Source organism: Microbispora sp. NPDC046973, assembly GCF_040644495.1.
Taxonomy (GTDB): domain Bacteria; phylum Actinomycetota; class Actinomycetes; order Streptosporangiales; family Streptosporangiaceae; genus Microbispora.
The window spans coordinates 393845-619927 of record NZ_JBEYWQ010000002.1 but is presented as its reverse complement, the minus strand read 5'-3'; the positions used below and the strand labels follow the sequence as shown (position 1 = coordinate 619927).

The 226083-nt window shown below is 71.8% G+C and carries 212 protein-coding genes, 1 tRNA gene, 2 pseudogenes and 1 riboswitch (1 of these 216 running past the window's edge); of the genes and pseudogenes, 115 read left to right on the top strand and 100 right to left on the bottom strand.

Annotated features, from left to right (window positions below):
* Positions 1–626: the beginning of a helix-turn-helix transcriptional regulator gene (locus tag ABZ860_RS06945; RefSeq protein WP_357216168.1), read on the bottom strand. Its footprint begins 814 nt before the window's first position; 626 of the gene's 1440 nt are visible here — the first part of the coding sequence; its start codon is at positions 624–626; its stop codon lies off the left edge, out of view.
* 295 nt (positions 627–921) lie between these two features.
* Here ABZ860_RS06945 and ABZ860_RS06940 point away from each other — a divergent pair, with 295 nt between their 5' ends.
* The 10 genes from ABZ860_RS06940 to ABZ860_RS06895 all read left to right on the top strand — a co-directional run bounded on the left by ABZ860_RS06940 (position 922) and on the right by ABZ860_RS06895 (position 8143).
* Complete coding sequence (locus ABZ860_RS06940) at positions 922–1263, top strand: hypothetical protein (RefSeq protein WP_357216166.1); 342 nt, start codon at positions 922–924, stop codon at positions 1261–1263.
* The gene (locus ABZ860_RS06935) at positions 1260–1553 is read left to right on the top strand and encodes a hypothetical protein (RefSeq protein ID WP_357216164.1); all 294 of its coding nucleotides are present in this window, start codon (positions 1260–1262) and stop codon (positions 1551–1553) included. The genes ABZ860_RS06940 and ABZ860_RS06935 overlap by 4 nt, the downstream gene beginning before the upstream one ends.
* A gap of 155 nt (positions 1554–1708) precedes the next feature.
* Positions 1709–2440: a GntR family transcriptional regulator gene (locus tag ABZ860_RS06930; protein ID WP_357216162.1), complete on the top strand. Its 732-nt coding sequence runs from the start codon at positions 1709–1711 to the stop codon at positions 2438–2440.
* Between the two features lie 122 nt (positions 2441–2562).
* On the top strand, positions 2563–2979 hold the full coding sequence (locus tag ABZ860_RS06925) for a plasmid replication, integration and excision activator (protein WP_357216161.1): 417 nt from the start codon (positions 2563–2565) through the stop codon (positions 2977–2979).
* Positions 2976–3278, top strand: a complete 303-nt coding sequence (locus tag ABZ860_RS06920; protein WP_357216159.1) for a hypothetical protein — start codon at positions 2976–2978, stop codon at positions 3276–3278. The genes ABZ860_RS06925 and ABZ860_RS06920 overlap by 4 nt, the downstream gene beginning before the upstream one ends.
* Positions 3279–3365: 87 nt before the next feature.
* Entirely contained in the window at positions 3366–4787 is a 1422-nt protein-coding gene (locus ABZ860_RS06915) for an FtsK/SpoIIIE domain-containing protein (protein WP_357216157.1), read from the top strand.
* Positions 4784–4966, top strand: coding sequence for a hypothetical protein (locus tag ABZ860_RS06910; protein ID WP_169953591.1), 183 nt, complete (start codon positions 4784–4786; stop codon positions 4964–4966). The genes ABZ860_RS06915 and ABZ860_RS06910 overlap by 4 nt, the downstream gene beginning before the upstream one ends.
* A 38-nt stretch (positions 4967–5004) precedes the next feature.
* Positions 5005–6579, top strand: a complete 1575-nt coding sequence (locus tag ABZ860_RS06905) for a replication initiator (protein WP_357216154.1) — start codon at positions 5005–5007, stop codon at positions 6577–6579.
* A complete protein-coding gene (locus ABZ860_RS06900) occupies positions 6576–6764 on the top strand; it encodes a helix-turn-helix domain-containing protein (protein WP_357216152.1) in 189 nt (62 codons plus the stop codon). Before ABZ860_RS06905 ends, ABZ860_RS06900 begins: the two co-directional genes overlap by 4 nt.
* The gene (locus ABZ860_RS06895) at positions 6761–8143 is read left to right on the top strand and encodes a tyrosine-type recombinase/integrase (RefSeq protein ID WP_357216149.1); all 1383 of its coding nucleotides are present in this window, start codon (positions 6761–6763) and stop codon (positions 8141–8143) included. The genes ABZ860_RS06900 and ABZ860_RS06895 overlap by 4 nt, the downstream gene beginning before the upstream one ends.
* 243 nt (positions 8144–8386) lie before the next feature.
* Here the strand turns inward: ABZ860_RS06895 and ABZ860_RS06890 are convergent.
* Positions 8387–8463 (bottom strand) — tRNA-Ile (locus ABZ860_RS06890).
* A 239-nt stretch (positions 8464–8702) separates the two neighbouring features.
* Here ABZ860_RS06890 and ABZ860_RS06885 point away from each other — a divergent pair.
* Entirely contained in the window at positions 8703–9719 is a 1017-nt protein-coding gene (locus ABZ860_RS06885; RefSeq protein WP_357216146.1) for a substrate-binding domain-containing protein, read from the top strand.
* A gap of 12 nt (positions 9720–9731) precedes the next feature.
* Here the strand turns inward: ABZ860_RS06885 and ABZ860_RS06880 are convergent, their stop codons facing one another.
* Both ABZ860_RS06880 and ABZ860_RS06875 read right to left on the bottom strand, forming a co-directional pair.
* Positions 9732–11051, bottom strand: a complete 1320-nt coding sequence (locus ABZ860_RS06880) for an isoprenylcysteine carboxylmethyltransferase family protein (protein ID WP_357216143.1) — start codon at positions 11049–11051, stop codon at positions 9732–9734.
* Complete coding sequence (locus tag ABZ860_RS06875) at positions 11048–11929, bottom strand: hypothetical protein (protein ID WP_357216141.1); 882 nt, start codon at positions 11927–11929, stop codon at positions 11048–11050. The genes ABZ860_RS06880 and ABZ860_RS06875 overlap by 4 nt, the downstream gene beginning before the upstream one ends.
* A gap of 47 nt (positions 11930–11976) precedes the next feature.
* Between ABZ860_RS06875 and ABZ860_RS06870 the strand changes: the two genes are divergently transcribed.
* Complete coding sequence (locus ABZ860_RS06870; protein ID WP_357216327.1) at positions 11977–12669, top strand: TetR family transcriptional regulator; 693 nt, start codon at positions 11977–11979, stop codon at positions 12667–12669.
* 61 nt (positions 12670–12730) lie between these two features.
* Here ABZ860_RS06870 and ABZ860_RS06865 read toward each other — a convergent pair whose 3' ends face one another.
* The 6 genes from ABZ860_RS06865 to ABZ860_RS06840 all read right to left on the bottom strand — a co-directional run bounded on the left by ABZ860_RS06865 (position 12731) and on the right by ABZ860_RS06840 (position 19161).
* Entirely contained in the window at positions 12731–12970 is a 240-nt protein-coding gene (locus tag ABZ860_RS06865; protein ID WP_357216138.1) for a hypothetical protein, read from the bottom strand.
* 9 nt (positions 12971–12979) lie between these two features.
* Positions 12980–14653 carry a sodium:solute symporter family protein gene (locus ABZ860_RS06860; RefSeq protein WP_357216135.1) on the bottom strand — a complete coding sequence of 558 codons (1674 nt, stop codon included), beginning with the start codon at positions 14651–14653 and terminating at the stop codon, positions 12980–12982.
* 105 nt (positions 14654–14758) lie between these two features.
* Positions 14759–16096, bottom strand: a complete 1338-nt coding sequence (locus tag ABZ860_RS06855) for a cation:proton antiporter (protein ID WP_357216132.1) — start codon at positions 16094–16096, stop codon at positions 14759–14761.
* 173 nt (positions 16097–16269) lie between these two features.
* Entirely contained in the window at positions 16270–17361 is a 1092-nt protein-coding gene (pyk, locus tag ABZ860_RS06850; RefSeq protein ID WP_357216129.1) for a pyruvate kinase, read from the bottom strand.
* Positions 17358–18437, bottom strand: a complete 1080-nt coding sequence (sat, locus tag ABZ860_RS06845) for a sulfate adenylyltransferase (protein ID WP_357216126.1) — start codon at positions 18435–18437, stop codon at positions 17358–17360. The genes pyk and sat overlap by 4 nt, the downstream gene beginning before the upstream one ends.
* A gap of 73 nt (positions 18438–18510) precedes the next feature.
* Complete coding sequence (locus ABZ860_RS06840; protein WP_357216123.1) at positions 18511–19161, bottom strand: CDP-alcohol phosphatidyltransferase family protein; 651 nt, start codon at positions 19159–19161, stop codon at positions 18511–18513.
* A gap of 537 nt (positions 19162–19698) precedes the next feature.
* Between ABZ860_RS06840 and ABZ860_RS06835 the strand changes: the two genes are divergently transcribed.
* Together ABZ860_RS06835 and ABZ860_RS06830 are read left to right on the top strand one after the other, a co-directional pair.
* Positions 19699–20337 (top strand): LysE family translocator, encoded by a 639-nt coding sequence (locus ABZ860_RS06835; protein WP_357216120.1) that lies wholly within the window; start codon positions 19699–19701, stop codon positions 20335–20337.
* Between the two features lie 91 nt (positions 20338–20428).
* On the top strand, positions 20429–20626 hold the full coding sequence (locus tag ABZ860_RS06830; RefSeq protein ID WP_357216117.1) for a DUF2795 domain-containing protein: 198 nt from the start codon (positions 20429–20431) through the stop codon (positions 20624–20626).
* Positions 20627–20731: 105 nt separating this feature from the next.
* Here the strand turns inward: ABZ860_RS06830 and ABZ860_RS06825 are convergent, their stop codons facing one another.
* Complete coding sequence (locus ABZ860_RS06825) at positions 20732–21559, bottom strand: patatin-like phospholipase family protein (RefSeq protein ID WP_357216115.1); 828 nt, start codon at positions 21557–21559, stop codon at positions 20732–20734.
* A 200-nt stretch (positions 21560–21759) separates the two neighbouring features.
* On the opposite strand from ABZ860_RS06825, the gene ABZ860_RS06820 reads away from it, so the two are divergent.
* The 5 genes from ABZ860_RS06820 (at position 21760) to ABZ860_RS06800 (ending at position 29415) form a co-directional block, all read left to right on the top strand.
* Complete coding sequence (locus ABZ860_RS06820) at positions 21760–24516, top strand: cellulose binding domain-containing protein (protein WP_357216112.1); 2757 nt, start codon at positions 21760–21762, stop codon at positions 24514–24516.
* 166 nt (positions 24517–24682) lie between these two features.
* Positions 24683–25462 (top strand): phosphotransferase, encoded by a 780-nt coding sequence (locus ABZ860_RS06815; RefSeq protein ID WP_357216109.1) that lies wholly within the window; start codon positions 24683–24685, stop codon positions 25460–25462.
* A 147-nt stretch (positions 25463–25609) separates the two neighbouring features.
* Positions 25610–27667 carry a phosphate acetyltransferase gene (pta, locus tag ABZ860_RS06810; protein WP_357216106.1) on the top strand — a complete coding sequence of 686 codons (2058 nt, stop codon included), beginning with the start codon at positions 25610–25612 and terminating at the stop codon, positions 27665–27667.
* Positions 27668–27750: 83 nt separating this feature from the next.
* Positions 27751–28929, top strand: coding sequence for an acetate kinase (locus tag ABZ860_RS06805; protein WP_357216103.1), 1179 nt, complete (start codon positions 27751–27753; stop codon positions 28927–28929).
* Between the two features lie 63 nt (positions 28930–28992).
* Positions 28993–29415 carry a TIGR02611 family protein gene (locus ABZ860_RS06800; protein ID WP_357216100.1) on the top strand — a complete coding sequence of 141 codons (423 nt, stop codon included), beginning with the start codon at positions 28993–28995 and terminating at the stop codon, positions 29413–29415.
* Positions 29416–29418: 3 nt separating this feature from the next.
* Here ABZ860_RS06800 and ABZ860_RS06795 read toward each other — a convergent pair whose 3' ends face one another.
* The 3 genes from ABZ860_RS06795 to ABZ860_RS06785 form a co-directional block, all read right to left on the bottom strand.
* Positions 29419–30591 carry a M20 family metallopeptidase gene (locus ABZ860_RS06795; RefSeq protein WP_357216097.1) on the bottom strand — a complete coding sequence of 391 codons (1173 nt, stop codon included), beginning with the start codon at positions 30589–30591 and terminating at the stop codon, positions 29419–29421.
* Positions 30592–30618: 27 nt separating this feature from the next.
* On the bottom strand, positions 30619–30939 hold the full coding sequence (locus ABZ860_RS06790; protein ID WP_357216095.1) for a co-chaperone GroES: 321 nt from the start codon (positions 30937–30939) through the stop codon (positions 30619–30621).
* Positions 30940–31001: 62 nt separating this feature from the next.
* Positions 31002–31601, bottom strand: coding sequence for a hypothetical protein (locus tag ABZ860_RS06785; RefSeq protein WP_357216092.1), 600 nt, complete (start codon positions 31599–31601; stop codon positions 31002–31004).
* A 356-nt stretch (positions 31602–31957) separates the two neighbouring features.
* Between ABZ860_RS06785 and ABZ860_RS06780 the strand changes: the two genes are divergently transcribed.
* On the top strand, positions 31958–32506 hold the full coding sequence (locus tag ABZ860_RS06780) for a DUF1349 domain-containing protein (protein WP_357216089.1): 549 nt from the start codon (positions 31958–31960) through the stop codon (positions 32504–32506).
* A gap of 2 nt (positions 32507–32508) precedes the next feature.
* Here ABZ860_RS06780 and ABZ860_RS06775 read toward each other — a convergent pair whose 3' ends face one another.
* A complete protein-coding gene (locus ABZ860_RS06775) occupies positions 32509–32904 on the bottom strand; it encodes a helix-turn-helix domain-containing protein (RefSeq protein WP_357216087.1) in 396 nt (131 codons plus the stop codon).
* A 93-nt stretch (positions 32905–32997) separates the two neighbouring features.
* On the opposite strand from ABZ860_RS06775, the gene ABZ860_RS06770 reads away from it, so the two are divergent.
* A complete protein-coding gene (locus ABZ860_RS06770) occupies positions 32998–33645 on the top strand; it encodes an NAD(P)-binding domain-containing protein (RefSeq protein ID WP_357216084.1) in 648 nt (215 codons plus the stop codon).
* Here ABZ860_RS06770 and ABZ860_RS06765 read toward each other — a convergent pair.
* Complete coding sequence (locus tag ABZ860_RS06765) at positions 33642–34691, bottom strand: endonuclease/exonuclease/phosphatase family protein (RefSeq protein WP_357216081.1); 1050 nt, start codon at positions 34689–34691, stop codon at positions 33642–33644. The two genes, ABZ860_RS06770 and ABZ860_RS06765, sit on opposite strands and share 4 nt — an antisense overlap.
* Before the next feature lie 94 nt (positions 34692–34785).
* On the opposite strand from ABZ860_RS06765, the gene ABZ860_RS06760 reads away from it, so the two are divergent.
* Positions 34786–36036, top strand: coding sequence for an ArgE/DapE family deacylase (locus tag ABZ860_RS06760; RefSeq protein ID WP_357216078.1), 1251 nt, complete (start codon positions 34786–34788; stop codon positions 36034–36036).
* A 22-nt stretch (positions 36037–36058) separates the two neighbouring features.
* On the opposite strand, the gene ABZ860_RS06755 is transcribed toward ABZ860_RS06760, so the two are convergent.
* Both ABZ860_RS06755 and ABZ860_RS06750 read right to left on the bottom strand, forming a co-directional pair.
* The gene (locus tag ABZ860_RS06755; protein WP_357216076.1) at positions 36059–38446 is read right to left on the bottom strand and encodes a helicase-associated domain-containing protein; all 2388 of its coding nucleotides are present in this window, start codon (positions 38444–38446) and stop codon (positions 36059–36061) included.
* A 421-nt stretch (positions 38447–38867) separates the two neighbouring features.
* Positions 38868–39377 (bottom strand): ATP-binding protein, encoded by a 510-nt coding sequence (locus tag ABZ860_RS06750; protein WP_357216074.1) that lies wholly within the window; start codon positions 39375–39377, stop codon positions 38868–38870.
* A 200-nt stretch (positions 39378–39577) separates the two neighbouring features.
* Between ABZ860_RS06750 and ABZ860_RS06745 the strand changes: the two genes are divergently transcribed.
* From ABZ860_RS06745 to ABZ860_RS06735, 3 genes are all read left to right on the top strand, one after another.
* Positions 39578–40399: a helix-turn-helix transcriptional regulator gene (locus tag ABZ860_RS06745; protein ID WP_357216325.1), complete on the top strand. Its 822-nt coding sequence runs from the start codon at positions 39578–39580 to the stop codon at positions 40397–40399.
* Positions 40400–40633 carry a DUF397 domain-containing protein gene (locus ABZ860_RS06740; RefSeq protein ID WP_357216072.1) on the top strand — a complete coding sequence of 78 codons (234 nt, stop codon included), beginning with the start codon at positions 40400–40402 and terminating at the stop codon, positions 40631–40633.
* Positions 40634–40763: 130 nt separating this feature from the next.
* The gene (locus ABZ860_RS06735) at positions 40764–41039 is read left to right on the top strand and encodes a hypothetical protein (RefSeq protein ID WP_357216070.1); all 276 of its coding nucleotides are present in this window, start codon (positions 40764–40766) and stop codon (positions 41037–41039) included.
* A gap of 67 nt (positions 41040–41106) precedes the next feature.
* Here ABZ860_RS06735 and ABZ860_RS06730 read toward each other — a convergent pair whose 3' ends face one another.
* Positions 41107–41688 carry a histidine phosphatase family protein gene (locus tag ABZ860_RS06730; protein ID WP_357216067.1) on the bottom strand — a complete coding sequence of 194 codons (582 nt, stop codon included), beginning with the start codon at positions 41686–41688 and terminating at the stop codon, positions 41107–41109.
* A 99-nt stretch (positions 41689–41787) separates the two neighbouring features.
* On the opposite strand from ABZ860_RS06730, the gene ABZ860_RS06725 reads away from it, so the two are divergent.
* Positions 41788–42660 carry a Gfo/Idh/MocA family oxidoreductase gene (locus ABZ860_RS06725; protein WP_357216065.1) on the top strand — a complete coding sequence of 291 codons (873 nt, stop codon included), beginning with the start codon at positions 41788–41790 and terminating at the stop codon, positions 42658–42660.
* On the opposite strand, the gene ABZ860_RS06720 is transcribed toward ABZ860_RS06725, so the two are convergent.
* Positions 42623–43897, bottom strand: a complete 1275-nt coding sequence (locus ABZ860_RS06720; protein ID WP_357216063.1) for an acyltransferase — start codon at positions 43895–43897, stop codon at positions 42623–42625. The two genes, ABZ860_RS06725 and ABZ860_RS06720, sit on opposite strands and share 38 nt — an antisense overlap.
* 458 nt (positions 43898–44355) lie before the next feature.
* On the opposite strand from ABZ860_RS06720, the gene ABZ860_RS06715 reads away from it, so the two are divergent.
* The 4 genes from ABZ860_RS06715 to ABZ860_RS06700 all read left to right on the top strand — a co-directional run bounded on the left by ABZ860_RS06715 (position 44356) and on the right by ABZ860_RS06700 (position 47893).
* On the top strand, positions 44356–45306 hold the full coding sequence (locus ABZ860_RS06715; protein ID WP_357216060.1) for an ABC transporter substrate-binding protein: 951 nt from the start codon (positions 44356–44358) through the stop codon (positions 45304–45306).
* Between the two features lie 69 nt (positions 45307–45375).
* Entirely contained in the window at positions 45376–46404 is a 1029-nt protein-coding gene (locus tag ABZ860_RS06710; RefSeq protein WP_357216324.1) for an iron ABC transporter permease, read from the top strand.
* Positions 46401–47216 (top strand): ABC transporter ATP-binding protein, encoded by an 816-nt coding sequence (locus tag ABZ860_RS06705; protein WP_357216058.1) that lies wholly within the window; start codon positions 46401–46403, stop codon positions 47214–47216. Before ABZ860_RS06710 ends, ABZ860_RS06705 begins: the two co-directional genes overlap by 4 nt.
* On the top strand, positions 47213–47893 hold the full coding sequence (locus tag ABZ860_RS06700; RefSeq protein WP_357216055.1) for an adenosylcobinamide amidohydrolase: 681 nt from the start codon (positions 47213–47215) through the stop codon (positions 47891–47893). The genes ABZ860_RS06705 and ABZ860_RS06700 overlap by 4 nt, the downstream gene beginning before the upstream one ends.
* Here the strand turns inward: ABZ860_RS06700 and ABZ860_RS06695 are convergent.
* Both ABZ860_RS06695 and ABZ860_RS06690 read right to left on the bottom strand, forming a co-directional pair.
* Positions 47883–49706, bottom strand: a complete 1824-nt coding sequence (locus tag ABZ860_RS06695) for a protein kinase (protein WP_357216052.1) — start codon at positions 49704–49706, stop codon at positions 47883–47885. The two genes, ABZ860_RS06700 and ABZ860_RS06695, sit on opposite strands and share 11 nt — an antisense overlap.
* 28 nt (positions 49707–49734) lie before the next feature.
* Positions 49735–51378: a zinc ribbon domain-containing protein gene (locus ABZ860_RS06690; RefSeq protein WP_357216049.1), complete on the bottom strand. Its 1644-nt coding sequence runs from the start codon at positions 51376–51378 to the stop codon at positions 49735–49737.
* Positions 51379–51571: 193 nt separating this feature from the next.
* Here ABZ860_RS06690 and ABZ860_RS06685 point away from each other — a divergent pair, with 193 nt between their 5' ends.
* Both ABZ860_RS06685 and ABZ860_RS06680 read left to right on the top strand, forming a co-directional pair.
* Complete coding sequence (locus ABZ860_RS06685) at positions 51572–52756, top strand: histidine kinase (protein ID WP_357216046.1); 1185 nt, start codon at positions 51572–51574, stop codon at positions 52754–52756.
* Positions 52753–53415: a response regulator transcription factor gene (locus tag ABZ860_RS06680; protein WP_079314277.1), complete on the top strand. Its 663-nt coding sequence runs from the start codon at positions 52753–52755 to the stop codon at positions 53413–53415. The genes ABZ860_RS06685 and ABZ860_RS06680 overlap by 4 nt, the downstream gene beginning before the upstream one ends.
* On the opposite strand, the gene ABZ860_RS06675 is transcribed toward ABZ860_RS06680, so the two are convergent.
* Positions 53355–54065, bottom strand: a complete 711-nt coding sequence (locus tag ABZ860_RS06675) for a hypothetical protein (RefSeq protein ID WP_357216042.1) — start codon at positions 54063–54065, stop codon at positions 53355–53357. The two genes, ABZ860_RS06680 and ABZ860_RS06675, sit on opposite strands and share 61 nt — an antisense overlap.
* A 173-nt stretch (positions 54066–54238) precedes the next feature.
* Here ABZ860_RS06675 and ABZ860_RS06670 point away from each other — a divergent pair, with 173 nt between their 5' ends.
* The 4 genes from ABZ860_RS06670 (at position 54239) to ABZ860_RS06655 (ending at position 59125) form a co-directional block, all read left to right on the top strand.
* Positions 54239–56329 carry a DUF6421 family protein gene (locus ABZ860_RS06670; RefSeq protein WP_357216039.1) on the top strand — a complete coding sequence of 697 codons (2091 nt, stop codon included), beginning with the start codon at positions 54239–54241 and terminating at the stop codon, positions 56327–56329.
* Between the two features lie 23 nt (positions 56330–56352).
* Positions 56353–57006, top strand: a complete 654-nt coding sequence (locus ABZ860_RS06665) for an SDR family NAD(P)-dependent oxidoreductase (RefSeq protein WP_357216036.1) — start codon at positions 56353–56355, stop codon at positions 57004–57006.
* Positions 57007–57069: 63 nt separating this feature from the next.
* Positions 57070–58158, top strand: a complete 1089-nt coding sequence (locus ABZ860_RS06660) for a low specificity L-threonine aldolase (RefSeq protein ID WP_357216033.1) — start codon at positions 57070–57072, stop codon at positions 58156–58158.
* A 115-nt stretch (positions 58159–58273) separates the two neighbouring features.
* Positions 58274–59125, top strand: coding sequence for an alpha/beta hydrolase (locus tag ABZ860_RS06655; protein WP_357216030.1), 852 nt, complete (start codon positions 58274–58276; stop codon positions 59123–59125).
* Positions 59126–59153: 28 nt separating this feature from the next.
* Here the strand turns inward: ABZ860_RS06655 and ABZ860_RS06650 are convergent, their stop codons facing one another.
* Positions 59154–59891, bottom strand: coding sequence for a DUF305 domain-containing protein (locus ABZ860_RS06650; protein WP_357216028.1), 738 nt, complete (start codon positions 59889–59891; stop codon positions 59154–59156).
* Between the two features lie 106 nt (positions 59892–59997).
* On the opposite strand from ABZ860_RS06650, the gene ABZ860_RS06645 reads away from it, so the two are divergent.
* Positions 59998–60675: a DUF3105 domain-containing protein gene (locus tag ABZ860_RS06645; protein WP_357216026.1), complete on the top strand. Its 678-nt coding sequence runs from the start codon at positions 59998–60000 to the stop codon at positions 60673–60675.
* 21 nt (positions 60676–60696) lie between these two features.
* Here the strand turns inward: ABZ860_RS06645 and ald are convergent, their stop codons facing one another.
* Positions 60697–61815, bottom strand: a complete 1119-nt coding sequence (gene ald / locus ABZ860_RS06640) for an alanine dehydrogenase (RefSeq protein WP_357216023.1) — start codon at positions 61813–61815, stop codon at positions 60697–60699.
* Between the two features lie 171 nt (positions 61816–61986).
* On the opposite strand from ald, the gene ABZ860_RS06635 reads away from it, so the two are divergent.
* From ABZ860_RS06635 to ABZ860_RS06625, 3 genes are all read left to right on the top strand, one after another.
* Entirely contained in the window at positions 61987–63684 is a 1698-nt protein-coding gene (locus ABZ860_RS06635) for a hypothetical protein (RefSeq protein ID WP_357216021.1), read from the top strand.
* 261 nt (positions 63685–63945) lie between these two features.
* The gene (locus tag ABZ860_RS06630) at positions 63946–64518 is read left to right on the top strand and encodes a hypothetical protein (protein ID WP_357216018.1); all 573 of its coding nucleotides are present in this window, start codon (positions 63946–63948) and stop codon (positions 64516–64518) included.
* A 122-nt stretch (positions 64519–64640) separates the two neighbouring features.
* The gene (locus ABZ860_RS06625) at positions 64641–65315 is read left to right on the top strand and encodes a hypothetical protein (protein ID WP_357216016.1); all 675 of its coding nucleotides are present in this window, start codon (positions 64641–64643) and stop codon (positions 65313–65315) included.
* A gap of 58 nt (positions 65316–65373) precedes the next feature.
* Here ABZ860_RS06625 and ABZ860_RS06620 read toward each other — a convergent pair whose 3' ends face one another.
* Positions 65374–67626 carry a molybdopterin cofactor-binding domain-containing protein gene (locus tag ABZ860_RS06620; RefSeq protein WP_357216013.1) on the bottom strand — a complete coding sequence of 751 codons (2253 nt, stop codon included), beginning with the start codon at positions 67624–67626 and terminating at the stop codon, positions 65374–65376.
* A 119-nt stretch (positions 67627–67745) separates the two neighbouring features.
* Between ABZ860_RS06620 and ABZ860_RS06615 the strand changes: the two genes are divergently transcribed.
* The 4 genes from ABZ860_RS06615 (at position 67746) to ABZ860_RS06600 (ending at position 74604) form a co-directional block, all read left to right on the top strand.
* Complete coding sequence (locus ABZ860_RS06615; RefSeq protein WP_357216010.1) at positions 67746–69269, top strand: PucR family transcriptional regulator; 1524 nt, start codon at positions 67746–67748, stop codon at positions 69267–69269.
* 1236 nt (positions 69270–70505) lie between these two features.
* Positions 70506–71798, top strand: coding sequence for a helix-turn-helix transcriptional regulator (locus ABZ860_RS06610; RefSeq protein WP_357216008.1), 1293 nt, complete (start codon positions 70506–70508; stop codon positions 71796–71798).
* Between the two features lie 230 nt (positions 71799–72028).
* Complete coding sequence (locus tag ABZ860_RS06605) at positions 72029–72601, top strand: copper resistance CopC family protein (protein WP_357216005.1); 573 nt, start codon at positions 72029–72031, stop codon at positions 72599–72601.
* Positions 72598–74604: a cytochrome c oxidase assembly protein gene (locus ABZ860_RS06600; protein WP_357216003.1), complete on the top strand. Its 2007-nt coding sequence runs from the start codon at positions 72598–72600 to the stop codon at positions 74602–74604. The genes ABZ860_RS06605 and ABZ860_RS06600 overlap by 4 nt, the downstream gene beginning before the upstream one ends.
* A gap of 126 nt (positions 74605–74730) precedes the next feature.
* Here the strand turns inward: ABZ860_RS06600 and map are convergent, their stop codons facing one another.
* Positions 74731–75579 (bottom strand): type I methionyl aminopeptidase, encoded by an 849-nt coding sequence (gene map / locus ABZ860_RS06595; RefSeq protein ID WP_357216000.1) that lies wholly within the window; start codon positions 75577–75579, stop codon positions 74731–74733.
* Between the two features lie 42 nt (positions 75580–75621).
* On the opposite strand from map, the gene ABZ860_RS06590 reads away from it, so the two are divergent.
* Positions 75622–75798, top strand: a complete 177-nt coding sequence (locus ABZ860_RS06590) for a hypothetical protein (protein ID WP_357215998.1) — start codon at positions 75622–75624, stop codon at positions 75796–75798.
* Positions 75799–75937: 139 nt separating this feature from the next.
* Here the strand turns inward: ABZ860_RS06590 and ABZ860_RS06585 are convergent, their stop codons facing one another.
* Positions 75938–76228 (bottom strand): hypothetical protein, encoded by a 291-nt coding sequence (locus tag ABZ860_RS06585; RefSeq protein ID WP_357215995.1) that lies wholly within the window; start codon positions 76226–76228, stop codon positions 75938–75940.
* Between the two features lie 103 nt (positions 76229–76331).
* On the opposite strand from ABZ860_RS06585, the gene ABZ860_RS06580 reads away from it, so the two are divergent.
* A complete protein-coding gene (locus tag ABZ860_RS06580) occupies positions 76332–77279 on the top strand; it encodes a LysR family transcriptional regulator (protein WP_357215992.1) in 948 nt (315 codons plus the stop codon).
* 54 nt (positions 77280–77333) lie between these two features.
* Here ABZ860_RS06580 and ABZ860_RS06575 read toward each other — a convergent pair whose 3' ends face one another.
* Complete coding sequence (locus ABZ860_RS06575; RefSeq protein WP_357215990.1) at positions 77334–78398, bottom strand: LuxR C-terminal-related transcriptional regulator; 1065 nt, start codon at positions 78396–78398, stop codon at positions 77334–77336.
* 116 nt (positions 78399–78514) lie between these two features.
* On the opposite strand from ABZ860_RS06575, the gene ABZ860_RS06570 reads away from it, so the two are divergent.
* Complete coding sequence (locus ABZ860_RS06570) at positions 78515–79891, top strand: FAD-binding oxidoreductase (protein WP_357215987.1); 1377 nt, start codon at positions 78515–78517, stop codon at positions 79889–79891.
* 27 nt (positions 79892–79918) lie between these two features.
* On the opposite strand, the gene ABZ860_RS06565 is transcribed toward ABZ860_RS06570, so the two are convergent.
* Positions 79919–80497, bottom strand: coding sequence for a hypothetical protein (locus ABZ860_RS06565; protein ID WP_357215984.1), 579 nt, complete (start codon positions 80495–80497; stop codon positions 79919–79921).
* 131 nt (positions 80498–80628) lie between these two features.
* Between ABZ860_RS06565 and ABZ860_RS06560 the strand changes: the two genes are divergently transcribed.
* The gene (locus ABZ860_RS06560) at positions 80629–81777 is read left to right on the top strand and encodes a lipase family protein (protein ID WP_357215981.1); all 1149 of its coding nucleotides are present in this window, start codon (positions 80629–80631) and stop codon (positions 81775–81777) included.
* An 87-nt stretch (positions 81778–81864) separates the two neighbouring features.
* Here the strand turns inward: ABZ860_RS06560 and ABZ860_RS06555 are convergent, their stop codons facing one another.
* Together ABZ860_RS06555 and ABZ860_RS06550 are read right to left on the bottom strand one after the other, a co-directional pair.
* The gene (locus ABZ860_RS06555) at positions 81865–82539 is read right to left on the bottom strand and encodes a response regulator transcription factor (RefSeq protein WP_357215977.1); all 675 of its coding nucleotides are present in this window, start codon (positions 82537–82539) and stop codon (positions 81865–81867) included.
* Complete coding sequence (locus tag ABZ860_RS06550) at positions 82536–83390, bottom strand: histidine kinase (protein ID WP_357215974.1); 855 nt, start codon at positions 83388–83390, stop codon at positions 82536–82538. The genes ABZ860_RS06555 and ABZ860_RS06550 overlap by 4 nt, the downstream gene beginning before the upstream one ends.
* Positions 83391–83523: 133 nt before the next feature.
* Here ABZ860_RS06550 and ABZ860_RS06545 point away from each other — a divergent pair, with 133 nt between their 5' ends.
* From ABZ860_RS06545 to ABZ860_RS06525, 5 genes are all read left to right on the top strand, one after another.
* Complete coding sequence (locus ABZ860_RS06545) at positions 83524–84228, top strand: ATP-binding cassette domain-containing protein (protein WP_357215971.1); 705 nt, start codon at positions 83524–83526, stop codon at positions 84226–84228.
* A complete protein-coding gene (locus ABZ860_RS06540) occupies positions 84225–84989 on the top strand; it encodes an ABC transporter permease (RefSeq protein WP_357215969.1) in 765 nt (254 codons plus the stop codon). The genes ABZ860_RS06545 and ABZ860_RS06540 overlap by 4 nt, the downstream gene beginning before the upstream one ends.
* Positions 84986–85756, top strand: coding sequence for an ABC transporter permease (locus tag ABZ860_RS06535; protein ID WP_357215966.1), 771 nt, complete (start codon positions 84986–84988; stop codon positions 85754–85756). The genes ABZ860_RS06540 and ABZ860_RS06535 overlap by 4 nt, the downstream gene beginning before the upstream one ends.
* A 74-nt stretch (positions 85757–85830) precedes the next feature.
* Positions 85831–86502, top strand: coding sequence for an NADPH-dependent F420 reductase (gene npdG, locus ABZ860_RS06530; RefSeq protein ID WP_357215963.1), 672 nt, complete (start codon positions 85831–85833; stop codon positions 86500–86502).
* A gap of 86 nt (positions 86503–86588) precedes the next feature.
* Entirely contained in the window at positions 86589–87884 is a 1296-nt protein-coding gene (locus ABZ860_RS06525) for an esterase-like activity of phytase family protein (RefSeq protein WP_357215961.1), read from the top strand.
* 54 nt (positions 87885–87938) lie between these two features.
* Here ABZ860_RS06525 and ABZ860_RS06520 read toward each other — a convergent pair whose 3' ends face one another.
* A complete protein-coding gene (locus tag ABZ860_RS06520) occupies positions 87939–88619 on the bottom strand; it encodes an alpha/beta hydrolase (RefSeq protein ID WP_357215958.1) in 681 nt (226 codons plus the stop codon).
* Between the two features lie 113 nt (positions 88620–88732).
* Here ABZ860_RS06520 and ABZ860_RS06515 point away from each other — a divergent pair, with 113 nt between their 5' ends.
* Positions 88733–89911, top strand: a complete 1179-nt coding sequence (locus ABZ860_RS06515; RefSeq protein WP_357215956.1) for an aminotransferase class I/II-fold pyridoxal phosphate-dependent enzyme — start codon at positions 88733–88735, stop codon at positions 89909–89911.
* 81 nt (positions 89912–89992) lie between these two features.
* On the opposite strand, the gene panB is transcribed toward ABZ860_RS06515, so the two are convergent.
* A complete protein-coding gene (gene panB / locus ABZ860_RS06510) occupies positions 89993–90841 on the bottom strand; it encodes a 3-methyl-2-oxobutanoate hydroxymethyltransferase (RefSeq protein ID WP_357215954.1) in 849 nt (282 codons plus the stop codon).
* Between the two features lie 200 nt (positions 90842–91041).
* Here panB and ABZ860_RS06505 point away from each other — a divergent pair, with 200 nt between their 5' ends.
* The 3 genes from ABZ860_RS06505 (at position 91042) to ABZ860_RS06495 (ending at position 94924) form a co-directional block, all read left to right on the top strand.
* On the top strand, positions 91042–92349 hold the full coding sequence (locus tag ABZ860_RS06505) for an MFS transporter (protein WP_357215951.1): 1308 nt from the start codon (positions 91042–91044) through the stop codon (positions 92347–92349).
* 423 nt (positions 92350–92772) lie between these two features.
* On the top strand, positions 92773–94287 hold the full coding sequence (locus ABZ860_RS06500; protein WP_357216321.1) for an MFS transporter: 1515 nt from the start codon (positions 92773–92775) through the stop codon (positions 94285–94287).
* Between the two features lie 7 nt (positions 94288–94294).
* Positions 94295–94924 (top strand): TetR/AcrR family transcriptional regulator, encoded by a 630-nt coding sequence (locus ABZ860_RS06495; protein WP_357215948.1) that lies wholly within the window; start codon positions 94295–94297, stop codon positions 94922–94924.
* 331 nt (positions 94925–95255) lie between these two features.
* Here the strand turns inward: ABZ860_RS06495 and ABZ860_RS06490 are convergent, their stop codons facing one another.
* From ABZ860_RS06490 to ABZ860_RS06470, 5 genes are all read right to left on the bottom strand, one after another.
* The gene (locus tag ABZ860_RS06490) at positions 95256–97772 is read right to left on the bottom strand and encodes a glycosyl hydrolase family 18 protein (protein ID WP_357215946.1); all 2517 of its coding nucleotides are present in this window, start codon (positions 97770–97772) and stop codon (positions 95256–95258) included.
* 250 nt (positions 97773–98022) lie between these two features.
* Complete coding sequence (locus ABZ860_RS06485) at positions 98023–99771, bottom strand: NAD+ synthase (protein ID WP_357215943.1); 1749 nt, start codon at positions 99769–99771, stop codon at positions 98023–98025.
* A gap of 50 nt (positions 99772–99821) precedes the next feature.
* A complete protein-coding gene (locus ABZ860_RS06480) occupies positions 99822–101357 on the bottom strand; it encodes a BTAD domain-containing putative transcriptional regulator (RefSeq protein WP_357215940.1) in 1536 nt (511 codons plus the stop codon).
* Positions 101358–101472: 115 nt separating this feature from the next.
* Entirely contained in the window at positions 101473–103497 is a 2025-nt protein-coding gene (locus ABZ860_RS06475) for a sensor histidine kinase (protein ID WP_357215938.1), read from the bottom strand.
* 69 nt (positions 103498–103566) lie between these two features.
* The gene (locus ABZ860_RS06470) at positions 103567–104772 is read right to left on the bottom strand and encodes an MFS transporter (protein ID WP_357215935.1); all 1206 of its coding nucleotides are present in this window, start codon (positions 104770–104772) and stop codon (positions 103567–103569) included.
* A 75-nt stretch (positions 104773–104847) separates the two neighbouring features.
* On the opposite strand from ABZ860_RS06470, the gene ABZ860_RS06465 reads away from it, so the two are divergent.
* The gene (locus tag ABZ860_RS06465; protein ID WP_357215932.1) at positions 104848–105810 is read left to right on the top strand and encodes a DUF5937 family protein; all 963 of its coding nucleotides are present in this window, start codon (positions 104848–104850) and stop codon (positions 105808–105810) included.
* Between the two features lie 14 nt (positions 105811–105824).
* On the opposite strand, the gene ABZ860_RS06460 is transcribed toward ABZ860_RS06465, so the two are convergent.
* Positions 105825–107879: a histidine kinase gene (locus ABZ860_RS06460; RefSeq protein WP_357215929.1), complete on the bottom strand. Its 2055-nt coding sequence runs from the start codon at positions 107877–107879 to the stop codon at positions 105825–105827.
* Between the two features lie 280 nt (positions 107880–108159).
* Between ABZ860_RS06460 and glnA (ABZ860_RS06455) the strand changes: the two genes are divergently transcribed.
* Together glnA (ABZ860_RS06455) and ABZ860_RS06450 are read left to right on the top strand one after the other, a co-directional pair.
* The gene (gene glnA, locus ABZ860_RS06455) at positions 108160–109521 is read left to right on the top strand and encodes a type I glutamate--ammonia ligase (protein WP_139578245.1); all 1362 of its coding nucleotides are present in this window, start codon (positions 108160–108162) and stop codon (positions 109519–109521) included.
* Positions 109522–109681: 160 nt separating this feature from the next.
* Positions 109682–110440 (top strand): hypothetical protein, encoded by a 759-nt coding sequence (locus tag ABZ860_RS06450; protein ID WP_357215925.1) that lies wholly within the window; start codon positions 109682–109684, stop codon positions 110438–110440.
* A 125-nt stretch (positions 110441–110565) separates the two neighbouring features.
* On the opposite strand, the gene ABZ860_RS06445 is transcribed toward ABZ860_RS06450, so the two are convergent.
* Both ABZ860_RS06445 and ABZ860_RS06440 read right to left on the bottom strand, forming a co-directional pair.
* Positions 110566–111756: an aminotransferase class I/II-fold pyridoxal phosphate-dependent enzyme gene (locus ABZ860_RS06445; RefSeq protein ID WP_357215922.1), complete on the bottom strand. Its 1191-nt coding sequence runs from the start codon at positions 111754–111756 to the stop codon at positions 110566–110568.
* Positions 111753–112265: a DinB family protein gene (locus tag ABZ860_RS06440; RefSeq protein WP_357215920.1), complete on the bottom strand. Its 513-nt coding sequence runs from the start codon at positions 112263–112265 to the stop codon at positions 111753–111755. The genes ABZ860_RS06445 and ABZ860_RS06440 overlap by 4 nt, the downstream gene beginning before the upstream one ends.
* Positions 112266–112346: 81 nt before the next feature.
* Between ABZ860_RS06440 and ABZ860_RS06435 the strand changes: the two genes are divergently transcribed.
* The gene (locus ABZ860_RS06435) at positions 112347–112919 is read left to right on the top strand and encodes an ABATE domain-containing protein (RefSeq protein ID WP_357215917.1); all 573 of its coding nucleotides are present in this window, start codon (positions 112347–112349) and stop codon (positions 112917–112919) included.
* Positions 112920–112923: 4 nt separating this feature from the next.
* Here the strand turns inward: ABZ860_RS06435 and ABZ860_RS06430 are convergent, their stop codons facing one another.
* Positions 112924–113781, bottom strand: coding sequence for an alpha/beta fold hydrolase (locus ABZ860_RS06430; protein ID WP_357215915.1), 858 nt, complete (start codon positions 113779–113781; stop codon positions 112924–112926).
* A gap of 69 nt (positions 113782–113850) precedes the next feature.
* Between ABZ860_RS06430 and ABZ860_RS06425 the strand changes: the two genes are divergently transcribed.
* The 4 genes from ABZ860_RS06425 to ABZ860_RS06410 all read left to right on the top strand — a co-directional run bounded on the left by ABZ860_RS06425 (position 113851) and on the right by ABZ860_RS06410 (position 119719).
* A complete protein-coding gene (locus ABZ860_RS06425) occupies positions 113851–114552 on the top strand; it encodes a type 1 glutamine amidotransferase (protein ID WP_357215912.1) in 702 nt (233 codons plus the stop codon).
* A 273-nt stretch (positions 114553–114825) separates the two neighbouring features.
* Positions 114826–117834 (top strand): bifunctional [glutamine synthetase] adenylyltransferase/[glutamine synthetase]-adenylyl-L-tyrosine phosphorylase, encoded by a 3009-nt coding sequence (locus ABZ860_RS06420; protein ID WP_357215910.1) that lies wholly within the window; start codon positions 114826–114828, stop codon positions 117832–117834.
* Between the two features lie 132 nt (positions 117835–117966).
* Positions 117967–119292 (top strand): hypothetical protein, encoded by a 1326-nt coding sequence (locus tag ABZ860_RS06415; protein ID WP_357215907.1) that lies wholly within the window; start codon positions 117967–117969, stop codon positions 119290–119292.
* 64 nt (positions 119293–119356) lie between these two features.
* Entirely contained in the window at positions 119357–119719 is a 363-nt protein-coding gene (locus ABZ860_RS06410) for a nuclear transport factor 2 family protein (RefSeq protein WP_357215904.1), read from the top strand.
* A gap of 97 nt (positions 119720–119816) precedes the next feature.
* Here the strand turns inward: ABZ860_RS06410 and ABZ860_RS06405 are convergent, their stop codons facing one another.
* Positions 119817–120257 (bottom strand): nuclear transport factor 2 family protein, encoded by a 441-nt coding sequence (locus ABZ860_RS06405; RefSeq protein ID WP_357215901.1) that lies wholly within the window; start codon positions 120255–120257, stop codon positions 119817–119819.
* Between the two features lie 72 nt (positions 120258–120329).
* Positions 120330–120920, bottom strand: coding sequence for an NAD(P)H-dependent oxidoreductase (locus ABZ860_RS06400; RefSeq protein ID WP_357215898.1), 591 nt, complete (start codon positions 120918–120920; stop codon positions 120330–120332).
* 145 nt (positions 120921–121065) lie between these two features.
* Between ABZ860_RS06400 and sigJ the strand changes: the two genes are divergently transcribed.
* Positions 121066–122001, top strand: coding sequence for an RNA polymerase sigma factor SigJ (gene sigJ / locus ABZ860_RS06395; protein ID WP_357215895.1), 936 nt, complete (start codon positions 121066–121068; stop codon positions 121999–122001).
* 9 nt (positions 122002–122010) lie between these two features.
* Here sigJ and ABZ860_RS06390 read toward each other — a convergent pair whose 3' ends face one another.
* The gene (locus tag ABZ860_RS06390; protein ID WP_357215893.1) at positions 122011–122919 is read right to left on the bottom strand and encodes a LysR substrate-binding domain-containing protein; all 909 of its coding nucleotides are present in this window, start codon (positions 122917–122919) and stop codon (positions 122011–122013) included.
* 107 nt (positions 122920–123026) lie between these two features.
* On the opposite strand from ABZ860_RS06390, the gene ABZ860_RS06385 reads away from it, so the two are divergent.
* Positions 123027–123434 (top strand): hypothetical protein, encoded by a 408-nt coding sequence (locus ABZ860_RS06385; protein ID WP_357215890.1) that lies wholly within the window; start codon positions 123027–123029, stop codon positions 123432–123434.
* Entirely contained in the window at positions 123427–125043 is a 1617-nt protein-coding gene (locus ABZ860_RS06380; protein WP_357215887.1) for a multicopper oxidase domain-containing protein, read from the top strand. Before ABZ860_RS06385 ends, ABZ860_RS06380 begins: the two co-directional genes overlap by 8 nt.
* Before the next feature lie 50 nt (positions 125044–125093).
* On the opposite strand, the gene ABZ860_RS06375 is transcribed toward ABZ860_RS06380, so the two are convergent.
* The gene (locus ABZ860_RS06375) at positions 125094–125864 is read right to left on the bottom strand and encodes a hypothetical protein (protein ID WP_357215884.1); all 771 of its coding nucleotides are present in this window, start codon (positions 125862–125864) and stop codon (positions 125094–125096) included.
* 404 nt (positions 125865–126268) lie between these two features.
* On the opposite strand from ABZ860_RS06375, the gene ABZ860_RS06370 reads away from it, so the two are divergent.
* Positions 126269–126766, top strand: coding sequence for a hemerythrin domain-containing protein (locus ABZ860_RS06370; RefSeq protein ID WP_357215881.1), 498 nt, complete (start codon positions 126269–126271; stop codon positions 126764–126766).
* A 23-nt stretch (positions 126767–126789) separates the two neighbouring features.
* Here the strand turns inward: ABZ860_RS06370 and ABZ860_RS06365 are convergent, their stop codons facing one another.
* From ABZ860_RS06365 to ABZ860_RS06355, 3 genes are read right to left on the bottom strand one after another with little or no spacing between them, the layout of a single operon-like run.
* Positions 126790–127341: a hypothetical protein gene (locus ABZ860_RS06365; RefSeq protein ID WP_357215879.1), complete on the bottom strand. Its 552-nt coding sequence runs from the start codon at positions 127339–127341 to the stop codon at positions 126790–126792.
* A gap of 60 nt (positions 127342–127401) precedes the next feature.
* Positions 127402–128016 carry a class I SAM-dependent methyltransferase gene (locus ABZ860_RS06360; RefSeq protein ID WP_357215877.1) on the bottom strand — a complete coding sequence of 205 codons (615 nt, stop codon included), beginning with the start codon at positions 128014–128016 and terminating at the stop codon, positions 127402–127404.
* Positions 128017–128020: 4 nt separating this feature from the next.
* Entirely contained in the window at positions 128021–128893 is an 873-nt protein-coding gene (locus ABZ860_RS06355) for a LysR family transcriptional regulator (RefSeq protein ID WP_357215875.1), read from the bottom strand.
* 83 nt (positions 128894–128976) lie between these two features.
* Between ABZ860_RS06355 and ABZ860_RS06350 the strand changes: the two genes are divergently transcribed.
* Both ABZ860_RS06350 and ABZ860_RS06345 read left to right on the top strand, forming a co-directional pair.
* Complete coding sequence (locus ABZ860_RS06350) at positions 128977–130212, top strand: MFS transporter (protein WP_357215874.1); 1236 nt, start codon at positions 128977–128979, stop codon at positions 130210–130212.
* A 194-nt stretch (positions 130213–130406) separates the two neighbouring features.
* Positions 130407–131171, top strand: coding sequence for an SDR family oxidoreductase (locus ABZ860_RS06345; protein WP_357215871.1), 765 nt, complete (start codon positions 130407–130409; stop codon positions 131169–131171).
* 236 nt (positions 131172–131407) lie between these two features.
* Here ABZ860_RS06345 and ABZ860_RS06340 read toward each other — a convergent pair whose 3' ends face one another.
* Entirely contained in the window at positions 131408–132661 is a 1254-nt protein-coding gene (locus ABZ860_RS06340) for a cytochrome P450 (protein WP_357215869.1), read from the bottom strand.
* Positions 132662–133047: 386 nt separating this feature from the next.
* Between ABZ860_RS06340 and ABZ860_RS06335 the strand changes: the two genes are divergently transcribed.
* A complete protein-coding gene (locus tag ABZ860_RS06335) occupies positions 133048–134412 on the top strand; it encodes a condensation domain-containing protein (protein ID WP_357215867.1) in 1365 nt (454 codons plus the stop codon).
* Between the two features lie 170 nt (positions 134413–134582).
* Here the strand turns inward: ABZ860_RS06335 and ABZ860_RS06330 are convergent, their stop codons facing one another.
* The 3 genes from ABZ860_RS06330 to ABZ860_RS06320 all read right to left on the bottom strand — a co-directional run bounded on the left by ABZ860_RS06330 (position 134583) and on the right by ABZ860_RS06320 (position 137235).
* A complete protein-coding gene (locus tag ABZ860_RS06330; RefSeq protein ID WP_357215864.1) occupies positions 134583–135434 on the bottom strand; it encodes an AfsR/SARP family transcriptional regulator in 852 nt (283 codons plus the stop codon).
* 110 nt (positions 135435–135544) lie between these two features.
* Positions 135545–136198: a class I SAM-dependent methyltransferase gene (locus ABZ860_RS06325; protein WP_357215861.1), complete on the bottom strand. Its 654-nt coding sequence runs from the start codon at positions 136196–136198 to the stop codon at positions 135545–135547.
* 104 nt (positions 136199–136302) lie between these two features.
* Entirely contained in the window at positions 136303–137235 is a 933-nt protein-coding gene (locus ABZ860_RS06320; protein ID WP_357215859.1) for an NADP-dependent oxidoreductase, read from the bottom strand.
* A gap of 126 nt (positions 137236–137361) precedes the next feature.
* Here ABZ860_RS06320 and ABZ860_RS06315 point away from each other — a divergent pair, with 126 nt between their 5' ends.
* Positions 137362–137931 (top strand): MarR family transcriptional regulator, encoded by a 570-nt coding sequence (locus tag ABZ860_RS06315; RefSeq protein WP_357215857.1) that lies wholly within the window; start codon positions 137362–137364, stop codon positions 137929–137931.
* A gap of 32 nt (positions 137932–137963) precedes the next feature.
* Here the strand turns inward: ABZ860_RS06315 and ABZ860_RS06310 are convergent, their stop codons facing one another.
* From ABZ860_RS06310 to ABZ860_RS06290, 5 genes are all read right to left on the bottom strand, one after another.
* Positions 137964–139172 (bottom strand): cytochrome P450, encoded by a 1209-nt coding sequence (locus tag ABZ860_RS06310; protein ID WP_357215854.1) that lies wholly within the window; start codon positions 139170–139172, stop codon positions 137964–137966.
* Positions 139173–139231: 59 nt separating this feature from the next.
* The gene (locus ABZ860_RS06305; protein ID WP_357215851.1) at positions 139232–141364 is read right to left on the bottom strand and encodes a BTAD domain-containing putative transcriptional regulator; all 2133 of its coding nucleotides are present in this window, start codon (positions 141362–141364) and stop codon (positions 139232–139234) included.
* Between the two features lie 626 nt (positions 141365–141990).
* Positions 141991–143118, bottom strand: coding sequence for an FAD-dependent oxidoreductase (locus tag ABZ860_RS06300; RefSeq protein WP_357215849.1), 1128 nt, complete (start codon positions 143116–143118; stop codon positions 141991–141993).
* A 128-nt stretch (positions 143119–143246) separates the two neighbouring features.
* The gene (locus tag ABZ860_RS06295; protein ID WP_357215847.1) at positions 143247–144317 is read right to left on the bottom strand and encodes a methyltransferase; all 1071 of its coding nucleotides are present in this window, start codon (positions 144315–144317) and stop codon (positions 143247–143249) included.
* Positions 144318–144407: 90 nt separating this feature from the next.
* Positions 144408–145472 carry a methyltransferase gene (locus ABZ860_RS06290; protein ID WP_357215845.1) on the bottom strand — a complete coding sequence of 355 codons (1065 nt, stop codon included), beginning with the start codon at positions 145470–145472 and terminating at the stop codon, positions 144408–144410.
* A 442-nt stretch (positions 145473–145914) separates the two neighbouring features.
* On the opposite strand from ABZ860_RS06290, the gene ABZ860_RS06285 reads away from it, so the two are divergent.
* On the top strand, positions 145915–146763 hold the full coding sequence (locus ABZ860_RS06285) for an AfsR/SARP family transcriptional regulator (RefSeq protein WP_357215843.1): 849 nt from the start codon (positions 145915–145917) through the stop codon (positions 146761–146763).
* Between the two features lie 13 nt (positions 146764–146776).
* On the opposite strand, the gene ABZ860_RS06280 is transcribed toward ABZ860_RS06285, so the two are convergent.
* The 4 genes from ABZ860_RS06280 to ABZ860_RS06265 form a co-directional block, all read right to left on the bottom strand.
* A complete protein-coding gene (locus ABZ860_RS06280; protein WP_357215840.1) occupies positions 146777–147598 on the bottom strand; it encodes an AfsR/SARP family transcriptional regulator in 822 nt (273 codons plus the stop codon).
* A gap of 117 nt (positions 147599–147715) precedes the next feature.
* Positions 147716–148711 carry a class I SAM-dependent methyltransferase gene (locus ABZ860_RS06275; RefSeq protein WP_357215837.1) on the bottom strand — a complete coding sequence of 332 codons (996 nt, stop codon included), beginning with the start codon at positions 148709–148711 and terminating at the stop codon, positions 147716–147718.
* Between the two features lie 65 nt (positions 148712–148776).
* Positions 148777–149874: a type III polyketide synthase gene (locus ABZ860_RS06270; protein ID WP_357215834.1), complete on the bottom strand. Its 1098-nt coding sequence runs from the start codon at positions 149872–149874 to the stop codon at positions 148777–148779.
* Between the two features lie 296 nt (positions 149875–150170).
* On the bottom strand, positions 150171–150629 hold the full coding sequence (locus tag ABZ860_RS06265; protein WP_357215831.1) for a MarR family transcriptional regulator: 459 nt from the start codon (positions 150627–150629) through the stop codon (positions 150171–150173).
* A 178-nt stretch (positions 150630–150807) separates the two neighbouring features.
* On the opposite strand from ABZ860_RS06265, the gene ABZ860_RS06260 reads away from it, so the two are divergent.
* From ABZ860_RS06260 to ABZ860_RS06250, 3 genes and pseudogenes are all read left to right on the top strand, one after another.
* Positions 150808–152250, top strand: a complete 1443-nt coding sequence (locus tag ABZ860_RS06260; RefSeq protein WP_357215829.1) for an FAD-binding oxidoreductase — start codon at positions 150808–150810, stop codon at positions 152248–152250.
* A 167-nt stretch (positions 152251–152417) separates the two neighbouring features.
* Positions 152418–152960, top strand: a complete 543-nt coding sequence (locus ABZ860_RS06255; RefSeq protein WP_357215826.1) for a hypothetical protein — start codon at positions 152418–152420, stop codon at positions 152958–152960.
* Between the two features lie 56 nt (positions 152961–153016).
* Positions 153017–153118, top strand: a pseudogene (locus ABZ860_RS06250) (transposase); the annotation flags it as partial.
* Positions 153119–153337: 219 nt separating this feature from the next.
* Here the strand turns inward: ABZ860_RS06250 and ABZ860_RS06245 are convergent.
* The 4 genes and pseudogenes from ABZ860_RS06245 to ABZ860_RS06230 form a co-directional block, all read right to left on the bottom strand.
* Positions 153338–153832: a hypothetical protein gene (locus ABZ860_RS06245; protein WP_357215824.1), complete on the bottom strand. Its 495-nt coding sequence runs from the start codon at positions 153830–153832 to the stop codon at positions 153338–153340.
* 150 nt (positions 153833–153982) lie between these two features.
* Positions 153983–154264, bottom strand: a pseudogene (locus tag ABZ860_RS06240) (transposase); the annotation flags it as partial.
* A 342-nt stretch (positions 154265–154606) separates the two neighbouring features.
* On the bottom strand, positions 154607–156031 hold the full coding sequence (gene glnA / locus ABZ860_RS06235) for a type I glutamate--ammonia ligase (protein WP_357215822.1): 1425 nt from the start codon (positions 156029–156031) through the stop codon (positions 154607–154609).
* A 168-nt stretch (positions 156032–156199) separates the two neighbouring features.
* Complete coding sequence (locus ABZ860_RS06230) at positions 156200–157234, bottom strand: hypothetical protein (protein ID WP_357215820.1); 1035 nt, start codon at positions 157232–157234, stop codon at positions 156200–156202.
* Positions 157235–157364: 130 nt separating this feature from the next.
* Between ABZ860_RS06230 and ABZ860_RS06225 the strand changes: the two genes are divergently transcribed.
* Positions 157365–157826 (top strand): RDD family protein, encoded by a 462-nt coding sequence (locus ABZ860_RS06225; protein ID WP_357215817.1) that lies wholly within the window; start codon positions 157365–157367, stop codon positions 157824–157826.
* A gap of 20 nt (positions 157827–157846) precedes the next feature.
* Here the strand turns inward: ABZ860_RS06225 and ABZ860_RS06220 are convergent, their stop codons facing one another.
* From ABZ860_RS06220 to ABZ860_RS06205, 4 genes are all read right to left on the bottom strand, one after another.
* Positions 157847–158635 carry a class I SAM-dependent methyltransferase gene (locus ABZ860_RS06220; protein ID WP_357215814.1) on the bottom strand — a complete coding sequence of 263 codons (789 nt, stop codon included), beginning with the start codon at positions 158633–158635 and terminating at the stop codon, positions 157847–157849.
* Between the two features lie 20 nt (positions 158636–158655).
* The gene (locus tag ABZ860_RS06215; RefSeq protein ID WP_357215811.1) at positions 158656–159327 is read right to left on the bottom strand and encodes a DUF4191 domain-containing protein; all 672 of its coding nucleotides are present in this window, start codon (positions 159325–159327) and stop codon (positions 158656–158658) included.
* A gap of 29 nt (positions 159328–159356) precedes the next feature.
* Complete coding sequence (gene lipA / locus ABZ860_RS06210) at positions 159357–160298, bottom strand: lipoyl synthase (protein WP_357215809.1); 942 nt, start codon at positions 160296–160298, stop codon at positions 159357–159359.
* 135 nt (positions 160299–160433) lie between these two features.
* On the bottom strand, positions 160434–161603 hold the full coding sequence (locus ABZ860_RS06205; protein ID WP_357215807.1) for a hypothetical protein: 1170 nt from the start codon (positions 161601–161603) through the stop codon (positions 160434–160436).
* Positions 161604–161684: 81 nt separating this feature from the next.
* Between ABZ860_RS06205 and ABZ860_RS06200 the strand changes: the two genes are divergently transcribed.
* Both ABZ860_RS06200 and ABZ860_RS06195 read left to right on the top strand, forming a co-directional pair.
* Positions 161685–162323, top strand: coding sequence for a helix-turn-helix domain-containing protein (locus tag ABZ860_RS06200; protein WP_357215805.1), 639 nt, complete (start codon positions 161685–161687; stop codon positions 162321–162323).
* Between the two features lie 11 nt (positions 162324–162334).
* Positions 162335–162622, top strand: a complete 288-nt coding sequence (locus ABZ860_RS06195; protein ID WP_357215803.1) for a DUF6204 family protein — start codon at positions 162335–162337, stop codon at positions 162620–162622.
* A 3-nt stretch (positions 162623–162625) separates the two neighbouring features.
* Here ABZ860_RS06195 and lipB read toward each other — a convergent pair whose 3' ends face one another.
* From lipB to ABZ860_RS06165, 6 genes are all read right to left on the bottom strand, one after another.
* Positions 162626–163297, bottom strand: a complete 672-nt coding sequence (lipB, locus tag ABZ860_RS06190; protein WP_357215800.1) for a lipoyl(octanoyl) transferase LipB — start codon at positions 163295–163297, stop codon at positions 162626–162628.
* A 2-nt stretch (positions 163298–163299) separates the two neighbouring features.
* Positions 163300–164040 carry a peptidase E gene (locus ABZ860_RS06185; protein WP_357215799.1) on the bottom strand — a complete coding sequence of 247 codons (741 nt, stop codon included), beginning with the start codon at positions 164038–164040 and terminating at the stop codon, positions 163300–163302.
* Positions 164041–164074: 34 nt separating this feature from the next.
* Positions 164075–164965, bottom strand: a complete 891-nt coding sequence (locus tag ABZ860_RS06180) for a TIGR01777 family oxidoreductase (protein WP_357215797.1) — start codon at positions 164963–164965, stop codon at positions 164075–164077.
* Between the two features lie 111 nt (positions 164966–165076).
* On the bottom strand, positions 165077–166576 hold the full coding sequence (gene sucB, locus ABZ860_RS06175) for a 2-oxoglutarate dehydrogenase, E2 component, dihydrolipoamide succinyltransferase (protein ID WP_357215794.1): 1500 nt from the start codon (positions 166574–166576) through the stop codon (positions 165077–165079).
* 31 nt (positions 166577–166607) lie between these two features.
* Positions 166608–167987 carry a dihydrolipoyl dehydrogenase gene (gene lpdA, locus ABZ860_RS06170; protein ID WP_357215792.1) on the bottom strand — a complete coding sequence of 460 codons (1380 nt, stop codon included), beginning with the start codon at positions 167985–167987 and terminating at the stop codon, positions 166608–166610.
* Between the two features lie 154 nt (positions 167988–168141).
* Positions 168142–169662 (bottom strand): leucyl aminopeptidase, encoded by a 1521-nt coding sequence (locus ABZ860_RS06165; RefSeq protein WP_357215789.1) that lies wholly within the window; start codon positions 169660–169662, stop codon positions 168142–168144.
* A gap of 136 nt (positions 169663–169798) precedes the next feature.
* On the opposite strand from ABZ860_RS06165, the gene ABZ860_RS06160 reads away from it, so the two are divergent.
* The 3 genes from ABZ860_RS06160 to ABZ860_RS06150 are packed head-to-tail and all read left to right on the top strand — an operon-like array spanning position 169799 to position 172097.
* A complete protein-coding gene (locus ABZ860_RS06160) occupies positions 169799–170158 on the top strand; it encodes a GntR family transcriptional regulator (protein ID WP_357215786.1) in 360 nt (119 codons plus the stop codon).
* On the top strand, positions 170155–171168 hold the full coding sequence (locus ABZ860_RS06155) for a DUF1648 domain-containing protein (RefSeq protein WP_357215784.1): 1014 nt from the start codon (positions 170155–170157) through the stop codon (positions 171166–171168). Before ABZ860_RS06160 ends, ABZ860_RS06155 begins: the two co-directional genes overlap by 4 nt.
* Before the next feature lie 5 nt (positions 171169–171173).
* Positions 171174–172097 (top strand): CPBP family intramembrane glutamic endopeptidase, encoded by a 924-nt coding sequence (locus ABZ860_RS06150; RefSeq protein WP_357215782.1) that lies wholly within the window; start codon positions 171174–171176, stop codon positions 172095–172097.
* Positions 172098–172113: 16 nt separating this feature from the next.
* On the opposite strand, the gene ABZ860_RS06145 is transcribed toward ABZ860_RS06150, so the two are convergent.
* Both ABZ860_RS06145 and ABZ860_RS06140 read right to left on the bottom strand, forming a co-directional pair.
* The gene (locus ABZ860_RS06145; RefSeq protein ID WP_357215779.1) at positions 172114–173091 is read right to left on the bottom strand and encodes an adenosylcobinamide-GDP ribazoletransferase; all 978 of its coding nucleotides are present in this window, start codon (positions 173089–173091) and stop codon (positions 172114–172116) included.
* 18 nt (positions 173092–173109) lie between these two features.
* Positions 173110–174168 carry a bifunctional adenosylcobinamide kinase/adenosylcobinamide-phosphate guanylyltransferase gene (locus tag ABZ860_RS06140; protein ID WP_357215777.1) on the bottom strand — a complete coding sequence of 353 codons (1059 nt, stop codon included), beginning with the start codon at positions 174166–174168 and terminating at the stop codon, positions 173110–173112.
* 163 nt (positions 174169–174331) lie between these two features.
* On the opposite strand from ABZ860_RS06140, the gene ABZ860_RS06135 reads away from it, so the two are divergent.
* Positions 174332–174538: a hypothetical protein gene (locus ABZ860_RS06135; RefSeq protein ID WP_079313380.1), complete on the top strand. Its 207-nt coding sequence runs from the start codon at positions 174332–174334 to the stop codon at positions 174536–174538.
* A gap of 78 nt (positions 174539–174616) precedes the next feature.
* Here the strand turns inward: ABZ860_RS06135 and ABZ860_RS06130 are convergent, their stop codons facing one another.
* Positions 174617–175615 carry an aldo/keto reductase family protein gene (locus ABZ860_RS06130; RefSeq protein WP_357215775.1) on the bottom strand — a complete coding sequence of 333 codons (999 nt, stop codon included), beginning with the start codon at positions 175613–175615 and terminating at the stop codon, positions 174617–174619.
* Between the two features lie 64 nt (positions 175616–175679).
* On the opposite strand from ABZ860_RS06130, the gene ABZ860_RS06125 reads away from it, so the two are divergent.
* Complete coding sequence (locus ABZ860_RS06125) at positions 175680–176837, top strand: hypothetical protein (RefSeq protein WP_357215772.1); 1158 nt, start codon at positions 175680–175682, stop codon at positions 176835–176837.
* Between the two features lie 57 nt (positions 176838–176894).
* On the opposite strand, the gene ABZ860_RS06120 is transcribed toward ABZ860_RS06125, so the two are convergent.
* Entirely contained in the window at positions 176895–177530 is a 636-nt protein-coding gene (locus tag ABZ860_RS06120) for a DUF3043 domain-containing protein (protein WP_357215770.1), read from the bottom strand.
* Positions 177531–177677: 147 nt separating this feature from the next.
* Between ABZ860_RS06120 and ABZ860_RS06115 the strand changes: the two genes are divergently transcribed.
* From ABZ860_RS06115 to ABZ860_RS06095, 5 genes are read left to right on the top strand one after another with little or no spacing between them, the layout of a single operon-like run.
* Positions 177678–178481: a PspA/IM30 family protein gene (locus ABZ860_RS06115; RefSeq protein WP_357215768.1), complete on the top strand. Its 804-nt coding sequence runs from the start codon at positions 177678–177680 to the stop codon at positions 178479–178481.
* A complete protein-coding gene (locus tag ABZ860_RS06110; protein ID WP_357215766.1) occupies positions 178478–178756 on the top strand; it encodes a hypothetical protein in 279 nt (92 codons plus the stop codon). The genes ABZ860_RS06115 and ABZ860_RS06110 overlap by 4 nt, the downstream gene beginning before the upstream one ends.
* Positions 178756–179646: a zinc metalloprotease HtpX gene (gene htpX, locus ABZ860_RS06105; RefSeq protein WP_357215764.1), complete on the top strand. Its 891-nt coding sequence runs from the start codon at positions 178756–178758 to the stop codon at positions 179644–179646. The genes ABZ860_RS06110 and htpX overlap by 1 nt, the downstream gene beginning before the upstream one ends.
* A 13-nt stretch (positions 179647–179659) precedes the next feature.
* Positions 179660–180208 carry a hypothetical protein gene (locus ABZ860_RS06100; RefSeq protein WP_357215761.1) on the top strand — a complete coding sequence of 183 codons (549 nt, stop codon included), beginning with the start codon at positions 179660–179662 and terminating at the stop codon, positions 180206–180208.
* 17 nt (positions 180209–180225) lie between these two features.
* Positions 180226–180972 carry a maleylpyruvate isomerase family mycothiol-dependent enzyme gene (locus tag ABZ860_RS06095; RefSeq protein ID WP_357215759.1) on the top strand — a complete coding sequence of 249 codons (747 nt, stop codon included), beginning with the start codon at positions 180226–180228 and terminating at the stop codon, positions 180970–180972.
* Between the two features lie 60 nt (positions 180973–181032).
* On the opposite strand, the gene ABZ860_RS06090 is transcribed toward ABZ860_RS06095, so the two are convergent.
* The gene (locus tag ABZ860_RS06090) at positions 181033–181476 is read right to left on the bottom strand and encodes a nuclear transport factor 2 family protein (RefSeq protein WP_357215757.1); all 444 of its coding nucleotides are present in this window, start codon (positions 181474–181476) and stop codon (positions 181033–181035) included.
* A 197-nt stretch (positions 181477–181673) separates the two neighbouring features.
* Between ABZ860_RS06090 and ABZ860_RS06085 the strand changes: the two genes are divergently transcribed.
* Positions 181674–182675: a LysR family transcriptional regulator gene (locus tag ABZ860_RS06085; protein WP_357215755.1), complete on the top strand. Its 1002-nt coding sequence runs from the start codon at positions 181674–181676 to the stop codon at positions 182673–182675.
* On the opposite strand, the gene nadA is transcribed toward ABZ860_RS06085, so the two are convergent.
* Positions 182672–183826: a quinolinate synthase NadA gene (gene nadA / locus ABZ860_RS06080; protein WP_357215752.1), complete on the bottom strand. Its 1155-nt coding sequence runs from the start codon at positions 183824–183826 to the stop codon at positions 182672–182674. The two genes, ABZ860_RS06085 and nadA, sit on opposite strands and share 4 nt — an antisense overlap.
* A gap of 195 nt (positions 183827–184021) precedes the next feature.
* Here nadA and erpA point away from each other — a divergent pair, with 195 nt between their 5' ends.
* Positions 184022–184375, top strand: a complete 354-nt coding sequence (gene erpA, locus ABZ860_RS06075) for an iron-sulfur cluster insertion protein ErpA (RefSeq protein WP_036321717.1) — start codon at positions 184022–184024, stop codon at positions 184373–184375.
* A gap of 199 nt (positions 184376–184574) precedes the next feature.
* Entirely contained in the window at positions 184575–185561 is a 987-nt protein-coding gene (locus ABZ860_RS06070; protein WP_357215748.1) for a carbohydrate kinase family protein, read from the top strand.
* Between the two features lie 24 nt (positions 185562–185585).
* Here ABZ860_RS06070 and ABZ860_RS06065 read toward each other — a convergent pair whose 3' ends face one another.
* Together ABZ860_RS06065 and ABZ860_RS06060 are read right to left on the bottom strand one after the other, a co-directional pair.
* Positions 185586–185900, bottom strand: a complete 315-nt coding sequence (locus ABZ860_RS06065; RefSeq protein ID WP_357215745.1) for a sulfurtransferase TusA family protein — start codon at positions 185898–185900, stop codon at positions 185586–185588.
* Complete coding sequence (locus ABZ860_RS06060) at positions 185900–187033, bottom strand: cysteine desulfurase family protein (RefSeq protein WP_357215742.1); 1134 nt, start codon at positions 187031–187033, stop codon at positions 185900–185902. The genes ABZ860_RS06065 and ABZ860_RS06060 overlap by 1 nt, the downstream gene beginning before the upstream one ends.
* Positions 187034–187355: 322 nt before the next feature.
* Between ABZ860_RS06060 and coxB the strand changes: the two genes are divergently transcribed.
* The 4 genes from coxB to ABZ860_RS06040 all read left to right on the top strand — a co-directional run bounded on the left by coxB (position 187356) and on the right by ABZ860_RS06040 (position 191417).
* Entirely contained in the window at positions 187356–188051 is a 696-nt protein-coding gene (gene coxB, locus ABZ860_RS06055) for a cytochrome c oxidase subunit II (protein WP_357215739.1), read from the top strand.
* Positions 188048–189712, top strand: coding sequence for a cytochrome c oxidase subunit I (gene ctaD, locus ABZ860_RS06050; protein WP_240809256.1), 1665 nt, complete (start codon positions 188048–188050; stop codon positions 189710–189712). The genes coxB and ctaD overlap by 4 nt, the downstream gene beginning before the upstream one ends.
* Entirely contained in the window at positions 189709–190104 is a 396-nt protein-coding gene (locus ABZ860_RS06045) for a cytochrome c oxidase subunit 4 (protein WP_357215736.1), read from the top strand. Before ctaD ends, ABZ860_RS06045 begins: the two co-directional genes overlap by 4 nt.
* 143 nt (positions 190105–190247) lie before the next feature.
* Positions 190248–191417, top strand: coding sequence for an Ig-like domain-containing protein (locus ABZ860_RS06040; RefSeq protein WP_357215733.1), 1170 nt, complete (start codon positions 190248–190250; stop codon positions 191415–191417).
* On the opposite strand, the gene ABZ860_RS06035 is transcribed toward ABZ860_RS06040, so the two are convergent.
* Entirely contained in the window at positions 191374–192540 is a 1167-nt protein-coding gene (locus ABZ860_RS06035; protein WP_357215731.1) for an acyltransferase, read from the bottom strand. The genes ABZ860_RS06040 and ABZ860_RS06035 overlap by 44 nt on opposite strands.
* Positions 192530–193600: an alpha/beta hydrolase gene (locus tag ABZ860_RS06030; RefSeq protein WP_357215729.1), complete on the bottom strand. Its 1071-nt coding sequence runs from the start codon at positions 193598–193600 to the stop codon at positions 192530–192532. The genes ABZ860_RS06035 and ABZ860_RS06030 overlap by 11 nt, the downstream gene beginning before the upstream one ends.
* A 133-nt stretch (positions 193601–193733) precedes the next feature.
* Between ABZ860_RS06030 and ABZ860_RS06025 the strand changes: the two genes are divergently transcribed.
* From ABZ860_RS06025 to ABZ860_RS06015, 3 genes are all read left to right on the top strand, one after another.
* Entirely contained in the window at positions 193734–194963 is a 1230-nt protein-coding gene (locus ABZ860_RS06025) for a histidine kinase (protein WP_357215726.1), read from the top strand.
* Positions 194960–195613, top strand: coding sequence for a response regulator transcription factor (locus tag ABZ860_RS06020; RefSeq protein ID WP_357215723.1), 654 nt, complete (start codon positions 194960–194962; stop codon positions 195611–195613). Before ABZ860_RS06025 ends, ABZ860_RS06020 begins: the two co-directional genes overlap by 4 nt.
* Positions 195614–195847: 234 nt before the next feature.
* The gene (locus ABZ860_RS06015; RefSeq protein ID WP_357215721.1) at positions 195848–196792 is read left to right on the top strand and encodes a sugar phosphate isomerase/epimerase family protein; all 945 of its coding nucleotides are present in this window, start codon (positions 195848–195850) and stop codon (positions 196790–196792) included.
* A gap of 221 nt (positions 196793–197013) precedes the next feature.
* Here ABZ860_RS06015 and ABZ860_RS06010 read toward each other — a convergent pair whose 3' ends face one another.
* Genes ABZ860_RS06010 through ABZ860_RS05995 form a run of 4 tightly spaced genes read right to left on the bottom strand, consistent with a single transcriptional unit; the run spans position 197014 to position 201162 of the window.
* The gene (locus tag ABZ860_RS06010) at positions 197014–198645 is read right to left on the bottom strand and encodes a ubiquinol-cytochrome c reductase cytochrome b subunit (protein WP_357215718.1); all 1632 of its coding nucleotides are present in this window, start codon (positions 198643–198645) and stop codon (positions 197014–197016) included.
* Positions 198642–199721, bottom strand: a complete 1080-nt coding sequence (locus ABZ860_RS06005) for a Rieske 2Fe-2S domain-containing protein (RefSeq protein ID WP_357215715.1) — start codon at positions 199719–199721, stop codon at positions 198642–198644. Before ABZ860_RS06005 ends, ABZ860_RS06010 begins: the two co-directional genes overlap by 4 nt.
* A complete protein-coding gene (locus ABZ860_RS06000; RefSeq protein WP_357215712.1) occupies positions 199718–200527 on the bottom strand; it encodes a c-type cytochrome in 810 nt (269 codons plus the stop codon). The genes ABZ860_RS06005 and ABZ860_RS06000 overlap by 4 nt, the downstream gene beginning before the upstream one ends.
* Positions 200528–200544: 17 nt before the next feature.
* On the bottom strand, positions 200545–201162 hold the full coding sequence (locus tag ABZ860_RS05995; protein ID WP_357215710.1) for a heme-copper oxidase subunit III: 618 nt from the start codon (positions 201160–201162) through the stop codon (positions 200545–200547).
* 162 nt (positions 201163–201324) lie between these two features.
* Here ABZ860_RS05995 and ABZ860_RS05990 point away from each other — a divergent pair, with 162 nt between their 5' ends.
* The 3 genes from ABZ860_RS05990 to ABZ860_RS05980 all read left to right on the top strand — a co-directional run bounded on the left by ABZ860_RS05990 (position 201325) and on the right by ABZ860_RS05980 (position 203851).
* Positions 201325–201720, top strand: coding sequence for a response regulator transcription factor (locus tag ABZ860_RS05990; RefSeq protein WP_076431986.1), 396 nt, complete (start codon positions 201325–201327; stop codon positions 201718–201720).
* Positions 201721–201899: 179 nt separating this feature from the next.
* Complete coding sequence (gene trpD, locus ABZ860_RS05985) at positions 201900–202949, top strand: anthranilate phosphoribosyltransferase (RefSeq protein WP_357215707.1); 1050 nt, start codon at positions 201900–201902, stop codon at positions 202947–202949.
* 98 nt (positions 202950–203047) lie between these two features.
* On the top strand, positions 203048–203851 hold the full coding sequence (locus ABZ860_RS05980; RefSeq protein WP_357215703.1) for a histidine kinase: 804 nt from the start codon (positions 203048–203050) through the stop codon (positions 203849–203851).
* A gap of 40 nt (positions 203852–203891) precedes the next feature.
* Here ABZ860_RS05980 and ABZ860_RS05975 read toward each other — a convergent pair whose 3' ends face one another.
* From ABZ860_RS05975 to ABZ860_RS05965, 3 genes are all read right to left on the bottom strand, one after another.
* On the bottom strand, positions 203892–204179 hold the full coding sequence (locus tag ABZ860_RS05975; protein WP_357215701.1) for an Lrp/AsnC ligand binding domain-containing protein: 288 nt from the start codon (positions 204177–204179) through the stop codon (positions 203892–203894).
* A 67-nt stretch (positions 204180–204246) separates the two neighbouring features.
* Complete coding sequence (locus ABZ860_RS05970) at positions 204247–205974, bottom strand: DEDD exonuclease domain-containing protein (protein ID WP_357215698.1); 1728 nt, start codon at positions 205972–205974, stop codon at positions 204247–204249.
* Positions 205975–206034: 60 nt separating this feature from the next.
* Entirely contained in the window at positions 206035–206616 is a 582-nt protein-coding gene (locus ABZ860_RS05965; RefSeq protein WP_357215696.1) for a GNAT family protein, read from the bottom strand.
* Between the two features lie 325 nt (positions 206617–206941).
* Between ABZ860_RS05965 and ABZ860_RS05960 the strand changes: the two genes are divergently transcribed.
* From ABZ860_RS05960 to ABZ860_RS05940, 5 genes are all read left to right on the top strand, one after another.
* Positions 206942–208258, top strand: a complete 1317-nt coding sequence (locus tag ABZ860_RS05960; RefSeq protein ID WP_357215694.1) for an NYN domain-containing protein — start codon at positions 206942–206944, stop codon at positions 208256–208258.
* Between the two features lie 135 nt (positions 208259–208393).
* Entirely contained in the window at positions 208394–209356 is a 963-nt protein-coding gene (locus ABZ860_RS05955; RefSeq protein WP_357215691.1) for an NlpC/P60 family protein, read from the top strand.
* 315 nt (positions 209357–209671) lie between these two features.
* A riboswitch (cyclic di-AMP (ydaO/yuaA leader) is annotated at positions 209672–209826 on the top strand.
* 74 nt (positions 209827–209900) lie between these two features.
* Positions 209901–210470 carry a C40 family peptidase gene (locus ABZ860_RS05950; protein WP_357215689.1) on the top strand — a complete coding sequence of 190 codons (570 nt, stop codon included), beginning with the start codon at positions 209901–209903 and terminating at the stop codon, positions 210468–210470.
* Between the two features lie 125 nt (positions 210471–210595).
* A complete protein-coding gene (locus ABZ860_RS05945) occupies positions 210596–211510 on the top strand; it encodes a hypothetical protein (RefSeq protein WP_357215687.1) in 915 nt (304 codons plus the stop codon).
* Between the two features lie 99 nt (positions 211511–211609).
* The gene (locus ABZ860_RS05940) at positions 211610–212719 is read left to right on the top strand and encodes a glycosyltransferase family 4 protein (RefSeq protein ID WP_357215684.1); all 1110 of its coding nucleotides are present in this window, start codon (positions 211610–211612) and stop codon (positions 212717–212719) included.
* 12 nt (positions 212720–212731) lie between these two features.
* Here the strand turns inward: ABZ860_RS05940 and ABZ860_RS05935 are convergent, their stop codons facing one another.
* The 4 genes from ABZ860_RS05935 to ABZ860_RS05920 all read right to left on the bottom strand — a co-directional run bounded on the left by ABZ860_RS05935 (position 212732) and on the right by ABZ860_RS05920 (position 218381).
* Entirely contained in the window at positions 212732–214018 is a 1287-nt protein-coding gene (locus ABZ860_RS05935; protein WP_357215681.1) for an Nramp family divalent metal transporter, read from the bottom strand.
* A 225-nt stretch (positions 214019–214243) separates the two neighbouring features.
* Positions 214244–215143 carry a manganese catalase family protein gene (locus tag ABZ860_RS05930; RefSeq protein WP_357215679.1) on the bottom strand — a complete coding sequence of 300 codons (900 nt, stop codon included), beginning with the start codon at positions 215141–215143 and terminating at the stop codon, positions 214244–214246.
* 254 nt (positions 215144–215397) lie between these two features.
* Positions 215398–216252, bottom strand: a complete 855-nt coding sequence (locus ABZ860_RS05925; RefSeq protein WP_357215677.1) for an SAM-dependent methyltransferase — start codon at positions 216250–216252, stop codon at positions 215398–215400.
* A gap of 329 nt (positions 216253–216581) precedes the next feature.
* Positions 216582–218381, bottom strand: coding sequence for an AMP-dependent synthetase/ligase (locus ABZ860_RS05920; protein WP_357215674.1), 1800 nt, complete (start codon positions 218379–218381; stop codon positions 216582–216584).
* Positions 218382–218644: 263 nt separating this feature from the next.
* Between ABZ860_RS05920 and ABZ860_RS05915 the strand changes: the two genes are divergently transcribed.
* From ABZ860_RS05915 to ABZ860_RS05885, 7 genes are all read left to right on the top strand, one after another.
* The gene (locus tag ABZ860_RS05915) at positions 218645–219412 is read left to right on the top strand and encodes a metallophosphoesterase (protein WP_357215671.1); all 768 of its coding nucleotides are present in this window, start codon (positions 218645–218647) and stop codon (positions 219410–219412) included.
* Between the two features lie 14 nt (positions 219413–219426).
* Positions 219427–219864 (top strand): SRPBCC family protein, encoded by a 438-nt coding sequence (locus ABZ860_RS05910; RefSeq protein WP_357215668.1) that lies wholly within the window; start codon positions 219427–219429, stop codon positions 219862–219864.
* Positions 219861–221021 carry an ArsA family ATPase gene (locus ABZ860_RS05905; RefSeq protein WP_357215666.1) on the top strand — a complete coding sequence of 387 codons (1161 nt, stop codon included), beginning with the start codon at positions 219861–219863 and terminating at the stop codon, positions 221019–221021. The genes ABZ860_RS05910 and ABZ860_RS05905 overlap by 4 nt, the downstream gene beginning before the upstream one ends.
* Positions 221018–221464 (top strand): DUF5304 family protein, encoded by a 447-nt coding sequence (locus ABZ860_RS05900; protein ID WP_357215664.1) that lies wholly within the window; start codon positions 221018–221020, stop codon positions 221462–221464. The genes ABZ860_RS05905 and ABZ860_RS05900 overlap by 4 nt, the downstream gene beginning before the upstream one ends.
* Before the next feature lie 143 nt (positions 221465–221607).
* Positions 221608–222552: an ROK family glucokinase gene (locus tag ABZ860_RS05895; RefSeq protein WP_357215661.1), complete on the top strand. Its 945-nt coding sequence runs from the start codon at positions 221608–221610 to the stop codon at positions 222550–222552.
* Positions 222530–223297, top strand: coding sequence for an endonuclease/exonuclease/phosphatase family protein (locus tag ABZ860_RS05890; RefSeq protein WP_357215658.1), 768 nt, complete (start codon positions 222530–222532; stop codon positions 223295–223297). Before ABZ860_RS05895 ends, ABZ860_RS05890 begins: the two co-directional genes overlap by 23 nt.
* A gap of 140 nt (positions 223298–223437) precedes the next feature.
* Positions 223438–224637, top strand: coding sequence for a hypothetical protein (locus ABZ860_RS05885; protein WP_357215655.1), 1200 nt, complete (start codon positions 223438–223440; stop codon positions 224635–224637).
* Between the two features lie 89 nt (positions 224638–224726).
* Here ABZ860_RS05885 and ABZ860_RS05880 read toward each other — a convergent pair whose 3' ends face one another.
* Entirely contained in the window at positions 224727–225221 is a 495-nt protein-coding gene (locus tag ABZ860_RS05880; RefSeq protein ID WP_357215652.1) for a hypothetical protein, read from the bottom strand.
* A 12-nt stretch (positions 225222–225233) separates the two neighbouring features.
* Positions 225234–225998 (bottom strand): alpha/beta fold hydrolase, encoded by a 765-nt coding sequence (locus tag ABZ860_RS05875; RefSeq protein ID WP_357215649.1) that lies wholly within the window; start codon positions 225996–225998, stop codon positions 225234–225236.
* Between the last annotated feature and the right edge of the window lie 85 nt (positions 225999–226083).

Sequence of the window (226083 nt, the reverse complement as noted above, 5' to 3'; positions counted from 1 at the left end):
GCCGCGACCTCGGAGTATCGGCACGCCTGGTAGGTCCGCTTCGCGCGGGCGACGGCGGAGGCAAGTTGCGACAGCTCCGGGAGCTGGGGGCCGGCGACCGGGTATTCGGTGAGGGCTGCGGCGAGATCGTCGGCGCCTGCGGCTTCCTCGTCGCGGGTGAGGGGCTGGGCTACTACGGCACTGAACAGGGCGGCCCCCGCGAGGCCGACGAAGTCACGACGTCGCACTTCGGTCTCGTCCTCTCCGTGTCGGACGAGATCAACGGTAGGTGGAGCAAGTGCGGAGGTGAATGCCGGGCGGGCATCCTGCCGTGGGATGGCTGCGGCGGCAAGGTCGCGAGGAGCGAGGCCGAGAGCCATGCGGGCCTGGTCGGGCATGTGCAGGCCGTCCGCGATGCGCTCGAACACCTCCAGGGCGGTGACCTGCTGGCTTCCGCTCATGATGGCGCTGACCTTGCCCTGGCTATAGCCGGTCAGGCTGCCGATGGCGGTCTGGCTCAGGCCGCCGTACTGGCGGACCAGGCGGAAGACTGCGCCGATGTCGCGGGCCTTGAGCGCTGTGAGCATGTCGGGGCGGTGCCATAGCGAGGCGGGGACCTCGTACGGCTCGGCCATGCGTGGCGGCATCCGCGGGCTTTCCCTTCGCACCGGGCGGGCAACGGAAAGTGCCTTCCACTGCTACGCGGTCGCGACCTATCCCGTCAAGGGATGCCACGCGGGGATGGGCTGGGAGAACGAGAATTCCGACCCTTGATCCCATGGTTACGGAGATGGACAGATGCGGAGCCTGCCGGGGGAAGGGCTGGCGGTTCGTTCGGAAGTCCTCGGCCGATGCCCGGCTTCGGCTTGACGGTGTGGCCGTGGAGTTGGTGGCGGTCGAGTGCTTCGACTGTGCGGGTACCGGCGTGCCGGTGGCGGCGTGATGGGTGCCGATCAGCTCGTGTACGGTCGGCGGCCCCCGGTGGTCACCGCTGCCCGCACTGCGGAGCGGCTGCGGGTGGAGCTGGAGCAGTACGGCGTGGCCGCTGACGTGCACGAGGGGTACGGGCTGGCGCTGGTGTCGGTATGGGTCGAGCTGGTCGTCTGGACCGACGGCAACTGGTTCCGCTGGCGCTCGGGCCGTACCTCGACCAGCGGGCGGCCGGTCTATGCCTTCGCCCCGGCCTCCGACGTCGTCACCGCCGCGCGCCGGGTGGCGCATCGGTACGGGCAACTCCGCCGCGTCCACCCGTGCCCGCCGTACCTCGCTGGCGAGGGCTCGTGAACGACCTCGACGAGCCGAACCGCCTGCACAGCGCACACGTCCCCATCCGCCGGGGCAACTTCCGGGAACTGGAGTGGTGGGAGCCGACGCCCGCGCGGCGCGTCCGGGTCCTGGCCTGGACCTGCGACTGTCAGGCCCGGTTCTACGAACTGTGCCAGTCGGGCGGTGTCGCCTTCATCCGGCGCACCGTGCAGAACGAGGACGCCCCTGAGATCAGCGAGACCCACCGCTGGAGAGTGGGGCAGGGCTGGGAGACCTGGTCGGCGTTGCTGACCGGGCAGGTCCGATAGACGGGCGCGGCGGCGTGGTCGACTCCATCAAGGCGCGGGTGTCCTGCGCCGTCGCGCTCACGGGGTAGGAGTTCATGTCGGCGGAAGCCCTTCGCAAGCATCGCATGCACTGCTAGCCTGCTTGGCTAGACAGGCATGTTGAATGTGGGGCTCTGATGTCATTTGAATACACCCCTCCCAAATACGCGCAACTGATCGCCGAACTGGAACGGCGCATCGAGTCCGGCGAGTATCCGCCCGGCTCTCCCCTGCCGAGCGAACATCAGCTCATGGCCGAGTTCGGCATGGCACGGCCGACCGTCGTCAAGGCCCTCGGCGTGCTGCGCGATCACGGATGGATCGTCACCCATCAAGGCAAGGGTCGGTTCGTCCGGGGACGCCCGGCCATCGCCTCCACTCAGCAGGTACGCACCGGGCGCGAACTGCTCGACCGCAAAGAGGTCCAGGCCTCCAGCCGACTTCTCACAGCGGGGCCGGCCGAAGCACCCAACCGCATCGCCTCCTATCTCGGCATCACACCGAAGTCGCCGGTCATGCTCCGAAAGACCCTCGTCACCCGTGACGACGAGGCGTCCGAGGTCTCCTCGACCTGGGTCCCGGCCGACGTGGCCGAAGGTACGGCCCTGACGGACTCCGCCGATCTCAAGCAGGGCGTACGGCGCTACGTGGAAGCCGCTGCCGGCGTCGAGCTGGATCACATCGTCGAGCACGTGACCGCCCGCAACCCCACACCGGAGGAGCGAGACCTCCTCGGCGTCAAGGCCTCGGCCGCGCTGCTGGCCGTCTACGCCGTCGCCTGTGACGCCACCGGTAAGCCCTGGATCGTGGTGGAGACGGTCCTCCCCGGCGACCGTCACGAGCTCGAAGACGCCTACCCCATCCGGTAATCCAACTTTCCTCCGCGAACCCGCTTGGTGTACTTGACTAGCCAAGCGGGTTTCGCGTTTCATGGAGAGGCAGCTTGGTCAGTCAAGCTGACCGACAGGACAAGATGAGGAGGTGGTGCCACATGGCTCTACAGGGACCCATTTCGATCAGCTTCGGCCAGATCTTCCCGTATGGGTGCTATGCGGTGGGTGAGGTCGAGCCGGTCAAGGATTTCGAGGCGTCGAGCAACGGCCGGTTCGTCCAGGCGCGGGACAAGCAGACGGGCGAACTCGTCTGGCAGATCCCCGTGATGGACGCCGACCCGTCGCTGAAGGCGGCGCAGAAGACCGTGGCCGTCAAGATCCTCGCTCCGGTTCAGCCGGTGCCCCCGGCTCCGGTTGCGGGCCTGCCGTTCACGCCGGTCGAGTTCGACGGGCTGACCGTGACCCCGTACGTCAACGGGTCGGGGCGACTCGCCTACTCCATCCGGGCTCGGGAGATGCGCGCTCCTCGCGCTCACGCCAAGGCGGCTGGCAACGGCAAGGAGGTGGCGGCGTGACTGGGCGGCCGTACACGCACCTGTCGATGTCGATCGACCCCGGCGAGCGGCCCCGTATCGGGATCTCGTTCTACGCCTCGATCACTCGGGCGCGTGCTCGGGTGCTGGAGTCCGGGCGGCCGTACCTGGTGCTGGAGTCCGACGAGGCGGACGTGACGGTCTCGACCACCGGGGCCGGGCCGGTCACCGCGGCAGACCTGGACATCGCGCGGGAGATCTTCAACGCCGCCGCGCGGTACCTGGCCGACTGCGAGCGCATACACGCCGAACACACGCAGGCCACCGACTCGGCGGCCTGACATGCAAGCGGGGCCGCAGGAAGCGGCAACTTCCGGCGGCCCCTCAACTCTCCCTGACTGCGAAATCACGAGAGGACACGAAGTCTAATGTTCCGAAAACTGCCTGGCGACGAGGCGCGTAACCTCGTCTCCACCACACCGGATACGGCCGTGGTCTTCCGCCCGGCCGTCGTCCGAACTCCCGCCCTCGTCACCCTCGTCATCTGGCTGTCCCGACTCGTCGCGGGCCTGGTCCGCCTCGTCGTGCGGCATCCGGTCGCGGTAGCCGTGCCGGTCGCCTTCGGGGTGATCTGGACCCTGTACGGCTGGCGCCTGGCCCTGGTGATGGCTGGCTTCCTGCCCTCGGCGGGTCTGTCGTGGGCACTGCTGGATCGGGCCTCGTTCCTGCGCCTGGTCGGCTGGTCGCTGCTGGCCTGGTGGCGGCTGGTGGCGGTGTACCGGCGGCACTGGCAACCCGTGATGGTCGTGTCCGGGCTCGGGCGGCACATCCGGGGCCGCGACTACCTGCCCCGCCTGGTGCGGGTGGAGTGCGATGGGTGGGCCGACCGCGTGAGCGTGAAGATGCTCAACGGCCAGGCCGTCAAAGACTGGACCGACCGCATCGAGCACCTAGCCCACGGCTTCGGCGCACCCTCCTGCCGGGTCGCCGTCGCTCGGGCCGGGCGGCTCGTGCTCACCTTCCCCCGGCGTGACCCGCTCGCCGAACCGCTGCCCGCTGTGCCCATCCCTGATGTGGCGTCGGTGGGGCCGGTCGAGATCGGCCGGTGCGAGGACGGGACGCCGCTGCGGCTCAAGGTCCACGGCACACACGTCCTGATCGCCGGTGCCACGGGCGCGGGCAAGGGCTCCTACCTGTGGTCGACAATCCGCGGCCTCCTCCCCGCGATGCGGGCGGGCCTGGTGCAGGTGTGGGCGCTCGATCCCAAGCGCATGGAGCTGTCCTTCGGCCGTGCGCTGTTCGGCGCGAGGTATGCCGCCGACCCGAAAGAGTGCGCCGACCTGCTCGACGAGGCCGTGTGCGTGATGCAGGAGCGAGCCGACCGGTTCGCCGGCCTCCAGCGCTCCCACACACCGACCGTGGCCGACCCCTTCGTCCTGGTGCTCGTCGATGAGGTGGCGTTCCTGACCGCCTACCAGCCCGACAAGCAACTCCGTCAGCGCATCACGGCGGCCCTGGCCACGCTCACCACGCAAGGGCGCGCGGTGGGCGTCGGAGTCATGGCCGCGCTCCAGGATCCGCGTAAGGAGGTCATGAACATCCGCAACCTGTTCCCCGACAAGATCGCTCTCCGGCTCGACGAGTCCGAACAGGTGGACATGGTCCTCGGCGACGGCGCACGCGACCGGGGAGCCCTGGCCGACCACATCTCACCGGTCCCGGAGCTGGGCGCGGGCGTCGGCTACGTCCGGCTCGAAACCAGTCCTGATCCGGTGCGGGTGCGCGCGGCCTACGTCTCCGACACGGACATCCGGGCGATGGTCGCCGAGTACGCGGGGGTGGGCCGATGATGCGCCTGGCTCACATCCTCGACGGCCTGCGCTGCTCGGGCTGCGGCGCGCTCGATGTGCTCTGGCTCGACCCCGTGCGCGGGACCGTCGAGTGTCACGAGTGCGGCCAGAAAGCCACTGTCATCGTTGACGGCCTCGACCTGGTCGACGCCCTCGACGGGTGCGGGGGTGACTGGTGACCAACCCGCACGACCGCTCTACCCCTCGCGCCGTCCGGATGGCTCAACCGCTGGCCCGTGAGGTCGTGGAAGAGATCGCCAAGCAGTACGGGGTGTGCATCCGGCCGGTTCCGCTGAGGCGGCAGGACATCCTCACCGGTCAGGTTGAGGTCATTGACGTGCCCTGCGGGGCGACGTTGGAGAGCAAGTGCCCGCCGTGTGCGAAGCGGAATCGCCAGTTGCGGCGGGCACAGTGCCGGGAGGGCTGGCACCTGGAAGCCGAGCCCGTGAACCTCCCGGACAACGCCGACGAGTATCAGCGTCACCTCGTCGAGCTGCGCGCCGACGCCCAGGCGTGGCGGGATGAGCTGGAAAAGGCCGGCGGCGACACCACCGACCTCGACGCAGCCATCGAGGACCTGGACGAGGAGATCAACCGGGCCGGGATGCGCGGCAACGTCCTCGGCCGCACCTCCGGCAAGCGCACACGCTCGACCAAACGGCGGCAGGACGCCCCGGACCTGCCCAAGCGACAGATGACCAAGACCACGCTCGGGCGGACCTTCACCGGCTCGGAAGGCAAGGTCTATCGGCCGTCGATGTTCGTCACGCTCACGCTCCCGTCGTATGGGCGGGTGCTGGAGGGTGCGCCGTTGGACCCGGACCGGTACGACTACGCGCGGGCGGCTCGGGATGCGCTGCACTTCTCCAAGCTCGTGGACCGGTTCGTGCAGAACCTTCGCCGCGTGGCGGGCTATGACGTGCAGTACTTCGCCACCGTCGAACCTCAAAAGCGGCTCGCGCCGCATCTGCATATGGCGATCCGCGGCACCTTGCCCCGTGCGGAGCTGCGGCAGATCATCGCGGCCACGTATCACCAGGTGTGGTGGCCCTCAACGGACACGATCCGGTTCGAGGGGGATCACCTGCCGGTCTGGGAGGACGGGGCCGGCTACCTCGACCCCGAGACGGGCGAAGTCCTGCCGACCTGGGACCAGGCCCTCGACCGCCTCGACCAGGACGACGACGCGGAACCCCTGCACATGCTCCGGTTCGGCGACCAGCTCGACATACAAAGCGTCCTCGCCGGAACCCCGGACGCCGACCAGCTCATCCAGTACCTGTCCAAGTACCTCACCAAGAGCCTCGGCGACGCCCTCGGCACCGACGACCCACGCCGCAAGGCACACGCCGAACGCCTACTCGACGCCCTGCGGTTCGAGCCGTGCTCGCCGACCTGCCCGAACTGGCTGCGCTACGGCATCCAGCCCAAGGGCGCCAAGCCCGGCATGGCCCCTGGCCGGTGCAAGGGCAAGGCACACAAGCCCGATCACCTCGGCTACGCGGGCCGACGGGTCCTGGTCTCCCGCAAGTGGTCGAACAAGACCCTGACCGAGCACAAGCAGGACCGCCGCACGTGGGTCCTGGAAGCCCTCGGCGTCGAAGACGAGCCGGTCGACCCCCACCGCTACCTCTGGCGACCGGTCAAACCCGGTGATCCCGACCTCGCCCCGATCGGCGTCCGGCTCCTGCGCTCGGTCCACGAACGGCAGCGCTGGCGTAACCACCTGGCCCGGCTCGAAGCCGAGGCAGACGGACAAGATCTTTCGGCAACTGAAGGGAGGGCGGCATGAGGAAAGACGACAAGCTGATGACAGTCCCCGAGATCCTCGACGAACTCGGCGTGTCCGCCCGGACCTTCTATCGGTGGCGGGAGATCGGTAGGGCACCCGAGGGCTTCAAGCTCCCGAACGGGGAGATCCGCATTTACCGCAGTGAGTTCACCACCTGGCTTGAGTCGCTGCGGGAGGTGGCGTGACCTCCTCCTACAAGGTCAAGTTCTGGGAGATTCGCACCAATACCCGCGCCCAGGGGGAGGGCAAGAAGCCCCGCATCGTCTCCCACACTGTGCGGTGGACGGTCGGCCCGTGCGAGAGGTCCGCGACCTTCAAGACCAAGGGCCTCGCCGAGAGCTTCCTCTCGGACCTACGGCAGGCGGCGAAGAAGGGAGAGTCCTTCGACCTGGAGAGCGGCCTACCGGCCTCGATGACGAAGGCCAAGGAGGTGCGGACCTGGTACGCCTTCGCGGTCGACTACGTCCACGCCTGGTGGCCTCATGCTGCGGCCAAGTCGCGGGAGGGCATGACGGACGCGCTGACGAGCGTCACGCTCGTACTCACCAAGGAGCATCCCGGCCGTCCTGACGACGAGATCCTTCGCCGAGCCCTGCGGCACTTCGCGTTTCTGCCGGTGGAGCGGCGACCTGCTCTCGCGCAGGAGGTCGCGGCGGCCCTGCGTTGGTTGGAAGCGGCCTCGCTTCCTCTGACGGCGTTGGAGGAGGCGAAGCACGCACGGGCAGCCCTGGAAGCCCTAGCGCTGCTCCTCGACGGTAAGGCGGCGGCCACCTCGACGTACCGGCGCAAGCGGGCGGTGTTCCATCACGCGCTGGAGTACGCGGTTGAACGGGAGGAGCTTTCGGCAAATCCGCTCCACCGCGTGAAGCTGCGCCGCACCAAGCCGGGTGGGGAGGTCGGTCGGCGCTCGGTCGTCAACCCTCGCCAGGCGCGGCAACTGCTGACCGCCGTCACCTACGTTGGCCGATCGCGCGGTCCGATGATGATGGCGATGTTCGCCGCGATGTACTTCGGCGGCCTGCGCCCGGGTGAGGCCGCCGGCCTCCGTGAGAAGGACTGCTACCTCCCCGAGAAGGGCTGGGGCCTGCTCACCCTGGCCAGGACCCGGCCGGAGAGCAGCAAGCGTTATACCGACTCGGGGGAGACGCACGACGAGCGCGGCCTGAAGCATCGGGAGAAGAAGGAGACGCGGCCGGTTCCCATTCCGCCGGAACTGGTGGCGATCCTGCGCGATCACATCAAGACACACGGCGTGGCCGAGGACGGCCGGCTGTTCCGGACCGCGAGCGGCAAGGCGTTCTCAGGCTCGACCGTCTCGAAGGTCTGGAAGGAGGCGCGCGGCTACGCGTTCCCTCCGGAGGTGGTTGCCTCGCCCCTGGCGGCCCGGCCGTACGACCTGCGTCATGCGGCTGTGTCCCTCTGGCTCAACGCAGGTGTCCATGCACCGGAAGCCGCGGAGCGAGCCGGGCACGGTGTGGACGTGATGCTCAGGGTCTACGCCAAGTGCATCGAGGGGCAACGCGAGATGGCCAACCGCAGGATCTTGGAAGCACTCGCCCTATGAGGCGCTCGAACTCACCCACAGGACCCCGGGACACCTTCCGGGGTCCTTCGGCGTATGGGCGTGGAATCGTTCCGCGAGGCGCCAAAATCGCCGGGCTCACATGGGGAAACGAGGCCGCGAGCATTCCGCGTATGTTCCGCGACCAGTGGCATACGGCTGCTTCCGGCCGCTGTCGGCTGCATGTCCGGACAAGCTCGATCAACCACGAAACCGCAGGTGAGACCGCGGATGGCTGGTCGTACGTGGTAGGGCGGGTGGGACTTGAACCCACGACCCACGGATTATGAGTCCGATGCTCTGACCGGCTGAGCTACCGCCCCGCAATGGTGGAGTCTCTCACAACTTAGCGGGTGTGGGGATCTGCGGGCGGAGATGAGCGGCGGCCTTCGGCCCTGGGCGTAATCCCCGCCCGATCGCCCTGCGGTGATCGTCCACGCCGGGGTGCGGCGGCCCTGGTGAGAGTTATGGGGCACATGTCCGGGTATGTGACTGTTGAGGCGGCATCGCTCCACAAGACGGCTCTGCGAAACGTGGCTCCGCAACGAATCGGGGGTGCCCCGTGGGGAGACGACTGGCGGGCGTCTGCGTGCTTCTCCTGATGTCCCTACCCGCCTGCGGGCAGGGCGGGCGGCAGCCGGGAGCGGAACTCGGAGCGGTCGGCGACGCGCGGGAGGGCTTCACCGTCGGCCTGCTGCTCCCCGGCGAGGGACCCGACCGGCCTCTGTTCACGCGGGCCCTGACGTCCCTCTGCCCGCGCTGCCACGTCCAGTACGCGAACGCCGCGGGCGACCGGGCCAGGCAGGGGCGGCAGATCGGCCGGATGCTCGCCGACGGCGTGCGGGTGCTGGTCCTCGGCGCGGTGGATCCCGGGGCCGCCGCCCCCTGGGTGGCCAGGGCCAAGCTGTCCGGGGCGAAGGTCGTCGCGTACGACCGGCTGGCTAACGGGCCGGTGGACGCCTACGTGGCGACGGACCCGGCGCGCGTCGGGCGGGAGCAGGCACTGGCCCTGCTGGGCGCCATGAAGGTCGCGGGGCCGGTGCTGCTCCTCAACGGCCCCGCCGCGGACCCGTACGCCGCGACGGTGAAGCGGGCCCTGCACGCCGTGCTCGACGGACGGGTGACGATCGGCTGGGAACGGGACCTGACCCGGCCCGACGAGGCCGCACGCGAGGTGGCGGCGGCCGTCTCCGCGCTCGGCGGGGCCGCGAAGGTGGCGGGCGTGTGCTGCGCGAGCGATGCGACGGCGGAGGCCGTCGCGGCCGAGATGGCGCGGGCGGGAATGGCCGGAGTGCCGCTGATCGGGCATAGCGGGCGGCCCGCGGCGCTGGGACGTGTCAGAGCCGGCACGCAGACCGCCACGGTCCGTACCGACGTCGCCGCCGTGGCGTCGGCCGCCGCCAGGCTGGCGGTCGAGGTCGCGGGCGGCAGGACCGTGTACGGCACGGCCGTCGTGTCCAACGGGACGACGGTTTCGATCCCGGCGGTGCTGGTTCCGCCCGCCGTGGTCACGAAGACCACGGCCCGCGAGGCCCCCGCCCCCGGGACCGCCCCCGGACAGAACGTGAAACCGCACTGACGCGTCCACGCATCAGGGGAGGCGACGCGGACCGCGTGAACGCCCGCCGTCCTGGCCCGTCCCCCGTTCGGCGGGCCAGGACGGCACGCCTCGCGGCCCGGCCCCGAAGGCGTCGGCGCACAGTTGCGCGAACCAGCCCAGGCCGGGCAGCAGCAGGACCCACCCGGCGAGCGCCCAGCCGAGATGGAGGTGCGAGGCGGCGTGCGCGAGGGCCGCCACCCCCTCGGCCCGCAGCCCGTCCGCGCGCTCGTACGTCATCCGGCGCAGGCCCCGGGGATGTTCCTCGGCCGGGCGCACCCGGAGGGCGACCGGGGCGTGGCGCAGGATCCACCCGCCGACGGGCGCGCACTGCCCGCACGTCGCCGACACGTGGACGACCGCCTCCGCCATGGCAGGGGAGGGCCGCAGGCGGGGCAGCCAGCTCCGCACGGCGGACCGGTAGGCGGCCCACGCACCGCCGAAGCGGCCGGAGAGTTGCTCACCCTCGTGCCAGGCCGCGAGCCCGGCGCCGTACGCGACGGTCACGCCGGCCGCCGCAAGGAAGCGGACGTCCAGCGTGCCCAGAAGCAGGTAGCTCGCCGCCATCGACACCTGCATCGGATTGCGCACGTAGGCGTACGGCCCGCTGGTGACGAGGCGGCGCGGCGCGTCGTACGGCAACGGCGTGCCGCCCGCCGTCGCGAACTCCCGGACGGCCGCCAGGCCGAGCGTCAGCGGCGCGGCCAGCACCTGGACGCCGATGCCGGCGAGCCAGCCGGGCTGCCGCCACACCCCGGTGAGCGCGACCGGAAGTCCGAGCATGAGCCCGCCCGCGAGCACCGCCTGCAGTGCCGCCCGCCCGGCGGGGAAGACGCCGCGGACGGTCCAGCGGGCGAGCAGGAGGCCGGGCGCCAGGCCGAGCGCCACCGCGAGCGCCTCGCCGCACAGCCAGTCGCCGCCGAGCCGTACGAGCGGGCGGGCCAGGGGCATGAACGCGAGGTCCAGCCAGGTGAGCGAGAGGACGGTCAGCGGGAGCGGCAGGCGGCGGGCCGCGTGCGCGGGCAGCGCCCCCCACAGCAGCGCCCAGCCGAGCAGCAGGTCCACCGGGACGCCCTCCACCACCGCGCCCCGCGCGGAGAAGGACCACCAGCCGGCCCGCACCGCGATCACGTTGACCAGGGCGAGCGCGAGCAGGTTCCAGGCCGTCGCGAGGATCATCGCGGCGACCGTCCGCTCGGACGGGCGGCGTACGGCTGTCGCGGCCAGGACGGCGGCGAGCGGGCCGAACAGGGCCGCGCCCCGCAGGAGGGTGACCGCGGAGTCCGCCACCCCCGCCGCCGGGTCCGGGATCACGAGGTGAAGGTCGCGGCGAGGTAGCCGGCCGCCTGGGTCGCGGCGTAGCGCTGGAGCGGCCCGAAATACCAGCCAGGGTCGAAGGTGCGCCGGTAGCGGAGGGTCACTTCGAGTCGTCGTCCCCGCCAGCGGAACTCGGCCTCGCGCAGGTCCATCCACCGGGCGAGGGTGGTGTCGCGCTCCACCCGGAAGACCGCCCGGCCGGGGGAGCGGCCGGTGACGCGCAGGGTCATGGCGCGCGGTTCGAGCGGGGCGTTGATCCCGAGGGACCGCCGGGGCGTGAACGTGATCGACCGGGTGTCCCCGACGGCGAGTCCCCGCCCTTCGGAGCCGAGCGGCCGGGGGAAGCCGAGCCGCAGCAACGGCGAGGTGACCGGCCCGAAGGCGGGCGGGCGGGCCAGGGCGGCCTCGATGTCGGTGTCCCGCGCCGCCGTGGCGGCCGCCGTGACCTCCTCGTCGCGCGGCAGCGAGGTGAACGGCGTGGTCCCTTCGAGCACGGCGGCGAGCAGCAGCGGGGCGACGACGGCGACCGCGTGCCGGTTGTGGCGGCGCACGTAGTCGACGGCGTTCCCCACGATGAACCCGACCAGGTAGAAGAGCGGGGCCGACATCAGCAGGCAGACGACGCCCTCGCCGAGCAGCGGCCCGGCCAGCGCGAGCCCGATCGTGATCGTGACCATGGCGACCCCGGTCGCGCTCTTCGGCCGCGCCGTCATCGTCACGACGACCGCGATGGCGGCCGGGATGCCCACGTAGAACAGCGAGGTCTGCTCCAGATGGCCCGCGTGGAGCACCTCGTAGAGCAGGTAGGCGGCGAACAGCGCGGCCAGCGTCACGACCAGCACGAGCCGGGGCCGCCTCGGGGTTTCCGACTCCATACGGCGCTCCTTGAGCGAGAGATTTAATCGACTGATTAAACCGTATGATGAGAATCAAGGGTGCTGTCAAGGGAGGCGGATTGACGACACGGCGGGACTCGGGCGCGGAGACGCGCGACCGGCTCATCGAGGCGGCCGCGGAGACGTTGAAGACCCAGGGGTACGCGGGCACGAGCGCCCGGACGATCGCGAAGGCGGCGGGCGTCAACTCGGCGCTGGTCTTCTACCATTTCGGCGGCGTCGACCCGCTGCTGCTCGCCGCCCTCGACCGCTCGTCCGAGGAGCGCATGCGGGCCCACCGGAAGACCGTCGCGGGGGCCGCGACGCTGGAGGAGCTGGTGGAGGCCGCCACCCGGGTCTACAGGGCCGACATCGAGGGCGGGCACATCACGCTCTTCTCCGAGCTGGTCGGCGCCAGCATCGCCCGTCCCGAGCTGCGGGCCGAGATCGTCAAGCGGGCCGACCCCTGGATCGACTTCGTGGAGCAGACGCTCGAGCGGGTGATCGGCGGCTCACCGCTGGCCCGGCTCCTGCCCCCGCGCGACGTGGCGTACGCCGCGATCACCTTCTACCTGGGCGTCAACCTGTTCACCCACCTCGACGCGGACCGTACGCGGACCGAGGCGTTGTTCGGCCTCGCGGCGCGGGTGGCGCCGCGCGCCCGGCTGCTCACCCTGCGGATGCCCCGGCGCCGCCGCCCGGCCGCCGGTGCGCCGGCGGCGGACGAGCCGCCGGAATGACAGGGCCGCGGTCGCATGGGGATGCGACCGCGGCCGGAGAAGTCGGCCGGGAAGAGCGGGTTCACTCCTCTTCGTCGGAAGGGGCGGGGGCGTCGGACGGGCGCAGGCGCTCCCAGAGCAGGAACGCGCCGCCGACGACGAGCATCGCGATGCCCGTCCACAGGTTGATGCGGATGCCCTCCGCCTTCTGGATCTCCTGGGCGCTGTCGAACAGCCCGGTTACGGTGAGGATCAGTCCGTACACCAGGAACAGACCACCGATCACGCGGCGGATGTCGAAGAGCCGATGCGGGGCGGCCATGCGAACCTCCTACAGGAAGGGCAGGTAGAACGCCGCGGCGAGGACCACCGCCCCGGCGCCGAGGATCACGGGGGAGCGATACCAGGCGGCGTCTCCCGCCAGCGCGTCGTCGGCGACGGACGCGTCGCTCAGGCCGTAGACGAGCCCGCGCAGCTCGCTCTCCGGCTTGGGGGTGGTGGCGAGCGTGACCACGACGGAGACGATCGCGTCGACCACGAAGGCGATGCCGGCGCCCCAGAAGCTCGCGTTCAGCTCGGTGCCGAAGTCGAACACGCCCGCCTTGTAGAGGATGTATGAGGCGAAGGCGCACACCGTACCGCTCAGCAGGCCCCAGAAGCCCGCCCAGGCGGTCATCCGCCGCCAGAACAGGCCGATGATGAACGTCGCGAACAGCGGGGCGTTGAAGAACGAGAACAGCGACTGCAGGTAGTTCATGATGTTGCCGAACCCGGCGGCGATGAACGCCGTGCCGATTCCGGCGAGGACGCCGACGACGGTCGCGATGCGGCCGAGCCGCACATACCACTCGTCGGGGTGGTCGCCGTTGACGTGCGCCTTCCAGATGTCCTGGGTGAAGACCGTGTTGAAACCGCTGATGTTGGCGGCCATGCCGGCCATGAACGACGCGAGCAGGCCGGTCACCGCGACGCCGAGCACGCCGTTGGGCAGGAACTCGTTCATGAGCAGCGGGATCGCCTCGTTGTACGTAGGCCCGCCGTCCTTGCCGAGGTTGCCGAACAGCACGACCGCGACGAGACCGGGGATCACGGTGACGATCGGGATCACGAGCTTCGGGTAGGCCGCGACGATCGGGGTCAGCCGGGCGGCGTTGGTGTTGCGGGCCGACAGTGCGCGCTGCACCTCGGCGAAGTTCGTGGTCCAGTAGCCGAAGGACAGCACGAAGCCGAGGCCGAAGACCAGGCCGATCCAGTTGGCGTTGAGCGGGTTGTCGGTGCCGGCGGTGTGCGCCCAGGTGTGCAGCCCGCCCTCGCCCAGCACGCTCTGCTTGACCTTCTCGCCGAGGCCGGAGAAGCCGCCGACCCGGGTCAGGCCGATGATCACCACTGGCACGAGCCCGGCGACGATCACGAAGAACTGCATGACCTCGTTGTAGATCGCCGAGGACAGGCCGCCGAGCGTGATGTACGCCAGCACGATCGCGGCCGACACGATGATGGACAGCCACAGCGGCCAGCCGAGCAAGGCGTCCATGATGAGCGCCAGCGCGTACAGGTTGATCCCGGCGATGAGGATCTGCGCGACGGCGAAGGTCCCGGCGTTGAGCAGCTGGGTCGCGCCGTTGAAGCGGCGGCGCATGAACTCCGGGACGCTGTGCACCTTGGACCGGTAGTAGAACGGCATCATCACGACGCCGAGGAACACCATGGCGGGGACCGCGCCGATCCAGTAGTAGTGCAGGGTCATCGCGCCGTACTGCGCGCCGTTGGCGGCCATGCCGAGGACCTCGGTCGCGCCGAGGTTGGCGGACATGAAGGCCAGGCCGGTGATCCAGGCGGGAAGTGCGCGGCCCGAGAGGAAGAAGTCCAGACTCGTCCGTACGGCCCGCTTCGCGGCGAAGCCGATTCCCAGTACCACGAGGAAGTACAGGGCGAGGATCACGTAGTCCAGAACGTTGACGTCGAGCCGCAGATCCTGTGCGGCCAGCAATTGGGCATCAGGCACGCAACGCCAGCTACCCGAGCGTCTCCCCGTTTCACAAAGGCGGCCCCCGTATACCCAATCGTGACAAAACCGCAGGTGGGCGCAGGACAGAGCCGGCGATCGGCGTCACTCCGCTCCCGCCGTCACCTTCGCGCCGCGGTCGCGGGCGACGTCGGGAGCGGGCCGGAAGTGCCCGCGGGAGGCCATCGCCGTCAGCCACACCCCGGCGAGCTGCGAGGTGATGATCGACAAGATCACCAGTGCGGTGAAGAACGCCTCGTTGATCACGCCCGCGCTGAACGTGGTCGACGCGAGCACGATGCCGGGGCCGCCCCTGGCGTTCATCGCCGTCGCGAGGTTCGTGGCCGAGCCGCGGTCCTCCCCGGCGAGCCGGGCGCCGAGCCACACGCTGCCCCACTTGACCACGCAGGCGACGGCGAAGAACCAGGCGAAGAACGCCAGGGGGAAGTTGTGGATCAGATCCAGCTTGAGGCCGACGATCGCGAAGTACACCGGCACGAAGAAGGCCAGCGAGATGCCCTTGATGGTCTTGTGCGCCGCCGACGCGCGCTCCGTCGGGAGCCGCCCGACGCTGAATCCGACCATCAGCGCCCCGAAGACGGGGTCGATCCCCAGCCCCACGCACAGGACGCAGAGCAGGAAGATGACCGCGATGAGGAACGCCACCGGGCTGCGCGTCTCGATGATGTTCAGCCGGCTGGCGGAAAGGCGGCCCAGGACCCGCGGGCCCAGCCACAGGAGGAATCCCAGGAAGACGAGTGAGGCCAGGATGTAGTACGCGATCGTGAGCGCCGCCGAGTCGATTCCGGTCAGCGCCCACAGACCGTACGCCTCGCTCGCCCTGATCTGCGCCATCGCCAGGATCAGGGAGAGGACGACGTACAGCACGACGTCCTCGAGGACGGCCACGGAGAGCACGACCCGCGCGAAGCGCGTCCGCATGATGCCGACGTCGAGCATGATGCGGGAGATGACCGGGATGCTCGTGACCGCGATGGCCGTTCCGAAGACCAGGCTCAGCGTGGCGGGGGAGCCGAGCGGGCCGGCGAGCGCGGTCATGTCCGCCGACCGGGCGATGAGCAGTCCCGAGGCGAACGGCACCGCCAGCCCGGCCACCGTGATCCAGACGACGGTCCGCCGCTCCGCCCCGGCCCTGGTGCCGCCCAGCTCGAAGCCGATGAGGTAGACGAGGAGGAACAGTCCGAGCTGGTAGAACGCACCCATCACGGACATGGTCGGCCCCTCCGCCGGGAACACCCACTGCTCGGCCCCGGGGAGGAGGTAGCCGAGCACGGTCGGCCCCAGGAGAAGGCCGCCGGCTATCTCGCCGATCACGGGCGGCTGGCGCAGGCGCCTGAAGAGCTCGGCGCCGGCGTGCGCCGCGAGGACGAGGATCGTCAGGGCCAGCAGGACGTGCATGACGTCAGCGGTCTTCAGTGTCACGGTCGGAGGCCTCTTTCGTATCCCGTGGACGGCCGTGCCGAGGAGCCGTGCCGGAAAGGGGGGAGGGACGGAGCGGCGTCAGCCGATGCCGGGACCAGCGGCGGATCAGGTGGTGCGATCATCCCGTGCGGATCACCGCCGGGAGGTCACCGGCGACGGCCGCGTGATCGGCGTCACCGCTGCCGCCCGGCGGGATCGGCGGCGGAGCCGCCCGCGGGCCGGGCGGCCAGGACGTGCGCGGGCTCCGGTCCGCCGTCGCCGGAGGCCTCGGTCTTCCGCAGGTACTCCTCCGCGGCCGAGGCGACCTGCTTCATCGTGCTGACCGATTCGACCGGATAGGCGCCCATCGCGGTCTCGCCGGAGAGCATGACGCCGGCGGCGCCGGCGAGCACGGCGTTGGTGATGTCGAGGATCTCGGCCTTCGTCGGATACGGCCTTTCGATCATGCTGTCCAGCATCTCGGTCGCGACGATGACGGGCTTGTCGAACTCCGCCGACCGGGCCAGGATCTCCTTCTGCAGCAACCCGATCTGCTTGACGTCCGTCTCGATCGACAGGTCGCCGCGATCGATCATGATCGCGTCCGCGCTGTCGATGATCTCCTCCAGATTACGGACGGCCCGGGGAGTCTCGATCTTGGCGACGATGCCGGCCTGGCCGCCGGCCAGCTCCTTCCTGACCAGCTCGACGTGCCCGGCCGACTCGACGAAGCTGATCCCCACCAGGTCGACGCCGGTCTCGCGGGCGAAGGCGAGCATCTGACGGTCGCGTTCGCCGACCAGCTCGCCGCCGAGGTCCACGCCGGGAGCGTTGATGCCCTTCCTGCTGCGCAGCCGGCCCGCCACCTCGGCCCGGCAGTGCAGGTCGCGGCCCCTGACGTCGACGACGGTGAACCGCAACTTGCCGTCGTCGGCCAGCAGCGTGTCGCCCGCGGACACGTCCAGGTGCAGCCGGTGCGAGCTGATCGGCACCTTCCGGCCGCCGTCGTCATCGGTCTGCGTGGTGAGGACGATCGTGTCTCCGACGCCGAACACGGGCTCCGACGCGAGGTTCGCGGTGCGGATCTTCCGCCCGGGCACGTCGAGGAGGATCGGTGTCGCGGGGAGCACCCGCCGGACGAGTGCGATCGTGTCCCGGTGCCAGGCCAGGGTGTTGTGCGAGGCGTTGAGCCGCACCAGGTTCATCCCGGCGCGGGCCAGGCGCGCGAGCGTCTCCGCGGACCTCGTCGCCGGCCCGATGGTGGCGATGACGCGGGTGCGGCTCATGCGCTCTCCTCCTCGATGAACAACCGGCCGGCGCCGCGCACGGCGGCCACCACTTCCCGCCGCATGACGTGGGCGGGGGGCTCGGTCTCGGACTGCAGCATCCGCCGCATCCAGGTCCCGCTGATCTCCGTCATCGCCGCCGTACCGCCGTGGCGGCAGGTCCGCTCCGTCACGATCCCGTCGCAGATCTCGCAGTGATACGGGCCGTGCAGCCGCATGATCCGGATGCCCAGCTCGCCCTCGAACCGCCTGGTCAGTTCGTGGGCGGCGTACTTGCCGTACCAGTCGCCCACGCCGGCGTGGTCGCGGCCGACGATGAAGTGCGTGCAGCCGTAGTTGCGCCGGATGAGGGCGTGGAAGACCGCCTCCCGCGGACCGGCGTACCACATGGAGACGGTGATGGGCGACAGCAGCACGCGGTCCTTCGGATAGACGTGGTCGAGCAGGGCCCGATAGCCCCGCAGCACCGCGTCGGGCGCGAAATCGCCGGGCTTCTTGCGTCCCACGAGCGGCTGGATGAGGAGCCCGTCCACGTGCTCCAGGGCGACGCGTTGCAGATATTCGTGCGCACGGTGGGGCGGGTTGCGGGTCTGGAACCCGGCGACCGTCTCCCATCCGTACTCGGCGAACACGCGCCGGCTCTCGGCGGGCGTCAGCTCCGCGAGGCCCTCCTCGGCCGGGGCGCGCTCGAAGCCGGCGACCCGGCCGCCGACGAAGAAGCCCGGCAGGTCGAGGAAGGCTTTCACCCCGGCGTGGTCTGGGCGGTCCGTTCCGAAGATCTTGCGGGCGTCGGCCCGCAGATCCCGCCGGAAGACGTCGGTCACGGCCACCTCGGCCACACGCGCGCCCCGGTACGTCAGGGTCACCCGCGCCGTCCGCTCCGCCTGCCGGGCCAGGGCGGAGTCCACGTCCAGAGCGATCGGCAGCGGAAACGGCTCGCCGTCCGGCAGCCGCATGGTCTCCACGACACTTTCCCACTCGCGCCGGTCCATGAATCCGGTCACCGGCGAAAAGGCGCCGAGCGCGAGTTTCTCCAAATCCAGATACTGACGTCGTCCGAGTGCGAGCGCGGTCATTCACATCCTCCCCGAGGGTGCCGTTTCCGGCATGCTGAAAAACGCGACCCGCTCCGGCGCGGGCACGAATACGTCAATTGGTCGCGATCAGCGCGGCCATGAGTGCGAAAGTGGCCCCGAACAGGCACCACAGCCCTATTCCCCGCTGCTTGGGCACGCGCAGTGAGGAGAGATTCAAGATGACGAGCACGACAATGGTGGCGTACACCGCGTATACGCCCAGCCATCGCGCCAGGAGCACGGCGCCGGCCACGGCGAGGGGGTTGTAATAGACGGGCAGTCCCCGGAAATGGTCGCCGCCCGCGCTGTGAACGTTGAAGTAGCTGAGCCTGAGCACGCCCGCGACGGCGATCAGGATCGCCCCGGGCAGGAACACCGCCTGACGGCCGCCCATGACCAGCAGCAGCGTCCCGGGGACGACGGCCGAGGTCACGATGTCGACCAGCGAGTCGAGTTGCACCCCGATCCGCCCGTGGTCGGGCGTGCGCCCCGGCGTCCTGCGGGCGATCTGTCCGTCGAGGAGGTCGCAGGCGACCGCGGCCAGCAGCGCCACCGTCGCCCAGTGAATCCGCTCGTGAAGCAGCAGGTACAGCGCGACGACGGCGAGGGACAGCCCGATGACGGTGCAGATGTTGGCCGGGTCGCGGATGTAGTACAGGATCGCCGGCGCCGCGTCCCTTTCCGGGAGCGAGGCCCTGTCCGCCGCCTGCCTCGGCGCGGTCACCGGAGGACCGGCGTTCCCGGGCGCGCGGCTCGTTCACGCCGCGTTCCGATGTCGTTCACCGCGCCCGTTCCCCATCGTGAACGGTTTTCCCGAATCGACGCGGCCCGCCGCGGCCGCACCGCCGCGTGCGGTTCCCGCGATGGGACTCGTATTCCGAGCACGAGTTGCCCCCTAGAATTCCCCGATCCCGCCGAAAGGAGATCCCATCTCTCCGGAGGCAATGTTTATCGCTGGTTCACCATGCGTCAAGAGGGGAGTGGGACGGTCTTGACGCAAGAAAATCCATGTTCTTGGCGGAGCGTGATGTTCCGGTTTCGGCGTGCGATCACTACGGCAATTCGTCTCAACAATCGAGATGCGCGGACAAGGGTCGTCCGTGATCACCGTTATTGAGCGTGCCCGAATCGGCGAGGGCATCGTGTCTTCCCTCGCGAGAATCTCCCGGCGGAAAGACGTACGCTCGATACGGCCGGGCGACCACGTTATTCGCGGGTCGTGAAAAACCGTTTGACGAATCGGATAGGGAAAGGCCACCGTATGATCAGCTTGAGCGCGGTCCTCGGGATCGCGGCCATCGCCCTCGGTCTCGTGCTCTCGCCGGGCCCCAACATGATCTATCTGGTCTCGCGGTCGATCCTCCAGGGCCGCCGGGCCGGGCTGTACTCTCTGGCGGGCATCGGGGCAGGCTTCCTGGTCTACCTCACCGCGGTCACCGCGGGACTCATCGCGGTCTTCACCGTCGTGCCGCCGCTCTACCTGGCGATCAAGCTGGCCGGCGCGGCCTATCTCCTCTGGCTCGCCTGGAACGCGCTGAAACCCGGGGGCGAGTCGGCCTTCACACCCCGTCCTCTGCCGCCCGATCCGCCGCGCAAGCTGTTCACGATGGGCCTGCTCACCTGCCTGCTCAATCCCAAGCTCGCGATCCTCTACGTGTCTTTGCTGCCCCAGTTCGTCGATCCCTCGCGCGGGCATGTCGCCGAGCAGAGCCTGCTGCTCGGGCTCACCCAGATCGTCATCGCCCTGACCGTCAACGGCGCCATCGTCATCACCGCCGGCTCCGTCGCGGCCTTCCTCAACAGGCGCCCGGCCTGGCTGAAGGTGCAGCGTTATCTGATGGGCACGGTGCTGGCCGGGCTCGCCGTCCACATCGTCACGCAACAGTCGGCCACCGCCTGACCGGTCCCGAGCAGCGCAGTTCCCGTGTGGCGCGGGAGAGGCGGGGTACGCGAGGGGGAACGGAACGAACACCGACGAAGGGAGGCATGTCATGGCGGACGCACCGAACCCGATCCAGCTGCAGAAGCATCTGAAGGGCGTCGACTATCCGGCCGGCAAGTCGGACCTGATCCAAACGGCCCGCGACCAGGGCGCGGACGACAACATCATCGACGCGCTCGAGCGCATCCCCGACCGGCAGTACGACGGCCCCAACGCGGTCAGCAAGGCGGTCACCGAGGCCCGGTGAGACACGGGCCGGGGCGGGGGGGGGGGGGGGGGGGGGCGCCCCGCCCCCCCCCGCCCGCGTGACGCCGCGCCCCGTTCCTGCGCGTACGGCGGAAGAACCCGGGGGTCAGGACCAGACGGCGGCGATCGGCTCGGCGAGGGCGGCGGCCTGGTCGATGCCCGCCGCGAAGGCCGGCCCCCACAGGGCCGGGTCGAGGACGTTCTCGCCGAACACCGCGACCGACGCCGTGTCGGGGTGGACGACGTACGACGCGGCCGCGCCGGCCTTCGCCATCTCGGCGTCGAGGACGGCCCGGGGGGTCAGGTTGCCGAGCGGTTCGAGCACCACGAGCGCACGGGCGCCCGCCGCGAGGTCGGCGTTGGTCGCGGAGCGGACACCGCCGTCCACGTACCTGCGGCCGTCGATCTCCACGGGCGGGAAGACCATCGGCACCGCGCAGCTCGACGCGACGGCGAGCACCAGCGGCGCGCCGGAGGACCGGTCCCACACCACGAACTCGCCGGTGGCCGCGTCCACGCTGGTGATCAGCAGCTCGCGGTCGGGCCACTCCTTGACCGGCAGCCGTTCGCCGACCGCCGCGAGCCGCTCGGCGTAGTGGTCGACCCTGGCCGCCAGGGCCATCTGGCCGATCCTGCGCCGGGCCTCCCGCCGGTCGAGGTTCGGATCGAACATGATGGCGAACGCCTCCATGACCTCGTTCATGTGGTCCAAGGCCGGGGGCGGGCCGGTGTCCACCTCGGCCTGGTGGGCGATCGCCTCCTCCAGGTCGGCGCCGGTGGCCACGAGCGTGCCGACGACCGAGCCGGCCGAGGTGCCGATGATCCGGTCCGCCGTCCCCAGGTCCACGCCGAGGCGGCGCAGGCCGGTGACGATCCCCGCCTCCCAGGCGATGCCGGCGACTCCTCCGCCGCCGAGCACGAGAGCAGTAGTCATAACCAGAATTATGTTCCACGGGAGTGCGTGCCCGGGCCTGGTGAAACCGGTTGCAATTTGTCTGGACGCCAAACTATTGACGGCGCTTCCGCCCGTGTGTGAATCTTCCCTTCAGATTTCCATGCACGTGGGAGAAGGACGGTCAGGGTCCCCGCCTGGTCGTGCATGGCCGGTTGTCCGTGCTCGGAGGGAAACCGTCCATGCGAAGATTCGCAACCATGCTCGTGGTCGCCGCCGTGGCGCTGGTCACGGCCGTGATCAGAATGAGCCCGGTGTCGGCCGTCGCCGCCGACTCATACACGTTCAAGAACGTGCAGATACTCGGCGGCGGCTTCGTCCCCGGGATCGTCTTCAGCCCCGCCCAGAAGGACCTGATCTACGCGCGCACCGACATCGGCGGCGCGTACCGCTGGAACCAGTCCTCCCAGACCTGGACGCCGCTGCTCGACTGGGTCGGGCAGTCCAACTGGGGCTACAACGGCGTCGTCAGCATCGCCCCCGACCCGGTGGACGCCAACAAGGTGTACGCGGCCGTCGGCATGTACACCAACAGCTGGGACCCCAACAACGGCGCGATCCTGCGCTCGTCGAACAAGGGCGACACCTGGCAGGTGAGCCCGCTGCCGTTCAAGCTGGGCGGCAACATGCCCGGCCGCGGCATGGGCGAGCGCCTCGCGGTGGACCCGAACAAGAACAGCGTCCTCTACTTCGGCGCCCCCAGCGGCAACGGCCTGTGGCGGAGCACCGACTCCGGCGCGACCTGGGCCAAGGTGGCCAACTTCCCCAACGCCGGCAACTACGTCGCCAGCCCGGGAGACGCGTACAACGGCGACAACCAGGGCGTCGTCTGGGTGACCTTCGACAAGCGGACCGGCACCTCGGGCAGCGCCACCCAGACCATCTACGTGGGCGTGGCCGACAAGGACAACACCGTCTACCGCACCACGAACGGCGGCACCTCCTGGGAGCGGGTCGCCGGCCAGCCCACCGGCTACATCGCCCACAAGGGCGTGCTCGACACGGTCAACGGCTACCTCTACATCGCCACCAGCGACACCGGCGGCCCGTACGACGGCGCCAAGGGCGACGTGTGGCGCTACGCCACCGCCACCGGCACCTGGACCCAGATCAGCCCGATCCCGTCCAGCAGCTCCGACGACTACTTCGGCTACAGCGGCCTGACCGTCGACCGCCAGCACCCCGGCACGATCATGGTCGCCACCCAGGTCTCCTGGTGGCCCGACGCGATCTTCTTCAGGAGCACCGACAGCGGCGCGACCTGGACCCGCATCTGGGACTGGACGTCCTACCCGAACCGTAGCTTCCGCTACAAGATGGACATCTCCGCCGCTCCGTGGCTGACCTTCGGCACGAACCCCCAGCCGCCCGAGGTCACGCCGAAGCTCGGCTGGATGAACGAGTCGGTGGAGATCGACCCGTTCAACTCCGACCGGATGATGTACGGCACCGGCGCGACGATCTACGGCACCACCGACCTCACGAAGTGGGACTCGGGCGGCCAGTTCACGATCAAGCCGATGGTGAAGGGCCTGGAGGAGACCGCCGTACTCGACCTGATCAGCCCGCCGAGCGGCGCCCCGCTGGTCAGCGCGCTGGGCGACATCGGCGGCTTCCGGCACACCAACCTCGACGCCGTGCCGTCCATGATGTTCACCCAGCCCGTCTTCACCTCCACGACCTCGCTCGACTACGCCGAGACCAACCCGAGCGTGATGGTGCGGGCCGGCAACTTCACCGACTCCGACCGCCCGAACGACAGCCACGTGGCGTTCTCCACCGACGGCGGGGCCAACTGGTTCCAGGGCACCGAGCCGGGCGGGATCAACAGCGGCGGCACCGTCGCGGCGGCGGCCGACGGCAGCCGCTTCGTCTGGGCGCCGGCCGACGCGGGCCAGCAGGTCGTCTACTCCGTCGGCTACGGCAACAGCTGGACCGCATCCAGCGGCGTCCCGGCGGGCGCGATCGTCGAGTCCGACCGGGTGAACGCGCAGAAGTTCTACGCATTCTCCGGCGGCACGTTCTACGTGAGCACCAACGGCGGCACGAGCTTCAGCGCCACCGCGGCGACCGGGCTGCCCACGACCGGCGTGCACTTCAAGGCGCTTGCGGGCAAGGAAGGCGACGTCTGGCTGGCCGGCGAGGGCGGCCTGTGGCACTCCACCAACTCGGGCGCCTCGTTCACCAAGCTGCCGAACGTCAGCAGCTCGATGAACATCGGCTTCGGCAAGGCGGCGCCCGGCAAGACGTACCAGGCCCTCTACCTGGTCGGCACCGTCGACGGCGTGCAGGGCCTGTTCCGGTCCGACGACACCGGCGCGAGCTGGGTGCGCATCAACGACGACCAGCACCAGTACGGCAACATGGGCGAGGCCCTGACCGGCGACCCGCGGATCTACGGCCGGGTCTACCTCGGCACCAACGGCCGGGGCATCGTCTACGGCGACCGCAACGGCGGGACCTCCCCGTCGCCGTCGCCGTCGCCGTCCGCCTCCCCGTCCGTGTCGCCGTCCGCCTCGCCGTCGGCGTCGCCGTCCGCAAGTCCGTCGGCCAGCCCGTCGCCCTCGCCCAGCCCGTCGCCGTCCGCCAGCCCGTCCCCGAGCCCGTCGCCCTCGGCGAGCCCGTCGGGCGGCAAGGGATGTTCGGCGACGTACAAGGTGGTCAACCAGTGGCCGGGCGGCTTCCAGGGCGAGGTGACGGTGAAGAACACCGGCAGCGCCTCGACCAGCGGCTGGAGCGTCAAGTGGGCGTTCGCGAACGGCCAGACCATCAGCCAGCTCTGGAACGGCACGGTGAGCCAGTCCGGGGCGAACGTCACGGTCACCAACGTGAGCTACAACGGCTCGCTCGGCTCCGGGGCGTCCACCACGTTCGGGTTCCAGGCGAGCTGGAACGGCACCAACGCCGTCCCGTCGCCGGTGACCTGCACCGCCTCGTGAGATAGCACGACGACGGCCGTACGGATGAGCCGCCCGGGTGGCGCATCCGTACGGCCGATCGTCCTCGGCGCCGGACTTCTGCCTGCCAAGCGGCCCGGAACGCCCCCCCAGCGGGCCGCGGGAAAAGAGGTGGGGCGCGACGGGGCAAGGGTGATCTATTGGAGTGGTGACGGGACTGACGGACGAGTGGGGCGGCACGGGGTGGGACAGCCAGGCGCGGCTGGTCCAGGGGCGGTGGGTGGAGCGCCGTCCCAGGCGGCCGGAGGTGGCCGTGCGGCTGCTCATGGAGACCCGCTTGATGCGGTGGCTCGCGCCGCGGCTGCCGTTGCCCGTCCCGATTCCACACGTCGTGCGGCGGGAACCGCTGGTCGTACGGCACGAGTTGGTCGCCGGTGAGCGACTCGAGACCTTCGACGCCGCGGGGGGCCGGATGCTGGGCGCGTTCCTGCGGGCCCTGCACGCGACCGATCCCGCGCAGGCCGTACGGCATGGTGCGCCGCCGGCGCGGGAAGCGCTGCGGGAGCGGGCGGCGACCGTGGAGGACTTCGGCACCCGCGTCGTACCGCTTCTACCGCACGACCGGCGAGGTGCCGCCTCGGCGTTGCTGGCCGCCGTGGTCGCCTCGCCTGCCGGTGCCCTGGTCCACGGGGACCTCGGGCCTGAGCATGTGCTGGCGCGGGACGGCACGGTGAGCGGCGTCATCGACTTCGGCGACGCGCACGTCGGTGACCCGGCGCTCGACCTGGCGTGGGCGCTCCACGGCGCCCCGCCGGCGTTCGCCCGGGCCGTGGCGGCGGAGTACGGCGCCGCGCCGGAGCTCGTCGAACGGGCACTGCTGTGGCACCGGCTCGGCCCGTGGCACGAGGTCACGTACGGCCTCGACACCGGCGACCCGGACAGGGTGCGCAGCGGCCTCGACGGCGTCCTCGCCCGCCTCCCCGCCTGAGCGGCCGGGGGCAGCGCACTGTGGACGGCGTGACATGTGAGAAAAGCCCCTACGGATGTGACCTTCGACTGGTATCTCCGAGGGACCCTTCGCATAGCCTTGCCTGGGCGGGCCGTCGGGCCGCGCCTGGACAGGGGTGACTGCGCGATGGCGATCGGGGTTTACGTCGCGGCCGGCGACGCGAGGAGCAACAAGGGCACGATCGCCCTCGGCATGATCGAACTGCTGACCCGCCAGGTGGGCACGGTCGGCGTGTTCCGGCCGGTCGTCCGGTCCGGCCGCGAGGACAGCCTCGTCAACACCGCGCGCAGCCGCTTCGGGATCGGCCTGCCGTACGCGATGTGCACCGGCGTCACCTATGAGGAGGTGCACGCCGACGAGGAACGCGCGGCCGGGGAGATCCTGGCCCGCTACCGGGCGCTCGCCGGGCGGTGCGACGCGGTCGTGGTGATCGGCACCGACTACACCGACGTGGGCGCGCCCACCGAGTTCGTGTTCAACGCCGAGCTCGCCGCCAACCTCGGCACACCGGTGATGAACGTGGTGACCGGGCTCGACCGCACTCCTGACGAGATCGCCGCGGCCGTCGAGATGTCGCGCAAGGAGCTGGCCGAGCGGCACGCCACCGAGCTGGCCACGGTCGTCACGCGGGTCGCCCCCGGCCTGGTGGACGAGATCGCCGCCCGCGTCCCCGCGTACGTCCTGCCGGAGGTGCGGCGGCTGTCCGCGCCGACGGTCAGCGACCTCATGGCCGCCTGCGACGGCGAGCTGTTCATGGGCGACGCCGACCAGCTCGGCCGGGAGACGGGCGGGCTGATGATCGGCGCGATGTCGCTGCCGAACATCCTGGAGCGCCTCACCGAGGGCCTGGCGGTCGTCGTCCCCGCCGACCGGGCCGCCGCGCTGGTGCCGGGGCTGCTGGCCGCGCACAAGGCCCCGACGTTCCCCGCCCTGTCGGCGATCATCCTCAACGGCGGCCTGGAGCTGCCCGACGCGGTCGTCCGCCTGCTGAAGGGCATGGACATCCGGCTGCCGATCATCACGACCGTCGGCGGCACGTTCGAGACCGCGACCACGCTGTCGAAGGCCGAGGGCCGGTTCAGCCCGGACGCCAAGGGCAAGATCGACACCGCGCTCGGGGTCTTCGCCGAGCACGTCGACGCCGGGGTACTGCTGCGTAGCCTGCGGGTCACCAAGGCCGCCGCGATCACCCCGCTCATGTTCGAGTACGACCTGCTGGAGCGCGCCCGGGCCGACCGCAGGCACATCGTGCTGCCGGAGGGCTCAGAACCGCGGATCCTGCGCGCCGCCGACAGCCTGCTGCGCCGGGGCGTCGCCGAGCTGACCCTGCTGGGCGACGAGCGGGAGATCCGGCTGGCGGCGGCCACGATGGGCCTGGCCGTCGACGGCGCCCGCGTGGTCAGCCCCTTCGACCCGGAGCTGCGCGAGCTGTTCGCCGAGGAGTACGCCCGGCTGCGCGCCCACAAGGGCGTGACCGCCGGGCAGGCCCGCGACATCGTCACCGACGTCTCCTACTTCGGCACGATGATGGTCCACCTCGGGCTGGCCGACGGCATGGTCTCCGGCGCCGCCCACACCACCGCCCACACGATCAGGCCCTCGTTCGAGGTCATCAAGACCTCGCCGGGCGTCGGCGTCGTGTCCAGCGTGTTCTTCATGTGCCTGGCCGACCGCGTCCTCGTGTACGGCGACTGCGCCGTCGTCCCCGACCCCACGGCCGCCCAGCTCGCCGACATCGCGATCTCGTCGGCCGCCACGGCCGCCAGGTTCGGGGTGGAGCCGCGGGTGGCGATGCTGTCGTACTCGACCGGCGAGTCCGGCGCCGGGCCGGAGGTGGACAAGGTGCGCGAGGCCACCGCGCGGGTCCGCGAGCTGCGGCCGGACCTGCCCGTCGAGGGCCCGATCCAGTACGACGCGGCGGCCGAGCCGAGCGTGGCGCGCACCAAGATGCCCGGCAGCCCCGTGGCGGGGCGGGCGACGGTGTTCGTGGTGCCCGACCTCAACACGGGCAACAACCTCTACAAGGCGGTGCAGCGCAGCGCGGGCGCGGTCGCGATCGGGCCGGTCCTGCAGGGCCTGCGCAAGCCGGTCAACGACCTGTCCCGCGGGGCGACCGTGGGCGACATCGTCAACACCGTCGCGATCACGGCCATCCAGGCGCAGGCGCGGAGGGAAGCACAGTGAGCGCGCAGGCGCGATGGGAAGCACAGTGAGCGCGCAGGCGCGATGGGAAGCACAGTGAGCGCGCGGGCGCGGGAGGAGACACAGTGAGCGGGCAGGTCCTCGTCCTGAACACGGGGTCGTCGTCGATCAAGTACCGCCTCATCGACATGGGGACGCGTCTGGCCGTGGCCGGAGGACTGATCGAGCGCATCGGCGAGGACGAGAGCGTGCTCACCCACGACGGCGTACGGGCCGAGCGACGGGTGGCCGACCACGAGGAGGGGCTGAAGGCGGTGCTCGCGGCCTTCGCCGAGCACGGGCCGCCGCTCGACGGCGTGACCGCCGTGGGCCACCGGGTCGTCCACGGCGGCAGCCGGTTCATCACGCCGGTGCTGATCGACGACGAGGTCGAGCGGGCCATCGAGGAGATCGCGCCGCTGGCGCCGCTGCACAACCCGGCCAACCTGGAGGGCATCCGGGTCGCCCGGCGGGCCTTCCCCGGCCTGCCGCACGTCGCCGTCTTCGACACCGCCTTCCACGGCACGATCCCGCCGCACGCGCACACCTACGCCGTCCCCCGCGAGTGGACCCGCAAGCTCGGCGTGCGCCGCTACGGCTTCCACGGCACCTCCACGGCGTACGTCTCCCGCAGGGCGGCGGCGCTGCTCGGCCGGCCGTACGACGAGGTGAACTCGATCGTGCTGCACCTCGGCAACGGCGCGAGCGCGACGGCGGTGCGGGGCGGGCGCAGCGTGGACACCTCGATGGGCATCACCCCGCTCGCCGGGCTGGTGATGGGCACCCGCTCCGGGGACGTCGACCCGGCTCTGGGCGCCTATCTCGGCCGGGTGGCCGGCATGGACCTCGCCGGCGTCGACGCGGCGCTCAACAAGGAGAGCGGCCTGCTCGGCATGTGCGGCGCCAACGACATGCGGGAGGTCTGGCGGCTGGCCGACTCCGGGGACGAGGACGCCCGGCTCGCGCTCGACGTGTACGGCTACCGCGTGCGGGCCTATATCGGCGCCTATTACGCGGCGCTCGGCCACGTGGACGCCCTCGTCTTCACCGGCGGCGTGGGGGAGAACAGCCCGCGTGTCCGTGCGCTCGCGGTGACCGGGCTCACCAGGCTCGGCATCGAGGTCGATCCCGATCGCAACGCCGCCGACTCGGCGGAGGCCAGGGTGGTCTCCCCGGAGGGCGCCGAGGTGGCGGTGCTGGTGGTGCCCACCAACGAGGAGCTGGAGATCGCCGAGCAGACCGCCGCCTGCCTCGGGGACGCGTGAACCGGCCGATCGCCGCCGCGGTCGTCCGCTGGCTATCGTGGGCAGCGAATGGGGGTGAGCCGTGTGGCGACGGCTGAGGACAGTCGTACGGGTGGGAAACAGGGCGCTGCCGATTCGGCGGGCTGGCTCGACCGGATCCGGGCGACTCCGGCGGGCCGGTTGACGCTGCGGATCGTCATCGGGGTGATCGGCACCGCGCTCGTGGTCACCGGCCTGATCATGGTGCCCTTCCCGGGGCCGGGCTGGCTGGTGGTCTTCGCCGGGCTCGCCGTGCTGGCGACGGAGTTCCCCTGGGCGTCCCGGCTGCTGGAGTTCGCCAAGGACAGGGTCAGGGCGGCGACCGACTGGCTGAAGCGGCAGAACTGGTTCGTCCGCATCGTCGCGACCGCGCTCACCCTGCTCTGCGCCGGGGCCATCGTCTGGGTGTCGGTCCGGCTGACCCTCGGCGTCGACCTGATTCAGAAGGCCCGCGAGCTCCTGGGCTGACCGTCAGGCGCGGGCCAGCCTGCGGACCGCCAGCTCGCCGAGCAGCGTCGCGCCGTCGGACAGGATGGCGTCGTCGAACTCCGCCTCGGCCGAGTGGTTGGCCGGGGCCGTGGCGAGGTCCCGGCCGGGCGGGCAGGCGCCGACCACGAGGAACGCCCCCGGCACCTGCTCCAGCACGTACGAGAAGTCCTCCGAGCCGGTCGCCGGGGTGGGCAGCGGGAAGTAGCGGTCCTCGCCGAGGGTCTCGCGCACCGTGTGGGCGGCGAACTCCGCCTCGGCGTCGTCGTTCACCGTCACGGGATAGCCGAGGCCGAACGCGCAGTCGACGGTGAGGCCGTGCGCCTCCCCGATGCCGCGGGCGAGCCGGACCAGGCCCTCCCTGATGCGGTCGCGCGAGCCGGCCGAGAACGTGCGCACGGTGGCCTCGAAGACGGCCTCGTCCGGGATCACGTTGTCGGTGGTGCCGGCGTGGAAGCTGCCGACGGTCACCACGACCGGGTCGAACACGTCGTAGCCGCGGGTGACGTGGGTCTGCAGGGCCGTCACGATCTCGCAGGCGGCGGGGATCGGGTCGAGGGCGCGGTGCGGGGCGGAGCCGTGGCCGCCCCTGCCGCGCACGGTCACGGTGAGCGTGTCGCACGCGGCCAGCACGGGCCCGCCTCTGGTCAGGAACAGCCCGCGCGGGATCGTCGTGGCGAAGACGTGCATGCCGTACGCCGCGACGGGCTTGGCCCCGGCCGCGTCGAGCACGCCCTCCTCGATCATCAGCCGGGCGCCCTCGTGGCCCTCCTCGCCGGGCTGGAACATCAGCACCACGTCACCGGCGAGGTCGGCGCGGCGCTCGCTGAGCAGGCGGGCGGCTCCCACCAGCATGGCCGTGTGCATGTCGTGGCCGCAGGCGTGCATGCGGCCGTCGAAGCGCGACCGGTAGGGCACGTCGGTCTTCTCGTGCACCGGCAGCGCGTCCATGTCGGCGCGCAGCAGCACGGCGGGGCCCGGCCGGCCGCCGCGCAGGACGGCGGTCACCGACGACAGGCGCTCGCCTGTGGTGATCTCCAGGGGCAGGCCGTCGAGCGCCGCGAGCACCTTCTCCTGCGTGCGGGGCAGGTCGAGGCCGAGCTCCGGCTCCCGGTGCAGCGCGCGGCGAAGCTCGACGAGGTCATCCTGGAGGGTCATGGTCCACCTTGGCGCGAGGTCGGGGGGTCAGAGGTAGAGGCCGGTGCCGTGGTCGGTCTGCTGCGTCGCCACAGCGTGCAGGTCGCGCTCGCGCAGCACCAGGTAGAGCTGGCCCTGCACCTCCACCTCGTACTGGTCCTCGGGGTTGAACAGGACCCTGTCGCCGGTCTTGACCGACCGGACGTTGGCGCCGGCGCCGCACACCTCGCCCCAGACGAGCCGGTTGGCCATCTTGACCGTGGCCGGGATGACGATGCCCGCGCTGCTGCGCCGCTCCTCAAGCTCCCGCTGAACCTTGACCATCACGCGGTCGTGGAGCATCTGGATCTCGAACTTCGGGTCAGCCACGCTCGCAGTGTACGCGGAGCGGCCCGGGGCACCGTCATCGGAGGTTCATCGGCGGCGCTGGCTCAGCGGTGGCCCATGGCCAGGTCGTAGCCCGTTCCCGAGCGGCGGTAGACGCCGCCCTTGCCCCACTTCAGCACTTGGAACCGTACGTGGACGGTGTTGGAGGCGACGCCCGTCAGGTCGGCCATCATCTTCTCGGACAGGTCGACGATGGCCGGGATGTCGTGCTGGGCCACGGCCCATTCGGCCGGGCCGAAGTCCTCGACGACGCCGATCGCGCTCTTCCCCTTGTACGTGATCCGCACCTTGGTGCCGAGGGGCCAGTAGGGGCTGGCGACGGTCCGGTAGCGCATCGGCCTGCCCGACGCGGTCTCGGCGTCCCAGAAGGACGTGGCGGTGGAGACGCCCGAGGGCAGGGAGGCGGCCTTCTTCGTCTCGGCGTACGCCGTGCGGAGGGCCGCGTTGAAGGCCGCGCCCAGGGTGACGAGGTCTGCGGGGATCGGGAAGGCGGTGTCCGGGGAGGCGGCGGGCGCCGTCCGGGAGAGCGGTGCGGAGGAGGGAGCCTGAGGGATCACCGAGGCGTCCGCGGCGGTGGCCGCGGCGGCGACGAGTGTGGTTCCGGCCATCGCCATGGTGATCGCCTGACGGGCTCGCTTGCGCATGAGGTTCCTTTCGTCTCGGTCGCGGGGCGGCCCTCGGGGGAGCAGGGCCTCACGTCGTCGAGGAGTCCCGGCCGGCAGGCGGGCTCCGCACGCGCGCCCGGGCATGACGGAGCGAACCCTCGGAGAGGAGGGACGGAAGGCTCCGGAAGCGGGCCGCGCGTTCCCTGGGGAAGGGGATACGACGGTGGTGCGATGTACGGGATTTATGGGGCAAAAGGTGATGTGAGGCACGAGTATAGGGAAAGAGGAAGTAAAGGGGACAAATCGATCTAAACAACAAGTAGATCGTCCTTGACGCACGCGCCCGGGAAGGGCTCTCATAGCACGATCAGTCAAAGCGACGGCAGGGGACCGGCATGGCGTTCGACGACTTCACGTGGATCAACGAGCCCGCCGAGTGGTCGCAGGCAGGGGAGGGCCTGCGGGCCGTCGCCGGCGCCCAGAGCGACCTGTGGCAGAAGACCCACTACGGCTACTCGTACGACACCGCCCACATGTTCGGCCGGCAGGTCGCCGGGGACGCGCGGCTCACCGTGACGTTCGACGCCGACTACGCCGAGCAGTACGACCAGGCCGGGGCCGTGCTGCGGATCGACGAGGAGAACTGGATCAAGGCGGGGGTCGAGTTCGTCGACGGCGGCCACCAGCTCAGCGTCGTCGTCACCCGCGGCTTCTCCGACTGGTCCGTCACCCCCGCGCCCGGCGGCCTCGTCTCCGCGACGTTCGACCTCGAACGGGCCGGGGACGCCGTGACGGTCCGATACGGCGTGAACGGCGCGGAGCCGGAGCACCTGCTGCGCCTGGCCTACTTCCCGCCGCAGGCGCCGGCCCTCGCCGGAGTCATGTGCGCCGCCCCGGTGGGCAAGGGCTTCGAGACCCGCTTCACCCGCCTGTCGCTGACGTAACCTCACGCTCCGGTGCTGCGCCGCTCCCGTTCCCGCGCCGTGTACCGGTCCTGGGCGTCCAGCACGGCGTCCCCGTGGCGCACGGCCCAGGTGCCCATCGCGCGCATGGGGGCGAGCAGAGCCGTGCCCGCCTCCGTCAGCGCGTAGTCGACGCGGGGCGGCGCCTCGGCGTACGCCCGGCGTTCGACCAGGCCGTTGTACTCCAGGCGGCGCAGCGCCTCGTTGAGGACCTTGGGAGAGATTCCGCCGATCCGGGCGCGCAGCTGCCGCGGCCGCAACGGACCGGCCTCGCCGAGCGTGTAGACCACGACGCTGTCCCAGCGGTTCGCGAGCACCTCGAACGCGAGGCGCGCCCGGCAGTCGGAGGTGAACGCGCGCTCGTCGGGGAACTCGTCCATGGCCCCATCCTGCCCGGTGCGAAAGACACCGTGTGGTGTGCGTCGGCCGCTCTAACGTCGTGGGCCTTGGTTCACCTCGGAACGGAGACGCACATGCGCATCGGCATCCTCGGCACGGGCGGGATGGCCACGGCACTGGGCGGCGCCTGGGTCCGCGCGGGCCACGACGTGCTCGTCGGCGGGCGCGACCGGGCCGCGGCGGCCCGGACGGCGGCCCGCATCGGCGCCGCGATGGACGGATCGCTCGCGGACGCGGCGGCACACGGCGAACTCGTCCTCGCGGCGGTTCCCGCCGGCGTGGCGCCGCGGCTGGTGAACGGGCTCGCGGCCGCCCTCGCCGGGCGGACCGTCGTCGACTGCTCGAACCCCGTCGAGCCGGGCGACGACGGGCTGACGCTGACGACCGGCGGCACGACCTCGGTCGCCCGGCTGATGGCGGACGCGGCGCCGCGCGCCCACGTGGTCAAGGCGTTCAACCTGTGCCACGACAGCGTCTGGACGCTGCCGCGGCCGGCGTTCGAAGGAGCTCCGCTGGCCGTGCCGTTCTGCGGCGACGATCCGGCGAGCCTCGACAGGACCGCCGCGCTGATCGCGTCGATGGGATGCACGCCGATGCCCTGCGGAGGGCTGTCGCGCGCGGTCTACATCGAGGCGACGGCGGCGTTCGCGATCGGGGCGTGGTGGTCCGGAGCGGAGCCGCGGTTCGCCTTCCCGGCGTCGGAACGGGCCCCGCAGGGCTAGGCGCCCGTCGCGGGCAGGACCAGCTCGGCGAAGATCGCCCGGTGGTCGGTCACCGGCAGCCGGTGGACCCCGAACGCCCGGACGGCGACGCGCGGGTCCACCAGGATGTGGTCGATCGTGACGGGCGGCACCGGCAGGCCGTTGAAGTCCGACGACCTCCGGTAGGGCCAGGTGCCGATCAGGCCGTTGCCGGTCGCGTCGGCGGCGTCCCGGTAGCCCGCGTCGAGCAGGCGCCTGACCCTGGCGTGGTCGAGCGTGGCGTTGAAGTCGCCGGACAGGATCCGTACGCGCCCGCCCGGAGCGGGCAGCGAGGCGAGCGTCTTCGACCAGCACCTGAACCGGAACGCGTAGCGCGGCGCGCACGGGTGCACGGACACGACGGTGACGGGTCCGGCGCCGGGGACCTCGACGACGCCCGCCGCCTGCCGGCGGCCGTTGACGGCCATGAGCTTCTCCGGTCGCAGGGGGAACCGCGTGAAGAGCCCGGAGCCGCCCGAACCCTCCTGTGCCCGGTCGTCCGCGTACGGCAGGAGCGCGGTCAGGCCCGCCGCGCGCAGGCCCGCCGACGCCTGCGGGGTCAGCTCCTGCAGCGTCAGGACGTCGGGACGCAGCCGCCGCACGAGGTCCACCAGCGCGTCGGGCGGGACGGAGCCGTAGAGCAGGTTGGCCGACAGGACCCGCAGGGCCGGGGTCTGCGTCCCCGATGTGCCCAGGGCGCCGGCCGCCCGCACGCCCGCGCCGGCCGCGTCGTGCGGGGACGGGTCCGAAAGCGCGCGGGGCAGCACGCAGGCCGCCAGCGTCGCGGTGACCGCCAGACCCGCGACCAGCGCCGCCGGGCGCCGCACGAGCAGCGCGACCAGCGGCGCGACGACCGAGGCGAGGGCGACGTACGGCGTGAACGCCACCAGTTGCACCCACCGGAAATCGACGTCGCCGGGCACCAGCCGCAGCAGGGCCCACAGCGCGAACGGCGCGACCGCCGGCCACGCGAGCAGGCCGCGCCACACCCCCGGGCGGCCCACCCAGCCGGCTGTCAGTCTCGCCATCCCCGGACTCCTTCCCGAAAGATCCACCGTACGACGGTCTGCACGTGCGTCCGGGGGCTCCACGCCGTTCGGGGCAGGCCGTACAGTCTCCGGCATGGATGTCGAAGCGAGAGTCCTGGACGCGGTCGACGAGGCGGAGACCGTGCGCCTGCTGGCCGACCTGGTCAGAGTGCCGAGCGTCACCGGAACCGACGCCGAGTCGGACCTGCAGGACAGGTGCGCCCGCATGCTCGCCGAATGGGGCCTCGACGTCGACATGTGGAAGCTCGACCTCGACGATCTCCGGTCCCGCGAGGGGTTCCCCGGCATGGAGGCGGAGCGCGCCGAGGGATACGGCGTCGTCGGCGTCACCGAGGGCGAGGGCGCGCCCGCGCTGATCCTGCAGGGGCACGCCGACGTCGTGCCGATCGGCGATCCGGGCAAGTGGGAGGGGCAGGACCCGTTCGGCGCCCGCCTCACCGCGACCACCCTGCACGGCCGGGGCGCCTGCGACATGAAGGCCGGTCTCGCCGCCAACCTCGCCGTGGCGCGCGCGCTGCGCGTGGCCGGCGTGCGGCTCGCGCGTCCCCTGGCCGTCCACTGCGTGGTCAGCGAGGAGGACGGCGGGCTCGGCGCGTTCGCCACCCTGGCCAGGGGCCACACCGGGGAGGCGGCCGTCATCACCGAGCCGACGAGCGGGAAGCTGATCACCGCCAACGCCGGCGCGCTGACCTTCCGCCTGGAGGTCGCGGGCCGGGCCGCGCACGGCGCCACCCGCTACGAGGGGGTCAACGCCGTCGAGGCGTTCGTGCCGGTGCTCCGGGCCGTCCGGCGGCTCGAACGCGAGCGCAACGCCGATCCCGATTCCCTCTTCGCGGGCAACCCGCTGCCGTACCCGATCGAGATCGGCACCGTGCGCGCGGGCGACTGGGCGAGCACCGTGCCGGACCTGCTCGTGGCAGAGGGACGGCTGGGCGTCCGGCTCGACGAGGACCCGGCCGACGCCCGCGCCGCCCTGGAGAGCGCGCTCGCCGATCTGGACGACCCCTGGCTGCGCGACAACCCCGTACGCGTCACCTGGCCGGGCGGACAGTTCGCCAGCGGCCGGCTGCCCGAGGGGCACCCGCTGGCGGAGGAGGCGGCCCGCGCGGTGGCCGACGCGACCGGGGCGCGGCCGGCCCGCACCGCCGCGCCGTACGGGAGCGACCTGCGCCTGTACGCGGGGGCGGGCGTGCCGACCCTGCACTACGGGCCGGGCGACGTGCGGTTCGCGCACGCCCCGCGCGAGCAGGTCGACCTGCGGGAGGTCCGCGACGTCACCCGTGCCCTGGCCCTGCTCGTGCTGCGCCGCTGCGGCGTGCGCTGAGCATGTGCCGCCCAACGGTGTGTCAGCAGTCGGCGGTGACCGAGGCGATCTCGTTGAGCGGGAACTCCAGGTAGTCGCCGGCCTCCTCGCACCACGCGTCGAGCACGCCGCTGCGCAGCTCGCCGTGGCTGACCGTGGCGGTGACCCCGTCGGCCAGCGTGATCATCGCGCGGACGTCGCGGTCCACGACGAAGCCGAGCAGCGACTGCTGCGCGGCCGGGAGCCTGGTCGCCATGCGCCCGATGACGGCCCACGTCTGGCGGGGCTGCGCCGCGGCCGCCACCGGGCCGCCGCTGACCAGCAGCCGCCTGGCGTGCTCGCGCGGGTCCGGCGGGGGCTCCAGCAGCGGCCCGGGAGGTTCGAGCTCGGCGACCCGCCCGCCGGGCAGGAGGATCAGCCGCCCGCCCTGCGGCTCACGCCGGATGGTGATCTCTCCGGTGTCGTCCACCGGCACGGGGGCGTAGCCCGCCTCCCTGAGAGCGGCCAGCGTGGCCGCGGCGGGCGCCGCGCCGGCGAGCACGGTCGGCGCCAGCAGCCGCAGGCCCAGCTTGGCCAGTTTCCGGTGCGCGGCGATCTCGGCGAGCAACGCGGGGTCGGAGCCCTGGACGATGCAGCCGACCGACGACACCGTGACCTCGCCGTGCCGCCGCGCCACGTCCCTGATCAGGTAGGTCAGCGGCTGGGGCAGCGATCCGGCCTCCGACAGGTCGGCGATGAGCGTGTCGGCCGTGTCGCCGCCGTCCAGGGCCCGCCGTACGCTCGCGGGGCTGAACCGCCACACCGACGCCGAGCCCTGCGACTCGCGGTCGGCGGCGCGGTCGAGCAGCGCGGCGAGCTCGACCGACGGAGGGCCGGTCACCACCGCGGTGAGGTCGGCGCCGAACAGGGCCGTGCGCCGCGCGCTCGCCATGGCGTGCGTGGCGGCCTTCGCCAGCGCCGGGTCGTGCTCCACCTCGGGCACGCACTCGCGGCTCTCGTCCCCGGCCACGCCCGCGAGCGGGGCGAGCGCCCGGCCGAGACCGGTGAGCGCGTCGCAGGCCACGAGACCCAGCAGGCGGGCCTCCCCGAGCACGGCCGCCGCGCAGCCGTCCAGCAGTTCCCGGTCGAGCAGCGGGGCGCGCCAGTGCACCCGCTGCACGAGCTCCGGCAGCGTCGCGAAGGCCCTGCCCTCGGGGATCTCGGCGAGCGCCGCGAACAGGGCCCACCGGATCCTGGCGATCGTCTCGCCGGCGGGGTCGTCGCCGAGCGCGGCGGGGTGGCGGCCGTCCACCCGGCGCAGCGACGAGCGCTCCATCCGCCACCAGCCGGCCAGCAGGACGCGCAGCCGCAGGGGCGCCTCCTCCAGCCGCCACGCGTCGTACCGGCCGGCCGGCGTCAGCCCGCCCGCCTCTTCGTCGATCGCGATCAGCCGGGCGACCGCGCAGACCTCCAGCAGCAGCCGGGTCTCGTCCTCGGCGCAGCCGGTCTCCCTGGCCAGGCGCTTGATCTCCCGCACGCCGACCCCGCCGTTCTTCAGCAGCGGCAGCGGCGTCTTGTCGACGTTCTCCAGCAGCGCCGTGGCCCGGTCGAGCACGTGCGGCGCGGCCAGGCACATCGCGTGCTCGACGGCGTCGGCGTCCGCCTCGGCCGTGGCCAGGTCGGGCGGGTAGGGCGTGAACGGCCCGCGGTAGTCGGGGCCGCGCAGCGCCAGCGCGACCTCGCGCGGCATCTCCGCCAGGTCCCACTGGGTGCGGAAGAGCAGCCCGCGGTCGAGGGCCCACTTCTCCGGCGTCCCCGGCGTGATGAACCGGTTGCCGTTCACGCTGCGGACCGGGCCGTCCCACGCGAAGTCGTCGAGCATGCCGAGCGTGCCGTCGGGGGCGTCGTCGAGAAGCGACCCCAGGCGTTCGCAGTCGCCCAGCAGCGCGGTGATCCGGGCGACCACCTGGCGCCTGCCGCCGTGCGGGGACAGATCGAGCACGCGGCACATGCGGCGCAGCGCGTCGGTGCTGAGCTTCCAGGAGTCGAGGTAGGCGCCGAGCGGCTCGCCCAGGCCGCACGGCGCGGTCCACCAGCGGGCGACGGCGCCGGCCACCGTGATCCTGCCGTCGCGGCCGGGCCAGGCGACGGCGTGGTCGTAGAGGTGGTCGAGCCAGGGGATCACCGCCGAGGTGCTCACCCCGAGGAAGCGGGCCAGTTCGTCCTCGGTCGGGCGGCCGCCGATGACCAGGCACGCCTGCAGGAGTTCGAGCGGGGGGAGGGGGAGGCCGCGCATGACTTCCATGACGGCGAAGGTGTCGGTCAGACGCTGCGCGAGGGCGTCCAGGCGCCGGGGCCACGGCGCGGCGATCGCGTCCGGCCGGTTGGCCAGCACGCGGGCGAGCCTGTCTTCGTCAAGACTGGTCAGCCAGCCGATTAGGTGATCGTCCATTGTTGATCTCTCGGGAGTCCCAGGAAGCCACCGTAGTGCAGATCACAGTCTCGGCGGGGTCCGTGGGCGGACAATGAGCGCAAAGTCACGGATCCCGAGATCACGATATTTCTCCGCCGATCGATGGGGAACGAGCACGCCGCCGGGCCGTCACGGCCCGCTCTCCGCCCATCATCGCGTGCCGCGCGCGGCCTCAGGGGCGGTTCCGGGGAATCCGGGCCGCCGGCCGGAGGGCGCTCCCATGCATTCCGGGCTGCACGGGAGCGCTCTTCGGCCGGCGGACCATGACCGGCGATAGGTAGATCTGGCGATCGGGTTAGGTTTTCCGCTGCCTCCGACCGGAGAGCGGTCGCTCCCCGCGCGGGGCGGCCGGATCCTCCGGCGAAGCGCGTGGCCCCGCCGTCCGTCCGCAGGCCGGTGTTCAGGCCGCCAGTACGGCCCACACCGCCTTGCCCTGCGGGACGAGCGGGCACCATCCCCAGCACACGCTCAGCGACTCCACGATGTGCAGCCCGAGGCCGCCCGGCTCGAAGGGCGCCGGATCCCGCAGCACCGGCGCGGACGACCCGGGGTCGGTGATCGCGCAGGTCACGTGCGCGCCCCGCCGGATCAGCGACAGCCGCATGGCCTCCCGCGCGCGGCCGTCCGCGAGCGTCATGCCGTGCCGCAGGGCGTTGGTGACCAGTTCCGAGACGACCAGTTCCATCCCGTCGAGCAGGTCCGCCAACTGCCAGCCCGAAAGGGTCCCGGCGGTGAAGCTGCGCGCCGAGTGGACCGATTCCGCGCGCGGCGGCAGGACGAAGGTGGCGCTGGCCGTGGCCGACCCGGGGTCGAGGAGATCGCGGGCGGGCTCCGGCCACCAGCCGATAGGCGGCCACCAGTCGAGCGCCGACCACTGGTTCTGGCCACGAGTCAGGTTCGTGGACTGCACGGGATCATGATGAGGGACACTCCCGTGCATGTGCAAGAGCGAATGCACGTGCAAGCGCGTTGTGCAAGCGCTACGGTTACCCCCGAACACCACTGGGACGAAGGGGGCGATCTTTGACAGACTGTGAACCAGTCCACAAAGCGGAGGAATAGCACGTGTCCATAGATCCGCCCGGATCCGGTTCCACCGTTCGACGCATCATGCTCGGCGCGAGCCTTCGCCGGCTGCGTGAGCAGCGGGGCCTGACCCGCGAGGTCGCCGGATTCCACATCCGTGCCTCGGAGTCGAAGATCAGCCGGATGGAGCTCGGCCGGGTCGGGTTCAAGACACGTGACGTCGAAGACCTCCTCACGCTGTACGGCGTCCACGACGACGCCGAGCGGCGTGGCCTGCTGGAGATGGTCCGCGAGGCGAACACGCCCGGATGGTGGCACAAGTTCGGCGAGGTGCTGCCGAACTGGTTCGTCACCTACATCGGCCTGGAGGAGGCCGCCAGCGTGATCCGCACCTACGAGGTGCAGTTCGTGCCCGGCCTGCTGCAGACGGCGGAGTACGCCCGCTCGGTGATCATGCTCGGTTATCCGGACGCCTCGGAGGACGAGCTCGAACAGCGCGTCCATCTGCGGATGCAGCGGCAGGAACGGCTCACGCGCAAGGACGGCCCCCGGTTGTGGGCCGTCATCGACGAGGCCGCGCTCAGGCGGCCCATCGGAGGGAGTGCGACGATGCGCGAACAGCTCCAGCACCTGCTGGAGGTGTCCACGCTGCCCAACATCACCCTTCAGGTGATGCCCCTTCGCTACGGGATGCACGCGGCCGAGGGAGGCGCGTTCACCATCCTCCGCTTCCCGGAGTCCGACCTTTCGGACGTGGTCTACGTCGAGCAGCTCTGGGGTGCGCTCTACCTGGACAAACGTGAGGACATCGATCCCTACCTCACGGCCATGGAGCAGCTGTGCGTGGAGAGCACCACGCCCGGCGGCACTGCCGAGATCCTCGGCGAACTTCTCAGAGAGACATGAATGCACACCTATAACGGGATGCCCGCAACCGACATCGCCGGGGTCACCTGGCGGAAAAGCGCCCACAGCAACTCGACCGGCAACTGCGTGGAGCTGGCCGAGCTTCCCGACGGCAGCGTGGCCGTCCGGAACTCCCGCTATCCCGACGGGCCGGCGCTCATCTACACCCGTGACGAGATACGGGCCCTGGTGCTCGGGGTCAAGGACGGCGAGTTCGACGGCCTCCTGGTCTGATCGGATGGTCTGACCGGTTCTGGGGATAACCCCGTGTTCACCCGCTTCTCACGGGCGTAACAGCGCGACGCGGGAGGCGTAACACGGATCCGGCACAGTTGGTCCCAGGAAAGCTCACAAGGGGGACCCCGTGCTGGACCAGATGACTGTTTACCCGGTGGCCGACGACGTGCTGTTCGCACCCGGAGGCCGCGTGGTGATCCGCACCTACGGAGTCGCCGCACCGGCCGACCCGGAGAACGGGCGGCCCAGGTCGGTGGCGTACCGGACATGGGTCACCGGGGTGCGGGAGCAACCCAGGTACTGGCGGTGGGGGCACTTCGAGGACGCCCGGCGCGGCCACCGCACGGTCCTGGAATGGCTGACCGGCCGAGGTCCGCAACCCCAGCCGGTCGTCCAGGCGTGACACGCGTTCCCAGGCGCGCGTGATCGGAAGGCCTGATTCAGGCCGGCACGTTCTCAGCCAGCACGTTTCAGGCCGGCGCATTCCAGCGGAGCAGGACGGGCTCGTCGTCGTGCTCGTAGCCGAGGACGGAGTACGTCCCGGTGTCGAGGCGCAGGTGTCTGCCGTGGTCGGCCGGCAGCGACAGCCAGCGGGCCGCCAGCACACGCAGGATGTGGGCGTGCGCGACGACCAGGACGTCGCCGTCCGCCGAGCGGATCCGGGCGAGGACCTTGTCCGCCCGCTCCCCGACGTGCTCGACGGTCTCACCCGGGTGCGCCTCGTCTCCCGGGACGACGCCGTCGCGCCAGACGTACCAGCCGGGGCGTGATTCGCGGATGTCGGCGGTGGAGATGCCCTCGTAGCCGCCGTAGTCCCACTCCCACAGGTTCGGGTCCACCTCGTACGGCCCGGCCCCGGCCAGTTCGGCCGTACGGCGGGCCCGCTGCGCGGGACTGACGAGGACCAACGCGAACGACCGGTCCGCCACCAGGCGGGACAGGGCGCGCGCCTCCTCCTCGCCGTGGGGTGCCAGCGGCAGGTCGGTGCGGCCCGTGTGCCGCCCGGCCCTGCTCCACTCGGTCTCGCCGTGCCTCAGCAGGATGACGTTCATAGAGCCTCCATCTTGCCCGTACGGCCGATTTCACGCGCGGCGGCCCCCTTGACCGTCCGCCCGTGGCCTGCAGTAGGGTCCCCGCGGAAAGGGGGCGCCATGGAGCCGGTGCGGGTAGGACTCGTCGGTGCGGGACCGTGGGCGGGGATGGTCCACGCGCCCGCCCTCGCGGCCGGGCCGCACACGACGCTGTCCGGGGTGTGGGCGCGCAGGCCCGAGGCGGCGCGAGCGCTGGCCGACGCCCACGGCGCGCCCGCCTTCGAGCGGCTGGAGGACCTGTTCGCGGCGTCGGAGGCGGTCGCCTTCTGCGTGCCGCCCGCCGTGCAGGCCGAGCTGGGCGTGCTCGCGGCCCGGGCGGGCAGGGCGCTGCTGCTGGAGAAGCCGCTCGCGGCCGACCTCGACGGCGCCCGGCGCCTGGCCGGGGCGATCGAGGAGGCGGGCGTCGCCTCCCAGATGCTCTTCACGTTCCGCTACTCGGCGGCGACGGCCGGCTTCCTCGACCGGGCCCGGCGGATCGAGCCCTTCGGCGGGCACGCCGCCAACATCTCCGGAAGCCTGCGCGGCGGCCCCTTCGCCACCCCCTGGCGGCTGGAGCGCGGCGCGGTGCTCGACGTGGGCCCGCACATGATCGACCTGCTCGACGCCGCGCTCGGCCGGGTGGTCGCGGTCAAGGCCCACGGCGACCCGCTCGGCTGGGTCGGCCTGCTGCTCGAGCACGAGAGCGGCGCGGTCAGCGAGGCGTCGCTGAGCATGGCCGCCGAGGGCGAGACCCCGCCCAGCCGCATCGACGTGTACGGACGGCTCGGCAGCGCCTCGCTGCTCGGCTCCGAGCTCGGCGACGTCTTCCCCGAGGCGGTCCGGCAGTTCGCCGGCACGGTACGCGACGGCGGCGGGCATCCGCTCGACGCCCGCCACGGCCTGCGCCTGCAGGAGATCATCGACGACGTCGAGCGGCAGCTGCGGGCCGGCTGACCAGGGTCAGCCCCGCGAGCAGGGCGACGGACGCGACCAGCGGCGCGGGGCCGGGCGCGAACCCGGTGATCGTGAGGGTGAGCAGCGCGCCGCCGACGAGCGGGACGGCGGTCAGCACGTGCCGGTGGGCTGCGGCGCCCACGGGCTCCTCGAAGCGGCCGAGCAGCGCGGTGAGCGCGACCAGGACCAGCGCCAGGGCGGCCAGCCACAGGGGGACGGCGCTCCACCAGGCCGCCGAGCCGGCGTGCGGGGTCGCCAGCCCGAAGCCGACGGTCGCCGCACCGGCGACGGCGACGAGCGCGGTCATGTGCCACAGGTAGACCGTCATCATGCGCGGCGCGAGCGCGGTGAGCACCGCCTCGGCCCTCGGCCGGGCCGCCAGCGCGGTGACGGCGGGGCGCAGCAGCATCGCCAGGCCGAGCTGACCGGCGAACAGCGCGAGCAGGCAGGCGCTCGGCGGGGCCATGTTGGAGATCATGCCGGGCATCCCGATCATGCTGGCGGGATAGGGCCCGGTCGCCACCAGGGCCGCCACCATCGCGAACCCGGCCACCGCGAGCCCGGCGGCCCGCCGCCCCGTCAGCCACTCGAGGCCGCCCTCGGCGTACCGGAACCCGACCTGGTGGACCGCCAGCCAGACGAACGCCACGTTGAGGTAGCCGGCGGCCTCCAGGCCGGAGAACCGGACCACGTCCATCAGCACCGCGCCGCCCGCCAGCACCGGCAGGGCCACCCCGGTCCGCATCCGCAGCAGGTGCGGCGTGGCCACCACCGCCAGCAGGTAGACCGCCAGGAACCACAGCAGCTGGCCGACCGTCCGCGCGGCCACCTCCACCGGCTGCGCGGGCACGCCGAGGGCCACCAGGAGGTGGGGGAGCGGCAGCCACACGACCGCCAGCGGCACCACCGGCCAGGCCAGGCGGCGCACCCGCCGCGCCGTCCATTCGCGGGCCGTGCCGCCCCGGCGGACGGCGGACCGGAAGCTGATCGCGTTGGCCGCGCCCCCGGCGAAGAAGACCAGCGGCATGACCTGCGAGATCCAGGTGACATACGGAACCGCCGCCAGGGCGTTGCCCGTGGTGAGCCGCCCCTGGGCGTACGACAGGACCGGCATCGTCCAGTGCTGGACGACCACGAGGACCATCCCGAAGACGCGCAGGACGTCGATGAAGCGGTCCCGTGGCGCGGGCGCGGCCGGGGTCCTTCCTGGTGCGGGAGGAAGCATGGTCAGGGACACGGGGGGCCGCCTTCGGTGGTCGGGCCGCCGGGGTGTTCGACCGCGGGCGGCGGGGTCGGGTGTCAAGCGTCCCGCCGCGGCCCCGCCCGGCACAGCGACGCGGTCCCTACTTCCGATCATGGGCGGCCCCCTACCCGCCGGGGTAGGGCCTGCCCTACCGCCCCCGCGTACGCCCAGGCAGGCGGCCCGTCCGAGTGGAGCGTCGTCCGCCCGGGGCGGCGGGCCCCGGGGCGGGGGTGGACGCCGCGTGAGGGATTGGTACCGTTGCGTCCGACGCGCGCCGCGCAGCGAAGTCCGGTGAGAACCCGGCGCTGTCCCGCAACTGTGGTTCCCCGCCCCCGGGGACGAGCCAGGTCGCCTGCGCTGCGCGCCGACGCCATCGACCCTCGTGGAAAAGGGTGATCCGTCGCTTCCAGCGGGTCCCTCGATTCCCGGCATTCCCCCTGTTGGAGGACCTCGTGAGGCCCGTACGCACGGCCGTCGCGGGTGTGGTGCTGGGCGTGCTCGCTCTGGCCGGCTGCGGCCAGACCGACGGCGCCGCCACGTCCGCGCCCCCCACCCCCGCCGCCTCGGACAGCGCCGCACAGGGCGCCTTCCCCGTCACGATCCAGGCGGGCAACGGGGCGGTGACCATCGCCAAGAGGCCCGAGCACATCGTGTCGCTGTCCCCGACGGCCACCGAGATCCTGTTCGCGATCGGCGCGGGCGCGCAGGTGACGGCGGCGGACGACCAGTCGAACTACCCGCCCGAGGCGCCCAAGACCTCGCTGTCGGGATTCAAGCCCAACGTTGAGGCGATCGTCGCCGCCAAGCCCGACCTCGTGGTGCTCGCCAACGACCTGGAGGGCGTGGTCGCCGGGCTCGGCAAGGTCGGCGTGCCGGTGCTGCTCGAACCCGCCGCGACGAAGCTGGACGACACCTACGACCAGATCAGGGACCTCGGCGCGGCCACCGGCAACGCGGCAAAGGCCGACGAGGTGGCGAGCGGCGTCAAGCAGAAGATCGACGCGCTCGTCGCCGCGGCGCCGAAGGGCAAGGACCTGACGTACTACCACGAGCTGGACACCACGCCCTACGCGGCGACGTCGAGCACGTTCATCGGGCAGATCTACAGCCTGTTCGGGCTGAAGAACATCGCCGACGAGGCCCCCGACGCGGCGGGCGGCTACCCCAAGCTGTCGGCGGAGTTCGTCGCCAAGGCCGACCCCGACCTGATCTTCCTCGGCGACACCAAGTGCTGCGGCCAGAACGCCGCCGCGCTGGCCAAGCGGCCGGGCTGGTCCGGTCTGTCGGCCGTCAAGCAGGACCGCGTGGTCGAGCTGGACGACGACGTCGCCTCCCGCTGGGGGCCGCGCGTCGCCGACCTCGCCCAGGCCGTCGGCGACGCCGTGAAGAAGGCGGCGAGCTGAGCCGGTGACGACGCGGACACCCCTGATGGTGCGGTGAGCTGTGGCTGCGGTGAGGCGGGTGATGGCGTGATGACGCCGGCCCGGCCCCGCGGCCGGGCGCTGCTCGTCGCGTCCGTCGTGCTGGCGGCCAGTCTCGCCCTCGGCCTGATGGCGGGCGCGGCGGGCATCTCGCCCCGCGCCATCGCGCTCGCGCTGCTCGACCGGCTGCCGCTGGTGTCCGTGCACTCGGGGCTCGCACCGGTCGAGGAGGGGCTGTTGTTCCAGCTCCGGGTGCCGCGGGTGCTGCTCGCCGCCGTCGTGGGCGGGCTGCTCGCCACGGCCGGGGCCGGCTACCAGGGCGTGTTCCGCAACCCGCTGGCCGATCCCTACCTGCTCGGGGCGGCCGCCGGGGCCGGCCTCACGGTGACGCTCGTCGTGGTCTTCCTGGGCGGCGACGCCGGGGTGACCGCGGTGCCGATCGCCGCCTTCGCCGGGGCCGTCGGCGGGGTGTTCCTCGCGTACGCGCTGGGCCACACCGCGGGCCGGGGCGGCGGCACCGCGACGCTCGTGCTCGCCGGGGTCGCGGTCACCTCGTTCCTCACCGCCATCCAGACCTTCGTCCAGCAGCTCAAGGTGGACGAGCTGCAGCGGATCTACTCCTGGATCCTCGGCGACGTCGGCGGCGGCTGGGACCAGCTCCGCATGATCGCGCCGTACGCCGTGGTGTCGACCGTCGTCATGCTGCTGCACGGGCGGCTGCTCGACGTGCTGTCGGTCGGCGACGAGGAGGCGGTCAGCCTCGGCCTGCGCGCGGCGCGCGTGCGGTTCGTCGTGCTGCTGGCCGCCTCGCTCGCCACCGCGTCGGCGGTGGCGGTCAGCGGGCTGATCGCGTTCGTCGGGATCGTGGTGCCACACGTGGTCCGGCGGCTGGCCGGGTGGTCCTACCGGATCGTGCTGCCGCTGTCGTTCCTCGGCGGCGCGGCGTTCCTCGTGCTGGCCGACACGATCGCGCGTACGGTGCTCGCGCCGGCCGAACTGCCGATCGGGGTCGTCACGGCGTTCGTCGGGGCGCCGTTCTTCGTCACCGTCCTGCGCGTGACCCGGCGGGTGGGGACGTGAGCGGGCGGGCCGTGCCGGCCGTCGAGGCGCGCGGCGTGGGTGTCACGCTGGGCGGGCGGCGGGTGCTCACGGACGTCACGCTGTCGGCCGAGCCCGGCCGGTGGCTGGCCGTCATCGGGCCGAACGGCGCGGGCAAGTCCACGCTGCTGCGGGCCGTCGCCGGGCTGGTGCCGAGGGAGGGCGAGGTCCTCGTCGAGGGGACGGCCGTGGACGACCTGCGCCCGCGACGGCGGGCCCGGCTGATCGCCTACGCCCCGCAGAACCCGGCGCTGCCGCCCGACATGACGGTCTACGACTACGCGCTGCTGGGCCGCACGCCGTACATCCCCTATCTCGGCAGCGAGAGCGCGCGGGACCGCGAGGTGACGCGGTCGGTGCTGGAACGGCTCGACCTGGACGGTTTCGCGTCCCGGCCGCTCGGGCACCTGTCCGGCGGCGAACGGCAGCGGGTCGTGCTCGCCAGGGCGCTGGTGCAGCAGGCGCCGGTGCTGCTGCTCGACGAGCCGACCACGGCGCTCGACCTGGGCCACCAGCAGCAGGTGCTCGAACTCGTCGACCGGCTGCGCCTGGCCGACGACCTCACCGTCGTGACGACGCTGCACGACCTCAGCCTCGCCGCGCAGTACGCCGACGCGCTCGTGCTGCTCGCCGCCGGGCGCGCGGTCGCGGTCGGGCCGCCCGCGCGGGTGCTGGCCGAGCCGCTGCTGACCGAGCACTTCGGCGCCCGCGTGCGGGTGGAGCCCGGTCCCGATGGGCGCCCGCTCGTCCACCTGGTCCGCCCGTCGATCTCCTCGCTGGTGGAGGAGGCGTGACGGGCCTCCCGCCGCCGTCCCTGACGTACCGGATGGAGGACGGGCTGCGGCTGGGCGTGCTGCTGTGGCGGTTCGGGCCCGGCTGGCGGATGATCTCATCGGCGATGCTGGGCGGCGGCATCGGCCACCGCGAGTGGGTGCTGAACGCGCAGGTGGCCGCGGGTTACTCGCGCATGGACCCGGTCGAGCACATGGACGCGCTCGGTCCGGGCGGTCCCGGGGTCGGCATGATGACGGCGGCGCTGGTGGAGCGGTACGCCGCGGCGGCCGACGGGGGAGCGGAGGCCGTCGCCACGGTCGGCCTGGGCGTGCCGACCTGGGCGGCCACGCCCGAGGGCGTGCCCGATCCCGGCCTGCCGGCCGAAGTCGGCGCGGCGCGCGCGCCGCGCCCGGGGACGGTCAACATCCTGGTGGCCGTGCCGGTGGCGTTCTCCGACGCGGCGCTGGTGAACGCCGTCATGACGGTCACCGAGGCGAAGACGCAGGCGCTGCTGGAAGCGGGCTTCCCCTGCACCGGAACCGCGTCGGACGCCGTCTGCGTCGCCGTACGGGAGGAGGGCCAGGCGGAGGCGTTCGGCGGCCCGCGCTCCGTCTGGGGCGCGCGGATCGCCCGCGCGGTCCACCAGGCCGTCCTCGATGGCGCGCGGGACTGGCGAACCTGGCGGGCTAGGACGTGAACGTGATGCTGTTCACCATGTGGTCGATCATCGATCGGTCGCACCGGCCGGCCGGGCAGAAGAACGCGACCAGGACGGTCGTGCCCGTGTCGCCCTGCCGGACCAGGTAGGCGATGAAGTCGAGCCGCGCGGCCTGCTGGGGGTCGCTGAGCACGCCCTCGATCCGGAACGCCGGCTTGGCCCCGACCGTCGTGGGCGTCGGCACGCCGTAGTATGTGGTCACGCCGGGAAGCGCCGGGCCCAGGCTCTCCTGGAGCTCCATGGGCGAGTCGGATGTGCTCAACGTGTTGCTGACCTGGGCGAACACGCCCGTGGCCCGGTCCGGCTGGCCCGTGATGATGGGGTTCACCTTCGACCAGTCGGTGTTGCCCGGCACCGCGAACAGCGCGTTGAACTCGTCCACCGCCGGGGAGGCGATCATCCACTGGTCGGCGTTCGTCCTGGCCTCGCCCCAGGCCGAGGGGTAGGACATGGTGAACGGCGCCGCGGTGCTGCCCGGGTAGGTGTTCCACGTCGCGGCGGCGTCCCCGCCCTTCGTGAGCAGCAGCGCGGCGGCGACGGCGATGGAGACCAGGACCGCCAGGCCGCCGATCAGCGGCCCGAGCGGCAGCCCTCGCCGGTGGCCCCGGGAGGCCGCCGAGGCGACCGTCGCCTGCGAGTGCGGTGATCCGGGAGGGTAGGACCCGTGCCCCTGCGCCGCCCCCTGCGCATGGCTCGCGGCCCCGGCGCCCGACGGGTGGCTCACGGGCGGGCGCGACGCCGCGGGCGCCGAGCCGGAGGGATGGGAGACGGGCGGCCTGGTGCCGGGAGGGAACGAGGAGGGCGTGACCGGCGGATAGGACCCCTGCGGACGGGACCCGGCGGATCCCGGGGAGACCGGGGGATGGGACGGGGAGACCGGAGGATACGAGGGGGAGACCGGTGGGACCGGGGGATAGGACGGGGAGACCGATGCCGGGTCGCCCGTGCCGCCGCTGATCGCGTCGCGCAGCGCGGACACGAACGCCTGGCACGTCTCGAACCGCTCGCCCGGCGACTTGGCCAGCGCCCGGGTGATCACGGCGTTCACGCCGTGCGGCAGGTCCGGCCGGTACGGCGTGAGCGGCGGCGGGTCGTGGGACACATGGGCGTAGAGCAGCGCGAGTTCGGTGTCCCGCTGGAACGGCGGCTGCCCGGCGAGCGCCTCGTACACGACGCAGGCGAACGCGTACAGGTCGCTCCGGCCGTCGACCGGAAGGCCCCGGATCTGCTCGGGGGCGACGTAGCGCGGGGTGCCCATGAAGTGACCGTGGCTGGTCAGCCCCGCCTCGGCCGCGGAGCTCTTGGTCAGCCCGAAGTCGGTCAGGTAGACGTGGTCGGACCGCGTGACCAGGATGTTGGCCGGTTTCACGTCGCGGTGCACCAGGCCGTGAGCGTGCGCGGCGTCCAGCGCGGAGGCGATCTGCGCGAACAGCGGGTTGGCCCGCCCGACCGGCAGCGCGCCCTCCGACTGCACGAGCTTGCGCAGGTCGCTGCCCTCGACGTAGCGCATGGCGATGAACAGCAGGTCGTCGCGCTCGCCGGCCTCGTACACCGGGATGATGTTGGGGTGGTCGATGCTCGCCACCATCCGGGACTCGCGCACGAACCGGTCGCGGAAGCGGTCGTCGTGCGCGAGTTGCGGTGCGAGCACCTTCAGCGCCACCGCCCGCCCGAGCCGCTGGTCGCGGGCCCGGTAGACCGTCGCCATGCCACCCCGCCCGACGACCTCCTCGACCGTGTAGTCGCCGAGCCGCCGCCCGACGAGCGGCGGCATCACGGGCCCCTCGGTCATGCGGTCTCCCCCTTGAACGCTCTGTTGATCACGAATCGACCGGGTTCCCGCAGAAGCCGCAGAAGCGGTGCCCCTGACCCAGCCGCATGCCGCACTGCGTGCAGAACTTGAGCTGTGCCTGTCCTCGCGGCGGCGAGGGGTTCGGCGGGTACGACTGCCCGCGCGGCGGCGAGGGGTCGGCCGGATGCGCGTGCCCGTGCGGCGGCGACAGGTCCGCGGGGTGCGCCCGCCCGCCGGGCGGAGACGGATCCGCGGGCACAGGAGTCCCCGGCGGCGGCCCCACGACCTCGGGAGAGCGGGCGGCCTCGGCCCCGAACACCCTCGTCACGGCGTACGGCGGCCAGGAGTTCTCCCCGGGCGGGTAGGACCCGGCCTCGCCCGCGAGGTCCCCCTGCGCGGCGACCCCGTGCCCGGCGATCCCGTGCCCATCGATTGCCGGGTCCGTCCGGCCGTCGCCCTCGGACCGTGCGGTGCTCCTGCGGCGCAGCAGCACGACCCCCACGGCCAGCAGGGCGAGGACCACGACACCGCCGGCCGCCCACACGTACGGCGGCACCGACGGCTTCGGCTGCTTCGCCGCGGCCGGGCGCGCCGCCGGTCTGGCGCCGGCGTCCTCCGCCGTGCCCGCCTTGGACTGGGCGACCCGCAGGTGGTCGGCCGCCACCGCGTGGTCGGGCCGCAGGTTGAGCACCTGCTGCAGCGCCGGTATCGCGCCGCTGTAGAGCTTGTTGTGGTAGGAGGCGAGCGCGTTCTCGTACACGACGTCGACCGGGCCGCGGCGGGGGGTGACCCCGGCGGCGACCAGCGCGCTGCGGATGTCGTCGGCGGGGGTGATGGTCACCGGCTCGTCACCGCCCCCGGAGACGAACCCGACCACCTCGCTCCTGCCGTCGTCGATGAGGCCCGCGCCGGGCGCGCCGTCGTCCAGCAGCTTGGCGACCTTGTCGCGCTCCTTGACGGTCCGGCTGCCCGGCGGGTCGAGGTGCGCGGTGTCGAGCTTGGGCGGCAGCTTCGCCGACGGTCTTCCGGTGAGCGACATCACGTCGAGCGACTCGACCGCGCCGCCGATCGTCGTGCCCAGCGGGACCGTGGGCAGCGACTGCTTCTCGCCGCCCTTGGTGACCTTGAGCACCGCCGGGGACGCGGGGGACGTCCCTGCGGTCAGGATCTGCGCGGGCAGGCCCCCGGGCGGCGGCGGGTCGAGATAGGGGTAGACGGTGACGTTCGTCGTGACGTCGGCGATGCAGGTGGAGTCGGTCTGCTGCGGCGGGTAGCACGACTGGAGCCGCCGGTCGAGGTCGGAGTCGCCCAGCGAGTGGCGCTTGAAGTCGGCCGGGATCTTCACCTTGAAGTATTCGGCGAACACCCGGTTGGCCGCGTACACCCGGGGGTCCTCGGCGGCCTGCACGACCTGGGTCGCGGTCACGACCACGCCGTCGGGCGTGACCGTGAAGCCGCTGCCCTTCGCCAGGCCGACGTCGTAGTCCCGGGCCAGCTGCTTGATCACGCCGCGATCGTCCAGGAGCGTGATGCGGACGTGCGAGGAGGACTCCACGCGTACGGCGCCGGGGGTGACCCGGTCGGTGGAACCGCTGGGGTGCGGGTGGAGCATGGGCGCCGCGAGCGCCGAGAGCGCACCCAGCCCCGCGATAAGGGAGTGCAGGCGGGGCATCTGCGTCTCCTATGCCTGTTCGGAACGCTTCAAGCGTCCCAGCGCGGACAGTGCTCGACAAGGTGAGGATCGTGACCGACACCCACTTGATACAGCGCGATGATCGTGCTGTGGCTTGACGATTACTTGCAGGCCGATTGCGGGCGTCTGTTGCCTGATGCGCACTGTGCCGGGCAGGGATTACTCTGCGCGCATGCGCTTGTCCCCCTTCCGCTCGGTCCCCCGCGTCGACCTCCTGATCGGCCTCGCGATCATCGCGCTGGGCACTCTCGAGGCGTTCACGGACGCCAAGGACTACGGGGCGGCCGCGAATCCCGAGCTGTGGTGGGTCGGGCAGGCGCTGGTCACCGGCGTCCTGGTCTGGTATCGCCGCAGGGCCCCGGTGGCGGTCTTCATCCTGATGATCCTCGCGCAGTACGCCTGGCACCGGCAGGGCAACGAGTCGTGCCCGGTCTGGCAGCTCGCCGCGCTGCTCATCGTCTTCCACACGATCGGCGCGCACCTGCCGTTCAGACCGGGTGGGGCCTGGGCCCTGGCAGGCATCCTCGTCTTCGACTCGGGGGCCGTCGACCACAGGTTCCTGCCGTTCCAGGAGGTCGTCTACCTCACCGTCATGTTCGGCTCGGCGTACGCCACGGGACTGGCCCTGCGCGGCTACCTCCTGCGGGCGCACCGGATGAGCGAGCGGGCGGCGCGGCTGGAGCAGGAGCGGGAACGCCGGGCCGCCGAGGCCGTCGCCGCCGAGCGCAACCGGATCGCCAGGGAACTGCACGACGTGGTGGCCCACAGCGTCAGCATGATGGTCATGCAGGCCGGGGTGCTGCGCCGCCGGATGAGCGCGGCGCGGGACGACGGCCCCTCCCCGGAGGCCGAGATGCTCAGCGGCATCGAGCAGGCGGGCCGGGAGGCGGTCGAGGAGCTGCGAATCATGCTCGGCGCGCTGCGGATGCCGCAGGACGAGGCGCTGCCCCAGCCGGGGCTCGACATGGTGCCCAACCTCATCTCGACGGTGGGATCCTCCGGACTGCGCGTCACGCTGCAGGTCGAGGGCGACGCCGTACGGCTCGCGCCCGGTCTCGACCTGTCGGCCTACCGGATCGTGCAGGAGGCCCTCACCAACGCGGTCAAGTACGCCGGGGACGCCGACGCGCGCATCAGGATCGCCTACCTCCCCGACCGGCTGGAGCTCGAGATCACCGATAATGGCGGGGGCGCCGGACCGGCGCTGTCCACCGGCAACGGGCTCATCGGCATGCGAGAGCGGGCCGAGCTGTACGGCGGCTCCCTCGACGCCGGGCCGCTGCCGCAGGGCGGCTACCGCGTCCGCGCGACGCTGCCGATCTCCCAGGGAGTGCCGATGAGCGAGGCCACGAATTGACCATCCGCATCGTCCTCGCCGACGACCAGGCGATGATCCGGGCAGGTCTGCGCATGGTGGTCGAGAGCGAGCCCGGGATGGAGATCGTGGGCGAGGCCGCCGACGGCGCGGAGGCGGTCGCCCTGGCCCGCCGGGTGCAGCCCGACGTCGTGCTCATGGACATCTCGATGCCGCGGATGGACGGTCTTACCGCGGCGAGACAGTTGCTGGACGCGCCCCGGCCGCCCAAGGTCATCATGCTGACGACGTTCGACACCGACGAGAACCTGTACGCCGCGCTGCGCGCGGGGACCAGCGGCTTCCTGTTGAAGGTGTCGCCGCCCGAGCAGCTCGTGGAGGCCATCAGGGTCGTCGCGGCGGGTGACGGCCTGCTCGACCCCGCCGTCACCACGCGGGTGATCGCCTCCTTCGCGGGCCGGCACGAGCCGGTCCGGCCGCCGCAGCTCGCCGAGCTCACCCCGCGCGAGCTGGAGGTGCTGCGGATGCTCGCCCGGGGCCTCACCAACGCCGAGATCGCCAAGGAGCTCTTCGTCGGCGAGGCCACGGTCAAGACCCACGTCGCCCGCGTGCTCATGAAGCTGAACCTGCGCGACCGCGCTCAGGCGGTCGTGTTCGCGTACGAGTCGGGCGTGGTGACGCCGGGGTCGGCGCTCGGGTAGTACGACGCCCATTCGGCGTTCGTCATGCGCAGCACCTTGAGCCCGAGGTAGCCCATGGCGATGACGGGGGCGCCCCAGAACGGGATCGTCAGCGGGCTGTACGGCACCGGGATCGAGGCCACGTAGCCCACGGCGACGACGGCCGGCACCCACCAGTGGACGAAGCCGGTGCGCGAGACGGCCAGCAGGAGCAGCGGCAGGCCGAGCATGCCGAGGTAGATCCACGGCAGGGTGAAGCCGAAGATGACGCCGGGCAGGTTGAACACCTCGTCGAACATCTTCTGGCCCTGCCCGACGGGGTAGTGCTGCCCGAACCACCACTCCACGGGGTCCATGAGGAGCAGCGCCGAGACGCTGATGTAGCCGACGATCGTCATGCCCCCGGCGATGTGGCCGAAGACGACGGACTTCTTGCGCACCAGGTGCAGCAGGCCGAAGGCCGCGATCGGGACGAGCAACCAGCTCCAGTGGTAGAGCGCCGACTCGAGCTGGGCCAGGGCCGGGTTGTCGCCGTAGCTGACCATCTCGCGGTCGTCGCCCCAGGTGCCGGGGTCGACGAGCAGCGCGACGAACTGCAGCAGCGGCGCGACGAACAGTAGGACTCCGGTGACGCTTCGCCGGAAGGCCACCGAGTCGGACAGTTTGAACATCGATCTTCCCCTTCGGGTCTGTCTCCCTACGGCCGGTGACGGTAGGTGAGCGACCCCCGGGGACTCGTCCGCCGCTCGGGTGATGCGTCCTCATCCGCTAGAGCGACTTATCGCCACAAGGCTAGGTATGTGTATATTTTCCGGAAGACGGCTCACACTACGGGAGATTTTTCATGCAGGCTTTCCCGGCGGTCCTGTTCGACGAGGCGCACAGCGAGGCGTGGACGATCCGGCGAGAGGTCGCCGAGGCCATGAATCCCGCCCACCCCGACGACAACAGCTACGCGGAGGCCGCCGGGGCGCTGCGGCGGCTCGGCCACACGGTGCGCGCGCACACCGAGGGCCCGATCACCGCCGCGGTGCTGGACGGGTGTGACGTCTTCGTGGTCGCGCATCCCTCGGCCGGGCGCTGGGAGCGCACCACCGGGGTCGGCAGCCCCGTCTTCTCCGGCGAGGAGATCGACGCGCTCGAGGCGTACGTCGCGGGCGGCGGCGGCCTCATCGTGCTGGCCGAGCACGAGCAGGAGAAGTACGGCAGCAACCTGGGCGAGCTGCTCGCCCGGTTCGGGGTGACGGTCGAGCACGCCACCGTGCAGGACCCCGGCAACTGCCACAACAGCGTGGCCACCTGGATCCTCGGCGTCCCCGCCGCGCAGGCCGTGACCGAGCGGGGCGGCGTGGCCCAGGACCTGCTGGCGCAGGTGCGCCGGGCCTGCTTCTACCGCGCGGGGACGCTCGGCGTGCCCGCGGGCCAGAGCGTCCTGTTCACGACCTCCGGGTCCGCCGACCCCGCGAACGCCCCGCTCGTGGCCGCCGTCCGGCACGGCCGCGGCCGGGTGGTCGTGCTGGCCGACTCCGACCTGTTCGGCGACGACTCGATCCGCGACTACGACCACGAGAAGCTGTGGGGCAACCTCGTGACCTGGGCCGCCCGCGTGCCCGAGGCGTCCGGCGCCGCCCGCGTGTCCCGCCCCGAGGTCGCCGAGGAGTTCGCCCGGCTGAAGGCCGCCGTGGAGCGGCTGCGCCCGCTGCAGGCCAAGGACGGCTCGGTCACCGGCGACCACGACGAGGCCGTGGCGTGCATCAGCGAGATCGTCGACGGCATCGGACGGCTCGCGCCGCACTTCCCGCACGACGCCGAGTATCTCGACGCGGTGATGAAGGACTTCCGCGCGTGGGTGGCGGCCGGCCTCGGCAAGCCCGACTTCCTCGACTCGCTGAACCTCTTCCACCCGGACGCCCAGCGGATCGACGGCCTGGAGCACCTGGTCGTCTTCCCGATGTACACCCAGAACGGCAACCCCGACCGCAACGTCGAGGCGGTCTGGATCCGGGTCGTGTGGCCCGAGTGGCTCGCCGAGCTGGAGGCGGGCGGCTACGACAACCCGATGTTCGTGCCGATCACGTTCGTCGACTTCACCTCCGGCTACGACACCAACTCGGCCGTGCTGTTCCCCGAGACCGTGGCCGTGCGCCAGACCCCGCCGCGCTTCACCTGGGGCGGTATCTTCTGCGACCGCGAGGCGGCCCGGTTCCGCCGGGTCAGCGAGGCCGCCGCGGCCACGCTGAAGCTCGAGCTGCCGCCGGACGCCGCCCGGCTGCTGGCCTCCCAGGACCTCGCCCAGGACACGTTCGTGCTGTGGGACCTCGTCCACGACCGCACGCACAGCCATGGTGACCTGCCGTTCGACCCGTTCATGATCAAGCAGCGCATGCCGTACTGGCTCTACAGCCTGGAGGAGCTGCGCTGCGACCTCACGGCGTACGGCGAGGCCGTGAAGCTGGAGGCCGCGGGCGTGCCGCACGCGCGCTACGTGCAGTACGCCATCCTGTTCGACCGGCTGTTCCGCTTCCCGATCACCGGCGAGCGGGTGCGCAACTACGACGGGCTCGGCGGCCAGCTGCTGTTCGCCTACCTGCACCGGCAGGGCATCGTGCGGTGGACCGACAACCGGCTCACGATCGACTGGTCGCGGGTCGCCGACGGCGTCGCCGACCTGCGCGGCGAGGTGGAGAAGCTCTACCGCGACGGCATCGACCGGTCCAAGCGCGCGCACTGGCTCGCCGCGCACGAGCTGGTCGCGACCTACGTCGAGCCCGACCCGGCCTCCGTGTGGAAGCAGGGCGTCCAGGCGCTGCCCACCGAGCAGAAGGCCATGGTCGACGCCGTGCTGCCCGACGAGTTCCCCCTGAGCATGTTCTACGAGGCCCTGCGCCGTAAGCTCACCGACGTGGTGGAGTCGACCCGGGGCATCCGGGCGTGAGCGGGGACGGAGAGGAACGCGCGATGAGCAGGGTGATCGTGGTCACGGGGGCGGGCGGCCCGGCCGGCCGCGCGGTCGCGGGGAAGTTCGCCGAGCTCGGGGACACGGTCATCGGCGTGGACAAGTCCGGCGCCGAGGGGTGCCTGGCCGTCGACCTGCTCGACCGGGACGCCGTGCGCGGCCTGGCCGGGCGGGTGCGGGCCGAGCACGGCCGGGTGGACGGCGTCGTCCACCTGGTGGGCGGCTGGCGCGGGTCGAAGACCTTCGCCGACACCTCCCTCGACGACTGGGACCTGCTGCACGACCTGCTGATCAGGACCCTGCAGAACGTGTCGCTGGAGTTCGAGCCGCTGCTGCGGGCGAGCGGGAACGGCCGTTTCGCGATCGTGTCGGCCCGGGCCGCCCAGAAGCCGACGCAGGGCGGCGCGGCGTACGCGGCCGCGAAGGCCGCCGCCGAGGCGTGGACGCTGTCGCTGGCCGACGCGCTGAAGGACACCTCCAGCGCCGCGGTGGTCCTGGTGGTCAACGCGTTGGTGCACGATGAGATGAAGGCCGCGAACCCGGACAAACCGTATCGGTCCTTCACCGATGTGAAGGACCTGGCGGCGGCGGTCGCGGGCCTGTGGGACGAGGAGCCGGCGGCCGTCAACGGCCGCAGGATCGACCTCACGCCCTGATCTACGCTGCTGATCCGGGCCCGGGGCCGGCCTGAGCGGGCCGGCCACGGGCCCGAAACCGTGATGGGGAGACATCTCGTGACAACCGATGCCGAGCGCCGGCACGACCCGGCGAGCCGGACGTTCGCCAGCGACAACTACGCGGGGGTGCACCCCGAGGTCCTGGAGGCGATCGCCCTCGCCAACGGGGGACACCAGGTCTCCTACGGCGACGACGTCTACACCGAGGCGGTCCGGGGCGTCTTCCGCAGGCACTTCGGCGAGCAGGCCGAGGTGTTCCCCGTGTTCAACGGCACGGCGGCCAACGTCGTGTCGCTGCGCTCGATGTGCGCCAACTGGGAGGCCGTGGTCTGCCCCGAGACCGCGCACATCAACACCGACGAGGGCGGCGCGCCCGAGGTCACCGGCGGGCTGAAGCTGCTGACCGTGCCGACCCCGGACGGCAAGCTCACGCCCGGCCTGATCGACCGGCAGGCGTGGGGGTTCGGCGACGTGCACCGGGCGCAGCCCCGAGTCGTGTCGATCTCCAACGCGACCGAGCTGGGCACGCTCTACACCCCCGCCGAGATCAAGGCGATCTGCGACCACGCCCACGAGCTGGGGATGTTCGTCCACCTCGACGGGTCGCGGATCACCAACGCCGCAGCCGCCCTGGACGTGCCGCTGCGCGCCCTGACCACGGACGCCGGGGTCGACGTGCTGTCCTTCGGCGGCACCAAGATCGGGCTGCTGCTGGGCGAGGCCGTCGTCGTGCTGAACCCGGAGGCGTCGCGGGGCCTGCCGTACCTGCGCAAGACGAGCATGCAGCTCGCCTCGAAGATGCGCTTCGTGTCGGTGCAGTTCGAGGCCCTCCTCGGGGGCGACCTGTGGTTGCGCAACGCCCGCCAGGCCAACGCGATGGCCCGGCGGCTCGCCGGCGCCGTACGTGACCTGCCCGGGGTGAGCGTGCCGCGCCCGGTCGAGGCCAACGCGGTCTTCGCGACCCTGCCGGCCGACGTGGCCGACCGGCTGCGCAAGCGGTTCCGGTTCTACAACTGGAACGAGCAGATCGGCGGGGGCATGGTCGAGGTGCGGTGGATGTGCGCCTTCGACACCACCGAGGCCGACGTGGACGCGTTCGCCGCGGCTCTGGCCGAGGAGCTGCACGCCTAGCCGCGAGCGGCCGTCGTCGGCCCAGGCACGACCTCCTCAGGTCGTCAGACGAGGCGGGCACCGAGGGGAACATTCGTCCAAGACGCCGGCGCGCACCGGCGGCGACAGTGGGCGCATGACTGATTCCGACGGCAGGCAGCCTGTGGAAGGCGAGACCGCCGAGAGTTCGACGCTGTCCCTGGACGACGGCGACATCCATGTGTGCCAGGACGGCCCCCGCGACGCCCCGGCACTCCTGCTGATCCACGGGTCCGCCTCCTCGGCCCGCTCGTGGGACCGCCTGGTTCCGCTGCTGACCGGATCGCATCGCGTCATCCGGATCGACCTGCTCGGGCACGGCCGGTCGGCCAAACCGGCCGGCCCGAGCTACGCGATCCCGGACCAGGGACGCCGGGTCGGCGCGGCACTGGACCGGCTCGGCGTCGAGCGCGCGATCGTGGCCGGTCATTCCAGCGGCGGCGCGGTCGCCACCGCTCTCGCCGAGCAACGGCCCGACCTGGTGACCGCGCTCGTGCTCATCAACACCGGACCCGGCATGGACGCCTTCATCGCCTCGGAGTCCGCCGCGATCGCACCGTCGCAATGGCCGCCGACCGACGAGCAGATCCGCCGGTTCGCGAGCACCGGTGTCAGCCGCGCGGGCTACCGGATCCCGCGCGAGCTCCTGGACGAGGTGCGCGTCATGACCCACCACACGCTCACCGCGACGATGCAGGGCACCCGCGACTACCTGGAGCGGCGGACGCTCCCGGACCGGCTGGCGGCCCTCGGCACGCCGCTACTGGTGATCTTCGGCGAGGACGACCGCAGGTGGCGATCCTCGTCCGCCGCCGACTACCGAGCGGTTCCGGGCGCGAAGGTCGAGCTGCTGCCCGGTCTCGGGCACTCGCCCATCCTGGAGGACCCGCCGCGGACCGCCCGCTCCCTGCTGGCCTTCACCGCGATCCACGGCGCGCGGGCGGACTGAACGAGGCCGCCGGACCGCCCGGAGAGGATCACGGCGCGGGGAGCGGCTGGGCTCCCCGCCTGGCCAGCAGGTCCTTCATCGTGCGGATCTCGGCGTTCTGGCCGTCCACGATGTGCTGGGCCAGAGCGCGCACCTCGTCGCGGTCCGACAGGTTGAGCAGGCCCTCGGCCATCTCCACGCCGCCCTGGTGGTGACGGATCATGAGCTGGAGGAAGAGGATCTCGGCGTCCCTGCCGGTGGCCTGGCGGAGCCGGTTCATCTCCTCTTCGGTGGCCATGCCGGGCATCGTGCCGGGCATCGTGCCGGGCATCGTGCCGGGCGCCGGTGCGGTCATGGCCGCCCCGCCGTGCCCGTGCCCCGACATCCAGGCCATCGCCGGGCGGCTGGAGCTCTGGTCGAGCCCCCACTGCTGCAGCCAGCCCATGAAAATTCCACGCTGGGTGCTCTGCGTCGTGATGATGTCGTACGCCAGGCTGCGCAGCGGTTGGTCGGAGGTCTTGTCCCTGAGGATGAAGGACATCTCCACCGCCTGCGCGTGGTGGACCCCCATGTCCCGGGCGAATCCGGCCTCGGGGGAGGTGTCCCCGGGCGTCGCCTGCCTGGTGAAGAACAGCACCAACGCCGCCGCCGCGAGGAGGACGACGACCAGCCCGAGGACGGGGAGGCGGCGCCGGACCGGGGGAGCGGTCTCCACCGCGGTCTCCACTGGGGTTTCCACCGGGGTCTCCACTGGGGTCTCCACGGGGGCGTCGCTGTCGGTGCTCATCGCCCACAGGCTACTCGCCACGACCGTCGCTCTGCCCGAAGCAATACCTTTAGCCACTATTCTCCATACGCAGCGGGGGTGTCAGTGATCAGCGGATGGAGGAGCGATGACCAAGGAGAAGGCGCAGGCGAGGCGTGAGCACCTCGCCCGCATGCGCGCCGAGCAGAAGCGCAAGGAGCGGCGCGCCGCGCTTCTCATGTGGGGGATAGGCGGCCTCGTGATCGTCGTCCTGGTCGCCCTCGTCGCCGTCTATGTGGTCAACGACCGCTCGGCCAAGTCGCTGAGCGCCGTCAAGACCTTCAACTACAAGGGCTCCGACCACTCCTGGAACAAGGTGTCCTACAAGGAGACCCCGCCCGTCGGCGGCCAGCACAACTTCTACTGGCAGAACTGCGGCATCTACGACAAGCCCATCCACAACGAGCACGGCGTCCACTCGCTGGAGCACGGCGCGGTGTGGATCACCTACCGGCCCGACCTGCCCAAGGCCGAGGTGGACAAGCTCAAGAGCATCGCCTCCGCCGACTACATGCTGCTGAGCCCCTACCCGAACCTGCCGTCCAAGATCGTCGCCAGCTCCTGGAACCACCAGCTCGCGGTGGACTCCGCGGACGACCCCCGCCTGCCGGAGTTCGTCAAGAAGTACAAGCAGAACCCGACCACCACCCCCGAGTACGGCGCCTCCTGCTCGGGCGGCATCGGGACCACCGACGAGAAGCCGCTCCCGCCGGCCCAGCAGGAGACCACGCAGGAGCCGATGCCGAGCACGGCCCCGTCTTCCTGATCCGGACGTCCCTGACCCGGCTCAGGGAACCAGCACGCGGTCCACGGGCACGGCGTCCAGCCCGTGGGCCTCGGCCACCGGGCGGCTCGTGAGGTGGCCCTCGTGGGTGCTCAGACCGAGGGCGAGCGCGGGGTCGGCGGTCAGCGCCTCGCGCCAGCCCAGGTCGGCGATCGCCAGCGCGTACGGCAGCGTGACGTTGGTGAGCGCGTACGTCGAGGTGTGCGGCACCGCCCCCGGCATGTTGGCCACGCAGTAGAACACCGAGCCGTGCACCCGGTAGACCGGGTCGGCGTGGGTGGTCGGCCGCGAGTCCTCGAAACAGCCGCCCTGGTCGATGGAGATGTCCACCAGCACCGACCCCGGTTTCATCCGCGAGACGAGGTCGTTGCTCACCAGGGTCGGCGCCTTCGCGCCGGGCACGAGCACCGCGCCGATCACCAGGTCGGCGTCCACCACCGCCCGCTCGACCTCGTACGCGTTGGACGCCACGGTCTGGCAGCCGCCCCGGAAGACGAGGTCGGCGTGGCGCAAGCGGTCGACGTCGCGGTCGAGCAGCAGCACCTGGGCCCGCAGGCCCACGGCGACCGCGGCGGCGTTCATGCCCGACACCCCCGCGCCGATCACCACCACCTTGGCCGGATAGGTGCCGGGGACGCCGCTCATCAGCACTCCGCGCCCGCCGCCCTGGCGCATGAGGTGGTAGGCGCCCACTTGTGGCGCCAGCCGTCCGGCGACCTCGGACATGGGCGCGAGCAGCGGCAGCGTGCGGTCGGGTTTCTGCACGGTCTCGTACGCGATGCCGGTCACGCCCGACTCCAGCATGGCCCGGGTGCAGGACTCGGAGGCGGCGAGGTGGAGATAGGTGAACAACACCTGGCCCTTGCGCATCCGGTGGTACTCGTCCGGCACCGGTTCCTTGACCTTCAGGATCAGGTCGCCCTCGGCCCACACCTCGTCGGCCGTGCCGATGATGACGGCCCCCGCCGCGGCGAAGTCCTCGTCCGGGATCGCGGATCCCAGCCCCGCGCCCTTCTCGACGAGGACCCGATGACCTTTGCGTACGAACTCGTTGACCCCCGCGGGTGTGAGCGCGACCCGGTACTCGTGTGTCTTGATCTCTCGGGGAACTCCCACCTTCATGTCTTCACTGTCGGCTTTCGACGTCTGCCTGGACATCGGGCATCGGGCAACCATTTGGCGGAGATTCATGACAAATTGTCAATTTGAGAGCGTGTTGAGCGTTCCATGGTCGGCCGGTTACCCGCAGTTGGCAGACCTCGGTAGGCTCTGCGAGCGGTGTAAGGGATCGAGGTGGGAATGCACAACGCGCCCGTGCCGGGAGACGAGGAATCCGGCCCGCGGCCCGGCGGCCTGACATCGGGAGCCGAGACGGCGCCCCTGTCGAAGCCGGTCGGCCCCCAGGACCGCGGCGGCGTGCCCGCCGAGACGTCCGGCGGGTGGGGCGGCTGGTTCGGCGACACGTCGGGCGGAGCCGGTGCCGCGGCGGAGACGACCGTCCTGCCGGCCGCCGGCGGTGGACCGGGTGACACGTACGGCGGGCCCGGCGACCCCGGCGGAGGCCCTCTGGTGCCCGGTGTGCCCGGCGTGCCTGGTGAACGAGACGAGCGCGGTGGGCTTGCCGGCCCGCTCGCTGATCCACTCGGTGGCCCGGGTGGTGCGCGGGGTGAGGGCGGCGGGCTCGGCGGGTTCGACGACCCGCTCGGAGTGCGCGGTGAGCCGCCGGGCAGGCTTGACGATCCGCTCAGTGATCCGCTCAGCGATCCACTCGGTGACACGCTCGCCGGCCCGGTCGGAGTGCCGGTCGGCGTGCCGGGTGAGCCTGGTGGGCCCGCCGGACTCGGCGACCCCCTCGGCGCGCCGGGCGGACCCGGTGGACCGGGTGATCCCCTCGCCGCGCCCGGCGGACCAGGCGACCCGCTCGGCAGGCCAGGTGACCCGCTCGGCGGGGCCGGCGAACTCGGCGGTGTGCCCGCTGTCGCCGATGCCCCCGTCCTGCCCGGTGAGCCGCTGGAACCCCCCGCGCCCGGAATGCCGGGCGCACCCGAGGGCCCGCCCTCGGACGGGGCCGCAGGGCCGGGTGACGGGCCGTCCGCCCCCGCAGGTCCCACGGAGCCACGAGCGGCCAGGGGGACGACGATCGCCCTCGTGGTGGCCCTCGTGCTGGTGGTCGTCATGTCTGGCGTCCTCGGCGCCGTCGCCGTGGTGATGACCCGCAACCCGGACGCCCCGCCGCTCAAGCAGACGCCCGTACGCACCCTGCTGACGCCCGTGCACTTCGCCCCGGTCACCGGGGTGGGGCCGGCGCCCTGCAGCGGAACGGACGCGATCCCGGACGACAAGGGCGCCTCCTGTTACCAGCTCGACCCCGGGGTCACGGTCACGACGGTGCAGAAGATCGAGGAGGTGCCGGACAACGACGGCACCTACTCGATCAGGCTTGTGCTGTCCCCCTCCAGTCAGGAGCAGATCGCCGCGCTCACCCGCGAGACGGTCAAGCAGCAGCTCGCGATCGTGGTGGGTGAGAAGGTGGTGGCCGCCCCACGGGTGGCCCAGGAGATCACCCAGGACAGCCTCGGCATCGCGGGCTTCGACAAGGCCCAGGCCGACGCGATCATGGCGCTGCTGACCGGGTCCGCCCCCGCCGGCCAGACGAACCCGGCCGCCTCGCCCGCCGCCACCGACGGCACGCAGCCCGGTGGCACGCAGACCGGTGGTACGCAGACCGGTGGTACGCAGACCGGTGGTACGCAGACCGGTGGTACGCAGACCGGTGGTACGCAGACCGGTGGTACGGGCGGAACGGTGTACGAGGGCGGCCAGCCGGGCGGGTCGCAGACGGGCGGCACTCAGCAGGGCGGCGGCACCCAGCCAGGTGGGACCCAGCAGGGTGGGACCCAGCAGGGGGGAACGCAACCGGGCGGCGGGACACAACCAGCCGGCGCGGGACAGCAGGGGGGCACGCGGCCCACCCTCGAGGGGTTCCAGTGAACGGGCATCGCGGCCAGGACCGGCGCTCCCGGACCTGAGCCGACCGGCCGGCGGCCGGGGCGCGCTCGCCCCGGCCGCCCGGTCTCGCCGTCCCGCCCTGGTTGTCCGATCCGGCCGCGCAGCCGCCGCCGTCCGGCGTTGCGTGAGCCGGCCGGTGGGAGCTCCTCGCGGTGATCCCAGGCCCCGGAGCACCAAGGGCGAGGCGACGGCGTCCAATCAGCTGATGATCGCGATACCGGTAAGGTCGCCGTCATGCAGCGTATGACCGGTTTGTTGATCGGCGGGGTTTTCGGGGCCGTCTTCGTGTTCGTGAACTCGCATCCGCCCCTCGGTCACGCTCTCGCGCTCGTCCTCAGGATCGCCGCGGCCGTCGCCCTGGCCGGCGTCGTCGCCATGTGGGTCCTCGCCGTCGGGCGCGCCAGGTCCACCGGTGCCGAGCCCGGCATCGGGGGAGGCGGTGCGGCCGGGAAGATGTTCGGCCTCGGCTTCGCGGTGGTCGTCGTGATCGAAGCGGCCGCACTGTTCGGCGGCATCGCGGTGCTGCGCGCCCTGGACCGCCCCGAGGAGAGCAACGTCGCCTGGATCGCTCTCGTCGTCGGCGTCCACTTCGTCGCCCTCGGACCGATCTGGAGGGACCGGACGATCATGGTGCCCGGTGCGGTCCTCGCCGCGCTCGGGGTCGCCGGGCTCGTCATGGCCGCCACCTCGGCCGTGGCGTGGGTGCCCGTGGTCAGCGGGGTGCTGTCCGGTGTGACGCTCCTGGCCGGCTGCCTGGCCGCCGCAGGGCGCGGCCTGGCCGCCCAGAGGTCCCCGGCCTCGAGCGGACGTCGGTGACCCTCCCTGCCGGGCCTCGGCGGACGCCGGTGACGGGCCCGGCGGGCCGTCGCGAGGGCGGCAGCGGCCGGTGCAAGCCGGGGTCAATCCGGGTGCAAGCAGATCCCGGTAGCGTTCGGCGCGTGTCAGCACGATGGTTGCGAGGCGCGGCCGCCACGGCCGCGACCGCCGCGCTCCTGGTCCCCGCCTCTCCGCTCACCGCCGCCCCGGCCTTGGCGCACACAGCGCAGGCCCCCGCCCGGGCGGCCGCTCACGGCGCGGCCGCACCGGCGGCCGTCGCCAAGAAGCTGTTCGACGCCTGGCTGCGCAGGGACCGCCACGCGGCCTCCCGGGTCGCCACGGCGGGCGCGGTCTCCACGCTCTTCTCCTACCCCTTCCGGGCCCCGGACGAGTTCGCGGGCTGCTCGGGCAACGCCTGCCGGTTCGTCCACACCAGCGTGCGCGTGCCGGGCGGGCTCGACGGCATCCTGATGGTCGTGTCGGGCGCCAAGGTCACGAAGGTCTACGAGTCCCGCCACCTCGTCAAGCCGTCCGCCGCGGCCGCGTACCTGTTCGGCGCCTGGCGCAAGGGCGACCGCAACCGGGGCCTGGAGGTCGCCACGACCACGGCGGTCAAGACGCTGTTCCGGGTGAAGTACGACCCGAAGGGCGTGAAGTACTTCTTCCAGGGCTGCAGCTCCGAGCCCAAGGGCTACAGCTGCGCCTACTCCTACGAGGGCGGCGGCATGTTCATGCACGTGCGGGGCTCGAAGAGCCGCGGCTACGAGGTGACCTCCATCGGCTACATCGCCGACTGACCCACCCCGGCCGACGCACGCCGGCTGACCCCGGCCGCGCCGAGCACGGCGGCAGGGCTCAGCCGGCCACGGGCGAGAGCGCGACGTCCTCGGGCCGGATCGGGACGCGGGGGAGATCCAGCCCGGTCGCGGCCCTGACCGCCGCGGCCACCGCCGGGGTCGACGACAGCGTGGGCGGCTCGCCCGCGCCCCGCAGGCCGTACGGCGCATGGGGGTCGGGGTTCTCCAGGACCGACAGCCGCATCGGCGGCATGTCGAGGATGGTGGGGATCAGGTAGTCGGTGAACGAAGGGTTGAGCACCCGGCCGTCCCTGACCTGGATCTCCTCCATCAGCGCCAGGCCCAGGCCCTGCGCGGAGCCGCCGTGGATCTGCCCCTCCAGGGCCGTCGGATTGAGGATCTTCCCGACGTCCTGCACGGCGGCCAGCTCGACGACCTTGACCAGGCCGAGTTCCACGTCCACGTCGACCACGGCCCGGTGCACGCACAACGCGAGCTGCGTGTGGGAGTCGCCCTGGCCGGTGACGGGATCCATGGGGAACGTGGGCCGGTGGCGGTACTCCCGCGTCTCCTCGACCGGCCCGAACCGCTCGAGCACCTCCTCCAGCGACAGCTCCGGATGCGCCGCCCGCAGCGCGTCGAGGCGCGCCCGCACCGCCTCGCAGGCCGTCTTGACCGCCCCTCCGGTGACGTACGACTGGCGAGAGGCCGAGGAGGATCCGGCCGAGCCGACCGCGGTGTCCGCCGGGGCGACCGTGACCCTGGCGATGCCGAGCTCCGTACGCGCGATCTGGGCCTGGACGGTGACGAGCCCCTGGCCCACCTCGGCGGCGGCGGTGTGCACGAGCACGTGCGGCTCGTCGCCGGCCAGCTCGACCCGCACCCGTGCGGTCGAGTAGTCGTCGAAGCCCTCGGAGAAGCAGATGTTCTTGATGCCGACGCCGTAGCCCACCCCGCGCCGCACGCCCTCGCCGTGCGTCGTCTGCGCCACGCCGCCCGGCAGGAGGCGCAGGTCGGGCTCGTCCGCCGGTTCCGGCGGCAGCGGCATCGCGGCCAGCTCCTTGAGCATGTCCGCGAGCGGTGCCGGGCTGTCGATCACCTGCCCGGTGGCCAGGCGCGACCCCTGCGACACCGCGTTGCGGACGCGGATCTCGACCGGAGACAGCCCGCAGGCCGCCGCGAGCCGGTCCATCTGCGACTCGTACGCGTAGCACGCCTGGACCGCCCCGAACCCGCGCATCGCGCCGCAGGGCGGGTTGTTCGTGTAGACGCCGTACGCGTCGATCCAGACGTTGCCCACCTCGTAAGGACCGACGCCGAGCGAGGCGGCGTTGCCGACCACGGCGGGGGTGGACGAGCAGTAGGCCCCGCCGTCGAGCAGGATCTCCGCCTTGACGTAGACGAGCCGCCCGTCGGCCGTCGCGCCGTGCTCGTAGCGCATCCGCGCCGGATGCCGGTGGACGTGGCCGAAGAACGACTCCTCCCTGCCGTAGACCATCTTCACCGGGCGGCCCGTCCGCAGCGCCAGCATCGAGGCGTGCACCTGCATCGACAGGTCCTCCCTGGCGCCGAACGCGCCCCCGACCCCGGCGAGCGTGAGCCGCACCTTCTCCTTCGGCAGGCCCAGGCACGGCGCGACCTGGTCCTGGTCGACGTGCAGCCACTGGGTGGCGACGAACAGGTCCACCCCGCCGTCCTCGGCGGGCACGGCCAGGCCCGACTCCGGCCCGAGGAACGCCTGGTCCTGCATGCCGACCTCGTACTCGCCGGTGACGACCACCTCGGCCTCGAACGTCCGGCCCACCCTCACCGGCTGGTGCCGTACGAGGTTGCCCGCCGGATGGACGGCGGGACAGGACGGGTCGAAGGCGGCCCGGCGGGGGTCGGTCACCGCCTCGCGCTCCTCGTAGTGCACGACGATCGCGGCGGCGGCGCGGCGCGCGGTCTCCGGGTGGTCTGCGGCCACGATCGCCACGGGCTCGCCCTGGTAGCGGACCTGGTCGACGGCGAGCACCGGCTGGTCGCGGAGATCCAGCCCGTAGAACTTCTCTCCGGGCACGTCCTCGTGGGTCAGCACGGCGAACACGCCGGGCATCGCGAGCGCGGGGCCGGCGTCGATCGAGCGGATCCACGCGGACGGGTGCGGGCTGCGCAGCGTGGCGCCCCAGAGCATGCCCTCGAGCCACAGGTCGGAGGAGTACGCGAACTCCCCGGTCACCTTCAGCGTGCCGTCGGGGCGCGGCACGCTTTCGCCGAGGCCCGAACGCCGCCCCGTTCCGGTCGCGCTCCCCGTCGCCGTCTCAGTCGCCATCCGCCGCTCCATCGTCGTAGTACAGCAAGCGGGCGGGGGCGGGGCCTATCGGCGCGGCGATGAAACCCGGAGGCGGGCGTAGTCGAAGCTTGTAGATACCTCCAAATACGCTGTCTGTCGTGCTATTGCATGATCTGCTCGCCGCCCCGGAACTGCGGCTCACCCTGCTCGCGGGCGACGAGCGGCTGGACCGCGAGATCAAGGGCGTGCTCATCACCGACCTGCCCGATCCCCGGCGCTACCTGTCGGGCGGCGAGCTGGTGCTGACCGGCCTGATGTGGCGCCAGTCGCCCGACGACTCCGCCCGGTTCGTGGACGCCCTGGCCGAGGCGGGCGTGGCCGCGCTCGGCGCGGGCGACGCGCGGCTCGGCACGGTCCCCGGCGACCTGGTGGAGGCGTGCCGGGCGCGTGGGCTGCCGCTGCTCGAAGTGCCCGTCGAGGTGTCGTTCGGAGCCGTCACGGAACTCGTCGGCAGGCGCGTCGCCGCCGCCCAGGCCGGCGACCTGCGCGGCGCGCTCGGGCGGCACCGCCGGATCGTCGCGGCGGTGGCCGAGGGGGCAGGGCTCGGCGAGCTGTTCGCCCTGGTCGAGGCCGAGCTCGGCGTCACGGCCGCGGTGGTGTCGGCCTGCGGCGCGGTCGTCGCGGGCGCGCTGCCCGAGGAGCAGGCCGTACGGCTGGCCCGCGACTACCTCGCCGCCGTCCGCCTGCCGGTCGTGGTGGAGCGCGGCGGGCCGTTCACGCTGTTCGCCGTGGACCGCTCGCACCGGGCCGCCGGCTGGGCCCTGGTCTGCCGGGGCGAGGTCGACGTGGAGATCGGCTACGAGCTGGCGGCGTGCGTCGCGATGGAGCGGACGCGCGCGGAGGAGGGCCGCCGGGTGGAGCGCCGGCTGGCCGAGCAGCTCATCGCCCTGGCCTGCGCGGGCGGCGACTTCGCGGAGCTGTCGGCCCGGCTGCGGACCTGCGGCATCGACCCGGCCGAGCCGTACGCGGTGGTCACCGCCACGGCGAGCAGGCGCGGGGCGACGGAGGGCCCCGATCCCGCCCTGCTGGGCGGCCAGGTGGTGGAGGAACTGCTCGATCGCGGGGTGGTGGCCGCCGCGGGCGCCGACGCGTCGGTGGCGCTGGTCCCCCTGCGCGACGACGCGCCCTGGGGCGACCGCGACGCACTCGCGGCGCGGCTGCGCGCCCGTACGGCGGTGCTCGCCGGCGGGCTGCCCTCGATCACGGTGTCGGCCGGGCTGAGCGGCGCGCTGACCGGGCCGCAGGCCATCCGCGGAGGGGTGGAGGAGGCGGGCCACGCCCGGCGGATGGCCGAGGCGCGCGGTGGGGGAGTGGTCACCAGCGACGAGATCTACACGCACGCGCTGCTGCTGGCGACCGTGCCCGGCGACGTCCGCTCCTCGTTCGCCGAGCGGCTGCTCGGACCGCTGTTCGACTACGACCGGCGGCACGGGGCCGAGCTGGTGCGCACGCTCGGCGCGTTCCTCGACTGCACGGGATCGTGGAACGCCTGCGCCGAACGGCTGCACGTGCACGTCAACACGGTCCGCTACCGCATCAGGCGGGTCGAGGAGCTGACCGGCAAGGACCTGTCGTCGATGCCCGACCGCGTGGACCTCTTCCTCGCCCTCCGCGCCGGGTAACGCTGGACCAGACGACGGCCTCCGCGAGGCGCTCCTCGACGTCGGTCCGGTACGCACCCCGCACGGAGGCTGTATCCCTGCCCGCCCGGGTCGGTGGCGTGTATGGCACGGGCGGCGGGGGCCGGTCGAGGTCGTGCGGCGGGCGGACCTGGCCTGAACGGACCCTCCGCTCCCCACATCAGGTGGCCAGGGGCCCGGCGTACGCGCCCGGCAGGGGAAGGACTCGGAGCATTTCCCACTGCCGGACGTTATCCATTGCATCTTCGCGCTTCAGGCGGTAACCGCATAGATGCGAGGTGTGTGGATCGCGCGGACTGATTGGAGGTGCTGCCTGTTCGGAAAGGCATGACCGGCCTCCATCGCGTTCCTCGGCCGTTGCCCCACACCCGGCGCATTGCCTAGTCGTCCCGGGTTCGCCGTCACGGCAGCGTCGTCGGGCCTGTTGGGAGAAGCGCAAATATGCCAGCACATATCTGGATCTCGTCCGGATATGCGGAGAAGCGGGCGAAGCCCTGATGCGTGGAGAGGCGGAGTGGGACGGCCCCTCTCTCCGGTCCGGGACTGCCGCGGAGCGGGACCCGCTGCCATCGTCAGCCTCGGCGGTACGACCGCTTCATCGCGGAGGGGGCGAGGGGCGGGTCGCTCGCATGCCGCTCAGGGGGCGGTTGCGCGCGGAGCGGCGCCCGTCGCCGACAGGCACGGAGCCGGGAACGAGGTCAGGCAGGCCTTTCCGCGAAGGGCCGCCGGAAATCGCCGGGCCGGAGGAATGGCGCTCGGATGATCAATCGGAACCCCTTCTCGGGAGGGGGCGGGGCCCGATTTCTATTCTTCGGCGAGAGCCGAGATTTGCGTGCCGATAATCAATAGCGGGCAGGACCGATTGCAATTCGAATAAGCCGATAGGGTCGTTTTCCGGGAGCGGTTCCCGATGGCGTCTCGGATATGTTCGGCGGGCGCCCGCCGGGACGCCGGAGAGGGAAGCGTTGACGCCGGGCAGTACCTGGCCGCCATCTCCGGCGCCCCAGCGTCGGCCACAGATGCTCTGATCAGCAGCAGGCGACGGAGGTAACAATAGTCGCCTCCACAGCAGACGCGGTGGCACTGGCTGGCGTACCATTGCCGCCAACGGCCATCATGGCCGAAATGACGACGGTTAGAACCGGCAGGGTGAGGCGGCGCACGGTGGATCTCCCATCAGCTCAGACAGCCGGGCCTACAATAGTGCAGGAGTTGCCAATGGCCGCGCAAGATCTGGTCGGACAGCGCATCAAGGCGATTCGCCGTCAGCGTGGGCTCTCTCAAGCGCAGTTGGCACACCCCGAACTTTCAGATAGTTATGTATCACTGATCGAGAGCGGTAAGCGCACGCCCACCCCCGCCGTCCTGGAACTGCTCGCGCAGAAGCTCGACTGCTCGCTCACCTACCTCGTCAACGGCGTGACGGCCGAGCAGATGGAGGATCTCGAGGTCGGCCTCAGCTTCGCCCGGATGGCGCTGGAGAACGGCGAGGTCGCCGAGGCGCGCCGCCGCTACGCCGAACTGCTCGCCGACGGCAACCTCCTGGGACTCGCCTCGCTGCGGGTGGAGGCACGATACGGCTTCGCGCTGGCCTCCGAGGCGTGTGGCGAACTCGTCGAGGCGATCTCCGCGCTGGAGGAGCTCGGCGAGTCGGAAGCGGAAGCGATGACGCAGGAGCGCAAGGTCGCCGTGGCCCTGGCACTGTGCCGGTGCCATCGTGAGCGGGGCGACTACTCCGCCGCGGTCCAGGTCGGCGAGCGCGCGCTCGAGAAGATGGCCCGTTCCGGATGGACCGACCCACTGGTCGAACTCGGCTCCACCCTGCTGAGCGTCTATCTGGCGCGGGGCGACCTGCTGCGGGCCGGGCATTTCGCCGCGGAACTGCTGGCGGCCGCCGACGCGCTGGGAACCCCTCGCGCCGCCGTCGCATCGTGCTGGAACGCCGCACTCGCGGCGGAGCAGGCGGGACGCGGCGACGAGGCCATCGCCCTGATCGAACGCGCGCTGGCGATCCAGTCCGAGACCGGCGAGCCGCGCAACCTCGCGCGCGTCCGTCAGGCGCACGCGAACATGCTCCTCAGGCTGCGCCCCGAGGAAGCGGAGAAGGCGCGCGACCTCTTGCTGAGAGCGCAGCGGGAGATGGAGGCCGCGGCCACCAGCACCTTCGACAGGGCGCAAGGGGCTCTCGCTCTCGCCTTGGCGGAGATCACGCTCCAGTATCCGGAGCAGGCCGTGGAATACGCGCGTGCCGCCGCCGACCATGTCCGCGGCACCTGGGGGTGGCTGGAGACGCAGGCCAACCTTCTGCTCAGCCAGGCGCATTTCCTGCTGCACCAGGATGGCGAGGCGGCGGCCGAGTTGAACATGGTGACGGAGTGGCTGGAGACCGTCCCGCCGACGCGGAAGACCGCCGAGGACTGGATGACGATCGCCGAGCTGCGCCGCCGTATCGGCGACGACGAGCAGAGTGTCGCCGCCTACCAGCGCGCCCTCGCCTGCGCCGGGCTCTGACGAGGCTGCCGCCTCCGGCCGGTCCGGCGCCCGCGTGCGGGGCTTCGCGAGTCCATCACGTCGCCGGGTCCGGAGGGCGTCGGCCGGCCGTGGCCGCACCCGACCGGCCGGAGCGGACAAGGGGCACGGGGGGCGTACCCGGTCTGCTGACGAGGGCTCATCGAGGTTGTCCCCAGTCTGCCGATGCGAGGTATGGACCGGACCCCCGCGTCGGTAGCCTGGGAGGTGCCATGAAGACACCCTTCCTCGCCGCCTTCGCCGCGCTCGTGGCGGCTCTCCTGCTGTGTGCCGCGCCGGTGCTGCCGGCTCAGGCGCACACCTCGCTCAAGAGTAGCGACCCGCAGAAGAACGCCCAGGTCAAGACCTTGCAAAAGGTGACGCTCGAGTTCGCGGACTCCGTTCAGTTCCCGGTCGTGGTCGTCCGCGGCGAGGACGGCAAGCGCTATGAGAAAGGCGACCCGGTCGTCGACGGGCCCAAGGTCACCGAGGCGGTGACCGAGCCGGTTCCCCCGGGCCGCTACACGATCGCCTGGCGGGTGGTCTCTCCCGACGGGCACCCGCTCGAAGGAGAGATCCCGTTCACCGTGGTCGGCGACCAGTCCGTGGGGGCGGCGACCTCGGCGGCGGTTCCCGGCGACACGTCCTCCGCGTCCGCTCCGGCGGCCGCCGCGCCCGCGACGGCATCTGCGGCGCGGGCCGATGACGGCGGGCAGAAGGGCGTGCCCGGGTGGATCTGGGCGGTGATCTTCGGAATCGCCGGCGTCGGCATCGGGATGTTCCTGAGCCTGCGGAAGAAGCCGTGAACAGGACGGTGCGCCTGACCGCCGCGGCGCTCTGCGCGGCCGTCGGCGCACTCGTCGTCGCGATGGTGCTCGGCGGCGCCGCGACGCCGCGGATCATCCCCGGTCTGCCCGACGAGGGCACCCTGACCCGCTGGATGCTGCCGCTGTCGAAGCTCGCGATGGACGTCTCCGGCGTCCTGACCGTCGGCCTGCTGGCGGTGGCCGCGGCGTTCCTGCCCAACGACAAGGGCCTGCTCGGCAAGCAGGCGCAAAGTTACGTGAAGGGCGCGTCGTGGTCCGCGCTGGCCTGGGCGGTCGCCGCGGCGGTGGCGCTGGTCTTCAGCCTGTCGGAGACCCTCGGCGCGCCGGTGGGGCAGGTCCTCGCCGGCAACGAGCTCACCAGCTACGCCAGCCAGGTGCCGCAGGGCATCGCGCTGACCCTGGTCGTGCTGTTCGCCGTCGCCATCGCGCTGTTCGCCCGGGGCGCGATCACGGCGGGCGCCGCCGGGGGGCTGCTGGTCTTCGCGCTCGTGACGCTGCTGCCGCCCGCGCTCACCGGGCACTCCTCCTCCTCGCCCAACCACGGGCTGGCCACCACCTCGGTGGCCATGCACCTGCTCTTCCTGGCCCTGTGGGTGGGCGGTCTCGGGGTGGTCTGCATGCACGCGCTGCGCGGGCAGCCGCTCCTGGACGTCGCCGCCGCCCGCTTCTCCCGGATGGCGCTGTGGTGCTTCGCCGGGGTCGGCGTCTCCGGGCTCGCCGCCGCCGCCTCACGCCTCACCTCGGTCGGGGAGCTTTTCACCTCGAACTACGGCCTGCTCCTGCTGGCCAAGATCGTCGCGTTCGCCGTGCTCGGCTTCTTCGGCTGGCGCCACCGCGGCCGCACGCTGCCGAGGCTGTCGAAGGGGGAGCCGCACGCCTTCCTCCGCCTCGCCCTCGGTGAGGTCCTGCTGATGGGGGCGACGATCGGCCTGGCCGTGGCGCTGTCGCGGACCGCCCCGCCGCCCGTCGACACGCCGGTCGACCGGGCCTTTGAGCTGCTCGGCTACCTGGTCCCGCCGCCGATGACGCTCGCGAACCTGCTGACGCTGTGGTGGTTCGACCTGTTCTTCGCCGTGCTCGCCGTCGTCATGGCCGGTCTGTACGGCGCGGGCGTCGTGCGGCTGGCCCGCCGGGGCGACCGGTGGCCCCTAGGCCGCACGATCAGCTGGTACGTCGGCGTCGTCGTCCTCGTCCTCACCACGCAGAGCGGCGTGGCGCGCTACGGCCCCGTGCTGTTCAGCGTGCACATGACCCAGCACATGATCCTGTCGATGCTGGTGCCGATCTTCCTGGTGCTCGGCGCGCCGGTCACGCTGGCGCTGCGCGCGCTCAAACCCGCCGCCCGGCGGGGCGACCGGGGACCACGCGAGTGGATCATGGTGATCCTGCACAGCAGGGTCATGAAGTTCGTCAGCCACCCCGCGATCGCGACGGCGATCTTCGTGGTGTCAACGTTCGCCCTCTACTTCACCCCGCTGTTCGCCGCGGCCATGGAAGAGCACCTCGGCCACATCCTGATGATGGTGCACTTCCTGCTGAGCGGATCCCTGTTCTTCTGGGTGATCATCGGTGTGGACCCGGCACCGCACAAGCTGCCCTACTACGGACGGCTGCTGCTGCTCATGGTGACCATGCCGTTCCACGCGTTCTTCGGAATCGCCCTGATGAGCATGGGCACCGTGCTCGCGTCCTCCTACTACGACCAGCTCGGCCGCACCTGGGGGGTCTCCTCTCTGGTGGACCAGCAGACCGGCGGGGGCATCACCTGGGGCTTCGGCGAGATCCCCACGCTGATCGTGCTGCTCGCGCTCGGCTTCCAGTGGTGGCGCGACGACGAGCGCGTCGCGCGCCGGGCCGACCGCCGCGCCGACGCCGCGGCCGCCAAGTCGGGCGGCACCGGAGACACGGAGCTGGACGCCTACAACGACTACCTGGCGACGTTGAACAAGCGGGACAGGGCCCGGGGCGGGGCCGCCGAGTAGACCGCCGCGCCGGCGGACCGGGCCGCCGATGATCGTCTTTCGCAGAGGCCCGCGGTGTTCTCGTGGAAACCACGCGGCGCCTCGCCGGAACACCGGCGAAGCGCCGCGACGCCGCTTCCAGAGCTCCTACGGCAGCGTGAGGATCTCGTGACCCGAATCGGTCACCACGATCGTGTGCTCGAACTGCGCGGTCCGCTTGCGGTCCTTGGTCACCGCGGTCCACTTGTCGGGCCAGATCTCGTAGTCGATCGTGCCGAGCGTGAGCATGGGCTCGATCGTGAACGTCATCCCCGGCACCAGGGTCACCGACAGCGAGGGGTCGTCGTAGTGGGGGACGATGAGCCCGGAGTGGAACGAGGCCCCGATGCCGTGCCCGGTGAAGTCGCGGACGACGCCGTAGCCGAAGCGCTTGGCGTACGCCTCGATGACCCGGCCGACGATGTTGAGCTGGCGGCCCGGCGCGACCGCCTTGATGGCCCGCATCATCGCCTCGCGGGTCCGCTCGACCAGCAGGCGGGACTCCTCGTCGACCTCCCCGACCAGGAAGGTGGCGTCGGTGTCGCCGTGCACGCCGCCGATGTAGGCGGTGATGTCCACGTTGATGATGTCGCCGTCGCGCAGCACGGTGTCGTCCGGGATGCCGTGGCAGATCACCTCGTTGATCGAGGTGCACAGCGACTTCGGGTAGCCGCGGTAGCCGAGCGTCGAGGGGTAGGCGTCGTGGTCGCAGAGGAACTCGTGCCCGATGCGGTCGAGCTCGTCGGTCGTGACGCCGGGAGCGACGTGCTTGCCGACCTCCTCGAGCGCCTGCGCGGCGATCCGGCCCGCGATCCGCATCTTCTCGATGGTCTCGGGGGTCTGGATGTCGCTGTCGCCCTTCTTAGGCCCGGCCTTCCCCACGTACTCGGGCCGGGGGATGTGGGCGGGAACCTTACGGGTGGGCGAGATTCGCCCGGGGCGAAGCAGCGTGGTCATGCGGCCAAGTCTAGTTGCGCGTCAAGGGGGCACGATTATGGCGTGAGCGATCAATGGTGGTTCTGCCTGAAGCACATGAGCGTGGAGCCCGAGAAGGGCTGCCCGAACAAGGACCGGCTCGGTCCCTACGACTCCCGCGACGCCGCCGCCCACGCCCTGCAGACGGCGGCCGAGCGCAACAAGCGCTGGACCGAGCAGGACAAGGAATGGGACGAGTGATCTCCTGACCCCCGACCCGGGCCCGGCGCCTCCGGCATCTCTCCCCGGGCCCGGTTCTCCCCGCCGCACCGTCCCGGGCCTCATCGTGCCGTGTGTCACCGTGCCGTGTGTCACCGTGCCGTGTGTCACCGTGCCTGTGTCACTGTCCGGGGGCCGGGGCGGGCTCGGCCGCGTGCCGGCGGGCCGTCGCGCGCCGGGCGACGAGCCGGCTGAGCGTCCACACGCCGATGCCGCTCCACACCAGGTTGAGGATCGCCGAGGGCCAGGCCGAGTGGTACGCACTGTTGATCATCAAGGTGGTCGCCCCGCCGAAGTTGAGCAGCTGGTAGGGCAGCCCGTCCGCGGACATCCTGCCGGACGACACCAATGCGTACGCGAGCAGGAGGACGACGGCCCCCGCGGCGCCGATGATCGTGATGAAGGCGGACATCAGGACGGTTCGCCGTCCACGCGCATGGTCATGGTCCGATGATCTGCCCCCGGAGAGTGAAGGGCAAGTGAAGCCTTCTTAATCCGAACGTAAGATCTGCTGCATGGATATCGACCCGCGGCGGCTGCGGATCCTGCACGAGGTGTCCCGCAGAGGCGGCGTCATGAAGGCCGCGCAGGCGCTGCACCTCACGCCCTCGGCCGTCTCCCAGCAGCTCGCCCAGCTCGAGCGGGAGGTCGGCCTCGCGCTGTTCGACCGGTCGCAGCGCAGGGTCACGCTGACCCCGGCCGGCCGGGTGCTGGCCGCGTACGCCGAGCGCATCGAGGAGCAGCTCGCCGAGGCGAGGCACGAGCTCAACCGCTTCGCCGAGCGGCTGTCCGGGCCGGTCACGATCGCGGCGTTCCCCACCGTGATCCGGCATCTGCTCGTCCCCGCCCTGCGCGAGCTGGCCGTACGGCACCCGCGGATCACGCCCGTGATCCACGAGCTGTTCGGGCCGGGTGCGGTGCAGGAGCTGCGCCTCGGCGGCGTGGACCTGGTCGTGACGGAACGGGACATGAGCCAGCCGGCCGCGTCGCTGCCGTCGATGTCCCGGCACCGCCTCTTCGACGACGAGTACCGCATCGTCGCCCCGCCGTCGTGGGACGAGGTGCCCGCCACCGTCGCCGACCTCGTGGACCTGCCGTGGGTGGCCGGAGTGCCGGACCAGGCGTGCGGGCAGGCGCTCGAACGGCTCGCCCAGCTCCACGGGTTCGTCCCGCGCCGTGTGCACCTGATCGCGGAGTTCCCGCCCGTGCTCGGGCTGGTGTCGGCGGGGCACGGGGTGGCGATCGTGCCGTCGCTGGCGCTGCTCGACGTGCCGCCGGGCGAGGTGGTCGTCACCGGCATCCGCGGCGTGGGCAGCCGCAGGATCGAGGCGCTGACCAGGGTGAGCCGCACGGCGTCGGGAGAGCCCGACCCGATGCAGGCCGTGGTGATCGAGGTGCTGCGCGAGGCGACCGAGGTGGTGGACCGGCGGGTGCGCGAGCTCAGCCGCGCCCCGCTCGGCTGACGCGCCACCGGCCCGCACGGCCCGCACGGCCCGCACGGCCCGCACGGCACCCGGTCACTCCGGCGGCGTCGCGGGGCGCCCGTGCAGGAGGGCGGCCAGTTCGGACCGCCCGCGGACGCCGGTCTTGGCGAAGACGGCCTTGAGATGGTCCTGCACGGTGAACGTCGACAGGAAGAGGGCCGAGCCGATCTCCTTGTTGGTGAGCCCCCGCCCGGCCAGCGCGGCGATCTGCCGTTCCCTGACGGTGAGCCGGTAGGCGTCGGCGAGCAGCTCCATGATCTCGTGCGGGCGCGTGGCCTCCAGGATGACGGAGACGCGATCCTCCCCGAGACGCTCGGCGTGCGCGGTCAGCCACCGCCCGGTCCGCACGCGGATCCGGACGCGGTGCGGCGTGGTGGACGCGGCGCGCCGGTGCGCCGCGTGCACGAGCGACGCCAACGTGTACGGGAGATCGCCGAGGCGGCCGTCGTCGATCTCGTCGAGCAGCCGCCGGGCGGACGCCGACGTGTGCTCGACCACGACGGCGCCGGCCACCGTGCACAGCAGCAGACCGGGCCCGTCGTCGCCGGCCGGCGGCCGTTCGGAGAGCACCGTGGCCCGGCGCAGGCCGTCCGCGACGACCTGGCTGATCCCGCGCAGGACGCCGAGCTCCCGCGCGGTGAAGTCGGGGACGTCGCCGCCCCGCATCAGGACCATCGCACCCCACACCCGGCCGTCCTGCGCGCGGAAAGCGACGCGGACCTCGTGCCTGACGCCGGACGGGCTCAGCACGTCGCGGAAGCGGTGGCTGCGCTCGAGGTCGCCGCCCGTCGCCTGCGTCAGGGTGCGCGCGACCACACCGCTTCGGACCAGCTCGCGCATGGTCAGGACGTCCGGGTCGGTCTCCTGCTGCTCGATCTCGGTCAACCGCCCGAGCAGCTGGAACGGCAGTCCTTCGTCGTGGAAGCCGCCGCTGATGTTCCCGGTGTCCGGGTCGATGGTCAGCGCACACCACAGATCGGCCGGAACCACCCGGGCCACCTGGGCGGCGACCGCTCGCTCGAGCGCCAGCGGGGAGTCGGCCCGGCGAGACAGGTCGGCCACCGCCTCCCGTACGTCCCGCACTGTCGCACTTCTCACGGCGCCAGTATGGGCGCGCATTCCGCGTCCGAACCATCCCTCACTTGAGGGATGCCGCCCGCGCGCCGCCCTGCTCCAGTCTTGGCGCGGTCACAGCGACAGACAGGAGAATCGACATGATCACCGGCGGCCCCGCCCTCGACGGCTTCGAGGGCGAACTGCTCACCCCGCGCCACGCGGACTACGACACGGTGCGGCGGATCTGGAATGGCTCGATCGACCGTCGGCCCGCCTTCATCGCACGGTGCCGCTCGACGGCGGACGTGGCCACCGCGGTGGTCTTCGCCCGCCGCCACGACCTCCCGATCGCGGTGCGCGGCGGCGGCCACAGCATCCCGGGCTACTCGGTGGTCGAAGGCGGGCTGATGATCGATTGCAGTCCGATGAAGGGCATCGCCGTACGCGCGGCGGCTCGCCTCGCGGACGTGGACCCCGGGGTCCTGTGGCGGGAGTTCGACGCGGCGGCGCAGGCGGAGGGACTCGCGACACCCGGCGGTGAGATCTCCGACACCGGAGTGGCGGGCCTCACGCTGGGCGGCGGCATCGGCTGGCTGTCCCGGCTGCACGGCCTCGCCGCGGACAACCTCCTCGGCGTCGAGCTGGTCACCGCGGACGGGGACGTCGTGACGGCCGACGACCACACCGACCCCGAGCTGATGTGGGGGCTGCGCGGCGGCGGCGGCAACTTCGGCATCGTCACGCGGTTCACCTTCCGCCTTCACCCGGTCGCTACCGTGTGGGCCGGCATGGTGATGTATCCGGGCGAACTCGCCCGCGACGCCCTTCATGCCTTCCACCAGGCCGGCGAGCGGGCGCCGCGCGAGCTGTCCCTGGTCGCGGCGCTGGTGTCCGCCCCTCCGGCGCCCTTCGTGCCCGCCGAGGCCGTCGGCAGGCCCGTCGTCGGCATCGCGGCCGCCTACTTCGGCCCGCACGGCACGGGCGAGGAGCTGACCGCGCCGCTGCGCGGCCTCGGGCGGCCGCTCGTCGACACCTTCGGGGTGACCGGGTACGCCGGCCTGCAGCGGATGCTCGACGACGCGAACGTCCCCGGGCGGCAGCAGTACGTGCGGTCCGACTTCCTGCGGGGCCTGCCGGACGAGGCCGTCGCCGCGCTCGCCCACCACGGCACCCGGCCGACGTCGCCCCTGAACCAGGTGCTGCTCCGCCGTCTCGGGGGCGCCATCGCCGACAGGGACCCCGGGGCGACGGCCTTCGGGCACCGGTCGGCGGACTACATGACGATGATCGCGGCCACGTGGGAGGACCCGGCCGAGGACCCCGGGCGACACCGCCACTGGGTGGGCGAGACGTGGGACGCCACCCGGCCGTGGGCCCACGGCACCTACGTCAACCACCTGGGCGACGAGGGCGGCGGGCGCATCCGGGAGGCGTACCTGCCCGGCAGCTGGAGCCGTCTGACCCGGCTGAAGGCGCGGATGGATCCGGACAACGTCTTCGCGTCGAACCAGAACATCCCGCCGGCGGGCGCCTGAGACGCCCTGCCCGGAAGACGGCCCGCCTCAGTCGCTCACGTGGGGGCCGGTGATCCGTTCGGCCAGGCGGGCGAGGCGTTCCCGCAGGCCGAGCCGCCGCACCTCCCCGGCCGCGCTGCTCACCAGGTGCTGCGCCGCGTCGAAGCTCAGGACGGCCCCCTCGGCCGGCACGGCGATCGCGTCGTGCGCCAGGGACTCCAGCTCGGGGTCGCCGCCGTCGATGGCGAGGATGGTGGCGCCGGTGCGGCGGGCGTCGTCCACGCGCTCGAGCAGGGGCACGGGCGCCCGTTGCTCGGCGACCACGAAGAGCGTCTCGCCCCTGCCGGCGCTCTCCAGACGCTCCATCCCGACCCGCAGGTGGGCGGGCGCGCCGGGCGGCGGCGCCCAGCGGACCAGCGTGGGGGACAGCTGGGCGAGCCCCGACAGCCGGGCCTCGTCGGCGAGGTGGGCGGTGACGTGCCACGGCTCGTCCTCGGGGGTGCCGACGACGAGGAGCCCCCCGGGCGACCGGGTGGCCCGCAGGGCCAGGCCGAGCTCCCGGGTGCGTTCGAGCCATCCGGTGGAGGCGAGCACCTCGCGCAGCAGGTTCACCGATGCGGCGTCCATGAGGGTCATGGTGCCTGACACGGACGCGTGAAGTCCCGCCAATTGGGTCCTTGACACACCGTTACCGCCGGGTAACGATCAGCCCACGGCGCCGATTGTGGAACGTGATCCGACAGCCGGAAGGCGGCTTCATGAACCTTCGCGTTCGTGCCACCCTGTCCATGATCGGGGCTCTCCTCCTGCTGCCCGCACTGGGCGGCACCGCACGCGCGACCTCCGCCGGGGACGTCGTCGAAGCGAGCCCCACGACGGTCTACCTCGTGCCGGGCAAGCTGCTGGAGGTGCCGGTGAAGGCCTGGCACCTCCGCTACCGGTCCACCTCCGCCACCGGAGAGCCGAACGTCGTCTCGGGCACCCTGCTCGTCCCCGACTCCCCGTATCCCCTCGGCAGGCGGCCCATCGCCGGGTACGCCGTGGGCACGCACGGCATGGGCGACCAGTGCGCCCCGTCGGCCGCCATGGCGGGCGGCACCGAGGCCGAGCTGGCCATCATGAGCCTGATGCTGCTCAAGGGCTGGGCCGTCGCGGTGACCGACTACGAGGGTCTCGGCACGCCGGGAGACCACACGTACATGGCGGGCCTGTCGCAGGGGCACGCCGTGCTCGACGCGATCAGGGCGGCGACGCGGGTGCCGGGCGCGAACCTGTCCGGCAGCGCTCCCGTCGTGGTCATGGGCTACTCGCAGGGCGGGTCGTCGGCGGCCTGGGCCGCCCAGCTCCAGCCGGCGTACGCGCCCGAGCTGCGGCTCAAGGGCGTCGCGGCCGGAGGGGTGCCGGCCGACCTGCGGGCCGTGGCCGACCACCTGGACGGCACCGGCGACTTCGGGCTCGCCGCGGCCGCCGGCATCGGGCTGGACGCCGCCTATCCCGAGCTGCACCTGGACAGCTACCTGACCCCCGAGGGCGCGGCGCTGTTCGGCGACGCCCGCGACGACTGCGTGAGCGACCTGCGGGCCAAGCTCGGCGGGCGGCGGCTGGCGGAGCTCACCACCACCGACGTGCTGAACCTGCCCGACTGGCGGGCCCGCCTCGCCGAGAACCGCCTCGGCGCGTCCGCGCCGCGGGTGCCGCTGTTCCTCTACCACGCCAAGGGCGACGAGATCATCCCGTACGAGGTGGGCAAGACCCTGCGCGAGGAGTACTGCGCTCGGGGCGTGAACGTCCTGTGGACCGGCGTGCCGGCCGGCAGCCACGTGCTCGGCGCGGTCGAGGGCGCCCCGCTGGCGGTGGCCTGGCTCGCCACTCGCGTCGCCGGTCTCCCCGCGATCCCCAACTGCTGAGCGTCCCGGAAAGCCACCGCCGGCGGTCTGCGCGGACGCGGAACCGCCGGGCGGCGGCCGGGCCATGAAGCCGATCGCCCGCGCGCCTCAACGAGTGGAACGGATGAGGTCGCCCTCGTAGGCCGCGATGACGAGGTGCGCGCGGTCTCGTGCCTGGAGTTTGCTCAGCAGGCTGCCGATATGGGTCTTGACGGTCTTGATCGAGATCGTGAGTGCCGCGGCGATCTCGTCGTTGGACAGCCCGCGACCGACCAGGGTGAGAACCTCGGTCTCCCGCTCGGTCAGAGCGTCCAGGCTCGCCGGCTTCGCCCGCGGTGCCTGGGCGATGTAGGCCTCGATCATGCGCGTGAGGACCTTCGGGGCGAACAGCGACTCGCCCCGATGCGTCCGGCGGATCGCGTCGAGGAGCGTGTCGGGATGGGAGTCCTTGAGGAGGAAGCCGGCGGCGCCGGCGTGGAGGGCGGCGCGGACGTACTCGTCGAGCTCGAACATCGTGAGCACGATGACCTTCACGGATCGGCTGCCCGCGTCGGCCGTGACGCGGCGGGTGGCTGCGATTCCATCGGTGCCGGGCATTCGAATGTCCATGAGCACGACGTCAGGACGCAGCTCGGCGCCGAGCCTGACGACCTCGTCACCGGTGCCCGCCTCGCCGATCACCGCCATGTCGTGATTGGCGTTGATGACGGCGGCGAGGCTGTGGCGCAGCAAGGGCTGGTCGTCGGCGATGACGACGCGGATCGGGGTTCCGCGGTCGTTCATGACATCCGAGCCTCAGGAATACGGGCGGTGACGCGAAACCCGTTCTCGACGTGCCCGGCTTCGAAGCTCCCGCCGATCGCGGTGACGCGTTCCCTCAGCCCCTCGATGCCGTGCCCGGCTCCCGGATGCGGGGTCCATCCGTCCACCGGGCCTTCGTCCCTGACGCTCGTGACGATCCAGTCGCCGTCGCGACGGACGTACACGTTCGCGTTGGTCGGTCCGGCGTGCCGAGCGGTGTTCGTGAGCGCTTCGCGCACGACGGAGCAGACCGCGAGTTGCGCCCCGGGGCTGATGTCGTCGATCTCGCCGAGCTCGACGGTGACGGCCGGGCCTGCCCTTCCGGCGGCCTCGATGATCGCCGGCAGGTCGCGGAGTGAGTCGGCGGGCCGCAGGGGTGCGGCCACACCGGCCGAGCCGTGCAGCACGCTCAGCATGCGGCGCAGTTCCCTCGTGGTCTGCCGCCCGATGCGCTCGATGTCCGACAGCGCCGCGGAGCCGTCGTCCCCCGCGCCGGGATAGCGCGCCGCGCTCGCCCTGACGGTGATGAGGCCGAGGCCGTGCGAGACGATGTCGTGCAGCTCGCGTGCGATCCGCAGGCGTTCGGCCTGTGCCGCGCGTTCGCCGGCCCACGCCGCGAGCCGCGCCTCGTACGCGGTCCGCTGCCTGTGGGTGCTGAATGCCGCCCACAGGGTGACCGACGCCGCCAGCGCGGCGATGACGACGGGGACGACGACCGCGGCGAGACCTCCGCCGGCGACCGCGAGAAGGGCGAGCAACAGCACGACGTGAACGGCGATGGCCAGTGGCCAGACCCGCCGCCCGCGTCTCGGAAGTGCTTGGTCGACTCCCATGGTCCCAATCTAGGGACGCACCCCGGCACGGCGCATCGGACCAGAGTCGGAGAGATCCGGGTCCGAGCGGCGAGACCGGGTCCGGTCGCCGGTCCGATGACCGGAGGCGATGCTCCGCGGTCACATGGGGGACATGATTACGATCGACAACCTGGTCAAGCGGCGCGGGTCCAGAACGATCCTGCGCGGCGTCGGCTTCCAGGCCCGCCCCGGAAGGGTGACCGGGTTCCTCGGCCCGAACGGCGCGGGCAAGAGCTCCGCACTGCGCATTCTGCTGGGCCTGGATCGGGCGACCTCCGGCACGGCGCTCATCGGTTCCGTCCCGTTCGCGAAGCTTCGTGACCCTCTTGCCATGGTCGGGGCCGTGCTGGACGGCTCCGGCGCGCATCGGGCGCGGACGGGCCGGGCGCACCTGCGGTGGGTGGCTCGCTCCGCGGGATTGCCGCGTGCGCGCGTCGACGAGGTGCTCGAGGTCGTGGGCCTGACGAACGCCGCGGCCAGGCGGGTCGGCGGTTACTCCCTGGGCATGGGGCGTCGCCTCGGGCTGGCGACGGCGCTGCTCGGCGACCCGGAGATCCTGATCCTGGACGAGCCGGTGAACGGGTTGGACCCGGACGGCATCCGGTGGATCAGGACCTTCCTGCGTGAACGCGCCGCGTCCGGCCGGACCGTGCTGCTGTCCAGCCACCTGATGGGGGAGCTCGCGGAGACAGTGGACGACGTCGTCGTCATCAACGAGGGCGAGGTCGTGGCGGACGGCACCCTCGCCGAGGTCACCGGCCCCTACGGCACCCTTGAGGACGCGTTCTTCGCCCTCACCACCGGGGGCGCGCCGTGAGGACGTTCGCGGCGGAGGCCTCGAAGCTCGCCTCGCTGCCGGGGGCGTGGATCGCGATGGCGGCCGGGGTGCTCGTACCGGGCGTGGTCGCCTCGATCACCGCCTCCTCGGCCCTCGGCGCGATCACCCGAGGCGCCGCGGCGACCGCCGCGATCGACATCGGCTATCAGGAGCTGGCCTTCGGCGTGGTCGGCGCGATCGTTCTCGGCGTCGTCGGTGTCAGCAGCGAGTACGTCACCGAGAGCGCGGAATCGGGAGGTGGGCGTCAGATCACCACCAGCCTGACCGTCGTTCCCTCCCGCCTCCGGTTCCTGCTGGGGAAGATGTCCGCGATCGCGGCCGGCGGCGCGATGCTCGCGATCGCCGCGACGGTGACCACCATGGGCGTCGTCCGGGTGGTGCTCGGCGAGCACGCCCCGGCATGGGGGAGCGACGACGTTCCGCGGCTGGCCGGTGTGGTCTGCTACTGGGTGGACACCGCGCTCCTCGCCTCCGGGATCACCGTGCTCACCCGCCACGGGGTCGTTCCGCTCGCGGTGCTCATCGCGAACACCTCGGTCGTCTCCGTCACCTACCTGCTGACCAAGATCACGCCCCTGGCGAACTACCTGCCCGACATGGCCGGGGTCCGCATGTTCATCCGGAAGCTCGCCGGCAGCACCGCCGAGATCAGCCCGCTCACCGGAGGCCTGGTGATGACCGCCTGGGTGACGGTGCTGCTCGTGATCGCCGCGATCTCGTTCACGCGGAGGGACGCATGACCGTCCCCACGCCGGCGGCTCGCACCCGTGGCCGCGAAGCCGCCCAGGCGCTCGCCGCGGAGCTGTCGAAGCTCGTGTCCCTTCCGGCGACCTGGCTCACGCTCGGAGGAACCCTCGTGCTGAACGCGCTCCTCGCGATCGCGTTCACGATCGCCGGTCTGCGGGGTGCGACCGGCACCAGGAGCGCTGCCGACATCGGACTGGCGTCGATCGGCTACGCGCACGCCGGCTTCGTCATCCTCGGCGTCCTGGCCGCCTGCTCCGAGTACGCCGGCGGGCAGATTCGCACCACCCTGACCGCGATGCCCCGCCGCGCCCTGCAGTTCACCGCCAAGCACGTCGCGCTGGCGATCGTCGTGCTTCCCGCAGCCGCGGTCACGGCCGCGTCCGGGGTGGCGCTCGCGGCCGGTGCGCTCGGCGGCACGGCCGCGCCCGTGACCTCGGCTCGGGTCGCGGAGCCACTGAGCGGCGCGACCGCGTACCTTGCGCTGACGACGCTGATCGGCGCGGCCGTCGGCGCCCTCGCGCGTCGGACGCTCGCGGCGGTCGTCGTCCAGCTGGGGTATCTCTTCATCGCCGGGCCGCTCCTGCGCGACCACGTCTCCGCGGCGAAATACCTCCCGGACAGTGCCGGACTCGCCATGTGGTTCCCGCCGGCCGACGACGCGGGCGCGGTGACACCGGTGCACGGCGCGCTGCTCCTCATGGCCTGGACCGCCGTCCTGATCGCCGTCGCCGTGCTCGGATACCGACGCCGGGATGTGTGAAACGCGATCACCGGACGTCGTGGCGGGACGCCCCGGAGGGGTCGGGGCGATGGCCTGCTGGCATGATCTGACCCATGGTTGAGCACACCACCGCAGATCTGCCCGACGTCTCCGCGCTGACCATCGGCATCCTGGGCGGGACCGGAGACCAGGGCAAGGGACTGGCCCGCCGGTTCTCGCTGGCCGGGCACACCGTGCTGATCGGCTCGCGCAGCGCCGAGCGCGCCCAGGAGGCGGCGCGCGAGATCGGCGTACGCGGGGCCGCGAACGCCGAGGTGGCGGCCGAGGCGGACGTCGTGATCGTCGCGGTGCCCTGGGAGGGGCACAAGGCGCTGCTGGAGTCCCTGCGCGAACCGCTAGACGGAAAGATCGTGGTGGACTGCGTCAACCCGCTCGGCTTCGACAAGCAGGGGGCGTACGCGCTGCCCGTGGAGGAGGGCAGCGCGGCGCAGCAGGCGGCCGCGGTGCTGACCGGCAGCCGGGTGGTCGCGGCCTTCCACCACGTCTCGGCGGTGCTGCTGCTCGACCCCTCGGTGGCGGAGATCGACCTCGACGTGCTCGTGCTGGGCGACGACCGCGAGGCCACCGACGTCGTACGCGCGCTCGCGGGTCGCATTCCCGGCGCGCGCGGCGTCTACGCGGGCCGGCTGCGCAACGCCCACCAGGTCGAGGCGCTCACGGCGAACCTGATCTCGATCAACCGCCGATACAAGGCCCACGCCGGCATCCGGGTGACCGACGTGTAGCCATCCGCGCTTCACCTGATCGTCACGTCGGAGACGTGGGCGTTCACTACCTTCGGGCGCTGTCGTCGCTGTCTGAAAGGCCTCCAGTGCTCCGTCACGTCTCCGCCGGTCTGGCGATCGCCGCCGCGCTCACCCTCACCGCCGCCGGCACGGCCGCCGCCGACCCGGCCAAGGGCCCCGTCGTCGTCGCCGACGTCACGCTCCCCGCCCCCGCGCTGAAGCAGGCGCAGCCGTCCATCGCCGACGACCGCGGCGTGCGGCTCGGCGGCGTCGGCAGCGGCCTGTTCCCGGCCGGCCGGCCCGGGGAGTTCTGGCTCGTCACCGACCGTGGCCCGAACGGCCAGCCGACCGTGGACGGGGACAAGCGCCGGACCTTCCCGGTGCCCGACTTCGCTCCGGCGATCGTACGGGTCGCCCTCGCGGGCGGCACGGCGAAGATCAAGCAGTACATCCCGATCGCCGGCGCCTCCGGCAGGCCCGTGACCGGCCTGTCGAACCAGGCGGGGCACGACGAGACGCCCTACACCTGGGACGGCCGCACGGCTCTGCCGTACAACCCGAGCGGGCTGGACGTCGAGGACCTCGTGCGCACCCGCGACGGCGACTTCTGGCTGGTCGACGAGTACGGCCCGTCGCTGGTGCGGGTGTCGCCGGACGGGCGGGTGCTGGAACGGCACGTTCCCGTGGGGCTCGGCCTGACCGGCGCCGACTACCCGGTGAAGGAGACGCTGCCCGCGATCCTGGCGAGCCGCCAGCAGAACCGCGGCTTCGAGGGCCTCGCGATCTCGTCCGACCAGCGCACGCTGTATCTGGCCGTGCAGAGCCCGCTGGCCATCCCCGACAAGAAGGCCGCGAAGAAGTCGCGGTTCGGGCGCATCCTCACCTTCGACCTGCGCGGCCGGAAGGTGACCGGGGAGTACCCGTACCGGTTCGAGGACGTCACGACCTTCGACCCGAAGGTGAACGGCGACCAGAGCGAGATGAAGATCTCCGGCCTGGCGTACGCCGGCCCGGGCCGCCTGCTCGTGGACGAGCGCACCGACAACGTCGCGCGGGTGTACTCCATCGACCTGACGAAGGCGGCGAACCTGCTCGGCGGGCCGTACGACGACCCGAAGACCAGCCCGTCCCTGGAGGAGCTGGCCGCGGCGTCCGGCCTCGGGCTGCCCGCCAAGTCGCTCGTGCTGGAGCCGAACGCGCTGGTGCCGTCGCTGCCCGGCAAGATCGAGGGGCTGGCGGTGCTCGGCCCGCGCACGATCGCGCTGGCCAACGACAACGACTTCGGCCTCGGCGACTTCGGCCCCGACGGCAGGCTGATCGACAGCGGCGTGCCGAGCCGCCTCGTCGTCGTCCGGCTCGCTCGCGCGCTCGGCGCCCACTGAGCGCACCCGTTCGACGTGTCCGCTGAGCGCGCCCGCTCAGCTCGGCGGGCGCGGCTACGTGGCGGTGGCGAGCAGCCAGTCGGCCACCGCCTCCGGCGCGACGAGCTGGTGCAGGTGCTCGCCGGGGATGCGGGTGACCGGCCAGCCGCGTTCCCCGGCCTCGTGGGCGAGGCCGGCGTACGCGTCCGCGAACCACAGGTAGCCGCCCCTGAGGTGGTCCCAGCGGGCCGGCACCGGGATCTCCTCCTGGTAGTACGTGAGGGGCAGCCGCGACTGCTCGGCCACGACCACCTGGCGGACCACCGGGTCGGGGAGGAGGGCGGCGACGTCGTCCTCGGGCCACCAGTCGGTCCAGCGGGGCAGGACGCCCGCGTCGTCGGCGAGGGAGCTCAGGAAGTCGAGGTGCTCCGGCTCCGCCGCCTGGCACGCGCCCCTGCGCGGCGGCAGGGCGGCGTCGACGAACAGGCACGCGGCGACCTGCCCGGCGAGGGCCTGCGCGATCAGCGGCACGAAGAGCCCGGCGTTGCTGTGCGCCACGACGGCCAGCGGCCCGCGTGGCGCGCTCGCCGCCACCTCGCTCACCACCCTCGGCCAGTAGGGCGGCGGACCGGCCGTCACGTCGGTCAGCCGCGGAACCACGGCGGTGTGCCCGCGCGCCCGCAGGATCTCGGCGACGGGGGTCCAGGTCGAGGGGCCCACGGAGGGGCTGTGCACGAGGAGGAAGCTGACATCCACCCCCTCATCCTCACCGCGGGCGGCGGCGCCGGACGGCTTCTCCGCTCGCCGCGTAACCGGTCGTCGAGGGGAAAATCTGACAAGAATTGCTTTTCTAGGTAATTGTGGACGGCATGAGCTCCCTGCATCCGGAAACGCGCGTCGTCCACCTGCCCCGGCCCACGCCGGAGGCCAGCGTGCCGATCTCCATGCCGATCTACCAGACCTCGGGATTCGTCTTCGACGACCCGGCCGTCTTCGCCGACGGCATGGGGCGGCCCGACGGGGCGTACGTCTACGGCCGGCTCTCCAACCCCACCGTGCGCGCGCTGGAGGAGGCGGTCGCCGGCCTGGAGGGCGGCGTGGCCGCCGTGGCCACCGGCTCGGGCATGGGCGCGATCAACGCCGTGCTGCTCGGCCTGCTGAAGTCGGGCGACCACGTGATCGCCCAGTCGGCGCTGTACGGCGCCACCGCGCAGACGCTGGCCGACCTCGCGGACCGCTTCGGCGTCGAGGTCACCCGCGTGCCGGAGGACGACCCCGCGGCCGTACGCGCCGCCGTGCGGCCCACGACGAAGCTGCTGTATCTGGAGACGATCGCCAACCCGATGACGCAGGTGGCCGACATCCCGGGGATGTGCGCGGCCGCGCGTGAGGCCGGGATCCTCACCGTGGTCGACAACACCTTCGCCTCACCGATCCTGTGCCGCCCCATCGAGCACGGCGCGGACATCGTGGTGCACTCCGTCACCAAATACCTGTCCGGGCACACCGACGTCGTCGGCGGGATCGCCGTGTTCGCCTCCGAGGACGTGTATCGCAGGGTGTGGTCGTACGCGGTGGAGCTCGGCGCGACGGCCGACCCGTTCGCCGCGTGGCTGACCCTCCGGGGGATGCAGACCCTGCCGCTGCGGATGGAGCGCCACTGCGCCAACGCCCGCGTGCTCGCGACGCGGCTCGCCGGGCATCCGGCCGTGGCCGCGGTGCACTGGCCGGGCCTGTCCTCCCACCCGTCGCACGAGCTCGCCACGAAGCTCCTGCCCGACTTCGGCGGCGTGTTCTCCTTCGACCTCGCCGGAGGGCGTCCCGCCGGCGAGGCGTTCATGCGCAACGTGCGGCTCGCGCTGCTCGCGCCCTCGCTCGGCGGCGTGGAGACCCTGATCCTCCACCCTGCCACGACGTCGCACCGTACGGTGAGCGCCGAGGGCCTGGCCGCGGCGGGCATCGGCGAGGGGACGGTGCGGGTGGCCGTGGGCATCGAGCACGCCGAGGACCTGTGGGCCGACTTCGCCCAGGCGCTCGACGCGATCTGAGACGGCCCGGGGGGACGACCCCGCCGGGAGGACCCCGGTCGAGGGCGGCCGCCGCACGCTGCCGCGGCCGCCCGCCGGGCGTCAGCGGTAGCTGTGCTCGGGCCTGGGGAAGACGCCGGAGACCACCTCGTCGGCGTACGCGCGGATCGCGCGGTCCATCTCCCCGGCCAGGTCGAAGTACTTCTTCACGAACTTCGCGGGCTGCGGGGTCAGGCCCATCAGGTCCTGCCAGACGAGGACCTGCGCGTCGGTGTGGGGACCCGCTCCGATGCCGATCGTGGGGATGCTCAGCGACGTGGTGACCCGCTGGGCGAGGTCGGCGGGGACGCATTCGAGCACGACGGCGAAGGCGCCCGCGTGCTCCAGCGCCTTGGCGTCGGCCATGATCTCGTCTCCCGCCTGGCCGCGGCCCTGCACCCGGTAGCCGCCGAAGGCGTTGACCGACTGAGGGGTCAGGCCGAGGTGCGCCATGACCGGAATCCCGGCCGACACGAGCATCTCCACCTGCGGGAGGACCCGGTGGCCGCCCTCCAGCTTGACGGCGTGCGCGCCGGCCTCCTTCACGAAGCGGGCCGCGGTCTCCAGGGCCTGCTGGGGTGAGGCCTGGTAGGAGCCGAACGGCAGGTCGGCCACGACCATCGCCCGCGACGAGCCGCGTACGACCGCGGCGGTGAGCGGGATGAGGTCGTCGACCGTGACGGGCAGCGTCGACTCGTAGCCGTAGACGACCATGGCGGCCGAGTCGCCCACCAGCATCACCGGGATGCCCGCCTCGTCGAACACCCTCGCGGTCATGGCGTCGTACGCCGTCACCATCGGCCACTTCTCGTGGCGTTCCTTGGCTGCCGCGACGTCGCGGACGGTGACCCTGCGTCCCGCGGCCCCGCCGTAGAGGGCGGGCTTGGACACAACGGAAGAAACAGAGGACATGGCTACCTCCAGGCCTCGTGGCGCCCCTGTGGCGTCCCCGGACAGTCAGATCATCGCATGCCGCCATGGGCTGGAACACCCCGGACAGGCGGCGTAATCCGGGCCTGGGACAACTGGGATCAAAGGGACGAATGAGGCGACCCGCTCGCGAGAATGTCGGAGGCGCCCGGCACAATGCCATGCGGAGGTAAGGAACCACAATGGCTTTTGATCGTTACCGGCGGGTGCTCGCCCTGCCGGGCGTGCGGGCGTTGCTGCTGGTCGGCATGATCGCGAGAATTCCCCTCACCGGCACCGGCATGACGTTGACCCTGCACGTGGTGAATGACCAGAAGCTGGGTTTCCTCCAGGCGGGTCTGGTCGGCACCGCCTCCATGGCGGGCGCCGCGATCGGCTCGCCGCTCGTCGGCCGGTTCGTCGACCGGCGCGGGCTGCGGCCGGTGATGGCCGTGACCACCATCGTGCAACTGTGCCTGTGGTGCGCCGCGCCCGCGATGCCGTACGCCGTGCTGCTGCCGGGCGCGCTGATCGGCGGGCTGTTCAGCCAGCCGGTGTTCGGGACCATCCGGCAGTGCGTGGCCGCGATGGTGCCGGCGGAGAACCACCAGACCGGCTTCGCCCTCGACTCGATGGGCGTGGAGTTGTCGTACATGGTCGGCCCCGCCCTCGCCGTCGCGAGCGTGACGGCGTTCGGCAGCACCGCGACGATGTACGGCGTGGTGGCCGGTCTGGCGGGCTCGGGAGTGGCGCTGTACCTGCTCAACCCGCCCACGCGGTCGGCCGAGGAGGACGCGGGGCACGAGAGGGCCGTCCCCCGGCGGCAGTGGCTGCGGCCCGGCCTGCTCGCCCTGCTCTGCCTGGTGTCCGGGCTCACCTTCGTGCTCACCACGACCGAGTTGAGCGTCGTGGCGATGCTCAAGGCGGACGGCGCGACCGCGTGGACGGGACTGGTCCTCGCGCTGTGGTGCGCGTTCTCGCTCGTCGGCGGGTTCGTGTACGGCGGGCTCTCCCGGGGGCTGTCGCCCGTGGTGCTCGCGGGCGGCCTGGCGGTGCTGACCGCGCCCGTGGGCCTGGTGGGCGGAGGCTGGGGCTGGCTGTGCCTGGCGCTGGTGCCGGCCGGGCTGCTGTGCGCCCCGGCGCTGTCGTCCACCGTGGACGCCGTCAACCGGCGCGTCCCGGCGGCGGCGCGGGGTGAGGCGATGGGCCTGCACGGCACGTCGCTGACGATCGGAGGAGCCCTGGCCGGGCCTCTCGCCGGCGGTCTCCTGGACGCCCACGGCCCCGCCTGGGCCTTCGCCGTGTCCGGCGCGGTCGGCGTCGCGCTGGCCCTGCTCGCCGCTCTGGTCAGGGGTGCCGATCCGGCCGCCGTCCTCGCTCCGGCCGGAACGAGCATGGCGGCCGTATCGGACATTTCGAAGGCCGCGAGCGGTCTCGGCGCGGCAGCCGGAGCGGACATCGCGGCAGGGCCGGACGCCGCGACGCCCCTGCCCGCATCCGCCGGGGAATAGGACCGGGCCGGACGGGGGAATGAAGTCCGCCCCATACCGGGAATAGAACCGGCCCCCGCGCTGATGTACAGGGGGCGCGCGCGGTCGTCCTTCGGGCCCCACCCGTGAGGGGCGTCCGCGCGTGGACGCCTCTCGCCCGGGTGGCGGTGTGAGACGCCGTGGCGCTCCGGCACGCCTGGGAGGCGCGGGTATCGGGGACGAGCGGTGCGCGGGCCGGCACCTCGGCCGGACGCCTTCTGGCCACCCCACCAGCGGATACGACGGTGCCACCGGAGATTATGAAACGGTCCCGTTGCGTATCGGAATGACCAGCGCTACGCTTGCGTTGCGAAACTCAGCCGTATCGAAATCATGGGGGAATCCGTGGGAGCTCACTCAGAAGCTCATACAGGCCACCCACGCCGGTGGCAGGTCCTCGGCGTGATGGTGTTCAGCCTGCTGGCCGTCGTCCTCGACAACACCATCCTCAACGTGGCGATCAAGACGATCGCCGATCCCGTCCACGGCCTGGGCGCGACCCAGAGCGAGCTCGAGTGGGCGATGAACTCCTACACGCTGGTGTTCGCCGGTCTGCTGTTCACCTTCGGGGTGCTGGGCGACCGCTACGGGCGTAAGCGGATGCTCATGGTCGGCATGGTCCTGTTCGGCCTGGCCTCGCTGGCCAGCGCGTACGCGCAGGACCCGATGCAGCTCATCGCGGCCAGGGCCCTGATGGGCCTCGGCGGCGCCGCCATCATGCCGGCCACGCTGGCGATCATCTCGAACGTCTTCCCGATCCACGAGCGGGGCAAGGCGATCGGCATCTGGGCCGGCGGCGTCGGCATCGCCGTGGCGATCGGCCCGATCACGGGGGGCCTGCTGCTGGAGCACTTCTGGTGGGGTTCGGTCTTCCTCGTCAACGTGCCCATCGTGATCATCGGCCTCGCGCTGATCGCCGGGATCGTGCCGGACTCCAAGGACCCGAACAAGAGCGGTCTCGACCCGGTCGGCGTGCTGCTGTCGATCCTCGGCCTGATCAGCCTCGTCTACGGCATCGTCCGGATCAGCGACCTCGGCACCGTCGCCGACGTCTCGGTCGTCGTGCCGTCGCTGCTGGGCCTCGCGATCCTCGCCGCCTTCGTGTGGTACGAGAGCCGGATCGACCACCCCGCGTTCGACGTGCGCAACTTCCGCAACGCCGGCTTCTCCACCGCGATCGCCACCGTCGGCCTCGTGTTCTTCGCGGCCATGGGCGTGATGTTCTTCCTGGCCTTCTACTGGCAGATCGTCAGGAACTACTCGCCGCTGCAGTCGGGGGCGCTCGTGCTGCCGTTCGCGGCCGCTCAGCTGATCTTCGCGCCGCAGAGCGCGCGCATGGTGCAGAAGTACGGCGCCCGGGCCGTCGGCACGGTGGCCATGCTCGTCATCACGCTGGCCCTGACGGCCTACGCCTTCGTGCAGGTGGACACCCCGATCTGGATGCTGCTCGTCCTCGGCTTCGTCCAGGGCGCCGCGATGGCCAACATCATGCCCCCGGCGACCACGGCCATCATGAACGCGCTGCCGCGGGAGAAGGCCGGCGTGGGCTCCTCGATGAGCAACGTCGTCCGGCAGGTCGGCGGCACGCTGGGCATCGCCATCCTGGGCGCGGTCCTTTCCGCGAGCTACCGCAACGACATGGAGGACAAGGTCAGCGCCCTGCCGGAGCAGCTCCGCCACGTCGTGACCGAGTCCATCTCCGGTGCGGCCGGCGTCGCCGGTCACCTGGGCCCGCAGGGTGCGAGGCTGCTCGACGCCGCGAACGCCGCGTTCGTCACCGGCATCCACTGGGCGGCTCTCGGATCGGCCTTCGTCGCCCTCGTCGGCACTCTCGTGGTGGCCCGCTGGATGCCGGGCAAGGCTTCGGTCAACGCCGCGGTCACCAAGGCTGAGACCGAAAAGGAAGCGGCGGTAGTGTGAACTCGTCATGAAGACGCAGCAGACGGCTGAGGGGGTGGCCCGCCCGGCGGGCCGCCCGCGCAGCGAGAAGGCGGAACGGTCGATCATCGAGGCCACTCTCGAGCTGCTCGGTGAGGGCATCGGGGTGTCGGAGCTGTCCATCGAGTCGATCGCCAGCCGCGCCGGTGTCGGGAAGACCACGATCTACCGCAGGTGGTCCAACAAGGAGGACCTGGTGGTGGACGCTCTGGCGACGCTCAAGCCGCCGATCCCGCTGCCGCAGGGCGGAACCGTGCGAGATGACCTGGTGACCTACCTCCGGGTGATCCAGGAGGAGGCCAGCCACCACCGCACCCGCTGCATCATGAACATCGCCATGAGCGACTCCGAGCGGCACCCCCGGCTGGCGGAGCGGTTCCGCGAGCTGACCGTGGAGCCGCGCAGGGCGGTGGTGACGGCGGTTCTGCGGCGTGGCATGGAAACCGGGGAACTGCGCGCCGACCTCGACGTCGACATGGCCCTGGCCCTCCTCAGCGGGGCGATGATCTGGCTCACGAAGTGGTCCCACACCGGCGACTCCCCTGCCGACCTTCCCGAGCGGATCGTCGACGAGGCGCTCAAGGGCTTCCGTCCCCGTCCCTCCACTCCCGAGCTGTGACCCGTCCCTCCACCCCCGAGCTGTGACCCGGCTCCCCACTCTCGAGTCGTGATGCGGTCCTTCACCTTCGAGCCGTGACCCGGTCCGTACGGCCGACGGCCGTACGGACCGCGCTCGCCACCGTCATGCGCCGCGCGCGGAGCGGCGCGACACGCGCTGAGCACTCTCGTGGGAGCCGGGTACCACTGGCGGGCATGGACGCGAGGGCGGGCGGCCGTCTGCCGGTGACGCGTCTCCTTGACCCCTCTCCGATGACGCCGTCTCCGCTGACCCGTCTCCGATAACTCCGTGACCGGTGCCGGACGCCTGCCCGGCACCGGTCACGGCGCTCTCATTTCAGGCCCGCGTCGAGCGCGCCCATCAGGGTGCCGGTGTCGCCGGACATCTCCCAGATCATCGCCCCGAGCAGGCCCTTGCTCCGCAGCCAGGCGGCCTTGCGCCCGATCGACCAGGCGTCGTCGAAGCTCCACCACTGGCCGCCGTTGCCGGTGTAGCAGGAGGTCGCCACCGCCTGCTCGTCATGGCCGACCGTGCAGCCCGGGACGCTCGCCACCAGGTTGGAGTAGCCCCGGGTGCCGGCCTCCTCCTGGAACTGGCCGGGCGCCGCGCCGGTGGCCTGCTGCCACTCGCCGGCCTTCCCGCCGTCGGTCACGCCCTGCCAGCCGCGTCCGTAGAACGCCAGGCCGATCGTGAGCTTGCGCGGGTTCACCCCCGCCTGGAGGTAGGCGTTCACCGCGTTCTCCACGCTGAAGTGGAACGAGTAGGGATCGTCGGCGTCGGTGTAGAGGTTGCCCTGGTGCCCGGTCCGGTTGGGCTCCCAGGAGTTGTCGCTGCCCGCGCCGTGGAAGTCGTAGCCCTGGATGTTGAACACGTCGAGGTATTTCGCCACCTGCGGCAGGTCCCAGCCGGCCGCGATCTTCGCCGGGTCGGCCGGGGTGAACGCGCTGAGCAGGTAGTACCTTCCCGTCGTGGCTCCCAGCGCGTCGAGCTGCCGGCGGAACTCGGCGATCAGCGCGGTGTTGTTCGCCTTGTCGTTCGGGCTGACATGGTTGCCCGCGTGGCCGTCCGAGCCCGGCCACTCCCAGTCGAGGTCGATGCCGTCGAAGATCCCGGCCGCGCTGCCCGGTCCGCCCGCGCTGTTGTAGACGGGCAGGTTGCCCTTGATGTACATGTCGATGCAGGAGCTGACGAACTTCTTGCGGGACGCGTCGGTGGCCGCGACGTCGGAGAAGTACTTCGAGTACGTCCAGCCGCCGATCGAGATGAGCACCTTGAGGTCCGGGTGCTTCGCCTTGAGCTTGCGCAGCTGGTTGTAGTTGCCGCGCAGGTTCTCCCAGCCGGTGTCGCCGACGCCGTCGACCGACTGGGCGGCGCTCATCGGCCGTCCGTAGTCGGCGTCCGCGTCGCCCGCGCCGTCGCCCTGGCTCGGGTCCTGCGGGTTGGACGTGGTCCCCTTGGTCACGCCGTTGAGGCAGGTCAGGTTGACCGGGTCGATGTTGGCGAAGGCGTAGTTGAGGTGGGTCAGCCGCGCCGCCGCGCCGGTCGTCTCCAGGTTGCGCACGAAATACTGCCGGCCGTAGATGCCCCACTGGACGAAGTAGCCCACCCTGGCGTAGCCGTTCCCGACGATGTCGGCCGTGCTCACCTTCACCGGATCGCTCGCGGCCGACACGTTGTCGTACAGGTCGCGCGCCCGCACGGTGAAGGTGTACTCGGTGGACGGCGACAGTCCCGTGACCTTGGCCGAGGTGCCGGTCACCGTGGCCGCCAAATCGCCTCCCGCGTACACGTCGTACGCCGCCACGCCCTTGTCGTCGGTGGCAGCGGTCCAGGTGAGCGTGACGCTGGTGGCGTCCTTGGCGGTGCTGTGCAGACCGGCCGGGACCGTGGGCGGCCGGGTGTCGTCGGCCGGGTCGTTGGTCGTGACCGTGAGGGCGCTGCTCGCCGGGGACGGATTGCCCTTGCGGTCCTTCGCCCTGACCGTGAACGTGTAGGCGGTCTTCGGCGTCAGCCCGGTGACGGTCGTGCTCGTCCCGGTCACCGTGGCCGCGAGCGCCGAGCCGTTGTACACCTCGTAAGCGCTGACGGGCAGGCTGCCGGGGGTCGCGGCGTCCCAGGCCAGCGTCACCGTCTTGGTGGTCTTCACGGTGGCCCGGAGGTTCGCCGGCGCGCCCGGCGGCGTGTCGGCCGCGCCGTCGCATCTGACGTCGTTGATCCGGCAGTTCGCCGGCTCGGCGGCCGCGCTGAGCGTGAAGGTGGGGCTGTACGGCTCGGTCGACCCGTGGGCCGCGACGGCGGAGTTGTAGAAGGCCGGGGTCAGCGTGACCTGCCGCCCGCTCTGGCTGAGCGTGCCGTTCTGGGCGCCGCTCGCGGTCACCCCGGCCGGGAGCTCGAACACGATCGACCAGCCGTTCAACGCCGTGTCGGAGTTGTTGTTCACCACGAACCTGCCCTGCGTCCCGCCGGCGGAGAACGTCGCCGTCAGCGGTGCGGGCGGGGGAGGCGGGTCTCCGGTGCCGTCGCAGTCGGCGCCGTTGATCGTGCAGTTGGCCGGCTGGGCCGCCGCGCTGAGCGTGAAGGCGGGGCTGTACGGCTCGGTGGTGCCGCCCGCCCGGATCGTGTTGATGTAGTAGGCGGGAGTGAGCCTGACCTTCGTCCCGCTCTGGCTGATGGTCGCGTTCTGCGGATTGCCCGCCGTGACACCGGCCGGCAGGTCGAACTGGATCGACCAGCCGGTGACGGCGGCGGAGCCGGAGTTGGTGACGACGAACTTGCCCTGGGTGCCGTTGAGCGTGAAGACGGCGGTGAGGCCGGTGGCGGCCCGCGCAGGCGCGGCGAGAGCGGACATCAGCAGGAGTGTCACGAGGAAAACGGCTGTTCGGCGCATCCGGCCTCCAGTAATCGTTAGGAAAGTTTCCTAAGAATTAGCCGGAGCGTAGTTCCGCGGCACGACACGGGCAAGGCCCAATTTCCGCCGGCGCCGCCGCGAACGGCCGCCGGGCTGCCGGACCGCCGGGGGCCGGGCCGCCGGGGCGCGGCGGGAACGCCGCCGCGCCGCTCGGCGGCCGGCGGCCGGTCCGCGCCCGCGATGTGCGGGTCTAGAGGCGCTCGCGCCAGCGGGTGGTGATGGGCAGGCGACGGTCGCGGCCGAAGTTCTTGGGCGTGATCTTCGGGCCCGGTGGGTACTGACGGCGCTTGTACTCTGCCAGGTCCACCAGGCGGATGATCTGGGTGACCAGCTCAGGGTCGTGACCGGCGGCGACCAGCTCGTCGCGGCCCATGTCCCGCTCGACGTAGTCGCGCAGCAGCCGGTCGAGCACCTCGTAGGGCGGGAGCGAGTCGGTGTCGCGCTGGTCGGGCCGCAGCTCCGCGCTCGGCTCCTTGGTGATCGAGTTCTCCGGGATCGGGGGCTGCCCGGGCTGGGTGTTGCGCCACTCCGCGAGCTTCCAGACCACGCTCTTGAGCACGTCCTTGATCGGGGCGAACCCGCCCGCCGAGTCGCCGTACAGCGTGGAGTAGCCGGTGGCCAGCTCGCTCTTGTTGCCGGTGGTCAGCACCAGGTGACCGTGCTCGTTCGACAGGCTCATCAGCAGCATGCCGCGCACGCGGGCCTGCAGGTTCTCGGCCGCGAGGCCGTGCAGCTCGATCTCCTTCTCGAACGCCGAGACGATGTCGGCGATCGGGACGACCTGGGAGGCGACCCCCTGGCGGCGCACCAGCTCCTCGGCGTCGGTGATCGAGTGGTCCGAGGAGTAGCGCGAGGGCATGAGCACCACGTGCACCCGCTCGGGCCCGACGGCGTCGGAGGCGATCGTGGCGACGAGGGCGGAGTCGATGCCGCCGGACAGGCCGAGGATGACCGAGCGGAAGCCGTTCTTGCGCACGTAGTCGCGCACGCCGAGCACGAGCGCGTTGTAGATCTCCGCCAGGTCGTCCAGCCGCTCGGCGACGACCGGGGCCTCCGGCTCGTACGGCTCGACCGGCGCGGCCGACAGCAGCACCCGCTCGACCGTGATGACGGTGCCGTCGTGCGCGTCGTGGCGCGACTCGCCGAGCTCGCCCGTGCCTTCCGGGAGCTCCAGGTCGGTGACGAACAGGTCCTCCTCGAACTGCGGCGCGCGGGCGACCAGTTCCCCGGAGGCGTCCACGATGAGCGAGTCGCCGTCGAAGACCAGCTCGTCCTGGCCGCCGACCATGTTCACGTACGCGAGCGCGCAGCCCGCCTCGCGGGCCCGCCGCGCGCACAGCTCCAGCCGCACGTCGTCCTTGTTCGTCTCGTACGGCGAGCCGTTCGGGACGACGAGCAGGCCGGCGCCGGCCTGCGCGACCACCGAGACGGGACCGCCGTCCTGCCACAGGTCCTCGCACACGGCCACGGCGACGTCCACGCCGTGCAGGCGGAAGATCGGCAGGCGGTCGCCGCGCACGAAGTAGCGGTATTCGTCGAACACCCCGTAGTTCGGCAGGTGGTGCTTGGCCGACTTCGTCACCACCCGGCCCTCGTGGAGCAGGGCGACCGCGTCGAGCGGGGCGCCCTTGGGCTGTCCCACGCGCGGGGCGAGGTCGGCCCGATCGAGGTAGCCCACCACGACGGGGAGACCGCCGAGCCCCTCGTCCGCGAGCCGCGTGGCCGCCTTCGACAGCGCCGTGATCGACGCCTCCACGAACGACGACCGGAGCACCAGGTCCTCGGCGGGGTAGCCGGTCAGGAACATCTCGGGGAACACCACGAGGTGCGCGCCGCGCTCGGCGGCCCTGCGGGTCCACTCGACGAGCATGTCGGCGTTGCCGGCGATGTCACCGACGACCGGATTGGTCTGGGCGAGAGCGATACGCAGTTGAGCCACGGTCCCACCCTAAGGTGTCCGATTAGTTGTCGTCAAAGCGACGATAAGGGTCAGGCGCCGGGCGACCCGGGGCTGACCAGCCCTCTTTCGTACGCCAGGACCACGAGCTGGGCGCGGTCGACCAGGCCGAGGCCGCGCAGCAGCGCCGTGACCTCGTCGGCGACCTCCTGTTCCGGCACGGCCAGCGTCATCGCGATCTGCCGGTTGGTGAAGCCCCGGGCGACCAGCTTGATCAGGTCGATGTCGGAGTCGGACAGGCCCTCCGGCGCCGCCGGGTCGCGCCGCCCGGCGAAGGCCGCGATGAGGTGCGTGGTGACCGCCGGGTCGAGCAGCGCGTCGCCCGCGACGGCCGCCCGGATCGCCGCGATGAGCTGCTCGGGTGCGGAGGTCTTCAGCACGAAGCCGCTCACGCCGGCCCGCAGCGCGGCGTAGAGGTTCTCGTCGGTGCCGAAGGTGGTCATCATGATCACCTTCGGTGGCTCCTCCGCCGCGAGGACCCGCCGGGCCGCCGCCAGGCCGTCCAGGCGCGGCATCTGGATGTCCATGAGCACCACGTCGGGCCGCGCCGACTGGACGAGCGCGATCGCCTGCTCGCCGTTCTCCGCCTCCCCGACGAGGTCGAGCCCCGGCTCGCTGTCGAGGATCACCTTGAGGCCGGTGCGCACCAGCGCCTGGTCGTCGGCGATCAGCACGCGCAGGGGCGCCGCGCCGGCGGACGCTCCGCCGGCTCCGTCCCCTCCGTCCGATGCGGACGGCGCCGACGGCTCCACACCGTGCCCACTCACGGGCCCACTCACGGGCCCGCTCGAAGGCCCGCCGGCGGCCGGAGCGGGAGCGTCCAGATGCTCGGCCTGGACGAGGATGTCCTGCTCGAGCCGCTGCAAGGTGGGGCCGAGGTCGAGCCCGAGTTCGTCGCGCAGCGCCTCCCTGGCCCGGCGCAGCGCGCCGAGCGCGTCACCCTGCCGCCCGGCGCGGTACAGCGCGAGCGCCAGCAGCCGCCAGGCCTCCTCCCGCAGCGGGTGCGCCGACGCGTGCGCCTCCAGGTCGGGGATCATCGGGCCGGTACGGCCCAGCCGCAGCGCGGCGTCGGCGCGGCGCTCCACGGCGAGCAGGCGAAGCTCGTCCAGCCGCGTGGCCTCGGTCTGCGCCCAGGCCAGCTCCTGGAACCCGGCGAGCGCGGGCCCGCGCCACAGGGCGAGGGCCGTCTCCATCCGCTCCAGCGTCGCGGCCGGGCCCTCGTGGTCGCTCTTGACCAGGTGCTCGAAGTGCCAGGAGTCCACGTCCTCGACGCCCGCCCGCAGCGCGTAGCCGGGCGGGGCCGACACCAGGACGCCGGCCTCCTCGCGCGGCGCGCGGTTCGGTTCGAGCGCCCGCCGCAGCCGGGACACATACCCCTGGATCGTGGACAACGCCTGGGCGGGCGGCTCGCCGGGCCACAGCTCGTCGATCAGCACGCTCACCGGTACGGCGCGCCCTCCGGCCACGAGCAACCGGGCGAGCACGGCCTGTTGCCGCTGGCCGCCCAGGTCGAGCGTCTCGCCATCGGAAATCGCTTCGAACGGCCCAAGAGCACGAAAAGTCACCATCGCACGGTAAGCGTAGAGGCAGCGGCCCTCCCGGTCGTGCCGAGCGCCTTTCGGTTGGGTCACGAGGCGGGCGGGGCGGGCGCTCAGGCGGTGAGCGTCCGCCCCGCCTGAGCGCTCAGGCGGTGAGCGGGAACCGGGCCTCGACGACCGTGCCGCCGGTCTCGGGGGCGGTGACCACGCAGCTTCCGCCCAGCTCGGCCGCGCGCTCGCGCATGGAGGACATGCCGACCCCCGCACGCAGCCGGGCCGGCGGGCCGATGCCGTCGTCGGCGACCGTCACCCGCAGCTCGCCGCCGCCCTCCCCGGCCGGGGAGCGCGTGACGCGCACCTCGACGCGGGTGGCCCGCGCGTGGCGGCGCACGTTGTTCAGCGCCTCCTGCACGATGCGGTACACCGCGACCTCCACGGCGGCGGGCAGCCCGGCGAGTTCGCCGTCCACCCGCACCGAGACCTCCTCCAGGCCGTCCGTCCCCGCCGGCAGCGTCTCCTCCGCCAGCGCCCGTACGGCCCCCTCCAGCCCTAGGTCGTCGAGGGCAGGAGGGCGCAGGCCGTACACGAGCTCGCGGATGTCGCCGGCGACCGCGTCCATGCCGACCCGCAGGTCCCGCAGCAGGTTGTCGGCCGTGTCCGGCGACTTGGCCAGGCTGATCCTGGCCATGTTGATCGTCATCGCCATCGCGCCGAGCGTCTGGCCGAGCCCGTCGTGCAGGTCGCGGCGCAACCGCCGCCGCTCCTCCTCGCGGGCGGCGAGGATGCGCTCGCGCGAGCGCTGGAGGTCGGCGGCCATCCGTACGGCGTGGGCCACGTCGGCCACGTAGGGGAGCAGCGTGGACAGCACCCGATCGTCGTGGGCGGCGGCGAACCGCCGTGCCCCGGGTGGGCCGACGAGCAGCCGGCCCACCGGCTCGCCGTGCCAGACCAGCGGCACCTCGCGCGGCGACGGCCCGACCTGGCCGCTCTCGACGTACCGCGGCCTGCCGTCGGCGATCTCGACGGCGACCCCGGCCACGGCCAGGCCCTCGCGCACGACCGTCACCACCGACGCCAGCGCCTCGGCGGGGTCGGCGCGCCGCACCTCCTGCGTCAGCCGCTCGGCGAGCAGCGCCGGATCGCCCACCCTGCCGTACAGCGCGCGGTCGACCACGCGCTGCAGCGCGTGGCGGAGCGGCTGGAAGAACGCGCCGGCGAACAGCGCCGCCGCGAGGCCGGCCACCTGGTGGTACCCGGACACGACCAGGCTGGAGATCGCCCCGGCCCCGAAGTAGACGCCGCTGATCGTGCTCAGGAGCCCGGCGGTGACGAACGTCCGGCTGAGCACCGTGTCGATGCCGTACAGCCGGTAGCGCAGCACCGCGAAGAGGATCGCGAACGGGATGAGCGCCGTCCACAGCGTCGCGGGCAGCCACATCGACGGGCCGAGCAGGTACAGCGCCACGTACACCGCGAAGACGGACAGCGGCCAGGCGATCTGCCGCCGCGTCACCGGGTCGGCGCGCCGCAGCCGGAGCGCGAGCGAGGCCAGCGCCGCCACCACGCAGACCTGGATCGTGTACTGCAGGACGTCCCACACCGTGACGTAATAGGGGACGAGGGCCCTGACCTGCAGCGGGTTGTGGATCACCGCCGGCCAGGGGTAGTGCGCCGGATCGGGGTCGGGCCGCATCAGGCCCAGGACGACCTCGGCGAGGGTGGCGACGACGCCGGCGGCGACGACCACGCGCCAGCCGCGGGAGGGGAGCGTCCCGGTGGGCGAGAAGAGCGGAACCATGACCGCCAGCAGCAGGCCCGACACCGCCCAGCAGGTCAGCTGGACCGCCCGGGCCGTGATGGCCGCCCCCATGTCGCCCTGCGAAGCCCAGTGGAACATCAGCGCCGTGAAGGCCACGTTGCCCGAGCCCAGCAGGCCGCCCACGCAGATCAGCCAGGCGATGGTGAGCCGGGGGCGCTGGGACACCAGGAACGCTCCCGTGAGCGGGAACGTGAGCGCGACGCCGAAGTCCGGCGTCAACGGGGGGTGCGGCTGCCACTCCGCGGGGATCCGGACCTGGACCAGCACCCCCACGAGGGTCAGGACCAGTGCCACGGCCGCCATCGCCCAGGCCACCGCCCGCACGGGAAAGGCAGGGGGGTTCTCGTCCATCCTGCGATGGATTATGTCGTGTCCCGTTCCACTCTGACCAGGAAACGGCCAGCCGACGGGTCCGGCCGCCTACGTCGTCTGGGCGGGGCGGCGGCGGAGGGTGCGGCCGATGAGGAGCTGGCCCGCCGCCGCGAGCAGGCCGAGGGCGCCGAACAGGGGCCACACCAGCCCGGGGGCGGAGGCCAGCAGCCGGGTGCCCAGCAGCGGCGCGAGCAGGGCGGCGGCCGACCAGGCCAGGCCGTACAGGCCCGAGTAGCGCCCGCGCAGGTGGGGCGGCGCGAGCGCCGCGACGATCGCCCCCGGGATCCCGGCCGTGAGCACCTCGCCGAGCGTCCAGACGGCCACGGCCGCCGCGTGCCCGGCCGCGGACGACATCAGCGTGGTCAGCGCGAACCCGAGCCCGACGAGCGCGAACCCGGCCGCGAGCACCTTCGACGGGTCGAACCTGGCGAGCCAGGAGGTCGTGAGCGGCTGGACGACCACGATCAGCAGGCCGTTGACCGCCATCGCCATGCCGTACGCGCTCGTGGGCAGCCCCTGCCCGGTCATCGCGAGCGGCAGTGTGCTGTACGCCTGCAGGTAGACCAGCGCGTAGGCCAGGTTGCTCAGCACGAAGGCCAGCATGAGCCGGTCGCGCAGCACGTCGGCGAACCGGCCGGGCTCGGCGTGCTCGCGGGCCGGGCGGGTCTCCGGGATCGCCCGCCACACGAGGAGGCCGAAGACCAGGCAGGTGACGGCGTCCACCCAGAACAGCACCGTGAAGCCCGAACGGGCGAGCCAGCCGCCGGCCACCATGGCGACGGAGAAGCCGAGGTTGATGGCCCAGAACAGCAGCCCGAACGCCCGCGGCCGGTCCTCCGGCGGCACCAGGTCGGCGACGATCGCCTGCGACGCCGGGCGGTAGGCGTCCACCACGACGCCCAGCACGAGCATGCCCACGACGAGCCCCGGCACGCTGGTGGTGTAGCCGAGCGCGAGCATGGTGACGGCCGTGGCGACCATGCCGCCCGTGAGCGTGACCCGGCGTCCGAGGCGGTCGGCCAGCCATCCGGCGACCGGCTGCGACAGCAGCGACCCCACGCCGAACATCGTCATGACCAGCCCCGCGTTGGCGAGGGAGACGCCGCGCGCCTGCGTGAGGTAGATGCCGATGAACGGCTCCACCATCGTGCCGAGCCGGTTGACGAACGTTCCGCCGAACAGCACCCAGAACGGACGGGGCAGGCCGCCGGCCCTCGACCGGAGGAAGCCGGTCCGGTTGATCACAGTGGTCACGGTCGTCCACCCTTGGACAATCGGGACGTGCCGTGCCAATCTTTTAGCCCTGGCTGAAACGTGGGGGGAGCGGCCGTGCCGGTGGAGTGGCGGTTCACGCCGGAGGACGTGGCGCGGCTGCGCTTCGCGTTCTCCCCGATGTGGGAGCTGGTGGCCAGCCTCCGGGTGCTGCGCGCCCCCGGCCGCCACTCGCTGCACCTGCCGTGGCTGCGGGCCGTAGGGCCGCGCCTGCGCCAGGTGGACCTCACCGACCTGTTCGCACTGGTCCCGGCGAGCGGCTACATCCCCGACTTCCTCACCCCGCCGCCCGACACCCCGCTGCCGGACTTCGCCGCCGAGCTGGAGCGGGTGCGCGCCACGCCGCCCGGCACGGCGTACGAGGAGACCGTCTGGGTGCAGACGCCCGATCCCGCGGCGCTGCGGCGGTTCGCCGACGACCCCGCGGAGGGCGTGCGGCGGGTGGCCGACCAGCTGCGGGCGTACTGGACGGTCGCGTTCGAGGAGTTCTGGCCCAGGATCCGCGCGCTGCTGGAGGCCGACGTCATGTGGCGGGCGCGCACGCTGGCGGCCGGGGGAGTGCGCGAGCTGTTCGCCGACCTGCACCCGGACGTCGCCTGGCACGGCGACCGGCTCGTCACGGTCAAGAACTGCGCCTACGACGGCGACCTCGGCGGGGACGGCCTCGTCCTCGTGCCGAGCGCCTTCTCCTGGCCGGACGTCTGGGTGATGTACGAGCCCTACCTGCCGATGCTGTGCTACCCGGCGCGGGGCGTCGGGACGCTGTGGTCGGACGGTGCGCCCTGCACGCCCGAGGCGCTGGCCGCGCTCATCGGCCGCACCCGGGCGCAGGTGCTCACCGCGCTGGCCGAGCCCGGATCGACCACCAGGCTCGCCCTTCGGCTCGGCCTCACGCCGGGCGCGGTCAGCCAGCACCTCGCCGTGCTGTCCGACGCGGGCCTGGTGGCGCGGCGGCGGCTCGGCCGCGAGGTGCTCTACCGGCGCACGCCCGTCGGAGAGTCGCTCGCCGCCGTCTGCTGATCACACCCTGCTGATCACAGCAGGCCGGGCGGGGCGGGCACGGCGGGCAGCCGCGCGGTGACCGTCGTCCCGCGGCCCGGTTCCGAGGTGACGGCGCAGGTGCCGCCCAGCTCGGCCGCCCGCTCGGCCATCGAGGTCATGCCCACGCCCGACCTGCGGCCCGGCGGCAGTCCCACGCCGTCATCGGCCACGACGACCCGCAGCTCGCCGTTCCTGTGCAGGACCACCCGCACGCGCCCGGCCCGCGCGTGCTTGCGCACGTTGGTCAGCGCCTCCTGCACGATGCGGTAGGCCGCCACCTCCACCGCGGCGGGCAGCCCGGTCATGTCCCCGGTCACCTCGACCTCCGCGACCGACTCCGCGCCGGCGGCCAGGCCGGGGCGCGCCTCCTCCGCCAGGGCCCGCACGGCCCCCGCCAGCCCGAGGTCGTCGAGCGCGGGGGGACGCAGTCCGTACACGAGCTGGCGGACGTCGGCGGTGACGCTGTTCATGCCCTCGCGAAGGTTGCGCAGCAGCGTGTCGGCCGTCTCCGGGGACCGTTCCAGGCTGTGGCGCGCCATGTTGATCGTCATCGCCATCGACGCCAGCGTCTGCCCGAGCCCGTCGTGCAGGTCGCGGCGCAGCCGCCGCCGCTCCTCCTCCCGCGCCGTCAGGATGCGCTCGCGGGAGCGCTGCAGCGCGGTGGTCAGCGACACCGTGTGCGCGGCGTCGGCGACGTACGGCGCCAGCACCGCGATCACGCGCTCGTCGTGGGCGGCGGGGAAGCGGCGCCCGCCCGGCGGGCCGATGAGCAGGCGGCCGACCGGCTCGCCGTGCCAGACCAGGGGCATCTCCCGGGCCACGGGAGCGGGCCGCCCGCTCGTCGTGACGGTCCCGCCGATCTCCACGGCGATGCCCGTGACCGACAGGCCCTCGCGCAGCACCTCCAGGGCGGCCAGCAGGGCGTGCGCGGGGTCGGCGTGCTGCAACCGCCGCCGCAGGCCGGCGGCGAGCGCGAGCGGGTCGCCGCCCCTGCCGTACAGCGCGCGGTCGACGAGGCGCTGCAGCACACCTCGGATCGGATGGAAGAACGCCCCGGCGAACAGGGCCGCGGCCAGACCGGCGAACCGGTCGACGCCGGACAGGATCAGGCTGGAGCCCGCCCCGACGAGCACGTAGACGGCGGCGACGACGCCGACCAGGCCCGCGCCGACGAGGGCCCTGCTGATCAGTGTGTCGATGCCGTAGAGCCGGTAGCGCAGCACGGCGACCGCGATCGCGGCCGGCACCAGCGGGAGCGTGAGCGAGGCCGTCCACCAGACCGGAGCGCCGATCACCCAGGGGACCACCACGCCGGCCATGGCCACCAGCGGCCACAGGATCTGGCGGCGCTCGATTCCGTCGGCCCGGTTGAAGCGGACGACGAGCGAGGAGAACGCCAGCGCCATGCCCACCGCGACGACCGTGTGCAGCACCTGCCGGGTGCCCTGGTAGTACGGCGCGAAGGCGGCGACCTCCAGCGCGTTGTAGCCGGTGCGCACGCTCGACGGGGCGATCAGCGAGCACAGCCAGTCGAGGGCGAGGGCCGTGGCGGTCACGCCCCCGGGCACGCACCACCGCTTGGACAGGATGCGCCCGGTGGGGTAGAGCAGCGGCAGCAGCACCCCGAGCGCGTACGTCGTGAGGTTCCACACGCCGTCGGCGAACACCCAGAGCGGGTGGACCAGCGGATGGCCGCCGCTGTTGACGAGCAGGGTCGCCGTGTTGGCGGCGAGGATGTTGGCGGCCGAGCCCAGGCCGCCCAGGCACAGCAGCCAGCCGAGCAGCAGCCGGGGCCGCGAGATCACCAGCAGCGCGCCGAAGATCGGGAACGTGGTGCCCGCCACGTCCTCGGGCGCGAACGGCAGCGGCGTGTAGGGGGCGTCCGGCAACTGGGCGGTCACCCAGATGTCGGCGAGCTCCAGGCAGATCGCCACGCCCGCGATCGCCACCGCGGCGGCGGGCCCGAGCACGCGCACCCGGTCCGGCCAGTCGAGCGCCCGCAGCCGCCGCAGCCGGGGTTCCGCGGAGTCGAGCAGCGGTCGTGCCACGGACGGGGGCTCCTTCGGTTCGTGCACCGGCATGCCGGAAAGGTAGAGCGCGCGGGTCGACACCCGATCAACGCCGGATCAACAGCAACGACGACCCGGCCGCGAATTTTGTTCGGTGTGACCTTCGTCACCCTGTCGGCCCGTCCTCCCGGGGCGCCGCCGCCGTCCCGCGTCCGCGGTGATCTCCAGGACAGGCGGCTCACACCTCGTCGTAACCCCTGTGAAACACTCAGGAGGCAGACTGGTAGGCGACCAGACCTGTAACTCCGTGAGGTACGCCTTGGACCGCCAGCAGGAATTCGTGCTCCGCACGCTCGAAGAGCGAGACATCCGGTTCATCCGGCTGTGGTTCACCGACGTGCTCGGTTTCCTGAAGTCGGTGGCGATAGCGCCGGCCGAGCTGGAGGGCGCCTTCGCCGAGGGCATCGGCTTCGACGGCTCGGCGATCGAGGGCTTCTCGCGGGTCTACGAGTCGGACATGCTGGCCAAGCCCGACCCGTCGACGTTCCAGATCCTGCCGTGGCGCAGCGAGTCGCCGGGCGCCGCCCGCATGTTCTGCGACATCCTGATGCCGGACGGCTCGCCCTCGCACGCCGACCCGCGTTTTGTGCTCAAGCGGACGCTGGCCAAGGCGGCCGACATGGGCTTCACGTTCTACACCCACCCCGAGGTGGAGTTCTTCCTGCTGCGCAACCGGCCGGAGAAGGGCGACAGGCCCCAGCCCATAGACGAGGGCGGCTACTTCGACCACACGCCGCACAGCGCGGGCCACGACTTCCGCCGCAACGCGATCATGATGCTGGAGTCGATGGGCATCTCGGTGGAGTTCAGCCACCACGAGGGCGCGCCGGGCCAGCAGGAGATCGACCTCCGCTACGCCGACGCGCTCACCACGGCTGACAACATCATGACGTTCCGGCTGGTCATGAAGGAGGTGGCGCTGGAGCAGGGCGTGTGGGCCTCGTTCATGCCCAAGCCGTTCACGGACTACCCCGGGTCCGGCATGCACACCCACATGTCGCTGTTCGAGGGCGACCGCAACGCCTTCTACGAACCCGGCGCCGACTACCAGCTGTCCAAGATCGGCCGGTCGTTCATCGGCGGCCTGCTCCGGCACGCGGCGGAGATCACCGCGGTGTGCAACCAGTGGGTCAACTCCTACAAGCGGCTGTGGGGCGGGGCCGAGGCGATCGCCGGGGCCGGCGGCGAGGCCCCCGCGTACATCTGCTGGGGGCACAACAACCGCTCCGCGCTCGTGCGCGTGCCCATGTACAAGCCGCACAAGGGCGGCTCGACCCGCATCGAGTTCCGCTCGGTCGACTCCTCCTGCAACCCCTACCTGGCCTTCGCCGTCATCCTGGCCGCTGGGCTCAAGGGTATCGAGGAGGGGTATGAGATGCCGCCGGGCGCCGAGGACGACGTGTGGGCGCTGACCAGCGCGGAGCGCAGGGCGCTCGGCATCCAGCCGCTGCCCCAGTCGCTGGACGAGGCGATCGCGGCGATGGAGCACAGCGAGCTGGTCGCGGAGACGCTGGGCGAGCACGTCTTCGACTACTTCCTGCGCAACAAGCGCGCGGAGTGGCAGGATTACCGCCGCCAGGTGACCGAGTACGAGCTCGGCCGCTACCTGCCCGTGCTCTGAGGGGGATCACTCCGTCACCGCGGCGTTACAACCTGCAAATCTTCCTGACACTCCCGTCTGTTTGGCTGGTCCCTACGCCGGAACAGTAAAATCGGTTCACTTGTTACGACTTTTACGGGTGAGCCGTATCAAGACGTGACTCAGGGAGGGCGTGGGCCATATGACGGCGGCTGCGGGGCTGCAGACCGTTCTGACCGTACCGAAGCGTTTCCGGGGACCCGAGGGCACCGCCAACGGCGGCTGGATCGCGGGCACCCTCGCCGGCACGCTGACGGGGGGCGGTCATGACTCGCCGGTGGAGGTCACCCTTCGTCAACCGGTCCCGCTGGAGACCGCCCTGTCGGTCGAGCACGTCGGCAACGCCGTCGTCCTCAGTCAGGGCGACGAGCACCTCGTCGAGGCGATCCCCGTCGCCGAGACGCTGACGCCGCCGCCGTTCGTGCGGTTCACCGACGCGGCCCGCGCGGAGGCCGGTTTTCCCGGCAGGCACGGCCACGCCATCGCGGGCTGCTTCGCCTGCGGTCTGCGCGAGCCGGGCGACGGGCTGCGGATCTTCCCCGGCCCGGTGGAGAACCCGGTGGACGGCGCCGAGCTCGTGGCCGCAGGCTGGCGGGTGCCGTTCAACGTGACCGACGAGCAGGGTGTGGTTCCCGACTCGATCGTCTGGGCGGCGTTGGACTGCGCCACCGGATGGGCGCACTACCGCAGCTTCCCGGACCGGCGGCCCATCCAGCCCCCGCTGCTCGGGCGGCTGACCGGGCAGGTGTTCCGCCGGGTCTATCCGATGGGCCGATACTCTGTCGTGGCCCGGGCGGAGGGCCGCGACGGCCGCAAGCTGTTCGGCACGAGCGCGGTCTACGAGGTGGACGGCGCGCTCGTCGCCGCCGCCAAGGCCACCTGGATCCTGCCTCGCCAGTGACCTGGCCCCGCCGGTGACCCTTGCCCCGCCGGTGACACGGCCCGGCCGGTGACTCGCCCCGGAAGTGACGCGGCGCCGGCGGGGTGGTCACGGTGATCCGCGACCACCCGCCGGGGGAGCCGCGTTCAGGACGAGCCGCGAGACAGGGCCGACGTCAGGCGGCCGAGGATCTCGTCCAGGACCGCCGGGCTGGTGGCGAAGTTGAGCCGCGCGAACGCGGCGGTGTCAACGGGCGTCTCCTGGGCGAACTCCGCGCCCTCGGCCAGTCTGACCCCCGCGTCGTGCTCCAGGCGCTCGGCGGGTGCGACGCCCCCGACTGGCGTGCCGGTGAAGTCGAACCAGCTCAGGTAGGTGGCCTGCGGCGAGCGGTGGCCGAGGTCCCACGGCAGGTCCGCGGCCCACCGCTCGACCGTCCGCCGGTTGCGCTCCAGCGTCCGCATCAGGTCCGCGTGCCAGTCCGCCGACTCCCGCCACGCCGCGACCGTGGCCGCCCGGCCCACGATGGACGGCGTGCCGAAGTAGTCGTACGGCATGCGCGACAGCGCCTCCCACACGCCGTCGTGCCCGACATGGGCGACGGCGCAGCGCAGCCCGGCGATGTTGAACGCCTTCGTGGCGGAGGTCGCGGTGATCGTCCGCGCCGCCGCCGCGGGCCCGAGCGAGGCGAACGGGACGTGGCGGTGCGGCGCGTAGACGAGGTCGGCGTGGATCTCGTCCGAGACGACCACCAGGTCCAGCTCCTCGGCCGCTTCGGCGAGCGCCTCCAGCTCCTCCCGGGTGAAGACCCGGCCGGTCGGGTTGTGCGGGTTGACGAGCACGAGCATCCGGCAGCCCGCCGCCCGCAGCCGGTCGGTCAGACCCTCGGCCGCGAAGCCCCAGCCGTCTGCGGTCCGCGTCATGGGCAGCGGCACGATCCGGCGCCCCGCCCGCGCGATGCTCGCCAGGAACGGCGGATAGGACGGCACGTGGATCGCCACCCCGTCGCCGGGCCGGGTGGCGTGCTCGACCATCACCTGGAGGATCTGGATGAGATCGGTCAGCACGCGGACGCGACCCGGGAGGGGCGCCCAGCCGTGCCGCCCGTCCATCCGCTCCGCGAACGCCTCGGCCACCGGGTCCTCGCCCCGCCAGAAGGGGTAGCCGAAGTCCTCCCGCTCGGCCAGCCGGATCACGCACTCCCGTACGGCCGGCGGCACGCCGAAGTCCATGTCGGCGACCCACGCGCCGAGGACGCCGGGTGCCAGGGAGCCCCACTTGACGCCGTGGCCCGACCGCAGCCGGTCGACGTCGACGTGGGCGAAGGGGTCGCGGGTCATGACTGTCCTCTCATCCGGGAGCCGATCCCGGGGTCGGGCGTGGAGGCGGTCGCGGAGGCGACGATCCAGTCGCGCAGGATCTCCATCTGGCCGTGGTGCTGGGCCAGCTCCTCGTACACGTGCAGGAGCGCGGCCCCCTGGGTCAGCTCGCGGGCGGGCCCGAGGAACGCGGCGGGCGGTGTGCCCCGCAGCGGCTCGGCCGGCCGCGCGGCCCGCACGTCCACCGCCAGCCGGTCCCGTACGGCGGCGGCCCGTTCGAGCAGGGGGCCGACGGGCCCGGCGGCGGCGAACTCCGCGTCGCGGTCCCGGACCACCTCCCGGCCCGCCACGAGTGCGCCCGCCCAGTACGAGACCACGCCGAGGCAGTGGGTGAGCAGGGCGTGGGGAGAGTTCGCGCCGGGGAAGGGCGGCCGGACGTTGGCGAGGTCGTCGCCCAGCTCGGCGACGATGCCGGTCATCCCGTCGAGGGCCCGGCAGGCGAAATAGAGGTAGTCGTCTTCGTCGATCACCGCGACCTCCGATGGCGTCACTGGTTCAGGGGGTGACGATAGTGCTTGCCGTACCCCGATGTCACCTGCCAAGGTGGTGATGTGGATTTCGTCTTCGTCGGCGGGAACCTGGCGCTGGACTTCGCCGGCACGCTCAAGTGGCGCCGTACCCGCCCGGAGGAACTGCTGCGCACGCCCGGCGACCTGGCGCGATGGTCGGTGGAGGCGGGCGTGCTCACCGGGGAGCCGTCACTCGGCGCCGAGGACCTGCGCACGCTGCTCGGCCTGCGCGAAGCGGTCTACCGGCTCGTCGCCGCCGCGCTGGACGGCCGTCCCTGGCCCGGTGAGGATCTCGGCGTGCTCAACCGGGCGGCCTCCGCCGTGCCGCCGCGGCTGACGCTCGGCCCGGGCGGTCTGGCGCGGGAGGGAGGCGCGGCGGAGATCGGCGCGGAGGTCGCCCGGTCGGCCGCCACGCTGCTGGCGCAGATGTCCGCGGGGGTGTCCTCCGCGGGGTCCCCGGTGCGGGTGCCGGTGCGGGTGCGGGAGTGCGCCCGCACCGAGTGCACCCGCCTGTTCGTCGACCGCTCGCGGGGCGGCACCCGGCACTGGTGCGGCATGGAGGAGTGCGGCAACCGGGTCAAGGCCGCCAGCTACCGATCGCGCAAGAAGGGATGAGCGCTCATCCGGTGAGGCGGGCGGCCACGACCGCGGCGCAGCGGGGGTCGAACAGGATCGTGTAGTGGTTGCAGTCCGGCACGACCTCGTCGCGCAGGCCGGGCAGTTGCGCCGCCCACCGCGCGGTGAGGTCGTCGGGGAGCATCCCGACGTCCTGGTTGAGCAGCCCCCGGGGCGCGCGGAGCAGGAGCGGCGCCGGTTCGACGGCCTTCAGGGCCGTCCCGATCGCCTCGTGCTCGGTGAGCAGCCAGCGGCCGTCCTGCCGCACGGCGTCCTCGCGGGCCCGTGAGCGGACGGCGCCGTCCGGCCCCGTGGCGTCGTAGCGCACGTACTCCTCGACGAGCGGGGACCAGTCGTGGGCGAGCGCGGGATGGGCGCGGAAGAAGTCGAGGTAGGCGTCCACGCTCGGATAGGTCTGGGAGAGCCGGACGATGGCCGGGCCGAGCGTCGCCTCCAGCACCGCGTCGGGGTCGGCGCCGGGCGGCAGCGGCAGCGGCAGCCCGCCGTCCACGAGCACCACCCGGGCGTAGCGCCGGTGCGCGCCGTGCAGCGCCGCGACGTAGGCGCCCATCGAGTGCCCGGTGAGCACGCTCGTGCCGTCCGCGCCCACGTGCTCGGCGACCCGTTCCAGGTCCTCGGCGTGGCGGTCCAGGCCGTACGGGCCGGGCAGATCGGCGCTGTGGCCGCGCCCGCGCAGGTCCACGGCGACCAGCGACCAGCCGGGCGGCAGCGCCTCGGCCACCGCCCGCCACGCCATGAGGGAGGCGGTGATGCCGTGCGCCGCGATGATCAGGCGGGGACCGCCGCCGAACCGGGTGATCCGCAGCCGTCCGCCGGGGACGGCGACCTCATCGATGTCCATGGTTCGGACTGTACGGTACGACCCTCTCAGGTATCGCCTGTCCCGATATGTGTCTTTAAGCTCTCCCATATGGGTGAACGTCTGATCGTCATCGAGCACGAGGCCGACGCCGGCCTGGGCTTCTTCGCGGGGTGGCTGGAGGCCGCCGGAGTCGAGGCCGAGGTCGTCCGGCCGTACAAGGGGGAGCCGGTGCCCGGACGCGCCGCCGGCGGGCTGCTGGTCCTCGGCGGCGCCGCGGCGGCCTGGGACGACGAGGGGTACGGCTGGCTGCCGGCCACCAGGGACCTGATCGCCCGTGCCGTGGACGAGGGCGTGCCGACGCTCGGCATCTGCCTCGGCGCCCAGCTCATGACCATGGCTTGCGGCGGGACCGTCGAGCGCGGCGGCGCGGGCCTGGAGATCGGCCTGGGGGAGATCGAGCCGCTGCCCGAGGCCGCGGCCGACCCGCTGCTGTCCGCGCTGCCGTCCGGCCCGGTCCGGGCGATCCAGTATCACTACGACGCCATGACCACCCTGCCCGAGGGCGCCGTACGGCTGGCCACCGGCGCGCGGTACGCCAACCAGGCCTACCGGCTCGGCGACCGGGCCTGGGCCGTGCAGTTCCACCCCGAGGCCACGCCCGCGATCTTCGCCTCCTGGACCGGCGGCGGGGAGCTGCCGCCCGAGCGGGCCGAGGAGCTGAACGCGCAGGTCGAGGCGGCGGGGGACGAGCTGGAGGCGACCTGGAAGCCGCTGGCCGAGGCGTTCGCGGCCCAGCTCGCCCGGCGCTGACTCACCTGGGCCGTGCATGGACTGACATGGGGGGAGGGGCGCGCGGGGAAAACCCGTGATGGGCCGATTACGCAGAGAAACCGCTAAGGACGCGCACAAGGCGGAGGGTTAGCGTGTGCGCTGAGCCCGGCACGCGCCGGGCGGCGACATCCAAGGTCGGCCTCCCGGTAGGGGCCGATCTCTGCGAGGAGGCTTCCGACCCATGTGTACGGTTACTGGGAAGGTTCGTCTCGGGGGGCCGACGTGATCGACGTCGGGGTGGAGGAAGGAACGGTGAACGCCGCGCCTCGGATACAGACGACGGCAGGGCGCCTGGCGGCGCTCGGATTCGCCGACGGCGCGCGGGCCGAACGGCTGCTCGACGAGCTCGGCCCCGAGGCGGTCGGCGATTTCGCGCTGCTCGACGACCTCGTGAGGGCCGCCGACCCGGATCTGGCGCTCACCACGCTGAGCCGCCTCGTCGAGCGGGACCCGAGCGTGCTCGGGGCGTTCCGCGCCGACCCGGACCTGCGCCGCAGGCTGCTCGGCGTGTTCGGGCTCAGCGCGGCGCTCGGCGAGCACGTCGTGCGGCACCCGGAGTGCCTGCCGTCGATCCCGTGGACGCGGTGGTCCACGCTCGGCGACCTGCGTGAGGAGATGCTGCTCGCGGTCGGGGCGGACCCGGGTGCGGCCGAGCCGGTGGCCGAGCCCGCGGCCGAAGGGGGCACCGCCGGGCCGGGCACGGCAGGGCCGGCGATGGACGCGCTGCGTGTCGCCTACCGCAACCGCCTGCTGCACCTGGCCACGCTGGACGTGACCGGCGAGTGCACCCTCGCCGAGGCCGCCGCCGCGCTGGCCGACCTCGCCTCGGCCGCGCTGGAGGCCGCCCTCGCCATCGCCAGGGCCGAGGTGGCCGACGCGGGCGACGTGCGGCTGGCCGTCATCGGCATGGGCAAGTGCGGGGCCCGCGAGCTGAACTACATCTCCGACGTCGACGTCGTCTTCGTGGCCGAGCCCAAGGAAGGCGTGGACGAGACCAAGGCGCTGCAGATCGCCACCCGCCTCGCGCAGGGCATGATGCGGGCCTGCTCGGCGAGCACCCCCGAGGGCGCGCTGTGGGAGGTGGACGCCAACCTGCGCCCGGAGGGCAAGATGGGCCCGCTCGTGCGCAGCATGGAAAGCCACCTGACCTACTACCGCAGGTGGGCCAAGACCTGGGAGTTCCAGGCGCTGCTCAAGGCGCGCCCGGTCGCGGGCGACCTGGAGCTCGGCCAGGAGTACGTCGCCGCGGTCAACGAGCTGGTCTGGCAGGCCGCCGCCCGGCCCAAGTTCGTGGAGGACGTGCAGGCCATGCGCCGCCGGGTGGAAGCGCACGTGCCCGCGGGCGAGGCCGACCGGCAGATCAAGCTCGGGCCGGGCGGGCTGCGGGACATCGAGTTCGCCGTCCAGCTCCTCCAGCTCGTGCACGGCCGATCCGACCCGCTGCTGCGCCGCCGGGCCACGTTGTCGGCCCTCGCCGCCCTCTCCAGGGGCGGCTACGTCGGGCGCGACGACGCCAAGGCGCTCGCCGAGGCCTACACCTTCCTGCGCCAGGTCGAGCACATGCTCCAGCTCCACCGGCTGCGCCGCACCCACGTGGTGCCGTCGGACACCGCCGACCTGCGGCGGCTCGGCCGGGGGCTCGGCATGACGACCGACCCGGTGGGGGAGTTCACCACCACCTGGAGGCGGCACGCGCTGGAGGTGCGGCGGCTCCACGAGAAGCTGTTCTACCGCCCGCTGCTGCAGGCCGTCGCCCGGCTGCCCGAGACCGAGGCCCGCCTGTCCACGGCCGCCGCCACCGCGCGGCTGGAGGCGCTCGGCTACGCCGACCCCGAGGGCGCGCTGCGTCACATCGCCGCGCTCACCAGCGGCGTCTCCCGCCGGGCGGCCATCCAGCGGACGCTGCTGCCGGTCATGCTCGGCTGGTTCGCCGACGCCCCCGACCCCGACGCCGGCCTGCTCGGCTTCCGCCAGGTGAGCGACAAGCTCGGCACCACGCCCTGGTATCTGCGCCTGCTGCGCGACGAGACCGCCGTGGCCGAGCGCCTCGCCCACCTGCTCGGCACCAGCAAGTACGTCACCGGGCTGCTGCTGCACGCCCCCGAGGCCGTCGCGATGCTGGGCTCGCCCGCCGAACTCGCCGTACGGCCCGCCGCGACGCTCGCCGCCGAGGCCGCCGCCGCCGTGGGCCGCCACGCGGAGGACGCCGAGACCGCCGTCGCCGCCGTGCGGGCGCTGCGCCGCAGGGAACTGCTCCGCACGGCATGCGCCGACCTGTCGGGTCTGATCGACATCGAGGAGGTCGGCCAGGCCCTCTCGTCGCTGAACGACGTCACGATCCAGGCGGCGCTGGACACGGCGATCAACAAGGTCACGCTGGAGCGGCGGGCGCCGTTCCCGACGCGGATGGCCGTGATCGCCATGGGCCGCCTGGGCGGCCTGGAGAGCTCCTACGCCAGCGACGCCGACGTCATGTTCGTGCACGCGCCGCTGCCCGGGGTGGCCGAGCGGGACGCGACCGGCGCGGCCCACGCGGTGGCCGAGGAGACGCGGAGGCTGCTCGCGCTGCCCGCCCCCGACCCGCCGCTGCAGCTCGACGCGGGCCTGCGGCCGGAGGGACGCCAGGGACCGCTCGTGCGCACGATCGCCTCCTATCGGGCCTACTACGACCGCTGGGCCTCGCACTGGGAGGCCCAGGCGCTGCTGCGGGCCCGGTTCTGCGCGGGCGACGCCGAACTCGGCCGCGAGTTCGTCGCGCTCATCGAGCCGCTGCGCTACCCGGCCGAGGGCATCTCCGCCGACGCCGTACGCGAGATCCGCAAGCTCAAGGCGCGCATGGAGGCCGAGCGACTGCCGCGCGGGGCCGACCCGGCCCTGCACACCAAGCTCGGCAGGGGCGGGCTGAGCGACGTGGAGTGGGTGGCCCAGCTCGTCCAGCTGCGGCACGCGGGAGCCGTACCCGCGCTGCGTACGACGCGCACCCTGGACGCGCTGCGCGCGGCGGCGGGGGAGGGCCTGCTCGACCCGGCCGACGAGGAGGTGCTCGCACAGGCGTGGCTGTTCGCCTCGCGCATCCGCGACGCCCTCATGCTGGTGCGCGGCCGGGCGGCCGACAGCATCCCGACCCCGGTCAAGGAGCGCGTGCTGCTCGCGCGGGCGCTCGGCTATCCGCCCGAGGGCACCGAGGACTTCGTCGAGGACTACCGGCGCGCCACCCGGCGGGCCAGGACCGTGGTGGAGCGCGTCTTCTACGAGGACTGAGCCCGAGCAAGAGCCCGGGCAAGGGCGATTGCCGCCTTGGCGCGCGGCTTGTTCCGTATGACGCATATGTGTGCGGATCGGAGCGTTGCCATCGCAGCCCGTAACGTGTATCAACGGGTGCGGGTGATCTCTTTGATCTCGTATTACGCAGACCTGGCCATCGGGCTGATCCTGGCCTTCCTGCTGCTGTCGCTTGTCGTCAGCGGCATCAACGAGGGCATCGTCAGGCTGCTCGGCATCCGCAGCAAGTTCCTGTGGGCGTACCTGCGCGACACCCTCGACGGCGCGGAGACGGCGGACGGGACCTCCCGGCTCGACCGGATCCTGGAGGCGCTCAAGAGGCTCGGCCGCACGGCGCGGACGCCGCTGACGCAGGAGGAGGGCCGCTCGCGCCTGCCCGCCAGCGTGTTGGGGGTGTTCGCGCGGCTGCCGTTCGGCCGGGACCCGCGGCCCGCGTTCAGCCGGCAGCCGCCGCCCGTGGAGAGCCCGCCGCTCGCCGCCGCCGCCGACTCCGTGGCCGCGGAACAGATGGCGACGGAACAGATGGCGACGGAACAGACGACGGCGGGGCAGGCGACGGCTCCGGCGGGCGCGTCGGCGGATCCCGCGCACCCCGCCGGGCAGGCCGATCCCGTGGAGACCGCCGTCCTCACCCTGGATCCGGCGCAGGACGGCGCGGCGGGCGGCGTGCTGCCGCCGGGCCAGGGCAAGTCGATGGCCGAACTGCTGCACGAACGGCTGCAGGAGATCGACCACGCCAAGCGCGGAAGGACGAGCATCGCCGACATCCCGCCCGCGCGCTTCGCCGTCGCCGTGATGGAGATCGCCACCGAGCACGGCGGCGTGGAGGCCCTCATGCGGGACCTCGACGCGCTGAAGAGCCCCTTCTCCCGGCCGCTCAAGGCGGTGTGGGACAGGGCGAGCCACGATCTGGAGGCGTTCCGCCGCGGCGTCGAGGACTGGTTCGACGGCGAGATGGAGCGGCTCAGCCTGCTCTACCGCCGCTACGTCCGCTGGGTCCTCGTCGCGCTCGGCCTCGTCGTGACGCTGGTGTTCAGCATGGACTCCCTGGAGTACGGCAAGACCCTGCTGCGCGACAACGCCTACCGCAGCGCGGTGACCGCCTTCGGCCAGACGGGCCCCCAGGCGCTGGAACCGCTGCGCGAGCAGTGCGAGCCGGGCCAGGACCCCTACGCGTGCGTCACCGACGTGCTGAGCACCCCGGCGTTCGTGAAGATCTTCACGAACGCCCCGGTGAGCGTCACGATGGACGCGTCCGACGGCCCGGCGTGGGCCTGGCACGGCGGCGACTGGTGGCGGCGTCTCACGTCGCCGGGCCACTGGCCGGGGTTCCTCATCACGCTGATCGCCCTGTTGTTCGGCGCGCCGTTCTGGTGGGATATCCTGCGCCGGGTGAGCGGCCTGCGCGCCCGGACCTCCGGCTCCACCCCCTCCTGACCGGCCGTACCGCCCCCGGCCCGCTTTCCCGCTGTTGCTGTCACCCGTGCACACCGGATGTGAGATGACCGCCGTGAACGACGACGAGTCGCGGTCGCCGCGACGGCTCGCGACGCGCTACTTCGACATGTGGAACACCGGCGACGTCTCGGCGGCCGAGGAGATCCTGAGCCCGGGCTGGGTTGATCACGCGCACCCCGAGGTGGCCGGGCCGAAGGGCGTGCGGGAGGCGGTCGGGCGGATCCGCGGCGCGCAGCCCGACCTCCGCTTCCGGATCGACGCCGTCCTCGGAGAAGGCGACCTGGTGGCGGTCGTCGGGAACGCCGGCCGCGGCCAGGACGCGGACGGCACCCCGCTGGTCTGGCTCATCCGCGTACAGGACGGCCTGCTCGCCGAGATGTGGACCTACCGCGGCACCGGCGGGTGATCGGCGAGGGCCGTTCCCGACATCGGACGGCCGCGCGGCGGAACCGGCAGCGCCCCGGCCGGCGCGAGCCGGGGCGCCGGCGGCGGCGCGGCCCGCCTCAGGGCTCGAGGTCGGTCACCCCTCTGCCGCTCGACATGTCGAGCGGCACGGAAACCTGGTCGTGCGCGATCAACCACTCGCCGTCGGACTTCCGGAAGCAGAAAGTGCCCCGGACCCACATGCCGCTCGTCGCCGTCCCGTTCTCCAGCGTGCCGCTGAGCCGGCCGAAGCAGTGTCCGAACGCCACCGTGTCGCCCACCGTGACCGTCAGGTCGCGCACCTCGTAATCCACCTCCTGGAAGAACGCGAACACGTTCACCCAGTTCTTCAGTTTCGCGTCCACCCCCACGTGCTGCAGCGGCGGCTCGACGTCGAAGGACACGACGTCCGCCGCGTAGAGCCGCCTCAGGCCTTCGAGATCCTTGGCCCGGATCCCTTCGACGATCCTGGCGATCCGCTGCCAGATCTCGGCTTCGTCTTTCTCGCGTCGCGTAGACATCGCTACCCGTCCCTCTGACTCGGTGGGAAATTTCGGCTTCTCACTGGTACGACCGGACAGCACCGCGAAATGTCAGGTCGCGGCGACGGTGGCCGGGGAAGCGGCGCGCAGCGGCGCGAGGGCGGCGCTCCAGGCGACGACATGGTCCAGCAGCGTGTCCAGGGCGCTGACGCTGTGGGGGCCCGGCTTGAAGACGGTGTAATTCTCGAACTCGGTCACCAGCGGCAGTGTGACCTGCGGGGTCACATCCGCCAGCTGCACCGCCCCGCAGACGAGCCGCAGCTGCTCGACCGCGCGGGCGCCGCCCACGACGCCGTACGAGACGAACCCGGCCGCCTTGTCGTTCCACTCCGCGTACAGGTGGTCGATGGCGTTCTTGAGCGCTCCGGGGGCCGAGTGGTTGTACTCGGGAGTGACGATCACGAACCCGTCGAACGCGGCGATGGTGTCCGCCCAGGCCCTGGTGTGCTCGTGCTGATACCGGCCCCCTGACATCATCGCCGGCGTCGGCTCGTCCAGGTGTGGCAACGGGTGGTCAGCCAGGTCGATCAGCTTGAACTCGGCGTCCGTGCGGCGCGACGCCGTCTCATGGACCCACGCGGCGACCTGTTCGCCCCTGCGGCCGGGGCGGATGCTGCCGAGTATGATTCCGATCTTGATCATTGCTCTCCTGCTCTCAGGTCGGTGCTTCGAGCAGTACGACAACGTGGCACCCCGGAATGTGAGGCGAGGAGCCGACCTCACAGTTCACCGCGCTGTCTTGTCGGACCGGTAAGGGCAGAATTCGACCCAGGGAGCGTCCGGAACCATGACCACCCATTCGGGACCAGGAGACGACCGGTCCGACGCGGGCCTGAGCGCGATCATCAGCGAGCGGCGTCAACTGATCAATCTCGCCTACCGCCTGCTCGGCTCCCTGGCCGAGGCCGAGGACGTCGTCCAGGAGACCTACCTCCGCTGGTATGCCATGTCCCCGCAGGAGCAGGACGCCATCGCGTCTCCCGGCGCCTGGCTGACCAAGGTCGCCGGCCGCATCTGCCTCAACCTGCTCTCCTCGGCGCGGGCCCGGCGAGAGACCTACGTGGGCGAATGGATCCCCGAGCCGCTGCCCGACCCCACGGAGTGGATCAGCGGGCGGCCGGACGGCATCAGCGTCGACCCGGCCGACCGGGTCACCCTGGACGAGTCGGTCAGCATGGCCTTCCTCGTCGTGCTCGAGGCGATGACCCCGGCCGAGCGCGTCGCGTTCGTCCTGCACGACGTCTTCCGCTACTCCTTCGCCGAAGTGGCCGAGATCGTCGGCCGCACTCCGGCGGCCTGCCGCCAGCTGGCCTCCTCGGCCCGCCGTCGCATCCGCGACTCACAGACCGCCGCGACGCCGGCGTCCCGGCAGGCCGGGATCGTCAGGGACTTCAAACAGGCATGGGAGGCCCGGGACATCAACGCCCTCCTCGGGCTCCTCGACCCCGGCGCCACGGGGATCGCCGACGGCGGCGGGCTGGTCAGCGCACTGCTCCGCCCGATCGAGGGCGGAGAGCGGATCGCACGTCACTTCGTCGGCCTCGCCGCCCTGGCGCCCGGCCTGACGCTCCTGGAGCGTACGGTCAACGGCCAGCCCGGCCTGATCGCCCAGCAGGACGGTGTCACCGTGTCGGTGTTCGCGTTTCAGGTCGAAGGCGACCGGATCAAGCGCATCTGGGCCGTGCGCAACCCCGACAAGCTCCACCCCTGGACGACGGGCTGACCGGGCCGCTCACCCCGGCAGGCGGGTCTCCCAGGGTTCGCCGGTGGTCCAGGTCCAGCTGGTGATCATGGTGCGCATCAGCCGGGCGGCGGTCGACAGGTGGCTGCCGGCGCCCCAGTACAGGGCGACCGTGCGACGGCAGTCGGGGCTGTCGACGGCGATCCAGGCGAGGGGGGCGCGCGGGTCGCCGCGGCGCGCGAAGGCGGGGACCAGGCCGATGCCGAGTCCCGCGCTGATCAGCTCCGCGATGGCGCTGTGCTCGTCGCTCTCGCAGACGATCTTCGGGGTCAGGCCTCGTGCCGCGAAGAGCCGGTCGAGCAGCCGGCGCAGCCAGTGCCCCGTGCGGGCGGTGACGAAGGGCTGCCCGGCGAGTTCCTCGATGCTCACGGACGTACGGCCCGCGAGCGGATGATCGAGCGGTATGGCCACCCCCACCGCCTCGTCGAACAGCCGCGTCGACTCCAGGCCTTCGGCGTGGATCGGCTGCGAGGCGACACACAGATCGACCTCCTGGGCGCGCAGGCGGCGGGCCATGTCCTCGGCCAGGGACCAGTGGAGCTCGATCTCGACGGAGGGATGGGCTCGCTTGTAGGCCGCCAGCGGGCCGGTGAGGGTGAGGAAGGTTTCCGACGCCAGTCTCACGGCGCCCAGGCCCTCGCCGGTGGCCTCGGCGACGGCGCGCCGCCCCGCGTCGAGCTCGCCCAGGGCCCGTTCGACGTGATCGCGGAAGTGCTTGCCCGCGTCGTTGAGCCGTAGCCGGCCGCTCCGGTCGAACAGGGGCGTGCCCAGTTCGCCCTCCAGTCGGGCGATGGTGCGGCTCAGCGACGGCTGGGCGATGTGAAGCTCGTCGGCCGCCCGGCTGAGGTGCTCGAGCCGCGCCACCACCAGGAACTGCTTCAGCGCGTTCAGGTCCATCATGACTCCCCGGGCATAGCGCCATAGCAATATTGATCTTAGACACCATAACTTCGCGGGCATAGTGTCGGGGCCGTTCAGGAACAAGAACGGAGTGAGGGGGGATCCGCATGCTCACCGTGGCCGCGCCCCGGACGGCACCCACGGGATGGCTGCTGCGCGCCGTCGTCAGCGCGCACGCGGCGGCGATCGCCGGCCAGCCGGTGTTCGCGGGGGTGTATCTGACCGGCGACTACGCCGGTCTGAGCCTGCACAGGGCCGGCGCCGACGTCGTCACCTCCATCGGGTGCCTGCAGGCGGTCGTCGCGATCGCGGTCTGGGTCCGGCTGCGTCAGGCCTGGCCGTTTCTCGCCACGGCGGCCCTGGTGGCGGCCGAGACGGTGCAGTACTTCGCCGGGCTGGACGGGGCGCTGTGGTTGCACCTCCCCCTGGGGGTGATGACCGTCGTCGCGGTCGCGGTGCAGTTCATCGACGTATGGCGGCGGCCTGTCCTGCGACAGGAGGCCGGCGGTGCGTGACAGCCGTGGCATGACCAGGCGGCGGGCCCTGGGCATCGGCGGGGCGCTCGGGTTGACGGCCGCCGCGGGGCTGACGAGCGCGGGCGCGCTGGCCCGCCGGCCGGCGATCACCGGCGCCGTGCTGCGCAGCGCCGTACCGCTCCCGCCCCCGTTCCAGGTGCCGCTGCCGATTCCCGCCGTGCTGAAGCCGGTGAGCACCTCCGGCGGCGCCGACCGTTACGAGATCACCCAGCGCGAGGCGAGCGTGGAGATCCTGCCCGGTGTCACGACGCCGATGTGGACCTACGCCGGGACCTTCCCCGGACCGACGATCGAGTCGCGCCGGGGCCGGCCGGTCACCGTCTCACACCGCAACGAGCTGCCCGTCCCGACGGTCGTGCACCTGCACGGCGGCCGGACACCGGCGGCCTCCGACGGGTACCCGACCGACCTGCTCCTGCCCGGAGGCCGGCAGGAGCGCTCTCTGCACATGGGACAGGGCTCCGGGCACACGGCGCACGGCTCCGGGCACGCCATGCACGACCCGAGGGCCGTGGTGACCGAGCTGACGCGGGACTACACCTTCCCGCTGGACCAGCGGCCGGCGCTGCTCTGGTATCACGACCACCGGATGGACTTCACCGCCCCCGCGATCTGGCGGGGCCTGGCCGGGCTGCACATCGTGCGCGACGACGCCGAGGACGCCCTCGGCCTGCCCGCCGGGCCGCGCGAGCTGCCCCTCGTGATCGCCGACCGGGCGTTCGCCGCCGACGGCGGCCTCGCCTACCCCGCCCTCGACCCCACCCTGCGCGTACGGCCCGGCGTCCGCGAGCCGTACCTCGCCGGGGTCCTCGGCGACGTCATCCTCGTCAACGGCGCGCCGTGGCCCGTGCACGAGGCCGACGCGGCCCGCTACCGGCTGCGCATCCTCAACGCCTCCAACGCCCGCCACTACGAGCTCGAAGCGGTCACCAGTGACGGGCGCCGCCTCGACCTCGTCCAGATCGGCGCCGACCAGGGACTCCTCGCCGCGCCGGTCGTCCACACGCTGCTGCCCATCGCGCCCGCGGAACGCTACGACGTGGTCGTCGACTTCTCCGGCGTTCCGATCGGCGGCCTCGTCAGGGTGGTCAACCGGCTCGGCTCCGGCCGCACCCGCGACGTCATGGCCTTCCGGGTCGCGCACAAGGCCTCCGACGGCAGCCGCGTCCCCCGCACCCTGTCCGCCGACCTGCCGGCCTGGCGGCGCTCGGACGCCGTCAGGGTGCGCGATTTCGCCTTCCGCGCCGGGCGGACGCACGCGGGTCGCGGCTGGCTCATCGGGGGCCTGCCGTTCGACCCCGCCCGCACCGACGTCACCACCCGGCTCGGCGACGTCGAGGTCTGGCGGCTCGTCGCCGACGTCCACCATCCCGTCCACCTGCACCTGGTCGGCTTCCGGGTGCTCTCGCGCGGCGGCAGGCCGCCGCTGCCCCACGACGGGGGACTCAAGGACACCGTCTCGCTGCGGCCCGGCGAAGCCGTGGAGATCGTCACCCGGTTCGACGGCTATCGCGGCCGCTACCTCTTCCACTGCCACAACGCCGAACACGAGGACATGGGCATGATGGCCAACCTCGAGATCGTCTAGACCACCCGGGGCCCTGCGTCTCCATGACGGCGACGCAGGGCCGCGGCGCGTCAGGCCACCTTCGAGGACGGAGCGGTCCAGGTGTTGCAGGCCATGGGGTCGCCGGATTTGAATCCTTCGTTGGCCCAGTAAGTGATCGACTTCCTGTTCCCGCTGTACTTGCCCGCCCAGCCGCGCAGGTAGTAGAGCAGATCGTCCCAGTCCTCGTGGGCACGCCGGAAGGACTTCCAGACGCTTCGCAGAGAGGCTCCGGCGAAGCAGGAGCTCTGCAGGCTGTATCGCCGTGTCTGCTCGGTGAGTTCGGCCTTGCTCCCGTAGTCGAGTCTGTACCAGGCCCGGTAGATGCCGGCGGCGTTCTGCACGTGCTCCCCGTACTGCGTCGCCAGCAGGTTGAACAGGTAGAGATCCCCCGGCTCCTCCAAGAGGTCCTTGGAAAGCACGATCAGGATGGTGTGCGACGCGTCGCAGTAGTAGCCGTCCCAATCGTCCTTGCGCCACTTGGCACCGCAGTACTTCGCCGGCACCTGGGTGGCGTACGTGAGCTTCACCCGGGACAGCTTCAGGCCCGCCTGGTCGAATTCAGGGCCCCAGGAGCGGGTGAGGCAATTCAACATCTCATTCAGGTAGGCCTTGGCGGACCTCGCGTCCTTCTTCTTCACCGGTCTTTCCCGGCAGTCGGTGGCCGGCAACGGTCCCGCGCCGTACAGGCGGTTGTCGGTGAGCGTCTTGCTCGTGACCGGGTGGGCGGCGGCCGTGCCGGAGACGGCAGGGACGAGCCCCAGTGCCATCGAACCGGCGAGTGCAATCGTGGCGAGTTTCACGGACGACGAGGTTAAACCACACAAATGTTCACCGGAAGCCTTTTTGTGGATATCAACCCGCTTGTTTCGCGGATGGCAGCGAGGTGTATAACGAGGCGGCGGCAGCCGAAAGCGGATATGGAGCGTGCATGGTCATCAGACGCGCCGAACCGGCGGACGTGAAGGCGATCGCCGCCGTCCACGTCCGGTCGTGGCAGGCCGCCTAACTGGGCTCATGCCCCAGACCCATCTCGACGGGCTCACCCCGGCCGTGCGCCTGATGCCCGAGGCATGGGGCGCCGCTACCGCCGGACCCTGCGCCGTTGACCTGTCGGCCGGCCCGGTGATAGATGCTTGGGCAGCGTCGCGGTGCACCCGGCAAACAGGCCGCCGAGGGCATGGAGGCGCCGGCACAAGGGATGACCTTGACGACATCGCATGGACGCCTGACGGCGTTCGGCAACCAACTGATCGACGTACACATCTGGCTTCGCGAGGAGCTCGCGGCGCTGCGCGAGGACATCGACGCCTATCTGGCGGGCGGCGCGCGGCCCCGCGAACTGCGGGCCCACTGCCTGGCCTTCTGCTCCGCGCTGAACCGCCACCACACCGGTGAGGACGAGGGCGCCTTCCCCGAGCTCGCCCGGCGGTTCCCCGAGCTGCGCCCGGTGCTGGAGGAACTGCGCCGCGACCACCGCCTGGTGGAGGACTCCCTCCGAAGGCTCCAGGCTCTTGCGGGCCGTCTGGACCAGGCGACGGACCCCGCCGAGGTGCACCGTGAGCTGGACAGCCTGGCCGCGCTGATGGAGACGCACTTCGTCTACGAGGAGAAGCGGATCGTCTCGGCACTCAACGCGCTCGACGCGCCGGACTGGCACCGCTCCCGTCCCGAGTTCCTGCGTACGGACGAGGGTGGAGCCTGAGCGGGACGGGGGAGCGGCCGGCGTCAGTCGAAGTCGAGGCAGACGGCGTACCAGCCGTCCCACAGGCGTCGCGTGCCGGAGACGTCGAGAGCACGCGCGTCACCGCCCGGCAGGTAGGCGAAGCCGCACTCCTCCAGCATGCCGCCGGAGCCGGCCACACGAAGCTGGGTGACACCGTTCCAGCGCTGGACGCTTTCGATGGAGAACAGGCCGACACGGTCTCTCACGCTCGCCCAGCTCTCGTCCTCCGGCAGCGACCTCGCATAGCGGGTGAGGGCCGGCTCGGAGACCAGGAAGGCCGCTTTCACGGGGATGTCGAAGCACACCAGCGCGAGGGTGAGGGCTCCCGCGAGGGGCGGCACGAGGGCCCAGCGACTGCGCCTGTACTCACGGAAGAAAAGGAGCACCAGCCACATCACCCCGGACAGCAACCACGCGGGTATGGCCACCAGGAACAACCGAAAGCTGCCGCCGGGAGGAACCGCGGCGACGACGGTCAGGGCGCAGGTCGCGAGCATCGGCGCGGTGAGCGTCAGGCCCCACCACCAGTTCCTGTACGTCCCGTTGCCGGCCATCCTCGCATCCTGGCCGAGCAGCATCCGCCGCGACCTGGAATCCCAGAAATCCGTGCACGCCTAACCGCCGGGCTTCGTCCAGGTCAGGGAGTAACGGCGGAGCACGTGCCGGCGGTAGCGCACGCCCGGCAGCAGGCGGCGTGCCGCGACCCGCACCTGCCCGTAGCTCATCCGTGGTTCGGCCACCGGCATCCCCTCGGGCCCCCGCGCGCGGCGCAGCACCTTCGTGATCCGCACGACGGGAGCGGCCGCGATCATCGCCGCCCACTCCGCGGGGGACGCCTCGCGGGCCAGGCCGACCACCACCAGGGTGCCGCCGGGGCGCAGCAGTTCGCGCATCCGGGTGAGAGCCGCGTCGAAGTCCATGTGGTGGATCGTGGACACCGAGCAGACGAAGTCGTACTCCTCCACGGGCAGGACGGCGGTGAGGAAGTCGCCCTCGACGAAGGTGAGCTCCGGCCGGCCGGCGGACAGCTCGCGGGCACGTGCGATCATCTCCGGTGAGTTGTCGACGCCGGTGACGCGCTTGGCGCGGCCGGTCAGCTTCCGCGCGAGCAGGCCGTCGCCGCAGCCGACGTCCAGCGCGTCACCGCACCCTTCGGGAACGGCGCGGAGGATGCCCGCGTGCCGGGCGACGTTGGTGTTCCAGTACGGATCCGGGTCGGCCTGGCGCATCCGATCATCGTAGAGCGGGCGTCATGACGAAGTCCCGGAAGCGGGTGGCGGGGGCGGCCGGGGCATGGTCCGTACGCCAGGTGAGGCCGATGGTGCGGCGGGCGGCCTGCGCCGCGATCCTGACGCCGACGGTGCCGGACTGGCCGGCGAAGGGCTCCGGGACGATGGCCACGCCGAGCCCGGCCGCGACCAGGCCCTCGATGGTCGCGAGGTCCTGGCTCTCGAAGGAGACGGCGGGGGACACCCCGGCGTCGCGCAGCAGCGTGTCGACCAGGGCCCGATAACCGAAGCCGACCGGCGTGGTGACGAGCTCCTCGTCCGCCAGTTCCTGGAGGTCCACCTCCTCCCGGTCGCGCAGGCGGTGGCTCGGCGGGACGACGAGCACCAGCCGCTCCTCCTGCAGTGGGTGCCAGCCGAAGTCCCCGGGTGGGCGCGGAGAGGTGATCGCGAGGTCGGCGGCCCCGGTGCGCAGGTCCTGGACGATCTCGTGCGCCGGTTCCTGGCGCAGCAGGATCCGCATCCGGGGGGCGTGCTCATGGAAGGAGCGCAACAGCCGAGGGACGAGGGAGGTGGCCATGGAGTCGAGGAAGGCCAGGCGCACCACGCCGGTGTCCGGGTCGAGCAGGCTCCGGAGATCGGCCAGCAACTGCTCGTAGCGTGCCGTGAGGTCGCGCGCGGCCGCCACCACGATTCTCCCGTTGGGCGTCAGGTGGACCCCGTCCGGTGCGCGCTCGAACACCCGGGTCCCGAGCTCGGTCTCCACGCGGGCGAGTGCGCGCGAGAGCGTCGGCTGACTGGTGCGGAGAATGGCGGCGGTGTCGGTCACGTGCTGGTGGTCGGCGAGGGCGACCAGCCAGGACAGGTCCCGGAGCAGCATGCCCGCCATCATACGCATCACGCATCGAAACCCGCCTTTCATCGCATTGGACGCATGGCGCCTGGAAGCGCACAGTCGTTCGGGTGACCGCTGTTCTCGAGACCTCTGCCGTGGAAGGACACCTGCCGGGGACCACCGGATATCGGCGGGTCGTCGTCGCCCTGTTCGCCGCCGGGGTGGCGACCTTCGCGCTGCTGTACAGCACCCAGGCGATCCTGCCCGAGCTCGCCTCCCGGTTCGGGGTGTCCACCGCGGAGAGCACGCTGAGCGTGTCGCTCACCACGCTCGGACTCGGCGTCGCGCTGCTGGTGGCCGGCCCCCTGTCCGACGTCGTCGGACGCACCCGGCTGATCCACCTGTCGCTGACGGCGTCCGCCGTCGTCGCGGCGGCGTGCGCGCTGGCGCCCGGATGGCCTGCGCTCATGGTCCTGCGGTCGCTCCAGGGCATCGCGCTGGCCGGGCTTCCCGCGGTGGCGACCGCCTATCTGCGTGAGGAACTGCACCCGTCCACGCACGCCCGCGCCGCCGGCCTGTACGTCGGCGGCACCGCGCTGGGCGGGATGGCCGGTCGCCTCCTGACCGGCGCGGTCGCCCAGGCCGCCGGCTGGCGCTGGGCCCTGGCCGCGGTCGCCGCACTCGGCCTGCTGTGCGCCCTGACCGTACGCGTGCTGCTTCCGGCCTCGCGGCGCTTCACCGCGGCCCCGGCGGGCGTACGCGCCCTGCTCCGCGGGAGCCTGCGCGCGGTGTCGGACCGTGGACTGCTCGCGCTGTACGGCATCGGCGGCTGCTCCATGGGAGCCCTGGTCGCGGTGTTCAACACCCTGGGCTTCCGGCTCGCGGGCGCCCCGTTCCACCTCGGCGTCGGAGCCGCCGGCCTGATGTTCCTCGTCTATCCCATCGGCTCCGTCAGCTCCGCGGTGTTCGGCCGGCTGGCGGACGGCTACGGGCGCCGGACCGTGACGCCGCTGGGCTGTCTGCTGGCCGTCGTCGGCGCGCTGGTCACGCTGCCGTCCACGCTGCCGGTCGTGGTCATCGGCCTGGCGCTCCTCACCGCGGGGTTCTTCGCCGTCCACGGGGTGGCCAGCGGATGGGTCCCGGCCCGGGCGCACGCGGGCGGGGTGTCCACGGGCCAGGCGGCGTCGCTCTACCTGTTCACCTACTACCTCGGGTCCTCCCTGTTCGGCAGCCTCGCGGGCCGCGCCTGGACGGAGGCCGGATGGCCGGGCGTGGTCGCCCTCGCCGTGCTCCTGCTCGCCGCCACCGGCGCCCTCGCGCTCCTGCTGCGCAGGACCCCCGCCCTTGACAGAGCAGCCCCGTGATCCCCGGCAGGCGCTCGCGTGGGCCTCTCGACCAGGACGCGGCGCCGATCCGGGACGCGCTCACGTGTTGACCTACGGCGGCGACGCATTGGACTTGCGGGTCCAATTTTGTCCTCGCACAGTGGCAGTGCCGTGCGGGTGACCGAACAGGTCACGGTGCGGGCACAGGCGGACGAGCATGACAGGAGCGCGTGATGAGCGGACGGTTGAACGGCAGGCGGGCGCTGGTGACCGGATCGACGAGCAACATCGGGCGGGCGATCGCGGAGGCGTTCTCGGCGGAGGGCGCGCACGTGATCGTATCCGGCCGCAGCGCCGAACGGGGCGGGAGAGTCGTCGAGGGGATTCGCGCGCGTGGTGGCCGGGCCGACTTCGTGAAGGCGGATCTGGACGGAAGCGCCGAGGCCTCGCACGCCCTGGCGCGGGAGGCGATGTCCGTGCTCGGTGGGGGCATCGACATCCTGGTCAACAACGCCGGAATCTATCCCGGTGACGGCACGGTGGACACCGACGAGAAGACCTTCGACCAGGTCTACGCCGTCAACGTGAAGGCGCCGTTCTTCCTTACTGCCGCGATCGCTCCGGCCATGGCCGAGGCCGGCGGCGGGGCGATCATCAATTTGGGCTCGTGGATCGCACGCCTGGGCATTCCCATGGGTGCGCTCTACAGCTCGACCAAGGGCGCGGTGGAGACCCTCACGCGCGCCTGGGCCGCCGAGTTCGGTCCTCGCGGCGTGCGCGTGAACGCGATCTCTCCGGGCGTGATCCTGGAGCCTGCACCGGGAGCGGCGCACCCGGGTGAGGTCATGATGAACGGCACTCCGGCGGGAGGAATGGGCAAGCCGCAGGCGATCGCGCATGCCGCGGTCTACCTCGCCAGTGAGGAGGCCGCGTTCGTGCACGGAATCGTGCTGGACGTGGACGGCGGCCGTACCACCACGGCCGTCATCGCCGGATGAGGCAGCGCATCGCTACGCTCCCGCCGTCACGTCGTGCGCCGTGACGGCGGGAACGCTTGCCGGAGGAGATAGGGGCGAGCCCGGCCGCCGCCGACGCGACACCCGGCGAACCGGGAGCGGGTACGCCGCGATGCTCGCGACCCGCAGATGAGAAGGACTGCTACCGACCCGCCGCGTGGACCGGTGGTCGTCGTCGGCGCGGCGCGGACGACGACCACCGGTCGGTGGTCCGGGGGTCAGCCCCGTGACGGGCCGAGGTACACCGGCAGGCTGGTCACCGAATTGGAGAAGATCGACGGAACCGCGGTCAACTCGGCGGAGTCGACGGCGAGCCTGAGGTCGGGGAAGCGGGCGAACAGCGCGGGCAGGGCGACCGCCGCCTCGAGCCGGGCCAGGGCGGGTCCGACGCACATGTGCGGTCCGCCGCCGAACGCCAGGTGCTTCTGGTTGGGCCGGGTGATGTCGAACTTGTCGGCGTCCGGGCCATACTTGGCCGGGTCGCGGTTGACCCCGCTCCAGGGCGCGAGGATGGCGTCGCCCTTGGGAATGGTGACGCCGCCCACCGTGATGTCCTCGGTCGGGAACCTGGCCGGGAAGTTGCCGACCGGGGCGTCCCAGCGCAGGGTCTCCTCGATGACCTTGGACCACGTCTCGGCGTCGCCGTCGCGGACGAGGGCCAGCTGGTCCGGGTGGGTGAGCAGGGCGCGCGTCGCGTTGACGATCAGGCTGATCGAGGTCTCGTGGCCCGCGCCGATGAGCATCCACAGAGTGTCTTCGAGCTCGTCGTCGGTGAGGGCGCCGTCCTCGTCGTTGACGGCGATCATCGCACTGGTCAGGTCGTCGGCCGGTTCGGCGCGCCGCATGGCGAACAGCCGCTGCCACAGCTCGTGCCGCTCCTGCTGGGTGGCGAGGTACTCCTCGGCGGTCGTGTCGGCGCGGATGACGGTGTCGATGAGTTCGCGGAAGCGGGGCCACCACGCCTCGGGCACGCCGATGAGCTCGCAGATCACCTGCATCGGGAACGGGTAGGCGTAGTGCTTGCGCACGTCGACGACGCCGTCTGGTCCGGCGTGGCCGGGCAGGTCGTCCAGCATGGTGTTCACGATCTCTTCGATCCGCGGCCGCAGACGCTCGACTCGGGCGCGGGTGAAGGTGCGGGTCAGCGGCTTGCGCAGCCGCCGATGCTCCGCGCCGTCGCGGGCCATCGCGTTGTTGAGCCGGATCATGCTGAGCAGCGGCCAGTCCTCGGGGACCTCGCCGCGCCGCAGGGCCTCCCACTGGCGCCAGTCCCGGCCCACCCTCGGATCGGCGGCGAGGTCGGCGAGCAGCGCGTAGTCGGTGACCACCCACATCTGGACGTCGCCGGGAAGCACGGCGCGGACGACCGGGCCGAGTTCGCGCATCCGTGCCGCCTCGCCGTGGCGGTCGGCGCCCGACGGGTCGATATGGACGAGAGGGGGAGGGGTCTGGACGACTACCGAGTCGGTCATAGCGGCATGCCTCCTGAATGCTGTGATGTCGGAGCGCGGGAATCGAGCGCACCCCGCTGAAACGACCGGGTCCGCCCCTGTCTCATCTCGAAATCGATGCCGCCAGCAAAGGTCCCCACGTGGTCGGCTCCCGGCCGCCTGCCGTCGATTCGCCCGTAACAGGGCGAGCCCGACGCTCATTCGAAATGCCATCACAGCACGCTCAAAAATCGCTTAATTGTCTCCAAAGCCTCACCGTGCCCGTAGGTGGGTCTAAAGCGCATGAAACGGTTGACAGTCGTTGCATGCTTGCTACCGTGGCACGCGATTAGCGGCTCGATTTGCGCATCCCTCACTTTTCGCCGCTGATGCCACCGCACATCTCGCCATGATTGGGGCTAATTGGCATGAGCACCTCAAACGTCAAGGAGCCGGGCACCGTCGACGGGCACTCCGGCCTGTCCAGGCCGTTGAGCCCGGCGGAACGCTGGTACTGGATCATCGACCAACTCTCCACGCTCAACGTCTGCGCCCGCGTCCGCCTGGAGGGCGAGGTATCCACCGAGGCGCTGACCGAGGCACTGGGCGCGCTGCAGGCCCGGCAACCGCTGCTGCGCCTGGCCATCACGGACGAGTTACCCGGCGGGCCGCGGTTCGTGCCGACGGACAATCCGATCCCCCTGCGCGAGGTGAGCCTGACCCACTTCGAGGAGTCGCGGTGGGAACGCGAGGTGGACGAGCACGAGTTCGCCGTATCGATCGACTGGCGGTCCGGCCCGCTGGCCCGCGCCGTTCTCATCAGGCAGCCGGGGCAGGTCCACGACCTGGTCCTCAGCGTGCCGCACTGTATCTCCGACGGGACGACCGCCCTCGCGCTGCTGCGGCAGTGGGTGCGGCTCGCCGCCGAGCCGCCGACGTCCGCCCCGGCTGTCGCGGACGGACCTGTCCCCGTCGCGGCGGAAGACCTTCTCCCGGCGCGCTACCGCGACATGTCGGGCGTGCTGCCCGACAAGGACCCCGAGGCCGGCGACGAGCCCGAGGCGGGCCAGGAGGCGGTGGTGGGCCGGGTCGTGCCCGATCGCTTCGTGCCGTTCCATCTCCGCCGGACCCGGCTGCTGCACCGGTCCATCGACGGCGACGTGCTGGAGAAGCTCACGACGGCCTGCAAGCGGGAAGGCGTCACGCTGCACGGCGTGCTGGCCGCGGCCATGGCCTCCGCCGTGGCGCGCGACGCCGGAGCCAAGCCGGGCGCGTACTTCGCCGTCGGCTCTCCCGTCACCTTCCGGGACGAGCTCGACCTGCCGGTCTCCGAGGACGAGGTCGGGTGCTTCGTCTCGGCGGTGCACTCGGTGGTCGCCTACCAGGGCGACGACCTGTGGTCGATGGCCCGGTTCATCAACAAGGACATCAGCGCGCGCAAGCGCCGCGGCGAGCAGTACCCCGTGTTCAGCCTCCTCGCCGACCAGGGGCCGACCAGCGTCGCCGACAGCGAGCCCCTCGTCCGATACATGGAGGAGCACGGCTCGTTCAACTTCTTCGTGTCCAACATCGGCCGGTTCGACTTCCCCGGCACCCTCGGCGCGTGGCGGTTGTCGGGGGCGCAGTTCGTGGGCGGCATCTCGGTCGTCGGCTACTTCGCCTCGTCGGTCAGCACCAGCTACGGCCAGTTGAACTGGAACTTCACCCACATCGACGAGGCGGTGCCCCGGGAGCGCGCCGAGCGCCTCGTCGACGACTGCGTCAAGACCGTGCTCACGGCCGCGGGCCTGTAGCACGGCGACCGCACCGCGTGTCCTGAGTGGGCCGTGGTGCGAAACAAGTCCGGGGCGGGCGGGTGACCTCGCCTGCACCCGCCCGCCCCGGACTCGCTCACCGGCACCCGCCTGCCCCCGCCTCGCGCACCCGCCGTACGAGCGCCGTCGCGGTGTCAGAACGAGCCGTGTCAGAACGAGCTGGCCAGCGCCGGAATCTCCGGAAGGTCGGCCGTCGGCCCTCGCGGCAGCGGAACCACCTCCGCCTCGTCCAGGGCGGGGTCCAGGGTCAGCACCGCCTGGTGGAACTCTTTCAGCCTCGGCGACGGCTCAAGCCCGAACTCGGTGAGCATGTTGTGGCGCAACCCGTGGAACGCCTCCAGCGCGCGGATGCGGTAGCCCGACCGGTACAGCGCGATCATGTACTGGGCGTGGAGATTCTCCTGGAAGCGGTTGCGCAGGGCGTGCACCGCGAGTTCGCTGAGGATCTCGCGGTGCAGACCCAGCCGCAGGTCCAGTTCGATGCGATAGTCCAGCATGGTCATCCGGGACTGTTCGAGCGCGGCGACCTCTGCCCGGATTCTGGTGCCGGGTTCGACGTCGGCCACCACGGGCCCGCGCCAGAGGTCCAGGGCCTGGCGGAAGTGCTGGGCGGCCGAGCGATAGTCGCCGGCCCCCATGGCCGCGCACCCGTCCTGCCGGAGCCGGTTGTAGACCTTCAGGTCGAACTGCCCGGGTTCGACGACGAAGCGATACCCGTTGTGCACTGTCTGCAGTATGTTCTCAGAGACCTCGGCCAGGGTGAGCCCCGTGCTCTCGGCCAGCATCTTCCGCAGGTGGAAGATGTAGATCTGCAACGCCGCGCGCGCGCTTTTCGGTGGCCCGTCCTTCCACAACTCGTCGATCAGCGCCGAGACGGGCACCACCCGCACGTGGTTGAGCAGCAGGAGGGCGAGCACCGTGCACAGCTTCTGCGCCGTGGGCGTCATCTCCACGTCTCCGTACTGGATCGACAGTGGACCGAGGACCTTGATGTCCATCATGGCGAGCTCGTTTCAGGACGACCGGGCGGGATGGTCGCGCGGCCAGGCGGACACGCGTACGCCCGGCCACCGCTCGGTTCCCGCGGTCGGAACACACGGCCTGCACACCATCAGCCGAGCTTGAGGCACACCTGGACGCCCTGGTGGACCGGGAGCCGCAGCGACAGGAAGCCGTTGGCCGGATCGTTGACGTAATCGAGGAAGCCCTGGGCGAAGTCCCGGCCGCTGTACAGGTCGATGTCGTCGACGATCACCAGGGCGCCGGGCCGCAGCCGCGGTTGCACGATCTTGAGGATCGGCAGCCGCAGGTCCAGCCACCCGTCCAGGAGGAGCAGGTCGACCGGCTCGGGCAGGTCCTTCAGCGTCTCCCGCGCGTCGCCGAGCCGTAGCTCGATGATGTCGGACAGGCCCGCTGCGGCGAAGCTCTCCTGCGCGCGGCGTGCCTTGTCCGCCTGCAGCTCGGTCGTGATCACCCGGCCGCCGTCGTTGTCGCGCACCGCGGAGGCCAGGTAGAGCGTCGAGATCCCGAACGAGGTGCCGAACTCCACCACCGTCCGCGCCTTGACGGCCCGGGTGAGCAGGTACAGCAGCTGCCCGCCCTCCCTGGACACCGACATGATGATGTCCTTCGTGCGCTCCGCCAACTCGGCCGCGCTCACGTGGTCGGGGTACTCGCCCCGCATGTCCACGCCGGCGTCCGCGAAGGCGGCCACCAGGTCCTGCTGGTCCTCGGCGGCCAGCAGCTGGTTCAGGGTCGAGACCACCGGGTCCGAATGTAACGTCGAAAGCACGGGCGAACACTCCTCGATGTCGTCGCGACCCACCGGCCCGGCGCGGTCGGCGCCGGCCGGGCCGGTGGGTCCGCAGGTCAGGGAATCAGGACGGTCTTGCCGGGCAACTGCCCGGCAGCGGCCTCCTCGTGGACGGCGCGCAGGTCGCTCAGCGGCCTGCGCTGGGCCACGTAGATGGCCAGTTCTCCGGCGTCGACGCGGTTGACCAGCTCGGCGAGCTGCTCGGCGTCGCTGCGGCCGAAGACCTGGCAGATCCGGATGCCGCGGACGGAGCTGTCCGGGCCCGGGGGGATGGTGTTGGCGAAGGCGCCGCCGTCGACGACCAGGTCCAGCAGCCGGGTGAGGTCTTCCGGGCTCGGCGGCACCAGGTTCAGCACCACGTCGAACCGCTGCCCCGCCACGGCCTCGTAGAGCGGGGTCTCGGTGTGGTCGATGATCCGGTCCACGCCGTAGGACTGGATGCGGTCGCGGCTGCGGGGGCTGGCGGTCGCGGTCACGACCGCGCCCGCCGCCACCGCGAGCTGCACGGCGTACGCGCCCACCGCGCCGCCCGCGCCGTTGATCAGGATGGTCTGGTCCGGCTTCAGGCCGGCCTGCTCGAACAGCGCCTGCCAGGCGGTCAGGCCGACAGAGGGCAGTGCCGCGGCGTCGGCCAGGTCGCCCGTGCGGGGCGCGGCGGCCAGGGCCTCGGCGGGCGCGACGACGTACTCGGCGGCAGCGCCACGGCCGGCGATCGGCAGGAACGCCAGGACCGTGTCCCCGGTGCTCCAGCCGGTCACGCCCTCGCCCACCTCTGCCACGGTGCCCGACACGTCGTAGCACGGGATGTGCGGCATCACCAGCGGGAACACCTCGGGGAAGTAACCCGCGCGGATCGACGCGTCGACCGGGTTGAACGCGGCGCCCGCCACCTTCACCAGGACCTGGCCCTCACCCGGCTCCGGACGGTCCGCGTCCTCGTGGACGAGGACATCGGTATCGCCGTAGGAGTGGTATCGCACTGCCTTCATGGTCGTCCTTCCTCCGGTGCTTCGAAGTCGAAGCACCAATCTAGCCTACTTTGAGTTCGAAGCAACCCCCCGGCGGCGGTGAACGACGACACAGTGGTTTTGGATCGAAACATGTAAGCTTGCGGGATGGTCGGCCTCCCTTCCGACGCCGACGCCGACGCGGACAGCGGCCCGGCGCTCGATCCCCAGCAGCTGGGGGTCTACTTCGCGCTCATGGAAGCCGTCAGCCTGCTCCAGCACCAGGTCGAGGTGCAGCTGCGCGCCGAGGGCGACATCAGCTACGTGCAGTTCCAGCTCCTGGCCCGCCTCGCGTCGGTCGACGGCCACCTGACCATGACGCAGCTCGCCGACGGCGTCGTCTACAGCCGCAGCGGCCTGACCTACCAGGCGGGCCTCCTGGAGAAGGCCGGCCTGATCACCCGGCGCCCCAGCCCCGACGACGAGCGCTCCACGCTGGTGGCCGTGACCGAGGAGGGCCTGGCCCTGGTCGGGCGCGTCCTCCCCGGCCACGTCGAGGTGACCCGCCGCCTGCTGTTCGAGCCCTTGTCGGACGACGACCTGCACCACCTCGGCGACATCATGACCCGGGTGCGCGACCACATGCGGGCCCAGCCGCCACGCTCGGCCGTCCCGCGCAGACGCCGTCCGAACCCACCGCCGGCGGCCCAGGCCGCCCCCGGGGACCGGGACGGCTGACCCCGGTTCCGGCCGTCGCGTCCGGGGCCGTCTCAGCGTGCACGGGCGCCGAAGCGCAGTGGAAGCTCGTTCGGGCCGTGGATGCCGGTCGGCGGCCGCCAGGTGACCGGGCCCGCGATGGTCGGCGGGTGCAACCGCTCGGCGAGCGAGGAGAGCGCCTCGGCGAGCTCGACACGGGCGAGCGCCGCGCCCAGGCAGTAGTGGGGACCCGCGCCGAACAGCAGCGGGGCCGCCGGACTGGTACGCGTGATGTCGAACGTGTCGCCGTGCTCGAAGACGCGCGGGTCGCGCTGCGCGGTCTGCACGCACATCGTGAGGAAGGTGCCCTTCGTGACCTGCAGGCCTCCGTACTCGAAGTCCTCGGTCGCGCACCGGTAGATGATCGGCGTGGACGGAACCCAGCGGATGAGCTCCTCGACGGCCTTGGGCGCCAGCTCGGGGCGTTCCGCCAGCAGGTTCCACTGCTCCGGGTGCCGGGAGAAGACGACCATGGCGCTGGACAGCTGGTGGCAGGTGGTGTCGTGGGCGGCGAACACCAGCGTGACGAGGAGGTTGCGCAACTCCTCCTCGGTGACCTGGCCTTCGGCCCGCTGCGCGGTGACCAGCGTGGAGATGAGGTCATCGCCGGGGTTCTTCGCCTTCTCCTCCATGAGCGAGGCGACGTAGCCGTTCAGGCCCACGACGGCCTTCTCCACGCGCGCGACGATGTCGCCGCCGTGGACCATGCTGAAGACGAGGCCGATGTCGTTGGTCCACACGCGGAACGTGTCGTAGTCCTCGTTCGGCACGCCGAGCAGTTTGGACATGACGGCCAGCGGCAGCGGGTCCGCGAAGCTCTCGACGAACTCGGACACGTCGGCCGACGCGATCTCCTCGGCCATGCGGTCGGCCTGCGCCCGCACGAACGGCCGTAATTCGTTGATCATGCGCGGGGTGAAGGCCTTGGTCACCAGGGCACGCAGCCGCCGGTGGTCCTCGCCGTCGCGGTTGTTGATCATGGGCACGAACCAGTCGAAGATCGGCCCCTGGACGACGCCGCTCTGTTCCATGTAGCCCCGGCCGTTGTGGTCCAGCCTCCGGTCCCGCAGGAGCTCCTGGGCCTCGGCGTAGCGCAGCACGAGGAGCCCGAGCGGGCTGTCGGCGTACCAGCTCCGGGCTTGGGCGTTCATCGCCTCGGGCGAGCCGAAGTCGAACTCGGGATCGATGACGTTGAGGAACGGGACATCCGTAGACACGGGCACGGGGTTCTCCGTCGAAACCATGGTTGTCGTCTCCTTCGAGGGCTAGTCCGCCGAGGGGGTCACGCCTTGGCGGCCACGCGGCTGCGGGCCAGGTGGGCGGCGCCCCTGCTCCCGCCGTCGTACGGCGGCGACGCCACCACGGGCCTCGGCGACGGCCGTTGCGGCAGCGGTGTGAGCGGCAGGGGAGCGTCCGGTGCGGGGAGCCGATGCTCGGCGCCCTCGGCCGCGCTCTCGGCGTCCCGCGGCCACGCCCGGCCCGCCGCCACGCCGAGCCGCCGGAGCAGGCGGGCCCTGCGCAGCCGCCCGGTGGTCTCGTTCAGCGCCTCGGCGACCAGGGCGTGGGTGAAGCGGAACCAGCCGAGCCGGTGCTGGTCCTCCACCACCAGGCCTGCCGCGATCGCGGTGTCGAGGATCTCCAGCGCCGTGTCGATCTCGATCTGCACGACCTCGGCGACGACCTCGATGTCGAAGTGCCTGCCCGCGACGGCGGCCACCGACAGCAGCTCGGCCGCGGGCCGGGGCAGCCGCGCGACGCGGCGCAGCGCCACTTCCCGCACCGAGGCCGGCACCGGGACCGTACGGGGATCGTCCAGGCGCTGCTCGCTGGTCAACAGTTTGATCAGTTCCAGCAGGAAGAACGGGTTGCCCTCGGTGCGGGCGTACAGTCCTTCCGCGGTGCGCTTGCTGACCTCGTGCCGGAGAATGGCGCCCGCCAGCGTCCGAGTGTCCCGCGGGTCCAGTCCTTTGAGGTCGATCCGCGTCAGTTCCCCCCGGGACAGGGCGGCCAGTGTCCCGGCCAGGACCGGCGCCTCGTCCGAACGGTAGGACACGACCAGCAGCAGCCGGTGCGCGGGCACCGACTCGGCGAGGTGGGCGAGCAGCTGCAGCGAACTCGGGTCCGCCCGGTGGAAGTGGTCGAGCACCACCACCACCGGCGCGTTCTGGGATATGCCGGTCAGGTAATGGACGATCGCCTCGAACAGCCGCAGCGCGGCGCCGGTCATGCCCTCGCCGTCCACCAGCGACCGGGTGTCCCTGTCCAGCAACTCGGCCACCGGTCCCGGCACCGGCCGCCCCGGGAAGGCGGCCTTCGCCGCGCGCAGCACCTGCTCCCACGGCCACAACGCCGGCGCGTCCACGTGTTCCGGGCAGGCGCCCCAGAACACCGGCGCTCCCGCCGACTCGGCGAAACGCCGGAGCAGGCAGGTCTTCCCGACCCCCGGCTCGCCGGACACCGTGACCACCCCGCCCCGGCCCGCCTCCGCCGCGGCCAACGCGTCGGACAGCCGGCGCAGCGTCGTCTCGCGGCCGACGAAGACCTCCACGTCGGCGTCCGGCGCGGACGGCGCGGCGGCCGCCACGGCCCGCGGTGGGGCCGCGGGCTCGCCGGAGGCCACCACGGTCGGAACGGCCGGGGGCGGACGCCAGTCCAGAGTCGGGGCTTGGTTCAGGATCTCGCGACTGCGTTGCTGGAGCGCGGGCCCGGGGTCGATGCCCATCTCCTCCTTGAGCCGCACCTGGATGGTCCGCAGCACCGCCAGCGCGTCGGCCTGGCGCCCGGCCCGGTACAACGCCAGGCTCAGCAGCTCGCAGCCGTACTCGCGCAACGGGTTGGCCTTCATGAAGGCCCCGAGCTCGGCCACGACCACCTCGTGCGCGCCCACGGCCAGCAGCGCGGCGCAGCGCATCTCGAAGACCGACAGCCGCAGCTCCTCCAGCCGCGCCACCTCCGGCACCACGCACGGGGCGTCGGCCACCTCCGGGTAGGCCTGGCCCCGCCACAACGCCAGACCGGACTCGAACTCACGCAGCGCCTGCTGCGGATCGTCGCGGTCCCACGCGCGCCACCCCGCCGTGGCGTGCTCACCGAACCGCCAGACGTCGACGTCGACGACGCCGGTGTCCAACAGGTAGCCCCAGGGAGAGGTGCGCAACACCGTCGCGGGCGTCCTCGGCGCACGGTCCGGTTCCAACAGCCTGCGCAGATTGGACACGTACGCCTGAAGTGAGGTCATCGCCGACGGCGGCGGATGGTCCGCCCACAAGGCTTCCAATATGACGTCCACCGGCACCGGCTGACCCACCTGGCTCACCAGCAATGCGAGCAGCGCGCGCTGCTTGGGCGCCCCCAAGTCCACCGGCCGGCCGGAGACCGTCGCCTCTACGGGACCCAGCGCGCGAAACTCCACCATGGGCCGGGAAGCCCCCTGAACGGCTGACGGCTGTGCCGGTCTGTCCGCCCGTGGGATGGACCCGGACGGAGTATGACGCGCGCCCCCGACGACTGATGCGGTAGTCATTTGCGCCTTTCCGGTCAGGTCATGTGTCGATTGGCTGCTGAACCGTGGTCAGCACCCCCGCGCCCGATCTGGTGCCGCGGCACACTGAATCCAGCTGGATATAGGGAAGAGCACCTCTCATATGCGCAGCGGGCACACCACAGGAGCAGCGCGGCGCCGTATTTGGTTCACAGTCTGCAGGCCTGAACTGAACCGCCCGAAATATGGAAGCGAGGTCCAGTCAGCCCCATCCCAGATCCTCAAATATCGGCGTCTTCGAGGCTAAGAACGGCCACTCAAAATCGACTTAAGAACTCCTAACCGACACTTTGCGGAGCGGTCGGCGGAGCGGTGCGCCGTGGCCGGACCGGTCGGCGGGGGTCGCCTGCCGGGCGCGGGGCGGCAGCGCGAGCTCATCGGTGGTGTCCGGTCGCTCCCGCCCGGAGCAGGGCTGCGCGATTTCGAGCCCGGACGGAACCGGCGCCGGCGAATCCGCGGCGGCCCCCCGCGACCGTCGGCGCGGAAACGAAAACGGAACCTCAGACCGGTTCCACCAGCTTGGCCAGCGCCCGCTCGACGACGGCGGTCTGGGCCTCCGGCGGCGCTTGTAGCTGTTCGAGCCTGCCGATCTCGATCGAGCTCTCGACGACGAGCCTGCACCGCTCCTCGCGCCGGGCGGTGAACGCCGCGAACGTCTCGGCGACCGTCCCGTGGACGGCGAGTTCCTCGGCGAGCACCAGGGCGTCCTCGACCGCCATCCCGGCGCCGGAGGCCAGCTGCGGCGTCGTGGGATGGGCGGCGTCGCCGATCAGGATGACCCGCCCCGAATACCAGGGACTCGGCAGGTAGAAGGACTCCAGCGGGCGGAACGCGATCTCGGTGTCCTCGTTGATCGATTCCCGGATCTCGCGCACGTACCCCCCGTAGGGTTCGAGCAGGTCGACGAGGGCGCCCGGCAGCTGGTGGCGCTCGCGGACCAGCCGTGGCGTGCGCTCGACCACGAACAGGTACATTCTGGTCGCCGAGATCGGAGTCCACCCGACTTTGACCGTGCCGCCGAGGAAGTAGTGGCGGCGGTCGACGTCCGGCGGGCGCGGCACGAACATCCGCCACACGCTCTGACCGGTGTACTCCGGTCCCGGCGCGTCGGGAAAGATCTGGTCGCGGGTCCGCGAGAAGATCCCGTCCGCCCCGACGACCATGTCGTAGCGGCCCGTGGTGCCGTCGCTGAAGGCGACGTCGACCCCGTCGTCGTCCTGGCGGATCCGGTCGACGGAGACACCGAGGCGCGGGTGGACGCCACCAGCGAGCACCCGCGCGGAGAGGATCCTGTACAGCACCGGCCGCGCAATCCCGCCCGAGCCGCACACCCCGGCCTCCGGCGGCATCGGTGTCGGGATGTCCCGGACGGGCTCGCCGTCGATCGTGCACACCCGGATTCCCTCACCGACATAGCCCAGCTCGGCCACCTCGTCGTACACACCGAGCTGCCGGAACGCCCGCAGGGTCGGACCGGTGATCGTGAGGCCCGCACCGGCCACCTTCCAGTCGGGATCGATGTCGATCAGATCGACCTCGGCCCCGACGCGCCGGAGCGCGATCGTCGCCGCCATGCCGGCGATCCCGGCACCGATGATCAGCACTCGGCCCGTCTGCTTCGACGTCATGTGCTCCCCTTCGAGGGCGTGGGACAACCGCGAGCGGCCGACGGCTCCGCCCCGTGCTCGACCCGGGTTAACGGGCTACAGCGCCGGCACCCGCGAGCCGGCGGCCCCGGATCCGCACGGACCGTGGGTCACGCGGTCTTCGTGGCGGACAGGATCGCCTGCACGGGGAGGGCGTACGGCGGCAGCTCGGCGGGGTCCTTGGAGATCGCCTGGGTGACCGTGAACCCGGCCTCCTCCAGCCAGCTGCGGTAGACCGACAGCTTCTGCGGCCCGCCGTAACCCATCGAGCAGCCGAGGAAGAAGCTCGGGAAGAAGTCGATGGTGTAGTTGTCGGTGTCCTTGACGTTCTCCGGGTAGATCGGCACCAGGATGTGGACCTGCCCGCCGACCTCCAACGACTGGTTGACGCCCTCCAGAATCTTCAGCACGTCGTCCTTGTCCCACATGTCGATGAAGTGCTTGATCAGCACGACGTCGAAGCCCTTGGGGACGCCGTCGAAGACGTCGCCGCCGATGAAGGAGCAGTGCTCCTCCACGCCGTGTTCGCGGAAGTTCTTCAGGCAGTCCTCTTCCCGCTCGGGCAGGTCGAACGTCGTCACCCGCAGCCCGGGAGAGGCCTTGTGCTTGTAGGTGTGGATCGCGCCGAGGCCGGTGTTGCCGGCCAGGTCGAGGACGCGCGCGCCGGACGGGACGTCGATGTTGTCGAAGAACCAGGGGTCGATACGGGCCGTGGTCGCGTTCATCACCCTCGACCACGGGTCGCCGATGTCCTTGTGCGTGGCCGCCGCCTCATACAGGGTGCCCTCGAACCCGTAGAACTCGCGCAGGCCCACGAGCGTGCCGGTCCGTACGCTCTCGGTGAGGTAGAACAGCTGCCGGAGCGTGACGACCTTGATGAAGTGCATGAAGTCGACCACCCCCTTGAGCTCGGCCTCGGGCACCTCGGCGAGCGCGTCGAGGGTGTAGGCGCCGGACGCCTCGTCGTGGGCGACGAACCCCTCCTTGATGAGCAGGAACAGCAGCTGCTCCACGGCCGCGGGCTTGGCCCCGACCGTGGCGCCGAGCTCGGCCGCGGTCATGCCGGGGTTGGCCCGGAGCGCGTCGATGATGCCCAGTTCGAAACAGGACAGCAGGTTCATGAACCGCGCGGGTCCGACCATGTATTCACGGAATCGCGCGAGCGTGGCTTCTGCGGTCATGTGCTGCTTCCTCCCAGTCGTGCTGCTTGTGAACGAGGGGTACGGGGTGGATTCGCTGTCCCTGCGTGAGGCCGGTTCCACGCCGGCCGGTCACGCGCTCTTCGTCGCGCTCAAAATGGCCTGCAGGGGGAGGGCGTCCGGGGGCAGTTCGGAAGGATGCTGGGCGATCGCCTTCGTGACGGTGAATCCGCACTCTTCCAGCCAGTTCCGGAACGTCGACAGCTTCTGCGGCCCGCCCTGGCCGGTGGCGCAGCCGAGGAAGAAGCTCGGGTAGTAGTCGACGGTGCAGGACTCCTTGATGTCCTCGGTGTAGATCGGCACCAGGATGTGGACCAGGCCGCCGACCTCCAGCGAGTCCCGGACACCATTGAGGATCTTGAACACCTCGCTCTTGTCGAACATGTTGAGGAAGTGTTTGATCAGCACGACGTCGAAGCCCTTGGGAACCTCCACGAAGACGTCACCGCCGATGAACGAGCACTGATCGGCCACCCCGTGCTCCCGGAAGTTCTTCAGGCACGCCTCTTCCCGGCCGGGCAGGTCGAACGTCGTCACCCGCAGCCCCGGCGACGGCTTCATCTTGAGGGTGTGGATCGCGCCGAGGCCGGTGTTGCCCGCCAGGTCGAGGACCCGCGAACCCGGGGGGATGTCCACGTTCTCGAAGAACCAGGGGTCGATGCGGGCGGTGACCGAGTCCATCAGCCTCGACCAGGATTCCCGCAGGTCCGCGTGCACGGTCATGGCCTCGTACAGGTCCCCGTCGAACCCGTAGAGCTCGCGCAGGCCCACGAGTGTGCCGGTCCGTACGCTCTCGGTGAGGTAGAACAGCTGCCGGAGCGTGGTGACCTTGATCTTGTCCATGAAGTCGAGCGGTCGCTTGAGGTCGATGTCGTCCACCTCGGCGAGCGCGTCGAGGCTGTAGGCGCCGGACGCCTCGTCGTGGGCGACGAACCCCTCCTTGACAAGCAGGAACAGCAGCTGCTCCACGGCCGCGGGCTTGGCCCCGACCGTGGCGCCGAGCTCGGCCGCGGTCATGCCGGGGTTGGCCCGGAGCGCGTCGATGATGCCCAGTTCGAAACAGGACAGCAGGTTCATGAACCGCGCGGGTCCGACCATGTATTCACGGAATCGCGCGAGCGTGGCTTCTGCGGTCATGCACTGATCCCTTCGATTCGGTTCCACCTCAGCGGCACATGACGCGAACCCGCTGCCACGCCGATGGGAGCACTGGGGGGCACCGCTCCGCGTCGCCACGATCCAGCGGGACCCGGGCGGTCACCGCTACCCACGCTTCAGCATCGGCCACGGGACTTGGCCGGGACTGTTCCGCGAGTTGGCGCCGACTTGGCGGCCGCCGCCGAAACACGGTGGCCGGCCGTGTGCCGCCGCAGGTCGGCCGATATCGGCGGCTCGACGACGTGATGCCGCGACCATTTGCGGCCAGTTCGAACCACTACCAAAATGGGACCGTTACCCGAAATACCACTGAAAAATCTGACAAACTATCGTGTTTGTTGACAATTGACTCGACCGTCGCGCATGATCTGGTGGCTGTGGCAGTGCCAAGGCGGCAGGAGAACGTGTCCGTGACCTGACCATGCGCATCTTGGAGAGGAGAATCGACATCCGGATTCACCTTCTTGGGCCGTTGCGGATTTTCTGCGCTGGCGGTGAGATGGCGCCGGTTGCGCGGAGACCGCGGCAGATTCTCGCTCTGCTCCTGCTCAACCACTCGCGGGTCGTGCCCACGGCCGCGTTGATAGACGAGCTATGGGACGGGCCCGCGCCGAAAACGGCGCGTGCCGCTGTGCAGATCTACGTCTTCGAACTGCGCAAGAGATTCGCCGAGGCCGCCGGCCTCGGCATGGACGCGGTCGGCAGCGAGATCTTGCGCAGGGTGCGCAACGGCTACGAGTTCGTCGCCGAACCGGCCTGGTTCGACCTGCAGGCCTTCCGCCGACGGGAGCAGTCGGGAATGGCCGCCATGGCCGAGGGCGACCTGATCAAGGCCGCTCGGGACTTCCGCGCGGCGCTGTTGCTGTGGAGCGGCCCCGCGCTGGCGGGCGTCGAGCCGGGGCCGAGCATCCGGGCCGAGGTGGCCGGGCTCGAACAGTCGAGGGCGACCATGCTGAACCACCGCATCGAGCTGGAGCTGAGGTTCGGCAGGCACCGGGAGATCCTGGGCGAGCTGGCGAGCCTGGTGTCGCACGACAGGTTCAACGAGGACCTGCACGCGCAGTTCATGGTCGCGCTCTACCGCTCCGGTTACCGCGCCCGCGCGCTGGAGGCGTTCCATCGGCTGCGCAAGGACATGGTCGGCAGGTTCGGCCTGGAACCGTCCCCCAGGTTGCACAGGTACTACCAAGCGGTCCTCACCTCCGACCCGGAGCTGGATGAGATGCCGGTGCGGCCGCTGCCCAGCGAGCTTCCGGTGCTGTGCTCATAGCGCAGGCCCGCCGCTACCCGGCTTTGGCGCTGTCGTAGCCGCCTAAGGCGTCGACGGCCGCGGTGTCGGCGACCCGCATGACGTGCCACAGGCGGGAGATCCGGTCGGAAGGCGCTATGCCGAGTTCGTCCTGTACGTTCCGCCGGAGCCGGTCGAACACCTCGAGGGCCTGGGTCCGGTATCCCGACCGGTACAGGGCGATCATGAACTGGGTGTGCAGCTCTTCGTGGTGCGGATGCCGGACGACGAGCCTGGCCAGCTCGCTCAGCATCTCGCGGTGCCTGCCCATCTGCAGCTGCGTACCGAAGAACAGGACCAGCGTGTCCAGCCTGGACTGGTCGAGTTCGGCGACCGCGGCCCGGAGCAGCCTGCCGTGGTCGACGTCCAGCAGCGCCGGGCCCCGCCACAAGCCGAGTGCCTCGCTCAGCACCCGGCTCGCGCCGAGGGCGTCCCCGGTGTTCAGCAGTGTCTGCCCCAAGGCCCGCAGCCGGTGGAACTCGGGCAGGTCGAAGGAGGCGTCGCCGACGTCGACCCGGTAGCCGCCGTCCCGGGTCTGCAGCAGCTCCCGCGCGATCAGGTCGCGGGATACGCCGAGTCTGCGAGCGAATTCCGTACGCAGGTTGAGGATGTGGGTCTGCAGCGTGGTCGCGGCGCGCCGTGGCGGGGTGTCATCCCACAATTCGCTGATCAGCGAGCTCGCCGGCACCCGGTGCGGTTGGTTGAGCAGCAACAAGGCAAGCACCTGCCGGGGCTTCCCGGTGATGTGCATCAGGTCTTCGCCGTCTCGATGGATGGACAGCGAACCCAGCACCCGAAACTCCATACGCTCACCCATTGGCACCTGCTCGGGGATACCAGTCACGCGGCGGCCCGCCGGCGCTGTCGGACTTCTCGGAAAAGCGTGCGACGACGGGGCCTCACGGCGAACAGCGCGATGCCCGCTCCGCCGGGTTCACCGTGCGAAGACCAACGTGGTGGGCGACTGCGTCGAATGGAACGAGACGTCGTCGAAGCCCGCCTCCGTGAGCCAGGCCCGGTAGTCGGCCTGCCGCCAGGTCCCGCCCTTCTTGCTCTTGAGCAGCATCTCCGAGGCGAACAGGAGCGGGAAGAACGGGCCGCCGCGGTCGTCGTCGACGACGTAGTCGCAGACGACCAGCGTGCCCCCGGGCTTGAGGGCTGCCCTGACCTTCGCGAAGATCGCGATGTTGTCCTCCGGCCCTTCCTGGTGCGCGACGTGGGAGTACACCGCGATGTCGTAGGCGGCGGCGCCGAACTCCACGGTGTGGAAGTCTCCGTCGATGCAGGTGAACCGGTCGGCCAGGTGCCGCTCCTTCAGCAGCCTGCGGGCGATCGCGTTGATCGGCGCCCAGTCGAGCTGGGTCGAGCGGGCGGCCGGGTTGAGCCCGAGCCAGATGGCCGAGAAGATGCCCGAGCCGCCGCCGAGGTCGAGGATCGAGATCTCCCCGGCCTCCGCCAGCCCCAGCAGGCCGGCGGCGACCGTCGCCACCGGGACCGACTGCGCGGCGATGGCGGGGACCACGTCCTCCCAGTGCGGGTTGTCGGCCACCTCGGTCATGGCGTCCACCGGTCCTCCGGTGCGGAACACCTCGAGCAGGCTTCCCATCTTGCCCATCTGACCCAGCTTGAGCTGGGCGTAGCCGCTCAAGCTGGCGGGCCTGCCCTCGACGAGGAACGCGGCCGCCTCGGGGGTGTTGCGGTAGCTCGCACCGTGCAGCTCGACCAGGCCCAAGCCGACGAGCCCGTCGAGCAGAGTCTGCGCGCCCCGCTCCGAGATCCCGGCCTCGGCGGCCAGCCGATCCGCGGTGTCGACGCCCGCGTCGAGGTGGGTGAACAGTGCGTACTTCGCCGCAGAACCGAGGACGCCGGTGGCCCAGTAGCCGTTGGCGATCTCCATGATCCGGTCCGGTCTCGGTTGGTCGTTGCTCACGCTGCCTCCTGAGTCCAGTGTGTAGGCGGCACGCGACCGCGCGCCGATGTTCCGGCGGCCGGCCCTCAGCGGGACGCGGACACGGCCGTGGAGATCCGCTCCACGCTCGCCGGCGCGTCCAGCGACCAACTGCCTACCGACATCTCCGCGGTGATGCCCGGCCCGAAACCGGCGATCACACCGGTGGCGCCGGGCCTCATCGTGCCTTCCTCGAACAGCCTGCGCAGCGCGTCGAGCACCACCGCGCTGGCGATGTTGCCGTACTCGGTGAGCGTCGCCCAGCTGTGGCGGAACATGCTGTGGTCGACGCCGAGGTACTTGCTCAGGTCGGCCAGGATCCGCGGGCCGCCCGCGTGGATGACGTAGAAGTCGAGGTCGCCGACGTCCCAGCCGTGGTCGAGGGCGAGTTCGCGCAGCACCGGGGCGAGCGGCTTCATCGTCCCGGGCACCCGGCGGTCCAGCTGGAAGTGGAAGCCGGTGGAGCGCACGGCGTAGGAGATCCAGTTCTCGGTGTCCGGGATGATGTAGGCGGCGTTGCGCTCCAGCGCGACACCGTGTCCGCCGTTCCCTCGCACCACGGCGGCCGCGACCGCGTCGCCGAACAGCCCGTCGGACAGCAGGGACCCGACGCCGTCGTCCTCGGGCTGGTAGCAGAGCGAGCACAGCTCGCAGGAGACGATGAGGACGTTGCTGTCCGGATAGGCCTTGCAGAAGTCGTGGGCGCGGTTGATCGCCGCGCCGCCGGCCGCGCAGCCCAGCTGCGCGATGGGGATCTGCCGGGTGTTGTACCGGAATCCCAGGTTGTTGATCAGCCATGCGGTCTGCGACGGCATCGTGAACCCGGTGCACGACACGAAGATGATCGCGTCGATGTCCTGCGCCGTCAGCGAGGCGTTCGCCAGAGCCTCCTCGATGACCACAGGACACCTCTTCTTCGACTCCGACTCGAAGATGCGGTTACGCTCCTCGAAGCCGGGATGGCGCAGCGTCTCCTCGATGGGCTGCACTATATGCCGCTTCTGCACGCCCGTATTCCTGATCAGTCGGAGCGCCAATGGAAGCTGCGGCTTTCCGGCGTGTGCCTTCTCAGCGAATTTCAGCGTGTCGTCCAGCGTGATGACATACTCCGGCACGCGCACCGACGGCTTGCATAACGTTGGCATTTCTGGAGTCTCCTCCTGCAGAAGTCCACTCGCTGTGCGGAAAGGCGCCCTTCGCGTACCCCCGGTACAGATGTCAGGTCACGACACGCTGCGTATGCCGCGCCGCGGATCGCAGCCGGCTCGGAGATACACATTCACTACCGTCGCCCATCTCGCTTGCCGTGGGCTTGGCCCGGACTTGGCTCCCCTTCCGAGGCGGAGGCGAATACTCGGAGCGCGCGTGCCGTAAACAGCGTGGCCGCACCGTCTGACGAGCGGGTTCCGGTGTCGCGGGGGAATGCGCCCGCGGCGGACTTCTATTCACTCTGCAGGGCGATGATTTCCTCCATTGTCCGGCGCAGCATGGCGATCCGGTCCTGACCGAGGTGCAGCGCCCACCGCCGTTCGATGTCCACGAGGATTCGCGCGGCGGCCGCCTGGCCCGCGAGGCCCCGTTCGGTCAGTCGGATGATCTTCGCCCGGCGGTCCTTCGGGTCGGTCGCCCGCTCGACGTAGCCGAGCCGCTCGAGTTCGTCGACCAGTTCGGCGATGGCCTGCTTGGTGAGCCCGGCCCGGTCGGCCAGCACGGTCAGCCGCGACCCCTCCTCGTCGATGAACCGGAAGACGGAGCCGTGCCGATATCGGATTCCCTCGAATCCGTCCTCGCCGAGCCGCCGGTGGAGCAACTCGATCGTGATGTTCTTGGCCTGCGTGAGCAGAGCGGGAAGCGGCGCCTGACCCGCGCCCGCCTCGCCGCGCTCCCCGGATGGCGTCATTCCGGGCGACCTTTCTGGCGTAGCCCGTTTCGTCAGGCTGCTTGACAATATACTACTCCTAGTAAACAGTAGTTTTGCCAATCCTGACAACCGTGACACGACCGCGCGAGCCGTCGCGTGTTGTCGCACGCCCCGATTTGGTGGCGCATCCCGAACATCGGCAGAGGCAGGAATTTCGATGAGCCGTTTCGACCCCGAAGGAAACAAGGTCGCCGGCGTCGACGCCGCGGCGGTCGACGCTTTAGCCAAGCAGGTGAAGGGCCTGGTGCTCACTCCTGACGACGAGCAGTACGACGCCGAGCGCGCCGGGCACCAGACCACCCGCTGGCACCGGCCCGACGTGATAGTCAGCGCGGTCGAGCCCGCCGACGTGGAGGCGGCGGTGGCGTTCGCGAACGGCTACGGACTCCCGGTGGCCGTGCAAGGCACCGGGCACGCGCTTTCCGCCGTCGCCGCCGAGGGCGGAGTGCTGATCAACACCTCCCGGATGACGGATATCCGGCTGAATGCCGAGGCGGGCACCGTGTGGGTGGGCGCCGGAGTGAAGTGGGACCAGGTGATCCGCGAGGCGGCGGCGGCAGGGCTGGCCCCGCTGTCGGGCTCGGCCCCGGGCGTCGGCGTGGTCTCCTACACCCTCGGCGGCGGCCTGGGCCTGCTGTCGCGGCGGTACGGGTACGCCGCCGACCATGTGCGCAGCATCGACGTCGTCACGGCGGACGGCAGGCTGCGGCACGTCACCGAGACCTCCGACCCGGACCTGTTCTGGGCGTTGCGCGGCGGCCGGGACAACTTCGGCGTGGTGACCGGCATCGAGGTCGACCTCATGCCGATCACGACGATCTACGGAGGCGGACTGTTCTTCGACGCCGGGTCGGCCGCCGAGGTCCTCGACGCCTACACGCGGTGGACGACCACCGTGCCCGACGAGATGACCTCCTCGCTCGCGTTGATCTCCTTCCCCGAGGTCCCGGCGCTCCCGGAGCCGTTGCGCGGCCGCTACGTCGTCCACATCCGCATCGCCTACGCCGCGGACACCCTCGGGGCGGGCGAGGGCCTCGTGGCGCCGCTGCGGGCGCTCAATCCGTTCATCGACACCGTCGCCGAGCTGCCTTTCGCCGAGGGCGGGTCCATCCACAACGACCCGCCCTTCCCGGGGACCTTCGAGTCCGGCACCGCGCTGTTGCGCGAGTTCGACTCCGCCACGGTGCGCGCCCTGCTCGAGCACGTCGGCCCCCACGCGCCGGTGCCGCACGTCGTCGAGCTGCGCCACCTCGGCGGGAGGCTCGCCCACCCCGCCGCCGTCCCGAACGCCGTCGGCCACCGCGACGCGCGTTACGCGCTCAATGTGGTCTCCCGGCTGGAGCGTGCCGAGATCACCGACATCCGGCCCGCACACGAGCGCGTGTTCGCGGCGATCGCGCCGTGGACCACCGGCGGCCGCGCGCTGAACTTCATGAACGGCGAGAACGACGCCAAGGACGTGGCCTCCGCGTACAACCCCAAGGATTACCAGCGCCTGACCGAGATCAAGGCCGTCTACGACCCCCGGAACATCTTCCGGCTCAACCACAACATCCCGCCCGCCGTCACCGGGTCCGGAACGGCGCCCGCGACTTCCTGAAAGTTCTCCACGCGGGCGGCCATCGGCCGTGCCCTCGCGAGAGGGCGGGCCGATGGCCTTCCGTCGGAACTCCCGGCTAACGATTGCGTCTCTCGCTCTGGACTGAAGCCGTTCCGCGATGAGCATCGGTGGTGAAGCGCAGAAGCCGATCCTCCCGGAGCCGAGCGATGGCGTACCAGCAGGGCCCTTTCGGGCAGCGACCCCACCACCCCACTCCGCCGCACAAGACCGAGGGCCTGGGGGGCGCACTTGTCGTGGTCGCATTCGTCGCGCTCGGACTCGCCGGCTGTTCCCTCCTGGGGTTGGTCGCCTGGATGTTCGGCATCGGAGGCATCGGCGCGCAGGGCGCCATCCCTCACGAACAACCCACCTGCCCTGCCGCGACCCCGGCCGCCACCGAGGGGGCAAAGGCCGAGCATACGTTGGTGTTCGAGGCCGACAGCCGGAACGGGGCTTCGCCGCTGGGTGCGGTGATCTACAGCCCCGCGGCCGGCGCCACGTCCGGGGGTTGGCGGACTTGCAGTGTCCGGTTCCCGTTCAGCGCGACGGTAGGGGTCGACGGCCCCTTGCCGGGACTGGGTCTGACCGTGTTCAGCGACGATGTGAAAGGCGAAGTGATCGGCCGCATCAAGGTCGATGGCACGGTGGTGTGCGAGGCCTCGGGTCCCAGCGAGTACGGCGCGTCGTGCTCGCGATCTGCCGACGGGTAGTGGAAGCCCCGTCCGCGCCGGCAGTCCGGCGTGCTCTCAGCCGGCCGCGGAAGCGCCGGCGGGAGATCCTCGGCTTCGCCGTCGGCGACAGCGAAGACGGCGCGTTCTGGACGGCGTTCCTGCGCTCGCTGAAGGCCCGCGGCCTGACCGGGGCGCAACGCAAGTCATCCCGCCCCTGACCGGCCGAGGGCTTGGCCGCGCGGAGGGGTCACCGGCCGAGCAGCTCGACGCTGAAGGCGTGGCCGCCGCCGTGGCCCGCCGGGCGGGCGCAGCCCCACCCATACGCGCACGCGGCCTGGCAGAAGCCGGGATCGAGGATCCCTCGTACTCCCGAGGCAGTTCCTCGGCGTAGGGCCATGCGGATGAGTCACGCCGGATCAGCAGTAGTCGAGGTAGGTCTGCTTGACGATGGACTCGCGGACGCGGTTGCGGGCGTATTCCGCGTTGTTGCCATCGCTGGAAATCGCGGTCACATTGAAGTGGATCGTGGAGAAGTCGCGGGGGTTGTAGGAGGTCTGAGCCGGGGCGAAGGCGACCTCGACGATGGTGGTGCCGTTGGAGCCGAGGACGGCGTTGGGCGGGTTGTTGACGACCTTGTACCCGGCTCCTCGCAACGCGGTTCGGGCGAAGCCGGGGGCGTCCTTGTAGCACATGTTCTTGGTGAAGTAGCCCCAGTGGGCGGACAGCGGTGCGGGGTTCGAGGTGGGGATGGGCTTGGGATTGATCGTGGGGTAGGTCCTGGTCTTGAAGGGGCTCGGAACGGGGGCCGCGACGGGGGCGGCGCTCGCCGTCGTGGCGACGGCCGGGATGACGGCCGCGGAGGCCACGGCGATCGAGGCGAAGGCCAGGCTCAGGCGGGTCTTGCGCGTCATTTCCCTCATTGTTCCGCTTCCTTTCACGATTGATGCTTCGCCGGGAAGCGGTGGCGGATATTCCCGCCCGATCGGCCTTCCCAGGACCAGTTGTAGGCCCGGCTCCTTGCAGAGCGCTTTCAGCCGGCATGCGCACCGCTCCAAGAGCTCCTAACGCAATGAGTTGAAGCGGCGCCGGCAGATCAGGGCGCAGCCGATGCTGAGGAAGGCGCGGTGGATGTCCTCGCGGACTTCCCAGCGGATGCGCAGCCTGAGGAAGCCGTGCAGCAGCGCGATGGCCTGTTCTACGACCCAGCGTTGTTTGCCCAGGCCGGGGCCGTGCTCGGTGCCGCGTCGGGCGATCTGCGGGCGGACGCCCAGGGCCCAGAGGAGCCTGCGGTACTTGTCGTGATCGTAGCCGCGGTCACCAAGGACGTTTTGCCAGCGCTCGAGTTGCGCGTCCAAGCGCGTCAGCTCCGTCCGTCGACTTCATGCGGGGATCGTTCACCCGACCGTGCAGTACCCCGCAGAGGTCCTCAAGACCGAGACGTCTCGCACGCCCGTGCCTATCCCCGCCTCGCTCGCGCTCGTAATCGCGGCATGAAGGCCGGCCCACAGCGGCGAAACGCTTCTGACCGACGACAACGGGGCGCAGGTCGGCCCCTGGAAGCTTGAGCGCGCAATGCGGAAAGCCCGCGGCAAGGTGCAGGACCTTGCCACGGGCTTCCGGCTCCACGACTTGCGGCACTACCTCACAGCGCGCGATGACCATGCACGTCGTCGCGCGGCCGTCGGTCACACGTCGTAGTAGAGCTCGAACTCGTGCGGGTGCGGGCGGAGACGGATCGGGTCGACCTCGTTCTCGCGCTTGTAGGAGATCCAGGTCTCGATCAGGTCCGGCGTGAACACGCCGCCCTCGAGCAGGTAGTCGTGGTCGGCCTCGAGCGCGTCGAGGACCTTCTCCAGCGAGCCCGGCACCTGCGGGATGTTGCGGGCCTCCTCCGGCGGCAGCTCGTACAGGTCCTTGTCGACCGGCTCCGGCGGCTCGATCTTGTTGCGGATGCCGTCGATGCCGGCCATGAGCATGGCGGCGAAGGCGAAGTACGGGTTGCAGGACGGGTCCGGCACGCGGAACTCGATGCGCTTGGCCTTCGGGTTCGAGCCGGTGATCGGGATCCGGACGCAGGCCGAGCGGTTACGCTGGGAGTAGACCAGGTTGACCGGGGCCTCGTAGCCGGGCACCAGGCGGTGGTAGGAGTTCACCGTCGGGTTGGTGAAGGCCAGCAGCGACGGGGCGTGCTTGAGCAGGCCGCCGATGTAGTAGCGCGCGGTGTCCGACAGACCGGCGTAGCCGACCTCGTCGTAGAACAGCGGCTCGCCGTCCTTCCAGAGGGACTGGTGGCAGTGCATGCCGGAGCCGTTGTCACCGAAGATCGGCTTGGGCATGAACGTGACCGTACGGCCCGCCTGGATGGCCGTGCTCTTGATGATGTACTTGTACAGCATCAGCTTGTCGGCCGTCTCGAGCAGCGTGCCGAACCTGAAGTCGATCTCGGCCTGGCCGGCGGTGCCCACCTCGTGGTGCTGCATCTCGGTCTCGATGCCGGCCTCGATGAGGTTGCGCACCATCTGCGAGCGCAGGTCGGTGAAGTGGTCCATCGGCGGGACCGGGAAGTAGCCGCCCTTGTAGCGGGGCTTGTAACCCAGGTTGCCGCCCTCGGAGGCCTTGCCGGTGTTCCAGGCGCCCTCGATGGAGTCGATGTAGTAGTAGCCGGCGTTCTGCCTCGTCTCGAAGCGGACGTCGTCGAAGATGTAGAACTCGGCCTCGGGGCCGAAGTACACGGTGTCCGCGATGCCGGTGCCCTTGAGGTACTCCTCGGCCTTGCGCGCGACGTTGCGCGGGTCGCGGCTGTAGGCCTCGCCGGTCAGCGGGTCGTGCACGAAGAAGTTGATGTTCAGCGTCTTGTGCTGACGGAACGGGTCGAGCACGGCCGTGGACGGGTCGGGCAGCAGGAGCATGTCCGACTCGTGGATGGCCTGGAACCCGCGAATCGACGAGCCGTCGAACATGAGGCCGTCGGTGAAGACGTTCGGCCCGAAGTTCTCGGACGGGAAGGTGAAGTGGTGCGTCGTCCCCGGCAGGTCCGTGAACCTGACGTCAACGAACTGCACACCCTCGTCCCGGATGAACTTGAGGACGTCATCGGCGGAGTTGAACACTCTCGAACCTCCCAGGGGCATGGGCTAGCAACCCGAAAATAGGCCGATGCCGTTTCCGCCCCATGTCTCGATTGTTTCGCGCGTGTTAAGGGAAAGCGCTACCCGGGCGGTCGCGGCGATAACGTCGGCCCGCCGTTCCCCGGCTCCATCGTACGGCCTTCTCGCAGGTCAGGTGCCCAACGCGGCCGGGCAGCGCGGCCCGCCGGAAACGCCGGAGGCGCGGTCGTAGGGATCGACGGGCTCGCCGGAGGGTCGCGCTCCCTGCGGGTCGCCGGGGAATCGCGGATGGACGAATCCGTCGCTTGAAGCGCAATTCGCCCCGAAGAGGGCGGATTTGTCCGTGGTCAGCCAGACGACGAGCTTCCCGTTCTCCCGGTACGCGGAGAACTCGCTCCTGTGGCGCTCGACGACCCTCGTCACGACCAGGGGCGCGCCGGGACGGCTGACCGGGTGGACGAACAGATAGTCCGTCTCGATGGTGACGCCTCCGCCGGCCCTTTCTGAGATCGCCGTCTCGCCGGAGACCTTCACGACGTGCCCGACCGGCTCGGCCGCGTCCGGGGCGAGGCTGAACAGCCACGACCGCGTGCCCGAGGGGCCGCTGTCGTCCAGGTGGCGCAGGAACGCCTCACGCTGCCGGGGATGCAGCAGGCGGGCGAACTCCTCCGGGCGCTCGCCCCGCACGGTGGCCGGGTCGAGGTGCGCGGCCGACAGCAGCAGCCGTACGCGCCGCAGGGCCTGGCCGACCTCCTTCTCGGTGAGCCCGCCGAGCGCGCGTGCCGCGGGCATGGCGAGCCCCTGCTCCCCGTCGGCGTAATCGACGGCCGGGGTGCCGGCGAACGGACCGGCGGACGGCGGCGGGACGGGGCCGTGGTCGAACAGGCCCTCCTCGCCGTCGGGGATCGGCGTCAGCACGGGCCCGGGCCGGGCGACCACCGGGCCGGAGATCATCAGGTCCTCGCCCCCGGCGGCCGGGCGGACGATGCCGAGCCTCTCCAGGACGTCGGGCCGCAGGGCGACGACGAGCCCCACGAGCACGACCAGGCCCGCGATCACCACCAGCACGGCCGGGCGGCGCCGCCGTCCCGGTGATGGCGACGCCGACTCGGCCGCCGCGGTCATCCTCCGGATCTCGTCCTCGTCGAACTGTGCGACCAGCGCCTCGAAGCGCGCGTCGATGTCATCGGGGTCCGCCGGCCGCACGGTTCCCTCCAAAGCGCTCAGGTCGGAAACGATTCACGATACCGGGATTTAATGCGATAAGCCCGCTCATGATGTACGGCTTCGCGGCCGGACGCCAGACCGGCGACCCTCCCCGATACGCTGGGAAACCATGAGTGACCGGCAGCCGCGTTGGACGCAGACCTGGATGGGGGGCCCGCGGGCCGCCGGGGTGGACCTGGGCTATCCGGGGCAGCGCCTCGGCCTGCCCGAGCAGGGACCCGGGGCGGCCGCGGGGTGGGGGCGCAGGATCGGCGCCGTCCTCGTCGACTGGCTGCTGTGCACCTGGGCCATCGCCGGAGGCCTGCTGCGCGTCCAGGGCAACGACGTCGGGGCGGTCGGCCTCGCGGTCTTCGCCGCGGAGTACGTCCTGCTGGTCGGCACGATCGGCATGACGCTGGGGATGCGCCTGTTCGGCATCCGCGTGGCCCGGCTCGACGGCGGGCGGCCGTCCTTCCCCGGCGTGCTGGTGCGCACGCTGCTGCTGTGCCTCGCCGTGCCCGCGCTCATCTGGGACCGCGACCGGCGCGGCCTGCACGACCGCGCGAGCGGCACGGTCGTCGTCAACCTCTAGCCGGGGTCAACCGGCCGCGTTCAGCTCCTGACGCACTGGAAGATCGCCGTACCGGGGAGCAGGCGGCCGCGCAGCGGACTCCAGCCGCCCCACGCGCGGTCGTGGCCCGGCGGCCACTCGGGCTCGGTCAGGCCGGTCAGGACGAGGCCGGAGGCGGCGACAAGGCCCACCCAGTCGCCCATCGTCCGGTGGTGCTCCACGTACGACGGCTCGCCGTCCTCGCCGAACTCGACGTACGGCGACCGGTCGAAGTAGGGCCGGTCGGCGGTCAGGCCGCGCGGACCCGGATCGTCGGGGAAGGCCCACCGCACGGGGTGGCTGACGGAGAACACGAAGCGGCCGCCCGGCCGAAGCACCCGGCGCACCTCGGCCAGCACCGCCCCGGCGTCCGCGACGAACGGCAGCGCCCCGTAGGCCGAGCACGCGAGGTCGAACGACTGGTCCGCGAACGGCAGCGTCTCGGCGTCGGCCTGGACGACCGGCAGACTCGCCCCGGCGGACATGTCGATCCGCCGGGAGTGCTGCAACTGCCGGTAGGACAGGTCGACGCCGACGACCGCCGCGCCCTGTCCCAGCAGCCACCGGCCGCACTGGCCGGCGCCGCACCCGATCTCCAGGATCCGGCGCCCCGCCACGTCGCCGAGCAGCCGGGCCTCGGCCTCGTCCAGGCCCTCGGGGCACCACACGAAGCCGTCGTCGCGCAGGAAACCGCCGTGCTCGGCCTGGTATTCGTCGGCCGCGCCGTCCCACCAGCCGCGGTTGGCCCGCGAGGTCTGCGACCGGGAGACCGGCCGCCTTCCGACATCCACCCTGTCGTCTTCCGGACGGGTCAGCGCATCTTGGGGCCGCGCGGCATCCGGGCGCCCTTGGGGATGGGGCCCTTCGGCATCGGGATGGCCGGCGTGAGCGCGCGCATTCGGTTGTTGACCTCGGACACCGCGCCCTTCTTCAGGTTGCGGGGCAGCTTCATCATGTGCCGCTGGAGCTTGGCCAGCGGGATCTGGCCCTCCGCGTCACCGCACTGGACGTCGTAGACGGGGACATCGACCGCGACCCGCTGCACGCGCTTCTTCTCCGCGACGAGCATGCGCTGCACCCGGTTCGGCGGGCCCTCGGAGACCAGGATGACCCCCGGATATCCGACGACCCGGAAGACGAGGTCCTGGTCGCGGTTGACCGCGACCGGCTTCTCCTCGACGTACCAGGTGCCGCGCAGGCTCTGCAGGATCGCGTACGTCGCCCCCGGCTGGCCGTGGAGCATCGAGTACTGCGCCCTCTGGGCGAGGCGGCTGAAGACGACCATCCCCACCAGTACGGCGGCGAAGACGCCGAAAACGATCCACGTCCAGTTGACGATCACGCCGATGACGACGAACAGGACGAGGGTGCCCAGAGCCGACGCGTAGACGATCGGCATCCCCTTGGGGTTCGCCTGCTGAATGATCTGTGCGACCATCCGGAGTTGCTTGAGGCGACCCGGAGCCGCTGCGTCTTTCGCCATGGTCTGAAGGATACAAACGCCGAGCTGACTTAATGAAAACGAGACTCGCCAACGCGGGCGGCGATCGCCTGCTGGTACAGGCGGCCGGCCCGGTAGGACGAGCGGACCAGCGGCCCGGACATGACGCCGGCGAAGCCGATCTCCTCGGCCTCCTGCTGGAGCTCCACGAACTCCTCGGGCTTGACCCAGCGGTCCACCGGGTGGTGGCGCGGGGTGGGGCGCAGGTACTGCGTGATGGTCACCAGGTCGCATCCGGCCTCGTGCAGGTCGCGCAGCGCCTGGGTGATCTCCTCGCGCTCCTCGCCCATGCCGAGGATGAGGTTGGACTTGGTGACCAGCCCCGCCTCGCGGGCCATGCCGATGACCTGCAGCGAGCGCTCGTAGCGGAACGCGGGCCGGATCCGCTTGAAGATCCGGGGCACGGTCTCGATGTTGTGCGCGAAGACCTCCGGCCTGCTGGAGAAGACCTCCTCGAGCTGGCCGCGGTCGCCGTTGAAGTCCGGCACCAGCAGCTCGACGCCGCAGCCGGGCACCGTCTCGTGGATCTGCCGGGCGGTCTCGGCGTACAGCCAGGAGCCGCCGTCGGGCAGGTCGTCACGGGCGACGCCGGTCACCGTGGCGTAGCGCAGGCCCATCTGGCGCACCGACTCGGCGACGCGGCGCGGCTCGTCCCTGTCGTACTCGGCCGGCTTGCCCGTGTCGATCTGGCAGAAGTCGCAGCGCCGGGTGCACTGGTCGCCGCCGATGAGGAAGGTGGCCTCGCGGTCCTCCCAGCATTCGGAGATGTTGGGACAGCCCGCCTCCTGGCACACGGTGTGCAGCCCCGCGCCCTTGACCAACGACTTGATCTCGTTGAAGTTGGGGCCGTTGCGCAGCCGGGTCTTGATCCACGGCGGCTTCTTCTCGATAGGGGTCTGGCTGTTGCGCACCTCCAGGCGGAGGAGCTTTCGGCCTTCAGGAGCGACGGTCATGCGACTTCCTTCGCAGCACTCCGCGGCAGCGGTCCGCGGGCCCGGGGTCCGAGCGGGAGCACGCGGCCCTGCGCCGTACGCGGGCCTGCGTGCCTGTCGGAACGCTCGTTCACGATCCCAGCTTATTACCTGCCTTCAGGTGATCCGGGACAGCTCCCGGACCGTCCGCGCGAGGTGGCCCGACAGCTCGGCGTCGATTCGGTCGGACTCGCCGGAGCCGAGGCCGGCCGAGCCCTCGTCGACGTCGGCCGATTCGAGGAGGACGGCCCGCAGCGCCGTCGGCGGCTCCGCCGGCCAGGCGGCCAGCCCGGCGAGGGAGTCCTCCCGGCGCGCGGCCACCAGGCCGGGGCCGGCGTCCCTGGAGAGCACGGCACGGCGGATCTCCTCGGCCGTCTCCCCGCGCCTGGCCGCGGCCATGACGGGGGTGAGGCGGCTTTCCGCCATGGTGAGCGCGTCGAGATACTCGGCGACGGCCCGCGACGAGACGGCGCGGGCCGCGACCTGGTCGGCGTAGCAGACGGCGTGCTGCGACTGGGCGGAGACGAGCCGCCGCAGCGCGAGCTCGGCGAGGAACAGCGGCCACACCAGAATCCAGCCGGTGACCTTGCCGATCGCCTGCGACGCCATCCTGCCTCCCGGAACGATGCCGTGCTGGTCCAGATAGGGGTCGCCGAAGTGGCGGTAACGGTCCACCCGCATGCCCATCAGGGCGTGCCGCCACTCTCCTGTGGTGGCGAGAGCGGACGGGACGAGCAGGCCGCGGCCGGGGTCGCCGCTGACGTCGCGCGCGAGCTCCGCTCCGAGCATGCCCGCCCGCTCGCGTGGCGTCAGCGTGAGCAGCAGCGGAAGGCCGACGAGCAGCACGGGCCGCCGCCGTACCCCTGCCCGCAGGTGGGCGCACCGGAAGAGCCGGTCGTGCAGATGGATCGCGGCCGGGGGTGGGGCCCCGACGGCCCCGGCGATCCGGTCGGCGGCCTCGAAAAGGGTGGGCGCCTGCGCCCTGGTGACCTCCTCGGCGCCCTCCGGGAGCCGGACCGTCCGGGGCCTGGTCGCGACCGCGATGGCGGCGAGGACGCCGCCGAGCAGCCAGCCGAGCACGTTGCCGTGCCAGTTGACGACGATGAGGACGCCGCCGGCCAGGATGGCGGCGGTCACCGCGTGGACGACGGCCGACAGGGCGAAGGCGGCCAGCCTGGCGGCCGCCGGGCCGGGCCTGTCCAGCCGCCGGCCCTGGAGCCGGAGGAACCGCCTCCTGACGTCACGGGGGAGCAAATCGGTACGGACCTCGCCGGGGGAGAGGTTCATGCCGTGAGTATGTCCGAGGCCCTCCCGTCCGGCGAGAGGAAAAAACTGCAATCGATTGCAACTTTGCAGTAGAGTGCGGCAATGACCGAGGGACTGCGGGAGCGCAAGAAGCGGCAGACCCGGCAGCGCATCGCCGAGGTGGCGGTCGGGCTGTTCGTGGAGCGCGGCTTCGACAACGTCACGATGGCCGAGGTCGCGCAGGCCGCCGAGGTCTCGGTGAACACCGTCTACAACTACTTCCAGGCCAAGGAGGACCTGGTGCTCCCGCCCGAGGAGGCGTCGCCCGGGAGGCTGGCCGAAATCGTGCGGGAGCGGCCGCCGGGCCGGTCGGCGGCCGTCGCGGTGCTGGAGCGCCTGCGCCGGGAGATACACGGGCGTGAACGCACGGTCGGGCTGAGCGCGGGATTCGGGCGCGTGCTGGAGATGATGCGGGCCGCCCCCACGCTGACCGCCCGGCTGGAGGACCTCGGCCGCCGGATGACCGACGCCCTGGCGGCCGCGCTGGCCGAGGAGACCGGCGCCGACGCCGCTGATCCGCTGCCGCGCGTGGTCGCCTGGCACATCGGCTCCCTCCACTCGCTGGTGTACGCCGAGATCGGGCGGCGTACGACGGCGGGGGAGAGCCCGGACGCCATCGCGGCCGCCGTGCTGGAGTTGCTCGACGTCGCCGAGAGCCTCCTGGGCGAGCGCGTCCGCACCTACGCCGTACGAGAGGGATGACCGTGTTCAGGGTGACGATCAGGGGAAAGTTCAAGGGCCTCGACGACGCCGGCCGGGCCGCCGTGACGGCGGCGGGCGGCGCGGCCTACACCGAGGGCGGCACGTTCACCCACGACGCGAGCGTGTCGGCCTTCACCTTCCGCTGCCAGGTGCCCGCGGGGCCGGACGACGGCGAGGACGAGGCCGCGCTGGCAGCGATGGCCGCGCTGGACGCGCACGGGCACCCGTACGAGATCCTGCGGCTCGCGGTGACCGACATGCGCCAGATCAAGATCCGCCGGAAGGGCCGCGGCGCGTAGCCGTCAGGCGAGATCCTCTTCGTACAGGTCGTACGGCTCCTCGCCGAGAGCCTCGGCGAGGCGCTTGCCGGCGAACGGGATGACCTCGTCGACCATGATCCGCCGGCCGGTCTCGGCCGCTAGCGACGTGACCCCGGCGTCGTCACCGGCGATGCGGGTGTACCAGCTCAGGTCGTTGACGCAGTTGAGCGCGAAGCCGTGCATGGTGACCCCGCCGGAGACCCGGATGCCGATCGTGCCGAGCCTGCGGTCGGGCAGCCCGTGCGCGGGGTCGCCGGGCACCCAGACCCCGCCGCGGCCCTCGACCCGCCGCGCGGTCAGCCCGAAGTCGGCGCAGACCTGGATCAGGACCTCTTCCAGCAACCGGATGTAGGAGACCACGTCGCCGATGCGGATGATGGGGTAGCAGACGAGCTGCCCGGGACCATGCCAGGTGATCTTCCCGCCCCGGTCGACGTCGATGACCGGTGTGCCGTCGACCGGCCGCTCGTGCGGCAGCGTCCGCTTGCCCGCCGTGTAGACGGGGGCGTGCTCCAGCATGAGGCACAGGTCGGAGATCTCGTCGGCCGCCCGCCGGGCGTGCAGCCGCCGCTGCAGGGTCCACGCCTGCTCGTACGGTACGTCGACGCCCAGGCGGACGATGGCCACGCCCTTCACGTTCCCATCGCCCTTCACGTTCACAGCGTAGAGGTCAGCAGCCGGGGCTCGATACGCAGCTCCTTGACGGCGGGCCCGTCCCGCTCGATCCGGTAGGCGTATCCCTCGGGGTCGGTGGTCACGGCCTGGATGAACTCCGTGCCCACGTAGTGGAGCGCGACGCCCTCGTCGGCGGCGTACCCCTCGGGCAGCTCGCCTGACGCGACAGACTCGTGCAGCAGCGCCCGCCGCTGCGGGTCGGAGTTGTAGTGGACGCCGCAGGAGTAGGGGAGCAGGCCCAGGCCCTCGGCCCAGGGCCGCAGCGTCGGCCCGAACGAGTCGGTGTTGCCGCCCACGTGCCAGCACAGCGCGCCGGCGCTCTGCCCGGACAGCACGATCCCCGCCCGCCACGCCTCGGCGAACGCCTCGTCCAGGCCGTGCAGCCGCCACAGCGCCGCGAGGTTGGCGACGCTGCCGCCGCTCACGTAGATCGCGTCCTGCTCCAGGATCCACTCGCGGGGGTCCTCGACGTTCGGCATCGGGAAGACCGTCAGGTGGCTCACCTCGACGTCCCAGCGGGCGAACGCGCCGTACATCTTGAGCAGCCAGTCGGCGTCGTCGCCCGTGGCCGTGGCGAGCAGGCCGAGCTTGGGGCGGTCCTGACCCGTCAGGTCGAGGACGTAACGCAGCAGGGCGGTCGGCTCGATGAACCCGTAGCGCTCCGTCTGCCGGAATGATCCGCCTCCGATGGCGACGATGTGCGACTGCCCGATGCGGCTCATGCCCACCACTCCTGTTCCCGGATCGAATGACTCTTTAGAGTACGGCGGCCAGCGCCTCGCCGATGGTGGGATGGGCGAACCGGTGACCCGCGTCGAGCAGCCGCCGGGGGAGCACCCGCTGGCCGGCGAGCAGGGCCTCCTCCGCGAACTCCCCGAGTGCCAGGCGCAGCGCGAGACGCGGGGCGGGCAGCGGCATCGTCGGGCGCCGCAGCGCCTTCGCGAGAGCGGCCGTGTATTCGGCGTTGGTCACCGGCTCGGGAGCCGTGAGGTTCACCGGCCCGGCCAGTTCGTGCGCGAGCAGGAAGCGGACCGCGTCCACCCAGTCGGGCAGCGAGATCCACGAGACGTACTGCCTGCCGCTGCCGAGCACGGCGCCCGCGCCCATCTTGAAGATCGGCAGCATCCGGGCGAGCGCGCCGCCCCGGCCGCTGAGGACGACGCCCGTGCGCAGCAGCGTCACCCGCACGCCCGCCTCCCCCGCGGGTGCGGTGGCGCCCTCCCAGCCGCGCACCAGGTCGGCCAGGAAGCCCGTGCCCGCCGGTGCGGACTCGTCCACCGCACGATCGCCCGTGTCGCCGTAGAAGCCGACCGCGGAGGAGGACAGCAGCACCCGCGGCCCGCCCTTGGTGCGGGCCAGCGCCTCGGCGAGGGTGCGCGTGCCGCTGACGCGGCTGTCCACCAGCTCCCGTTTGTACGCCTCGGACCACCGGCGGTCGCCGATCCCGGCGCCGGCCAGGTGGACGACGGCGTCCGCGCCTTCGAGCGCCCCGGGGTCGAGCACGCCGCCCGCCGGGTCCCAGAAGCGCTCGTCGGGGCCCGCGGGCGCGCGCCGCACGAGCCTGCGCACCTCGTGCCCGCCGGCGCGCAGCGCGCCCACCAGCGCCGTTCCGAGCAGCCCCGAGGAGCCCGTCACCACTGTCGTCATCGTCTCCACGACTCGATCACTACCCGGAAACGAACGGGGCCGCCCCGCCAAACGCGGGACGGCCCCATCGGCGTCCGGGGGGTACGGCTCGCGCCGGCCCCGGGCGTACGGTTACGCCAGGCCGAGCTGGGCCTCGAAGCGGCCCTCCTCGAGGCGGTGCTTGACCGTCGTGAGGAAGCGGGCCGCGTCGGCGCCGTCGACCAGGCGGTGGTCGTAGCTGAGCGCGAGGTACACCATCGAGCGGACCGCGATGACCTCGCCCTCCGGGGTGTCCACGACGACCGGGCGCTTGACGACCGCGCCGGTGCCCAGCATGCCGACCTGCGGCTGGTTGAGGATCGGCGTGTCGAACAGCGCGCCCCGGCTGCCGGTGTTGGTCAGCGTGAACGTGCCGCCGGTGATCTCGTCCGGGCTCACCTTGTTGGTGCGGGTGCGCTCGGCCAGGTCGGCGATCTTACGGGCGAGCCCGGCGATGTTGAGGTCGCCGGCGTTCTTGATCACCGGGACGAGCAGGCCGCGCTCGGTGTCGGTCGCGAAGCCGAGGTGCTCGACGTCGAAGTAGGTGACCTCGTTGGTCTCGCTGTTGATCGTGGCGTTCAGCTTCGGGTGCTGCTTGAGCGCCTCGACCGCGGCCAGCGCGAAGAACGGCATGAACGACAGCTTCACGCCCTCGCGCCGCTGGAACTCGTCCTTGGCCCGGTTGCGGAGCTGCGCGATGCGGGTGACGTCGACCTCGACCACGGTGGTGAGCTGGGCCGAGACCTGCAGCGACTCCACCATGCGCTTGGCGATGGTCTGCCGCAGGCGCGACATCTTCTCCGTACGGCCGCGCAGCGTGGTGTCCACCCGCACCTCCGACGCGGCGGGCGCGGCGGCGGCCGGGGCGGCGGGCGCCTGGGCCGGGGCGGGCGCCGCCTGCGGGGCCGCCGGAGCGGCGGCAGCGGCGGCGGCCTGCTCGCGCTGGACGCGGGCGGCCTCGATCACGTCCTGCTTGCGGATCCGGCCGCCGACGCCGGTGCCGGTCAGCGAGTCGAGGTCGACGCCGTGCTCGGCGGCGAGCTTGCGGACCAGCGGCGTGACGTACGGGCTCTCGCCGGCCGACGGCAGCGGGGTCGGCTCGCTCGGCTGCGCGGCCGGGGCGGGCGCCTGCGGCTGCGGAGCCGGGGCCTGCTGGGCCGGGGCGGGCGCGGGCGCCGGGGGCGCCGGCTGCGGCGTCACCACGGCGGGCGCGGGCTGCGGGATCGACGAGATCGGCGCGGGTGCGGGCTCGGGCGCCGCCGCCTGCGCGGGGGCCGGAGCGGGCTCCGGCTCGGGCTCGGGCTGCGGAGCGGGAGCCGGCGCCGCCGGCTCGGCGGCGGCCGGGGCGGCGCCCGCCTCGGAGTCGATCAGGGCGAGCTCGGCGCCGACCTCGACCGTCTCGTCCTCAGCGACGATGATCTTGGTCAGGTAGCCGGCGGACGGCGAAGGGATCTCGGTGTCGACCTTGTCGGTCGACACCTCGAGGAGCGGCTCGTCGGCCTCGACGCGGTCGCCTTCCTTCTTCAGCCAGCGGGTGACGGTGCCCTCGGTAACGCTCTCGCCGAGCTGGGGCATGGTTACGGAGACCGGCATGGTGTCTTCTCTCGCGTTCGCTAGGAGGGCTTCAGTTGTGGACGTGCAGCGGCTTGCCGGCCAGGGCCAGCATGGCCTCGCCGAGGGCCTCGGACTGGGTCGGGTGCGGGTGGATGAGCTGGGCGACGTCGGTGGCCGTGGCCTCCCAGTTGAAGATCAGCTGAGCCTCCGCGATCAGCTCGCCCACCCGGCTGCCGACCATGTGGACGCCGAGCACCCGGCCGTCGCGCTCGGCGACGACCTTGACCTCGCCCTGAGTCTGCAGGATCTTGCTTCTGCCGTTGCCGGCGAGGTTGTAGTTCAGCTCGACGACGTCGTGACCGCGCTCGCGGGCGACCGACGTGGCGATGCCCACCGACGCGACCTCGGGCTCGGAGTAGGTGATGCGCGGGACGCCGTCGTAGTCGATCGGCACCGGGTTCAGCCCGGCGATGTGCTCGGCGACCAGGATGCCCTCGGCGAAGCCGACGTGGGCGAGCTGCAGCGTGGGGATCAGGTCGCCCACGGCGTACACGCCCGGCACGCTGGTCTGGCAGAACTCGTTGACGAGCACGTAGCCGCGCTCCGTCGCGATGCCGTTGTCCTCGTAGCCGAGGCCGGCCGAGACCGGGCCGCGGCCGACGGCGACGAGCATGATCTCGGCGTCGAGGGTCTTGCCGTTCTCCAGGGAGACGACGACCCCGGTGTCGGTGGTCTTGACGCTGTCGAACCGGGCGCCCAGCTCGTACTTGATGCCACGGCGGCGGAAGGCGCGCTCCAGCAGCTTGGAGCTGGACTCGTCCTCCAGCGGCAGCAGGTGCGGCAGCGCCTCGACGATCGTGACCTCGGCGCCGAACGAGCGCCACACGCTGGCGAACTCGACGCCGATGACGCCGCCGCCCAGGATGACGACCGAGGACGGGATCCGGTCGAGGACCAGCGCGTGGTCGCTGCTGATCACCTTCTCGCCGTCGATGTCGAGACCGGGCAGCGACTTCGGCACCGAGCCGGTCGCCAGCACGACGTTGCGGCCCTCGTAGACCTGGTCGCCGACCACGACGCGGTTAGGGCCGGCCAGGCGGCCCTCGCCCTCGACCACGGTGATCTTCTTGCTCTTGATGAGCCCGGCCAGGCCCTTGTAGAGGCCCCCGATCACCTTGTCCTTGTACGCGTGGACGCCGGGGACGTCGATGCCCTCCAGCCGGGTGCGGACGCCGAACGACTCGCCCTCGCGGGCCTGGTCGGCGAGCTCGGCCGCGTGCAGCAGCGCCTTGGTGGGGATGCAGCCGCGGTGCAGGCAGGTGCCCCCGACCTTGTCCTTCTCGATGAGGACGACGTTCATGCCGAGCTCGGCCGCCCGCAGGGCACAGGCGTAACCACCGCTACCGCCACCTAGGACGACGATGTCGTAGGGGCCGCTGCCATCAGCCACTGGAATGCTCCTTGGTCGTATTCGCACCGCCGGGTGGACCCGGCAGCATCTTTTCACTTGTCCCGGAAGATCGTGGCCCCGGCCCGGGCCCGGGCGGGCACGCCGCGGCGGAGCCGTCTTCCCTCTTCGAACAGCCCGCGGGGGCTCTTTCTGGTTAAACAGCCTGCGCGGACGTGCCGTTCCCCGCGTAGCGCTCGGCGACGGCGACCAGAGTGCGGGTCAGCGCGCCGGTGCCGCCCTTGGGCGTGTAGCCGTGCGGCTCGCCCTTGTTGAACGCCGGCCCGGCCATGTCCACGTGCGCCCAGCGGACGCCCGCGGGGACGAACTCCCGCAGGAAGATGCCCGCGGCGAGCATGCTGCCCCACCGCTCGGGCTGGAGGTTGGCGATGTCGGCGACCGCGGAGTCGAGCCCCTTGCGCAGCTCGGCGGGCAGCGGCATGCCCCAGGCGCCCTCGCCCTGCTCGCCGGCGATGCGGACGACCTCCTCGCGCAGGGCGTCGTCGTTGGCCATCACGCCGGCCGTACGCCACCCGAGCGCCACGATCTGGGCGCCGGTCAGGGTGGCGACGTCGATGATCACGTCGGGCTGGTCCTCGGCGGCACGGGCGATGCCGTCGATCAGCACCAGGCGGCCCTCGGCGTCGGTGTCGAGCACCTCGACGGTCTTGCCGCTGTAGGTGTGCAGGACGTCGGAAGGGCGCTGGGCGCTGCCCGAGGGCATGTTCTCGGCGAGGCAGAGGTAGCCGACCGCGTTGACGCGCAGGCCCAGTCGGGCGATCGCGACGAGCGCGCCGAACACGGCTCCCGCTCCGCCCATGTCCGACTTCATCCAGTCCATGGAGGCGGAGGGCTTGAGCGACAGGCCGCCGGAGTCGAAGGTGATGCCCTTGCCGACGAACGCGACCTTCTGGGACGCCTCGGGGTGGCTGTAGGCGACGCGGACCAGGCGCGGCGGGTTGATCGAGCCCTGGCCGACGCCGATGATGCCGCCGTAGCCGTCCTCCTTGAGCCTGACCTCGTCCAGCACCTCGACCGACAGGCCGGCCTCGCCGCCGGTCTCCTGGGCGATCTCGGCGAAGCGCGCGGGCCACAGGTCGGACGGCGGCGTGTTCACCAGGTCGCGGACGAGGGTGACGGCGTCGGCGAGCGTCGCCGCGTGCGCGACGGCCTCCTCGGCCCCGGCCGCGCCGGACAGGACGGTCAGCTCGCCGACCGGCGACCTGCGGTCACCGCCGGTGCGGTAGCGCGTGAAGTCGTAGGCGCCCAGCAGGCCGCCCAGCGCCACGGCCTCCGCCTCGGCGGCCGTACGGGCGGGCAGCGCGAGCGCGGCGGACGCCGAGCCGGCGAGCGAGCGGACGGCCGCTCCGGCGGCGCGTCGCAGGGTCTCCAGGTCGTAGCCGTCCTCGGGGCCGTCCTGCGGCGCGTCGCCGAGGCCCACGGCGACGGCGACGGGCGCGGGCAGCGCCCCGAGAGTCGGGATCTTGACGACCTCTTCGGCCTTGCCGGTGAACCCCATTGTGGTGAGGATCTCGGCGAGTCGTCCGTCCAAGGCCTGGTCGAGGCCTTCGCCTCCGGGAGCCGGGCGTGGACCCTCCGGGGTCGTGTGGACGCCGATTATGAGAGCACTGGTCTCGATGGAGACCGCGTCAGATGCGTTTATGCGCACTGTGGTCACGTGAGCCGATGCTAGCTGGGCTTACTCGGCTACGCATAAACGAGGGTTCATCCTACCTATCGGTAATCTCGATGGTGCCAATGAAACTAGCACCATCGCGACCCTCCGGGCGTATGGTGCTAATATCATTAGCACCATGTTGCTCACGCTCGATCTCAACGATCCGCGGCCTTTGCACGAACAGGTGGCCGCCGCCCTGAAGCGCGCGATCGTGGCCGGGGACGTCGCGCCCGGCGATCGGCTGCCACCGGCCCGCGACCTGGCCCGCGCGCTGGGCGTGAACGCGAACACGGTGCTGCGCTCGCTGCGCGACCTGCGGGACGAGGGCCTGCTGGAGTTCCGCCGCGGGCGCGGCGTGTCCGTGCTGCGGCGGCCGGACGGCCGCGCGGCACTCAGGACGCGTGCGCGCGACCTGCTCGACGAGGCCGCCAGATATGGCCTCAGCGCCGACGACGTCGTCGCTCTCATCAAGGACCTCAGCGAGGAAATGGCATGACCGACCCGCGGGACACCTCCGCAACCGGCTTCCGCACCCGATTCCTGGCGGCCACCGCGGCCTGGGCCGTCCTGGTCGCGGCCGTGCTCGTGGCGGTGCCGCTGGCGTTCGCCGGGCGCCTGCCTGACCCGGCGGCCACCCATTGGGGCCCGTCCGGCGCGCCCGACGGCTCCGCTCCGACCGTCTTCCTCGCGGTCTTCCCCCTGGTGCTCTGGGCGGTGCTCGTGGCGTCCTGCCTCGGTCTCGGGCGGCGGCGGCTCGTCACCCGGCGGGCTGGCCGGGTGGGGATCGCCGCCGGTCTCGCCTGGGGCGGGGTCTTCACGGTCGGGTTGCAGGCCGTGTCGATCGCCGCCAACCTCGACCGGTCCCGCTGGCAGGACGCGGCCCCGATCACCTGGCAGGCGATCGCCGTCATCGTCGTGGCCTTCGCGTGCGCCCTGCTCGCGACGTGGGCGGGACGTCGCCGGGCGGACGAGCCGGCGCCGGCGCCCGCGCCGGAGGCGGCCGCCCCCGACCTCGCGCCGGGACGGCTGGTGGTGTGGGTGTCGTCGGTGTCGGCCCCGCTGCTGCTCGCTCTGTCCGGTGCCGCGCTGGCCGCGTCCGTCGCGTTCGCCGTGTTCAGGCTCATGGGCCTGCCCGGCCGGACCTGGCACACGGTCGCGGTGCTCGCCATCGTCGGCCTCGCCGGGTTCGCGCTCTCGACTGTCTCGGTCAGGGTGGGCTTCGAGGGCCTGCGGGTGGCGTACGGGCCGTTGCGGTGGCCCGCGCGGCGGGTGCCGCTCGACCGGATCGAACGCGCGTGGGTGGAGGAGCGGTATCCGGTCCAGGTGGGCGGATGGGGTTACCGCGGGCTCCCGGGACGGGCCACGATCATGATCCGCGGCGGGGAGTGCCTGGTCGTCCGGTACACCTCCGGCGGTGAGCTGGCGATCACGGTGGACGACGCGGCCGCGGGCGCCGCCCTCCTCAACGCCCTCGTCGCCCGGCGGCGCCCCTCCGTCGAAAGGTGATGACCGTGATCCGGCGCAACGCCGATGTCTGGCTCTTCCTCCTCGTCGCGTTCGGAGCCTCGTGGCTGATCGCGCTCCCCCTCTGGCTGGGGGCCGTACGGCTCGGCACGCCGGCCTTCGCGCTGGTCGGGGGGCTGATGATGCTGACGCCCTCCCTCGGCGTGCTGGCCGTGTGGCTCACCCGGCGGCGGGGCACGCCGCTGAGGGCATGGGCGCGGGCGACCGGGCTCACGCTCGGACCGGATCGGGGCGGGACGGCCGCGCTCCTGGTGGCGGCGCTGCTCGGCGTGCCGCTTCTCGTGGCCGTCGCCCTCCTGGTCAGCGCCGCCGTCGGCGTGGTGAGCCTCGACTTCGCCGGGCTGAGCCTGTTCCACGCGCAACTGGGCGCGGCCATCGGCAAGGTGCCGCTGGACCCGCGGGTCCTGTACGCCGTGCAGGCCGCGCAGGCCGTGCTGATCGCCCCGTTCCTCAACGCGATCCCCGCACTGGGGGAGGAGTGGGGCTGGCGGGGCTGGCTGCTGCCGCGTCTGCTCGGCGACCCGGCCGTCTCGTCCGCGCCGGGACCCCGTCGTGTGTGGCCCGCGCTGGTGCTGTCCGGGGTGATCTGGGGTCTCTGGCACGCTCCCCTCACGTTGAAGGGCTACAACTACCCGGCGCTCGGCGCCTGGGCGGCGGCGCTGTTCGTCGGCTTCTGCGTCCTTTTCGGGGCGCTGCTCGGCTGGCTGCGGCTGCGCTCGCGCAGCGTGTGGCCCGCGGTCATCGCCCACGGCTCGCTGAACGCCGTGACGGGCCTGGCGCTGCTCCTCGGCGACGCGGCCGCCCCGCCGAACGCCGCGCTCGCCGGGATCACCGGAGTCGTCGGCTGGGTGCTGCTCGCGGCGGTCGTCCTCGTCGTCTACCGGCTGCGTCCCGTCGCCGCGCCGCGCTGACGAGCCTTCACCAGCGTCACACCAGCAGGACGGCGGCCAGCAGCGTCACCGTCGTGGCCGTCTCCACCAGCGCGCCGAGCACGTCGCCCGTGACGCCGCCCAGCCGCCGTACGGCCCGGCGGCGCAGCAGCGCGGCCGCCCCCAGCCCGGCGGCCATCGCCAGCAGCAGCCCGGCGGGCGCGAGCAGGTACGGGTCGACGGTCAGGTGGGAGAGCAGACCGGTGGACCGCAGGCCCGCGCCGAGGGTCCCCCCGTTGGCCGATGTGGGATAGCCGTAGTCGTTGGAGAGGCGGTCGAAGCCGACGGGGAACAGCGCGGCGAGGTCCAGGACGACCCGGGTCCCGCCGGCGGCCGGCACGCAGAAGGCCGGTGCGCCGATCGCCGCCACCAGGGCGAGCACCGCCACGACGACGGCCGACGCGAGGGTGGCCCCGATCGCGGCGCCCCGCCGTACGGTGCCGGCGACGAGCGCGCCGAGGCCGGTGGGCCGGGCCGGGGGCACGCCCTCGCGGCAGGCCCAGGTGACGGCCAGCCTGCCGGTCACCGCGGCCGTCACCAGCGCCACCCAGGCGACGGCGTCGCCCCGCGACAGCGCGGCCACCTGCACGAGCAGGGCGATCACGGCGGTCACGACCCCGAACGGGCCGATGTCGGAGCGCTTCATCACCTCCAGCGCCCCGTCGGACGGCTTGCCGCTGCCGAGCCCGTCGGCCAGGTCCGCGAGTCCGTCGAGATGCAGGGCCCGCGTCAGCCACGCGAGCGCGCCCACCGCGAGGACGGCGCCGAGCAGCGGCGAGCCCGACAACGAACCGGCGGCGACGAGCACCACGGCCCCGGCCAGGCCGAGGAGCACGCCGACGAAGGGCGCCAGCGCCATGGCGCGTCCCACCACGACGCGGCCGGCCTCCACCGGCCGTACGGGGAGGATCGTGAGCGTCCCGACCGCGAACCGCCAGGCCGCGCCAAGTCCGCTTGTGCGAGATTCGTCGGACACGAGGGCAGATCGTAGTTGTCACAGGGGCAGCGGGACGACCCGGCCGGAGACCACCAGGGCGACGTCCTCGGACTCGCGGGCGAGGGCCTGGTTGAGGCGGCCGAGCGCGTCGCGGAACAGCCGTCCGGCGGGGGTGGCCGGGATCACCCCGAGGCCCACCTCGTCGCTCACCGCCACCACCCGGGCGCGGGTGCCGCGCCAGGCGGCCGTCAGGGCGTCGCACCGCTCCGCCACGCGGCCGAGGGCGGCGTCGAGGGTGGCATGGTGGCCGGCCGCGGGCGTGCCGCCCGGCCAGGCGGCGCACTCGTCGAACACGGCGGCCAGCCAGGTGCCGATCCCGTCGACGAGCAACGTCCCCGGGCCGCCGGTCAGGACGGACACGAGGTCGGTCGTCTCCACGGTCCGCCAGTGCGCCGGGCGCCGCTCCCTGTGGGCCCGCACGCGGGCGAGCCAGGCAGGGTCGTCGCCGCCCGAGGGCCCGGTGGCGACGTAGGTCACCTCGGGTTCGGCGGCCAGGCGGAGCTCGGCCTCCTCGGACTTGCCGGACCTGGACCCGCCGAGCAGCAGCGTCCGGCCCGGCCGCACCTGCGAGATCGCCTCCGCCCTCGCCGTGTCCACGACGGTCCCGTCGGGAACGGCCGCCGCGCCCCAGAATGCGAGGCGGCGGGCCAGTTCGCTTTCCGTCGTGACGCGGTGGTCGAGGTGCACCGCGACGATCCGCGTCGCGGGCGTGACCCGCCCACGCCGGCGCAGGTCGCCCAGCCGCTCCGGCCGGTCGGGCAGGTCGATGAGCACCACGTCGAAGGGCGGGTCCGCGTCCCGCCCGGGGGAGCCGGTGGCGGGTCCCGCGGCGTACAGCAGGCGACCGCCGTCGGGTCCGGTGACCTCGAGACCGTCGGCCGTCCGGCGGACCAGGTGACCGCCGGGCGGGTGGGCGCCGGTGAGCCGTACGCGGCCGTCGAGCACGATGGAAGCGGGGCGACGGTGGCCGGGGGCGAGCCGGCCGCAGGACGCGCAGGGACAGCCGGGAACGGGCCAGCCCTCCGGGCCGCCGGTTCCCTCCAGGCGGATCTCCATGCCGCTGCCTTTCCGCGTCCGAGTCGCCGGGCGGCCCCGCGCGGGCGGGGGAGTGGACGCCGGGAAGAGAGGATAGGGTCCGGCTGCACGGTCTTTGTGCCGCACCGGCCCCGGCGTGAAGTCCCGGTGCGGGGGCGGCGAGGAACCGAAGGAGCGGGTGCGGGTGATTTGGCGGTGGCGTTACGAGGACGCGAACGGCGGCGAGGTCACGGACCGGCCGCTGCCACGGGAGATCTTCTCCAGCCAGTCGGACGCGGAGTCGTGGCTGGGGGAGAGCTGGCGCGAGCTGCTCGAGGCCGGTGTCGAGCAGGTCACACTCATGGAGGACGAGCGGGTCGAATACTCGGGGATGTCCCTGCGCGCCGAGTGAGCCGGGCGGGGGCCGGGACCGCGACGGGCGCGGTCACGACCCCCGTGACGACACCGGTCCGGCAGGACCGGAGCGGCGTCAGGGACGCGCGGGCGGGCTGACGGTCTTGGCCGGGTCACGCTCGACGACCGGACCGAGCACGTCGTCGATCTTCTTGAGCACCTCGGCGTCGAGCTTCACGCCCGAGGCCTTGACGTTGTCGCGCACCTGCTCGGGCTTGGTCGCCCCGACGATGGCCGACGACACGTTCGGGTTCTGCAGCACCCACGCCACGGCGAGCTGGGCCATCGAGAGCCCGAGGTCGGCCGCGATCGGCTTGAGGTCCTGCACCCGGCGCAGCAGCTCGTCGTCCATCATCCTGCCGATGAAGCCCGAGCCCGCCGGGTCGGTGGCGCGGGACCCGGCCGGCGGCGGCTGGCCGGGCAGGTACTTGCCGGTGAGCACGCCCTGCGCGATCGGCGACCAGACGATCTGGCCCAGGCCCTCCTTCTCGCACAGCGGCACGACCTCGGCCTCGATGACCCGCCAGAGCATCGAGTACTGCGGCTGGTTGGAGACCAGCCGGTCGAACCCCATCTCGTCGGCGATCTTCAAGGCCCGGGCGATCTGGTCGGCCGACCACTCGCTGACGCCGACGTACAGCACCTTGCCCTGCCGTACGAGGTCGTCGAAGGCCCGCAGGGTCTCCTCCAGCGGCGTCTCGACGTCGAAGCGGTGCGCCTGGTAGAGGTCGACGTAGTCGGTCTGGAGCCGGCGCAGCGACCCGTTGATCGACTCCATGATGTGCTTGCGGGACAGTCCCCGGTCGTTCTTGCCCTCGCCGGTGGGCCAGTAGACCTTCGTGAAGATCTCCAGCGACTCGCGGCGCACGCCCTTCAGCGCCCGGCCGAGGACCTCCTCCGCCCTGGTCCCGGCGTAGACGTCTGCGGTGTCGAAGGTCGTGATCCCCTCGTCGAGAGCCGCGCGGACGCACTCGACGGCGGCGTCCTCCTCCACCTGCGACCCATGGGTGATCCAGTTGCCGTAGCTGATCTCGCTGACCATGAGGCCACTGCGGCCAAGATGACGGTATTCCATGGGTCCGACCCTAGGTCATGACACCGCGTCACTCCTCCGGGTGGTTCGCGGTAGGGTGCCCGGCGTGCGCCGGTTGATCGCTTCTCGCCCCGTACGACTGGCTCTGGCCGTCGCGCTGGTCGCCGGTGTCGCCGCCGGGCTGGTCGTCGCCGCGCGCCGGCGCCGTGCCGTCGTGCCGGCGCCGGCCGCTCCCCGCCCCGGCCCGCCGCAGGACGCGGGGGACCCGGCCGGGCGCGGCCCCGAGCCCGTGCTCGGATGGCCCACGAGCGAGGACCTCGCGAGGTACGACCGGCCGGAGGCCGCCGCGCCGATCGCCCGTCTCCTCGGCGGGCTGCCCCGGATCCAGCGGCCGCGCGGGAGGAAGGCGCGCCGCTTGACGGCCGCGCTCGTCGCGCTCGGCCTGCTGGCCCTCGGCGCGCAGATGCTGGACAACGCCGTGTTCGGCCCGGAGCCCGGGCCGTCGTTCGGCTGGACGGCGTACACGGGAGACGATGCCGAGCCCTGCCTCGCGGGCGGTTGCCCGATGGCGGGAGTCCGCGTGCCTTCCGGCCGGACCGGCGAGTCCTGTGTCGCGCCCGGGTGCGGGGTGGCGTGGGATCCCGCGCCGTCCGCCGGTCCCGTGGACGCGGAGGCCGCGCCACAGGGCCCGGCGCCGTCCCCCGCGCCCACGTGCGCGGTCCGGAAGAGGTCCACGACCCCTGTCGTACGGCCGGTCTCCCGGGGCGTGACGGCCGCGGTGAACCGGCAGTGGCGGCGGATAGAGAAGTGGCTGAAGGCGCACGCGCCCAAGACGTACGCCTCGCTGAACGGCCCGGCCGGCCGCCGGCTGGTGGCGACGGCCGAGGCGCGGGTGGGGGCGCGCATCCCCGACTCGCTGCGCGCCTCGCTGCTGCGCCACAACGGCGCCCGCGGGCCGGCGGCGTTCCGGTTCTCGTCGCATCACATGCTGATGGGCGCGCGCGGGCTGGTCTCCTCCTGGCCCGAGGCCTGCGAGATGGGCGGAGGCATCCCCTTCGCCTACGACCCCGACTTCGGCGACTACCTCGTGACGAACTCCGCCACGGGCGGGGTGGGCTCGGCCGACTGGGAGACGCCGTACTTCGAGGACGAGTGGTCGTCCTACTACGCGCTGCTCAAGGCCACGGCGGACGCCCTCGCCGAGGGCGGCCCGGTGGACGGGTCGGTTCCCGTGGTGCGCGAGGGCGTCCTGCAGTGGGAGTGAGGCGGCCCGGACCGGGCAGCCCCGGGCCGGGCAGCCGGGGTCAGGCGGACGCGGGGGTCACTTCTTCGCGGCGGCCGTGTCCTTGAGGGCGACGGGGATGCCGCCGGGCAGGACCGTGGGCTTGGGGAAGCGCAGGCGGCGCATCTGGGACGAGCGCATCGCCGCGTAGAAGCCCACGCCCTTGAGGTCCTCGCCCGGGAACTTGGCCGCCGCCTCCTTCTTCACCTTCGTGGCCACGTAGAAGGAGCTCGCCAGCACGAGCACCATCACGACCGGCAGCGACAGCGTGTAGACCAGCATGACGGCCGAGCGGACCGGGATCGGGAACGGCACCATCGACAGCAGCATGATGACGAACACGACGGGCAGGAAGTACTGCCCCGGCAGCCGCCGCGAGTCCACCCAGTCGCGGGCGAACTTGCGCACCGGGCCGCGGTCGCGGGCCGGAAGCGCCCGCTCGTCGCCGCGCAGCATGGCCTCGCGCTGCTTGACGCGCAGCGCCTTGTCGCGCTCGCGCGCCAGGCGGTAGGCCTCCTTGCGGTTGGCCGGAGCGGTCACCGGGGAGCGGCGGCGGCCCTGCGCCTCGCTCCGCTTCGGGGTGGGACGGCCCTTACCCGGGGTGCCGTGGGGCTTAGGATCCTCTACAGGGACGGGGGAGTCCTCCGCGGAGGTCTGGGTGCGACGTCGGAACACGTCGCCCAGCCTACCGGGAGTGCAACTTAGTGACGCCCTCGCGCGTTATGCGTAGGGTGAACCCAGGCGGCCACGCCGCCTGACAAGGGGCTTGAGACGGCTGGGGTCACCCACGCACAACCTTGGAGAAGGGGACGGCCGACGCGCATGAGCGTGATGAAGAGACTTTCCATGATCTTCAAGTCCAAGGCCAACAAGGCCCTGGACAAGATGGAGGATCCGCGGGAGACGCTGGACTATTCCTACCAGCGCCAGCTTGAGCTGCTGCAGAAGGTCCGCCGGGGCGTGGCCGACGTGGCCACCAGCCGCAAGCGGGTGGAGCTGCAGATCAACCAGCTCGAAGGGCAGGCCACGAAGCTGGAGAACCAGAGCAGGCAGGCCCTGTCGGCCGGGCGCGAGGATCTGGCCCGCGAGGCGCTGACCCGCCGCAACGGTCTCAACGCCCAGATCGCCGACCTGCGCATCCAGTACAACAACCTGCAGGGCGAGGAGGAGAAGCTCACCCTCGCCAGCCAGCGGCTCCAGGCCAAGGTCGACTCCTTCCGTACGAAGAAGGAGACCATCAAGGCCACCTACACGGCGGCCGAGGCCCAGACCCGGATCAACGAGGCGTTCTCCGGCATCTCCGAGGAGATGGGCGACGTCGGCCTGGCCATCCAGCGGGCCGAGGACAAGACCGCGCAGATGCAGGCGCGCGCGGGCGCGATCGACGAGCTGCTGGCCAGCGGCGCGCTGGACGACTTCACCGGTCAGCGCGACGACATCCAGGCCGAGCTCGACCGCATGGGCGCCGGCTCGGACGTCGAGCTCGAGCTCGCCAAGATGAAGGCCGAGCTCGGCCAGGGCCCGGCGCCCAGGAGCGCGATCGAGCCCGGCCAGCAGGGTCAGGCCGCCCCGTCCAGCCAGCAGCAGCACACGCAGCAGCTGCGCCAGCCGGGGGAGGGACTGTGATCGTCAGAATCATGGGTGAGGGACAGGTCGAGATCGGCGCCGCCGACATCGACGTCCTCAACGAGCTCGACAGCGAGCTGGAAGCCGCGATCGAGTCGGGCGACGAGAACGATTTCCGCGCCAAACTGCACGCGCTCCTGGACAAGGTGCGGCACGTCGGCAAGGCCCTGCCGGACGACTCGCTGGAGCCGTCCGAGCTGATCCTGCCGCCGGCCGACGCCTCGATCGAGGAAGTGCGGGAGATGCTCGGGGACACCGGGCTCATCCCTGGCTGATGGCCTCCACGCGGTTCGCCCCTGATCGCGGCCTCACCGTCCGGATGACCGTGACGATGTTCCTGCTCGGGCTGATCTACGTCGCGTTCGTGGCCGTCCTGGTCGCGGTGGGCGTGCGTGCGGTCACCGTGCTCGTGATCGCCGGGGGTCTCCTGCTGGCGCAGTACTTCCTGTCCGACAAGATCGCGCTGTTCGCGATGCACGGGCGGGAGGTCTCCCCGCAGGAGGCTCCCGAGCTGCACGGGATCATCGACCGGCTGAGCGCGATGGCGGGGATGCCGAAGCCGCGGGTGGCGATCGCCGACTCGGACATCCCGAACGCGTTCGCCACCGGGCGCAACCAGAAGAACTCGGTGGTCTGTGTGACCACCGGCATCCTGCGCAGGCTCGACGCGCGGGAGCTCGAAGGAGTGCTGGCCCACGAGATGTCCCACGTGGCCCACCGGGACGTGGCGGTGATGACGATCGCCTCGTTCCTGGGGGTCGTGGCCGGCCTGATGACGCGCTTCGCGCTCTACACCGGTCTGGGCGGCCGCAGGAACGACAACGGCCCCCCGATCGGCCTGATCATCTTCGCGGTGTCCGGCCTGGTCTACGCCGTCAGCTTCCTGCTGACGCGGGCGCTGTCGCGCTACCGCGAACTGGCCGCCGACCGCGCGGGCGCGCTGCTGACGCAGCAGCCGAGCGCCCTGGCCAGCGCCCTGGTCAAGATCAGCGGCGACATCGGCAGGATCCCGACCAGGGACCTGCGCGAGGCGCAGCCGTTCAACGCCTTCTTCTTCGCGCCGGCCATCTCGGGCCAGAGCGTCGCCTCGCTGCTGTCGACCCACCCGTCGCTGGAGCGGCGGCTGGACCAGCTCGCCAGGATCTCCGCGGCGCTGGGCCGCTGATGAGGAGGCGCTGATGGGCTGGTTCGACGCCCTGCTCGGCCGTTCCAAGCCCGCCAGGCCCGACCTGGACGCGCTGTTCGCCCTGCCGTCCGCCGCGGTCACGCTGCAGGCCGCCACCGGCTTCGCCCCGGCGGGAACCGGCTCGGTGTGCTTCCGCGCCGCGGAGGGCGGCGCCTTCGCCCGGCTCGAACAGGACATCGAGGCCCTGATGGGCAGGGTCGAGGTCTCCCGGGACTCCTACGGCTACACCTGGCTGCAGGTGCGCAACCCCGACGTGGCCGGGCTCGTGACCGACCTGCACGCCGCCAACTCGTCCCTGGAGTCGGCCGGGTTCGGGCCGTCGCTGCTGTGCTCGCTCGTCGCCTTCGCCGACCCCTCGCACAGGAGGCTGGCGATCGTGTATCTCTACAAGCGCGGCACGTTCTACCCCTTCGCCCCCATGGGCGAACCGCGCCGCGACAACGCGCTGGAACTGCAGGTGCGCGGCGTCCTGGACCGTGAGCTCACGATCGAGCCCGATCTCGCGAGCTGGTTTCCCGTCTGGGGCGCCCCCGGCCTCTGACTCTTCGGGAGCCCCCAATGACCGAGTGGACCCACCTGCGGTACGCCGAGGCCGCCGTCGCGGAGATCGGCCGGATGGCCGAGGCCGTACGGGGACGGGACGGCGCCACGCCGGTGCCGACCTGCCCGGGATGGGACCTCAGGGAGCTGGTCGAGCACACGGGCGCCGTGCACCGGTGGGCCGCCGCGATGGTGCGGGACGCCGCCGACCGCCGATACGACCGCGCCGCGATGGACCACGGCTTCCCCGAGGACTTCGCCGGCCACGCGGACTGGCTGGAGGCGGGAGGCGCACAGCTCGCCGAGGCGCTGAAGGGGCGGGACCCGGACACGGAGGTGTGGGGCTGGGCGGGGGACCGCAGCGCCCGGTTCTGGTCCCGCCGCCAGCTCCACGAGACCGTCGTCCACCGCGCCGACGCCGAGATCGCCCTCGGTATCGCCCCCCGGATCGACGAGGACGTCGCGGCCGACGGCGTGGAGGAGTTCTTCGACGTGCTCCCGTACGCCCGGTGGCGGCCGCTCGTCGCCGAGCTCAGGAGCGACGGGGAGGCGATCTCCTGGCGGGCCGACACGGGCGGGGCCTGGCTCGTCCGGCTCACCCCCGAGGGGTTCACCTACGAGAGGTCCGACGCCCCGGCCGACGTCGTCGTACACGCGCCGACGACCGGGGACCTGATGCTGACGCTGTGGAACCGGCGCGAGCCCGACGCGGTCCACGGCGACGACGAGCTGCTGCGATTCTGGCGCGAGCGCGCCCGGATCTGACGCCGAGCCGGTACCCCTCCCGGCGATCGGAACCGTGCCGGTCGGAGCACGGGTGTCCGGTCAGGGGGCCTGGACCGTGCGGGCGAGCACGGGGGCCCCGTGGCCGGGGAAGAGGGCGGCGGCGACGTGCCGGGTGTCGCTGTACTCGACAACGGAGGTGATCTTGCCGTCGCGGACGGTGTAGACACCGATGCAGCGGTTGTCGTAGACGGTGCCGAAAACGGTGTCCGCCTTGGACGTCCACTCGGCGACCACGCGGTCTCCTTCGGCGATGGTGCCGACCAGTTCGATCGTCATGCTGCCCGGGACGAGGATCGGCCCCATGCCGCCGAGGAAGTCGTTGACGATCGCGTCGCGGCCGCGCCACGTCCTGGAGATGGGCAGGTCGCCCGGGTAGTGCCAGGTGGCGTCGGCGGCGAAGCTGTCGTAGACGACGTCGGCGTCGCCGTCGCGGACGGCCTCGACGTAGCGGATGACGACCGCCCTGGGGTCCGTGGTGGTCATGGTCGTGCTCCTTCGCTCGTTCTTCGCGGCAACCCGCCGCTGACAGGCGCCTCCGGCTTCACCGTCTCGCCCCGGCCGGCCGAGAACGCCTCGACCTTCACCGGCGCCTGAAGCGACTTCACCACTTGCGGCGGAGGCCGGGCCAACAACACGTCCGCGCGCCCGACAACGACAGGTTGTCGCCTATGCTCAGCGGCATGGATCTTGACCTCGCTCTGGTCCGTGCGTTCGCCGAGACCGCGGACAGGCTGCATTTCGGGCGGGCCGCCGAACACCTCGGCATCAGCCAGCAGGCGTTGTCCAAGCGCGTCGCGCGCCTGGAGACGCTGCTGGCCGTACGCCTGTTCGAGCGCGAGGGCGGTGTCCGGCTGACCGAGGCCGGGGAACGGTTTGCGCCCGCCGCGCGGCGGGCGCTCGCGGCCGGCGAGTACGCGGTCGCGGCCGTGACGGGCGCCCCGCCCGTCGTACGGATCGACACGTGGGGTCATCTGTACGCGCCGATGCGGACCGTCGCCCAGGCGGCGGAGGCGCTCGGCGGGGTGCGCCTGGAACCCGGCCCGGGCCGGGACTGGCCGTCGGTCGCGCGGTCCTTGCTGAGCGGTGACACCGATCTCGGGTTCGGGCGAGTGCATCCGCTGCCGGACGGCGGCGACGTGGGCCTCACCCGGCGACTGGTGCGGCTGGAGCCCGTCGACGCGGTGGTCAGCGCGGCCCATCCGCTGGCCGGAGCCGACGAGCTGCGCCCGGCGGACCTGCGCGACAGCACCCTGTGGTGCCCGGCGGAGCTGGGCCGCCTGGACTTCCTCCGCCGCTTCGCCGACGAGTTCGGGATCACCCGGCGGCAGGACGGCCCCAACCTGGGCCTGGACCACCTCGTCCAGCGGATCCGCGACGACGCCTCGTGCTTCACGCTCTTCCCGGCGGACGCGCCGCTGCCCGAACACGTGGGCCTGCGCTCGATCGCGCTCACCGCGCCGACCCCGCTGTACGCGTGGTCGCTGGCCTGGCGCGAGTCCTACGGTCACCCACTGCTCGACGCCCTGTTGCGCGGCTTCGCCGACGCGGGACGCGCCCGGCGCTGGCTCGACTACACACCCGGCCGGGACTGGCTCCCCGACACCGACCATGCGAGTTTCGCGGCTCGTCGGACGCGTCCGGACCGCGGCCGCGCCGGCACGGCCGCGGTCCGCCAGGGCTAGGGGAGGGCCAGCATGCGGTCGAGGGCGACCTTGGCCCAGTGGGTGGTGTCGGCGTCGACCGTGATCTGATTGACGACCTCGCCGTCGGCCAGCGACTCCAGCGCCCAGACCAGGTGCGGCAGGTCGATGCGGTTCATGGTGGAGCAGTAGCACACGGTCCTGTCGAGGAACGTGATCGTCTTGTCGGAGAACCGGTCGGCCAGGCGGCGCACCAGGTTCAGCTCCGTTCCGACGGCCCAGGAGGACCCGGCCGGGGCCTCCTCCAGCTTGCGGATGATGTACTCGGTCGAGCCGACGAAGTCCGCCTTGGTCACGACCTCGTGGCGGCACTCGGGGTGCACGAGCACGTTGACCCCCGGGATGCGGGCCCGCACCTCGTCCACGCACGCGGCGGAGAAGCGCCCGTGGACCGAGCAGTGGCCCTTCCACAGGATCATCTTCGCGTTCTCCAGCTGCTCCCGGGTGAGGCCGCCGTTCGGGCGGTGCGGGTTGTAGACGACGCAGTCGTCCAGCGACAGCCCCATCTCCAGCACGGCCGTGTTGCGGCCCAGGTGCTGGTCGGGCAGGAACAGCACCTTCTCGCCCTGCTGGAAGGCCCAGTCGAGGGCGCGCCTGGCGTTCGAGGAGGTGCACACGGCGCCGCCGTGCCGTCCGCAGAACGCCTTGATGTCCGCGCTGGAGTTCATGTACGTGATCGGCACCACCCGGTCGGCGATGCCGGCGTCCTCCAGGGCGTCCCAGCAGTCCTCGACCTGGGTGAAGGTCGCCATGTCGGCCATCGAACAGCCGGCGGCCAGGTCGGGGAGCACCACCTTCTGCGTGTCACCGGTCAGGATGTCGGCCGACTCGGCCATGAAGTGGACACCGCAGAACACGATGTACTCCGCCTCGGGCCGGGCGGCGGCCTCGCGGGCGAGTTTGAACGAGTCGCCGGTCACGTCGGCGAACTGGATGACCTCGTCACGCTGGTAGTGGTGACCGAGCACGAACAACCGGTCGCCGAGCCGCTCCTTGGCCACGCGGGCGCGCTCCACGAGGGTCGGATCGGACGCGGGAGGCAGCTCGCCGGGGCAGTCGACGCCGCGTTCGCTGTGCGGGTCGGTGCCCCGGCCGAGGATGAAGAGCGGAAGGCCGGTCTCGGTGATCGTCACGACCACACCCCCTCGGGGACTTATCGTCTAACTGACGACTAATCATTACACATCACGTCGGCTGGTTCGTCGCACGGTTGCTCGTGAGGCACGTGGAATGTGTAGGGCTTCACGGGTGTTGGTAGCGTCTAGGTAGGACGTCAGAATTAATCGACCGCCCCGAAGGGCGGTTGGCGCAGACGCGGGAGTCAGCACATGACGGTTGAGAGCAGCGAGACCACGCAGCAGGGCCTGATCCTGACTGACGCGGCCGCCGCCAAGGTCAAGAGCCTGCTCGAGCAGCAGGGCGAGGAAGGGCTGCAGCTCCGGGTGGCCGTCCAGCCGGGTGGCTGTTCCGGCCTGCGTTACCAGCTCTTCTTCGACGACCGGTCGATGGACGGCGACGTGGTCTCCACGTTCGGCGGCGTGAACGTCGTCACCGACCGGATGAGCGCGCCGTACCTCGTCGGCGCCACGGTCGACTTCGTGGACACCATCGAGAAGCAGGGCTTCACCATCGACAACCCCAACGCGACGGGGTCGTGCGCCTGCGGCGACTCGTTCAACTGACGAGCGCGTCGTTCGACTGACGGCGAGCGCGCGCCCGGCGGCGCCGGGCTCGTGCCGCCATGGAGCGTGGGTCGAGCGCCCCGCACGGATTCCTCCGTGCGGGGCGTCGTCATGGAGCGAGACGGTACGCTCAGTAGGTTCGGCGGGATCAACGTCCCCGCCCCGTCTCCCTGATGCTGACAACGAGGAGAATGACCCCGTGCGCATCGCCGTCACCGGCTCCATCGCCACCGACCATCTGATGACGTTCCCCGGCCGCTTCGGCGACCAGCTCATCGCCGAGCAGCTCGACCGGGTGTCGTTGTCGTTCCTCGTCGACGATCTGCAGATCCGCCGCGGCGGATGCGCGGCCAACATCGCGTTCGGCATGGGCTGCCTGGGGCTCACCCCGGTCCTCGTCGGCGCCGTCGGCACCGACTTCGCCGACTACCGCTCCTGGCTGGAGCGCCACGGCGTCGACTGCGACTCGGTCCACATCTCCGAGCTGCACCACACGGCGCGTTTCCTGTGCACGACGGACGAGGACCACAACCAGATCGCGTCGTTCTACACCGGCGCGATGGCCGAGGCGAGGCAGATCGAGCTGAGCCCGATCGCCGAGCGTCTCGGCGGGCTCGACCTCGTCCTGATCAGCCCCAACGACCCGGCGGCGATGCTGCGGCACACCGACGAGGCGCGACAGCGGGGCATCCCGTTCGCCGCCGACCCCTCGCAGCAGCTCGCCCGCATGCCGGGCGAGGAGATCCGCCAGCTCGTGGAGGGCGCGGCGTACCTGTTCAGCAACGACTACGAGCTCGGGTTGATCGAGCAGAAGACCGGCTGGTCCGGGGAGGAGATCCTCGACCGTGTCGGCGTCCGGGTGACCACACTCGGCCCCAAGGGCGCCAGGATCGACCGCAAGGGCGAGCCGTCGCTGCACATCTCGCCGGCTCCGGAGCTGGGCAAGGCCGACCCGACCGGCGTCGGCGACGCCTTCCGCGCGGGGTTCCTCGCGGGCCTCGCCTGGGGGCTGTCGCTGGAGCGCTGCGGCCAGATCGGCAATCTCACCGCCACCCACGTGCTAGAGCGGGTCGGCTGTCAGGAGTACGAGCTGAGCCAGCGCGTCTTCCTGGAGCGCTTCGCCGCGGCGTACGGCTCCGCCGCGGCCGACGAGGTGGGCCGGCACGCCCGCTGCCACTACGCCTGAGGCCGCCGAATCGGCGGGCGCAGCTCAGTAGTTGCGGCGCACGTGGATGGACCAGCCGCCCTGCGGCAGCTCGTAGCTCCCCACGTGCTCGTGTGACTTCAACCGGCACCAGGCCGGGACGTCGGTGAACGCGGCGGGGTCGTCGGCCAGCACGGCGACCACGCCGCCCATCGCCACCTGGTTGATCCGCTCGGCCAGCATGATGATCGGGATCGGGCACTTGCGGCCCAGCGCGTCGATCGTCAGCGCGGGCGGCTCCGCCGGCTGGACCGGCCCGGCGGGCTCGGCCTCAGCCGCCTCGGGGGACCGCCCGGGGCCGCCCGTCCGTCTGCGCCACATCAGTGCACCCCCAAGCTCGACCGGATCCGCCGCACGATGTCCGGGAGCACCGCGAGGAAACGATCGATGTCGTCCTCGGACACGCCACGGGGCAGCGATACCCGCACATTCCCATGCGTAAGCACGCCCATCGCCTCCAGGACATGCGATGGACGAAGCGTACTCGCCGTGCAGGAGCTGCCGGACGAGACGGCGAAACCGGCCTTGTCGAGCTCGGTCAGCAGCGCCTCGCCCTCGACGTACAGGCAGGAGAACGTCACGACGTGGGGCAGCCGCAGGACCGGGTCGCCGACGACCTCCACGTCGGGCACCAGGCGGGGCACCTCGGCGCGGATCCGGTCGACCAGGGCGGACAGCCGCCGCCCCTCGGCCTGCGCCTCCTCGGCCCGGGCGCGCAGCGCCGCGGCCGCGGCCACGATCGCGGGCACGTTCTCGAACCCCGGCACGCGCCGCCGCTCCCGCTCGTCCTCGGGCAGCGGTGAGCGCCAGCGCACGCCCTTGCGCACCGCCAGCACGCCCACCCCGGCCGGGCCGCCCCACTTGTGCGCGCTCGCGGTGAGCACCGACCAGCCCTCGGGGACCGGCAGGCGGCCCACCGACTGGGCGGCGTCGACCAGCAGCGGCACGCCCGCCTCCCGGCAGGCCCGCGCCGCCTCCTCGACCGGCTGGAGGGTCCCCACCTCGTGGTTGGCCGTCTGCAGGCAGGCCAGGGCCGTGCCGGGCCGCGCGACGGCCTCGGCGAACGCACCCGCGTCCACCCGGCCCGTACGGCTCACGCCCACGATCTCCACCTCGCCGCCGGCGCGCTCGTGGACCTCACCCGCGTGCAGGACGCTGGAGTGCTCGACGGCGCCCGTCACCAGGCGCGTCCCGGCCCGGCGGCGGCCGGCCAGCGTGCCGAGCACCCCCAGGTGGACGGCCTGCGTCCCCGACGAGGTGAACGACACCTCGTCGGGCCGGGCGCCGATCAGTTCGGCTACCTCTGCCCTCGCGCGCTCCAGTAACATCTGGGCGCGGCGCGCCGTGCCGTACAGGCGGGCGGGATCGGCCCAGCCGGCGTCGATCGCCGCCAGCAAGGCGTCACGGGCCGCGGGATGGAGAGGTTCGGTCGAAGCCGCGTCCAGGTAGGCCACAGTTAGGACATTAACGGGGGCTGCTCAGAGGGGCGGCGCCGGTCCGCGCTAATGTGTCCCCCAGCGTGAACTCAACCAAGTAAAGGGCAGACCGGCCGCAAGGTTGGTGCCGGTCTCACCCAAGGGTCAATTGGAAAAACCGCCCAGGAGAGGAACTCTTGGGCTTCATCTGTGGGGTAGGCGATCCGTGAGTCCGACCCGCCGTACGACACGGCGACCGTGGGCACGCCGCCGGTTGCCCGGAGCCGCCGCCGTGGCGCTGCTGGTGGCGTCCGGGACGGCGTGTAGCAACCAGGCGATCGATCAGTGGTCCCGTGGGGGCATGCCGGAAGGTGTCACCAAGCAGGCCGGCATCGTCCAGACGCTCTGGAACGGGAGCTGGATCGCGGCTCTCGCCACCGGTGTGGTCGTCTGGGGACTGATCCTGTGGGCGTGCATCTTCCACCGCAAGAAGAAGAACAGCCCCGATCAGCTGCCCCCGCAGGTGCGCTACAACCTGCCGATCGAGATCCTCTACACGGTGGTCCCGGTCATCATGGTCGCGGTCTTCTTCTACTTCACGGCCCGTGACGAGACCGAGATCACGCGGATCACCAAGGCCGCCCCGGTCAAGGTGGCCGTCGAGGGCTACCAGTGGAGCTGGCGCTTCACGACCGAGTACCAGGGCCAGAAGGCCGTGGTCGCGGGCGTGCCCGTGGACCTCAGCAAGCAGAGCGCGGAGAACCCGCAGGGTCCGCAGCTCGTGCTGCCGGTCAACACCCAGGTGCAGTTCGACCTGCACTCGCCCGACGTCATCCACTCGTTCTGGGTGCCGGCCTTCCTGTTCAAGCAGGACGTCTTCCCGGGCAACGTGCACAACCACTTCCAGATCACGACGCTCGACAAGACGGGCGTCTTCGTCGGCCGATGCGCCGAGCTGTGCGGCACCGACCACAGCAAGATGCTGTTCTCCGTGAAGCTCGTGCCGCAGGCCGAATTCGACCAGTACATCAAGAGCCAGGCGGGGAGTGCGCAGTGACCGCCATCCAGGAACCGGCCGGCATCGTCGCGCGGCCGTACACCAAGGGCACGGTCATCGCCAAGTGGCTGTCCTCGACCGACCACAAGGTGATCGGGCACCTCTACCTGATCACGTCGTTCGTGTTCTTCCTCATCGGCGGCCTCATGGCGCTGGTGATGCGGGCCGAGCTCGCGCAGCCGGGCCTGCAGGTCGTGTCGAACGAGCAGTTCAACCAGCTGTTCACGATGCACGGCACGATCATGCTGCTCATGTTCGCGACGCCGCTGTTCGCCGGCTTCGCCAATGAGCTGATGCCGCTGCAGATCGGCGCCCCCGACGTGGCGTTCCCCCGGCTGAACATGGTGAGCTACTGGCTCTACCTGTTCGGCAGCACGATCGCCGTGCTGGGCTTCTTCACCCCGAACGGGTCCGCGTCGTTCGGCTGGACCGCGTACGCGCCGCTGTCGAACGCGGTGACCTCGCCCGGCCTCGGCAGCGACTTCTGGGTCCTGGGCCTGGCGATGTCCGGTCTCGGCACCATCCTCGGCGCGGTGAACTTCATCACCACGATCCTCACCATGCGGGCCCCCGGCATGACGATGTTCCGGATGCCGATCTTCACCTGGAACATCCTGCTGACCAGCATCCTGGTGCTGCTGGCCTTCCCGGTGCTGGCCGCCGCGCTGCTCGCCCTTGAGGCCGACCGCAAGCTGGGCGCGCACATCTTCGACTCGCCCACCGGCGGCGCGATGCTGTGGCAGCACCTGTTCTGGTTCTTCGGCCACCCCGAGGTCTACATCATCGCGCTGCCGTTCTTCGGCATCATCACCGAGATCCTGCCGGTCTTCAGCCGTAAGCCGATCTTCGGGTACATCGGCCTGGTCGGCGCGACCATCGCCATCGCGGGCCTGTCGGTCACCGTCTGGGCGCACCACATGTTCGTCACCGGACAGGTGCTGCTGCCGTTCTTCTCGTTCATGACGTTCCTGATCGCCGTGCCGACCGGTGTGAAGTTCTTCAACTGGATCGGCACGATGTGGCGGGGCCACCTGTCGTTCGAGGCGCCGATGCTGTTCGCGGTCGGCTTCCTGGTGACCTTCCTGTTCGGTGGTCTGACCGGCGTCATCCTGGCGTCGCCGCCGCTGGACTTCCACATCAGCGACACCTACTTCGTCGTGGCCCACTTCCACTACGTGGTCTTCGGCACCGTGGTGTTCGCGATGTTCGCGGGCTTCTACTTCTGGTGGCCCAAGTTCACCGGCAAGATGCTGAACGACAAGATCGGCAAGCTCCACTTCTGGCTGCTGTTCTTCGGCTTCCACCTGACCTTCCTGGTGCAGCACTGGCTGGGCGTCATCGGCTTCCCCCGGCGGTACGCCGACTACTCGGCGAGCGACGGCTTCACCGATCTGAACATGGTCTCCTCGGCCGGCGCGCTCCTGCTGGGCCTGTCCACCCTGCCGTTCTTCTACAACGTGTGGGTGACGTGGCGTAAGGCGCCCAAGGTCACCGTGGACGACCCGTGGGGCTTCGGCGGCTCGCTCGAGTGGGCGACCTCCTGCCCGCCGCCGCGGCACAACTTCCTGTCGCTGCCGCGGATCCGGTCCGAGCGCCCGGCGTTCGACCTCAAGTACCCGCACATCACCGCCAAGCCGGAGCTGGTGGAGGAGTCCCGATGAAGATCCAGGGATGGATGTTCCTGCTCTGCGGCGTCTTCTTCGCCGCCGCGGACGTGGTCTACTGGTTCTGGTCCAAGGAGCCGACCGGCACCACCGCCATGGCGATCTCCGTCGGCCTGGCCCTCATGATCGGCTACTACCTGCTGTTCACGGCGCGTCGCATCGGCGACCAGCCGGAGGACAACAAGGAGGCCGAGATCAGCGACGGCGCGGGCGAGATCGGCTTCTACAGCCCCCACAGCTGGTGGCCGCTGTTCGTGTGCCTGTCGGCCGCGCTGACGTTCTTCGGCTTCGCGGTCGGCTGGTGGCTGTTCTTCATCGGCGTGTTCTGCACGGTCATGAGCATGATCGGATTCGTGTTCCAGTACTACCGGGGCAACTTCTCGCACTGATTGCGTGAACCCCCGCTGGGCGGCCGGTCGGCGAATCTCGCCGGCCGGCCGTCCGCGTTCTTTGCCCCCGTGCGGTCCTCGGACTGCCCGAACGGTACGTCACCAGGGAATAACCCCCGGAAAGCGACGCTAGGGGGACGGACGTGCGTGCTGGTGCGGGGGCGCTGGCCCTTCTCGTGATGGTTGCCGGGTGTTCCACGTCGGGCGGGCGGGACGAGGATCGAGGCTCCCGGACGGCGATCAGCATCAGCCCGCTCGACGGCGCCGCCGACCTGCCGCCCGAGCTTCCGATCCTGATCGGCGCGGCGGGCGGCACGCTCACCCACGTGGCCGTACAGGCCGCAGGACGGCCCGTCGCGGGCGTGTTCAGCCCCGACCGCACCCAGTGGCGCAGCGAGCGTCCCATGGCCCCGGGGACGGCCTACAGCGTCGAGGCGACGGCCGCGGGCCCCGGCGGCCCGGCCACCAGGACCGTACGCTTCGCCACGAAACAGGCCGCCAAGACCTTCGGCATCTCCACCCTGCTGCCCAACAAGCAGGACACCGGCCTGACGGTCGGCGTCGGAATGCCGATCATCATCACCTTCGACAAGCCGATCACCGACCGCGTCTCCGTCGAGCGCAACCTGATCGTGCGGGCGTCCAAGCCCGTCGACGGCGCCTGGCACTGGCTCGACGACAAGAACGTGGTCTTCCGCCCGGAGAAGTACTGGCCGACGTACACCAAGGTCCGCGTCACCGCGCGCCTGGCCGGCATCAGAGGCGGCGAGGGTATGTACGGCACGCAGGACTACGTGCGGGACTTCGAGATCGGCCGTTCGCAGATCAGCGTGGCCAACACCCAGACCCACTACATGAAGATCGAGCGCGACGGCAAGCAGATCAAGAACATACCGATCAGCGCGGGCATGGGCGACGTGCTCCGCCACCACACCACCAGCGGCGTCCACGTGGCGATGTCCAGGGAGGACGTCACGGTCATGACGTCTCCGGACGCGGGGCCCGGGCAGGCCGGCTACTACCAGACGACCGTGTACAACAGCGTCCGCATCTCCAACAGCGGCGAGTACGTCCACGGCGCCCCGTGGTCCGTCGGCGACCAGGGCAACTCCAACGTCAGCCACGGCTGCGTGAACGTCAGCCCCGAGAACGCCAAGTGGTTCAAGAACAACACCCTGATCGGCGACCCGATCATCGTGACCGGGACGCCGCGCAGGCTGGAGGCGACCAACGGCTGGAGCTACTGGCAGGACTCCTGGCCGGCCTGGCTCAAGCGGAGCCGCCTGCGCGGCGCTCCCACCGAGTCCCTCTGAGCGGCTTTCCGTCACCGCGTGGGCCGGCTGTCTCGTGGCGTCGGAAGGCCGCCAGGCACACCGCGAGGGCCGCCGCGAAGGCCGGCAGCCACGCCAGACGGGCGGCCACCCAGGCGGGATCGCCGGGGACGGTGTGCAGGCCGGGCAGCGCCCCGCCCGCGAGCCGCAGGGCCGCCGCGGTGACCGCGATCATCGCGGTCTGGTGCCACAGGAAGATCGTCATCGCGGAGAGGTTGGCCGCAGCCACGAGCGCCCAGGCGGCGGGACGGCGCAGCACCCGCCGCAGCGGCCCGGCCAGCACCAGGGCGGCCCCGCACTGGGCCACCCCGAACGCGACGGCCGCCAGCGTGGGCGGGGACTGGTTGGAGACCGGCGCGCCCGGCACCCCGACCATGGACGCCGGATACCCGGCCCACAGGACGAGAGCGGCGGTGGCGGCCGCCCCGCCGAGCAGCAGCGCCCACCCGGTCGCCCGGCCGCCCAGCCGCCCGCCCGCCCAGAGGACGCCCAGGCAGTACGGCACCAGCCACCCGGTTCCCACGTTGATCCAGCCGGCCCAGGACGGCCCGTGCAGGCCGAACCTGACGAGGTCGGCCATCGCGACGGCGGCGAGCGGCCACACCGGGTGCAGCCGGACGGCGAGCGGGGTCGCCGCCGTCAGCGCTCCGAAGACCAGCAGGAACCACATCGGCGACCACACCAGCTTGACCAGCGCGTACACGGTTCCCGGGTCGGCTCCCCAGGCGAGCATCGCGACCGCCGCCGCGCCCCACACCCCCAGCAGGGGCACCACCGGGCGGAACAGGCGGGCCATCCGTGCGGCGGCCCACCGCCCATGGCCCACGCCGCGGCTCCGCGCGCGGTCGTGGCTCTCGGCGGCCACCCGCCCGCCCACGAAGAAGAACACGGCCATGGTCTGGAACAGCCAGGAGACGGGCGCGAGCTGCGGCATGTACTTCAACGGGCTGGTCACGCGAAGGACGCCGCTGTCGGCGACCGGCGCGGTCACCAGCCAGTGGCCGAGCACCACACCGGCGATGGCGAGGGCACGCAGCGCGTCGACGGCGCGGTCGCGCCGGGCCGGTGTCGCCTCCTCGACGCGCCGCACGAGGTCACGAATCACGGCTCACCTCGGCGGGAGCGTGTCCCGACACGATCCGGGCGATGTTCGCCAGCGCGGGCGATCCGTCATTCAGATAGTCGCTGTGCCCGCCGTCGCCCGCGGCGAAGATCCGGGCGCCGAACCGGGGGTCCAAGGGATCGCCTCCGAGCCCGATCGTGCCGAAGGGCAGGCGCACCGCCGTGTGCGGCAGATCGGCGACCCAGTCCCCGGTGCCGCGGCCGGCCCACACGGCCGCCCGGGTGCGCATCGCCGCCGCGTCGTCCACGCCCGCGCCGGGGCTGCCGTAAAGGACGATGCCGGCGACGTCCAGGCCGGGCGCGGCCCGGCCGCACAGCACGCTCCCGTACGAGTGACACAGCAGGCTGATGCGGGCGGCGGGCCTGAGCCGGGTCAGATCGCGGACGAAGGCGCGCAGCGCGAGGGCGGCCTCGTCGGCGCGGCCGGGAGTCAGCGCCTGGAGGCTCACGGCGCTCGGAGTCCGGTATCCCAGCCAGGCGACGACGGCGCCCCGGCCGCCGATCACCCGCTGCAGCCGCATCGAGCCGCCCCGCAGGAGCCCGTACGCGTCGAGGCCGGTGCCGGAGCCGGGGACGATCACCGCGATCCGGTCGGCGGTGACCAGGTCGCCGAACACCTCGGCGGCCCGGCCGCCGTCGCGGCCGTCGAAGGACAGGAAGTGGCGGGCGGGGTCGGCCATCGCCCGCAGCATCGCGGCCCTCCCTCGGTGACCTGCGGCCGCTGCGGTCCGCATCGCCGCCTCGATCGCGCCGCGGGTGGCGGCGTACCGCTCGGCCAGGCTCGCGGCGGTCGCGGCGCGCAGCGGGGGCAGGGGCGGCGGGACGGGCGCGGGGACCGCCTCGGGACGTGCCGCGCCGGTCACCGGGACGGCGAGTGCGGCGGCGACGAGTGCGGCGAGCAGCCTCCGGCGCAGGCGGCCTCCGGGCGGGCCGCGATGGAGGAGTGCGAGCGGCCCGCGGCGTACGCCTGTGCCGCCGCGGGGGAGGGGGAGCGGCGCCGGTGGCCGGTCGTGGGCGCCCGTCGGCTGTGGGGTCTCGATCACCTTGTTCACGGTGCCGTCCGGCGCGTGCCCACCGCATCGGACCGTCAGCGACATTCGCCGCGGCACCGGTCGCCCGTGGATGTAGACCCCTGGTCGGATGCCCGCGAAAGGGACGCCCGGTTACGCTCTGATCATGCAGGTCGCACCCCCGAGTCCCTTTCCGAAGCGGCTGCCGCCCGGGGTCTGGGTGGTCCTCGCCTGGTGCGGCGGCATGGCCTTCACGTTCCTGATGCGGTTGCGGCTGCCCGGCGAGTGGTATCCCGCCGCGCGCCCGGCGGCGCAGTTCTTCCGGTGGGAGGGCCAGGTCCCCATGGTGGTGGCCACCGCACTCGCGCTGGCCGGGGGCGCCCTGGTGCGCCGCCGCCCGGTGCCGGCCCTGGTCCTGCTGCTCGCCGCGTCCGTTCTCGGGACAATGCCCCTGGGGGTGGCGGAGATTCCGCTGCCCCAGTTCCTCGCGGCCGAGGTCGCGGTGTTCTTCATCGCCGCCGGACGGCCGCGCGGGACCGGCGTCGTCGCCGTTGTCATGGCCCTCGCAGTGCTGGGCGGCTATCTGGCGGTGCGGCTGGTGTGCGGGTGGCCGATCGGGGCGTCGTCCGAGACGGCCGTGGCCCTGACGACCGTCATCGCCTGGCTGCTCGGCGACTCGGCGCGCGAGTCCCGCACGCACGCGGAGGAACTGCGCGCCCGCGCCGCGACCCAGGCGGTCACCGACGAGCGGCTCAGGATCGCCCGTGAGCTGCACGACATGGTCGCCCACAGCATCGGCGTCATCGCGCTCCAGGCAGGCGCGGCGCGACGGGTCATCGACACCCAACCGGAGCGGGCACGGGAGGCGCTCGGCGAGATCGAGACGGCCGGTCGCCGGACGCTGTCGGGGCTGCGCCGGATGCTCGGCGGGCTGCGCGGCCCCGAGCAGGGGCGCCCGGCGCCGTCCGGACCCCCGGGAGTGGCACCTCTGGGATCGGGGCATCCGGAGCCGGGTTCCGGCCTCGCCGACGTCGACCGGCTGGCCGCCACGATCACGGAGGCGGGCGTACGGGTCGACGTACGGCGGTCGGGCGAGCCTCGTCCACTGCCTCCGGAGATCGACGTCTCGGCCTACCGCATCATCCAGGAGGCCGTCACCAACGTCGTGCGTCACGCCGGCACGGCGTCGTGCCGGGTGTCGATCGGCTACCGGGACGACGAGGTGCGCATCGAGGTTCTCGACGACGGGCGCGGCGGTGACACCGGAGGAGGGTACGGCCTGATCGGGATGCGCGAGCGGGTCGGCGTCCTGCACGGCACCTTCGCCGCCGGTCCGCGTCCCGAGGGAGGCTTCCGGGTCGAGGCCCGGCTGCCCGTGCCCGCGGGAGTGTCATGACCGTCCGTGTGCTGCTCGCCGACGACCAGCCTCTGGTCCGCGCCGCCCTCCAGATGGTCATCGCCGACGCGCCCGATCTCGACCTGGCCGGGGAGGCGGGCACCGGCGCGGAGGCGGTGCGGATGGCGGAGGACGTCGAGCCCGACGTCGTGGTGATGGACATCCGCATGCCCGGCATGGACGGCATCGAGGCCACCCGGCTGATCACGGCGGGCTGCGGCGCCCAGGTGCTCGTCCTGACGACCTTCGACGATGACGAGTACGTCTACGGCGCGCTGCGGGCCGGGGCGTCCGGGTTCCTCGTCAAGGACATGGCCCTGGACGACATCCTCGCCGCGATCCGGGTGGTCGCCGCCGGGGAGGCCCTGATCGCCCCGCGCGTCACCCGCCGGCTGATCGAGGACTTCGCGGACCGCCCCGCGCCCGGCCCGCGGCCTCGGCGGGCCACAGGGCTCACCGAGCGGGAGGCCGAGGTGCTGACCCTCGTCGGGCGCGGCCTGTCCAACGCGGAGATCGCCACTGAGCTGTTCATCAGCGCCGCCACCGTCAAGACGTACGTGACGCGGCTGCTCGCCAAGCTCGGCGCCCGCGACCGCGTGCGGCTCGTCATCATCGCCTATGAGACGGGCCTCGTGTCGCCGACCGGCTGAGCGGGCCCCGAGGCCGAGTCGGTCGCCTCCTGGCCGGCGCCGGGCTCCTGGCAACCGGGAGCCGGGCCTCCCGGCCTGGCACGCATCTGATCGGAACGGGGCCGCGGTGCTCGGAGCCGCTCCGGGCCGTGAGCGGGTTGCACTGGCAGAGATCGGTGATCGTATGATCTGGCCTCTGGTCCTTGTCGGCGGCAGGTCATCCTTCCGCACCTCGAACACGAATCGCAGGAGTCGATGAGCAGGCAGGTGAAGGTTTCCGTCGGCACGTGGTGCATGGCGTTCGGAATGGACAGGCCGGCCGACCTGGAACAGGCGCTGAAGGTGGCGGGAGCGTTCGGGTTCGACGGTGTCGAGCTCGCCGGGTTCGTGGATCATGTCGTTCTCGACCGTTATTCGGACAGTTCCGCCCGTGACGGGTTGAGGACCATGCTGGACGATCTAGGGCTGCACCCCGTGTTACTCGCGCCCGCACCTCATGGGGCGATCGCCCGAATCCCGCCGTGGCCCACCACGGACGACCGGGATGTCGTCGCAGAGCACGATCGGTGGTGGGCTCGGTATTTCGAATTCGCGGCCACCCTGGGAATAAAGGGGATGCGCATCGATCCCGGGATGCGCGGACCTCTGCCGTACGGGGTGGACTACAACCAGGTGTGGGACCGCGTTGTGGAGATGTACGGCCGGCTCGCCGAGCGCGGAGCCGAGACCGGGTGTTCGGTGCTGTGGGAAGTCGAGTCGGGGCAGCCGTTCAACAAACCAAGCGAGATCGTGCGGCTCCTGGACGACGTCGGACATCCCAATCTCCAATTGCTGTACGACACCGCGCATTTTCACGCCGCCACCGTCACCGGGCACAATCAGGTGCAGCCGGAGGAACTGCTTGAGGGTGGGCAGGTGGAGCTGATCCGGCGCCTGCGCGGTCGCATCGGGCACGTTCACCTGTGTGACACCGATGGGGATGTCACACGCAATTTCTTCTCCCGGAAAATAGGGTTCGGCAAGGGGGTCGTCGACTTCGAGGAGTTGCTTCCCGTTCTCGTGGATTGCTACGAGGGCGAATGGTGGTGTGTGGATGTCATCCCGTTCTCCTCGCAAGTGTGGGGCGACCTCTGGGACGGCGTCGCCTTCGTCCGTGATGTCGTCGGGCGCCACGTCGGAGCGGCGGCGGGGCCCATCTGACGGGTATCCGTCCGGTGAGGGGCGCGCCGCCGGTCTGGACTGAGGAGCGAGTGAGGAGCGAGGGACGAGCGACTCCGAGCGACGAAGGCCGTGCCCATGCACGCCTCCGGCATAACCGGCGGATGCGAGCGCCCCGATGAGCGAAGCGGGAAACACAGCGGCCCGGCCGGGGGAGTGGTTCCCCCTGCCGGGCCGCTTGGTGCCGGTCGGTCAGGTGCCCGTCAGTGGAGCTCCTTGCGGTCGCCGGCGCCGACGCCCGCGTGCTCCTCCTCGTGGGCCTCCTCGTGGTGGCCGTCGGTCAGCGGGACACGGTCGGTCCCGTACGCCTCGCTCATCTTGGTCCGGAGCCGGCCGATGGCGCTGCGGGCGCCCTTGGGCGGGATGCCCTCGCGATCCTCGGCGCTCTCGAGAACCGGGATCTCCTTCTTGCCGCGGATGTGATCGGCGATGTCCTCCGCCGGCGGCGTGTGGACCTCGATGTACTGGCCGTTCGGCAGCCGCTTGATGACGCCGGACTCCACGCCGTGGGACAGCACCTCGGCGTCCTTGCGCTGGAGGCCGATGCACATCCGATAGGTGATCCAGTACGCGATGGCCGGACCGACGAAGATCGCGATCCGCCCGAACCAGGTCGTCGTGTACAGGTCGACGTGGAAGTTCGCCGACAGCTCGTCGTTGGCGCCCAGCAGCCAGAGGATGCCGTAGAAGGTCATGCCCGAGATGCCGATCGCCGTACGGTGCGGGTTGTTGCGCGGCCGGTCGGCGACGTGGTGCTCGCGGCGGTCGCCGGTGATCCACTGCTCCAGGAACGGATACAGCGCCAGGCCCGTCATGACGAGGCCCAGCGGCACCAGCGCCGGGATCAGCACGCTCAGCGTCACCGTGTGGCCGAGGAAGTTGATCTCCCACGACGGCATGAGACGGAGCGCGCCCTCCAGGAAGCCCATGTACCAGTCGGGCTGCGAGCCGGCCGAGATGTCCGCCGGCGTGTACGGCCCGAACAGCCAGATCGGGTTGATCTGGGCGAACGTGCCGAGCAGCGCGATGACCCCGAACGTGAACAGGAAGAACGCGCCCGACTTGATCATGAAGGCCGGGTAGAACGGAGCGCCCACCACGTTCTTGTCGGTCCTGTTCGTGCCCGGCATCTGCGTGTGCTTCTGCACCCACATGAGGATCATGTGGGCCGAGACGAGCGCGAGCAGGATGCCCGGGATCAGCAGGATGTGGATCGAGTAGAACCGCGAGATGACGTCGTGGCCCGGGTACTCGCCGCCGAACAGGAAGAACGAGACGTAGGTGCCCACGATCGGGATCGACTGGGCGACGCCCTGGGTGATCCGCAGACCCGCGCCGGAGAGCAGGTCGTCGGGGAGGGAGTATCCGGTGAGGCCCTCGAGAAGCGCCAGCGAGAGCAGGAGGATGCCGATGATCCAGTTGAGCTCGCGCGGCTTGCGGTATGCCCCGGTGAAGAAGATCCGGAGCATGTGCACCGTCATGCCGCCCACGAACAGCAGCGCCGCCCAGTGGTGGATCTGCCGCATCAGCAGACCGCCACGGACGTCGAAGCTGATGTGCAGCGCCGAAGCGTAGGCCTCCGACATCTTCACGCCGTACAGCGGGGCGTAGTTGCCGGTGTACGTGACCTCGCCCATACCCGGCTTGAACCAGAACGTCAGGAACGTGCCGGTCAGCAGCAGAATGATGAACGAATAGAGCGCGATCTCCCCCAGGAGGAACGACCAGTGGTCGGGGAAGATCTTCCTCAGGTTGCGCTTGAGGAAGTTTCCCGCGCCGATGCGGTCGTCGACGAACGTCGAGGCGCCTGCGATGGCCTTCGGGGGAGCGTTCATGATGCGTTCTCCCTAACTTCGGCTTCAGCGTCGCCACGCTCCCAGAAGCTGGGACCGACGGGGACCTTGAAGTCGGACTTCGCGACGAGGTAGCCCTCCTCGTCGATTCCGATGGGGAGCTGCGGCAGCGGCCGGGCGGCGGGGCCGAAGACGACCCTCGCTCCGTCCGCCGCGTCGAACGTCGACTGGTGGCACGGGCAGAGGATGTGGTGCGTCGTCTGCTCGTAGAGAGCCGCGGGGCAGCCCACGTGGGTGCAGATCTTGGAGTAGGCGACGATGCCGTCGTGCGTCCAGTTCAGGTTCGTGCCGGACTTGAGCTCCTCCGGGCGGAACTTGAGCAGGATAAGCGTCGCCTTGGCCAGCGCGTTCAGGTCCTCCTCGTAGCCCTCGGGGACCACGGAGAGGATGCCGCCGGGCGAGTTGAAGTCGGCCGCGCGGATCGGCTGGCCGGAGCCCTCGACCACGAGGCGGCGCGGCTTGCCGTCCTTGGTGGGCTCGCCCCAGACGGTGTGCCTGAGCGAGGTCCCGGGGAGCGGGCCGAGGTCCTTCAGCAGCACCAGCGGGGCCAGGCCCAGCGGAGCGGCGGCCAGCAGCAGCGTGCGGCGCAGCAGCTTGTGCTTGACGAACCCGCTCTCGTCGGCGCCCTGGAGGAAGGTCTCCTTGACGTACTCACGCGTGTCGTCGTCGGAGCGCATCTCGTGGCGCTCCTGGACCAGGTTGTACTTCGGCATGATCTGCCGCACCCAGACCGTGAGGCCCGCGGCCAGCGCGAGCAGGGCCAGGGCCAGGGTGCCGCCGAGCGCGAGGTTCGACGTGGCCGTCTTGCCGATCGTGCCGACCTGGAAGATCACGTACGAGGCGATGAAGCCGGCCCCGGCCAGGAAGGTGATCAGGAACAGCAGCGCGACCAGGCGCTCGGCCTTGCGGGCCTTGACCGGGTCCTGCGGGATCACGCCGGGAACGCCCTCGGGCGCGTGGATCGGGTCGGAGTCGACGATCGGCGCGTCCGCGGGCGGCGTGCCGAGGACGCGCGTCCGCACCCGGCCGCTCTCGGGGTACTCGTTCTGCTCTGTCATGCCGCCCGTCGCTTCTTCGCTGTGATCCAGATGGAGGCCAGGATCAGGAGGCTGAGACCCACGACCCACGCTACAAGGCCCTCGGTGACGGGGCCGATCCGGCCCAGACCCGAACCGCCCGGGTCGACCTGCGACCGCACGTGGGTGATGTACGCGATCATGTCGCGCTTCTGCTCCGGCGTGATCGTCGAGTCGTTGAACACCGGCATCGCCTGCGGGCCGGTGGCCATCGCCTCGTAGATCTGCGTCGGCGTCGCCGGGTTCAGCGGCGGCGCGTACTTGCCGTAGGTCAGCGCGCCGCCGGCGCCCACGAAGTTGTGGCACTGGATGCAGTTGGCGCGGAAGAGCTCGCCACCCTTGGCCGGGTCACCCTTGGCCGGGTCGACCTGCTCGGCGCTGGGCACCGTCGGGCCGCCGCCCAGCGACTGGACGTACGCCGCGAGCTGGTCGACGGCCTGGTCGGTCGCCCACTCCGCGCGCGGCTTGCGCGGAGCCTGGGGACCCGCGTCGGCGGCGGGCATGCGGCCGCTGCTCACCTGGAAGTTCACGGCGGCGGCTCCGACGCCGATGAGCGTCGGAGCCTTCTTGGTGCCCTCGGCGTTCATGCCGTGGCAGCTCGCGCAGTGCGCCACGAAGAGGCTCTTGCCCTGCGCCACGTCGTCGGCCTTGCCCGACGCGATCGCGGCGTCCGCGGTGCTGCCGTTCGGCGCCGTGAGCGCGTAGCCGCCGCCGAGCAGGCCCAGCGCGAGCGCCACGACGGCGACTCGCGCGAGGGGATGGCGCCGTCGGGCGGTGATGGAGTTCACCGAAATCCCCGTTCCGATCATTTGATGATGTAGATGGTCGCGAAAAGGCCGATCCAGACCACGTCGACGAAGTGCCAGTAGTAGGACACGACGATCGCGCTGGTCTGCTGCTCATACGTCAAGCGCTTCGCGGCGTACGTACGTCCCAGGATGAACAGGAACGCGATCAGACCACCCGTCACGTGCAAGCCATGGAAGCCCGTGGTCAGGTAGAACACCGAGTCGTACGGAGAGTGCGAGAGGACGTGACCCTCCTCCGCCAGGTGCCCGTACTCCCAGAGCTGTCCGCCCACGAAGAACGCACCCATCAGGAAGCTTACGACATACCAGAATCGCAGCTTCTTGACCTGGCCTTTCTCGACGGCCCACACGCCCAGCTGGCACGTGACGCTCGACAGGACCAGGACGGTCGTGTTGAAGGTCGCGAACGGGACGTTGAGGTCCGCCTCGGGCCAGTGCGTGCCCTGCCCCAGGCTGACCGACCGGATGGTGAAGTACATCGCGAACAGCGCCGCGAAGAACATGAGCTCAGAGGACAACCACACGATGGTCCCGACCTGAACCAGGTTCGGCCGGCTGGACCCGTGCGGTCTCGTCGTCGTAGTAATTGCGGATGCTGTCGCCACGCCCAGCATTATTGCGGCTCCCCAGGTCGGGTCGCCCCACGACCCCCCGGTAGGGTCCATGCGCGCCTACGAAACGGGCATGTCATGGCAATCGCCCCGGGGCTGCGAGCCCTGCAGCCTCGCCGGTAGCATCACGATGACCATACCCCGCGATTCGACAGTGAGCGTGAAATGAGGGTTCTCGTCTACAGCGACGACGCAAGCACCCGGGAGAAGGTGCGGCTGGCCATCGGGCGGCGCCCCGCCGCAGACGTGCCCCTCGTCGAGATCGTCGAGTGCGCGACCCAGCCGGCCGTGATCAAGCACCTCGACTCCGGCGAGATCGACGTGGCCGTCCTCGACGGCGAGGCGCAGCCGGCCGGCGGCATGGGGGTCAGCCGGCAGGCCAAGGACGAGGTGCACAACTGCCCGCCGATCCTGCTGCTCATCGCCCGCAGGGACGACCGCTGGCTGGCCAACTGGTCCCGCGCCGACGCCGTCGTCGCACAGCCCATCGACCCGGTCGTCCTCGCCGAGGCCGTGGCCGACCTCATGCGGCGCCGCCTCAGCCTCACCCGGGCGCACTGAACCGGCCGCACCCAACCGGGCCACTGAACCGGGCCCACTAACCGGGCCCACCGAACCGGGCGCGCATCCAGGCCGGGCGCCGTCGCGCCCGGTCCGGGCCCACCCGTCCCGGCCCGCCCCGCCGTACCGGAAAGCCGACCCGCCGACCCGACCCCACATCGAATCCCGCGGAGCCCACCATGGACACGCGCACCACCTGGCCCTCCACGCTGAACGCCCTGCTGGCGGGGGAGAACCTGACGGCCGACGAGACGGCCTGGGTAATGGGGGAGATCATGTCGGGGTCGGCCACCCCGGCGCAGATCGCCGCCTTCGCCGTCGCCCTGCGGGCCAAGGGCGAGACCATCGCCGAGGTCACGGGTCTCGTCCGCACCATGTTCGAGCGCGCGACCCCGCTCACGGTCGAGGGCCCGGTGGTCGACATCGTCGGCACCGGCGGCGACCGGGCGCACACCGTCAACGTCTCGACGATGGCCGCGATCGTCGCGGCGGCGGCCGGGGCCCGGGTCGTCAAGCACGGCAACCGGGCCGCCTCCTCGCTGTGCGGCGCGGCCGACGTGCTCGAGCACCTGGGCGTCGCTCTCGACCTGTCACCGGAGACCACGGCCAGGGTCGCGGTGGAGGCCGGCATCGCCTTCTGCTTCGCGCCCGTCTACCACCCCGCGCTGCGCTTCACCGGCCCGCCGCGCAAGGAGATCGGCGTGCCGACGGTGTTCAACTTCCTCGGGCCGCTGGCCAACCCCGCGCGCCCCGCCGCCCAGGCCATCGGCGTGTTCGACGCGCGCATGCTGCCGGTCATGGCCGGGGTGTTCGCCGAGCGCGGGGTGTCGGCGCTGGTCTTCCGCGGCGACGACGGCCTGGACGAACTGTCCACCGCGGCCCCGTCCACGGTCTTCATCGTCCGGGACGGCACCGCGACCCAGACGACGATCGACCCCGCCGACCTCGGCATCCCCCGCTCCCAGCCGGGCGACCTGCGCGGCGGCGACGTCGAGTTCAACGCGGCGGCGGTGCGCGACCTGGTGCGCGGCAAGACCGGCCCGGTGCGCGACGCGGTGCTGCTGAACGCGGCGGCCGGCCTGGTCGCCTACGACGGCCCGGGCGACGACCTGACCGGCGACCTGCGCGCGGCGTACGCCCGCGCGGCCGAGGCGGTCGACTCGGGCAGGGCCGAGCAGACCCTGGAGCGCTGGGTGGAGATCAGCCGCGCGCTCGGCGGCAAGGCCTGACCGCGCCCCTGGTCCCGGTCGCCTCCACCGCGGGAGGGATCACGCGTCCGCCTTGATGGGGACGTGCCGGGTTCGGCCTGAGCCGTACCGTTCCCGCCATGATGCGCTTGTTCGCCCTTCGCGTCATCCACCGCTGGGCCGCGTCGGCCCGCGGTGGGTTGGCCGTACTCGCCGCCGGTCTCCGCGGCGCGCCCTCCGCCGGTTCCCGCCCCGGCGCGGTCCGTCCGGGACGGGGCCGCGGCAGGGGCGGCCGGCAGGTCCGGGCGGAGGGCGGGGACGGCGCGTGGCCGGGGCGTCCCACTGACCCCGCTGCCGAGGACGACCTCGTCAGGGAACGCCTGCGGATCGCCTCGGAGCTGCACGACCTGGTGGCCCACGACCTGAGCGTGATGACGCTGGGCGTGGGAGCGGGCCGGGTGATCATGGACAAGGACCCGGAACGGGCGCGGCAGACCTTTCGCGAGGCCGAGGAGTCGGGCCGCCGGGTCCTGTCCGACCTGCGCCGGATGATGGGTCTGCTGCGTATGGACGGGCAGCGCCGCGGTCCCCAGCCGGGCCTGGGAGACCTGCCCGGGCTGGTCGACGACTTCCGCGCGAGCGGGCTCGCCGTCTCCTTCACGGAGGTCGGCGCCCGGGGGAACGGCCCCACGCTGGAGCTGTCGGCCTACCGCATCGTGGAGGAGGCGCTGGGCAACGCCCTGTGGTACGGCATGGCCCGCACGGCGACGGTCACGCTGCGGTGGCTGCCCGCCGTTCTCGAGGTCGTCGTCCACGACGACGGGCTGCCCCGCGACCGGCTCGTCGGCACCTGGGAGCGCGCCGCGCTGTTCGGCGGCTCGGTCGCCGCGCACCCGCTCCCCGGCGGGTTCGAGGTCCGCGTACGGCTGCTGCGCCCGTCCTGATCCGCCGCCCTGGCCGACGGGTGCGCGCGGCCTTGTGAGATCAGTCCGCGTCGGCGAGGCCGATGGAGAAGGCCGCCTCCAGGTCGTGGCGGGAGTAGGTGCGGAAGGCGATGTGCGTCTCGGTGTGGCGCACGCCGGGCACCTTGTTGATGCGGCCGGGCACGACCTCGGCCACCTCGTCGTACCGGCCGACCCTGACCATGGCCAGCAGGTCGAACTCGCCGGTGATCGAGTACACCTCGCTGACGCCCTCGATCTCGGCGATGGCCTCGGCGACCTCGGGGATCCTGTCGACGTCCGCCTTGATGTGGACGATCGCGGTGACCATGCGCGTCTCTCCTGCTGTCTCGCGGCTCGGGCCTGTCGCCCCCGACCTTAGTGCCACGCCCGCCATGTCACCGCAGGGGCCGCCCCTCACGACGGTCGCCGCGCTGGTGCCGGTAGGCGCGCTCGATGCGCTCGATCAGCCGCCCCGCGCCGTACGCGGGAAGGCTCCAGGTGCCGTCGACCTGGACGAGGCGCACGCCGGGGGAGTCGAGCCAGCGCAGCACGCACTCGGTCTCCTCGGCGCTGGCGGCCGGGGTGGGGCCGGGACCGGGGACGACCGTCTCCGCAGTGGCGACCAGCGCGTCCACGTACAGCGTGGGGTGGGCGCCCCTCGGCATCACGCCGGCCGCGGCGAGCCTGCCGTGCCGGATGACGTGGATGTCCCAGCCGCCGTCGAAGGCGGGGCTGGCGGCGACCATCTGCGGGATGCCGGTCAGCGAGCGCAGGCGCTGCATGCGCGCGGCGGTCCTGACGTAGGCGGCGAGCCGGTCCCGGTCGACGGCCGCCTCCTCGTATCGCTGCTCGGCCGACAGGCGCCGCATGCGCGCCTCCATGGCCGAGAAGACGGCCTCCCCGTCGAGCTCCATCGCGCGCCGGGCGCGGTGGACGTGGCGGGCGTAGCCCTCCTCGCTCTCGCGGCCCTCGCAGGGCGCGCCGCAGCGGCCGATCTCGGCGAGCGCGCAGGCGGGGCGCCGCACGCGGGCCGACAGCCGTTCGGTGCACTGGCGCAGCGGCAGCGCCTCGTGCATCGCGGTCCGCGCGTCGTCGGCGGTGCGGCTGCTGCCGAACGGGCCGAGGTAGGTCGCGCCGTCGTCCTTCACCTCGCGCACGACGCTGAGCCGGGGGAACGGCTCGTCGGTCAGCTTGAGCCAGACCGCCCGCTCGGGGAAGCGGGACCGTCTGTTGTAGCGCGGCTTGGTCGCCCCGATCATCCGCAGTTCGCGGATCTCCGCCTCCAGCGCCGTGGCGCAGACGATCGTCCTGACCCGCTCGGCGATGCCGACCATCTCGCGGATGCGGGAGCGGGTCTCGCTCGCGGTGAAGTAGCTGCGCACCCGGTTGCGCAGGTTGGAGCTCTTCCCGATGTAGAGCGCCTCGCCCTTGGCGTCCTCGAAGATGTAGACGCCGGGCGCGCCGGGCACCCCGTCGGCGAGGTGGCGTTTGCGCTGCTGCTCCGGGGTGGGGGCGCGCACGAAGCCGCGCAGGTCCTCCAGCGTGTGCACGCCGAGCGACCCGACCCGCGCGATGAGGCCGTGCAGCACGTCGACCGTGGCCTTCGCGTCGGCCAGCGCCCGGTGGCAGGGCTCGGTCGAGCTGCGGAAGACCCGCGCGAGGGTGGCCAGCTTGCAGTTGGGGGTCTCGTCGCGGGTCAGCACGCGGCGCGCGAGGTCGGCCGTGTCCACCACCGGGTTGGCCGGGGGCGGGTATCCGTTGACCTGGCACGCCGCCTTGAGGAACGACATGTCGAACGGCGCGTTGTGCGCCACCAGCGCCGCCCCGGCGATGAACTCCAGGAAGCTCGGCAGCACCTCGGAGAACTTCGGCGCGGCCACGACCATCGCGTCGGTGATGCCGGTCAGCACGGAGATGAACGGCGGGATCGGGCCGCCGGGGTCGACCAGGGTGGCGAACTCGCCGATCACCTCGCCGCCGCGCACCTTCACGGCGCCGATCTCCGTGATGGCGTGCTCCGCGGCCGATCCGCCGGTGGTCTCCAGGTCGAAGACGACGAACGTCACCTCCCGCAGGGGAGTGCCGAGCTCGTCCAGCGTGCCCTGTACCGCATCCACGCCCATGACCATAGAAGTCCCGACCGACAATTGCCGCCCCCGCCCCAGGCGGAGGCAAAGGGACGGTCAGGCGAGCGACGGGGCGGAGGCCGCTCCGGCGCGCCACTCGCGGGCCAGCATCGCGTAGACCAGCTCGTCGCTCCACGCGCCGGCGAAGAACTCGTTCTCCACCAGGCGGGCCTCCAGGCGCATGCCGAGCCGCTCCATCAGGCGGGCGGAGGAGGCGTTGCGGGCGTCGCAGTTGCCGTGGATCCGGTGCAGCCCGAGCCCCTCGAACCCGATGCGCAGGATCTCGCGGGCCGCCTCGGTGGCCAGGCCGCGGCCGTGGTAGGCCGGGTTGAAGACGAAGCCGATCTCGCCCTGGCGGTGCTCGCGGCTGCGCAGGAACAGCGTGAGGTCCCCGATCACGGGCCCTCCGCCGGCCGTCGCGACGGCCACGCTGAGCAGGTCGCCGTCCTCCCCGAGCGACGCGCAGGCGATCTTCCGGTCGAGCGCGGCCTTCGTCTCCTCCCGCGTACGGGCGTCCCAGTAGAGGTATCTGGTGACCTCCGGCAGGGAGTGGAAGGCGTACAGGTCGTCGAGGTCGGCCTCGGTGAAGGGGCGCAGGACCAGCCGGGGGGTCGTGATCGGGTACGGAGGGGTGAACACGCCGCCGAGCGTACGGACGGGGGCCGGGCGCCCGCCAACGGATTGGGTCTTGCCCGGCCCCGCCGGCGCGGGGCACGGTGACAGATCATGGACGCGACATGGACACGGTGCGACGGCCGTACCCTTGAAAGAGGACAAGAACAAGGGAGTGTCTCGCAGATCTTGCCGTGTGAGGGCGGCCCGGTGGGCGCGCCGCGAGGCTCGGGCCTCGCGGACGGCGGGCATCGGGGACGTTCTCGCACTCGGGGGCGACAGCACCGCGAGGCGCCGCCGGGGCGACCGCAGTGGGCAGAAGATCTGTAGGACACGACCGAGGAGCGACGAGATGAGTTCAGCCGGAGAAGGCCTGTCTCGTCCGTTGCCCGAGCAGGTCCGTTTACACGTGGTGGAGGTCGCCGCGCAGGTGCTGGGCTCGATGCCCGCCGCGGCCGTGCCGCCGCCGTTGCGCAACATCGCCAAGTTCGACCCGCGCAAGCGCGCCCGCCTGGGCAGCGCGCCGATCGCGGCCCAGCTGGAGAACGACAAGGAGTTCCGCGAGCGGGTGGCCGAGACGGTGGAGACCGCCTGGCCCGAGCTGGTGGCGAGCCTGGCCGAGGGCACGGTGCCCCCCGCGGCCGAGCCGGTGCTGGTCGCGGCGGCGGCGTACCTGACCCGCCCGCCCGGCTGGCCGGACCTGGTCGAGCAGGCGCGAACCGACCTGGAGCAGGCCGCCGCCGCGGGCACCCAGCGGGAGCAGGCGGAGACGCGGCTGCGCGAGCAGCTCGCGGCGCAGCGTGCCTCCGCCAAGGAGGAGATCGACCGGGTGCGCGAGCAGCTGAAGGCGGCCCGCGCGGAGAACTCCGACCTGCGGCGCAAGCTGCACGACGCCCGCGAGCGGGTCAGGACCGCCGAGGCCAGGGCGGCCGAGCTGGAGGCCGAGACGGCCGAGGCGCGGGCCAGGGTCGCGAGCGCCAACGGCGCGGCCGAGACCGAGCTGCGCAGGCTCAGGGAGCGCCTGGAGGACGCCGAGCGCCAGCTGGAGGCCAGCCGCAGGGCCGCCCGCGAGGGCCGCAGCATCGAGGACGCCCGGGTGCGGGTGCTGCTGGACGCGCTCCAGGACGCCGCCGCCGGGCTGCGCAAGGAGCTCGGCCTGCCCACGACGATCAGCAGGCCGGCCGACTACGTGGACGCGGTGCTGCCGGGCGAGCCGGGCATGACGGCCGTGCCCGCGCGGGCGCTGGCCAACGACGACCCCCAGCTCCTCGACCAGCTTCTGGCCATCCCTCATCTGCATCTGATCGTCGACGGCTACAACGTGACCAAGACCGGCTACCCGTCGCTGACCCTCGCCGACCAGCGGGCCCGGCTGCTGACCGGGCTCGGCGGGCTCGCCGTGCAGACGCGGGCGGAGGTGACGTGCGTGTTCGACGGCGCCGAACTGAACGGGCCCGTCCAGGTGTCCGCGCCGCGCGGGGTGCGGGTGAGGTTCAGTGCGCCCGGGGAGATCGCCGACGACCTCATCCGCACGCTGGTGCGGGCGGAGCCGTCCGGGCGGGCCGTCGCGGTGGTCTCCTCCGACCGGGAGGTGGCCGAGTCGGTGCGCCGCATGGGCGCCCGGCCGGTGCCCTCGCTCCTGCTGCTGCGCCGTCTCGGCCGCGGCTGAACGCCGCATCCGCGCTCCGGCTCCGGGTCGTCACAGTGAGTGATGACTGCCGCGAATACCTGCGAATAGGTTGAAGCTTCAAGATCGCCTAGATAGAGTCGCGCCGCAGGTTTCGTTGATCTAAAGGGGGCCTCAGTGCGAGGGCGTGTGCCGGCGGCCGCCGGTCTGGTCGCCGTGGTCCTGCTGACGCCGGTGACGGGCGCGCAGGCGGATCCGAAGCCCACTGTCGCGCAGGCCAAGGCGAAGCTGAGCAAGCTCAACGAGCAGGCCGACAAGCTCGTGGACCGCTACAACGCGGCCAACGAGAAGTGGAAGAAGGCGAGGCAGAAGTACCTCGCGATCAACGACGACTACAAGAAGCAGAACGTCCGGGTCGAGGCGCTGCGCTCCGGGCTGGTCTCGATGGCCGTCAGCAGCTACCAGGTCGGCGAGATGGGGTCGTGGGGAGGCGTCTTCTACAGCTCCGATCCCGACGCCATGCTCAGCGGCCTCGCCACGCTCAACCACATGTCGGCCGAGCGGGCCGGGCGGCTCAGGGAGTACGAGGGCGCCATCAAGGACCTCAAGGACCGCCGCGACCAGAGCAAGGCGGTCTACAGGGAGGCCACCGACGTCAGGGGCGAGCTCGCCGACGAGAAGGAGAAGGTCGACAAGCTCGTCCGGGAGCAGATGAAGCTGCTGCGCTCGCTCGGGACGTACAACCCCGGCAACCCCAACAGCGCCGGCGTCGTCTACACCGGTCCGGCGTCCGGCAACGCGCTGTCGGCCCTCCAGTTCGCCTACAAGCAGGTCGGCAAGCCCTACCGCTACGGGGGCACCGGGCCGGACTCCTGGGACTGCTCGGGGCTCGTGCAGGCCGCATGGGCGGCGGCGGGCGTGACGCTGCCCCGGACCAGCTACGAGCAGTGGGCCTGGGGTGCGAGCCGCAGGGTCTCGCTGGACGAGCTCCAGCCGGGCGACCTTCTCTGGCACGCCGGTTACGGTCACGTCGGCATCTACGCCGGCGACGGCAAGGTCGTCCACGCGCCGCAGACCGGCGATGTTGTGAAGATTGTCACACTCGCCGAGTATCACGCGATCGGAGCTGTGCGCCCCTGAGTGTCCGGCGGTCTCTGTGATCCCTGCGCCAGCTGTGACTTTTGTGACCGCATTTAGCCGTTGTTGCCCAGATTGTGAGCAGAGTCACACTTAGCCGATCGTGGTACGGGTAAGCTGCGGTTTCTTCTTCTCCGCCTTCGTTATCCGATCTTTATCCGGCGGGAGGGCTTTGCCGAACACGGCGAGTCCTCGGTAGCTTCTGGGCCGCGGCGAGCACGCCTCGCCGCGGCGCACCCGGTCCGGCCGGCCGGGGCGCGCAGTCATCCACCGTCATCGGCGTCCTCCATCACCCTCCCCTTCGCGGGATCCCCAGGCGCCGGTGGCCTGCCGAGTCCGTGCAGTCAGGAGGCACGGAGCCGGGGAACCATCGACCTTCACGCGAAGGTCCGGGGTGAATCGGCGCATCGCGCGCCGTAGGGCGACTTCCCCGCCCGAACCCGTCAGCTAACCCGGTAGGCGTGAGCGGAAGACCCGAGGAGAGATCCTGTCTACCACCCCCGCTAGTCTGTCCCGTATTGCCCGAATTGCCCTTGGTGGTGCCGCTTTGACGGCATCCGTAGGGGTCGCCGGAGCACAACCGGCGGCGGCCGACACGGTGACGGTCACGGTCGTCAAGACGGCCACAGCGACGAAGACGGCCACGAAGACGGGCACTGCGACGAGCGCGAAGACCGCCGCCCGCACGGCCGCCGCGAAGAAGCAGACCAAGAAGCACGCCGCCAAGCGGAAGATCAGCAGGGCCTCGCTCCAGCGGGTGAAGGCCCAGCGCGCGGTGAAGGCGGCCGAGAAGCAGATCGGCGATCCCTACCGCTACGGAGCCACCGGACCGGGCGCGTTCGACTGCTCGGGCCTGGTCCAGTACGCCTGGCGCAAGGCGGGCGTACGGCTGCCGCGCACGACGTGGTCCATCCGCAGCGCGGTCAGGAAGAAGGTGTCCTGGGGCGACTTCAAGCCCGGTGACCTGATCTTCACCAGCGGCGGCGGCCACGTCGGCATGTACGTCGGGCACGGCAAGATGATCCACGCTCCGCACACCGGCACGCGGGTCAGGATCGACAAGCTGGACGCCTACCGGAGGAGCACCTTCGTGGGTGCCGTCCGCCCCGGCGTCTGACGGGCACCGGTCACCAAGCCCCCTCGACCGGCGCCCTCCTCACGGCCCCGTCCACCTCGCCGAGGTGGGCGGGGCCATGGCATGTGCTGGTCGGGGAGTGCCGGACAGGACCTAGCATGCTCGGCGTGACTGTCACGAGCGGCGTGCCCGGGGGCGTGCCGAGCGTGCGCGCCGAGGCCCATCGGCGCCAGCCCGACGATCGGCCCCGCGGGGGCCGTCCCCGCAGGATCGCGGCCGCGGCCGTCGCGCTGGCCGTGCTGCTGACCGGGCCCGCCGCCGCGGCTCCGCCCGACCCGCTGCTTGCCCTGCGGCTGGATGCCCGCGCCGCCGTGCGGGAGCATCCGGGCATGTGGACCGGCGCCTCCGTCGCCCGCGGCGCGCGTGCCGTCGTCGTCGGGTCGCCTCGGCCGCTGGTCGCCGGCATCGCCGCGCTGGCCGATCGCGGGGGCCGTACGGTGACGAGGGTCTGGGGCGGGCACAGTGGCGCGGTGGTCCTCGTGCCGCGCACCGAGGAGCAGGCCGCCGTGCTGGCCGCGCCGGCGAAGGTGGACGGCCTGGCGGCCGTCGCCACCGGCGGCCGCGTGATCGTGCAGCCGGCCGCGTTCGCCCGCCTGTCGGCGACCGGCCGACTGGTCGTCGTGACCCATGAGCTGACGCACGTCGCGACCACCGGTCCCCGCGCGGTGCCGATGTGGCTCATGGAGGGCTTCGCCGACTACGTGGGCTACCTGGACAGCGGACTGCCGGTCCGCACGGTCGCCGCCGAGCTGGCCGCTGACGTGGCGGCCGGGAGGGCCGCGCTGGACGGCCTGCCGGGGCCCGCCGACTTCGTCGCCAGGCCCGCCCAGGCGTACGAGGAGGCGTGGCTCGCCTGCCGCTACATCGCCGCCCGGTTCGGCGAGCGGAGGCTGGTCGCCCTCTACCGCGCGGCGCTGCGCGAGGAGATCGGCGCCGCCCTGCGGGAGGTGCTCGGGCTGACCGCGGACGGCCTGACCCGCGGATGGCGCTCGTACGCGCGCGAGCGGCTCGCCCGGTCCTGATCCTGATCTCCCAGGGGCGACGGTGCGACCGCGGCTGCGACAATGCGTTCTCGGGCGGCGCGGGCGGACCGCGCGGCCACGCCGGCAGCGGGGGTGAGGATGACGAAGCGGACGCTGATCGTCACGAACGACTTCCCGCCCAGACCGGGCGGGATCCAGGCGTTCGTGCACGGCCTCGCCGCGCGCAGGCCGCCCGGCTCCGTGATCGTGTACGCCCCGCGCTGGAAGGGGTGCGAGGAGTTCGACGCCCGCCAGCCGTACGAGGTGGTCCGGCATCCCTCCTCGCTGATGCTGCCGACGCGCTCGGTGGCGAGGAGGGCGGCGGCGCTGGTCGAGGACGGCGCCACCGTCGTCTTCGGGGCGGCGGCGCCGCTGGGGCTGCTCGCTCCCGTCCTGCGCGCCGCGGGCGCGGGCCGGATCGTCATGCTCACCCACGGGCACGAGGCGTCGTGGGCCCGCCTGCCGGGCGCGCGCGCCCTGCTGCGCCGCATCGGCGCGGGGGCCGACGTCGTGACCTACCTCGGCGAGTACACCCGCCGCCGGATCGCCCGGGTCGTCCCCGCCTCCAGGCTCGTACGGCTCGCGCCCGGCGTGGACACCGCCGTCTTCCACCCGGGAGCGGGCGGCGACCGGGTCCGGGCGTCCCTCGGCCTGGGCGACCGGCCGGTGGTCGTGTGCGTCTCCCGGCTGGTGCCGCGCAAGGGCCAGGACGTGCTGCTGCGGGCGTGGCCGCTCGTCCTTCGGCGGGTGCCCGGCGCGGTCCTGCTCCTCGTCGGCGGAGGTCCCCTGCGGCGGTCGCTGGAACGGGCGGCCGCCCGGGCCGGCCTGCGCGGCTCGGTGGTCGTCACCGGGTCCGTCCCCTGGGCGTCCCTCCCGGCCTACTACGACGCGGGCGACGTGTTCGCCATGCCCTGCCGCAGCCGGTTCGGGGGGATCGACGTCGAGGGCCTCGGCATCGTCTACCTGGAGGCGTCGGCCACCGGGCTGCCGGTGGTCGCGGGCTCCTCCGGAGGCGCCCCCGACGCCGTACGGCACGGCGAGACGGGACTGGTGGTCGACGGCATGTCGCACACGGCGGTGGCCGGCGCGCTGTGCGACCTGCTGGCCGACCCGGCCCGCGCCCGCGCGATGGGCGAGCGGGGCCGGGCCTGGATCGAGGAGGAGTGGCGCTGGGACCTCGTCGCGGCCCGGTTCGCCGCACTGCTGTGACGTGCGGCCGCCTCAGCCGCTGAACACCTCCACGAGGAGGAAGCCGTTCAGCGCGCTGATCACAGCGGCGACGACGACTCCGGCGACGGTGGTGAGGCGGCGGTTGACGAGGTCGCCCATCAGCTTCCTGTTGCCGGTGAACGCCACGAGCGGGACCAGGGCGAACGGGATGCCGAAGGACAGCGCGACCTGGCTCAGCACGAGCGCCCGCGTGGGATCCACCCCGGCGGCCAGGACCGCCATGGCCGGGATGATCGTGACCAGCCGTCGTGCCAGAAGCGGCACGCGGCGGCGCAGGAACCCCGCCATGATCACCTGCCCGGCGTAGGTGCCCACGCTGGAGGAGGCCAGGCCGGAGGCGAGCAGCGCGAGCGCGAACGCGACGGCCGCCCCGGGGCCGAGGACCTGTCCGAGACCGGCGTGGATGGCCTGCAGGCTGCCGGGGTCGCCGCCGCCGAACGTGGCGGCGGCCACGGTCAGCATCGCCATGTTCACCAGCCCGGCGGTGCCGAGGGCGACGACGATGTCCATCCGGCTGGCGCGCACGGCCTCCCGGCGCACGTCCTGCCTGCGCCCGCCCTCCTCGGGCCCGTCGTCCGCGCCCTGATGCTGCGTGAGGGCCGAGTGCAGGTAGACGACGTGGGGCATGACGGTCGCCCCGACGATCCCGGTGGCCAGCAGCAGGCTGTCGGTCCCGGCCAGGCGGGGCACGAAGCCGCCCGCCACGCCCGCGAGGGACCCCGACAGCAGCACCTGGTAGGCGAATCCGGCCAGGACCACGCCGAGCATCGCCGCGACGGTCGCCTCGAACCGGCGGCGTCCGCGCGGCGCGAGCATGAGCAGCAGCGAGGAGACGACGGCCGTGATGGCGGCGGCCGGCAGCAGCGGCACGCCGAACAGCAGGTTCAGGGCGATCGCCCCGCCGATGAACTCGGCCAGGTCGGTGGCGGCGGCGACCAGCTCGGCCTGCACCCACAGCGGCAGGCTCACCCGGCGCGGCAGGTGGTCGCGGCACAGTTCGGGCAGGTTGCGGCCGGTGGCGATGCCGAGCTTGGCGGAAAGCGCCTGCACGAACATGGCCAGCACGTTCGCGAGGGCGATCACCCACAGCAGCATCGTCCCGTACTGGGCGCCGCCCGCCATGTTGGTCGCGAAGTTGCCCGGATCGATGTACGCCACGGAGACGACGAAGGCGGGACCGCACAGGCCGGCCAGCCGCGCCAGGCGGCCCGGCGCGGCCCGCCCCTCGGCGTGTACGGCGGGCGCACGCCCGTTCAGGGGACGGCGGGAGTCGAGCACGAGAGCCTCACAGGGAACACGAAAGCCTCACAGGCAAGGAACCCGGCGTGCGGCCCACCCCGCCGGCCTCGGCGTGGCGCGGGCGGCGCGCCGGTGCGGTACGGCACGTGCGGACGTCAGGTGCCGTGGGTTGAGCGTGGTGCGGTGGAAAGGTGGTGCGGTGGAAGGAGCGGAGGCCGGTGTGCGAGCGGCCTCCGCGTTCGCTCACGGCTCGACGGAGCTCGGTCAGGTGAGCTTGTCCTTGAGCTTGCCCACGGGGCCCACCTCGGTGCCGAGGGCGGGGCTCTTGGGCTCGCCCATGCTGCCGTCGTAGGTGTCGTACAGCTTCGGGTCGGGCGGCGGCGCCATGGCGGCGTCCCCGAGCGGCTCCGGGTTGAGGAGGTAGGCGAACTGGTGGCGGCCGTCGGGCTGCGGCCCGCTCGCCCAGCCGCCCGCCTGGCCCTCGGTGCCGTCGGACAGGTCCCAGATCGTCTCCGCGTGCTCGGCGTACTCCTCGTCGAACAGCGCGTCGGGCACGACGACGTCCTCCAGGCCGTCCGCCTGAAGCTCCTCGATCGCCTTCAGCCACAGGTTCTGGTGCAGGGTGTCGCGGGCGAGGTTGAACTTGAGCATGTTCTTCACGCCCGGGTCGTCGGTCATGTGGTAGAGCCGGGCGGTCTGCAGCCTGCCGTGCGCCTCGGCCGCGACGTTCGCCCGGAAGTCCGCCAGCAGGTTGCCGCTCGCGACGATGTAGCGGCCGTTCCAGGGATAGCCGTTGCTGTCGGCGGGCAGGGGGCCGCCGCCGGACACGATGGCCTGCTGCGGATCCATCCCGCCCAGGACCGCGCCGAGCACGGGGTCGGCGGTGGCCATCTTCGTGACCGCGGTGGAGGGCGCGCCTTCGAGGAGGCGGGCGACCATCGTGGCGATCATCTCGACGTGCCCGATCTCCTCGGTCGCGATGTCCATGATGAGGTCTTTGTACTTGCCGGGCATGCGGCAGTTCCAGCCCTGGAACAGGTACTGCATCGTGACCGTCATCTCGCCGTAGGCGCCGCCGATGAGCTCCTGGAGTTTGCGCGCGTACACCGGGTCGGGCTTTTCGGGCTTGGCCTCGAACTGCAGGCGGCGGGTGTGCCGGAACATATGACTCCTTGCGTAGGAAACCACAGGGAGCCGCAGGCCTTACGCGGGCTAAGGGCGCGACCCCGCTGGTGCATGTGGTGGGGGGTCACGCATAAATCCCAACACGTGCCGCAACGGGACCACAGGAGCGACACCTAACGAAGGATCCAATGGATGGACAGGTGCCGCCCTACGCCGCGATTGGGCGCGAAGAAGCCGCTGTTCCCGCATATGCGACACACCGGCGTGCGCGTGCGGGCCAGGAAAGGAGTGGGTCAGGGTTTGCGGCCGATGCCGCCGGCGACGCAGACGCCGCCGAGGTCGAGGGGGTAGCGGACGGGTTCCTCGGGACGCCACTCGGGCACGTGGACCACGCCGGGCTCGACCAGGTCGAGGCCGTCGAAGAACCGCGCGATCTCGGGCATGTCCCGGGCGCGGCCGGTGCCGAGCATCTGCAGCAGCACCGCCTCCAGCTCGCGCATCTCGGGCGCGCAGGAGCAGAAGTGGGTGAGCTGCATGTAGCTGCCCGGCGCCAGGCGCGCCTTGTACGCGTCCACCAGGCCGTTCGGGTCCTCCGCGTCGGCGAGGTGGTGGACCACGGCCACCAGCAGCAGGCCGACAGGACGGGAGAAGTCGAGGAAGCCTTCCACCTCGGGGTGGTTGAGGATCACCTCGGGCTCGCGCATGTCCGCCGTGATCACGCGGGTGCGCTCGTCGGTCTGCAGGATCGCCCGCGCGTGGGCCAGCACGATGGGGTCGTTGTCCACGTAGACGACCTTCGCGGCGGGGTTGATCCGCTGCGCGACCGAGTGGGTGTTGTCCATCGTGGGCAGGCCCGAGCCGATGTCGAGGAACTGGTCGATGCCCTGCTCGGCCATGTACTTCACGCCGCGGAACAGCATGGCGCGGTTGTTGCGGGCGCCCTCGCCGCGGTCGGGGAAGTGCCGCATGCCCTCCATCGCGACCGCGCGGTCCACCGCGAAGTTGTCCTTGCCGCCCAGGAACGCGTCGTACACCCGCGCGATGCTGGGCTTGGTCGTGTCGACCTCCGGCGGGAGGTAGTCGGGATCGCGGTGCGTCCAGTTCCAGCTGCCGACCCTGTCGCCCATCGCCCGCTCTTCTCCAGTCATCGATCATGGGATGCGTCTGGAGCATAACCAAATGGAGCGCAACGTTGCGGTCCATCAGCGACATTTTCGGCGGTCCACGCAGATCGACAAGGCGTCCCCGCAGGTCGCCAACGGCCGGTGAACAGAAGATCCGCGCCTATCGCGGCAATCCGGCCGTCCCAATCGGCGCACGTCCCAGGGCTGTCCGATCCGTCTCCACGCCCGCACCTCGCTTCGTCCGGGCGGTGCGCCGAAACGGTCGAAAGTTTCAAGAATCATCGACAAGTTTCGGCGCACCCGTGTCGTCCGCGACCGGTGCGCACCGTGTCGTCCACGACCGACGCGCTCGGTCAGCCGCCGTACAACTCGTCGATCTGCTTGGCGAAGTCGCGGGCCACGACGTGCCGCTTGATCGACTGCTTCGGCGTGACGTGGCCGGTCTCCTCGCTCAGCTCGATGTCGAGGATGCTGAACTTCTTGATCTGCTCGGCCTTGGAGACCATCCGGTTGGCGTCGTCCACGGCCTGCTGCACCTCGGCGACGACGTCCGGGTCCGAGCAGAGCTCGGCCATGGAAGCGCCGGAGCGGCCGTTGGCCTGCTTCCACTGCTCCATCGCCTCGTGGTCGAGGGTGACGATCGCCCCGATGAACGGCTTGCCGTCACCGACGACCATGACCTGACTGATCAGGCGGTGCGCCCGGATGGCGTCCTCGAGCGGCGCCGGCGCGACGTTCTTGCCGCCGGCGGTGACGAGGATCTCCTTCTTGCGGCCGGTGATGCTCAGGTAGCCGTGTTCGTCGAGGCGGCCGACGTCCCCGGTGTGGAACCAGCCCTCCGGGTCGATCGCCTCCTTGGTGGCCCGCTCGTTGTTCCAGTAGCCGTCGAAGACGTGGCGGCCCTTCACCAGGATCTCGCCGTCGTCGGCGATGCGGATGCTCACGCCGGGGAACGGCTTGCCGACCGTGCCGATCTTGTTGGCGCCCGGGATGTTGACGGTCGAGGGCGCGCTGGTCTCGGTCAGCCCCCAGCCCTCGAACACCTCGATGCCCACACCGCGGAAGAAGTGGCCGAGCCGCTCGCCGAGGGCCGAGCCGCCGGAGACCGCCGCCGTCAGCGCGCCGCCGGTGGCCGCCCGCAGCTTGCCGTACACGAGCTTGTCGAAGGCCGCGTGCTTGAGCCGGGCGCCGAGGCCGGCCCCGCCGGAGCTCTCGGCCTTGCTCCACTCGATCGCGGCCCGTACGGCGGCGTGGAAGATCTTGCCCTTGCCCTCCGCGTTGGCCTTCTGCTCGGCGGCGTTGTAGACCTTCTCGAACACGCGCGGCACGCCCAGCAGGAACGTGGGCTTGAACTCCCGCAGGTCGGGGGCCACGTTCTTCATGTTCGGGCTGTGCGCCAGCACCGTGCCGGTCTCGATCAGGACGATCTGAATGAGCCGGGCGAAGCTGTGCGCCAGGGGGAGGAAGAGCAGCGCGGCCCGGCCCTCCACGTCGAACAGCGTCTCCAGCGGCCCGTGGGAGACGTTGCGCGCGGTGAACAGCAGATTGTCGTGGGTCAGGCGGCAGCCCTTCGGCATGCCGGTGGTGCCGGACGTGTAGATGATCGTGGCGAGGTCGCGTCCACCCTGGCTCGCCCTGCGCTCGGCGAGCGTGTCGTTGGTGACGTCCGCGCCGAGGCGCTCCAGCTCGGCGAACCCGCCGTCGTCGATGCGCCACAGCAGCGGCAGATCGGGCACCGCCTCGCGGACGGTCTCCTCGTGCGCGGCCGTCTCCACGAAGGCGGCCTTGGCGCCGCTGTCGGTGAGGATCCACTTCACCTGGTCGGCGGAGGAGGTCTCGTAGATCGGCACCCCGACCGCGCCGGCCGCCCAGATGGCGTAGTCGGCGACCGTCCACTCGTAGCGGGTGCGCGACATCAGCCCGACCCGGTCGCCGGGCTCGATCCCGGCGGCGATCAGCCCCTTGGCGACGGCCGCCACCCGGTCCCTGAACTGCGCGGCGGTGACCGGCGTCCACGGCGCGGCCGGGTCCTCGCCCTCCTTACGGCGGATGACGACGGCGTCCGGCTCGTCCACGCCGCGCTGGAACACCACGTCGGTGCAGTTCGCGGACGGGGGCACGTCCACCAGCACGGGAACGCTGAACTCGCGCACGGGTCACTCCTTCGCGCACGGCCGCGCGATCCCCGGAGCGCAGGGCGGGGACCGCGTTGCGGGCATAACTCTTCGTGTCTCGTTGCGGGCATAACTCTTCGTGTCTCACCGGACGCTACCGTTTGATGTTACGCATGGGTAGGTCCGTCACCCAGGCGTTATCCAGGGACAAATGGACGCTATCAGTGTCCCCCGCGCGGCGGGCCCGACACCTTCCCGTTACCCAAGCGGATGCTAGGTAAAGCGGCCGTTACCATGTCCGCATGCGCATCCACGTCGTCAGCGACGTCCATGGCCGGGCCGACGCGCTCGCCCGCGCGGGCGACGGGGCCGACGCCCTGATCTGTCTCGGAGACCTGCTCCTGTTCATCGACTACGCCGACCACTCGCAGGGCATCTTCCCCGACCTGTTCGGCGCGGAGAAAGCGAGCGAGTACGTGGACCTGCGCGCGGCGGGCCGCTTCGACGAGGCCCGGCAGCTGTCGGCCGGCCTGTGGGCCTCCCTCGACGGAGACCCCCGCGACGTCATGGAGGCGGCGGTCCGCCGCCAGTACGAGCAGATCTTCTCCGCCATGCCGACGCCGGCCTACCTCACGTACGGCAACGTCGACCTGCCGCGCCTGTGGGCCGACCATCTGCGGCCCGGGCAGCGGGTCCTGGACGGCGAGGTGGTCGAGATCGGCGGGCTGACCTTCGGGTTCGTCGGCGGCGGCCTGCGCACGAAGTACCGCACGCCCTACGAGATCGACGACGAGGAGTACGCGCGCAAGGTCGAGGCGGTCGGCGAGGTGGACGTACTGTGCTGCCACATCCCGCCCGCCATCCCCGACCTCCTGTACGACGTGGTGGCCCGGAGGTTCGAACGGGGGAGCGAGGCCACACTGGAGGCGATCAGGAGGACGCAGCCGCGCTTCGCGTTGTTCGGCCACGTCCACCAGCCGCTGGTCACCCGCACCCGTGTCGGGCGCACGGAATGCGTCAACGTCGGCCACTTCCGCGGCCGTGGCACGCCTTTCGCCCTGGAATGGTGAAGTACGGTTGGCGCATGGCTGATCGCACTTCGTCGAGCATCACGATCGGCGCCGGCCGGTCGACAATCATGGCCGTCATCGCCGACTTCCCGGCCTATCCGGAGTGGGCCGGCCAGGTGAAGAAGGCCGAGGTCCTGGAGACGGGCGCGGACGGCCGCGCCTCCCGGGTCCGCTTCGTCCTCGACGCGGGCGTGATCAGCGACGAGTACGTCCTCGGGTACGACTGGGACGACGACGCGGGCGTGAGCTGGCGGATGGTCGAGGCCGGGAAGATGCTCTCGGGCCTCACCGGCAGCTACCGCCTGGCCGACGACGGCGGCGGCACCGAGGTCACCTACGACCTCGCCGTGGACCTGAAGGTCCCGATGATCGGCATGATCAAGCGCAAGGCCGAGAAGGTCATCGTCGACACCGCGCTGAAGGGGCTCAAGCGGCGCGTCGAGAGCCGATGAGGGTCCTCCTCTTCACCGGGAAGGGCGGGGTCGGCAAGACCACGGCCGCCGCCGCGACCGCCACGCTCGCCGCCGAGCGGGGCAACAAGACGCTGGTCGTCTCCACCGACACCGCGCACTCGCTCGCCGACGCGCTCGGCGTGCCGCCCTCGTCTGAGCCGGTCGAGGCCGCGCCGGGCCTGCACCTGCAGCAGGTGGACACCCAGAAGTCACTCGAGCGGCACTGGGGCGAGTTACGCGACTACGCCGGCAACGTGCTGGCGGAGCTCGGTCTCGACGAGGTCACCGCCGAGGAGATCACCGTGCTGCCCGGCGCCGAGGAGATCCTCGCGCTGCTCGAACTGCGCGAGCAGGCCCGCACCGGCCGTTGGGACGTGATCGTCGTCGACTGCGCGCCGACGGCGGAGACGCTGCGCCTGCTCGCCCTGCCGGAGGCGCTCGACTGGCACGTCAACCGCCTGCTCCCCACGGGCAGGCGGATGCTCAGGGCGCTGTCGCCGGTCATCCGGCACGTCGCCAAGGTGAGCGTGCCCGAGGGCGAGGTCGTCTCGGCGGGGGAGCGGCTGCACCGCGGCCTGCTGGAGGTGCGCGCGCTGCTGACCGGCGACGACGCGTCCGTGCGGCTCGTGCTGACCCCTGAGGCCGTGGTCGTCGCCGAGGCCCGCCGCACCCTCACCTCACTCAGCCTGTACGGCTACCGCGTCGACGCGGTGATCGCCAACCGGGTCTTCCCCGCCGAGGGCGCCGACGAGTGGCGGCTGGGCTGGGTGGAGGCCCAGGCCAGGCAGCTCGCCACGGTGCACGAGTCGTTCGCGCCGCTGCCCGTCCTCACCGTCCCCTATCTTCCGGCGGAGCCGGTCGGGACCGCCGCCCTCTCGAACCTCGCCGCGCGGATGTACGGAGACCGGGATCCCTTCGCGCGCCCCGGCGTCGAGCCGCCGCTGAGGTTCACCACCGACGAGCTGGCGCTGTCCCTGCCGCTCGCCGACCGCGACGACCTCGACCTCGCCCGCAAGGGGGACGACATCATCGTCACCGCGGGGTCCTACCGGCGCGTCATCGCCCTGCCCGCCGCCCTCGCCCGGCGTGAGATCTCCTCGGCCGCGCTCCGGGACGGCCGGCTCCGGGTACGGTTCGAGGCAGGAGGGGCGAAATGACGGATTCCAACGACAGCACTCCGCGCCGCCAGGACCCGCTCGGGTCCGCGGCGGAGGAGGCGATGAAGCTGCTGGACGCCGTACAACGGCGGATGGGCCGGGAGTTCGGCAAGGGGCTCGTGAAGGGCGGCGTGAGCGGCTTCGGATCCGCCTTCGGCGGCGCAGGCGCGAGCGGCCGCGGCGGCGACGTGTGGAGCGAGGCCGTCTCGGAGGACCACGACGAGTACGTCTGCCGGGCCTGCCCGGTGTGCCGGGTCATCGCGGCACGCCGCGAGGCCGGCGGCGACGTCACCGGCCACCTGATCGCGGCGGGCGGAGAGCTGTTCGCGGCGTTCCGGGAGGCGGTCGACGCCCTGCAGCGCCCCCAGGCGGGCGGCAGGGCGCGACCGGCCGAGGAGCGGCGATCCGGCGAGACGAAGGTCGAGCACATCGATCTGGGGTGACGGGCCGGTTATGGGCGGGCGACGGCGGGATTGCCACAACCCGGCTCGATCGGCTTCAATCGGCGCGGCGTGATGGCTCGGGCGGGTGACGGCCCGGGCGAACGCGGATCGGGCGGAAGCGGATCGGGCGGAAGGAAGACGGCATGGCGCTGACCATCGGCGTGGACGTGGGCGGTACCAAGATCGCGTATGGTGTCGTCGACGAGCACGGCGCCATCATCGAGCGCGGCCTGCGGCACAGCCCGGCGGGCAGCCCCGAGAAGATGGCGCTCACGATCGCCGATGCGGTGACCGAGCTCGCGGCACGGCACTCGGTCGAGGCCGTCGGCATCGGCGCGGCGGGCTTCGTCGACGAGACCCGCTCGATCATCCGCTTCGCCCCCAACCTCGCCTGGCGCGAGGAGCCGCTGCGCGAGAAGGTGGGCGAGCTGGTCGGCCTGCCGGTCGTGGTCGAGAACGACGCCAACGCCATGGCCTGGGGCGAGTACCGCTTCGGCGCGGGCCGGGGCGAGAGCCACGTCGTATGCGTGACCGTGGGCACGGGCATCGGCGGCGGCATCGTGTTCGGCGGCGAGCTCTACCGCGGACGGTGGGGGATGGGCGCCGAGCTCGGCCACATGCAGGCGGTGCCGGGCGGCCGTCCCTGCGGCTGCGGCAACAGCGGCTGCTGGGAGAGGTACGCCAGCGGCAGCGCGCTGCTGATGGACGCCAGGGACAACGCGCAGGCCGACCCGGAGGGCGCCGCGCACCTGCTGCGGCTCGGCGGCGGCTCGGCCGAGGGCATCCAGGGCGAGCACGTGACCGAGGCGGCGCGCCAGGGCGACCGGGCGGCGCTGGCCGCCTTCGAGTCGCTCGCCCAATGGCTCGCCCAGGGGCTGGCCGACATGGCCGCGGTCCTCGACCCCGGGTGCTTCATCATCGGCGGCGGCGTCTCCGGCGCGGCGGACCTGTTCGTCGACCGGGTGCGCGAGGAGTTCGCCGCGCGACTGACCGGCCGGGGCCACCGCCCGCTCGCCGAGATCAGGGTGGCCGAGATGGGCCCGGCGGCGGGGCTGGTGGGCGCCGGTGACCTCGCCCGGCTCCGCTGACGGCGTGCTGCGGGTCGCGACCTACAACGTCCGGGGACTGAAGGACGACCGGAGGGCGCTGGTCCGGGTGATCCGGGCCCTGCGCCCCGACGTGCTGTGCCTGCAGGAGGCGCCCCGCCTGCCCGGCTGGCGGCGGGAGCGGCGGGCGCTGGCCCGCGCGGCCGGCCTGTCCGTGGCCGCCGGAGGCCGCGTGGGCGGGACCGCCGTGCTCACCGCCCCCGCCGTACGGCTCCTGCGCGGCCGTGGCCACCGCCTGCGGTGGTTCGCCGGGCTCGAATGGCGCTCCATCGCGCTCGCCGTGGTGGAGAAGGACCGCGAGAGGTACGCCGTGTGCTCGGCCCACCTCGACCTCCTGGCGGGGGCGCGCCTGAGCCACGCCGCCCAGATCGTCCCGCTCCTGGAGCGCGCGGCCCGGGAGTTCGGGGCCGCGCCGGTGCTCGCCGGGGATCTCAACGAGGTCCCCGGTGCCCCGGTCTGGCGTCTTCTCGGCGGGCGCTACACGGACTGCTTCACCGCCGTGCGGGGCGCTGCGCCGCCGATCGGAGCGGACGGAGACGACGGGCGGGCGGGGGCGACCTTCCCCGCCCGCGATCCCCGCGTGCGGATCGACGCGATCTTCGCGGGCCCGGGCCTGACCGTCGTGTCGTACGGCGGCGCGGACGTCCCTGCCGAGGACCTGCCCGCCGCGAGCGACCACCGGCCGGTCGTCGCCGAGATCGCCTTCAGGCCGCCCGCCCGGGCCTGAGACGCCGCCGGTGGGCCGGGAGACGGCCTCGGATTCCGGCCGCCCGGAAACGGCCGGCACGGTCGCGTCCCCGCGTCTCTAGGTAGTCGGATTCGCGACCTGTGTGACGGGGAGTGCCCGGTCCCCCGTACGATCGTTTCATGACCCGCCGCCTCATACGGCGTGCGGTGCCGTTGTGTGTGCTGTCCGCCGGCCTGCTGGCCGGACTCCTCCCGCGCGCCACATCGGTCGCGCACGCGCACGCAGGGACCGTCCGCGCCCAGGCGGAGCGCAGCCCGTCGGGCGACGAGGTCGCCCAGGACGCCGGCTCCTCCACCGGACGGCTCCGGCCCGACGGCTCGCTGTCCGACGTGGCCGGCCTGTCGGCCAAGGACGTCTGGGCCGTGGGCCAGCAGAACGCCTGGGACTTCTGGCGCAACCAAGGAATCATCACCCACTGGGACGGCTCCTCCTGGAGCGAGGTGCCGATCCGGGGCGACGCCACCGGCGCCGGCCACCTGCGGTCGGTCGCCGCCGCCTCCGCCACCGAGATCTGGGCCGTCGGCGACGGCCACGACGGCCTGCCGTACGTCGCGAAGGGCTCGCGCGACGGGTTCGACCGCCTCGGCGTGCCGCAACTGCGCACCGGGGACTGGCTCGGCGGGGTCGCCGCCTCGTCCGGACGGGTGGTCGCGGTCGGCAGCAGGGACGGCAAGGCCTTCCTGCTGAGCAGCGGCGGCTCCGGCAAGGGCACGACCTGGAAGACCGGCCAGGGCCCCGCGGGCGCGATGTACGGCGTGGCTCTCGCGGGCCGGTCGGACGGCTGGGCGGTGGGCGACTCCGGCTCCGGGCCCCTGGCCATGCGCCTGACCGGGAGCGGGTGGAAACAAGCCGACCTGCCGGAGATCAAGGGCGGCTTCCTGCGGGACGTCTACGCGGACGGCCGCAAGCGCGCGGTCGCGGTCGGCGGCGTCTACCAGAGCGACGGCGACATCGCCCCGCTGGTCCTCGACTGGGACGGCAGGCACTGGAAGCGGGTGACGCCGCCGGAGCGGCGCGCGGAACTGTACGGCGTCACCGGCGACGGCGACGGCGTCTTCTGGATCTCCGGATACGACCCGAGGCACGACGCGGAGGGCCTGCTGCTCCGCTACGACGGATCGCGCTGGACCACGCTGCGCGGCCCGGAGCCGGCCGAGGACCGCATGGTGCGGCTGCAGGCGGTCGCGCACGTCGGCGACCTCACCGTGGCGGTCGGCCACACGCTGGACGACAAGGGCCGCTACACCGACCTCGTGGAGCGGTTCGGCCCGCCTCCCGCCGACGGCGACACGGTGAAGGCGGCTTCCGAAGCCGAGTGAGAACCCCCGCACGCCGAAAGCGGCCGGGGCGCGCGGGTGCGGCCGGGCGACCGCGCCGGCGAGCGCCGGGGGTCAGGCGACGCGGAGGGTCAGACGACCGCGCCGTCGTCCCAGCCGGAGTCGGCGGGCGGGCCGTCGCCCATGCGCACGACCAGGATCACGAAGCCCGCGATGAACGCCGACACCGCGGCGAACACGATCCAGCCGTCCATCGGCCAGTCCAGCAGCGCGGCCAGGAGCAGATAGGCGGGGCCGCCGAACAGCGCCAGCCAGGAGAGCCGGCTGAGGGTGTCGCCCTGCGGAAGCGGTGGAGGGGGCGGCGGGATGTAGTGGTCGTGGTCGTCGTCGCCGGCCGGGGTGGGCGCCTGTTCCTCGCCGGTCCGGTCGTCGTCCTGGACCTCGTCTCCGGGAGCCTTGCCGCCGGGAGCCCCGCCGGAGGCGTCGTCGCCGTCGCCCGCGTCGGTCTCCTCGGAGACGTTCTCCCGGTCAGGCCATGGTTGTTCGGCCGAGGCGTCCTCGGCTGTCTCGTTGAACGAGGCGACGATCTGGCGCCAGACCTCGTCCTCGTCACTTTGCGGCGTCACGTCGATCCCGGGTCACAAGTCCTTCGTCAAGGGTACCGAGGCGTGGGAGCGGATGAACTCCAGGCTCCCTTCGAAGATCACAGGCGCGTCGTTGTCGAGGGTGGCGACATGGTAGCTGTCCGCCAGCTCTCTGACCTCCAGATTGTTTCCCATTCTCGCCTGCAGGAACGCGACGCTCCCCGGCTTTACCACGTGGTCGTTCCTGCTGTGGAACACCAGCACCGGCTGGGTCACCTTGGCGATGTCGGACTGGACGAGCTTCCACAGCCGGGGCAGCGTGGCGGCGGCCCGGACGGGCGTGCGCGGATAGCCGAGCTCGCTCATGCCCTCCTTCTTGATGTCGCCCGCCACCCCAGGGATCGAGCGTACGACGTACTTGAGCGCCGGGGCCAGCCGCAGCAGCGGCACGTCGTTGACCACGGACGGATTGACCACCACGACGCCCGCGACGGCGTCGCCGTGGACCTCGGCCAGGCGCAGCGCCATGCAGCCCCCGAGGGACAGGCCCATCACGAACGCCTCCGCGCACCGCCCGCGCAGGTCGGCGAACGCCTTGTCCAGCTCGGCGTACCAGTCCTCCCAGCGCGTGCGGCTCATCTCCTGCCACGTCGTCCCGTGTCCGGGCAGGCGCGGCAGGGACACCGTCAGCCCCGCCTGAGCCAGGTGTTCCCCCCACGGCCGCAGCGACTGCGGCGAACCGGTGAACCCGTGACAGAGCAGGACGCCGATGTCGCCGCCCTCGTGGTGGTACGGCTCCGCACCGGGCAGCACTGGCATTGGGTGACCTCCGTGAAACGGCGGCGTGTTCCGCCCGATACTCGCACGTTGGTCACCGTTAGTGCGAGAGGGCTGGGCGTGCGAA

Coding starts and splice junctions, on each gene's coding strand:
- ABZ860_RS06185 (WP_357215799.1), bottom strand. CDS start 164,040: ATGAGCCGCATCGGGCAGTCGCACATCGTCGCCATCGGAGGCGGATCA.
- ABZ860_RS06180 (WP_357215797.1), bottom strand. CDS start 164,965: ATGACGACAGTGGTGACGGGCTCCTCGGGGCTGCTCGGAACGGCGCTG.
- ABZ860_RS06865 (WP_357216138.1), bottom strand. CDS start 12,970: ATGGCCGCCCCGCATCGGCTCTTCGACATCCGCCGCGTGATCGGTGGT.
- ABZ860_RS06200 (WP_357215805.1), top strand. CDS start 161,685: ATGACCGAGGGACTGCGGGAGCGCAAGAAGCGGCAGACCCGGCAGCGC.
- erpA (WP_036321717.1), top strand. CDS start 184,022: ATGACGGTTGAGAGCAGCGAGACCACGCAGCAGGGCCTGATCCTGACT.
- ABZ860_RS06065 (WP_357215745.1), bottom strand. CDS start 185,900: ATGTGGCGCAGACGGACGGGCGGCCCCGGGCGGTCCCCCGAGGCGGCT.
- ABZ860_RS06730 (WP_357216067.1), bottom strand. CDS start 41,688: ATGAACGTCATCCTGCTGAGGCACGGCGAGACCGAGTGGAGCAGGGCC.
- ABZ860_RS06675 (WP_357216042.1), bottom strand. CDS start 54,065: ATGTTCAAACTGTCCGACTCGGTGGCCTTCCGGCGAAGCGTCACCGGA.
- lipA (WP_357215809.1), bottom strand. CDS start 160,298: ATGACCGTCGCTCCTGAAGGCCGAAAGCTCCTCCGCCTGGAGGTGCGC.
- ABZ860_RS05960 (WP_357215694.1), top strand. CDS start 206,942: ATGAGTTCAGCCGGAGAAGGCCTGTCTCGTCCGTTGCCCGAGCAGGTC.
- sat (WP_357216126.1), bottom strand. CDS start 18,437: ATGACCGCGCTCGCACTCGGACGACGTCAGTATCTGGATTTGGAGAAA.
- ABZ860_RS06450 (WP_357215925.1), top strand. CDS start 109,682: ATGACGGCGGCTGCGGGGCTGCAGACCGTTCTGACCGTACCGAAGCGT.
- ABZ860_RS06875 (WP_357216141.1), bottom strand. CDS start 11,929: ATGGAGTCGGAAACCCCGAGGCGGCCCCGGCTCGTGCTGGTCGTGACG.
- ABZ860_RS06365 (WP_357215879.1), bottom strand. CDS start 127,341: ATGGCCGGCAACGGGACGTACAGGAACTGGTGGTGGGGCCTGACGCTC.
- ABZ860_RS06090 (WP_357215757.1), bottom strand. CDS start 181,476: ATGACCACCACGGACCCCAGGGCGGTCGTCATCCGCTACGTCGAGGCC.
- ABZ860_RS06355 (WP_357215875.1), bottom strand. CDS start 128,893: ATGCTGCTCCGGGACCTGTCCTGGCTGGTCGCCCTCGCCGACCACCAG.
- ABZ860_RS06685 (WP_357216046.1), top strand. CDS start 51,572: ATGCGCTTGTCCCCCTTCCGCTCGGTCCCCCGCGTCGACCTCCTGATC.
- ABZ860_RS06900 (WP_357216152.1), top strand. CDS start 6,576: ATGAGGAAAGACGACAAGCTGATGACAGTCCCCGAGATCCTCGACGAA.
- ABZ860_RS06010 (WP_357215718.1), bottom strand. CDS start 198,645: ATGAACGCTCCCCCGAAGGCCATCGCAGGCGCCTCGACGTTCGTCGAC.
- ABZ860_RS06825 (WP_357216115.1), bottom strand. CDS start 21,559: ATGACTACTGCTCTCGTGCTCGGCGGCGGAGGAGTCGCCGGCATCGCC.
- ABZ860_RS06280 (WP_357215840.1), bottom strand. CDS start 147,598: ATGGGTGAGCGTATGGAGTTTCGGGTGCTGGGTTCGCTGTCCATCCAT.
- ABZ860_RS06160 (WP_357215786.1), top strand. CDS start 169,799: ATGTTGCTCACGCTCGATCTCAACGATCCGCGGCCTTTGCACGAACAG.
- ABZ860_RS06295 (WP_357215847.1), bottom strand. CDS start 144,317: ATGACCGCAGAAGCCACGCTCGCGCGATTCCGTGAATACATGGTCGGA.
- ABZ860_RS06585 (WP_357215995.1), bottom strand. CDS start 76,228: ATGTCCGCCTTCATCACGATCATCGGCGCCGCGGGGGCCGTCGTCCTC.
- ABZ860_RS06820 (WP_357216112.1), top strand. CDS start 21,760: ATGCGAAGATTCGCAACCATGCTCGTGGTCGCCGCCGTGGCGCTGGTC.
- ABZ860_RS06015 (WP_357215721.1), top strand. CDS start 195,848: ATGAGCAGGCAGGTGAAGGTTTCCGTCGGCACGTGGTGCATGGCGTTC.
- ABZ860_RS06255 (WP_357215826.1), top strand. CDS start 152,418: ATGGCGTACCAGCAGGGCCCTTTCGGGCAGCGACCCCACCACCCCACT.
- ABZ860_RS06205 (WP_357215807.1), bottom strand. CDS start 161,603: ATGAACCTCTCCCCCGGCGAGGTCCGTACCGATTTGCTCCCCCGTGAC.
- ABZ860_RS06690 (WP_357216049.1), bottom strand. CDS start 51,378: ATGCCCCGCCTGCACTCCCTTATCGCGGGGCTGGGTGCGCTCTCGGCG.
- ABZ860_RS06665 (WP_357216036.1), top strand. CDS start 56,353: ATGAGCAGGGTGATCGTGGTCACGGGGGCGGGCGGCCCGGCCGGCCGC.
- ABZ860_RS05895 (WP_357215661.1), top strand. CDS start 221,608: ATGGCGCTGACCATCGGCGTGGACGTGGGCGGTACCAAGATCGCGTAT.
- ABZ860_RS06780 (WP_357216089.1), top strand. CDS start 31,958: ATGGCGTTCGACGACTTCACGTGGATCAACGAGCCCGCCGAGTGGTCG.
- ABZ860_RS05990 (WP_076431986.1), top strand. CDS start 201,325: ATGAGGGTTCTCGTCTACAGCGACGACGCAAGCACCCGGGAGAAGGTG.
- ABZ860_RS06535 (WP_357215966.1), top strand. CDS start 84,986: ATGACCGTCCCCACGCCGGCGGCTCGCACCCGTGGCCGCGAAGCCGCC.
- ABZ860_RS06020 (WP_357215723.1), top strand. CDS start 194,960: ATGACCGTCCGTGTGCTGCTCGCCGACGACCAGCCTCTGGTCCGCGCC.
- ABZ860_RS05900 (WP_357215664.1), top strand. CDS start 221,018: ATGACGGATTCCAACGACAGCACTCCGCGCCGCCAGGACCCGCTCGGG.
- ABZ860_RS06095 (WP_357215759.1), top strand. CDS start 180,226: ATGACCGAGTGGACCCACCTGCGGTACGCCGAGGCCGCCGTCGCGGAG.
- trpD (WP_357215707.1), top strand. CDS start 201,900: ATGGACACGCGCACCACCTGGCCCTCCACGCTGAACGCCCTGCTGGCG.
- ABZ860_RS06760 (WP_357216078.1), top strand. CDS start 34,786: ATGGATGTCGAAGCGAGAGTCCTGGACGCGGTCGACGAGGCGGAGACC.
- ABZ860_RS06870 (WP_357216327.1), top strand. CDS start 11,977: ATGAGAATCAAGGGTGCTGTCAAGGGAGGCGGATTGACGACACGGCGG.
- ABZ860_RS05885 (WP_357215655.1), top strand. CDS start 223,438: ATGACCCGCCGCCTCATACGGCGTGCGGTGCCGTTGTGTGTGCTGTCC.
- ABZ860_RS05915 (WP_357215671.1), top strand. CDS start 218,645: ATGCGCATCCACGTCGTCAGCGACGTCCATGGCCGGGCCGACGCGCTC.
- ABZ860_RS05875 (WP_357215649.1), bottom strand. CDS start 225,998: ATGCCAGTGCTGCCCGGTGCGGAGCCGTACCACCACGAGGGCGGCGAC.
- ABZ860_RS06495 (WP_357215948.1), top strand. CDS start 94,295: ATGAAGACGCAGCAGACGGCTGAGGGGGTGGCCCGCCCGGCGGGCCGC.
- ABZ860_RS06330 (WP_357215864.1), bottom strand. CDS start 135,434: ATGATGGACATCAAGGTCCTCGGTCCACTGTCGATCCAGTACGGAGAC.
- ABZ860_RS06725 (WP_357216065.1), top strand. CDS start 41,788: ATGGAGCCGGTGCGGGTAGGACTCGTCGGTGCGGGACCGTGGGCGGGG.
- ABZ860_RS05940 (WP_357215684.1), top strand. CDS start 211,610: ATGACGAAGCGGACGCTGATCGTCACGAACGACTTCCCGCCCAGACCG.
- ABZ860_RS06905 (WP_357216154.1), top strand. CDS start 5,005: ATGGCTCAACCGCTGGCCCGTGAGGTCGTGGAAGAGATCGCCAAGCAG.
- sigJ (WP_357215895.1), top strand. CDS start 121,066: ATGACCACCCATTCGGGACCAGGAGACGACCGGTCCGACGCGGGCCTG.
- ABZ860_RS06005 (WP_357215715.1), bottom strand. CDS start 199,721: ATGACAGAGCAGAACGAGTACCCCGAGAGCGGCCGGGTGCGGACGCGC.
- ABZ860_RS05925 (WP_357215677.1), bottom strand. CDS start 216,252: ATGACTGGAGAAGAGCGGGCGATGGGCGACAGGGTCGGCAGCTGGAAC.
- ABZ860_RS05930 (WP_357215679.1), bottom strand. CDS start 215,143: ATGTTCCGGCACACCCGCCGCCTGCAGTTCGAGGCCAAGCCCGAAAAG.
- ABZ860_RS06515 (WP_357215956.1), top strand. CDS start 88,733: ATGAGCTCCCTGCATCCGGAAACGCGCGTCGTCCACCTGCCCCGGCCC.
- ABZ860_RS06670 (WP_357216039.1), top strand. CDS start 54,239: ATGCAGGCTTTCCCGGCGGTCCTGTTCGACGAGGCGCACAGCGAGGCG.
- ABZ860_RS06285 (WP_357215843.1), top strand. CDS start 145,915: ATGCGCATCTTGGAGAGGAGAATCGACATCCGGATTCACCTTCTTGGG.
- ABZ860_RS06115 (WP_357215768.1), top strand. CDS start 177,678: ATGAGCGTGATGAAGAGACTTTCCATGATCTTCAAGTCCAAGGCCAAC.
- ABZ860_RS06300 (WP_357215849.1), bottom strand. CDS start 143,118: ATGACGTCGAAGCAGACGGGCCGAGTGCTGATCATCGGTGCCGGGATC.
- ABZ860_RS05905 (WP_357215666.1), top strand. CDS start 219,861: ATGAGGGTCCTCCTCTTCACCGGGAAGGGCGGGGTCGGCAAGACCACG.
- ABZ860_RS06560 (WP_357215981.1), top strand. CDS start 80,629: ATGAACCTTCGCGTTCGTGCCACCCTGTCCATGATCGGGGCTCTCCTC.
- ABZ860_RS06580 (WP_357215992.1), top strand. CDS start 76,332: ATGGATATCGACCCGCGGCGGCTGCGGATCCTGCACGAGGTGTCCCGC.
- sucB (WP_357215794.1), bottom strand. CDS start 166,576: ATGCCGGTCTCCGTAACCATGCCCCAGCTCGGCGAGAGCGTTACCGAG.
- ABZ860_RS06260 (WP_357215829.1), top strand. CDS start 150,808: ATGAGCCGTTTCGACCCCGAAGGAAACAAGGTCGCCGGCGTCGACGCC.
- ABZ860_RS06565 (WP_357215984.1), bottom strand. CDS start 80,497: ATGGACGCCGCATCGGTGAACCTGCTGCGCGAGGTGCTCGCCTCCACC.
- ABZ860_RS06925 (WP_357216161.1), top strand. CDS start 2,563: ATGGCTCTACAGGGACCCATTTCGATCAGCTTCGGCCAGATCTTCCCG.
- ABZ860_RS06410 (WP_357215904.1), top strand. CDS start 119,357: ATGACCGCCGTGAACGACGACGAGTCGCGGTCGCCGCGACGGCTCGCG.
- ABZ860_RS06400 (WP_357215898.1), bottom strand. CDS start 120,920: ATGATCAAGATCGGAATCATACTCGGCAGCATCCGCCCCGGCCGCAGG.
- ABZ860_RS06745 (WP_357216325.1), top strand. CDS start 39,578: ATGCTCGGCGCGAGCCTTCGCCGGCTGCGTGAGCAGCGGGGCCTGACC.
- ABZ860_RS06290 (WP_357215845.1), bottom strand. CDS start 145,472: ATGACCGCAGAAGCCACGCTCGCGCGATTCCGTGAATACATGGTCGGA.
- ABZ860_RS06130 (WP_357215775.1), bottom strand. CDS start 175,615: ATGGAATACCGTCATCTTGGCCGCAGTGGCCTCATGGTCAGCGAGATC.
- ABZ860_RS06425 (WP_357215912.1), top strand. CDS start 113,851: ATGGGTGAACGTCTGATCGTCATCGAGCACGAGGCCGACGCCGGCCTG.
- ABZ860_RS06630 (WP_357216018.1), top strand. CDS start 63,946: ATGACCGGTTTGTTGATCGGCGGGGTTTTCGGGGCCGTCTTCGTGTTC.
- ABZ860_RS06835 (WP_357216120.1), top strand. CDS start 19,699: ATGATCAGCTTGAGCGCGGTCCTCGGGATCGCGGCCATCGCCCTCGGT.
- ABZ860_RS06710 (WP_357216324.1), top strand. CDS start 45,376: ATGACGCCGGCCCGGCCCCGCGGCCGGGCGCTGCTCGTCGCGTCCGTC.
- ABZ860_RS06225 (WP_357215817.1), top strand. CDS start 157,365: ATGAGTGACCGGCAGCCGCGTTGGACGCAGACCTGGATGGGGGGCCCG.
- ABZ860_RS06100 (WP_357215761.1), top strand. CDS start 179,660: ATGGGCTGGTTCGACGCCCTGCTCGGCCGTTCCAAGCCCGCCAGGCCC.
- ABZ860_RS06570 (WP_357215987.1), top strand. CDS start 78,515: ATGATCACCGGCGGCCCCGCCCTCGACGGCTTCGAGGGCGAACTGCTC.
- ABZ860_RS06505 (WP_357215951.1), top strand. CDS start 91,042: ATGGCTTTTGATCGTTACCGGCGGGTGCTCGCCCTGCCGGGCGTGCGG.
- ABZ860_RS06085 (WP_357215755.1), top strand. CDS start 181,674: ATGGATCTTGACCTCGCTCTGGTCCGTGCGTTCGCCGAGACCGCGGAC.
- htpX (WP_357215764.1), top strand. CDS start 178,756: ATGGCCTCCACGCGGTTCGCCCCTGATCGCGGCCTCACCGTCCGGATG.
- ABZ860_RS06555 (WP_357215977.1), bottom strand. CDS start 82,539: ATGAACGACCGCGGAACCCCGATCCGCGTCGTCATCGCCGACGACCAG.
- ABZ860_RS06045 (WP_357215736.1), top strand. CDS start 189,709: ATGAAGATCCAGGGATGGATGTTCCTGCTCTGCGGCGTCTTCTTCGCC.
- ABZ860_RS06315 (WP_357215857.1), top strand. CDS start 137,362: ATGGTCGGCCTCCCTTCCGACGCCGACGCCGACGCGGACAGCGGCCCG.
- ABZ860_RS06140 (WP_357215777.1), bottom strand. CDS start 174,168: ATGGAGATCCGCCTGGAGGGAACCGGCGGCCCGGAGGGCTGGCCCGTT.
- ABZ860_RS06770 (WP_357216084.1), top strand. CDS start 32,998: ATGCGCATCGGCATCCTCGGCACGGGCGGGATGGCCACGGCACTGGGC.
- ABZ860_RS06695 (WP_357216052.1), bottom strand. CDS start 49,706: ATGACCGAGGGGCCCGTGATGCCGCCGCTCGTCGGGCGGCGGCTCGGC.
- ABZ860_RS06645 (WP_357216026.1), top strand. CDS start 59,998: ATGACCAAGGAGAAGGCGCAGGCGAGGCGTGAGCACCTCGCCCGCATG.
- ABZ860_RS06915 (WP_357216157.1), top strand. CDS start 3,366: ATGTTCCGAAAACTGCCTGGCGACGAGGCGCGTAACCTCGTCTCCACC.
- ABZ860_RS06025 (WP_357215726.1), top strand. CDS start 193,734: ATGCAGGTCGCACCCCCGAGTCCCTTTCCGAAGCGGCTGCCGCCCGGG.
- ABZ860_RS06265 (WP_357215831.1), bottom strand. CDS start 150,629: ATGACGCCATCCGGGGAGCGCGGCGAGGCGGGCGCGGGTCAGGCGCCG.
- ABZ860_RS06660 (WP_357216033.1), top strand. CDS start 57,070: ATGGGGAGACATCTCGTGACAACCGATGCCGAGCGCCGGCACGACCCG.
- ABZ860_RS06620 (WP_357216013.1), bottom strand. CDS start 67,626: ATGGCGACTGAGACGGCGACGGGGAGCGCGACCGGAACGGGGCGGCGT.
- ABZ860_RS06345 (WP_357215871.1), top strand. CDS start 130,407: ATGAGCGGACGGTTGAACGGCAGGCGGGCGCTGGTGACCGGATCGACG.
- ABZ860_RS06910 (WP_169953591.1), top strand. CDS start 4,784: ATGATGCGCCTGGCTCACATCCTCGACGGCCTGCGCTGCTCGGGCTGC.
- ABZ860_RS06500 (WP_357216321.1), top strand. CDS start 92,773: ATGGTGTTCAGCCTGCTGGCCGTCGTCCTCGACAACACCATCCTCAAC.
- ABZ860_RS06605 (WP_357216005.1), top strand. CDS start 72,029: ATGAAGACACCCTTCCTCGCCGCCTTCGCCGCGCTCGTGGCGGCTCTC.
- ABZ860_RS06775 (WP_357216087.1), bottom strand. CDS start 32,904: ATGGACGAGTTCCCCGACGAGCGCGCGTTCACCTCCGACTGCCGGGCG.
- npdG (WP_357215963.1), top strand. CDS start 85,831: ATGGTTGAGCACACCACCGCAGATCTGCCCGACGTCTCCGCGCTGACC.
- ABZ860_RS06445 (WP_357215922.1), bottom strand. CDS start 111,756: ATGACCCGCGACCCCTTCGCCCACGTCGACGTCGACCGGCTGCGGTCG.
- ABZ860_RS06390 (WP_357215893.1), bottom strand. CDS start 122,919: ATGATGGACCTGAACGCGCTGAAGCAGTTCCTGGTGGTGGCGCGGCTC.
- ABZ860_RS06245 (WP_357215824.1), bottom strand. CDS start 153,832: ATGACGCGCAAGACCCGCCTGAGCCTGGCCTTCGCCTCGATCGCCGTG.
- ABZ860_RS06405 (WP_357215901.1), bottom strand. CDS start 120,257: ATGTCTACGCGACGCGAGAAAGACGAAGCCGAGATCTGGCAGCGGATC.
- ABZ860_RS05995 (WP_357215710.1), bottom strand. CDS start 201,162: ATGCTGGGCGTGGCGACAGCATCCGCAATTACTACGACGACGAGACCG.
- coxB (WP_357215739.1), top strand. CDS start 187,356: ATGCCGGAAGGTGTCACCAAGCAGGCCGGCATCGTCCAGACGCTCTGG.
- ABZ860_RS06545 (WP_357215971.1), top strand. CDS start 83,524: ATGATTACGATCGACAACCTGGTCAAGCGGCGCGGGTCCAGAACGATC.
- ABZ860_RS06930 (WP_357216162.1), top strand. CDS start 1,709: ATGTCATTTGAATACACCCCTCCCAAATACGCGCAACTGATCGCCGAA.
- ABZ860_RS06740 (WP_357216072.1), top strand. CDS start 40,400: ATGCACACCTATAACGGGATGCCCGCAACCGACATCGCCGGGGTCACC.
- ABZ860_RS06765 (WP_357216081.1), bottom strand. CDS start 34,691: ATGGCGAGACTGACAGCCGGCTGGGTGGGCCGCCCGGGGGTGTGGCGC.
- ABZ860_RS06335 (WP_357215867.1), top strand. CDS start 133,048: ATGAGCACCTCAAACGTCAAGGAGCCGGGCACCGTCGACGGGCACTCC.
- ABZ860_RS06320 (WP_357215859.1), bottom strand. CDS start 137,235: ATGAAGGCAGTGCGATACCACTCCTACGGCGATACCGATGTCCTCGTC.
- ABZ860_RS06430 (WP_357215915.1), bottom strand. CDS start 113,781: ATGGACATCGATGAGGTCGCCGTCCCCGGCGGACGGCTGCGGATCACC.
- ABZ860_RS06550 (WP_357215974.1), bottom strand. CDS start 83,390: ATGGGAGTCGACCAAGCACTTCCGAGACGCGGGCGGCGGGTCTGGCCA.
- ABZ860_RS06785 (WP_357216092.1), bottom strand. CDS start 31,601: ATGCGCAAGCGAGCCCGTCAGGCGATCACCATGGCGATGGCCGGAACC.
- ABZ860_RS05975 (WP_357215701.1), bottom strand. CDS start 204,179: ATGGTCACCGCGATCGTCCACATCAAGGCGGACGTCGACAGGATCCCC.
- pta (WP_357216106.1), top strand. CDS start 25,610: ATGGCGATCGGGGTTTACGTCGCGGCCGGCGACGCGAGGAGCAACAAG.
- ABZ860_RS06830 (WP_357216117.1), top strand. CDS start 20,429: ATGGCGGACGCACCGAACCCGATCCAGCTGCAGAAGCATCTGAAGGGC.
- ABZ860_RS05910 (WP_357215668.1), top strand. CDS start 219,427: ATGGCTGATCGCACTTCGTCGAGCATCACGATCGGCGCCGGCCGGTCG.
- ABZ860_RS06940 (WP_357216166.1), top strand. CDS start 922: ATGGGTGCCGATCAGCTCGTGTACGGTCGGCGGCCCCCGGTGGTCACC.
- ABZ860_RS06215 (WP_357215811.1), bottom strand. CDS start 159,327: ATGGCGAAAGACGCAGCGGCTCCGGGTCGCCTCAAGCAACTCCGGATG.
- ABZ860_RS06270 (WP_357215834.1), bottom strand. CDS start 149,874: ATGCCAACGTTATGCAAGCCGTCGGTGCGCGTGCCGGAGTATGTCATC.
- ABZ860_RS06360 (WP_357215877.1), bottom strand. CDS start 128,016: ATGCGCCAGGCCGACCCGGATCCGTACTGGAACACCAACGTCGCCCGG.
- ABZ860_RS06155 (WP_357215784.1), top strand. CDS start 170,155: ATGACCGACCCGCGGGACACCTCCGCAACCGGCTTCCGCACCCGATTC.
- ABZ860_RS06610 (WP_357216008.1), top strand. CDS start 70,506: ATGGCCGCGCAAGATCTGGTCGGACAGCGCATCAAGGCGATTCGCCGT.
- ABZ860_RS05970 (WP_357215698.1), bottom strand. CDS start 205,974: ATGGGCGTGGATGCGGTACAGGGCACGCTGGACGAGCTCGGCACTCCC.
- ald (WP_357216023.1), bottom strand. CDS start 61,815: ATGAAGGTGGGAGTTCCCCGAGAGATCAAGACACACGAGTACCGGGTC.
- ABZ860_RS06480 (WP_357215940.1), bottom strand. CDS start 101,357: ATGGTGACTTTTCGTGCTCTTGGGCCGTTCGAAGCGATTTCCGATGGC.
- ABZ860_RS06475 (WP_357215938.1), bottom strand. CDS start 103,497: ATGGACGAGAACCCCCCTGCCTTTCCCGTGCGGGCGGTGGCCTGGGCG.
- panB (WP_357215954.1), bottom strand. CDS start 90,841: ATGTCCTCTGTTTCTTCCGTTGTGTCCAAGCCCGCCCTCTACGGCGGG.
- ABZ860_RS06385 (WP_357215890.1), top strand. CDS start 123,027: ATGCTCACCGTGGCCGCGCCCCGGACGGCACCCACGGGATGGCTGCTG.
- ABZ860_RS06795 (WP_357216097.1), bottom strand. CDS start 30,591: ATGACCCTCCAGGATGACCTCGTCGAGCTTCGCCGCGCGCTGCACCGG.
- ABZ860_RS06655 (WP_357216030.1), top strand. CDS start 58,274: ATGACTGATTCCGACGGCAGGCAGCCTGTGGAAGGCGAGACCGCCGAG.
- ABZ860_RS06755 (WP_357216076.1), bottom strand. CDS start 38,446: ATGGACGATCACCTAATCGGCTGGCTGACCAGTCTTGACGAAGACAGG.
- ABZ860_RS05980 (WP_357215703.1), top strand. CDS start 203,048: ATGATGCGCTTGTTCGCCCTTCGCGTCATCCACCGCTGGGCCGCGTCG.
- pyk (WP_357216129.1), bottom strand. CDS start 17,361: ATGAGCCGCACCCGCGTCATCGCCACCATCGGGCCGGCGACGAGGTCC.
- ABZ860_RS06340 (WP_357215869.1), bottom strand. CDS start 132,661: ATGACCGACTCGGTAGTCGTCCAGACCCCTCCCCCTCTCGTCCATATC.
- map (WP_357216000.1), bottom strand. CDS start 75,579: ATGACCACGCTGCTTCGCCCCGGGCGAATCTCGCCCACCCGTAAGGTT.
- ABZ860_RS06490 (WP_357215946.1), bottom strand. CDS start 97,772: ATGTCCGCTCTCGCCGCGCCTGCGCGGGCCGCCACCGGCCTCACCGCC.
- ABZ860_RS06650 (WP_357216028.1), bottom strand. CDS start 59,891: ATGAGCACCGACAGCGACGCCCCCGTGGAGACCCCAGTGGAGACCCCG.
- ABZ860_RS06305 (WP_357215851.1), bottom strand. CDS start 141,364: ATGGTGGAGTTTCGCGCGCTGGGTCCCGTAGAGGCGACGGTCTCCGGC.